The organism is Paenibacillus sp. WC2504 (assembly GCF_052682475.1).
In genome coordinates, this window is record NZ_JBQZFH010000001.1 from 5,630,260 (window position 1) to 5,860,945 (window position 230,686).

General features: G+C 44.3%; 211 protein-coding genes and 5 pseudogenes (2 of these 216 running past the window's edge). 43 read left to right on the forward strand and 173 right to left on the reverse strand.

Going from position 1 to position 230,686, the window contains the following annotated elements; genetic code table 11:
• From ACUN27_RS25255 to ACUN27_RS25310, 12 genes are all read right to left on the reverse strand, one after another.
• Nucleotides 1–1,463 carry the 5' portion of a helix-turn-helix transcriptional regulator gene (locus ACUN27_RS25255; RefSeq protein WP_445559745.1) on the reverse strand. 748 nt of this gene lie to the left of the window's left edge, so only the first 1,463 of its 2,211 coding nucleotides appear in the window; the start codon lies at nucleotides 1,461–1,463; the stop codon falls past the left edge of the window.
• A 197-nt stretch (nucleotides 1,464–1,660) separates the two neighbouring features.
• Nucleotides 1,661–3,343, reverse strand: coding sequence for an extracellular solute-binding protein (locus ACUN27_RS25260; RefSeq protein ID WP_315948671.1), 1,683 nt, complete (start codon nucleotides 3,341–3,343; stop codon nucleotides 1,661–1,663).
• A 103-nt stretch (nucleotides 3,344–3,446) separates the two neighbouring features.
• Nucleotides 3,447–4,322, reverse strand: coding sequence for a carbohydrate ABC transporter permease (locus ACUN27_RS25265; RefSeq protein ID WP_445559746.1), 876 nt, complete (start codon nucleotides 4,320–4,322; stop codon nucleotides 3,447–3,449).
• A gap of 12 nt (nucleotides 4,323–4,334) precedes the next feature.
• Nucleotides 4,335–5,321, reverse strand: coding sequence for an ABC transporter permease (locus tag ACUN27_RS25270; RefSeq protein WP_445559747.1), 987 nt, complete (start codon nucleotides 5,319–5,321; stop codon nucleotides 4,335–4,337).
• 151 nt (nucleotides 5,322–5,472) lie between these two features.
• On the reverse strand, nucleotides 5,473–6,600 hold the full coding sequence (locus tag ACUN27_RS25275; protein ID WP_445559748.1) for a glycoside hydrolase family 88 protein: 1,128 nt from the start codon (nucleotides 6,598–6,600) through the stop codon (nucleotides 5,473–5,475).
• A 1,142-nt stretch (nucleotides 6,601–7,742) separates the two neighbouring features.
• The gene (locus ACUN27_RS25280; protein ID WP_315948663.1) at nucleotides 7,743–8,006 is read right to left on the reverse strand and encodes an HPr family phosphocarrier protein; all 264 of its coding nucleotides are present in this window, start codon (nucleotides 8,004–8,006) and stop codon (nucleotides 7,743–7,745) included.
• A complete protein-coding gene (gene ptsP / locus ACUN27_RS25285) occupies nucleotides 8,003–9,730 on the reverse strand; it encodes a phosphoenolpyruvate--protein phosphotransferase (RefSeq protein WP_445560663.1) in 1,728 nt (575 codons plus the stop codon). Before ptsP ends, ACUN27_RS25280 begins: the two co-directional genes overlap by 4 nt.
• A 30-nt stretch (nucleotides 9,731–9,760) precedes the next feature.
• The gene (locus ACUN27_RS25290; protein ID WP_445560664.1) at nucleotides 9,761–10,918 is read right to left on the reverse strand and encodes a mannitol-1-phosphate 5-dehydrogenase; all 1,158 of its coding nucleotides are present in this window, start codon (nucleotides 10,916–10,918) and stop codon (nucleotides 9,761–9,763) included.
• Nucleotides 10,918–11,352 carry a PTS sugar transporter subunit IIA gene (locus tag ACUN27_RS25295; protein ID WP_157324886.1) on the reverse strand — a complete coding sequence of 145 codons (435 nt, stop codon included), beginning with the start codon at nucleotides 11,350–11,352 and terminating at the stop codon, nucleotides 10,918–10,920. The genes ACUN27_RS25290 and ACUN27_RS25295 overlap by 1 nt, the downstream gene beginning before the upstream one ends.
• 24 nt (nucleotides 11,353–11,376) lie before the next feature.
• Nucleotides 11,377–13,416: a BglG family transcription antiterminator gene (locus ACUN27_RS25300; RefSeq protein ID WP_326061534.1), complete on the reverse strand. Its 2,040-nt coding sequence runs from the start codon at nucleotides 13,414–13,416 to the stop codon at nucleotides 11,377–11,379.
• Nucleotides 13,417–13,481: 65 nt separating this feature from the next.
• The gene (locus tag ACUN27_RS25305) at nucleotides 13,482–14,912 is read right to left on the reverse strand and encodes a PTS mannitol transporter subunit IICB (protein ID WP_315948658.1); all 1,431 of its coding nucleotides are present in this window, start codon (nucleotides 14,910–14,912) and stop codon (nucleotides 13,482–13,484) included.
• 189 nt (nucleotides 14,913–15,101) lie between these two features.
• Entirely contained in the window at nucleotides 15,102–16,139 is a 1,038-nt protein-coding gene (locus tag ACUN27_RS25310) for an NADH:flavin oxidoreductase/NADH oxidase (protein WP_326061533.1), read from the reverse strand.
• A 290-nt stretch (nucleotides 16,140–16,429) separates the two neighbouring features.
• Between ACUN27_RS25310 and ACUN27_RS25315 the strand changes: the two genes are divergently transcribed.
• Entirely contained in the window at nucleotides 16,430–17,329 is a 900-nt protein-coding gene (locus ACUN27_RS25315) for a LysR family transcriptional regulator (RefSeq protein ID WP_315948655.1), read from the forward strand.
• Here ACUN27_RS25315 and ACUN27_RS25320 read toward each other — a convergent pair.
• The 6 genes and pseudogenes from ACUN27_RS25320 to ACUN27_RS25345 all read right to left on the reverse strand — a co-directional run bounded on the left by ACUN27_RS25320 (nucleotide 17,283) and on the right by ACUN27_RS25345 (nucleotide 21,930).
• Complete coding sequence (locus ACUN27_RS25320) at nucleotides 17,283–17,960, reverse strand: substrate-binding domain-containing protein (RefSeq protein ID WP_326061560.1); 678 nt, start codon at nucleotides 17,958–17,960, stop codon at nucleotides 17,283–17,285. The genes ACUN27_RS25315 and ACUN27_RS25320 overlap by 47 nt on opposite strands.
• Before the next feature lie 63 nt (nucleotides 17,961–18,023).
• Nucleotides 18,024–18,251: pseudogene (locus ACUN27_RS25325) on the reverse strand (helix-turn-helix domain-containing protein); the annotation flags it as partial.
• A gap of 326 nt (nucleotides 18,252–18,577) precedes the next feature.
• The gene (locus ACUN27_RS25330) at nucleotides 18,578–19,417 is read right to left on the reverse strand and encodes a hypothetical protein (RefSeq protein WP_326061532.1); all 840 of its coding nucleotides are present in this window, start codon (nucleotides 19,415–19,417) and stop codon (nucleotides 18,578–18,580) included.
• 169 nt (nucleotides 19,418–19,586) lie between these two features.
• Entirely contained in the window at nucleotides 19,587–20,753 is a 1,167-nt protein-coding gene (locus ACUN27_RS25335) for an iron-containing alcohol dehydrogenase (RefSeq protein WP_315948651.1), read from the reverse strand.
• A 35-nt stretch (nucleotides 20,754–20,788) separates the two neighbouring features.
• Nucleotides 20,789–21,250, reverse strand: coding sequence for a DinB family protein (locus ACUN27_RS25340; protein ID WP_326061531.1), 462 nt, complete (start codon nucleotides 21,248–21,250; stop codon nucleotides 20,789–20,791).
• A gap of 17 nt (nucleotides 21,251–21,267) precedes the next feature.
• A complete protein-coding gene (locus ACUN27_RS25345) occupies nucleotides 21,268–21,930 on the reverse strand; it encodes a type 1 glutamine amidotransferase domain-containing protein (RefSeq protein ID WP_326061530.1) in 663 nt (220 codons plus the stop codon).
• A 469-nt stretch (nucleotides 21,931–22,399) separates the two neighbouring features.
• Here ACUN27_RS25345 and ACUN27_RS25350 point away from each other — a divergent pair, with 469 nt between their 5' ends.
• Nucleotides 22,400–23,113 carry a GNAT family N-acetyltransferase gene (locus tag ACUN27_RS25350; protein WP_315948645.1) on the forward strand — a complete coding sequence of 238 codons (714 nt, stop codon included), beginning with the start codon at nucleotides 22,400–22,402 and terminating at the stop codon, nucleotides 23,111–23,113.
• A 349-nt stretch (nucleotides 23,114–23,462) separates the two neighbouring features.
• Here ACUN27_RS25350 and ACUN27_RS25355 read toward each other — a convergent pair whose 3' ends face one another.
• The 7 genes from ACUN27_RS25355 to ACUN27_RS25385 form a co-directional block, all read right to left on the reverse strand.
• On the reverse strand, nucleotides 23,463–23,906 hold the full coding sequence (locus ACUN27_RS25355; protein ID WP_326061528.1) for a VOC family protein: 444 nt from the start codon (nucleotides 23,904–23,906) through the stop codon (nucleotides 23,463–23,465).
• A 17-nt stretch (nucleotides 23,907–23,923) separates the two neighbouring features.
• Nucleotides 23,924–24,808, reverse strand: a complete 885-nt coding sequence (locus tag ACUN27_RS25360; RefSeq protein WP_326061527.1) for a TolB family protein — start codon at nucleotides 24,806–24,808, stop codon at nucleotides 23,924–23,926.
• Nucleotides 24,809–24,843: 35 nt separating this feature from the next.
• Nucleotides 24,844–25,542 (reverse strand): SDR family oxidoreductase, encoded by a 699-nt coding sequence (locus ACUN27_RS25365; protein ID WP_326061526.1) that lies wholly within the window; start codon nucleotides 25,540–25,542, stop codon nucleotides 24,844–24,846.
• 23 nt (nucleotides 25,543–25,565) lie between these two features.
• On the reverse strand, nucleotides 25,566–26,018 hold the full coding sequence (locus ACUN27_RS25370) for a VOC family protein (protein WP_315948639.1): 453 nt from the start codon (nucleotides 26,016–26,018) through the stop codon (nucleotides 25,566–25,568).
• A gap of 38 nt (nucleotides 26,019–26,056) precedes the next feature.
• On the reverse strand, nucleotides 26,057–26,956 hold the full coding sequence (locus ACUN27_RS25375; RefSeq protein WP_315948638.1) for a carbohydrate ABC transporter permease: 900 nt from the start codon (nucleotides 26,954–26,956) through the stop codon (nucleotides 26,057–26,059).
• Between the two features lie 17 nt (nucleotides 26,957–26,973).
• Nucleotides 26,974–27,861, reverse strand: a complete 888-nt coding sequence (locus tag ACUN27_RS25380; protein ID WP_326061559.1) for an ABC transporter permease — start codon at nucleotides 27,859–27,861, stop codon at nucleotides 26,974–26,976.
• Nucleotides 27,862–27,951: 90 nt separating this feature from the next.
• On the reverse strand, nucleotides 27,952–29,631 hold the full coding sequence (locus ACUN27_RS25385) for an extracellular solute-binding protein (RefSeq protein ID WP_326061525.1): 1,680 nt from the start codon (nucleotides 29,629–29,631) through the stop codon (nucleotides 27,952–27,954).
• Between the two features lie 444 nt (nucleotides 29,632–30,075).
• Here ACUN27_RS25385 and ACUN27_RS25390 point away from each other — a divergent pair, with 444 nt between their 5' ends.
• Complete coding sequence (locus tag ACUN27_RS25390) at nucleotides 30,076–30,936, forward strand: 3-keto-disaccharide hydrolase (protein ID WP_326061524.1); 861 nt, start codon at nucleotides 30,076–30,078, stop codon at nucleotides 30,934–30,936.
• Here the strand turns inward: ACUN27_RS25390 and ACUN27_RS25395 are convergent.
• Complete coding sequence (locus ACUN27_RS25395; protein WP_315948630.1) at nucleotides 30,933–31,976, reverse strand: LacI family DNA-binding transcriptional regulator; 1,044 nt, start codon at nucleotides 31,974–31,976, stop codon at nucleotides 30,933–30,935. The genes ACUN27_RS25390 and ACUN27_RS25395 overlap by 4 nt on opposite strands.
• A gap of 139 nt (nucleotides 31,977–32,115) precedes the next feature.
• Between ACUN27_RS25395 and ACUN27_RS25400 the strand changes: the two genes are divergently transcribed.
• Entirely contained in the window at nucleotides 32,116–32,949 is an 834-nt protein-coding gene (locus ACUN27_RS25400; RefSeq protein WP_326061523.1) for a sugar phosphate isomerase/epimerase family protein, read from the forward strand.
• A gap of 79 nt (nucleotides 32,950–33,028) precedes the next feature.
• On the opposite strand, the gene ACUN27_RS25405 is transcribed toward ACUN27_RS25400, so the two are convergent.
• The 16 genes from ACUN27_RS25405 to ACUN27_RS25480 all read right to left on the reverse strand — a co-directional run bounded on the left by ACUN27_RS25405 (nucleotide 33,029) and on the right by ACUN27_RS25480 (nucleotide 49,523).
• Entirely contained in the window at nucleotides 33,029–34,228 is a 1,200-nt protein-coding gene (locus tag ACUN27_RS25405; protein ID WP_326061522.1) for an MFS transporter, read from the reverse strand.
• Nucleotides 34,229–34,289: 61 nt separating this feature from the next.
• Nucleotides 34,290–34,889, reverse strand: a complete 600-nt coding sequence (locus ACUN27_RS25410) for a TetR/AcrR family transcriptional regulator (protein WP_326061521.1) — start codon at nucleotides 34,887–34,889, stop codon at nucleotides 34,290–34,292.
• Between the two features lie 106 nt (nucleotides 34,890–34,995).
• Complete coding sequence (locus tag ACUN27_RS25415) at nucleotides 34,996–36,186, reverse strand: oxalate decarboxylase family bicupin (RefSeq protein ID WP_315948625.1); 1,191 nt, start codon at nucleotides 36,184–36,186, stop codon at nucleotides 34,996–34,998.
• A 192-nt stretch (nucleotides 36,187–36,378) separates the two neighbouring features.
• Nucleotides 36,379–36,696, reverse strand: a complete 318-nt coding sequence (locus ACUN27_RS25420; protein ID WP_326061520.1) for an NIPSNAP family protein — start codon at nucleotides 36,694–36,696, stop codon at nucleotides 36,379–36,381.
• A 39-nt stretch (nucleotides 36,697–36,735) separates the two neighbouring features.
• On the reverse strand, nucleotides 36,736–37,689 hold the full coding sequence (locus ACUN27_RS25425) for an aldo/keto reductase (RefSeq protein WP_445559749.1): 954 nt from the start codon (nucleotides 37,687–37,689) through the stop codon (nucleotides 36,736–36,738).
• A 61-nt stretch (nucleotides 37,690–37,750) separates the two neighbouring features.
• The gene (locus tag ACUN27_RS25430) at nucleotides 37,751–38,950 is read right to left on the reverse strand and encodes an MFS transporter (RefSeq protein ID WP_315948622.1); all 1,200 of its coding nucleotides are present in this window, start codon (nucleotides 38,948–38,950) and stop codon (nucleotides 37,751–37,753) included.
• 169 nt (nucleotides 38,951–39,119) lie between these two features.
• The gene (locus ACUN27_RS25435) at nucleotides 39,120–39,971 is read right to left on the reverse strand and encodes a sugar phosphate isomerase/epimerase family protein (RefSeq protein WP_326061518.1); all 852 of its coding nucleotides are present in this window, start codon (nucleotides 39,969–39,971) and stop codon (nucleotides 39,120–39,122) included.
• Nucleotides 39,972–39,992: 21 nt separating this feature from the next.
• The gene (locus ACUN27_RS25440; protein ID WP_326061517.1) at nucleotides 39,993–40,847 is read right to left on the reverse strand and encodes a sugar phosphate isomerase/epimerase family protein; all 855 of its coding nucleotides are present in this window, start codon (nucleotides 40,845–40,847) and stop codon (nucleotides 39,993–39,995) included.
• 22 nt (nucleotides 40,848–40,869) lie between these two features.
• Nucleotides 40,870–42,030: a Gfo/Idh/MocA family protein gene (locus tag ACUN27_RS25445; RefSeq protein WP_326061516.1), complete on the reverse strand. Its 1,161-nt coding sequence runs from the start codon at nucleotides 42,028–42,030 to the stop codon at nucleotides 40,870–40,872.
• Nucleotides 42,031–42,075: 45 nt separating this feature from the next.
• Nucleotides 42,076–42,918, reverse strand: coding sequence for a carbohydrate ABC transporter permease (locus ACUN27_RS25450; protein ID WP_326061515.1), 843 nt, complete (start codon nucleotides 42,916–42,918; stop codon nucleotides 42,076–42,078).
• Complete coding sequence (locus tag ACUN27_RS25455) at nucleotides 42,908–43,786, reverse strand: carbohydrate ABC transporter permease (protein ID WP_326061514.1); 879 nt, start codon at nucleotides 43,784–43,786, stop codon at nucleotides 42,908–42,910. The genes ACUN27_RS25450 and ACUN27_RS25455 overlap by 11 nt, the downstream gene beginning before the upstream one ends.
• 18 nt (nucleotides 43,787–43,804) lie before the next feature.
• A complete protein-coding gene (locus ACUN27_RS25460) occupies nucleotides 43,805–45,139 on the reverse strand; it encodes an extracellular solute-binding protein (RefSeq protein ID WP_326061513.1) in 1,335 nt (444 codons plus the stop codon).
• An 81-nt stretch (nucleotides 45,140–45,220) separates the two neighbouring features.
• Nucleotides 45,221–46,228, reverse strand: a complete 1,008-nt coding sequence (locus ACUN27_RS25465; protein ID WP_326061512.1) for a zinc-dependent alcohol dehydrogenase — start codon at nucleotides 46,226–46,228, stop codon at nucleotides 45,221–45,223.
• 99 nt (nucleotides 46,229–46,327) lie between these two features.
• Nucleotides 46,328–47,524, reverse strand: a complete 1,197-nt coding sequence (locus ACUN27_RS25470; RefSeq protein ID WP_326061511.1) for a carbohydrate kinase family protein — start codon at nucleotides 47,522–47,524, stop codon at nucleotides 46,328–46,330.
• The gene (locus ACUN27_RS25475; RefSeq protein WP_326061510.1) at nucleotides 47,521–48,681 is read right to left on the reverse strand and encodes a Gfo/Idh/MocA family protein; all 1,161 of its coding nucleotides are present in this window, start codon (nucleotides 48,679–48,681) and stop codon (nucleotides 47,521–47,523) included. Before ACUN27_RS25475 ends, ACUN27_RS25470 begins: the two co-directional genes overlap by 4 nt.
• The gene (locus tag ACUN27_RS25480; protein WP_326061509.1) at nucleotides 48,678–49,523 is read right to left on the reverse strand and encodes a class I fructose-bisphosphate aldolase; all 846 of its coding nucleotides are present in this window, start codon (nucleotides 49,521–49,523) and stop codon (nucleotides 48,678–48,680) included. Before ACUN27_RS25480 ends, ACUN27_RS25475 begins: the two co-directional genes overlap by 4 nt.
• A gap of 120 nt (nucleotides 49,524–49,643) precedes the next feature.
• On the opposite strand from ACUN27_RS25480, the gene ACUN27_RS25485 reads away from it, so the two are divergent.
• Nucleotides 49,644–50,579, forward strand: a complete 936-nt coding sequence (locus ACUN27_RS25485; RefSeq protein ID WP_326061508.1) for an AraC family transcriptional regulator — start codon at nucleotides 49,644–49,646, stop codon at nucleotides 50,577–50,579.
• A gap of 6 nt (nucleotides 50,580–50,585) precedes the next feature.
• Here ACUN27_RS25485 and ACUN27_RS25490 read toward each other — a convergent pair whose 3' ends face one another.
• The 4 genes from ACUN27_RS25490 to ACUN27_RS25505 form a co-directional block, all read right to left on the reverse strand.
• The gene (locus ACUN27_RS25490; protein WP_326061507.1) at nucleotides 50,586–51,620 is read right to left on the reverse strand and encodes a TIM barrel protein; all 1,035 of its coding nucleotides are present in this window, start codon (nucleotides 51,618–51,620) and stop codon (nucleotides 50,586–50,588) included.
• A gap of 174 nt (nucleotides 51,621–51,794) precedes the next feature.
• Nucleotides 51,795–52,679: an AraC family transcriptional regulator gene (locus ACUN27_RS25495; RefSeq protein ID WP_326061506.1), complete on the reverse strand. Its 885-nt coding sequence runs from the start codon at nucleotides 52,677–52,679 to the stop codon at nucleotides 51,795–51,797.
• Between the two features lie 160 nt (nucleotides 52,680–52,839).
• A complete protein-coding gene (locus tag ACUN27_RS25500) occupies nucleotides 52,840–54,582 on the reverse strand; it encodes an ABC transporter ATP-binding protein (RefSeq protein ID WP_326061505.1) in 1,743 nt (580 codons plus the stop codon).
• Between the two features lie 235 nt (nucleotides 54,583–54,817).
• On the reverse strand, nucleotides 54,818–55,720 hold the full coding sequence (locus ACUN27_RS25505) for a LysR family transcriptional regulator (RefSeq protein WP_326061504.1): 903 nt from the start codon (nucleotides 55,718–55,720) through the stop codon (nucleotides 54,818–54,820).
• A gap of 117 nt (nucleotides 55,721–55,837) precedes the next feature.
• Between ACUN27_RS25505 and ACUN27_RS25510 the strand changes: the two genes are divergently transcribed.
• Nucleotides 55,838–57,028: an MFS transporter gene (locus ACUN27_RS25510; RefSeq protein WP_326061503.1), complete on the forward strand. Its 1,191-nt coding sequence runs from the start codon at nucleotides 55,838–55,840 to the stop codon at nucleotides 57,026–57,028.
• Between the two features lie 353 nt (nucleotides 57,029–57,381).
• On the opposite strand, the gene ACUN27_RS25515 is transcribed toward ACUN27_RS25510, so the two are convergent.
• On the reverse strand, nucleotides 57,382–57,987 hold the full coding sequence (locus ACUN27_RS25515) for a TetR/AcrR family transcriptional regulator (protein WP_445559750.1): 606 nt from the start codon (nucleotides 57,985–57,987) through the stop codon (nucleotides 57,382–57,384).
• Between the two features lie 207 nt (nucleotides 57,988–58,194).
• On the opposite strand from ACUN27_RS25515, the gene ACUN27_RS25520 reads away from it, so the two are divergent.
• From ACUN27_RS25520 to ACUN27_RS25545, 6 genes are all read left to right on the forward strand, one after another.
• A complete protein-coding gene (locus ACUN27_RS25520; protein ID WP_445559751.1) occupies nucleotides 58,195–59,352 on the forward strand; it encodes a Gfo/Idh/MocA family protein in 1,158 nt (385 codons plus the stop codon).
• 79 nt (nucleotides 59,353–59,431) lie between these two features.
• On the forward strand, nucleotides 59,432–60,178 hold the full coding sequence (locus tag ACUN27_RS25525; protein ID WP_326063803.1) for a DsbA family oxidoreductase: 747 nt from the start codon (nucleotides 59,432–59,434) through the stop codon (nucleotides 60,176–60,178).
• Between the two features lie 4 nt (nucleotides 60,179–60,182).
• On the forward strand, nucleotides 60,183–61,592 hold the full coding sequence (locus ACUN27_RS25530) for an MFS transporter (RefSeq protein ID WP_326063804.1): 1,410 nt from the start codon (nucleotides 60,183–60,185) through the stop codon (nucleotides 61,590–61,592).
• A 32-nt stretch (nucleotides 61,593–61,624) separates the two neighbouring features.
• Nucleotides 61,625–62,287, forward strand: a complete 663-nt coding sequence (locus ACUN27_RS25535; protein WP_445559336.1) for an NAD(P)H-dependent oxidoreductase — start codon at nucleotides 61,625–61,627, stop codon at nucleotides 62,285–62,287.
• A 254-nt stretch (nucleotides 62,288–62,541) separates the two neighbouring features.
• Complete coding sequence (locus tag ACUN27_RS25540) at nucleotides 62,542–63,129, forward strand: sigma-70 family RNA polymerase sigma factor (protein WP_445559752.1); 588 nt, start codon at nucleotides 62,542–62,544, stop codon at nucleotides 63,127–63,129.
• The gene (locus tag ACUN27_RS25545) at nucleotides 63,122–63,967 is read left to right on the forward strand and encodes a hypothetical protein (RefSeq protein WP_315954593.1); all 846 of its coding nucleotides are present in this window, start codon (nucleotides 63,122–63,124) and stop codon (nucleotides 63,965–63,967) included. Before ACUN27_RS25540 ends, ACUN27_RS25545 begins: the two co-directional genes overlap by 8 nt.
• A 173-nt stretch (nucleotides 63,968–64,140) precedes the next feature.
• Here ACUN27_RS25545 and ACUN27_RS25550 read toward each other — a convergent pair whose 3' ends face one another.
• The 10 genes from ACUN27_RS25550 to ACUN27_RS25595 all read right to left on the reverse strand — a co-directional run bounded on the left by ACUN27_RS25550 (nucleotide 64,141) and on the right by ACUN27_RS25595 (nucleotide 81,258).
• A complete protein-coding gene (locus ACUN27_RS25550) occupies nucleotides 64,141–64,686 on the reverse strand; it encodes a glutathione peroxidase (RefSeq protein WP_315954594.1) in 546 nt (181 codons plus the stop codon).
• Between the two features lie 177 nt (nucleotides 64,687–64,863).
• On the reverse strand, nucleotides 64,864–65,850 hold the full coding sequence (locus tag ACUN27_RS25555) for a glucosamine inositolphosphorylceramide transferase family protein (protein ID WP_326060981.1): 987 nt from the start codon (nucleotides 65,848–65,850) through the stop codon (nucleotides 64,864–64,866).
• Between the two features lie 141 nt (nucleotides 65,851–65,991).
• Entirely contained in the window at nucleotides 65,992–66,339 is a 348-nt protein-coding gene (locus tag ACUN27_RS25560; RefSeq protein ID WP_315954596.1) for a helix-turn-helix domain-containing protein, read from the reverse strand.
• A complete protein-coding gene (locus ACUN27_RS25565) occupies nucleotides 66,336–67,286 on the reverse strand; it encodes a hypothetical protein (RefSeq protein WP_445559753.1) in 951 nt (316 codons plus the stop codon). Before ACUN27_RS25565 ends, ACUN27_RS25560 begins: the two co-directional genes overlap by 4 nt.
• 33 nt (nucleotides 67,287–67,319) lie before the next feature.
• Nucleotides 67,320–67,985 carry a YoaK family protein gene (locus ACUN27_RS25570; RefSeq protein WP_315954598.1) on the reverse strand — a complete coding sequence of 222 codons (666 nt, stop codon included), beginning with the start codon at nucleotides 67,983–67,985 and terminating at the stop codon, nucleotides 67,320–67,322.
• Nucleotides 67,986–68,031: 46 nt separating this feature from the next.
• On the reverse strand, nucleotides 68,032–69,672 hold the full coding sequence (locus tag ACUN27_RS25575; RefSeq protein ID WP_445559754.1) for an ATP-binding protein: 1,641 nt from the start codon (nucleotides 69,670–69,672) through the stop codon (nucleotides 68,032–68,034).
• Between the two features lie 141 nt (nucleotides 69,673–69,813).
• Nucleotides 69,814–78,459, reverse strand: a complete 8,646-nt coding sequence (locus tag ACUN27_RS25580) for a cadherin-like beta sandwich domain-containing protein (RefSeq protein ID WP_326060980.1) — start codon at nucleotides 78,457–78,459, stop codon at nucleotides 69,814–69,816.
• 436 nt (nucleotides 78,460–78,895) lie between these two features.
• Nucleotides 78,896–79,384, reverse strand: a complete 489-nt coding sequence (locus ACUN27_RS25585; protein ID WP_315954601.1) for a CotH kinase family protein — start codon at nucleotides 79,382–79,384, stop codon at nucleotides 78,896–78,898.
• Between the two features lie 62 nt (nucleotides 79,385–79,446).
• The gene (locus tag ACUN27_RS25590) at nucleotides 79,447–79,959 is read right to left on the reverse strand and encodes a GNAT family N-acetyltransferase (RefSeq protein ID WP_418936902.1); all 513 of its coding nucleotides are present in this window, start codon (nucleotides 79,957–79,959) and stop codon (nucleotides 79,447–79,449) included.
• A 135-nt stretch (nucleotides 79,960–80,094) separates the two neighbouring features.
• Nucleotides 80,095–81,258: a DUF4317 domain-containing protein gene (locus ACUN27_RS25595; protein WP_315954603.1), complete on the reverse strand. Its 1,164-nt coding sequence runs from the start codon at nucleotides 81,256–81,258 to the stop codon at nucleotides 80,095–80,097.
• 290 nt (nucleotides 81,259–81,548) lie between these two features.
• On the opposite strand from ACUN27_RS25595, the gene ACUN27_RS25600 reads away from it, so the two are divergent.
• Entirely contained in the window at nucleotides 81,549–82,307 is a 759-nt protein-coding gene (locus tag ACUN27_RS25600) for a phytanoyl-CoA dioxygenase family protein (protein WP_326060978.1), read from the forward strand.
• Between the two features lie 36 nt (nucleotides 82,308–82,343).
• On the forward strand, nucleotides 82,344–83,183 hold the full coding sequence (locus ACUN27_RS25605) for a helix-turn-helix transcriptional regulator (RefSeq protein ID WP_326060977.1): 840 nt from the start codon (nucleotides 82,344–82,346) through the stop codon (nucleotides 83,181–83,183).
• Between the two features lie 50 nt (nucleotides 83,184–83,233).
• On the opposite strand, the gene ACUN27_RS25610 is transcribed toward ACUN27_RS25605, so the two are convergent.
• The 40 genes and pseudogenes from ACUN27_RS25610 to ACUN27_RS25805 form a co-directional block, all read right to left on the reverse strand.
• Nucleotides 83,234–84,061, reverse strand: coding sequence for a carbohydrate ABC transporter permease (locus tag ACUN27_RS25610; RefSeq protein ID WP_315954606.1), 828 nt, complete (start codon nucleotides 84,059–84,061; stop codon nucleotides 83,234–83,236).
• A 14-nt stretch (nucleotides 84,062–84,075) separates the two neighbouring features.
• Nucleotides 84,076–84,957 carry a carbohydrate ABC transporter permease gene (locus ACUN27_RS25615; RefSeq protein ID WP_315954607.1) on the reverse strand — a complete coding sequence of 294 codons (882 nt, stop codon included), beginning with the start codon at nucleotides 84,955–84,957 and terminating at the stop codon, nucleotides 84,076–84,078.
• 102 nt (nucleotides 84,958–85,059) lie between these two features.
• On the reverse strand, nucleotides 85,060–86,409 hold the full coding sequence (locus tag ACUN27_RS25620) for an ABC transporter substrate-binding protein (RefSeq protein WP_315954608.1): 1,350 nt from the start codon (nucleotides 86,407–86,409) through the stop codon (nucleotides 85,060–85,062).
• 199 nt (nucleotides 86,410–86,608) lie between these two features.
• A pseudogene (locus ACUN27_RS25625) lies at nucleotides 86,609–86,800 on the reverse strand (helix-turn-helix domain-containing protein); the annotation flags it as partial.
• 1 nt (nucleotide 86,801) lies between these two features.
• Nucleotides 86,802–86,924, reverse strand: a pseudogene (locus ACUN27_RS25630) (LysE family translocator); the annotation flags it as partial.
• Nucleotides 86,925–87,037: 113 nt separating this feature from the next.
• Entirely contained in the window at nucleotides 87,038–88,258 is a 1,221-nt protein-coding gene (locus ACUN27_RS25635; RefSeq protein WP_315954609.1) for an MFS transporter, read from the reverse strand.
• A gap of 110 nt (nucleotides 88,259–88,368) precedes the next feature.
• Nucleotides 88,369–89,745 carry a sensor histidine kinase gene (locus tag ACUN27_RS25640; protein ID WP_315954610.1) on the reverse strand — a complete coding sequence of 459 codons (1,377 nt, stop codon included), beginning with the start codon at nucleotides 89,743–89,745 and terminating at the stop codon, nucleotides 88,369–88,371.
• Nucleotides 89,742–90,419 carry a response regulator transcription factor gene (locus tag ACUN27_RS25645; RefSeq protein ID WP_315954611.1) on the reverse strand — a complete coding sequence of 226 codons (678 nt, stop codon included), beginning with the start codon at nucleotides 90,417–90,419 and terminating at the stop codon, nucleotides 89,742–89,744. The genes ACUN27_RS25640 and ACUN27_RS25645 overlap by 4 nt, the downstream gene beginning before the upstream one ends.
• A 262-nt stretch (nucleotides 90,420–90,681) precedes the next feature.
• Nucleotides 90,682–91,386 carry an MFS transporter gene (locus tag ACUN27_RS25650; RefSeq protein ID WP_445559755.1) on the reverse strand — a complete coding sequence of 235 codons (705 nt, stop codon included), beginning with the start codon at nucleotides 91,384–91,386 and terminating at the stop codon, nucleotides 90,682–90,684.
• Nucleotides 91,292–91,849 (reverse strand): MFS transporter, encoded by a 558-nt coding sequence (locus ACUN27_RS25655; RefSeq protein WP_445559756.1) that lies wholly within the window; start codon nucleotides 91,847–91,849, stop codon nucleotides 91,292–91,294. The genes ACUN27_RS25650 and ACUN27_RS25655 overlap by 95 nt, the downstream gene beginning before the upstream one ends.
• 48 nt (nucleotides 91,850–91,897) lie before the next feature.
• Nucleotides 91,898–92,704: a carbohydrate ABC transporter permease gene (locus ACUN27_RS25660; protein WP_315954613.1), complete on the reverse strand. Its 807-nt coding sequence runs from the start codon at nucleotides 92,702–92,704 to the stop codon at nucleotides 91,898–91,900.
• Nucleotides 92,705–92,734: 30 nt separating this feature from the next.
• Nucleotides 92,735–93,604: a carbohydrate ABC transporter permease gene (locus ACUN27_RS25665; protein WP_315954614.1), complete on the reverse strand. Its 870-nt coding sequence runs from the start codon at nucleotides 93,602–93,604 to the stop codon at nucleotides 92,735–92,737.
• Nucleotides 93,601–94,968, reverse strand: coding sequence for an extracellular solute-binding protein (locus ACUN27_RS25670; protein ID WP_445559757.1), 1,368 nt, complete (start codon nucleotides 94,966–94,968; stop codon nucleotides 93,601–93,603). The genes ACUN27_RS25665 and ACUN27_RS25670 overlap by 4 nt, the downstream gene beginning before the upstream one ends.
• The gene (locus ACUN27_RS25675; protein WP_326060973.1) at nucleotides 94,965–95,906 is read right to left on the reverse strand and encodes an amidohydrolase family protein; all 942 of its coding nucleotides are present in this window, start codon (nucleotides 95,904–95,906) and stop codon (nucleotides 94,965–94,967) included. The genes ACUN27_RS25670 and ACUN27_RS25675 overlap by 4 nt, the downstream gene beginning before the upstream one ends.
• A 114-nt stretch (nucleotides 95,907–96,020) precedes the next feature.
• Nucleotides 96,021–97,526, reverse strand: a complete 1,506-nt coding sequence (argH, locus tag ACUN27_RS25680; RefSeq protein WP_418936900.1) for an argininosuccinate lyase — start codon at nucleotides 97,524–97,526, stop codon at nucleotides 96,021–96,023.
• Nucleotides 97,527–97,598: 72 nt separating this feature from the next.
• Nucleotides 97,599–98,294, reverse strand: a complete 696-nt coding sequence (locus ACUN27_RS25685; protein ID WP_326060971.1) for a thioredoxin family protein — start codon at nucleotides 98,292–98,294, stop codon at nucleotides 97,599–97,601.
• A 111-nt stretch (nucleotides 98,295–98,405) separates the two neighbouring features.
• Nucleotides 98,406–99,620, reverse strand: a complete 1,215-nt coding sequence (locus tag ACUN27_RS25690) for a M24 family metallopeptidase (protein WP_315954619.1) — start codon at nucleotides 99,618–99,620, stop codon at nucleotides 98,406–98,408.
• Between the two features lie 30 nt (nucleotides 99,621–99,650).
• The gene (locus ACUN27_RS25695; RefSeq protein WP_315954620.1) at nucleotides 99,651–100,397 is read right to left on the reverse strand and encodes an amino acid ABC transporter ATP-binding protein; all 747 of its coding nucleotides are present in this window, start codon (nucleotides 100,395–100,397) and stop codon (nucleotides 99,651–99,653) included.
• Nucleotides 100,398–100,410: 13 nt separating this feature from the next.
• Entirely contained in the window at nucleotides 100,411–101,055 is a 645-nt protein-coding gene (locus ACUN27_RS25700; protein ID WP_326060970.1) for an amino acid ABC transporter permease, read from the reverse strand.
• A 26-nt stretch (nucleotides 101,056–101,081) separates the two neighbouring features.
• Complete coding sequence (locus ACUN27_RS25705) at nucleotides 101,082–101,945, reverse strand: transporter substrate-binding domain-containing protein (RefSeq protein WP_326060969.1); 864 nt, start codon at nucleotides 101,943–101,945, stop codon at nucleotides 101,082–101,084.
• A 77-nt stretch (nucleotides 101,946–102,022) separates the two neighbouring features.
• Entirely contained in the window at nucleotides 102,023–102,619 is a 597-nt protein-coding gene (locus ACUN27_RS25710; protein ID WP_326060983.1) for a methionine ABC transporter permease, read from the reverse strand.
• Between the two features lie 52 nt (nucleotides 102,620–102,671).
• The gene (locus tag ACUN27_RS25715; protein ID WP_326060968.1) at nucleotides 102,672–103,700 is read right to left on the reverse strand and encodes a methionine ABC transporter ATP-binding protein; all 1,029 of its coding nucleotides are present in this window, start codon (nucleotides 103,698–103,700) and stop codon (nucleotides 102,672–102,674) included.
• A gap of 86 nt (nucleotides 103,701–103,786) precedes the next feature.
• Nucleotides 103,787–104,665 carry a MetQ/NlpA family ABC transporter substrate-binding protein gene (locus ACUN27_RS25720; RefSeq protein ID WP_326060967.1) on the reverse strand — a complete coding sequence of 293 codons (879 nt, stop codon included), beginning with the start codon at nucleotides 104,663–104,665 and terminating at the stop codon, nucleotides 103,787–103,789.
• 69 nt (nucleotides 104,666–104,734) lie between these two features.
• A complete protein-coding gene (locus ACUN27_RS25725) occupies nucleotides 104,735–104,956 on the reverse strand; it encodes a hypothetical protein (RefSeq protein ID WP_326060966.1) in 222 nt (73 codons plus the stop codon).
• Between the two features lie 305 nt (nucleotides 104,957–105,261).
• Entirely contained in the window at nucleotides 105,262–105,804 is a 543-nt protein-coding gene (locus tag ACUN27_RS25730) for an OsmC family protein (RefSeq protein WP_326060965.1), read from the reverse strand.
• Between the two features lie 121 nt (nucleotides 105,805–105,925).
• Nucleotides 105,926–106,888 carry a LysR family transcriptional regulator gene (locus ACUN27_RS25735; RefSeq protein ID WP_326060964.1) on the reverse strand — a complete coding sequence of 321 codons (963 nt, stop codon included), beginning with the start codon at nucleotides 106,886–106,888 and terminating at the stop codon, nucleotides 105,926–105,928.
• Nucleotides 106,889–107,056: 168 nt separating this feature from the next.
• The gene (locus ACUN27_RS25740; protein ID WP_326060963.1) at nucleotides 107,057–108,787 is read right to left on the reverse strand and encodes an ABC transporter substrate-binding protein; all 1,731 of its coding nucleotides are present in this window, start codon (nucleotides 108,785–108,787) and stop codon (nucleotides 107,057–107,059) included.
• A 20-nt stretch (nucleotides 108,788–108,807) separates the two neighbouring features.
• Nucleotides 108,808–109,272 (reverse strand): hypothetical protein, encoded by a 465-nt coding sequence (locus ACUN27_RS25745; protein ID WP_326060962.1) that lies wholly within the window; start codon nucleotides 109,270–109,272, stop codon nucleotides 108,808–108,810.
• A 19-nt stretch (nucleotides 109,273–109,291) separates the two neighbouring features.
• A pseudogene (locus ACUN27_RS25750) lies at nucleotides 109,292–110,256 on the reverse strand (ABC transporter ATP-binding protein).
• The gene (locus ACUN27_RS25755; protein ID WP_326060960.1) at nucleotides 110,222–111,235 is read right to left on the reverse strand and encodes an ABC transporter ATP-binding protein; all 1,014 of its coding nucleotides are present in this window, start codon (nucleotides 111,233–111,235) and stop codon (nucleotides 110,222–110,224) included. Before ACUN27_RS25755 ends, ACUN27_RS25750 begins: the two are co-directional and overlap by 35 nt.
• Before the next feature lie 9 nt (nucleotides 111,236–111,244).
• Nucleotides 111,245–112,183 carry an oligopeptide ABC transporter permease gene (gene opp4C, locus ACUN27_RS25760; RefSeq protein ID WP_326060959.1) on the reverse strand — a complete coding sequence of 313 codons (939 nt, stop codon included), beginning with the start codon at nucleotides 112,181–112,183 and terminating at the stop codon, nucleotides 111,245–111,247.
• A gap of 12 nt (nucleotides 112,184–112,195) precedes the next feature.
• A complete protein-coding gene (locus ACUN27_RS25765; protein WP_315954624.1) occupies nucleotides 112,196–113,152 on the reverse strand; it encodes an ABC transporter permease in 957 nt (318 codons plus the stop codon).
• 221 nt (nucleotides 113,153–113,373) lie between these two features.
• Entirely contained in the window at nucleotides 113,374–114,924 is a 1,551-nt protein-coding gene (locus ACUN27_RS25770) for an ABC transporter substrate-binding protein (RefSeq protein ID WP_326060958.1), read from the reverse strand.
• Nucleotides 114,925–115,047: 123 nt separating this feature from the next.
• On the reverse strand, nucleotides 115,048–116,634 hold the full coding sequence (locus ACUN27_RS25775) for a response regulator transcription factor (protein ID WP_445559758.1): 1,587 nt from the start codon (nucleotides 116,632–116,634) through the stop codon (nucleotides 115,048–115,050).
• On the reverse strand, nucleotides 116,612–118,336 hold the full coding sequence (locus ACUN27_RS25780; RefSeq protein WP_445559759.1) for a sensor histidine kinase: 1,725 nt from the start codon (nucleotides 118,334–118,336) through the stop codon (nucleotides 116,612–116,614). The genes ACUN27_RS25775 and ACUN27_RS25780 overlap by 23 nt, the downstream gene beginning before the upstream one ends.
• A gap of 183 nt (nucleotides 118,337–118,519) precedes the next feature.
• Nucleotides 118,520–119,407, reverse strand: coding sequence for a carbohydrate ABC transporter permease (locus tag ACUN27_RS25785; protein ID WP_315954628.1), 888 nt, complete (start codon nucleotides 119,405–119,407; stop codon nucleotides 118,520–118,522).
• 13 nt (nucleotides 119,408–119,420) lie between these two features.
• The gene (locus tag ACUN27_RS25790) at nucleotides 119,421–120,290 is read right to left on the reverse strand and encodes an ABC transporter permease (RefSeq protein WP_418936901.1); all 870 of its coding nucleotides are present in this window, start codon (nucleotides 120,288–120,290) and stop codon (nucleotides 119,421–119,423) included.
• A 275-nt stretch (nucleotides 120,291–120,565) separates the two neighbouring features.
• A complete protein-coding gene (locus ACUN27_RS25795) occupies nucleotides 120,566–121,051 on the reverse strand; it encodes a DinB family protein (protein WP_315954630.1) in 486 nt (161 codons plus the stop codon).
• Nucleotides 121,052–121,104: 53 nt separating this feature from the next.
• On the reverse strand, nucleotides 121,105–121,824 hold the full coding sequence (locus ACUN27_RS25800; RefSeq protein ID WP_445559760.1) for a WecB/TagA/CpsF family glycosyltransferase: 720 nt from the start codon (nucleotides 121,822–121,824) through the stop codon (nucleotides 121,105–121,107).
• 294 nt (nucleotides 121,825–122,118) lie between these two features.
• Complete coding sequence (locus ACUN27_RS25805; RefSeq protein ID WP_127448935.1) at nucleotides 122,119–122,586, reverse strand: hypothetical protein; 468 nt, start codon at nucleotides 122,584–122,586, stop codon at nucleotides 122,119–122,121.
• A gap of 200 nt (nucleotides 122,587–122,786) precedes the next feature.
• On the opposite strand from ACUN27_RS25805, the gene ACUN27_RS25810 reads away from it, so the two are divergent.
• Together ACUN27_RS25810 and ACUN27_RS25815 are read left to right on the forward strand one after the other, a co-directional pair.
• On the forward strand, nucleotides 122,787–123,197 hold the full coding sequence (locus ACUN27_RS25810; protein ID WP_315954632.1) for a MerR family transcriptional regulator: 411 nt from the start codon (nucleotides 122,787–122,789) through the stop codon (nucleotides 123,195–123,197).
• 1 nt (nucleotide 123,198) lies between these two features.
• Nucleotides 123,199–123,960, forward strand: a complete 762-nt coding sequence (locus ACUN27_RS25815; RefSeq protein WP_445559761.1) for an SDR family oxidoreductase — start codon at nucleotides 123,199–123,201, stop codon at nucleotides 123,958–123,960.
• A 1,104-nt stretch (nucleotides 123,961–125,064) separates the two neighbouring features.
• On the opposite strand, the gene ACUN27_RS25820 is transcribed toward ACUN27_RS25815, so the two are convergent.
• The 11 genes from ACUN27_RS25820 to ACUN27_RS25870 form a co-directional block, all read right to left on the reverse strand.
• Nucleotides 125,065–125,580 (reverse strand): GNAT family N-acetyltransferase, encoded by a 516-nt coding sequence (locus ACUN27_RS25820; RefSeq protein WP_315954634.1) that lies wholly within the window; start codon nucleotides 125,578–125,580, stop codon nucleotides 125,065–125,067.
• A gap of 304 nt (nucleotides 125,581–125,884) precedes the next feature.
• The gene (locus tag ACUN27_RS25825; protein WP_445559762.1) at nucleotides 125,885–126,451 is read right to left on the reverse strand and encodes an HXXEE domain-containing protein; all 567 of its coding nucleotides are present in this window, start codon (nucleotides 126,449–126,451) and stop codon (nucleotides 125,885–125,887) included.
• Between the two features lie 194 nt (nucleotides 126,452–126,645).
• Nucleotides 126,646–127,266, reverse strand: coding sequence for a hypothetical protein (locus ACUN27_RS25830; RefSeq protein WP_326060951.1), 621 nt, complete (start codon nucleotides 127,264–127,266; stop codon nucleotides 126,646–126,648).
• 136 nt (nucleotides 127,267–127,402) lie between these two features.
• The gene (locus tag ACUN27_RS25835; protein WP_326060950.1) at nucleotides 127,403–127,993 is read right to left on the reverse strand and encodes an HAD-IA family hydrolase; all 591 of its coding nucleotides are present in this window, start codon (nucleotides 127,991–127,993) and stop codon (nucleotides 127,403–127,405) included.
• Between the two features lie 132 nt (nucleotides 127,994–128,125).
• The gene (locus ACUN27_RS25840) at nucleotides 128,126–128,446 is read right to left on the reverse strand and encodes a 5' nucleotidase, NT5C type (RefSeq protein WP_394358176.1); all 321 of its coding nucleotides are present in this window, start codon (nucleotides 128,444–128,446) and stop codon (nucleotides 128,126–128,128) included.
• On the reverse strand, nucleotides 128,397–128,735 hold the full coding sequence (locus ACUN27_RS25845; RefSeq protein WP_315954638.1) for a hypothetical protein: 339 nt from the start codon (nucleotides 128,733–128,735) through the stop codon (nucleotides 128,397–128,399). The genes ACUN27_RS25840 and ACUN27_RS25845 overlap by 50 nt, the downstream gene beginning before the upstream one ends.
• 185 nt (nucleotides 128,736–128,920) lie before the next feature.
• The gene (locus ACUN27_RS25850; RefSeq protein ID WP_315954639.1) at nucleotides 128,921–129,325 is read right to left on the reverse strand and encodes a hypothetical protein; all 405 of its coding nucleotides are present in this window, start codon (nucleotides 129,323–129,325) and stop codon (nucleotides 128,921–128,923) included.
• A 382-nt stretch (nucleotides 129,326–129,707) separates the two neighbouring features.
• Nucleotides 129,708–129,938 (reverse strand): hypothetical protein, encoded by a 231-nt coding sequence (locus tag ACUN27_RS25855; RefSeq protein WP_315954640.1) that lies wholly within the window; start codon nucleotides 129,936–129,938, stop codon nucleotides 129,708–129,710.
• 44 nt (nucleotides 129,939–129,982) lie between these two features.
• Nucleotides 129,983–131,563 (reverse strand): FAD-dependent oxidoreductase, encoded by a 1,581-nt coding sequence (locus ACUN27_RS25860; RefSeq protein WP_445559763.1) that lies wholly within the window; start codon nucleotides 131,561–131,563, stop codon nucleotides 129,983–129,985.
• A 438-nt stretch (nucleotides 131,564–132,001) separates the two neighbouring features.
• Nucleotides 132,002–133,957, reverse strand: coding sequence for a hypothetical protein (locus ACUN27_RS25865; RefSeq protein ID WP_315954642.1), 1,956 nt, complete (start codon nucleotides 133,955–133,957; stop codon nucleotides 132,002–132,004).
• A gap of 88 nt (nucleotides 133,958–134,045) precedes the next feature.
• A complete protein-coding gene (locus ACUN27_RS25870) occupies nucleotides 134,046–134,957 on the reverse strand; it encodes an aldo/keto reductase (RefSeq protein ID WP_315954879.1) in 912 nt (303 codons plus the stop codon).
• A 220-nt stretch (nucleotides 134,958–135,177) separates the two neighbouring features.
• Here ACUN27_RS25870 and ACUN27_RS25875 point away from each other — a divergent pair, with 220 nt between their 5' ends.
• The 4 genes from ACUN27_RS25875 to ACUN27_RS25890 all read left to right on the forward strand — a co-directional run bounded on the left by ACUN27_RS25875 (nucleotide 135,178) and on the right by ACUN27_RS25890 (nucleotide 136,615).
• Nucleotides 135,178–135,552: a hypothetical protein gene (locus ACUN27_RS25875; protein ID WP_315954643.1), complete on the forward strand. Its 375-nt coding sequence runs from the start codon at nucleotides 135,178–135,180 to the stop codon at nucleotides 135,550–135,552.
• Nucleotides 135,553–135,848: 296 nt separating this feature from the next.
• On the forward strand, nucleotides 135,849–136,091 hold the full coding sequence (locus ACUN27_RS25880) for a hypothetical protein (RefSeq protein ID WP_445559764.1): 243 nt from the start codon (nucleotides 135,849–135,851) through the stop codon (nucleotides 136,089–136,091).
• Nucleotides 136,092–136,181: 90 nt separating this feature from the next.
• Nucleotides 136,182–136,292 (forward strand): YjcZ family sporulation protein, encoded by a 111-nt coding sequence (locus ACUN27_RS25885; RefSeq protein ID WP_163954161.1) that lies wholly within the window; start codon nucleotides 136,182–136,184, stop codon nucleotides 136,290–136,292.
• 212 nt (nucleotides 136,293–136,504) lie between these two features.
• Complete coding sequence (locus tag ACUN27_RS25890; protein WP_163954161.1) at nucleotides 136,505–136,615, forward strand: YjcZ family sporulation protein; 111 nt, start codon at nucleotides 136,505–136,507, stop codon at nucleotides 136,613–136,615.
• Between the two features lie 46 nt (nucleotides 136,616–136,661).
• Here ACUN27_RS25890 and ACUN27_RS25895 read toward each other — a convergent pair whose 3' ends face one another.
• Nucleotides 136,662–138,218 (reverse strand): bacteriocin maturation protein, encoded by a 1,557-nt coding sequence (locus ACUN27_RS25895; protein WP_445559765.1) that lies wholly within the window; start codon nucleotides 138,216–138,218, stop codon nucleotides 136,662–136,664.
• A gap of 171 nt (nucleotides 138,219–138,389) precedes the next feature.
• Between ACUN27_RS25895 and ACUN27_RS25900 the strand changes: the two genes are divergently transcribed.
• Entirely contained in the window at nucleotides 138,390–140,288 is a 1,899-nt protein-coding gene (locus ACUN27_RS25900) for a TOMM precursor leader peptide-binding protein (RefSeq protein WP_445559766.1), read from the forward strand.
• Between the two features lie 92 nt (nucleotides 140,289–140,380).
• On the opposite strand, the gene ACUN27_RS25905 is transcribed toward ACUN27_RS25900, so the two are convergent.
• From ACUN27_RS25905 to ACUN27_RS25990, 18 genes are all read right to left on the reverse strand, one after another.
• The gene (locus tag ACUN27_RS25905) at nucleotides 140,381–140,623 is read right to left on the reverse strand and encodes a spore germination protein (RefSeq protein ID WP_315954648.1); all 243 of its coding nucleotides are present in this window, start codon (nucleotides 140,621–140,623) and stop codon (nucleotides 140,381–140,383) included.
• A gap of 103 nt (nucleotides 140,624–140,726) precedes the next feature.
• Entirely contained in the window at nucleotides 140,727–141,992 is a 1,266-nt protein-coding gene (locus ACUN27_RS25910) for a Gfo/Idh/MocA family protein (RefSeq protein WP_445559767.1), read from the reverse strand.
• Between the two features lie 32 nt (nucleotides 141,993–142,024).
• Nucleotides 142,025–142,915: a carbohydrate ABC transporter permease gene (locus ACUN27_RS25915; RefSeq protein WP_445559768.1), complete on the reverse strand. Its 891-nt coding sequence runs from the start codon at nucleotides 142,913–142,915 to the stop codon at nucleotides 142,025–142,027.
• 18 nt (nucleotides 142,916–142,933) lie between these two features.
• Nucleotides 142,934–143,824, reverse strand: a complete 891-nt coding sequence (locus ACUN27_RS25920) for an ABC transporter permease (RefSeq protein ID WP_315954651.1) — start codon at nucleotides 143,822–143,824, stop codon at nucleotides 142,934–142,936.
• Between the two features lie 87 nt (nucleotides 143,825–143,911).
• Nucleotides 143,912–145,630, reverse strand: a complete 1,719-nt coding sequence (locus ACUN27_RS25925) for an extracellular solute-binding protein (RefSeq protein ID WP_326063311.1) — start codon at nucleotides 145,628–145,630, stop codon at nucleotides 143,912–143,914.
• 136 nt (nucleotides 145,631–145,766) lie between these two features.
• Nucleotides 145,767–147,077, reverse strand: a complete 1,311-nt coding sequence (locus tag ACUN27_RS25930) for a response regulator transcription factor (RefSeq protein ID WP_445559769.1) — start codon at nucleotides 147,075–147,077, stop codon at nucleotides 145,767–145,769.
• A gap of 2 nt (nucleotides 147,078–147,079) precedes the next feature.
• Nucleotides 147,080–148,816 (reverse strand): sensor histidine kinase, encoded by a 1,737-nt coding sequence (locus ACUN27_RS25935; protein WP_445559770.1) that lies wholly within the window; start codon nucleotides 148,814–148,816, stop codon nucleotides 147,080–147,082.
• Between the two features lie 193 nt (nucleotides 148,817–149,009).
• Nucleotides 149,010–149,645, reverse strand: coding sequence for a golvesin C-terminal-like domain-containing protein (locus ACUN27_RS25940; RefSeq protein ID WP_445559771.1), 636 nt, complete (start codon nucleotides 149,643–149,645; stop codon nucleotides 149,010–149,012).
• A gap of 103 nt (nucleotides 149,646–149,748) precedes the next feature.
• A complete protein-coding gene (locus ACUN27_RS25945) occupies nucleotides 149,749–150,957 on the reverse strand; it encodes a GDSL-type esterase/lipase family protein (RefSeq protein ID WP_445559772.1) in 1,209 nt (402 codons plus the stop codon).
• A gap of 7 nt (nucleotides 150,958–150,964) precedes the next feature.
• Nucleotides 150,965–153,190 carry an FAD-dependent oxidoreductase gene (locus tag ACUN27_RS25950; protein WP_445559773.1) on the reverse strand — a complete coding sequence of 742 codons (2,226 nt, stop codon included), beginning with the start codon at nucleotides 153,188–153,190 and terminating at the stop codon, nucleotides 150,965–150,967.
• Between the two features lie 100 nt (nucleotides 153,191–153,290).
• The gene (locus ACUN27_RS25955) at nucleotides 153,291–154,910 is read right to left on the reverse strand and encodes a response regulator (RefSeq protein ID WP_315954658.1); all 1,620 of its coding nucleotides are present in this window, start codon (nucleotides 154,908–154,910) and stop codon (nucleotides 153,291–153,293) included.
• On the reverse strand, nucleotides 154,907–156,652 hold the full coding sequence (locus tag ACUN27_RS25960) for a sensor histidine kinase (protein WP_315954659.1): 1,746 nt from the start codon (nucleotides 156,650–156,652) through the stop codon (nucleotides 154,907–154,909). Before ACUN27_RS25960 ends, ACUN27_RS25955 begins: the two co-directional genes overlap by 4 nt.
• A gap of 88 nt (nucleotides 156,653–156,740) precedes the next feature.
• Nucleotides 156,741–158,327 (reverse strand): extracellular solute-binding protein, encoded by a 1,587-nt coding sequence (locus tag ACUN27_RS25965; RefSeq protein ID WP_445559774.1) that lies wholly within the window; start codon nucleotides 158,325–158,327, stop codon nucleotides 156,741–156,743.
• Between the two features lie 72 nt (nucleotides 158,328–158,399).
• Nucleotides 158,400–159,269 (reverse strand): carbohydrate ABC transporter permease, encoded by an 870-nt coding sequence (locus ACUN27_RS25970; RefSeq protein WP_315954661.1) that lies wholly within the window; start codon nucleotides 159,267–159,269, stop codon nucleotides 158,400–158,402.
• Between the two features lie 13 nt (nucleotides 159,270–159,282).
• On the reverse strand, nucleotides 159,283–160,230 hold the full coding sequence (locus ACUN27_RS25975) for an ABC transporter permease (protein WP_315954662.1): 948 nt from the start codon (nucleotides 160,228–160,230) through the stop codon (nucleotides 159,283–159,285).
• 192 nt (nucleotides 160,231–160,422) lie between these two features.
• A complete protein-coding gene (locus ACUN27_RS25980) occupies nucleotides 160,423–161,529 on the reverse strand; it encodes a Ger(x)C family spore germination protein (RefSeq protein ID WP_315954663.1) in 1,107 nt (368 codons plus the stop codon).
• The gene (locus tag ACUN27_RS25985; RefSeq protein ID WP_315954664.1) at nucleotides 161,526–162,932 is read right to left on the reverse strand and encodes a spore germination protein; all 1,407 of its coding nucleotides are present in this window, start codon (nucleotides 162,930–162,932) and stop codon (nucleotides 161,526–161,528) included. The genes ACUN27_RS25980 and ACUN27_RS25985 overlap by 4 nt, the downstream gene beginning before the upstream one ends.
• Complete coding sequence (locus tag ACUN27_RS25990; RefSeq protein ID WP_315954665.1) at nucleotides 162,929–164,011, reverse strand: GerAB/ArcD/ProY family transporter; 1,083 nt, start codon at nucleotides 164,009–164,011, stop codon at nucleotides 162,929–162,931. Before ACUN27_RS25990 ends, ACUN27_RS25985 begins: the two co-directional genes overlap by 4 nt.
• A 186-nt stretch (nucleotides 164,012–164,197) precedes the next feature.
• Here ACUN27_RS25990 and ACUN27_RS25995 point away from each other — a divergent pair, with 186 nt between their 5' ends.
• Complete coding sequence (locus tag ACUN27_RS25995) at nucleotides 164,198–164,917, forward strand: hypothetical protein (protein WP_445559775.1); 720 nt, start codon at nucleotides 164,198–164,200, stop codon at nucleotides 164,915–164,917.
• Between the two features lie 42 nt (nucleotides 164,918–164,959).
• Here the strand turns inward: ACUN27_RS25995 and ACUN27_RS26000 are convergent.
• Nucleotides 164,960–165,223, reverse strand: a pseudogene (locus ACUN27_RS26000) (FtsW/RodA/SpoVE family cell cycle protein); the annotation flags it as partial.
• Between the two features lie 144 nt (nucleotides 165,224–165,367).
• On the reverse strand, nucleotides 165,368–166,336 hold the full coding sequence (locus ACUN27_RS26005) for an aldo/keto reductase (protein WP_445559776.1): 969 nt from the start codon (nucleotides 166,334–166,336) through the stop codon (nucleotides 165,368–165,370).
• A gap of 401 nt (nucleotides 166,337–166,737) precedes the next feature.
• Here ACUN27_RS26005 and ACUN27_RS26010 point away from each other — a divergent pair, with 401 nt between their 5' ends.
• The gene (locus ACUN27_RS26010) at nucleotides 166,738–167,457 is read left to right on the forward strand and encodes a DUF421 domain-containing protein (RefSeq protein WP_315954668.1); all 720 of its coding nucleotides are present in this window, start codon (nucleotides 166,738–166,740) and stop codon (nucleotides 167,455–167,457) included.
• A 133-nt stretch (nucleotides 167,458–167,590) separates the two neighbouring features.
• Here ACUN27_RS26010 and ACUN27_RS26015 read toward each other — a convergent pair whose 3' ends face one another.
• From ACUN27_RS26015 to ACUN27_RS26025, 3 genes are all read right to left on the reverse strand, one after another.
• A complete protein-coding gene (locus ACUN27_RS26015) occupies nucleotides 167,591–167,986 on the reverse strand; it encodes a VOC family protein (RefSeq protein ID WP_315954669.1) in 396 nt (131 codons plus the stop codon).
• Between the two features lie 188 nt (nucleotides 167,987–168,174).
• The gene (locus tag ACUN27_RS26020; RefSeq protein ID WP_315954671.1) at nucleotides 168,175–168,978 is read right to left on the reverse strand and encodes an arsenite methyltransferase; all 804 of its coding nucleotides are present in this window, start codon (nucleotides 168,976–168,978) and stop codon (nucleotides 168,175–168,177) included.
• 69 nt (nucleotides 168,979–169,047) lie between these two features.
• Nucleotides 169,048–169,395: an ArsR/SmtB family transcription factor gene (locus tag ACUN27_RS26025; protein ID WP_445560665.1), complete on the reverse strand. Its 348-nt coding sequence runs from the start codon at nucleotides 169,393–169,395 to the stop codon at nucleotides 169,048–169,050.
• Nucleotides 169,396–169,655: 260 nt separating this feature from the next.
• On the opposite strand from ACUN27_RS26025, the gene ACUN27_RS26030 reads away from it, so the two are divergent.
• Genes ACUN27_RS26030 through arsC form a run of 3 tightly spaced genes read left to right on the forward strand, consistent with a single transcriptional unit; the run spans nucleotide 169,656 to nucleotide 171,801 of the window.
• Nucleotides 169,656–169,979 carry an ArsR/SmtB family transcription factor gene (locus tag ACUN27_RS26030; protein ID WP_315954672.1) on the forward strand — a complete coding sequence of 108 codons (324 nt, stop codon included), beginning with the start codon at nucleotides 169,656–169,658 and terminating at the stop codon, nucleotides 169,977–169,979.
• Nucleotides 169,980–169,987: 8 nt separating this feature from the next.
• Nucleotides 169,988–171,394 (forward strand): arsenic transporter, encoded by a 1,407-nt coding sequence (locus ACUN27_RS26035; RefSeq protein ID WP_445559777.1) that lies wholly within the window; start codon nucleotides 169,988–169,990, stop codon nucleotides 171,392–171,394.
• Nucleotides 171,373–171,801 carry an arsenate reductase (thioredoxin) gene (gene arsC / locus ACUN27_RS26040; protein WP_445559778.1) on the forward strand — a complete coding sequence of 143 codons (429 nt, stop codon included), beginning with the start codon at nucleotides 171,373–171,375 and terminating at the stop codon, nucleotides 171,799–171,801. The genes ACUN27_RS26035 and arsC overlap by 22 nt, the downstream gene beginning before the upstream one ends.
• A 6-nt stretch (nucleotides 171,802–171,807) precedes the next feature.
• On the opposite strand, the gene ACUN27_RS26045 is transcribed toward arsC, so the two are convergent.
• A complete protein-coding gene (locus tag ACUN27_RS26045; protein WP_445559779.1) occupies nucleotides 171,808–172,296 on the reverse strand; it encodes a PCYCGC motif-containing (lipo)protein in 489 nt (162 codons plus the stop codon).
• Between the two features lie 149 nt (nucleotides 172,297–172,445).
• On the opposite strand from ACUN27_RS26045, the gene ACUN27_RS26050 reads away from it, so the two are divergent.
• Nucleotides 172,446–172,625, forward strand: coding sequence for an H-type small acid-soluble spore protein (locus ACUN27_RS26050; protein ID WP_315954676.1), 180 nt, complete (start codon nucleotides 172,446–172,448; stop codon nucleotides 172,623–172,625).
• 86 nt (nucleotides 172,626–172,711) lie between these two features.
• On the opposite strand, the gene ACUN27_RS26055 is transcribed toward ACUN27_RS26050, so the two are convergent.
• The 3 genes from ACUN27_RS26055 to ACUN27_RS26065 all read right to left on the reverse strand — a co-directional run bounded on the left by ACUN27_RS26055 (nucleotide 172,712) and on the right by ACUN27_RS26065 (nucleotide 175,027).
• The gene (locus ACUN27_RS26055; RefSeq protein WP_326063289.1) at nucleotides 172,712–173,878 is read right to left on the reverse strand and encodes an iron-containing alcohol dehydrogenase; all 1,167 of its coding nucleotides are present in this window, start codon (nucleotides 173,876–173,878) and stop codon (nucleotides 172,712–172,714) included.
• 230 nt (nucleotides 173,879–174,108) lie between these two features.
• The gene (locus tag ACUN27_RS26060) at nucleotides 174,109–174,408 is read right to left on the reverse strand and encodes an ArsR/SmtB family transcription factor (RefSeq protein WP_326063287.1); all 300 of its coding nucleotides are present in this window, start codon (nucleotides 174,406–174,408) and stop codon (nucleotides 174,109–174,111) included.
• 112 nt (nucleotides 174,409–174,520) lie between these two features.
• A complete protein-coding gene (locus ACUN27_RS26065; protein ID WP_315954677.1) occupies nucleotides 174,521–175,027 on the reverse strand; it encodes a DUF3189 family protein in 507 nt (168 codons plus the stop codon).
• A gap of 168 nt (nucleotides 175,028–175,195) precedes the next feature.
• Here ACUN27_RS26065 and ACUN27_RS26070 point away from each other — a divergent pair, with 168 nt between their 5' ends.
• Nucleotides 175,196–175,801 carry a manganese efflux pump gene (locus ACUN27_RS26070; protein WP_315954678.1) on the forward strand — a complete coding sequence of 202 codons (606 nt, stop codon included), beginning with the start codon at nucleotides 175,196–175,198 and terminating at the stop codon, nucleotides 175,799–175,801.
• Nucleotides 175,802–176,174: 373 nt separating this feature from the next.
• Here the strand turns inward: ACUN27_RS26070 and ACUN27_RS26075 are convergent, their stop codons facing one another.
• Nucleotides 176,175–176,303: a hypothetical protein gene (locus ACUN27_RS26075; RefSeq protein ID WP_326063286.1), complete on the reverse strand. Its 129-nt coding sequence runs from the start codon at nucleotides 176,301–176,303 to the stop codon at nucleotides 176,175–176,177.
• 42 nt (nucleotides 176,304–176,345) lie between these two features.
• Nucleotides 176,346–176,471, reverse strand: coding sequence for a hypothetical protein (locus ACUN27_RS26080; RefSeq protein WP_315954679.1), 126 nt, complete (start codon nucleotides 176,469–176,471; stop codon nucleotides 176,346–176,348).
• 236 nt (nucleotides 176,472–176,707) lie between these two features.
• Between ACUN27_RS26080 and pdxR the strand changes: the two genes are divergently transcribed.
• The gene (gene pdxR, locus ACUN27_RS26085; protein WP_315954680.1) at nucleotides 176,708–178,144 is read left to right on the forward strand and encodes a MocR-like pyridoxine biosynthesis transcription factor PdxR; all 1,437 of its coding nucleotides are present in this window, start codon (nucleotides 176,708–176,710) and stop codon (nucleotides 178,142–178,144) included.
• Between the two features lie 180 nt (nucleotides 178,145–178,324).
• Here pdxR and ACUN27_RS26090 read toward each other — a convergent pair whose 3' ends face one another.
• A complete protein-coding gene (locus tag ACUN27_RS26090; RefSeq protein ID WP_445559780.1) occupies nucleotides 178,325–179,191 on the reverse strand; it encodes a hypothetical protein in 867 nt (288 codons plus the stop codon).
• 187 nt (nucleotides 179,192–179,378) lie between these two features.
• Here ACUN27_RS26090 and ACUN27_RS26095 point away from each other — a divergent pair, with 187 nt between their 5' ends.
• The 4 genes from ACUN27_RS26095 (at nucleotide 179,379) to ACUN27_RS26110 (ending at nucleotide 183,865) form a co-directional block, all read left to right on the forward strand.
• Nucleotides 179,379–180,170, forward strand: a complete 792-nt coding sequence (locus ACUN27_RS26095) for a hypothetical protein (protein WP_315954682.1) — start codon at nucleotides 179,379–179,381, stop codon at nucleotides 180,168–180,170.
• 2 nt (nucleotides 180,171–180,172) lie between these two features.
• Nucleotides 180,173–180,634 (forward strand): hypothetical protein, encoded by a 462-nt coding sequence (locus ACUN27_RS26100; protein ID WP_315954881.1) that lies wholly within the window; start codon nucleotides 180,173–180,175, stop codon nucleotides 180,632–180,634.
• 286 nt (nucleotides 180,635–180,920) lie between these two features.
• Nucleotides 180,921–182,015 carry a collagen-like triple helix repeat-containing protein gene (locus ACUN27_RS26105; protein ID WP_445559781.1) on the forward strand — a complete coding sequence of 365 codons (1,095 nt, stop codon included), beginning with the start codon at nucleotides 180,921–180,923 and terminating at the stop codon, nucleotides 182,013–182,015.
• Between the two features lie 437 nt (nucleotides 182,016–182,452).
• Nucleotides 182,453–183,865, forward strand: a complete 1,413-nt coding sequence (locus ACUN27_RS26110) for a hypothetical protein (protein ID WP_445559782.1) — start codon at nucleotides 182,453–182,455, stop codon at nucleotides 183,863–183,865.
• Between the two features lie 278 nt (nucleotides 183,866–184,143).
• On the opposite strand, the gene ACUN27_RS26115 is transcribed toward ACUN27_RS26110, so the two are convergent.
• Together ACUN27_RS26115 and ACUN27_RS26120 are read right to left on the reverse strand one after the other, a co-directional pair.
• A complete protein-coding gene (locus ACUN27_RS26115) occupies nucleotides 184,144–184,617 on the reverse strand; it encodes a cupin domain-containing protein (protein WP_326063458.1) in 474 nt (157 codons plus the stop codon).
• Between the two features lie 79 nt (nucleotides 184,618–184,696).
• Complete coding sequence (locus ACUN27_RS26120) at nucleotides 184,697–185,704, reverse strand: oxidoreductase (RefSeq protein ID WP_445559783.1); 1,008 nt, start codon at nucleotides 185,702–185,704, stop codon at nucleotides 184,697–184,699.
• A gap of 240 nt (nucleotides 185,705–185,944) precedes the next feature.
• Between ACUN27_RS26120 and ACUN27_RS26125 the strand changes: the two genes are divergently transcribed.
• Nucleotides 185,945–186,499 carry a TetR/AcrR family transcriptional regulator gene (locus ACUN27_RS26125; protein ID WP_326063456.1) on the forward strand — a complete coding sequence of 185 codons (555 nt, stop codon included), beginning with the start codon at nucleotides 185,945–185,947 and terminating at the stop codon, nucleotides 186,497–186,499.
• 352 nt (nucleotides 186,500–186,851) lie between these two features.
• Nucleotides 186,852–187,592 (forward strand): SDR family oxidoreductase, encoded by a 741-nt coding sequence (locus tag ACUN27_RS26130; RefSeq protein ID WP_326063454.1) that lies wholly within the window; start codon nucleotides 186,852–186,854, stop codon nucleotides 187,590–187,592.
• 160 nt (nucleotides 187,593–187,752) lie between these two features.
• On the opposite strand, the gene ACUN27_RS26135 is transcribed toward ACUN27_RS26130, so the two are convergent.
• The 3 genes from ACUN27_RS26135 to ACUN27_RS26145 all read right to left on the reverse strand — a co-directional run bounded on the left by ACUN27_RS26135 (nucleotide 187,753) and on the right by ACUN27_RS26145 (nucleotide 190,214).
• Nucleotides 187,753–188,748, reverse strand: a complete 996-nt coding sequence (locus ACUN27_RS26135; RefSeq protein ID WP_445559784.1) for an MFS transporter — start codon at nucleotides 188,746–188,748, stop codon at nucleotides 187,753–187,755.
• A 97-nt stretch (nucleotides 188,749–188,845) separates the two neighbouring features.
• Complete coding sequence (locus ACUN27_RS26140) at nucleotides 188,846–189,847, reverse strand: aldo/keto reductase (protein WP_445559785.1); 1,002 nt, start codon at nucleotides 189,845–189,847, stop codon at nucleotides 188,846–188,848.
• Between the two features lie 37 nt (nucleotides 189,848–189,884).
• Nucleotides 189,885–190,214 (reverse strand): carboxymuconolactone decarboxylase family protein, encoded by a 330-nt coding sequence (locus ACUN27_RS26145; RefSeq protein ID WP_445559786.1) that lies wholly within the window; start codon nucleotides 190,212–190,214, stop codon nucleotides 189,885–189,887.
• Nucleotides 190,215–190,374: 160 nt separating this feature from the next.
• On the opposite strand from ACUN27_RS26145, the gene ACUN27_RS26150 reads away from it, so the two are divergent.
• Complete coding sequence (locus ACUN27_RS26150; protein ID WP_315954688.1) at nucleotides 190,375–191,292, forward strand: AraC family transcriptional regulator; 918 nt, start codon at nucleotides 190,375–190,377, stop codon at nucleotides 191,290–191,292.
• Nucleotides 191,293–191,500: 208 nt separating this feature from the next.
• Nucleotides 191,501–192,352 (forward strand): aldo/keto reductase, encoded by an 852-nt coding sequence (locus tag ACUN27_RS26155; protein ID WP_445559787.1) that lies wholly within the window; start codon nucleotides 191,501–191,503, stop codon nucleotides 192,350–192,352.
• Nucleotides 192,353–192,554: 202 nt separating this feature from the next.
• Here ACUN27_RS26155 and ACUN27_RS26160 read toward each other — a convergent pair whose 3' ends face one another.
• From ACUN27_RS26160 to ACUN27_RS26180, 5 genes are all read right to left on the reverse strand, one after another.
• The gene (locus tag ACUN27_RS26160) at nucleotides 192,555–194,312 is read right to left on the reverse strand and encodes a Rieske (2Fe-2S) protein (protein ID WP_445559788.1); all 1,758 of its coding nucleotides are present in this window, start codon (nucleotides 194,310–194,312) and stop codon (nucleotides 192,555–192,557) included.
• Between the two features lie 161 nt (nucleotides 194,313–194,473).
• The gene (locus ACUN27_RS26165) at nucleotides 194,474–195,181 is read right to left on the reverse strand and encodes an SDR family oxidoreductase (RefSeq protein WP_315954691.1); all 708 of its coding nucleotides are present in this window, start codon (nucleotides 195,179–195,181) and stop codon (nucleotides 194,474–194,476) included.
• An 85-nt stretch (nucleotides 195,182–195,266) separates the two neighbouring features.
• On the reverse strand, nucleotides 195,267–195,662 hold the full coding sequence (locus ACUN27_RS26170; RefSeq protein WP_315954692.1) for a (R)-mandelonitrile lyase: 396 nt from the start codon (nucleotides 195,660–195,662) through the stop codon (nucleotides 195,267–195,269).
• A gap of 22 nt (nucleotides 195,663–195,684) precedes the next feature.
• Nucleotides 195,685–196,878 carry a multidrug effflux MFS transporter gene (locus ACUN27_RS26175; protein ID WP_445559789.1) on the reverse strand — a complete coding sequence of 398 codons (1,194 nt, stop codon included), beginning with the start codon at nucleotides 196,876–196,878 and terminating at the stop codon, nucleotides 195,685–195,687.
• Between the two features lie 37 nt (nucleotides 196,879–196,915).
• Complete coding sequence (locus ACUN27_RS26180; protein WP_315954694.1) at nucleotides 196,916–197,956, reverse strand: NAD(P)-dependent alcohol dehydrogenase; 1,041 nt, start codon at nucleotides 197,954–197,956, stop codon at nucleotides 196,916–196,918.
• 202 nt (nucleotides 197,957–198,158) lie between these two features.
• Here ACUN27_RS26180 and ACUN27_RS26185 point away from each other — a divergent pair, with 202 nt between their 5' ends.
• Nucleotides 198,159–198,707, forward strand: a complete 549-nt coding sequence (locus ACUN27_RS26185) for a TetR/AcrR family transcriptional regulator (protein WP_326063444.1) — start codon at nucleotides 198,159–198,161, stop codon at nucleotides 198,705–198,707.
• 76 nt (nucleotides 198,708–198,783) lie between these two features.
• On the opposite strand, the gene ACUN27_RS26190 is transcribed toward ACUN27_RS26185, so the two are convergent.
• Nucleotides 198,784–199,356 (reverse strand): beta-class carbonic anhydrase, encoded by a 573-nt coding sequence (locus tag ACUN27_RS26190; RefSeq protein WP_315954882.1) that lies wholly within the window; start codon nucleotides 199,354–199,356, stop codon nucleotides 198,784–198,786.
• An 85-nt stretch (nucleotides 199,357–199,441) separates the two neighbouring features.
• Entirely contained in the window at nucleotides 199,442–201,007 is a 1,566-nt protein-coding gene (locus ACUN27_RS26195; RefSeq protein WP_315954696.1) for a glycoside hydrolase family 43 protein, read from the reverse strand.
• 227 nt (nucleotides 201,008–201,234) lie between these two features.
• Here ACUN27_RS26195 and ACUN27_RS26200 point away from each other — a divergent pair, with 227 nt between their 5' ends.
• Nucleotides 201,235–201,714: a TspO/MBR family protein gene (locus ACUN27_RS26200; RefSeq protein WP_315954697.1), complete on the forward strand. Its 480-nt coding sequence runs from the start codon at nucleotides 201,235–201,237 to the stop codon at nucleotides 201,712–201,714.
• Nucleotides 201,715–201,855: 141 nt separating this feature from the next.
• Here the strand turns inward: ACUN27_RS26200 and ACUN27_RS26205 are convergent, their stop codons facing one another.
• The 10 genes from ACUN27_RS26205 to ACUN27_RS26250 all read right to left on the reverse strand — a co-directional run bounded on the left by ACUN27_RS26205 (nucleotide 201,856) and on the right by ACUN27_RS26250 (nucleotide 212,777).
• A complete protein-coding gene (locus tag ACUN27_RS26205) occupies nucleotides 201,856–202,818 on the reverse strand; it encodes an acetylxylan esterase (protein WP_445559790.1) in 963 nt (320 codons plus the stop codon).
• Nucleotides 202,819–202,824: 6 nt separating this feature from the next.
• Entirely contained in the window at nucleotides 202,825–203,310 is a 486-nt protein-coding gene (locus ACUN27_RS26210) for a YhcH/YjgK/YiaL family protein (protein WP_315954699.1), read from the reverse strand.
• Nucleotides 203,307–204,287: an ROK family protein gene (locus tag ACUN27_RS26215; protein WP_315954700.1), complete on the reverse strand. Its 981-nt coding sequence runs from the start codon at nucleotides 204,285–204,287 to the stop codon at nucleotides 203,307–203,309. Before ACUN27_RS26215 ends, ACUN27_RS26210 begins: the two co-directional genes overlap by 4 nt.
• Entirely contained in the window at nucleotides 204,284–204,979 is a 696-nt protein-coding gene (locus ACUN27_RS26220; protein WP_315954883.1) for an N-acetylmannosamine-6-phosphate 2-epimerase, read from the reverse strand. Before ACUN27_RS26220 ends, ACUN27_RS26215 begins: the two co-directional genes overlap by 4 nt.
• A gap of 37 nt (nucleotides 204,980–205,016) precedes the next feature.
• Nucleotides 205,017–205,934, reverse strand: coding sequence for a dihydrodipicolinate synthase family protein (locus ACUN27_RS26225; protein ID WP_315954701.1), 918 nt, complete (start codon nucleotides 205,932–205,934; stop codon nucleotides 205,017–205,019).
• A gap of 88 nt (nucleotides 205,935–206,022) precedes the next feature.
• Nucleotides 206,023–207,351, reverse strand: a complete 1,329-nt coding sequence (locus ACUN27_RS26230) for an ABC transporter substrate-binding protein (RefSeq protein ID WP_445559791.1) — start codon at nucleotides 207,349–207,351, stop codon at nucleotides 206,023–206,025.
• Nucleotides 207,352–207,464: 113 nt separating this feature from the next.
• On the reverse strand, nucleotides 207,465–208,295 hold the full coding sequence (locus ACUN27_RS26235; protein WP_315954703.1) for a carbohydrate ABC transporter permease: 831 nt from the start codon (nucleotides 208,293–208,295) through the stop codon (nucleotides 207,465–207,467).
• Between the two features lie 13 nt (nucleotides 208,296–208,308).
• Nucleotides 208,309–209,202 (reverse strand): carbohydrate ABC transporter permease, encoded by an 894-nt coding sequence (locus tag ACUN27_RS26240; protein WP_445559792.1) that lies wholly within the window; start codon nucleotides 209,200–209,202, stop codon nucleotides 208,309–208,311.
• 211 nt (nucleotides 209,203–209,413) lie between these two features.
• Nucleotides 209,414–211,015, reverse strand: a complete 1,602-nt coding sequence (locus ACUN27_RS26245; protein ID WP_445559793.1) for a response regulator — start codon at nucleotides 211,013–211,015, stop codon at nucleotides 209,414–209,416.
• A complete protein-coding gene (locus ACUN27_RS26250; RefSeq protein WP_445559794.1) occupies nucleotides 210,987–212,777 on the reverse strand; it encodes a sensor histidine kinase in 1,791 nt (596 codons plus the stop codon). The genes ACUN27_RS26245 and ACUN27_RS26250 overlap by 29 nt, the downstream gene beginning before the upstream one ends.
• 475 nt (nucleotides 212,778–213,252) lie before the next feature.
• On the opposite strand from ACUN27_RS26250, the gene ACUN27_RS26255 reads away from it, so the two are divergent.
• On the forward strand, nucleotides 213,253–214,533 hold the full coding sequence (locus ACUN27_RS26255; RefSeq protein ID WP_315954707.1) for an ArsB/NhaD family transporter: 1,281 nt from the start codon (nucleotides 213,253–213,255) through the stop codon (nucleotides 214,531–214,533).
• A 118-nt stretch (nucleotides 214,534–214,651) separates the two neighbouring features.
• Here ACUN27_RS26255 and ACUN27_RS26260 read toward each other — a convergent pair whose 3' ends face one another.
• From ACUN27_RS26260 to ACUN27_RS26270, 3 genes are read right to left on the reverse strand one after another with little or no spacing between them, the layout of a single operon-like run.
• On the reverse strand, nucleotides 214,652–215,545 hold the full coding sequence (locus tag ACUN27_RS26260; RefSeq protein ID WP_418936962.1) for a glycine betaine ABC transporter substrate-binding protein: 894 nt from the start codon (nucleotides 215,543–215,545) through the stop codon (nucleotides 214,652–214,654).
• A gap of 5 nt (nucleotides 215,546–215,550) precedes the next feature.
• Nucleotides 215,551–216,384 (reverse strand): ABC transporter permease, encoded by an 834-nt coding sequence (locus tag ACUN27_RS26265; RefSeq protein WP_326063430.1) that lies wholly within the window; start codon nucleotides 216,382–216,384, stop codon nucleotides 215,551–215,553.
• Nucleotides 216,359–217,582 (reverse strand): quaternary amine ABC transporter ATP-binding protein, encoded by a 1,224-nt coding sequence (locus tag ACUN27_RS26270; RefSeq protein ID WP_445559795.1) that lies wholly within the window; start codon nucleotides 217,580–217,582, stop codon nucleotides 216,359–216,361. The genes ACUN27_RS26265 and ACUN27_RS26270 overlap by 26 nt, the downstream gene beginning before the upstream one ends.
• A gap of 232 nt (nucleotides 217,583–217,814) precedes the next feature.
• Here ACUN27_RS26270 and ACUN27_RS26275 point away from each other — a divergent pair, with 232 nt between their 5' ends.
• Nucleotides 217,815–218,390, forward strand: a complete 576-nt coding sequence (locus ACUN27_RS26275; protein WP_326063428.1) for a GbsR/MarR family transcriptional regulator — start codon at nucleotides 217,815–217,817, stop codon at nucleotides 218,388–218,390.
• 106 nt (nucleotides 218,391–218,496) lie between these two features.
• Here ACUN27_RS26275 and ACUN27_RS26280 read toward each other — a convergent pair whose 3' ends face one another.
• From ACUN27_RS26280 to ACUN27_RS26310, 7 genes are all read right to left on the reverse strand, one after another.
• A complete protein-coding gene (locus ACUN27_RS26280; RefSeq protein ID WP_326063427.1) occupies nucleotides 218,497–219,678 on the reverse strand; it encodes a cation:proton antiporter in 1,182 nt (393 codons plus the stop codon).
• Nucleotides 219,679–220,015: 337 nt separating this feature from the next.
• Nucleotides 220,016–220,507, reverse strand: a complete 492-nt coding sequence (locus ACUN27_RS26285; protein WP_326063426.1) for a hypothetical protein — start codon at nucleotides 220,505–220,507, stop codon at nucleotides 220,016–220,018.
• Between the two features lie 63 nt (nucleotides 220,508–220,570).
• The gene (locus ACUN27_RS26290) at nucleotides 220,571–220,813 is read right to left on the reverse strand and encodes an HPr family phosphocarrier protein (protein ID WP_326063424.1); all 243 of its coding nucleotides are present in this window, start codon (nucleotides 220,811–220,813) and stop codon (nucleotides 220,571–220,573) included.
• Nucleotides 220,814–220,862: 49 nt separating this feature from the next.
• Nucleotides 220,863–222,281, reverse strand: a complete 1,419-nt coding sequence (locus tag ACUN27_RS26295) for an NAD-dependent malic enzyme (protein WP_315954715.1) — start codon at nucleotides 222,279–222,281, stop codon at nucleotides 220,863–220,865.
• A 6-nt stretch (nucleotides 222,282–222,287) separates the two neighbouring features.
• Complete coding sequence (locus ACUN27_RS26300) at nucleotides 222,288–223,814, reverse strand: tripartite tricarboxylate transporter permease (RefSeq protein WP_315954716.1); 1,527 nt, start codon at nucleotides 223,812–223,814, stop codon at nucleotides 222,288–222,290.
• Between the two features lies 1 nt (nucleotide 223,815).
• The gene (locus ACUN27_RS26305) at nucleotides 223,816–224,277 is read right to left on the reverse strand and encodes a tripartite tricarboxylate transporter TctB family protein (protein WP_326063423.1); all 462 of its coding nucleotides are present in this window, start codon (nucleotides 224,275–224,277) and stop codon (nucleotides 223,816–223,818) included.
• 65 nt (nucleotides 224,278–224,342) lie between these two features.
• Nucleotides 224,343–225,371, reverse strand: coding sequence for a Bug family tripartite tricarboxylate transporter substrate binding protein (locus ACUN27_RS26310; protein WP_379174442.1), 1,029 nt, complete (start codon nucleotides 225,369–225,371; stop codon nucleotides 224,343–224,345).
• Nucleotides 225,372–225,647: 276 nt separating this feature from the next.
• Here ACUN27_RS26310 and ACUN27_RS26315 point away from each other — a divergent pair, with 276 nt between their 5' ends.
• Together ACUN27_RS26315 and ACUN27_RS26320 are read left to right on the forward strand one after the other, a co-directional pair.
• A complete protein-coding gene (locus ACUN27_RS26315; RefSeq protein ID WP_445559796.1) occupies nucleotides 225,648–227,285 on the forward strand; it encodes an ATP-binding protein in 1,638 nt (545 codons plus the stop codon).
• Nucleotides 227,254–227,970 (forward strand): response regulator, encoded by a 717-nt coding sequence (locus tag ACUN27_RS26320; protein ID WP_445559797.1) that lies wholly within the window; start codon nucleotides 227,254–227,256, stop codon nucleotides 227,968–227,970. Before ACUN27_RS26315 ends, ACUN27_RS26320 begins: the two co-directional genes overlap by 32 nt.
• 870 nt (nucleotides 227,971–228,840) lie before the next feature.
• On the opposite strand, the gene ACUN27_RS26325 is transcribed toward ACUN27_RS26320, so the two are convergent.
• Nucleotides 228,841–229,656, reverse strand: coding sequence for an alpha/beta fold hydrolase (locus ACUN27_RS26325; RefSeq protein WP_315954721.1), 816 nt, complete (start codon nucleotides 229,654–229,656; stop codon nucleotides 228,841–228,843).
• A 41-nt stretch (nucleotides 229,657–229,697) separates the two neighbouring features.
• Nucleotides 229,698–230,686, reverse strand: partial view of a YbfB/YjiJ family MFS transporter gene (locus ACUN27_RS26330; RefSeq protein WP_326063420.1) — the 3' portion only. 268 nt of this gene lie beyond the right edge of the window; the window shows 989 of its 1,257 coding nt (coding positions 269–1,257); its start codon lies beyond the right edge, outside the window; its stop codon occupies nucleotides 229,698–229,700.

The following is a 230,686-nucleotide window of genomic DNA, read 5'->3' on the forward strand; positions in this document are numbered from 1 at the left end:
GCCGCCTCATAGGACTGAACGATGGCATTTGCTTCCGGCACGGTGTTCCCTAAGCCGAAGGTTACGGTTAAATTCAAGTTATCCTGCATCCACTTGCGCGCCTGCTCGGATACTTCCAACATAAGCGATTCTGCAGGCTGCTGCTGCTCTTCAAAAAAGATGATGCAAAGCCGGTGGTTCGTCAGCCATTCCTGCCAAATGCGAAGACCTTTCGCTTCCGCTGTCTCTTCCACGACCTTTTTCAAAATATACTTGAAAAGCCCCTGATCTCTCCGGGAATGTTGGCTTAGAAAATCGATATATTTATCGATCTCGCCAATGCTGACCGATGCGCTACCGAAGGAAGCAATGCCCATCTGGCGAAGCTCCGCTTCCCATTCCGCCCGGTCAATCGGGTTGCTTCCTTCGACAAGCTCCTTAAACAACATAAGCTGTCTATATTTTTCATTTACCTTGGACTGCGTCTCGTATTCCTCGCTAACCTCGATCATATTGCTCAGCGTGTAATCGATATAACTAAGTTCATCACCCGACAGTCCTTGAATTGGATTATGCTTATGCACCTGATTATATTTCTGGATACGCGACATAATCGTTTCAATCGGCTTGTAGTTTTGACGCGTTATGTAAATAACCCAGCCAATTCCAATCAGCATGCCAAGGAATCCGATGACGAACCAACCGCTTGTCATATAAAAATAAATGTTGCCAAGCCCTTCCGTCTTGAAGCTGTTGGAATATGTCCAACCCGTGTATCCCGACACGAGCGTCGTATCCCCCGCTTTGGATTCTAGTCCGGCAGCTCCGAACAGTTTATGGCCTTCGTTATCGGTAACTGCGATTTTGTTCACTTCCGAATTCCCGTATTTCTCTAGAAACTCTTGAATCGCCGACATCTTAATATTCACGACAAGCAGTGCAATCCCTTTGCTATGGATGGGGACCCCGCTGCTGATGGAGATAACTCTCTCCTCCGGATTTCCATTCTGAATGGTGCGGAAGATGCGTGGGGTGCTCCACTGTACTTTTTGCACGTTCGTTAAGTTACTTTCTATGTAAGCGCTATCTCCGAACTGATCAATTTTTAATATCGTTTTATCGCTAACAATTGTTCCATCACCTGATCTGTAAATATAAACGGAATCAATCCACGCATTCGAAGTCGTCATACTTTGAAGCAGCTGAGAAAGTTCAATAATGAACGAAGAATCGCTTTCCATGCCGGCAAAGGTCGTAAGCTTCACATTTCTCGTGATCGTCTCCAGCATCATAATTTCGATAGATCTCAGCGACATGTCGATACTGTTTTGAATATTTTGAACATAAACTTGACTTGATTTCATCGCTTCTTTTCTGGAGAGATCATTCAGCTGCACAATTCCGATAAAAACAAATAAACAAACAATCATGATGAGAACCGGTAAATAGGAAAGAAGCAAGCGATGAAACCAATTTCTTCTCATGATGAAATTCTCTCCTTAACAGGATTAGTACAACTATCTTATCATACAGCCCCAATGCGTAGGCAATATACATAATTTCGCTGCATAAGCACACATGGCAAAAAGGCCCCCCCGCGCCTGACTCGCGCTGGAGAAGCCTCTTCTTCGTTCTATTCCAATATAGTTGTTAAACGGAAAGGAAGACAGGCAGGTCCGTTTTATTTACTTAAATACTTGTAATAATCTTTGGTGAAAATAACATCTTTTTTGTTATCGGTATAGGCCTTCTTCAAAAATTCGTCAACGCCTTTGCCACCGCCCTTTTCCCAAGTGTCTTGCGCGTCCTTCATCGCTTGGTCAACGGAGTAGCTTGCACCGCTTACAATGGCTTTCGTATAAGTGTTCGTTAAAGTCGTTTTGAGCGTATTCTTAATGACTGTCATATCATCCGGCAAGCTGACTGGCAGAATAGCCTCCGTTGTATTTGGACGATCCGGCGTTATATAAGCTGCACGTGCTTGTGAAATCAAATTCAAATATTCTTTGTCCAGGGGTTTATTCGGATCAAGCTGATTTGAATACTCCACGCATTTGCCCATAGAGCCGGTTTGGGTCATCATTTGGAAGTCGCCGTTCCAGCTCAGCTCTTTTTTATTTTTCTCCACATCGATCGGCTTCGGACACCCGTCACTGCCAACCTTGTAGTGTACGCCTTCCATCCCGAACATGAGTGTCTTCTGCACGTCAGGCGACATCAGCCAATCTACGTATTTTACGACGGCTTCCACATTCTTGGCTGTTGCATTAATACCCGCCACAAACTGCATGTTAGGGTTGGCCGCCGGTGAGAATTGGCCGAATTCCGACTTCGGAAGCGGCAAGATCGCTACTTCAGCGCTCGGGTTGTTTTTCTTGAACGACTCATAAGTGTTATAGATTGCTGCTCCTTCCAAACCGCCGGATCCCCAAATGCCAAGCTTCCCGTTAACCCAATCCTGCTGTGCTTTCGCACCGGTTTTGTCGGCAAAAATATCCTTATCTACCGCACCTGCGTCATATAAGCTTTTCTTGAACGCCAGATCAGCCTTCGGGCGGTCCCAAGTCCGCGTATATTGGTCGTTCAGCAAATGATAAGAAGTAATGGACGACATCGGCATCAACTCATCGCTCGCTTGACCTAGCTGGAAGAAATAATCGACATCCCAGAAGGTGGTTCCAAGCGTGTCTTTTTTGCCGTTTCCATCCGGATCTTGTTCGGTGAAAGCTTTCGCAACCTTCAGATATTCCTCTGTCGTCGTAGGCATGGGAAGCTTAAGCTTATCCAGCCAGTCTTTGCGGATCATCAGGAAGTGGTTCGACGTAAACGGTGTCGTTCTCCCGAAGAAGTACGTTTTGCCGTTAAATTTGGTGAGTTTTTGAATGTTCTGATTTTCCTGGAACAGCTTCTTATACGTCGTCGAATATTTGGAAATAGCGTCTTCCAGCGGGATGATTTGCCCTTTGGAAGCCAGATCCTTCATAAACGGATTCGAAAACTCCATAATTAAGTCAGGCGCCCCGCCCGAAGCAAACATGACGTTGAATTTCTCGATCGAATTGGAACGAGGAACCGGAATAAATTCAACTTGAACGGGTGCATTCTCGTTAATCCACTTCGTCCAGCGATTATTCGTAATCGTGCCTTCTCCTTCAGGAACCGCGTTCCGGTCGTAGATGGAAACGGTAATTTTCGGTTTTGGCCCCGCCGGTTTCGCACTTGCTGCTGCAGTTGCCCCGCTGCTAGGCGTTGAAGCCGTATTCGCCGCTTCTTTCCCCGTGGAGCAAGCTGTAAGTAGAGCTGAGCTCGATACAACCATAGCTAATGTCACGGATGCTGTTTTCATCAACTTGTTTTTTTTCATGTTCCGTTGTCACCCCTTAGTGAATTAACCGCCGCTATGCTTTTCGTTATTGTCTAAATCTACCACGTTTTGAAGGGCTGGATCACCTCCTTAATTTGGTAAATCACCCTTTTACAGCTCCAATCATGACACCCTTCACGAAATACTTTTGCAGAAAAGGGTACACGATTAGCATCGGAAGTGTCATGACAATGACCCCGGCTGCTTTCATTCCTTCAGGCGTCAGCTTCATAGCCATTTCAGGCTGCGTATTCGCCATCTCCTGCATAAGCGTCTGGTTCTGAATCAACTGCTGCACGAGAACCGTTAAGTTTAACTTGCTTGCATCATTGATATAAATTAACACGTTCATGAAGGCGTTCCAGTGGCTAACTCCGTAAAAGAGCGATAATGCGGCCACTACCGGTATCGATAACGGCAATACAATTTGTATGATCAGCCTCCAATCAGAGCAGCCGTCAATTCGCGAAGCTTCTTCCAGTTCCTCAGGTAACGCTTCAAAAAAGCTTCTTAACACCATCAGGTTCCAGACGCTCACTAACCCTGGCAGCCATAAGGCGCCATAGTTATTTAGAAGGCCCAAGCTTTTGAGGAGCAAATAAGTAGGAATTAATCCCGCTGAAAATAGCATCGTAAAAATGATGGCGAACGAATAAAATTTACGTCCGATAAAATAGCGCTTTGACAAGGGATACGCAGCAAGCACTGTAAAACTTATATTAAGAACGGTGCCTACAACTGTAATAATGACGCTGTTTACAAGCGATCTCAAAATCGGCGTTTCCTTAAACAAGGCTTCATAGCCGCTGAAATCCAAATTCACGGGCCAGAGGCTAACGACTCCGGACATCAAGGCATGTTTATCGCTTAAGGACATCGCCAAAATGTGAACGAGCGGTAGCAGGCAGCTCATACCGATGACAAATAAAACGACATAATTGATACTGTAAAACAATTTCTCTCCTCTAGTGCTGCTCATGAGTTCCTCCTCCTACCATAAGCCTTGACCAAATTGACGTGCGATCCGGTTCGCTAGAACGACCAGCACCAAGCCGACAAGGGATTCGAACAGCCCCATTGCGGTAGCTAAACTGAAGTTCGCCTGCTGAACCCCAATTTTGTACATAAACGTACTAATGACTTCCGATACTTGGGAAACCGCATCGTTTTGCAAGACGTACACTTGATCGAAGCCTACTTCCATCAGGTGACCTATTTTCAAAATCAGCATAATAATGATCGTTGGCAAAATGCCCGGAAGCGTAATTCGGAGCATCTGCTGCCACTTATTGGCCCCGTCGATGCTGGCGGCCTCATACAAACTCTGATCGATGGACGTCAGCGCCGCCAAATAAATAATGGCTCCCCAGCCGGCATCCTTCCATATCCCCGATCCGATATAAATCCCAATCCATGTTGATTCTTTATATAAAAATGGGATGGTCGTTCCAAAAAGCCGATCGATCACATGATTAATTGTGCCTGTATTTTGGGAGAACATGGTAATGACAATGCCCCCGACGATGACCCAATTGAGAAAATGCGGAAGATAGACGAACGTTTGAACCATTCGTTTGAACGCCATTTTCCTCACTTCATTCAGTAATAGCGCCAGAATGATCGGAACCGGAAAGCCGATTACAATCGACAGTCCACTGAGCAGAAGCGTGTTCCAAATGATATCGATCATTTGATCGTTGCTGAATATCAGCTTAAACGAGCTGAGCCCTGCCCATGGGCTGCCCCATATCCCTTTAATAAAGCTGTACTTCTTAAAGGCGATTACAAGGCCTGTCATCGGATAATACTTGAAGACCAGAAAGAAAATCATGATAGGCAGAAACATCATATACAAGGGGATGTTCTGTTTCAAAACCCGCTTTCCATACTTCCTTACCAACCAGTTGGGTTTGGCCTTAGCCGAAGCTTTCGGCTGACCTGTGATGGCCGGCGAGGATGGCGGGAGCATCTTATTCATTGCTGTCACTTCCTCGTCTTGTGATTGAGCCCATCTTACCGGGCTTTGGTTCGTTCGCACAATATACATGATTTCGATGAGTAAACAGGCGCTTGCTGTGCGGGTATCTGCAATATACACTTTTTCTGACCATACACCTGTAAAATATTAGTTAAATATGCTGAGACTCCGGTTCCCAGAAGGAGGAATGACCTCGCAGCTTGGACAAAGCTTCCATGTAAAAGTAATCGCCATAGATTAACGGCTTATTGATGTTCTGATTGCCAGGCAAATTGCCGGTGCCCGCAACGAGAATGGCCTCTTCCGAATCATCTGCCACGTAGTTGCGGGATAAGGATTGCAGGATGGCACATGCCTGATCTCTATAAAAGGAAGCCCGTTCCCCTTGGCACGCAGCTGCCAGATTTAACAGCCCGCTTGCCGCAATGGCGGCTGCGCTTGAATCCCTCGGCGCCCCTTCGAATGAAGGTAAGCGGAAATCCCAATACGGCACCTTGTCCGCCGGAAGATGTGTAAGGAAATAGTCGGCTGCACGTTCGGCCGCTTCCAGTAATGCTAGATCCCCCGTATGCTGGTAGCTCAAAATCGACCCATGGATCGCCCACGCTGTACCACGCGACCAAGCGGAATCCTCGGCATAGCCTTGGCCACCGAGCGCCCCCGTCCGTTCTCCGGATTCCGGATCGAAACATACAACATGATAGGCTGAACCGTCTTCGCGTATAAAATGTTTCACAGCCATCTTCGCATGCGCGATGGCGATATGTTTGAACCTGGGATCGCCGGTTTGCTTCGATGCCCAGTGCAGCAGTGGGAGATTCATCATGCAGTCAATGATCGCCCATCCGACACGATCGGGGTGATTCCAAGCCCTGATAAAGCTGCCCTGCAAATTAAAACGACCTGCCAGATGGCTGGCGACCATCAATGCTCTGCGTTTGGATGGCTCATTTCCAGTCAATTGCCAATTGGCGATCGAGGTCAGCGTCCACATAAAACCCATATCGTGATCCAACCGCTCGTAGCCCTGCAGCACTTCATCCAGCTGCTCTTCACAGCTCTCAGCCAGTTGGCGTAATTCGTCCGCTTGCCGGTCTCTATAAGCGAGCCATAACAGTCCAGGCCAGAAGCCGGCTGTCCAATAGTGCGGTGACATAAGTTGAAACCTTCCATCCTGCGAGCCGTGCGGGAATGCGGCTCCGATTCGCCGGCTTGCATTCATCACTTTGCTGATTCCCGAGTTCCATGCTTCTTGTATCCATTGCTCTGTTGTATTCATGTTTTCACTCCCATCCGTTGTGCTCCTAGCATAAACAGATCAGCGCTTGGTGCTCAATATACATGTTTTTGCTGGATTAACAGGTTCTCGGCATTTGCGGCTTAGCCGTTTGGCCTCCCCCTACCCTTAAATGTTAACGGGAAAAAGTGCTGCTAATTTGTTCGTTTCTGCTGAACACATGGAATTAGATGGAAATTTCTCCGCTAATTCCTCAAGTTTCATCCGGATTGAGGCGAATTGACTGAGTTAGCTGCACAACTTCCAGTTATTTCATCAAGATTCCTACTCCGTACCAATTTTAACAGTAGAAATTCCAGTTACTCCGCTAACGAACACAAAAAAGGACCTATTTCCAATTAAATAGCGTCCTGTAGTTCGATGGGAGAAAGGAACCGTTGGAGGAGTTACCTTCTCCTCCGGCGTTTAGCTTGTTAAGAGCCTGGTAGAAGCGAAATTGGGGGTGGAGATCACCCAGTGTTGCTAAAAATTCAGCGTTACTGAGACATTTTGGCGGAGGGGGAACCTCATACTAGCGTTAAGTTGGTCGACGATACACCTTTGGGGAACTACAGGTCACTATTCTAGCAAATTCAGCCCGTTTCCGCGGAAACGGAACTACAGGGCTTTATATGTCCTCCGCGAGCCTTTTTTCCTGTGAAATTGGCAAAATAGTGTACTGTAGTTCCCCTCGCTTGTGGAAAATGCCCATTTCGCAGAAATAACGCCCCGTAGTTCCCCCAGGCTGGATCGCAACCTCGGCATCAGGACCTTGGATTTTACACACAGTTATGTCATTTTAAGGTAACGCCGATTCCTCCTGCTATTTGCTGCAATTGTTCATTTTTTTACTAAGTAGCTGGATTTTCTGTTGTTAATCTTGCTAAAAATACCCAAATTCAGTCCCCTACCGCTGATATAGATTGAGTTTCTACTGTTATTTCGTTGCCCTGCTACTGAGCACCGCAGATTGACGGTAGTTATTCCATCTCCCCTAGCTTACAATGCCTTAGTGGATCATCCGCTCGGAGTAACGATAGCAGTGGATGCTCACCTTAGTTGGCTGTTTTCGAGAAGCCCAAAAAATGCAAAAAAACGAAAATGTGAGCACACTGCTCACACTTTCGTTTTTCACCAGAACCATTTTACTCCTCAAAGATATGCGTCAACAAAGCACCTAACTCTTGCATCGCTTGCTCCTCTTGCTCTCCATCCACTTCCAATGTCACTTCGTCATTCTGTTGAATGCCGAGCGTCAGCATACTCAGCGAGCTTTTGCCGTTGACCTTCTTCTCCCCTTTGATGACACTTACTTTGCAGGGAAACGTGCCAACCTTTTGAACGAATACTTTGGTCGGGCGGGCATGGAAGCCAGATGGATTCAACACCGTAAAAGTTTGAGATATCATGCTAGATCACTCCTTGTCTTCTGTTCTACAAACTGTTTGATTTGGGCTTGGCTGCTCATCGCCAGAATTTGCTGGGTATAGCCGGCCCATTCTTGTTGTGAGGTCTTTTTGATCAAGGCTCTTGCAGGTAAAATCGAGCTGGCACTCATGCTGAATTCATGAAGTCCCATGCCGAGTAAAATAGGGATTGCGTGCTCATCTCCAGCCATTTCGCCACACATGCCCACCCATTTGCCTTCCTTGCTCGCAGCTTGGATAACCATTTGGATTAAGCGAAGAATGGACGGATGACAGGGTTGATATAAGTAAGAAACGGTCTCATTCATCCGATCCGCAGCCATCGTATATTGAATGAGGTCATTGGTGCCAATACTGAAGAAATCGGCCTCTTTCGCCAACGAATCAGCTGCTATTGCTGCAGCAGGCACTTCAATCATAATCCCAACTTCAATGTTCGCGGACACTGAGATTCCTTCTTGTATAAGCTTCTCTTTCTCCTCCTGCAACAATTGTTTGGCAGCTAGCAGCTCATCCATGACAGCAATCATAGGAAACATGATTTTCAATTGCCCATAACTGCTTGCTCTCAGAAGCGCTCGAAGCTGCGTACGAAACAAGTCTTCTTGGCTCAAGCATAAACGTACTGCACGTAACCCAAGAAATGGATTGCTTTCAACTGGCAGCTTCATATATGGCAGCTCTTTGTCTCCGCCAATATCAAGGGTGCGAATGACAACAGGTTTGTTGTCCATTCGTTCCAAAACATGTTTATAAATCTGAAACTGTTCTTCTTCGCTCGGCAGAGCGCTGCGCCCCATATACAGGAATTCGGTTCGGAATAATCCGATCCCTTCCGCTCCATTCGCAAGAACCTTTTGCAAATCCTCCACACTGCCAATATTGGCAGCCAACTCTACACGATGATCATCCGCAGAAAGCGTCGGCTCATGGATGAGCTTGCGCAGTTCGGCTCTTCTCTCGTCGTATGATTGTTTACGCGTCTGATACGCCTCAACCTCTTGATCGCTTGGCGCGACGAGCACTACACCTTCAACTGCATCCAGGATAAGCATCGTACCTGTCGCGATGTCTTTGACCCCTTCACCTGCACCAACAACAGCAGGCACTTCCAGCGAGCGAGCCATGATAGCGGAATGAGAGGTACGGCTGCCAACCTCAGTCACAAAACCAAGCACATAGTCAAGATTTAATTGTGCCGTATCAGAAGGCGTCAGATCATCAGCGATCAGAATACACGGTTCATTAATAGCCGTAATCGCTGCATAGGAAACGCGGCGAAGCTTGCTCATGATTCGCCCGGTGACGTCACGAACATCAGCCGCGCGCTCACGAAGCAGCTCATTATCCATCGAGCTGAGCACTTCAATAAAGCTGCTTGCAACTTCATGAAGCTTGAATTCCGCATTCATGCTTTCATCTTTAATGCTATCTATAATGGCATCTATATAATCAGGATCTTCAAGAAGCATCAAGTGTGCTTCGAAAATTTCCGCTTTTGCCGCACCCATTCGCTGCTCAGTCAAATCTTTAATCTCTTCTAATTCTTGTTTGGTTTCTTCCACAGCTTTACTAAAACGAAGGACCTCCTGATCCTTGTCGGCCACTTCCACAGCCACGGGCTCGTACTGCTCCTTATTCAATCGAAAAGCTTTGGCCAGCGCAATGCCGGGGGAAGCAGCTATGCCGGTTAGACGTTTGGTCATCATGTTCGCCATGAGGTAACTCCCCTTTCTTTAAGAAACAACGGTTTGTTTAAATTGTTCGTAATGCGTTCGAATCATCTGATGAATGGGGTGCTCTTCCCCAATCGTCGTGTACTTGGTAATCGTCCCAGCAAGACCCAGATCTTGCAGATCCGCTTGAATTTGGACAGCTTCAGGATCCGCTGGATCCTTAAACAGCAGGGCAGCAGCCATGACCATAGTAAGATAAGATGGGGTCATCCCTAGCTCATACCCTTGCATTGCTGGTCTGACCAGCCGATCATTCGCCGATAATTTACGAATCGGTGATCTTCCTACGCGCGCTACATCATCAATCAAGTAGGGGTTCGTGAATCTTTGCAATATCTTATCGATATAGATCTCATGCTGCGCAAGCTCAAAGTCATGCTTTTTGATCAGGATCGAACCCGTCTCGTGCATAACATGCCTCACTAATGAAGCAATTTGTGGATTAGCCATCGCCTCTTGAATCGTTGCGTAACCTTGCAAATAGCCAAGATAGGCAGCGCTGCAATGACCCGTATTAACGGTAAACAGTTTGCGCTCAATGTAAGGCTCTAGCGTCTTAACATAATGAACGCCGTCAATGCGAGTGAAGCCTTCCAGCATTTGCGACTCATCAACAACCCACTCGTAGAAAGGCTCCACAGTCACTTGAAGCGGATCCTCGTTATGCTGAATAGGAACGATTCGATCCACAGCAGCATCCGGAAAGGCAACAGCCGTCTCTGCTTTCGCACGCAGCTCTTCACTTAACAAAGCATACACATGCTCTTTAAGCTGCGAACTGCCGCCAATCGCATTCTCACAAGCAATGATGTGCAGCGGCGCGGCTCCCCTCGCGATCCTTCGCTCGATCCCTTTAGCAATTCCGCCTGCAATGTGCTTCAGAATATTGACGCCAACCGCTGTTGTCACAAGATCAGCTTGTGCAACGGCTTCGGCTACATCTTCCAGATTTTTGCCGTTGATCGCTGTAACGCCTGAAACCGTGAAGGTCTCTTGCGCTTCATTCGCATAACGCACCGTATACGTTTTTCTTTCCTGCAGCAGCTCCACCAAGGTATCGTTGACATCTGAGAAGATAACTTCATATCCGGCTTGTGACAAAAGCAATCCGATGAAGCCTCTTCCGATGTTACCCGCTCCAAAATGTACAGCTTTCATCATTCCATCCCGCTTTCGAAAATCTTCACCATCGCTTCAGGAGTAGAAGCTTGCATAATCTGCTCGATGTTCTCATCTTCCGAGCAAATCATCGCGACATTCGTCAAAATGTCCAGATGATCATTGCCTGCAGCCGCAATCCCGATCACCAGATTGGCCGTCTCTCCGTCACCGAAGTCTACACCGTCCGGGATTTGAACAATGGATAGTCCCGTGGAGAGGATCAATGATTTGGAATCCTGTGTGCCGTGTGGAATGGCCAATCCATTGCCCATGAATGTCGATAAGGTTTGCTCTCTCTCGATCATTTTATCGATATAACCGGCTGAAGCATGACCTGCATCAACCAGCAATTGGCCCGCCATTCGAATGGCCTCGAATTTGTCTTTGGGTTTCGCATTCAGCTTTACTTTATTGGTTGATAAGATACTCATCGTAGATCTCTCCCCATATCCGATTTATTTTTTATTCTCTAGAAAAGCTGCTAACTCTTGCGATAAAAAGTGTTTAATTTCTGACTGGCTGCCCGATTTCAACAGGTCGATCATTTCAGGGATGAGCAGGAAAGAGCTAATTTCACTAAGCACTTCCAAGCTCTCCTTCGAGAGCTCCTGCGGACCGAGCATAAGCAGCAATTGTCTCACGCCGGATTGTTTCCCGCTTTCTAACGGCAAGTCATCCGCTAATCGAAACAAAGTGAAGGAAGGCTTTTTCACCTGTTCACTTCGAATATGGAAGAGCGCAAGCCCCGTGTCAGGGATCACTTGACTGCTTAACTTCTCCCGCGCAAGCAGCAGCTCAACGATAGGTTTTACTTCGTCAATGACACCCCATCTGCTGACATAGCTGCATATATCCTGCAAGGCCTCTTCCAAGTTTTCATAACTTTGCTCGATGTGAAACACCGTAAATTGATCAATAATGCTTACAATTTCATTAATATAGAACTGGATGCGATGCAGCCGATCTTTTGATCCTGCCTCCAGGTGCATGTGAATCGGTTCACCCGATTCTTTTTGCAGTGTCACATTTTGAATAAAAAGCCTTAGCCGCTCCGCCTCATCTTTCGTCAATAAGGGACTGAGTTTCATGTATTGATCGGAAGGGAGTGGTAGGTCCACAGTCGATATGATTAAATCGTAGTCCTTCTTAGGAATACGCGCAGCTTCAAACCAGGAAGCATTGCCAATAATATTGATTTGCGGAAGCTCCTTCGTTAGGCGTACAGCCAACATTTTGGAGGTGCCTATGCCGCTGGTACAGACCAGAATGGCTCTTACATTTCGCTTAAATTGTTTCTGCCTCTCGATGGAAGCACCGAAATGCATGACCAGGAACCCGATTTCTTCGTCTGGTATAGCAATTTCACTGATAGTCGCATCGACAGCTTCCCGAATAGCTTCGAACAGTAATTCATAATCTTTTTTAATTTGCGTCAAAAGCGGATTGCGAATCGTAGCTCCCGCCAATAACCGCTTAATCGCGGACTCCAGATGACTCAGCAGCCCTTCTTTCAAGGAACGATCGTCGCTGAACGGAACGCCTAGACTTCTTTCCATTCTCCGGATCAGCTTCCATACCATCTCCATGTAACTCAGCTCATCGATCGGAAACAGCAAATTGGCATGAGGTTCAGAAGTAGGTTCCAGCAGCTCAGCAATATACGATATTTCAGCAGGCATTAACTGGATTGGAATTTTTTCTGTCAAATGATCAATGGTATGGGTAAGCAGTTTGCTTGGACGCGCCGAGTGATGATCACTATTCACCTCGATCGGTCTGCCCATCTGAATTCTGGCAATCGTTATCGAGAGGGAAATAAGTAAATTCGTATACTCCTCCTCCGATATTTCGCTTAAGCCTTCATCTTCGGCCAGCCAAAGCGCTTCTTCCACTTTTGTAAAATTCTCTTTACCTATCAGCTTCAAAAGCTTTTGCGCTAAAGGTGAATGTTGGCTCTCATTTTTTCCAAAGAGATCAGACTCATCGAGCCCATTCTTCGCCAGATGTAAGATCATCCTCCGTTTATTAGCTTCTGTACCGCTCAATTCAACGCCATAACCCCTTTTGCGAACGAGGGTGAGATTGGATCTCTTAACCCAGCTATCTAACTCATCCAGATCATTCGTAATGGTTGGAATCGTGACAGCTAAATCATGCGACAATGTAAAAAGCTTAACGGGTTCCTCCTCCTGAAGCAGCAGGCATAACAGCAGCATTCTTCGTTCCTCGGCTGAATACGCCACATTCACCCTGCCATCGAGCAGTTGCCTCAATGCCTCTAATTTCTCCGGCTCCGCTAGAAGTTGAATCCCTTTCCCCGATTTCTTACGGAGCGCTATACTGAGATTCGCCAGAACCGTCTCCAGCTCAGACAATTCTCTATGAACAGTTCTAGTGCTTACATTAATCTCAGCAGCTATCTCTCCTGCCGTAATGTCATCCCTTTGCTTCATTAACAGCTCAAGGATTTGACGATGCCTGTTTGAGAGGCTCATGATTATTCTCCTCATGAACAAAATGGAGATAACGCCGGCAAGATGCCAGCGTTAGAACCTTCTATTTAACCCAATCGTTTCACGAGCTCATCATATTCCGGGCTTTTCATGAAATTATCAATGGAAATATGTTCAGCTTGCGGTGCTTTGTTTCGTGCGCGATCCGTCAAGGATTTATGCGTAATCACGATGTCAGCATCGGATGGGATATCATTAATGGCTGTATTGACGACGTTAATATTGATGCTGGCTTCTTTCATTTTCTTTCTTAAAATAGAAGCCCCCATCGCGCTCGATCCCATCCCGGCATCGCAGGAGAAAACGATTTTCTGCACATTGTTGGCAGACTTCATTACAGGAACATCTACACGCTCTGCTGCCGCTGCAGCCGGGGCTTGCTTCATTTCTTTCATTCTAGCTTTAGCCTGATCCAAATCTTCGCTTTCCGTTTGCTTCGTTGTTTTCAACAACAGAGCACCTACTGCGAAAGAAACGATCGCAGAAGTGATTACGCCGCTGAAAATCGGCAGCATACCGCCTTTTGGAGCCATAGCGATGTAAGCAAAAATACTTCCCGGTGAAGGAGGCGCAACCAGACCTGCATTGAAAAGAGAGAACGTGAAAGTACCTGTCACACCACCTGCAATTACCGCTAGAATAAGACGCGGATTCATCAGGATGTATGGGAAATAGATTTCATGGATACCGCCGAAAAAGTGAATGATAGCAGAACCCGGAGCGGAAAGTTTCGCTGCACCGCGTCCAACAATCCAGTAGGCCAGTAGTATACCAAGTCCTGGACCAGGATTGGACTCTAGCATGAATAAGATGGACTTGCCTGTTTTGGAAGCTTGATCAAGCGCGATCGGGCTTAGAACGCCGTGGTTAATCGCGTTGTTCAAGAACAGCACCTTACCTGGTTCGATGAGAATATTGGCCAGCGGAAGCAAACCTGCGTTGACTAACGCTTGAACTCCGGAAGCTAATGCTTTGCTCACGACCTGAACGGCAGGACCGACAACCGTGTAAGCCAGAACGGCTAGTATGGCTCCAATGATGCCTGATGAGAAATTGTTAACAAGCATTTCGAAACCGGACTTAATTTTACCCTCAATCGACTTATCGAACTGCTTCAGCACCCACGCGGCGAAAGGACCTACAATCATTGCCCCCATAAACATCGGAATATCCGTCCCGATGACAACCCCCATCGTGGTTACGGCTCCGATGACACCACCGCGTGTGCCATGGATCATCGTTCCTCCCGTATACCCAATCAAGAGCGGAAGAAGATAAGTTATCATTGGACCTACGAGCTTAGCCAAATATTCATTTGGAATCCACCCAGTCGGAATAAATAAAGCTGTAATCAATCCCCAAGCGATAAACGCCCCGATATTAGGCATCACCATGCCGCTTAAGAAACGACCGAAACTTTGCACTTTCACCCGGAATCCGCCGGATGATCCTTGCTTTTGTGCAGCAATTTCACTCATTAGAATAACCTCCCTTTGTCTGTTTCATGATCTTATCGTAATGCAAAAACGCTTTCATGTTCAATCAAATCAAAATCCCTTTTCGTCATGAATAATGTTGACATCATTTAAACCTGCCAATACAGCGCTTCCCGTTAACGTACAAAAGACAGCCGGTTGATCACCGACTGCCTTCTCATTATGATCTATTTATTTAAGTCCAAAACCCATGCCATATACACCAGGAAACTCTATTTCTTTCCCTAGCTTTTTGGCGGCTTCAAGCGTCCAATACGGATTTCTTAACATCCCGCGGCCCACTGCCACGAGATCTGCATCTTCGTTGCCGATCACGGCGTTCGCTAATGCCGGATCATCTAACCGTCCTACGGCAATAACCGGTACATTCAGCGCATTCCTGATTTCTCTTGCCATAGGTACCTGATACGCCACATGGGTACCCGGTCTTCCGTGCGCCAGAATAGGCCCTTCTCCACCGGAACTGATATGAAACAGGTCTACACCCGCCTCCTTATACACTTTGGAAAAGGCAATACTTTCCTCAAGCCCATAACCACCGTCCACATACTCTCTGGCCGAAATACGCATAAAAAGCGGCATGTCATCAGGCATCACGCTCTTGACGGCTCGAATAACCTGCTGGCCGAACAATGGCAAATCTTTGCCGTATTCATCCGTGCGTTTATTTGTATACGCAGATTGGAACTGGTGAATCAAATAGCCGTGAGCTCCATGAATTTCAATCGTATCTACGCCAGCCTTGATAGCACGTTCAGCTGCCAAACGATACTTGTCCACCATTTGCTTGATTTCGTCTGTAGTCAATGCCCGAGGTGTCTTGTATGTCTCCGTCTCATCGAATGCAAAAGCGGACGGCGCTACAGGAACTTCGGCGTGTTCCGCTTTGCGTCCCGCATGAGCAATCTGAATGCCCACTTTTGCCCCGTATTGGTGAACGGCATCAACGATGCGCTTTAATGGAGCGATCTGCTCGTCAGACCATAACCCAAGATCAAAATCGGTAATTCGGCCGTCCGGCTCAATATCCGTCATCTCAATAATGATCAGTCCTGCTCCGCCAATGGCGCGGCTAAGATAGTGATTATAATGCCAATCGTTGACGACTCCGTCATTATTCCTGACCGCATATTGACACATCGGCGGCATGACGACACGATTTTTCAGTTCCAGACCTTTCAGCTTATAGGGTGTAAATAAATGGTCCATTATTTGTTCCTCCTATTGTTAATCGAGCAAAGAGTCATCATATATTTTAAAACCATAACCAGTAGCATAACCATCAAACAGCCTATTCAATAGAGATAGGCCAGACCCCCATTGTTGGATATATTACCAGGGCTCCATGTATACTTACGTAAATAATTTGTTCCCGAAATGCAAAAGATCATCTTAGCATTTCGTCGTGTTTGCCGTATCCATACTGTAACATCTTAGAGCTGCGATTCGAACTACCGATAAGTTAGGTGAGGAATAACCAAAAGTTATGGGGGATGGACGTGAAGATCGAATGGTTAGAAGCCTTCCGGCAGACGGCTGAAACGAAGAGTTTAACAAAAGCTAGTGAAATCCTGCATATTAGTCAGCCTGCCTTAAGCAAACAAATTCGGACCTTGGAGGATGAATTAGGAGCTCAATTATTAGTGCGTTCATCCACAGGTGTAACGCTGACGCAATCCGGCCAGATTTTACTTGAAAGAAGCAAGAAAATTATGAACGAACTAAATGATCTGAGAAGAGAGATTGCGCTAAGTCAAGAAGAGGGCAAAGTTGATCTTGTCATTGGATCATGGCCAAGCGTTGCCACCATGTTTTTGCCAAACCATATGGCCGCTAATCAACAGGAAGATATCAAAATGGCATTCAAACTCAGGGTGTTTTACAGCTTTTTTGACCTGATAAAAAATATTGAAAATGGCACCATCGATGCTGCCCTATTTGATGACAGAGGCGTACAACATCACTTTCACTCGACCCCCGTTTTTAAAGAAAACTTCTTCTTATTTGTGAATGCCAATCATCCCTTATTCGGAAATAAAGAAAAAGTATCCTTTCATGAGATAAAGGACGACCCCTTTGTTATGCTGCCTGAGGGGTGCGATGTCAGGATGTTGGTGGAAAAGGAATTCTCAACAAGAGGAGAAACGTTACATATCGCGTTAGAAATTGAATTGGGACAGAGCATCCTTGGTTTTGTACAAGCCAATCTGGGCATTACCATTTTGCCTGAAATCTTCATTAACCAAACGAATGATGCGATTAAAGCAATCCCGATTACAGATTTCAGATTAACCCGTCAAATCTCTGTCGTTACCCGTGAAAAATCGATAAGTAAGCAATTATTAACTTTATTTAATGCGAGTTCGAAGCCAAATGAACATCTCTCGGTTCATCCCTGACATCCTCCGAAACACGCTGAATAAATTCATTGATGACGAGCACATGTTTATGTTTGGATTTAAAGCCAATGAATATTTCATTATGAACCTTCAAATCTTCGAAAATGATTTTCCATCTCGGATTTGTTCCATGCTGATGTTTCAGAATATGTGTCGGGAGCAGACTCATCCCCGCTCCTTCCTCAACGGCCTTTAGAATTAAATGCATGCTAGGGATGACATGGGCTGGATTAATGAGTGGTCCTTTCTTGAAAAACTCTTTCCAGTATCTTCTTATGATTGGAAGTTCCAGGCCATAGCTGATCCACTTTTGTTCGGAAAGCCATCTTTCCTTCTCCTTCAAAAGCGTGAAGTCCGGCACGGGCGTCTCCATCGGTGCAACAATGACAAAGCTCTCTTCCATAAGCCGTACATATTCGATTCCGGGCGTTAAGAATCTTTGATTGGTTAAAATAAGATCTACACGTTCTTCTTTTAAAAGTTCGAGCAGCTGCTCTGCGTCCCCAAAGTACGTTGTCGTATCCAATTTCAATCCCGATAAATGCGGCAATATGCTCTCAGTGAACAACTCCGGTGTTGCACCAATTTTGATCGGATTCATGGTTGGTGATAGATGCAATTTTAAACCCATCGTTTTTTCCTCTAATGATTCTATTAGGGGCGCTAGATGAGAATACAGCTGCTTTCCTCGTTCGGTCGGCACCATTTTTCGTGAAGTTCGAATGAACAACGGTTCACCGACTTCCGATTCAAGGCAGGCGAGGTGCTGACTCAATGCGGGCTGGGTCATTATCCGCGTTTTAGCGGCCTCCGATACGGAATTGTGCTTAAAAATAGCAATAAAGCTTCTATACCATTCGAAATCGACCATGGCCACTCCTTCCTCTTTTATAAAAAGAATCACATTAGCGAAAAAGCACATGTTGTCATTGTAAGGTTTTCTCACATACACAACAAATTACAAAATAAAGATTCATAAATAAATTTATTTATATACAGGTCAATTAATTTGACTGCTGTAGCCATACCGTAACACGATGAATGCGAGAATAGTACTATCATTAAGTTTGGCATGCATAACAAAAAGTTATGACATCTGCGCCTGCGCAAACGAATAAATAGGGGATCACAGTTCCCTCTCCACGCGAAAAAGAGCCTATTTCGATGAAATAGCGCCCTGTATTTCCCCTGTTAGAGATGAATCGCTCAAAAGCTTACCCCAAATCGTCAATTTGTTTTAGATGCGTTTTAGATGCCAAATTTATAATTCCGACGCGCATAAACTCGAGTAAACCCTGAACGGTGATAATTGTTAAAAGACTTATTTGAACCTTCTTGTCCCTCAGGCGGTTGTCCGGTTTCTGCCGTAAAGCCAACGACTCCTGCAGAGATTCCTTCCGATACCCGTTGTCTGATTAGTGCATTTTGTGCCCCTCTGCCACGATAATCGGGCAGCGTTGCATCTACACCGAGCCAAGCCCATTTGTTATCCAGAAACATCGCTCCGGAAGCAACGGGAGTATCTCCATCATAAGCGAGATAAGCCTTCCAATTTGGACGTCCAACGATAGCCGATAATAATGGGATTATGGTTTCCGGGAGACCAAACGCGGCCTGCGCAACTCTGCCAAATTCTTCCGCCTGATGCGCCTCAACAAGACGTACATCAAGTGTAGTAGGAACCGCTTGATCTACCACAGGTACAGAATCTCTATATAGCTTCGCCCATCCATTTCCAGCGTTTTTAAAACCTCTTTCTAGAATCCACTCCTCCAATCTGGCTTCTGGAAGCGCGTTTGGAGAAACTTGCAAAGCGAATGAAGCAGCGGCATTGTCATTCATCCACGCAATGGCCTGGTCCAACTCGGCTTCGTTTACAGGTTTTCCAATTCCCAAGCCAAGAATCCGATTAAATTCCGTGATAGGTACGCCTAAATCTGCAATTCCAACCATCGCACCCAATCGCGCAGAGGAAACTTTGGAGCTTTCAACATAGTCCGCTGGAGCAGCAACAACTAAATCCAACCAGGCTTCTCGTTCAACGATTTCAATACTAGTACTTACAGATTTATCAATCATATTTTTCATTTGAATCTCCTATTATATCTTCATATTTACGTAATATTTTAAGATAAATTGAAATCATAGAACAAATTACATATTTATGGATTACCTATAAAAATGCTTATCTATTCATAGAAAATAGGCTATCTCTCTGGTCGTATGAACCTTCGAGACAGCCCCATTTTTCAACAAATTACAAAGAATTTCTCAAAATTTTTCTGACATCCTCATTCGAAAGAGGAACATAGTTACCTATTTGATCGGCGAGCATAGCTCTTTCCGTCATTAACTCAATTTCCTTATCATCAATGCCATAGTCTGAGAGCTTAGTAGGTGCTCCAATGGACGTCCAAAATTTCACGAGTGACTCAATCGCTTCCGCTGCCAATTGCGTGTCCGTTTTTCCTGCCGGATCCAAGTCAAATACACGTACCCCAAGCTGCGCCACTTTCTCCGGACGCACAGCCGCGACATGTTCCATCCAGCGTGGGAAAAGAATCGCGAGTCCGCCGCCGTGCGGGATATCATGGACAGCCGATACGGCGTGTTCAATATAATGCGTTGCCCAATCGGTTTTAACCCCCATTGCGGTTAGTCCATTCAAAGCCAATGTTCCATTCAACAACATGACTTCGCGATATTCGTAATTGTTCAAATCGTTCACGAGCTTAGGTGCCGTCTCGATAACGGTGCGAAGAATCGCTTCACCGATTCTTTCTTGAAGAGGTGCATGGCTCGAGGCGTGGAAATACTGTTCGAAGACATGGGACATAATATCAACGATGCCGTATACCGTTTGATCACGTGGCACAGAGAAGGTAAGCTCCGGATCCAGAATACTGAATCTTGGATAGACGTGGATGGAGTTAAACGACTTTTTCTCATTTTCTTCCCAATTCGTGATGACGGAATTTCCGTTCATCTCGGAACCCGTTGCCGCTAACGTTAGGACAGTGCCAATCGGAACAGAGTTGGATGAAGCTTTCACCTTCTTGAGTACGATATCCCATACGTCACCATCGTACGGCACGCCCGCGGCAATTGCTTTTGCACAATCGAGCACACTGCCGCCACCGACGGCAAGAATGAAATCAAGCTGATTTTCTTTAATCAGGTTAATCCCTTTTTTGACAGTCGTTAGTCGCGGGTTCGGCTCAACGCCTCCTAACTCAACAACCGTAGCGCCAATTTCTTTCAATTCATGGATGACCTTATCGTATAAGCCGCTCTTTTTCATACTGCCGCCACCATACAATAGCAAAACACGTTTGCCATAAGCCGGAATCTCTTTTTTCAAACTGCTTAATTGACCTTTTCCAAATAGAAGCTTAGTCGGATTATAAAACTCAAACTTTTCCATCGTCGTTATTACCCCTCTCCAATGAATTCTGTCAATTATACGCTTAAATCGACATAAAACGGCGGTGTTACGCCCAGCATGCGGGCATACACGAAGAGTTGTCCTTTATGATGCGCCTCATGTCCAATTAAACGATGAAGCACTTCTACGATTGGCTCTACATTTTCAAAAATAGTTGCGTCTTGTTGTAAATCTGCTTCTGAATAAGAGGCCAGCTTTTGTTCGTGCTCGGCGGTTAATTGCTGAAGAAGCTCGCGAGCTTCCGAAATGGTCGACGGAACGGGCGGGACGATCATATCGCGTGATTCAATAGCGGCAAAAAAGAAATCCGGAGTCATAGCCAGATGATGAATAAGTTCAATTGTCGTCATCCCGCCATCCCATGGGCGCCATGTTCCGCTTGATTCGGGCAATAATGCGACAAGTTCTTGCAAGGCATTGCGGTGCATTTTCCAACGTTTCATTACCTGTTGTGTTGATGTAAGTTCAGTTTTCATTTTATATAGCCCCCTGATTATTTATTTAGTTGACGAATAACTTCCTTAGCAGCACTTTCCGCAGATTGTGGATTTTGACTTGTAATGAGATTCCCGTCTACTTGAACGTTATCTGACCAGTTTGGCGCTAAGACGATATTAGCTCCCAATTCGCGAAGTCTTGTTTCTAATAAAAAGGGCATGAATTTATCTAAAGTCGTTTCTCTTTCTTCCTCATCGGTGAAAGCCGCAATCGTTTTTCCTGCTACTAGAGGCGTACCATCTGACAACTTCACCCCTACAAGGGCTGCAGGACCATGACAAACCGCGGCAACGACTTTACCGGATTCATACATCGTACGGATCATGGTTTGCAGCACCTCGTTATCAGGCATGTCGAACATCGTTCCATGTCCACCCGGGATGAAAATAGCGTCGTAAGCATGAATGTCATTCACATTTTCCAGCTTAATGGTATCTTTCAGATACTTAGCCATATCTAACATCTCTTGAGATGCGCCTTCTAGGCTTCTATGATCTAGCGGAACCTTCCCGCCTAATGGGCTTGCTATCGTAACCTCATATCCTTTATTGTTAAACGCGAGGTATGGCTCTACAAATTCTGACAACCATAAGCCTGTTTTCTCATTCTCATTTATTTGATCGGCAGTCGTAACTACCATTAGAACACGATTGTTCATTGTAAATCCCCCTTAACTTGAAGTAGCAAAACACAGCCTGGGCAATTTCGTTCATGCAGCTGACTTACGAAAGATATTATTGCCTCTAGGACGCTTATTACACATCAAAAAAACCGAAATGTGACGATATTTTTTTTATATCAGCAGCTGCATTCGCCTTTTGTTTTGGCGGTAAACATACTTTAACACCTTGGCATTGTGGATTGTACTACAGGTATGTTGGGGGCGTCATAATGAAAAGTTATAGCGCCAGTTAGGAGAGCAACAGCACAGACAGCCATCTATGAATAAAAGTACTTATATCTTCTTCAACATTTCGTTATTTGTTTGATGAATTTCTACGAATTACAATAACGGAATGCAGGTCCTAATCCTATACCCAGTGAGGTCAACCATGATAAGCACGCCAGACATCATCAAACAAAACATGATTCATATTATGAAGCAAATGAGCGACTCCTGTCCTCGCATGTCATTCGTAGAAACACCACAAGCGATTCGTTACGAAAGTGATCTCCCTCATTCGTTATTCAATCGGATAATCACCTATAAAGGACTGAAATCCGATGGGGCATTGAACGATATCGCAACAATTGCCGATCATTATCAGTCATCTAAACGCCCCTTTTCTTGGTTGATCTGGTCGCATGACACCGAAGCGGTTGAGCTGGCAAGCGTACTGGAGGAACAAGGACTTAAAAAGTCCGGCCAATCTCCTGGTATGTCACTTTCCCTTACGGATTGGACGTATGAGGCTCCAAGCATACCTAACTTCGAAATCAAACCTATTCGGACATCATCGGAATTCTCCTGGTTCAAAGAGATTGCTCTTCCTGCATTCGGCCTACAAGGAGAAACTGGTGAGGTATTCATGCAAGTGAACGAGTCGTTAGCGCTCGGTGAACAAGCCATTTTACGGCATTTTGCCGGATTCCTGGATGGCCGTCCTGCCGGAGTGGTTACAGCCTTTCAAGATGGAGAAACCATTGGCATTTACAATGTAGCTACTGCTGGAGAATACCGGAGGAGAGGTATCGGAAGCGCTTTGACCGCGCATGCTATTCGTGAGGGACAAGCGGCAGGCGGCAAGTTAGCCGTGCTGCAGTCAAGCGAGATGGGCGTTCGTGTGTATCGAGCGATGGGATTCAGCGAAGAGGTTCGGATCGATTTTTATATGGGATAAAATAAACGTGCAATGTATTAAAAAACGGAGCCTTTAAACCGCAAACGCGGGGCTCCGTTTTTTTGTTGCTTGATTTCTCAATCTTTCTACACAATTGTGATTTTGGTAAGTCAAGGGCCCTCAGAAATGATTGAAGGCAACTATTTATTCCTAGTTCAGAATCTGAGTGGCAAGCATGACCAGATCCTCAATGTTACGACGTCGTCACCGCTGAAGTCGAACTGCTTCCACGAGTTCCAGTCGGAATCCGCGGACGACTTACCGTAAGCTTTAGCCGCCAGCGCCAGTTCGCCGATGCTGATCTTGTTGTCAACGGTGTTAACGCTTAGCCCTGGCATGAAAAGTTCATTTAATCAATATCAAGAAGTTCAAGAATGACGCCCAAATCGTCGGTGCTTTCTACATACGCATATTTATTGCCATTTTGAATAAGAGGGAACCCGAATTTCTCCAGTTTGGCAGCTGTTTCCAACATTTTATTCTTTGCTTTAAATGCGATATGATGGACTCCCGGACCTTTTGTTTCAAGGAATTCCTTCCAAGTTGAAGGATCATCTGTAGGTTCAATGAATTCTATGACGACATTCTCCATGTGAAAAAATGAAAGTCTTACTCTTCCTTGTGTAGGTTTCCCCATGTAACTGACGGTGTCGCTGCCATCCTCATTAGCCATGATGATCGTTGGAGCCGGGACTCCGAGAAGCTCCGCAAAGCGGTGGGTCGCCTTTTCCACATCACGCACGATCATAGCAATCTGACAAACCAAAGTTGTACCCAGAATCGTATGTTCCATCGTTTTTCTCCTTTACATTAAGAAGGTTGAATACGATAACTAACAAAAGCCAAATGCCTGCTGTCCGGCGACCAGGAATTAACGTTAAGAGTTCCTTGTCCCCCAAAAAGCTCGACAATCGTTCGATAACCTCCACCAGAGCTAGACATAACGCGAATTTCTACATGTTTGTTAGCGGGATGATCACCGGGAGCGACATCGCCTTTCCGATAAGTGATGTAGGCCACTAATTCTCCATCTGGAGAAACATGAGGAAACCAATTATTGCTCTCATCCAACGTCATTTGGGTCTGTTCACTGCCGTCGGCATTCATGCGCCATACTTGCATAAGACCTGTTCGTACCGAGTTGAACCAGATGTGTTGACCGTCAGGTGAATATTCAGGGCCGTCATTTAACCCCGTGGTATGCGTTAATTGTGTTTCAATGCCACCATTCACTGGAATGGTGTAGATATCGTATTCGCCATTCCGCTCCGCACAATAAGCTAATGTGCTTCCGTCCGGTGACCATCCGTGCAAATAGCTTGGTGCTATCGGCGTAATGAGTGTGGGATCGCCCCCCTGCAAAGGGAACGTATAGATACGAGAAAGGCCGTCCTCGTGAGTGTGATGGCTTACCGCAACAACAGTGTTATCCGGTGAGAGTACATGGTCGTTATTGCATTGAATAGCGTAGCCGGATTCTATGGCTGTGCTTTCCCTTGTCACGAGGTTAAACTTATAGAGACGGCCTAAGCTGTTATACACAAGGTAGTTGCCGTCACACGTCCAATTGGGTGCTTCAATCAGAAAATCAAATTCAGCCAAGATGTTACGTTCGCCACTTATCACGTCCACTGTTTCCAACGTACTGATCACGTTTCTTCTTTCTACCTTTCGTGGTTCCTTTAACGTATTCATCGCGAATCTCCTTCATTTTTCAATTCGCCCAACTGTCACATAGGCATCGGTTCTCCTTTGTAATTGACAAAAAAGGATTCCGGATCGATCTCTTTTTTCATTTCGAGAATATCGATAATGCCATTAGCGCTCTCGGCAGGATCTCCGGGAGCTTTCTCGCCGCCCATGTCTGTCTTAATCCAGCCTGGGTGAATGGCGTACACACGGATTCCTCTGTTTTTTACATACTTTTTAAGCTGCTTAGAGAACATGTTGATCGCCGTTTTGGAAATTGCATAAGGAAAATCTCCCCCGTAAGCGTTGGACATACTGCCGGCTTCGGACGAAATGTTAAGAATGGCGCGCGAGCTGCCTTCCTCCATGAGAGGAAGCAGATGTTTGATGAGCATCATCGGACCAAATAAATTAACTTCGAAAGAACGAACGACATCCTGGATAGGCAATTCTTCTAGAGCAACACCTCTTCCGAGCAAAATCCCCGCGTTGTTAATGACGGCATCCACCGTTTGGTTACCTGCACGTAACGTTTCCGCTAAGCGGGCAATCGATTCTTCGTCGCATACATCGAGCTGAACAGTCTTAATTTGGCCGGGAAACCGGCTGGCCAGTTCCAACAAATTCCCCTCTTCCTGCGGTGAACGATTTCCCGCTATAACCTTGTGCCCCCTCTGTACGGCAGCGAGTGTCAATTCATACCCAAGACCACGATTTGCACCGGTAATGACGATATTCATGTCTGCTCCTCCTTTTCCCCCTATTAGGCCCGAGGTTTGATGTTCAAATTAACGCCCAAATTATCCTCAGCGTCGACAATGGTCCAGCTGCTGCCAGGGTAATAACCAATCGTCCGCATGGCATACCCCATCTCCTCCAACTCACCGATGATGGCATCACGTTTCTCGCCTACCTGAAAACCTAGATGATGGACACCGTTGCCATGTTGATCAAGAAACTCCCTGAAAGTACTGTCTTTCTCGTCAGGTTCATGCAATTCAATAACAAAATTGCCAACTCGGATATTCGCGAGCTTCAGGCCGTAGTAGGCCGGTTTGCCACGATACGTCAAATCGGGATTATGTGTGGGAGGCAGATAACGGATTTCCGGCACAGGAAAATTCAATAGATTTGCCCATGCCTCCGCAGCTTTCTGGATATCATTTACGACAATCGCAATCTGAATAAAACCCTCGAAGCTAATGTTATTTTTCATGTTTGCACCATCCAATTTTCATTTTTTACTTCTTCTGCCTATTCCTTTACACTGCCCATCACGAGTCCGGTTGTAAAATACTTTTGCAAGAAAGGATAGATGCATAAAATCGGTATCATAGCCAAGAACATCTGTGCAGCTCCCGTCGTTCTGGCACTGACCATGGACAAATATTTGGATAAGTTGCCGCTAAGATCCGTATTGTTGCGAATAAATTCCTCCGGATTCACGACAACCGTTTGCAAATAGGTTTGTAAGGGATAGTTTTGAATTTTGTTCATATAAATCATGCCGTCAAACCAGCTGTTCCAGTGGTCTACGAATGAAAAAAGCGTTACAGTTGCAAGCGTTGGAATGGAGACCGGCAAAACCACACGAATTAGCGTCTGCACGTGACTCGCGCCATCCATATACGCTGCCTCCAGCAATTCCTTCGGCAGACTGCGCATATAATTCATTACAACGAGCATGCTGAACACGGGAAGTGCCCCTGGTAGAACAAGCGCCCAGATGGTATTCATCAATCCGGTGCTTTTCACGACCATATAGGTAGGAATTAATCCGGCATTGAAAAGGATAGTCACGACAAAGAACCATGAGAAAATACTCCGCGCACCAAAATCTTCTTTTGATTTAGAGAGAGGATAGGCGGTCAAAATGATCAATAATAAATTGAGCGGAACGCCGATGGCCGTTCGTTTAATGGAAACAAGCAGCGACATGAAGAACTTCGATGTGTTCGTAATAAATTGGTAAGAGATCGTTGTAAATCCCACTGGGAAAAAAGTAACCTCACCTGCCGCTACGGCTACTTTATCCGAAAATGATACGGCCAACAGGTTGATAAACGGCGCAATGCATAAAATTGCAACAAGCAGCAGGAATACGGAATTGCTCACTAGGAATATTTTGCGTGATAGGGAATCCTTTATTCCCATGGTCATCTCTCCTTCCTTTAAAAGACTCTGTATCCGGTTAATTTGTCCGCCAAGTAATAAGAGACAACAATAAAAATTAGCGAGACACACGACTTAAACAGGCCAGCCGCAGTGGAGAGCGCGTATTGCGCCTGTTCAATGCCAAGACGAAACACGAAGGTATCCAAAATATCACCGGTCGAATAGACCACGGGACTGTACATATTATAGATTTGATCGAAACCGCCGTTGAGAATATTGGCAAGACCCAACACGGTCATCAGGACGACCATCGATGAGATGCCAGGCAGGGTGATATGCCGGGTCTGCTGCCAACGGTTTGCACCATCAATGACTGCAGCCTCGTAAAGCGCAGGGTCTATGCCTGTGAGAGCAGCTAGATAAATCACCGATCCGAATCCAAAAGTCTTCCAAATATCGCTGATGACCATTGTGGCTGGAAACACATTCGGGTTACCTAGGAAAAAGATAGGTTCAATGCCAAGTTTGGAAAGTACAATATTGACAAAGCCCTCGTTCGGTGACAAAAGATTTAATAAAATGCCGGATAAGATGACCCAGGACAAAAAGTGCGGTAAATACACCAGCGTCTGGAAAATACGCTTGGTTAACTGATTCCTGACTTCGTTGAGCAGCAGGGCAAATCCCACCGGAACAACGACGCCTGCAATCATTTTGCACAAGGCGATAACAACCGTATTGCGAATGACCAACCCTATATTCGGCATGGAAAACAACGTAATGAAATTTTGAATACCTACCCATTGTTGGTTCCCGAACATCCCTTTTGCCGGAATAAATTTTTGAAAAGCGATGATCACCCCGGCCATGGAGCCATAGCTGAAGATTGCAACCAGAACGACAGCGGGGAGCAACATGAGATATAACGGTAGTTCTCTTAACATCTTGTCTTTTCGCTTCAGACTTGCAAACACCACTTCACCACCTGTCAATGATTTACGGTGAGATATCCCCCACCGCTGTCATCTAAACATTTATTTGGCCGGGTACATTTTATCAAGTTCGTCAAGTGATTTTTGACCGCCTGCCTTCAGCCACTGCTGTACAAAGGTATCGAAATATTCGACAGGCTTAGCTCCTGTAATGATATCCGTAAAGGCTGTGATGGTCAGGGTGTCCAATGAAGAAACGTTCGTTAACCATACATCAGGTCTTTGAATGCCCAAGATACTCTGGACGATGGCCTTGTCGGGGATATACTTGTTCAATACGATGGGTAAAGAACCTGACTTGGACATTTGCCCCCAAGTACCGAAAGCGTTGTCATCTTTGGCAAGAGTTCCATTCTCGAATCCGGCAATATAGTCATATAAGGGCTTTGCGGCAGGAGGAAGGCCTTCAGAGGAGCCTTTATCCATTGCTTTCAGCAAATCTGCTGCGTAAACCTCACCCGGTTGATCGATGTAAATTGGCGATAAACGGTATTGCTCATTAGCCCAATATTTATCGTAAACATCCTTTGTTGAGTAATTAACGGTCTCATCGTACAGATTTAGCATCTTAATAACGGCTTCGGGGTTTTTGTAATCTTTCCTTACCATCGTCATCTGGCCTACAGCGTTGCTCTCGATACCAATCTTGTAATCGTAACCGGATTGTGTGGGGATTGGGTAGGGACGTACGATAACACCATCTTTTTTATAAACATTATTATAGGGATACCAGGTGCCCCAGTTGCTGCCGAAAGCCATACCGATCTTGCCGCTAGTGATATCTTCTACGAGTGCTGATTCGCTTTTTGAGGTAAAATCCTTATTGATAAGTCCCTGTTTATACATATCTGCCAATACAGCAAGCGCCGGCTTCATGTTCGGCTGAATCCAGGCAAATGTCATTTTGCCATTCTGGTCACGATAAAACATGCTCTCGTCGCGTCCAGGAACGCCAAACGCGGAAACCAAACCAAGAATGCTGGCATGATTTTGTCTGATGAGATCCTTGTTGAGGGCAAGCCCAATCGTGTCACCATTCTTACCATTCCCATCCGGATCTTCGGTGGCGAACTTCTTCGCAAGAGCAACAAGCTCTTCGATGGTCTTGGGTGGCTGAGAATTCGTTCGTTTAAGCCAGTCTTCACGTATCCATAGAAACGGCGCTTCGTGGAAGTTGTCGTTCATTCGAGGTATGGCATAAAGTTTGCCGTCGATCGTAGCTCCCTTAAAGGAATCGGCAAATCTCTTTTGATATTCCTTGATGGAATCCGTCGCATATTTGTTATACACCTCGGTGAGATCGGCCAGCTGCCCATTCTGTGCCAACTGCAGAAAAACGTTTGTATCCTGCGTTTTGAATACGTCCGGCAGGTCACCTGAAGCAATGATGGCATTCAGTTTATTTTTATATGCATCGGTACTGCTGTCGGCTGTGAAAGCAACCTGAAGATCAATATTGAGCTTATCTTTGAACAAACGGCTCCATCGGTTATCTTCCCAGGTTTCATTGTCAAGGAGTTTGGAAGCAGCTGCTGTTTGAACAGCCCAGGTCATCTTGAGCGGTTTCTGATATTTCCCATTAGCGTCCATGTTTTCTGAAGGATTGTTAGAGCTCTGTGCATCAGACCCTGTGGTAGCAGTTTCACAAGCTGAAATAGTAAAAACCGTCAGTAGGGCCACCAAGGCGTGCGGTAGAACTCTTTTGATTTTCAGCTCTTTCACGTGTAATTCCTCCTGTATTTGGATTGTTATAATGACACAGCTTTGTAAGCTATGATAAAGCTAAGGCTGCTGAACATGTAACCAAAACCTGTATACAGGTTCTTATGCATCCCCACTTTTGTAAACGCGCGTTTATTTGTTAGTGCAACAACCCCTGAATCGGCAAAAACCGACTGAACGCGCGTTTATTTTTATCAAAAAAATATCAGACCTCTATATAACCTCTATATCACCATTTACTAGCTTACATGTGCCACTATCTTTGTAAACACGTGTCTATGGACTCATCATACACAACCGATAAAAGCGCTGTCAACCTTTAATTTCTACACTTTTCCAAATAAAAATGATCATCTCACATAATCTCCATTGTCTAAACACGCGTTTATGATATAATTATCAAGCAGAGAACTTTTCACTCATTGTTGAACACAAGGAGGTATTATGCAGAAGAACGACGCAAATTTCACCCCCATCTTTGATGGCAAAACGCTCACAGGATGGCATTTCGTTCCCCGCTTGCCTGTTCCACGCGCTCCCGGCGAACCTGGCCCGGATCCTACCACCGAGAAATACCAACGCGCTGCGCAGACATGTGGAAAATGGACCGTTGAGGATGGTGCTATCACAGGCCGGCAGGATCCACCCGGATCCGGTTATGGCGGATATCTGCTTAGCGACGGGCTTTACGGGGATTTTGAATTGATCTTCGAGGCGCATCCCGACTGGCCGGCGGATACCGGCATCTTGGTCCGTACCTCAGCGCTTGGTTCTCAAGGATTCCAAATCCTTCTGGATCACCGCCGTTCGGGAAATATCGGTGGTATTTATGGCAATGGGATCGGTGGCTTCCATGGCATTTCTTTCACTCTTGATGCGACATACGATGAGCAAGGAAATCCCGAAGGGCTGCGACTAGAAGATCCCTCGACAACCATTGAACCCCTTACACCCGACAAACCCGCACTGCTTGATTATGCGGCAGACGGGGAGCAGTTCCTGTCCATATGGAAATGGAATGATTGGAATACATTCAAAATTCGTGTTGAAGGGGCGTCCCCGCGAATCACCGTACATATTAACGACATGAAAATTACAGAAATGAATACGGCGGATCTGAAGCATCCTTTCTATGATGCAACGAAAGTCCTGGAACTCCTTGGCCCGAAAGGACATATTGCGTTTGAGATCCATGATAATGATCCCGGAATGGGAGAAGCGCGCTGGGCGCCAAACGCAGCTTGCAGATGGCGCAATATTCGAATTTGGGAGCTTAGTCAACCGGGGAACGAACCAAATATTTAAATTCTTCGGCAAGATTCTCTGACCACAAGGCTGCAATCAACCGTGATTTCTTTTATGTCCAAAGTCTTCTGTTCAATTTTTGTGATTAAACAAGAGGTCATGCGTTTCAACATGTCGCTAAAATCAACACGAATCGTCGTCAAGGCGGGATGATGTTTTTCACTTAGTGCATGATCATCGAATCCAATAATGGATAGATCTTCGGGAACACGCAGCTTATGCTCTTTCAGCGCCCGAATGGCTCCAAACGCTACACTATCGTTCGCTGCAATAATCGCTGTTGGCAGATCCGTTTCTTGACTCATTAGTTTTTGTATAACCTTATAACCGCTTCTCTCATGAAAATCGTCGCCATTTAGAACCCAGTTCGGATTCACCTGTAAGCCGCACATGCGCATCGCTGTTTTGTAGCCCTCATATTTGGTCTGGCCGGATAGACGATTCATATCCCCATTGATGACACCAATTTTGGAATGGCCAAGTCCTGCCAAATAGGCTACAGCCTGTTTCATGCCCGAGTCATTATTAAATTTGGATACGATTCGATTCGGTTCCGGATGATCCGAAAGCGTTTGATCAACAATACCGATCACAAAACCTTCATCGATCAATTCTTCAATAAACGGTTCATGAATGGCTGCTCCGATAAAGATGCCTCCATCGATTCTACGTTGGAAGAAGATCTCTTTTACGTTTTTGATCATTTCCGTATCCTTGGCATCACGAATAATGTGGGTAAGCACATAGTAGCCGTGCTCGGAAGCATGTTCTATAACACTAACGATAAGCATATTCGTCAGCATATCGCCCGATACGTTCCCTTGCTCAATGAGAAACAGGCCAATCGTACGCGCTCGCTTCCCAGCAAGAACCTGGGCAGACACATTGGGGAAATAATTATATTGTTGTATCACTTTCAAAACCTTCTCGCGCGTTTCAGCAGGTACATTCGAGTAATTGTTGATGACCCTGCTTACCGTGCTCCTGGAAACCCCAGCAAGCTTAGCAATCTCTGTGCTGTTGATATCTGTTTTTTTCATGTTGCTCATCCTCTTTCGTGAACGCGTGTTTACGCACATCATACACATGCCTAGAAATCGTTGTCAATGTTTTTTTAGATCACGATAAGCTCCAACATCGCACGAAAGCAATTATCTATCTACGAAAGGTAGGGTTCCGATGCGTCTTGGCGGTCAAGTATTTCTGAATGAGAAAAACCCGGAGAATTGGGCGCTTGCCCTTAAAGAAGCTGGCTTTCGGGCAACAACTTGTCCGATTAGCGGTGAGGAGGATATCCGAGAGCTTGAGGATTATATGACTTTGGCCAAGCGGCATGACATTCTCATCTCCGAAGTCGGCGCCTGGAGCAATCCGATCAGTCGCAATGAGGAAACAAGGCGGAAAGCTATTGCCTATTGCATTAAAAGACTGGAGTTGGCAGAACGGATCGGCGCGCAATGCTGCGTGAATATAGCCGGATCCCGAGGAGAGCAATGGGACGGGCCGGATCCCGACAATTTTAGTGAGGACACTTTCGAGCTGATTGTGGAAACAACCCGTGAAATTCTAGACGCCGTTCAACCTGAACGTACGGTTTTTGCACTTGAGATGATGCCTTGGATTTTCCCGGATTCCGCAGATTCTTACCTTTCTCTCGTTCAGGCTATTGACCGTAAAGGCTTCGGAGTTCATTTCGATCCTGTGAATATCGTCACCAATCCACGTACTTATTATCGCAATGGTGACATGATCCGAGATTTTTTTGCGAAGCTTGGACCCTATATACGAAACTGCCATGCCAAGGATATTCTTCTGAGGGGGAAGTTAACCGTCCATTTGGATGAGGTAATACCGGGTCAGGGGCATCTGGACTATCGGACATTCCTAACAGAGCTTAACAAGCTCCATCCCGACACTACACTCATCATTGAGCATCTTTCAAGCAACGAAGCCTATCGGCAAGCAGCGGGGTATATCTCGGATATTGCCTCGGAGCTCAAGATCCCATTGTAAGAAAAAACAGAGCCCGCAAACTCGCGGAGCTCTGTCCTTTCTGCCCTATCATCCCACTCGTTCCTCATCATGAGGATGTCTAGGCCCCCTGCAGGCTGCGCTTTTTCGCTGCAACCGATAAAACGCAACAAATCAACAAAACCAAGCTCGCCAGCGTATAAGGATAATTGACATTCATGTCTAATAAAAAACCAGCTACAATAGGCCCAACAATATTACCAAGACTGGTAAAGGCAGAGTTCAATCCGGCAACATAACCTTGCTGATCCTCAGCCACCATTGACAATTGGGTACTGATGGCTGGCCGTAAGATATCGATCGCCAGAAATACAACAAAGGTAACAGCAAAAATCATCCAGAATTGGTGAACAAATAGCGTCAGCAGAATAAACAAACCTGCAAAGAAAAGACAAAGTGAAATAACAAGCTGCTCTCCCAAACGATTCAATATCCAGCTAAAGGCTGTAACTTGAATCACGGCGCCTGCTATGGAACCGAACGTTATGATAAAAGCGATATCCTTAGGTTGAAAACCAAATTTTCGATCCACAAATAGTCCATAGATCGTTTCATAATTTGCAAGTCCGAATGACATCACAAAAACGATAACCAAACTTAAAAAATAGGGCTCTTTGTAAGCGTTCTTCAATTGTGAAAAAAGCCCTCTTCGTTCAACTGCTGCTCTAGGTGGAGTATCTGATCTTATCTCTTTTGAAGGAAGCGACTCCCGTAAAATAAACAGGGTGATGCACGCCGCAAAAAGTCCCGCTGCCGCCGCGGAGTAAAAGGGTACGCGAATCCCAAATTCCGCGATATAACCGCCTATACCGGGTCCAATAATAAAACCCGTCGTAATCGATGCTGTAATATACCCCATTCCTGCGGCTCGTTCTTCCGGTGTCGTGATATCCGCTGCGTAAGCCATAACGGCCGGCATGATCATGGCTGCACTGATACCGCCTAACATCCTTGAAACAAATAACAAGGCAGGCGAACTGGCTAATCCAAATATGCCCTCGGAGACGGCGAACACAATCATCCCGATGACGATCATTCTTTTCCTGCCAAATGAATCAGCCAAACGGCCGGCCAATGGCGAACAAAGAAACTGCGTAAGCGAAAACGAAGCAATCAACAACCCGATAACCCCTCCGGTAATCCCTAGACTATCCATAAATTTAGGCATAATAGGGATAACAAGTCCTATCCCCGAAAAGACTAGAAAAAGATTAAACATAAGTACTAATAAAGCTCCCTGATGTCTTGTCAATAATGTCATTTTAATTCCTCCCAACCTCGAAAAACACTGAATATATATTCAGTATTATTGCAAAAAAAAGCTAGCGGATGGGCTTGGCAATGCCCTGCAGAAACACATCCACAGCCAATCGATAGGTCGCTAACGCTTCCACTCGTTTCATTCTTCGGCAATGCCCGCTTAAGCCGAGCAGCAAGCTGTCCAAAATAATCGCGTGACCGGAGACATTCGTAATTTCGAATTCATGGTTATCGATTCCCTCCTGAAGCAACTGCCGATTAAAGTCAATGTACCCCTTAACCATTACGTTTATTCGCTCCTCCACATCCGGAGCTTTCTCCGCATTATTAAAAAACTCATCAGCAGCCCTCGTCAACGGATGACTCAGTTGATCAAGCGCCAAATATTCGACCATGCCGTATAATTTATCGGTTGTCGTAAGGTATAGCTTTTCCTTAACCAACCAATTGCTATCCCATTCCCTGTTCCATTCCTCAAGTAAGTATAAAAAAAGCCCTTCCTTGTTCTTGAAATGATAGTAGATGTTACCTGCACTACACCCGACTGCTTTTACAATGTCTTCAATAGCCGTTGCTTTATAACCCTTTTGAGCAAATAAAGCTCTTGCCGCATCGGCAATCTTCTTCTTCGTTAGCTCGGTTTGCTGTTTCTTTTTATTCACACTTGCTTCACCGCTTTCTGGCTGACAGATCTGTACAATGAAAATCCCCTATAATACTGAACATTCATTCAGTATTATAGGGGATTTTGAATTTCTTTGCAAACACTTATTTATTCGTTCTCGGGTAAGTAAATCCCGGATTTTTCACGATAAATTGTTTTTCCTTATTCAATGCCTGCATGAATTCCGGTCCTACACGCAAGTTTTGGGATACGATTTGAGGAGGCGTGAGTGCCATCCACTGATTCAATGAAACATCTTCAAAGCGGTCACTCCTAAACATCTCCAAAGCCCACACGGTTTCATTTCCCGTGTTTTGAATATAGTGACCGAAAGCCCGCGGTACATATCCCACATCGCCAGCACGATAATTAAATGTACGAGCTGTACCATTGGGTGCCATAACTGTCATGCGCGCCGTACCAGAGATATAATACTGCCATTCATCGGCATTTGGATGCCAGTGCATTTCTCTCATGGAACCCGGTTTGATTTCAAGTAACGCTGCGGATATTTGAGTCGAAATAGGGAAATTTCTTGAATCCACGATACGCACTGCACTCCCGCCCGGCGTTATAATCGGCTCTTGTGCAAGTAGTCGATGTTTAAAGGGTAATGGCACCGTACCTTGCGGGTCTGCCACCTGTTGACTTTCTATTGGACCGGGAACTTCGGATTGATAGATGTATACCTGATGCTTCGGGATATGATCAAAAGCGCTTTTGGGAACACCAAAATTCGCCGAAAGAACTTCCTTAGGTGTATGTGCGAAGAAATCGGAGATAGCTAATGTATTAAGATCAGAGAAGTTACCGTCAGGGAAAACGAGCAAAAACTCAGTACCTTCCTCGAGTCCTTGGAGAGAATGCGGAATTCCTGGAGGGAAGTACCAAAGGTCTCCCACGCCGATGTCGGCAATAAAGTTCCTCCCGTTTTGATCCACGGATGTAATGCGTGTTCGTCCCACAAGCACGATCGCCCATTCCGCTTGCTGATGCCAGTGCATCTCACGAACACCACCCGGAGTAAGAGCCATATTCACCCCAGCAACCTCGGTCGCAATCGGAAGTTGTCTAACCGTTACTTCACGTGACCAACCACCGTGATTTAACTGCATATTCGTATCGGAAAAAGAGAATTTTAGGTTGGGAAGCGAACCGGCATCGGTGGCAGGAGAAACCAGCATGTCAGGATTCTCCATGTCTCGCATAACGTCACGTGGTCCTAAATCCCACCAACCAGCCCCATCACTTCTAATCGGTTGAGGTATATTTTGAGTCGGTGTGTTGATTTTCATATGTTTTGCACCCCATATTCTAAACACTTCAAATTTGTCACTGGTTAAGTGCCTATCTTAAGTTATGAATACAGTCTGGATTTGGAATTTTGTCCTCCGTATTTGTTTAGAGCGTTTGAAATATAAAAAAAGGAACAGAACCAAATCCAGGGATTCGTCTGTTCCTTTATTTAATGATGGCGATTCAACAATCTATCCGTTAAAGTAGTCCGCTCTTTTCATAAAAATCTGCTCGACGGATGCAACAATTTTCCCGTCCTGCTCGGATTTCTGCTTTACTTCGTTCCACTCCTTGTCCTGCGAAAAAGCTTCCCACTGTCTAGTTCGTTCCTCCATGCTTTCATATTTCATCGTGTAATAGAGCTTAGGCTGCTCCTCCAAATCCTCCCAGAAATCACACACCTGCATGCCTAGTCTGGCAAAAATGCCTAGCGTATGATCGGAGAAACGCTTTCGAATCGCATCGACTCTTCCTGGATACATGGTATAGATTCTCAATTCATATATCATTGGACCTTCATCTCCATCCTCTCATGATTTCCATCTACCTCAAAACGGAGGCGAATAGACAAAATCTTTACTTAACTCATCGAGCGATTTCAGAACATCCTCGGTAAGTTCAAGGTTAACCGCCTTCAAATTCTCATCGATTTGGTATTCTCGGGTCGCCCCGGCGATAACCGTGCTTACTGCAGGTTGGTGCAATAACCAAGCAAGCGAGAGGGCCGTGGCTGATGTACCGATCTCCGACGCGATCTTCGCCACCTGTTCCCCCTGCTCCACGCGAGCGGAGTTCACACGCCGCACGAAGTTAGGGTTCACGTCCAACTGTGATCCGCTTGGCACAGAACCTCCCGAATATTTCCCTGTTAGAATTCCTCCTGCCAGTGGGAAATACGGAATGATGCCGATCCCTTGATCCACGCAGAATGGAAGCAGCTCCCTTTCCACGCCACGGTCAACCAGTGAATAGCCGGGCTGCACCGAAACATACTTCACCAGCCGCTCCTTTTCGCTGATGGACAAGGCTTTCATCATTTGCCAGGCTGCATAATTCGAAGCCCCTACATATCTTACTTTTCCTGACGTCACCAGATCGTCCAAAGCACGGAGCGTCTCGTCAAGCGGAGTCTTCGGATCAAAAACATGAATCTGATACAGGTCAATGTAGTCTGTTCGCAAGCGGCGCATGCTTCCTTCGAGTTCTTTGAGAATATGTTGACGCGAGGAACCTCTTGAGTTCGGGCCTTCTCCTAGCTGTATGCCCACTTTTGTCGCAAGGAGTACTTCGTGACGCCGTCCTTCAAACGCTTCTCCAATGATCTCTTCCGATTTCGTGCGTGTATAAATATTGGCTGTGTCAATAAAGGTGATCCCATTGTCAACTGCGTGATGCAGGACTCGAATCGATGTTTGTTTGTCTGCGCGCCCACCGAATGCATTTGTCCCCAATCCCAACACCGAAACTTCCAATCCGCTTGTCCCCAAATTCCGATAACGCATAACCAATCCCTCCAGATCTTAGTTTTACGATTTTTTATTGCTCGGGAAATATTTCAAGTGTTCACAGTTGCTCGATGACGATCGAATTCCTCCTATTCAATCGTCTTTCCCTGTATAACACCATTCCGATAATAAGTAACGATAGCGCTACAAGAGAGCTTGGTATGATGAATATTTTCGGTGTTATCCCCTGAATGAACAGAGGCAAGAAATATCCGATTAAAGAAGCCGTTTGCGATATGAACACGTAGAGACTTGCCCCAAAACCTGTTCGGCTTAAAAACATTCGCTGCACATAACCCATGGCAACTCCGTACAGAATCGAAACAAAAAACGAATACAATGGCTGGACGGCAAAGAAAACAGGAAGCGAGGTACTGCTCGTATACGTCAAATAGGTGGCGAGCGCGAAGCAACCGCCGAGTAAAATAATCTTCTTGCTACCGTACCGTGCCGCCAAGTATCCGCCCAGTGTCATGAAAAACAGCTCGAATACCGCCTGTGCGCTCCATATATAGGACATAATCTCCGGCTTGCCAAACAACTTTAATACGACAAGCTGTAAATATAAACCTCGAATGGCATCAGCACAAGAGAGCATAAGCAGGGCAATCAGCATAACAATGGAGAACGGTTCTCCTTTCACCACTTGCTTTGCTCCCGGTTCTCCCGCCTTTTCTTTATACAACAGCAAGAGAACGACCAAACTCACATAACCTGCCATATTCCCCCACAGTACGCCTTTAAACGTTGCCACAAGAAAGATGTTCGCTCCCAGCAGCAGCCCTGTAAAGAAACCAATACTATAAGTGGCCCGAAGCCATATTTGGGCCATCTCCACAATCTCACCGGCACTACGGGCAAAATGATTTCTAGCCATGCCAAACAGCTGCCCCATAATCAATCCGGACGGTGCAACGGTTATCGTCATGCCAATGAGCGCACTCCGAAAATCAGAAGCATTCATGTAGATGAACAATCCGATGATGCATAGTAATGCAGCGATGACCGGGAGCTTCTTCTTGTTCTTCAAACGATCGCTGATCCAGCCAACGGTAATCGTAATGGCCATATTGCAGAATAAAGATACCGCGAATACAGCTACAATCTGATTTTTCGAAAGCCCTACACTTTCGTTGAGATACACAGCGTTCATAGGCGCCAAAATTCCAGTTCCTATACCGTAGAGAAATAGCATGATGAGCAGCGTTCTCGCTCCGGGGATCGAAACAAACTTGCGAACATCACGAATAATTTGCATGTATACCTCATCATTTATTGTTTATTATCAATTATAAATAGTCATTCCTTTTATGAGAAGGAGTGAATAATTTTATACTAAGTTACCTAAAGTTAAGTAGAGCTGGAATCCCAAACACAAGACGACTCATCCCCGATTTTCATGGAAATGAGCCGTCTTCCTTCTATTATTATTCCCTTATGTCTAAAGCAGCAAATATATGAGCGAATCCGTCTGCGGAGCGCCGCAACAGATTCTCATTCGTTTCTTTTGGCGGCTTCGGAGTCAACACTTCCTGCGCAACGACACCTTGGTACCCAATCTGGTGCAGTGCCTTCACAAATCCGGTCAAGTCGATCACGCCTTCACCAGGATACAGACGATCATTATCTCGCACTTCTGCAATGGGAACATGCCTGGCATCATTGAGATGAACGTGGACAATTTGCTCTGCGCGCAGCGTTAAAATATCTTCAATCGTCGCTTCATTCGTGTACCAATGATAGGAATCGAAGAGCAGCCCCACATTCGGTTCACCAATGGCATCAATGAAATCCAATGTTTCTGCAATCGTCCAAATGAACGGATGTTTCCAATGAGTTCGATAATGGTGTGGGCCAACGAATTCAACGCCAAGAGAAATGCCGAACCTATTTAAAATTTGAGCGCAGGCACGAAGCCGATGTGTGGCCAATGCCATGAAATGTGCCGGGTTATAATCCGTAGAAGGCAAGATGTATGTGCAGCAACGCGTACATCCCAGATCGGCGGCAGTAGCAGCGTAAGAAGCCAACTTGACCACACTGTACCGAAAATCATCTTCCGTGCTTTGCCATTCAACCGGCAGCGAGATCGCTCCAATGACAACCTTTCGTTCTTCTAAGACCGCCTTGATGTGTGTGACTCCTTCTTGTTTAACCCAATTGTACAATTCTTTTGCGTCATAATCGATTGCCTCAAATCCATACTTAGCCGCATGATCGATAAAATCGCTTGGACCAAGGAATGAAGCAAGACCCGCTTGCGTTAATCCTTTCAACATTGCCTCTCTAACCACCTTTCATCAACGTACGGGAATGCCTAATTGCTTCTCAACGAAGTCTCTGCAAATAGCAAGACTGTTATAAGGTGTACTGGTTGATTGGTCAATTTCGACGGTCATCCAACCATCGTAACCTATCTCATTAATGGCTGCCAGGATCGGTTTGAAGTCAACGCTCCCAAGTCCCAGTTCGCAGAAAACAGGCAAAGCTTCATTCCCGAGCAGCATGGGGAAATCTTCGACGCGCGCTTCCTTCGGGGTCAAATCTTTCAAGTGAATGTACGCAACTTTCTCTTTATATTTCCGGATGATTGCCGGTACATCCATATTGGCTCCGCTTAAATGAGCCGTATCAGGTGCAAAATAAACTTCTTTGTCCAACAGTTCCATCAAGTATTCCAGTTCGTCTTGTTCCTGTAATTCCGTCCAGAGATGTGGATGAATGCACGCTTTGACGCCTAACTCCAATGTTCGCTTCGCAGCTTCATTGATGGTGATGGCTGCCTGCTTCAGTTGATCACTGTCCGTTGGCCCTTTGCGTGGTCCTCCAGGTCCAAAAACGATGTGTGAAGCGCCTGTTTTACTCAGGATTCGAGCCAGCTTCACATTATAGGCGATAATACTTTGTCTCATGTCCGGATCTGCGAACCGTCTGCCGGGTCCGCCGGAAGCTCCTCCGTAGACACCTGTCATCGTTAAGTTATATTTCTCAAGAGTCTCGATTAACTCATTTTCCCTATTTTCGAACTGTTCAACGAACGCAGGCCATGGCTCAATTGCCTTGTAGCCGAGCTTGGCCGCCTCCTCAAAACCAAGCAAATAATCTTGCCCCCACGTAATGGCATGGACCGCTATTTTCCCCTTGAATTCACTCATCGTTGTTCCTCTCCTCTTTCCATTATTCGCTTATTGAAACCCATTTTTTTAATGCTGCCGAATCGGAAACTGCCTGCAGAACGAGTTGATTACGATACCCATCATCAAAGTTCGGCGACGGACTCTCTCCACGGGCGACACCTCGCATCAATTCATGAATAAGATTAATGAACGTATGCTCGTAACCGATAATATGCCCAGCCGGCCAATAAGCTTCGGTGTACGGGTGAACGGTTTCCGTACATGAAATTTTGCGAAAACCCTGCATGCCTTGCGGATCCTCTTCCAGGTACAGCTCCAATTCATTCATCTGCTGCATGTCCCAACGGATTGAGCCTTTTGATCCATTGATTTCGAATCGGTTGCTGTTGCGGTTTCCTTTACCAAATCGCGTAGCTTCGAATACGCCTAGAGCTCCGTTCTCGAACTTCGCCATGAAAGCAACCGCATCGTCTACATCTACTTCGCCCATGAGATCACTTTTCGTTTTGGCAAGCAATCCACCGCTCATCTCACCCAGCGGTCGCTGCTTGATGAACGTCTCCATCATCCCCGAAACTTCGGCAATTTCTCCGACAAGATACCGGGCCAAATCAATGGAATGCGCCATTAAATCACCGTGCGTCCCTGATCCGCTAGCTTCTTTGCGCAATCGCCAAACAAGCGGAAACGCCGGGTCCATAATCCAGTCCTGCAAGTAATTTGTTCGGATATGATAGATTTGCCCCAGTTTGCCTTGATCGATTAATTGCTTGGCATAACGAATCGCCGGGACAAAACGGTAATTGTGGCAAATCATATGCACAACGCCCGCTTTCTTCACGGCATCACGCATACGGCGAGCCTCTTCCACATTCATGGCCAATGGCTTCTCGCATAAAATGTGTTTGCCTGCCTCAGCAGCTGCAATAGCAATCTCCACGTGCATGTTGTTAGGTGCTCCGATATCGATGAGATCGATGTCCTTGCGTTCCAGCAACTTCCTCCAATCCGTTTCGAAGGAGGCCCATCCCATTTTGTTCGCAGCCGCTTCCACGCCATCACGTTCGCGTCCGGCAATTGCCTGCATGACCGGCTCCGCTTCTGCGTCAAAATAGAATGGCAAATCGCGATAAGCATGGCTATGTGCTTTTCCCATAAATTTATATCCAATCATCCCGATTCTCACTTTAGGTTTAAGCAAATGAACAGCTCCTCTCTTGAATATGGATTCACTTTTCCAGCCGTCTCAGCCTTTTACAGCCCCGCTTGTCATACCTGTCATAATTTTATTGCTGAAAAATAAATACAGTAAGATGGTGGGCAATGATACCATGACAAGTCCTGTAATCTTCCCTGTATAGTCCGTCGTGAATTGATTATTGAAGAAAGTTAACCAAATCGGCAGCGTGAAATAGACGTTCGTCTTATTCAATACAAGCGCAAACGAAAACTCGTTCCAAGTGGACAAAACACTCAAGATAGTAATGGTAGACGTAATCGGAAGACAAATCGGGAATATCACCTTGAACAACGTTTGATCAAACGAGCTGCCATCAATGTAAGCTGCCTCTTCAATCTCTGAAGTGATATCTTGAATGAAACTATCATACAGAAATATGGCCAGCGGCAAATTAAAACAAATATAAGGAAGGATTAGCGTAAAACGGTTATCCAACATCCCGATCCATTTGAATTGCACAAATAAGGGCACCAAAAGCGAATGAAGCGGAATTGTCATTCCCGACAGGAAGATGACATACAGCAATTTTTTACCTGGAAACCGGAATCGGGCAAAGAAATAACCCATAATAAATGAAACGAGTACGATGATTGGAACCGTGATTACCGTATTGAAGAAACTACTGAATAAAGCGTAATTAATTTTCCCGATCCGAAACGAATTCAAGTAATTTTGCAGGGAAGGATGATCAGGCAAAGCCAAGATGCTTAAGCTGAATTCTTGATTTGTTTTTAAGGACGTGTACAGCATCCACACGATAGGAAATAATGCCGTTATGGAAAATAAAATTACAGCCACATTCATAAGAATTTTCAGTACACTTACCACCGGATTCGTCTTAGTCAGCATGTTTCTTACCACCGTCCATCAGTTTGAACATTACAAGCAGCGTACATCCGCAAAGGATCAGCATACCTATTGAGATGGCGCTTCCGTAGTTGATTTTGGCCATAGTGAAAGCATTGTTATACGCATACTGCGCCATGACCATTGAGCTTGTGCCAGGTCCACCGCCCGTCATCACATAAATGTGATCAAATACCTTCATTGTTCCAGATACGCAAAATATCAGAGCGACTCGAATGGTACTTTTCATTAGTGGAAGAGTAATCTGCAGCGTCCGTTGTAGCCAGTTCGCACCATCAATTTCGGCAGATTCAAATATATCTTTGGAGATATTCTGCATACCAGCCAAAAAAATAATCATGTAAAGACCGATATATTGCCAGATTAACGGAACGGACACGGCATACAGTACAATATTGGGTTTATCCAACCAAGTTACGGGCTCATACCCTACTAATTTCAGCAGCCAATTCAACAACCCGAAACGATAGTTATAAATCAATGACCATATATAACCGGTCACGACTGGCGCCAGGACAACCGGCAAAAAAATGGCGATGCGGTGTAGATTCCGGAACATCAAAAACTTGGAGTTTAACAAGGCGGATAAGAAAAAGGCAATACCAACCTGACCCAGCACACAAAACAAAACGATAACGATATTATTTCGATAGGATAACCAAAAATCGTGGTCTTTCACTAAATGAACATAGTTTTCCAAACCAACAAATTTAGTATTATTAAAGTTCATCACGCTGTAATATAACGAGATGACTAAAGGGACAATGACAATGAATATATATACGATTAAAATAGGAACCATATAGCGCAAAACAGGCCCGGCACTCAGTCGAAATGCTCTATTCAGCATGGAAACCTCCCTGTTTTTTTATTTCATTGAGTCGCGAACCGTTTGAATTTTCTTTGCCAGCACGTCCGGTTTCACGGCACCCGCCAACAAGTCCTGAATCCCCTTGTAGATGGCCTCAACCAAAGCGGGAGCCAATTGAATGTCATAGATTGGCGTGAACGTCTTATCACTAATAAACTCTCTATATTGCTGGCCAAGAGGAGACAACTTGCTTTTATCATAATTGGAAACTTTTACAGCAGGCTGGTCGTTGATCTCGATTTGCTGCTTGCCGTACGATTCGTCCGAAAGCTTTTTGATTAACTTCATGGCCGCTTCCTTTTTGGCTCCATCCAATTTAGCATTGTAGGCGAAAGACCAACCTGACCCACCGGCGACGGCGTTCGGAGAACCTTTGCCCCCAGGTATTTGCGGTAGTACGGCTAAACCTGTTGACTTCTTGACATCTTCCGGGGCTTGTTCCGAAAGCGACCCGACCGCCCATGCGCCATCCACGATCATTGCGGCTTGCTTATTGTAATAAAGGGAATGCGCTTGATCCTGGTCGATGCTGTTAATATCCGGATTAAATGCACCTTTCTTGTTAAGGTCATCCAGGGTGGCAAGCGCCTGAACGAATTCCGGATCTGTGAATTTTGCCTTGCCTTCTTTTTGCGCTTTGAACCAATCTGTTCCTGTAATCCGATCAGCCAACGTGCCGAATAACGTTGAACCTACAGGAACATTCGATTTATTCCCCATGGCGATCGGGATATATTTATTTTGTTTCAAGATATCGATTGCAGCCAAGTATTCGTCCCAAGTCTTAGGAAAAGTCTTAATGCCTACCTTGTCAAAAATGTCTTTGTTGTAATAGATAAGATGGACAGTGAACATAGCCGTCGGTACACCATAGATATTGCCTTTTTCTGTAAATTCGTCAAAGCTGTTTGGCAGGAATCCATTTTTCCAGGTTGAATCCGCTTCCAAAGTGTCATTAAAAGTTCCTACCAAACCTTTGGGGATATAATCAATCAGCATCGAACCGTTCGCAACGAATAAATCCGGGAGCTCGCCGGATGCCCCGAGTGTCGTCATCTTGACGCGATACGGGTCATGAGGAATGGCTTGCTCTTCCACCTCAATGTTGGGATTTTCCTTACGGAAATCCGCTAGTGTTTGCCGGAACAATTTATTGCTTGCCGTTTCATCGACCCAAAAGTGTCCGAACGTTAGTTTGATTTTTCCTGAATTCGTCTTGGCATTAGCCGAATTACCACCATCTTTGGTATCGTTGCTGCAACCAGTAAGCACTAACAAGACCACAAGTATTAGAGACAAGACCGAGTAGGATACTTTTCTTATGTTCTTCATTGAGGATCCTCCTTGAAATGTAATCATAGATTTACTTTTCCACTTATAAAATGAACCTGACCCCCGCTGTATGCGGTTTCATTATGACCAGTCGAATAGGACTCCAAAAAACTCATCCTTGTAATGCCGTAATCCCTCATAAGCCATTTCCGCTTGTTCCGGTGCTAACACATGGCTGATCAACGGCTCAACCTGAAGTTTATTTCGATCCATTAAATCAAATACGATTTGCGAGTTACGCATCAAAGAATGTTTGACGAACTCATTCGGTTCAATAGGATAACGCCACTCGTGCGCACCTTTAAAAGTAATACATCCTCGATTGTAAAGATGGCAATAGTTCAAAACATCCGTAATATCCCCATTAAACTCTCCTCGTGGGCTTCCAAGGAAAACAATTTCCCCCAATTTCGCAATCCACTCAAGGCTGCCTACTCCTACTTGGGGAATGCCGGTCGCTTCGATATGCGTAGATACGCCGACTCCGCCCGTTTTTTCCAATACATGGGCTTTGGCGCTGGACACATCACCTTGATGAAGATCGAATACTCCGCAACGCTCAGCAATTTCAAGTCTTTTACCGGATAAATCAATTCCAAAGACATTTGCTCCTTGTAATTGAGCCAATTGCGCAGCCATATTACCAATTAACCCGAGTCCAGTAACAGAGACATCGTCTCCGAATTCAATATCGGAAACACGAATCGAAGTAGCTGCCACTGTTGCCATCCGGGTAAAAGGAACCCATCTAAGATTCATCGTTGCCGGAACTTTCAGGACATTTCCTCGCACCGAAATCTTCTGGTACTTTGAATGATCGCCATAATGATACACAATATCCCCTTTTCGCAGCGAATGATCCCCTTCCCCGGCATCGACAACTTCACTGACTGCCGCATACCCGGGAGTGCCTGGCATGGAGAACCAAGATTCGTTGCCAGATAAGCAGGCTAGCTCCGTCCCGGGGCTAATCAGGGTATACAACTTCTTCACGACGATTTCATCTTCTCGCAGATTCTGGAGATTGAACTCCTCCTCCAGCAATTCGACCTTCCATGGATTACTGAAAACGACTCGTTTATTTTTCATTGAAAGCACTCCCTTGTTCTTTTTTTTCATTATAGCCAATCGATCAACCAGAGTATTTGACGAGAACACTGATTTTTTATCAAAATCAACGCAATTTCATCATTTTTTTGCCCAAGCCCCTATTTCCACCTTATAATTCCAACCGGGCAGGTCTAGCATAACTTCACCTTGCTCCCATCCTGCAGCGATTCGTTCACGCAGTTGCTCCCAAATCGGAATTCCGCTTGTGGCATCGGACCGCTCAACATTACATGCTCCAACCCCAACTGCGGCATGAAGCACTTCTTCCAGATTCAGCCCTTTAAGAAGGCCCGCCAAGAAACCTGCAATGGTGCAATCCCCAGCGCCCGTTGTTCCTGCAACCTTCACCTTGAAACAAGGAGCTAACAACTCACGATCCGTCCAGCAAGAGATTTGATCCATGCTAGGAGCACACACCCCCATCGCGACAATTCGCTCACAGTCGCTGGTCGTCCTCACATATAAGCCATGCTCCCCCAGTTTAATCGCGACGATTGCAACTCCCATCTGAATAAGTTCCGTTGAAAGCATGGAAAGCAGCTCTCCATCCGCATAAGGCAGCAGATCGCTTGTTTGATGGATGCGGGTTAATTCTGCATATCGCTCCGGATGTAGCATAAATAGGATTTCTTCAAAGCTCGGCAGAAATACATCAACATGGGGGAGCGCTCTTTCCAGAATAACGCGCCAATCCACCCTGCTTGCCGGTGATTCCGGATCCGGTTTCGCCATATCGAGTGATATCGTCAATCCTTGTGACTTGGCGCGTGACAAGAGACGGGCAAGCTCTTCCCCACCGTTCTCGTACATATTTCGCATCAGTGGCGGGTAACCAAAATGGAACAGCCGAGCCCCCTGGAGTTCATTTGTTCGGATATCGTCAGCGACAAATGTATCGTTAGCTCCCGTACTGTGAAGAAAGATTCTGTCTACTCCAGGTGGACTGATGACCAAAGAATATGAGCTATGTTCGCCTTCAGCAACAATCATCCCACCCGCCAATTCGTCTCCGTAACTTCCGAGTACGTCAAGAATCGCCTTGCCGAATAGATCGTCGCCTATCTTACTCATCAGCTTCGTCCGTATGCCCAGCCGGTGCAGCGCCAAGCCTGTATTGGAAACAGCCCCGCCGGTGGAAAGGAGTGCCGGCCCGACATTGACAAGCTTGCCCGGGACGAAAAGGGCCGTCATCCCTTCCCCCTTTTCGTCCATCGCCGGAATGACATCAAGACAAATGTGACCGGCTACCACAACCTCAGCGGACCGCTCCTTCAACCTTGCTCCCCCCAATCGATGGCAACCGTTTGACCGGAACGTTCCGATTCAAGTGCTGCCGAAAATAGGCGATGGCTATGGGCCGCTTCCTCAGGCGTTGCACAGTGGAACGGGCTCAGCATGTCACGGCCATGCGTCAGCTCATCACAAAATGCAGCCCACATCTGTAAAATGGAATCCGAGAAACCAAATTCGAAAATCGCACCTGTGATTGTCGCATAAGAGGATTTGTACGGCGCGTCAACAACGTGCCATGCTTGAGGTTGGCCTGGTGTGTACGGCAACGAGGCGACTTGCTTCGGATTTTTCGTCGAAAACTCAGCGGAAAAATCGGTGCCCTGAATACGGATAAACCATGTATTCGCATGTCCGGGAGCAATCCGCTTCATGGACAGCATCATGGGAAAGTGAGTATCGCCAGCTTTGACATCGCAAGCTAGAATCGCGTTATCCCATGTTTCGCAAGGCAGCGTGCCCCCTTTGCCGTCCGGACGCTCCTGGACGATTTGGGAGAGCAGCGACCGGACATTGTTCGGCTTCCATCCGAAACGAAGCGGAAGGTGCAGAACATGCATCCCCAGATCTCCCATACAGCCGTACTCGCCGTTTGTAGCTATACGACGCTTCCAATTGATCGGTTTTGTCGGATCGAGATCGCTGGAATGCCAGAATCCGGCTTCAACCTCGATGATCTTGCCGAATCGCCCTTCGTTGACCCAAGAAATCAGCTGCTGTGCTCCAGGGTAGAAGGGAAATTCCGAGGAACATCGGACAATCACTTGCGGATTAGCGTCGATTGCCGCCTGAATCGCGTCATTCGCCTCCTGATCGATGCCAAATGGCTTTTCCCCGAGGAGATGCTTCCCCGCACGGATGATATCGATATAAATTTGAGCATGTAAATGGTGTGGAACCGCACAGTAAACAGCATCGACGGATGAATCGGCCAGCAAATCTTTATAATCCGTATAGGATCTTGTTACGCTAGAAACATGCCTTTGGAACCACTCGGTTGCTGCAGGGTTAGCATCACAGACCGCTACAATCCGCGGTTCAAAATCAACGTCTGCAAGATGGCACCAGCGAGCAGCGGCACTCGCAAACTCCTTCCCCATCAACCCGCAACCGATGACACCGAAACGAATAACGTTACTCATTTCGTAAGATCTCCTTTCAGAATCGCCAGCGCTTCGTCCTCGGACGCACCATGATGAACGATTCCCATCAATGCAGCGGTCATTCCCGCCGGGTTCCCATGCTGAATAACATTTCTTCCGTAAACAATCCCTGAAGCCCCTTGCTGCATAAGCTCAACCGTGCGGCTAATGATTTCTTCATCACTTGCTCTTCCTCCGCCACGCACAAGAACCGGAATGCCGGACGCTACTTCGATTACCCGATGATAGTGTCTTACGTCTTCGCAGGGATCGGCCTTGATGACATCGGCGCCTAGCTCGACAGCTTGGCGAACTAAAGGGATGATTTTGCGAATGTCCCCGTCCACCATATATCCGCCTTTTAACTCGTTAGCGAGCATAACCAGGGGTTCAACCATTAACGTCATGCCGTATTTTTCACATTCTGTTTTCAGTTTGGCGACATTTCGGATACACTGCTTGTGAAGATCAGGTTGCCTTGGAAGCAGCAGCAAATTTACGCAAACCGCTACGGCATCCAATCGAACGGCCTGCTCAACAGCCCGCTCCATCAATTCGCTAAACAAGACATGTGGAAGCTCCGCGCCATAGATATTCGCAGCGTCCGTACGAAGGACGAGGCTCGGCTTCTGCTTGCCGGGGATTTCCTGCAGCAAACGCGCCTGTCCTGCACTTAGTTGGATGCAATCCGGGTTTGCGGCTACGATCGTAGCGATCGCCTTTTTTATATCTTCAATGCCGGGTAGGAATGAAAATTCATTAAAAAAACCATGATCAATCGCAACGTCAAAACATTTCCCTTGTGCACTGAACATTCGGTTTAATCGCGGGTTTGCGGACATGATGACTCCTCCTGAAATTTCATACACTTGCTTGACTTTCGGTATATTATCTATGCTAAACTTACTCTAAAATCTTAAGTACTCCGTGCATTCCAACCTAATAAAAGTGGGCGGTTGAATATGGACAACGAATTCGAGATCATTGCACACCCCAAAATAAAATACTTAAACCCGTTTCTTGTGAGTTTGTCTTATCGCAATTCTCACTTACACAATGATTTCGAAGTCTGTTTACTTTTGGAAGGCAATTTGACCGTGTACTCCAAGAAAGAGATGTACCAGGTTCCCAAAGATTCCATCATCTTGTTTAATCCCATTCAACCCCATGAGCTTCACGCTCATCACGGAAATGCTTTGATATTATCCATTCAAATTTCCAACCGATTTTGTCAAAATTACTTTCCATCCTTGACAAATATCGCGTTTGATTCCGTATTCGTTTCGGCTCTTCTATCAGAGGAAGATCGTCAACTTTTGACTTCTGTCTTGCTAGAGATTACAACCTTTTACTTACAACAAGATTTTGGATATGAGTTGATGTGCTTAAGCTCGCTAAACCGTCTATTCTATCACTTGTTGCAATTCGTGCCTTATCATCTGATTAGTGATGAAGAGCGGATCAAGAATACCAACCGTTTGCATCGCATGAACCGAATTCTGAGTTACATCGATGAAAACTTTTCAGGTAAGCTTCTTCTGTCAAGCATAGCCGAAAGGGAAAATCTCTCTCTTCCATACCTCTCCCATTTTTTCAAGGAAAATCTCAACACCACTTTTCAAGACTATTTAAACCAAGTACGCTTTGAAAAAGCCAAAAAACTCATTACGCAAACCGATAAAAAACTGATCGATATTTGCTTGGAAAGCGGATTCTCAGATACGCGATATCTGAACAAGATGTTCTTGAAACAATTTGGTTGTACGCCGAAACAATTCCTGAATCAAAAGGATCGGACGAATTCCCCGTCTACAAATACGAATCTAAAGAGCATTCAAAAATTTTATAACGATCGTGAAAGTTTAGAAATTCTCAACAAGTACAAAAGTGGCGTGTGATAGACGCTATTCAATTCCCATCAGAAGCTTCATGACATAGATTTCTAATCCTTCGAAGTCTCTTTTTTCAACACATTCTTTTTGATAATCGTAATCGAACTTATTCACTTTTTCTTCCAAAGCTTTCACAATGTTCAGGCTGTTTTCCAAGTGTTTATAGCTATCCTTATCGATCGTAGATCGCATTGCTTTTACATCCAGACCGACATACTCCCCGTTAGAGCCGTAATTGTTTTCGACCAGCACTTTAATTTGATTGAATGCCTGACGAAGGTTTTCTACGCCGAAGCTCTTATCTTGGTCAAATTTCAGACCATTTTGATCGTTAAGATGCACGCCCCATAATTTGTTCATCGCTAGCGCAAATCCAATTTCATGCGATGGATCAAGGCCAGCCAAGATAGCGTGAGCCGACTCCAATAAACCACCGACTCTGGACGGATCGATTGTAGCGGCCGACACTGCAAGCACATGGCCCATGGTTCCGCAAATGCTTCTATCAATCGGTTCATTCGGTTTAGGTTCGATCAGGATTTTGATCTTGCTGTCATATTGGAGCATCTTGTTAATGGCATCCACCAGCTGATTTGTTGCCTCTACCGGACTTTTGCTTTCTGCGCAAAGCGTCCCTTCTCTAGCCAGCCACAATACAATTTTGTCGCATCCTAATTCGTTGGCGATATCAATCGAACGATAAGATCTCCACAGTGCAAATTCTCTGTCTTCCTGCGATGTCGACATGTAAGCGCCGTCAATCGTATGCGGATCCATCCATAATCTTGGAGCTACAAATTCGGCAGCAAGCTGATATTTATCCAATAACTGCTTCACTTTTCTGGCTTCAGCCTTAATTTCCTCATCAGTTAATTCATTGATATTCGGCACAGCATCATCATCATGAAATTGAATTGCGCTGAAGCCCATCTCCGCAAATTTCTTGATTTTATCCTCAAAAGAAATGACAGTTCTTACTGCCGGTCCATACGTATCGGCACCATCATGAACATTCCAAGGACCTACTGAAAATTTAAATTTCGACAAGTGACCAAGCCCCTTTACTATGTTTTTCTTACACTCCTAATGTAATACGCGCTTGGATTTGGCACATGTACAGTTTTACGATTTTCCTGCTACAGTTTTAATGTCACTACAATAGAGTGGAGCGAAATCAACACAAAAAAACCGCGAACGGGTCGCGGTTCATCTACTTCTTTGCTATCCCTCTCTGCGCGGTTGGGAATAAGTGGCTTGGAATTGGCTAGGTGTAAGCCCAACCGTTGCTTTGAAGGAACGGCTGAACAGATGGATGCTTGAGAAACCGACTTCCTCTGCGATAACCGTCAACGTTTTTTTACCTTCAACGATCATTTGCTTGGCCTGTTCGATTCTTACATGTGTTACATACTTATGAATGGAAACGTCCAACTGTTCTTTGAACAGAAAAGATAGATGGTTTGTCGAAATCCCAACATGATCGCTAATGGCGACATTATTTAATTGCGGATCAGCGAATTTCTCATTAATGAAATCAATGGATTTCTCAATGAGCACCCAGCCTTTGGTTAGCCTGCCTTCCGGATGTTTGGCATTGGATTGGCTTTTTAAGAACATGTACAAAAGCTCTATACATATCGATTTCGAGTGCAAGAAGTAACCATCCTGTTTATCCTGAGAAACTTTATGCATAAGGAGGAACCTTTTCTTCAAATCTATTTGATCCGCTGGACGCAAGCGGGATATAGGCTGAATGGAAGCGAGTTTCATTTCGTTCTCATACACTTTCTTATGTTTTTCTTTGGTAACGTTAATTTCCTTCCATTCGCTTCTTTCCTCATCATAAAAAAGATCAAAATGAAAAATATATTGAATCATAGGCACGGCCGATGTCGTTCGGATAATATGGGGTGTAAAAGGGGGCATTAATATGGCGTCTCCTTCACTTACATGATATTTAACGCCATTCAGCCAGAAGTCCGCATCCCCTTGTTCAATATAAGTAAAGACATGATCATAATCGATCCACTCTCCAGAAAGAGAGGTCGTTTTCATGATCTTGACAACCCTAATAAATGGGGAAATTACGTTCAACCACGCCTCCATCGACTACCTCCATACATTTGACTTCATTCATGATTTTAACCCACTTCTTTGAAGAAGTCGATTCATCCAGTGAATAACTCCTATTCGTTAGGATCGTAGACAGCAGAAAAAATCGGCTCCCTTCTTTCGTTAAGGGAAGGCCGATTTGGGGGGTGAACGTTTATACTTGTAATTCAAACTGCTTGGCATACAGATGGGCATAGACGCCATTGCGCGCCAGTAACACTGAGTGTGTCCCCTGTTCCATAATTCCATCCTCTGTCAATACGATAATGCGTTCGGCATTGCGGATCGTGGAAAGTCGATGGGCAATAACAATCGTTGTTCGCCCTTTTGCTAATAACTCTAGTGATTCCTGGACCATGCTCTCACTTTCGTTATCAAGTGCGCTTGTTGCCTCATCTAAAATAAGAACGGGCGGGTTCTTTAAAAATACGCGAGCGATGCTTAGCCGTTGTTTTTGACCACCTGACAATTTAACGCCTCGCTGCCCGATCTCGGTGTGGTAACCGTTCGATAAGTTCATGATAAAACTATGGGCATTCGCGCGTTTGGCGGCATCGATAATGGCGGCATCGTCCGCATCCGGGTTTCCGTAGCGGATATTGTCCATAACCGTTCCTCCAAAAAGGAAGATATCTTGCTGTACGAACCCGATATGATTTCTCAACGACCTCAGATCGAGATCCCGGACATTAATCCCATCTAACAATACATCCCCTTTGGTTGCTTCATAAAAACGGGGGATCAGGGAGCATAGTGTCGTTTTCCCCCCACCGGACGGCCCTACTAACGCCACATACTCTCCTGGTTGCACACGAAGCGACACATTTTCCAATACAGGGCTCAAGTGGGCATCATAACGGAAGGAAACTTGCCTAAACTCAATTTCTCCATGTACTTCCGGAAGAATCAAGGCATTCGGTTTGTTGGCAATCGTCGGCTTCACATTCATGATTTCCATATACCGCTGGAAGCCCGTTATTCCTTCTTGCAGCTGAGAGCTCATATGCGTTAGTCGTTGTATGGGTTCAATCATAAAGCTGATATATAGCAAGAAAGTGATCAAATCCGCTAAATGGAGTGTATCACGGACGATACTTGCACTGCCAAAAATAATCAGCGTTATGGTAATCAGTTGGATGATCGACTCCACAGCGTTGTAAAAAAACGCTTCCGCTTTATACGTTCTCTTTCTACTATCGAGAAAATGATTATTAGTCCGGTCAAACTTCTCGATTTCGACTTGCTCGTTTGCGAACGATTGGACAACGCGGATGCCCGACAGACTATCCTCTACTTGAGCGTTTACGTCACTGATTCGTTCCTTATTATTTCTTAGGGCATGGTTTAACTTCTTATTGAAATACAATGAAAAAGCACCTAAGAGCGGAAAGAAACAGAACACGGCTATCGTTAAGTTGGCGTTAATGGAAAATAAAATGAAAAATGCTCCAAAAAAGCGGACTAGGTATTTCACGTAGTCTTCTGGACCGTGATGGTACAGTTCAGAAAGCAACAACAGGTCGTTCGTTATCCGAGACATGAGCCGGCCTGTCTTTTCCTTATCATAAAAACCAAAGGAAAGCGTCTGCATGTGCGCAAACAACTCGCTGCGCAAGTCTCTTTCCATTCGTGCGCCAACTTCATGACCTTTGTAGTCTACAAAGTAATTCCCGATATTTTGGATCGCGACTAAGACAAACATCAACCCGCCAATTTTATACACGCTGCTTAGTGCTGAGGACAAGTCCCCACTCAAAACATCTTTCGTTATATGCTGAACGAGCAATGGAAACAGCAGCGTCACAGCAGAAACGATAAAGGAACAAGCCAGTACACTAAGAAACAAGGGTCGATAGGGTTTGTAATAAGAAAAAAACTTTTTCACTGGAAAACGCATGGTTTTACCCCTTTTTCGTGTTATTTAACTAACACATCCAAAGGTGTACACCGCTAACCTTTTAAGTAAGGGTTCCACCCTTAGATGTTGGTACGGTGATATAAATCGTTAAGTTTTCCATGTAAAATGCCTCCTCTATTCATTGATGCTTTGATTATAAGCGATATCTGTCGGGAATAGACTCGTATAATTTAGTTATATACATTTATTACTAATTGCAAAATCCACAGCGTATTCAGGATGGACTTTCGTTTTGTGCCTCTTTGGATAAACCCTCGAAATATTCTACAACGATCTCACGAAAATCCAGAGCTGCCGGCGATATGTAACGGCTCTTGTGCCATAATAATGCGATTTTTCGCACCACTTCGTGAGTCTCTACTTGCAAATATTTAATTTGTGCTCGATCATTTCTAGCCGTGCTTGGTATGAAAGCTATGCCAATTTCAGCTTCCACCAGATTGACCAGCCTTGCTGGTTCATCCCCTTCGTACACATAATGAGGGACAAATCCAACCGATCTGCATACCGGGTCCATTAAATCGCGGGTACCGTAGCCGACTTTTAGCCCGACGAACCATTCCTCCTTCAGCTCGCTCAAAGATACGCTGCTTCGATCCGCCAACCGATGCCCCAGCGGAACGGCAACAAGGATGGGGTCGATGAAGACGATTTGACATTCGATCTCATCCCGTTCAACAGGAGGCGAGGACAAGCAATAATCTACCTCACCTCTCTCTAGGAGGGTAACCATTTCTTGTGTAGTCAGCATTTGTACATGAAATTGAATATTTGGCCGCTTTATTCGATATTTCCGAAGAATGTCGGGTAATACGCTTGCGCTAGTAACTCCTAATTCAAGCGCACCATGATCGGGGCTGGATAAATCGCCAAGCTCCTGCTTCCCCTGTTCCAATTCGAACAAAGCTCTTTCTGCACGCCGAAGAAATGTTCTTCCGAACTCGTTCAGTTGTAGCTTCCTGCCGATTCGATCGAATAGCAAGACTCCTAGATCTTCCTCCAGGCGTTGAATCGTTTTGCTTAATGACGATTGTGTAACGTGCAGTTTCCGGGCAGCTTCGGTCACATGTTCCGAGCGAGCGACCGCGAGAAAATAATGCAATTGAAGAAGTTCCATTCCGTACACTCCATTCATTCCTTCTAATCAATGAGATTATAGCATGAAATGCGTTGGAATAAATAACAGAATTCAAGTACGATGACAATATGAATTTCATAGAAAGGATTGAGCATCATGAATCGTAAATTTGTTGTTTATCTCGTTGCGTTTGCTGCATTTCTTGGACCGTTCACACAAACCATTTACACCCCGGTGTTACCCGAAGTTGCCAGTCAACTCCACTCCACCTCATTCGTCGTAAACTTGACGATTTCCGTATTTACTTTATTTCTTGCCATGATGCAGGTAGTTTATGGTCCGCTCACGGACTTAAAGGGGCGCCGCAAAGTCATGCTTTTCGGAATAACGCTCTACGTTATCGCTTCGGTTGGCTGTTTCTTCTCTGAAACGATAACACTGCTTCTAATCTTCCGAGCGCTGCAGGCGATCGGCATCGCTGCGGGATCTGTCGTGGCCGTTACGGTCATCAGCGATTTATTCGAAGGAAAAGAACGCGGCCAAGCGATGGGAACCTTTCAAATGCTGGTTTCGTTAGGCCCAATTCTCGGGCCGGTCATCGGCGGCTTCCTTAGCGGGCTGTTCAATTTTCATTCCGTTTTTCTCGCTCTTGCGGCAACGGGTATGCTTGTGTTGGTTTTCAACTACCTTTATTTGAAGGAAACGAAGCCGGACAGCGTCGGAACCGGGCGTTTTCAACTGCGGGATTTTGCAGCGATTCTTCAGAATCGGATCGGATCGTCCATTATATATCTTGGGTTCATTCAATATTACGTGTTTTATTATTTCCTAGTCTTCTTGCCGAATATTTTAACCGATCGTTACGGCTTGTCAGCTGAGCAAAAGGGGCTTGTCTTTCTGCCGATGTCGCTTGGCATCGTGGTTGGCAGTTATCTAGGCGGGAAAATCCAAACACGGATAGAGGGGGAAAAGATGCTCGTTCTGACGACTTTTCTAAATGCAATTTCGGTCCTGTTTTTCCTCATCTTCTACGCAATTTCTTTGCCTTGGCTGCTGGTCGGCATTATCTTATTTGGCTTATCTCTCGGACTCTCGCTTCCGGTGCAGACCACGCTGCTGACTGGCGCTTTCACGAAAAACCGTGCGACCGCTGTCGGAGCCTATAACCTTTTCCGTTATATGGGAATGGCTCTCAGCCCCATCGTTGGAAGCCTATTCTACCGTATCGGCGGCTATTACTTGTTGTATGGTTTTATCGTGGTAGCATTTCTGGCCTTTGCCTTTCTATTGTCGCGACGTCTCCTTGGCACACAAGTAACTAGTAGTCCGTCCCTGGAAAAAGGATGAGTTCGTTTCATTCCATCTTCTTCTTATCCTCCCTCAACCTTCGTTTCTAAAACAAATCCCGCCCGATGAAGTGACTCCGCTCGGGCGGGATTTGTTTTACCTTTTAGCGCAAACCTTTTGCATCGATGAGCTTTGTTGGAGTAACATCATTCCCCTTTGCCGCAGCAGCTGTTCCCTGTTTTCATTAAAGTAAAGATAGTTCAAAATCGTTTTGTTAAGATTCACCCAACCTGGCGGCTATTTCTCGTCCTTAGAACTGCCCTAGCAGGAGTTGGTATTTGGCACACATAGAACAGCCAACTACTTTGCGTAGCTGGCTGTTTTTTTGCGTTTTTAATGCAATACCATGTTCATCACTTATGGAATAGCGGCTCAATAAACACGTGAAAGAGCTTGTTTTTAATCTCTTCTGGTGAATAACCGCGATGCTGTCTTTGGAAAATATAAACATCAGGACGCAATATCGCCATAATGGCATCCGCCGTAAAAACAGCATCGAGGTCGAGGTTCTCAGTATTCTTCGCAACTTCGTTCAATAATTGGACGATAACGGAATGAATGGATTCGTAATGCTCTGAATAGAAAGGGACGTTTTGCTGCTCATCACCGCCACTGTTCGCCTGGATGGCTGCAAGAACGGGAGAATGCGTCTCAAGTGACTCCAAATGATACAGAAGTACGGTTTCCAAACGATCTTTAATTGGGCTGGACGTATGGTCTCCTAAAAACGATTGGATCCGATCGTAGTTCTGGATGCAGCTTTCACCGATGAGATCCCAGCACAATTCCCCTTTGTTGTTATAGCTTCGGTAAAGTGTGCCTTGACCGACTCCAGCTTCTCGGGCGATCTGACGCATGCTGACATGCTCGACCCCATATTCGGCGAATAAAGCAGCTGCCTTTTCTAAAATGACTTGTCTGCGTTTTTCCGCATCTTTGCGAAGGTTTTTCTCCAACATTATATTTCCCCCGTTTTTTAATATTATCCATTTGACAACCGGACCGCGATCCGGTTATATTGTTTAACAAGCGGACCACAGTCCACTAACGAGCTCGAATAACTCTTATTAGAACATATCTTATCCATCTTGTACAGGTGGATCAATATTGTTAGGAAATAGAGTCCGAGGTTCGCGATTGCCAATTAGATTAGAGGAGGAACTAAAATGTCCAATCATCAACAGCAAGCCAATCATAAAAAAATCGGTGTAGGTATTATCGGAGCAAGTCCGTCCAACCCAGGGTGGGCTGTCGCAGCGCACATCCCGGCGGTTCAAGCCTTGCCTGACTTCCAACTGGTTGCGGTGAGCACGAGCAACCGCGAATCCGCGGATGCGGCTGCCGAAGCGTTCGGTGTTCCTGGATTCGATAATTACCAGGATTTGATTCAGCATCCTGAAGTAGACCTTGTCGTGATTGCTATTAATGTGCAATACCATTACGATATCGCTCGAGCTGCTATTGAAGCAGGCAAAATGGTATACAGCGAATGGCCGCTTGGCATGTCCACGGAACAGGCGCAAGACTTGGCGGACCGTGCTAAGGAGGCTGGCGTTCGGACGTTTATCGGCTTGCAGGCGCGTTACTCTCCGGCAATCCAACACGCCCGCGATTTGATCACTCAAGGCTATATCGGCAACGTACTCGCAACTACATTGTCTGGCACAGCCTTGATCTGGGAACCCGTCACGATCCAAAAATTCGCTTATACGTACGACGTGAACGCCGGCGCGACTATGTTGGCGTCCGCAGGACTTCATGCGATCGACGGGCTGAATTACGTGCTCGGCGATTACGATAACGTGTCCGCGAAGCTTGAAGTTCGTCACCCTGAAGTTCAAATCACAGATAATGGGACGACACTCAAAGTGACGGCTCCGGATCACATGGCCATTATCGGCACGCTTGAAAGTGGCGTATTGGCGACAACCTTATACCGCAGCGGAACTTCGCGGGACTTCGACTTGCGTTGGGAGATCATCGGCACGGACGGCGAGCTTGTCATCACCGCCGATTTTAACGGAAATATGCAAAATACCGAGCTGAAATTGAGGGGCGGCAAAGGCGAAGACAAAACGCTCGGCGAGATCGTCATTCCAAGCCAATACACCGAAGATAACAAATCGATTCCCGAAGGGCCGGCAAGATCAAGCAACATCGGGAAATTTTACGCGAGCTTGGCTAAAGATCTTCGCGAAGGCACGAATGAAACGCCGGACTTCGCTCATGCTCTCAAACGCCACCGGTTATATGACACGATCATGACGGCTTCCCGTACCGGAGTCGAGCAAAAAGTGAATGAAACGAACACTACATTTCATTAAAACATAACGAGTAAGATGCAACCGGAGAGGAGAGAATATTTCTCCTTTCCGGCAAACATCCAGAAAGCGGGAGAAATTCATGAAGATAGAGGTCTGGACGGATATCGTGTGTCCATATTGCTATATAGGAAAACGGAAGTTTGAAGAAGGGTTAAAGAAGTTCAAGCATCGCGATTCAGTGGAAATCGTATATCGCAGCTTTGAACTTGATCCGCACATGGCCGTTCACGTAAACGATGATATTTATGGGCTATCGGCCAAGAAATTCGGATCGACGAGAGCACATATGAAAGCTGTACATGATGATATCACAAAGCGTGCAGAACTAGACGGTTTGACGTTCAATTATGATACTGCGATACACACGAATACATTTAATGCGCACCGTCTACTTCATTATTCGGCGCAATTCGGAAAAACGAACGAATTGTTGGAACGGTTGTACAAAGCTTATTTTACCGATTCCTTGCATATCGGGGACGCCAACACACTTGTGATGATTGCCATTGAAGTCGGACTGGACGCTGCTGGGACAGCCGCGATGCTAGACAGTGAGCAATACGCCGCCGAAGTAAGAGCGGACGAGCTTAAAGCTCAGAAGTTAGGTGTTCGAGGCGTTCCTTATTTCTTAATGAATGGAAAATACACCATCTCTGGGGCGCAGTCGAAGGAAGTATTCGCCGAGGCACTAGAGAAGGCTTGGGCGGAAGAGCATCCCGTCGTTCAATTTCGTTCCGCAGCTGGAGATACGGAAGAGCTCGCCTGCTTAGACGGTTCATGCGCAGTGGAGCACCAAGAATTAAATAAACAAAAAGAGGAGAGTTAATTACGTGGGCGATCGGATTTCTAAAGCGAATATGTTGTTATTGATTTTAGTTTGTCTTGCACAATTTTTGGAAGTCATGAATTCCTCTACGGTGACCGTGGCGTTACCGGCGATCCAATCGGCGCTGCATATGAATACAAATAATTTACAGTGGATCGTCACGTCATATGTGCTCACCTTCGCTTGTTTTCTGCTTATCGGCGGACGTGCAAGCGACTTGATCGGAAGGAAACGCGTGTTAACGCTAGGTTTAGCAATTTTCGCGGCTGCTTCGCTCGCTGGCGGATTCGCGATGAATCCGGTTTGGCTCATTGCGAGCAGGGCGATTCAAGGGATCGGCGCGGCGCTGTCCATTCCCGCGGCCATGTCGTTGATTAGTACGTCGATTCCCGAAGGCGCGCAACGGAATAAAGCTTTTGCCATTTTTGGCGCGTTGGGTTCGGGCGGTTTCGCGGCGGGATCAATCGTTGGCGGGCTGCTGACGGACTCGCTCGGTTGGCGATCCTTATTTTTCTTGAACGTCCCGCTCGGGATTGCGATCATAATCGGGTTAGTGTTTGTTAAAGAACGGCCGATGGAGCAAAAGATCAAGCAATCCATTGATTTGCCCGGCGCAATTGCCGTGCTGTTAGGCATATTCATTCTCGTATACGGGTTATCCATGCCTGATGTCGATGGCAGTTGGTCGACCACGAAAATCGTAACCTTAATTGTCGGAGCGCTTATTCTGGTCGGATTCGTTTTCATCGAGAAATACGCCAAAAACCCGCTCATGCCGCTCCGGTTGTTCCGTATCGGTTCGCTAGTATCATCGAATATTATCGGATTCTTAATGTATTCCTTCATGACCGCATTTATTTATTTCTCAACTTTGTATTTCCATGCGCTTGGCTATTCTTCTTTAATAACGGGCTTGGCTTTTCTACCGCTCGGTTTATCGTCCGTTCTAGCTACGCAAATCACGCCTTACTTCATGCGTATATTCGGAGCGAAAATGTTGTTGATTGTTTCGCAGCTCGTTAATGCACTCGGCTTGTTCTGGTTAAGCACCATGTCCATGGACAGCGTCTATGCTGCATTTATTTTACCGGTCTTCATTCTATTAGGTCTCTCGACAGCAGCCGGATTTACGGCTATCATCGTTGGTTCCGTAAGGGATGTGCGACTTGAGGAGCATGGCGTGGCAGGCGGTATCGTAAATACGTTCTTACAACTAGGAGGCAGCCTCGGATTGTCTATTCTGGCTACGGTCGCGAGCTCGGTGACGGCTTCGGCAACCGATGCATCGTCCAACGAAGCGATGCTGTCGGGTTTTCAAACAGCATTAGTCGTTGGCGGCTGCTTTGCATTATTCGCTTTGCTCTTGGCCTTACTCAGCTTGAGAAAAAAAAAGGCAGCGTTGCAGCAAGCTTAAAAAATTGTTAACCACACCAAGGAGGAACCGACATGAATACGAGCGCAACAAAAAAAGAAGTGCTGGAAGCCTATCATTTTAGACACGCAACGAAAGCATTTGACCCAACCCAAAAAATATCCGAAGACGATTTCCGGTTTATCCTTGAAACAGGGAGATTATCGCCTAGCTCCAACGGTCTGGAGGCGTGGAAATTTCTAGTCGTTCAAAATCCGGAACTTAGGGAAGAGCTTCGGCCATTCGCTTACGGCGCGTACAATCAACTGCCAACCGCGAGTCACATGGTCGTTATTCTTGCTCGTAAAGGACTTATCCCGGAATCCCCTTATATTTATGAACAGCTGACAAAAGTTAAAAAATATCCCCCTGAAATGGTGCGAAACAACGTGGGAGCATGGCACGATTTCTTCGATTCGTTCCACCTCGATAATGAACAAGCGAGAACAGCTTGGGCTTCTAAGCAAACCTATATCGCACTAGGGAATATGATGACTTCCGCGGCGATGATCGGAATCGATTCTTGTCCGATCGAAGGCTTCGTTCCTGATAGAGTCAACGAAATTTTAGCAAAACGAGGATTGCTCGGAGACGACGATTATGAAGTAAGCGTTATGGTCGCTTTCGGTTATCGGGCAAAAGAACCGCGTGATAAAACAAGAAGAACGATGGAACAAGTATCCGAATGGATTCTGTAACGTCCGTAAAGCCATAACCATGAACAAACAATTAAATTAAATATATAAACGGGTATGCGGATCAAATCTTGAATCCGTGAAAAGTGGGTGCGGGTTTCCAGTGATTGCTGGTGCCCGCATTTTTTTCATGCTCTATAATAGTGACTTGAAGAAAAAAATCGACCGCGGCTTGTTAATGGATTTCATTAATCGGCGTATTAACATACGTAACCGGCTTGCTTGATGGAATAGAAGCCTAGGAAGGAGGAAAGCAAGTGGAGAACATCCGAGTAAACAAGGACATATTCACGGAACGAACGGACAAGCTCCGCGCTGCCGGAGAGATTCTGTCAAGCGAACAATTTTCCCGGATTTATGAACAGTACTTTAACCGCGTGTACAAGTATATTTGCTACCGGATTCAGAATCAGTATGAGGCGGAGGATGTTTGCAGTCAAGTATTTGAACGGGTTATTGTCAATTATGGCAGCTTCTCGGAGGAAAAAGCCGTATTCGAGGTGTGGTTGTTCGCTATAGTACGAAATGCCGTCACCGATTACTTTCGCGCCCGGAAAAAGAGATTTCATTTCTCCTTGGACTCGATTACCGAGTTAATCTGGCCGAAGCCTTCTCCTGAGGAGCTAGCCATCCAGGTTGACGACCATCAGGCGCTGTTTCAAGCGTTTGCCAAGTTACGCGACAAGGAACGCAATATCATCGCCTTGAAGTTTGCCGCCAGTCTCAAAAACTCGGAGATTGCGGGACTCATGGGAGTAAGTGAATCCCAGATTGGTGTCAATGTCTACAGGAGCTTGAAGAAGCTGCATAAAATTTTGGGGACAGGTGGGTTGATGGATGAATAACAAACAAGACCTCAAACCATTCGAGGATGTGATCGATTTGCTCGAGAATACAAAGCTTGATAATCCAATGGCGAAAGAGCGGATTCACAGGCGTCTGGTACATAAGATCGAGACGCAAACCATTTCAACGAAAAATACGATGAGGGACGGGATGACAACGATGAATAGAACATGGAAAACGGCTACTGTGGCTGTGCTTGGTGTAGTGCTGATTGGCGGAGTACTGTCTACAACCTCCTACGCCCAAGGAATAATGCAATCGATCTTGGCGAAGTTTCATGTAGGCAATATGGACATCGTTCAAGTCGATAAGGAGCTTCCGGCTCCTACCAAAAATGCCTCCGACCAGAAGCAAGGTTCCGATACTGGTAGAGTGGAACTGCCGCCGCGGCCGACGATAAACGTGGACGAAGCCCGTACCGCCGTGGGAATGAATTTCCCCGCTCCATCCTGGATGGCTGACTTCAAGTATGTCAACACCGTCATTCAAGGTAAGACGATGGTAGAGGTACAATACGCGCAAGGCGAAAAATCCGTGAATTTCTTGATTTCGCAAGGTGGCAAGAACGGAATTGAAACAACTGGCGAAGTGAAAACGGAAATGATTGATGGGACCCAGCTGTATTTTGCAAATGGAATTGTTATCTGGGAAGACAAGGGATTTACGGTGGAAATGTATGCGATGGATGATTTCGATGCGGATACGCTGAAGAAAATCGTCAAGAGCTTCGCCGTTGGCAAGCCGTTGACGCAGGAGCAAATCAATAAATCGCAGTCCAATGTAGACAACTTGATTCAAACACAGCGAGCGGCTCCGGCTCCTGCGGCTCGTCAATAAAATTGGATGTTTTGCTAATAGGAGAATTAAACAATCGGAGATATTAAAGTATTTCGCAAGAAATTGTTACAGACCTACATCGAACCTTTCTTCTCCAAGTAAATAACTCTCTCAATCGTGTGGCTAAAATATAAAAAGCCAGCAAACTCAAAGGTTTGCTGGCTTTCCTTATGCTACAACAACGATGCAATTTTAGTATCGATTTCAGAAGGCAACGCCGTTGATTCAAATCTTGCTACCACATGACCATCTCGATCAATTAAAAACTTAGAAAAATTCCATTTGATCCCGTCGCCCATATAGATGTCAGGATGTTTTTCACGTAGAAACTCGTCCATCCATTGGCCGTCCTTGGTCTGCGTATCAAACCCTTTAAACGGTGCTTGTTGTGTCAGATATTGAAATAATGGATGGGTAGATGGACCTCTTACATCGGTTTTCTCAAACAATGGGAATGTGATCCCAAAGTTATTCTCGCAAAATTCCTGTACGTCCGAATTGCTAGTTGGCTCTTTATCGTTAAATTGGTTGCATGGAAACGCAAGTATTTCAAAACCTTGTTCTTGCTGAGATTCATAAAGTCTTTGTAAATCAGCGAATTGACGCGAAAAACTACATTTACTTGCTGTGTTGACAATTAGGAGAACTTTCCCTCTGAAATCTGACAGATTGACTTGTTTTCCGTTAATCAGGTTTGCTTGAAAATGATAAATTGACATGGTTACGAACCTCCTCTTGATCTGGTAATTATTCATATACCTAATCATATTGTCAAAACATCTATTGGTCTAATATATTAAAGTGATTATCTTTATAGTTAATTTCAATAAACCTTCTTTGCTTCGTACTCAAACTAAAATAAAAAAAATCCGCAAATTCCACGGATTAGATGACGGTTACAACCATAACTGGGCAATAAGTTGCAATTTTTTAATAATCGTACGAGACAGCTTATATGAGCTATAGAAAGGTCTGTTCATAAAGCGCGTAGTCTTCCAAACGAGATAATTTTGTTCTTTCAAGAAATGCCCGTCAACCGCGATCATCCACTTGTTATCCTTCGTTTGGAGATGATCGATATGATGCATGCCATCCTTGCGCCAGCTTTGCTCTTGGCCTGACCCCGTCAGCAAACCAGGCTCAATGACCTCCTCTTCATACTCGGTCTCACTCAGCTTCGTGATTCGAGCAGCTCTAACCATCTTCCCGTACGACGGAACTCCATCTTGCGTAAACCGATACATTTCACCATCATGAGCAACAACTTTCCCCGCCGGTCGAGAGATATGTAAGTCATTTTTAATAATAGGATTACAAGGATGTTCAACCCATTCTCCGTCCATTCGGTCAGCATAGAACAAATAAAGGTTCCTTCCATCTTTGCTGCCAACGAACATCCACCACTTCTGATTATGATAGAAAAGGGTCGGGTCTACAAATGGTCCAGATAGCAGCTGTTTTTTCCTCTCCCAGTTATATGGGAATTGCATGGATTTATATAAAAATACGCCACCTGCTTCCGACGACTCCGGTAACATATAATAGTCATTCTCATATGTAAATACATTTGGATAAGATAGGTGAAAACTCTCTTTAAGGACAACTCGGTCATACTGCCACTTTTCCCCGTCTGTACTGACAGCAACCGCAATTTCACCGCGTTCGGAATGTTTATTCAACACCTCAAAAAATACATAATAGTTCGAACCATCCGAAACTACGAAAGGATCCGCTACAAACTCTGCCTCAACATCGGTGACATCCGTGCATTGAAGAGTAGGATAGGTCAAATCAAGTGCTTTAGCTCTTTTTGGAAAAATCGTATCACTTTTTATGATCTTGATCGACCATACAGCCAGCTCAATTTTTTTGTTAAGATTCAACAAAATGCCTCCTCAGAAGAACAGTTATTCTAAATTATAAAGTTCTCCTAAGAATTTTTCAACTATTGATGAATTTAATTTTATTTTTTCTTCTAAAGTTGAATTCCGTGCCACAACTGAAATAAGGAAAGTGTTTTTTCCTTATTTCCGAAAAAATGAACGAAGCCAATCAGCCAGCAAATCTCCCTTCTTATAATAGATTTCATCCTTTACTTTATTGTTGATGGCACTCCATATTTCAAGTTCAGTTTCACTTAAGTTATGAACCTCATTTTGATCATCATCAACAAATTGAGCGAAGTAGTCCAATGGAATGCCGTAGAACCTTGAAATGTTGGCCATGATTTCAAACGAGGCCGATTTTCTTTGCCCTTTTTCAAGGAGACTCATATATTGTAAAGTTATTCCTGCCGCAGAAGCTGCTTCTTCCAAGGTTAATCCTTTCTTTTTACGCAAACGTCTTAGCTCTTCACCCAGTCGCTGACTCATTTGTATCCTCCTGTCGATAGAATTCTTTTTAAATTAAATACATAGTACCAACTTATGACTGCTTCTAAAATCGTGACCCAAATTTCCTCAAGAAAGAGGGGAGATTTTTTATATTTTCTTAACTCGCAATGAATCCATTCATGCACCAGCGTATCCAGTTGCTCCGGATAATCCAGTTTATGATCAATCACAATGATACGTTTGTTAGGATAATAGACTCCCTTTATGGAGCCTAAATCCATCAATAGAACCTGCAACTGAAGCCTTGTACCAATGAGAGATATAAGCTGCCTGACATGTGATTCATTCACTTGCATCCTTCTCGAATGACAGACTTTGACAACAATTAAATACGCCAAAAAAGATGACATGACGACCGGGTAATTAAAATAATTGAATACAGCCAAATATGGAAAAATGACACCGATTTCAAACCAAGTCGGTATGAAAGTTGAAACGACTGGCGAAGTGGTCAGCTTACCGGACTCAAAAAATGAGAAAAAGTAAGCGAGCACCCAGTTTACCACAAAAAGCAGAAATAAAGTTCCAAGGCGGCTGATATAGGAGTGGGAGGTCCAATTGTAAAAAGAATTGCCCAAGACAATAGTAATCAAGCTGATGGACAGGGACGGCAGCAGATCATACCAGAAGCTAACCCTTCTTTTCAACCAAATGATCACCGCATCCGGAACAAGATAGAAGAAACTATACAAAATCGAATGTTTTGCAAAAATAATGAGGCCGATCACGATGATAAAATAAGGCAGCCAAATCTTATTGAAAAGATGCATATACATCCGTTCGATTATGGCTATTGATATGAGGGATAAGACTAGCAGCCAGTTGAATTTTGCCGGGAAGGTGATGCATTCAGAAACTATCACTAGCGCAATCGCAGGAAATATTAATAAGTATGATTTTGGCCCTAGAAATTTTGTCTTATTCATGCATACCCCTTTGTATGAGTTCTTCTCGTCATTTTAACGGAAGCGAATTGCCGCCATGGTTACAAGCCCGATCAACAGACCGACCGGTATCCAGATGGAAGCAAAGAGCGCGTGTGGTTCCAAAAGAGCGGTAATTACCGCTCCCAGGCAATAAATCGCTACCGCCCAAGTACGCAACCATGCGTCTGCAGTAAACTGATTATCTCGGCGAATATGGGCAATCGTATCCTCGATGACATTCGCCAGATTATTCGTCAAAACGGTCGTCGATATCCCAGCCACTTTCAAATGTCTGGCAACGGTCGTTTGCATGCCCATCCCCATGCTCAATACTAGAATCATTATATATAAGTTCCTGTCGCTGCTTCCTGCATAGGAAAGCAAAGCCGCTATCAAAAGGAGAAGACCTTCGATGCCTAACGCGACCGTTGCTCCTCTGGACCAAAGCTGCTCTTCCCGACCTCGCCTCACAATCACAGTTGCGAGGGCAATACCAGCAACAAAACCAAGAAAGGCAAGAATGGAACGAAGCACAGCTAGCAGCTTCGCCTGTCCGATAGCGATTCCTATTAGCACAAGATTCCCCGTCATATTAGCTGTGAAGACATGTCCCAGCCCCAAATAGCCGATCACATCAACGATGCCCGCTATCAGACAAAGCACCAGAACTGATCCGTTCAGGTATGTACGTGTTGGCAAAATACATCAATCCTCCCATCTATTAATATGGCTAGGATCAGTTAAATCATGCTTGAAGTAACGGCAGCCGAATTTCTACTAAAGTTCCTTCATTCATTTTGCTTGAATAGGTAATATCGCCTTCATGCTGTTTAATAATCTTCTTGCAAATCATTAAACCAAGACCAGTACCCTTCTCCTTTAAACTGTAAAAAGGCTCCCCTAACTTCGGCAATAGCTCTTCCGGAATCCCGCATCCGTAATCTTGGACGGCAATCACACCATGACATTCTCCGTCTTTTCGCAAACAAATTTGAATCTCTCCGCCATCAGGCATCGACTCCATGGCGTTCTTGATGATATTAAGCAGCATCTGTTTTAACTGATTCTTTTCCCCGGTGATCGGGAAGGATGTCGCTTCACAGCTCAATTGGATTTCAATATTTTTCAGAAGTGCTTCGGGGGATAAAATCTCAATCGTGTATTCCACCAGCTCACGCAGGTTTGTGACGGTAAGTTGTGACAATTGAGGTTTGGCTAATGAAAGAAACTCGCTGGTAATGGCTTCAATCCGTTCGAGTTCGGATAACAGCAAATCATTGTGTTTTCTCGAATAATTTCCTTCTTTGTATACTTGTAGGAATCCCTTTATTGTCGTCAAAGGATTTCGAATTTCATGCGCAATCCCTGCCGCGAGCTCTCCAACAATCGAAAGCTTCTCTGACTGCAATAGAATTTCTTCCGCTTTTTTGCGGTCGGAGATATCGCGGCTGATGACGATGACATAGCTACTATCTTTGACGGGCTGGCAGCGTGATTCAAATTCTTTCCAATGGCCTTCTTTATGTTTAAGGCGAACCTCCAATGAATAACCTTCCTGCCCCCCAACCATCATCGCAATCGTTTGATGAAAGATTTCCAAATCCTTCGGATGCACCAGCATGCATAATAGATTTCCTTCTAATTCATGGTATTCATACCCTAACACAAGCTCATGGGAGGGAGAAAAATAACTCACCGTATGATTTTGATCTATAACCATGATCAAGTCGGAAGTATGATTTGCGATCAGCTTGTACTTCGATTCGCTTTTTTCCAGCGTCGCTTCCATATATTTATTTTGCTTATTAATTCTTAAAAGTCGATCATTCGATTCGATCAGCAATCCGCCCAAAATGACGCCTAACATGACAAACAGGACATATTGCAGATGAAATAACGGCTCGTTCAATAAGATACGAAACGACAGGATCGTTACCAAATATCCCGCAACATAAGCCATAAAAAGTGAGCCAATCTTTCTGGATTGTGAGCTGCGAGACATGATTTTATGTACCACACACAAAATCATCATATTAATCATCCAACCCAAGATTGCCGGAGCCCAATTTCCACCGGAAACAAGTCTTGTAAGCAGCGAAAATAACCCGGTTATTACCCCTGGGATGGGCCCGAAATAAGCAAAAACAAGAATAACGGGCGCATATCTAATATCATAGGCATACCCTTGCTGCTTGATAGAAAGGATGACGAGAATGACCGAAACAACCCCGGCATAAAGGCTCGCCCACAAACTAAAATACTTAATCGGCGTTTGATGAATAAACGAGCGGATGACCAGAGGCGTACTGACAAGCATTGAAAATATAGCAATATTGACTATGAAGTCAAATAAAATCATAACACCCTCACTTGTGTTAAAATTCATAAACTTGTTTGTTTATACTTCATATATTAAACCAACTTTGGAGCTTCTACCAGTAAAATAACAAGTTATGGCAATCATGCTTTTTAGCACGAAAAAGCCCATGAGCAGTTCATGCTCATGGGCTTTAATGTTTAAAGCTTATTAATGATTAGGTGCTACATATACACTGCCATCAGACAACAGTTGTACGGTGCCGGAGGCTGATTCAATTTCACGAAGTGCCCAATGGTCCTGCGGTACATCCGGCCAACTTGAAGACTTTACGTCGGCTGTTGGCCGCTTAAACAATCGGTTCAAAATCGTCACTGCTTCCGCACGATTCAATTGTTTTTCCGGCAGGAAAGTGCCGTCGGAATAGCCTTGCAAAATACCTGCTTGCGAAGCTTTCTTAATGGCTTCGAAAGCCCAATGCTCTTGCGTATCGTTGTATCCCGGATAGGAGGTGCTACTAGCATCTCCGACAGGAAGCAGCCTTGCAGCAATGCTGGCCATCTCTCCGCGGGTAATCGCGTCATCCGGGCGGAAGCCGGTGTCATCACCAAGCATCACACCTGCGCGCTGCATATTGGCAATGGCTTCTGCCGCCCAATGTTCTTTGGCAACGTCCGGATAACCGCTAGGTTGTGCCGATGCCGAATCAGTGTTGGACTTACCAGCGCCAATACGATTCAAAATCATCGCCAATTCCGCACGCGTAATGGCTTGTGAAGGGCGGAATGTGCCGTCCGGGTAACCGGATAAATAAGGTTTCAGTGCACCCGCTCCATTTTTTTGAATAATGGTAAATGTACTGAACTTACTGATCTCAATAGCAATACCGACTGGTTTGCCTTCCGCATCATAACGAATTTCTCCGTGCGTCAGCACCTTTTCGCCATCGCTATGTTCAATGTACACAGCCAGCTCACCCAAAATTTGTTTGGCCGCTGCTGCGTTATCCGGCAGGCTGAGGTTATTCAGCGGAAATACAACTTCCGTCTTGTATCCTGAATAGTTTGTCTCAATCTTGACCGGTTGGCCGATAATGGAGACAGATCGGTCTCCTGCATCTTTGATCACAAGCTCAGCAGCTTGCACGCGTTTTGTTACTTCACCGCGCTCAGCTTCAGCACGGACAGGAACAATTCGGAAGTAAGCATCCTTACCGTCTTTGCCCATTTGCTTTAGGGACTCCGCCGATACCGTAATCTGCCCGTCAGGCAGCACTAGTTGCAGCGACATGCCGCCACCTGCAAGCAAACTAACCGTTTCTGCATTTAAGCTGACAATCCGCTCATCCGCTGGATTTTCTGGCAAGTCCGTCACATAAATGCGAGCAACTTGGTCGTTATTCTGTGCTGCTTTTTCCAAGATCCTACGTGCATCTACAGTATCCAATTTCACCGTATCTAGCACTTTGCCATCTGATGATTGGGTCCGCACGATGTTGGTTTGGAAAGTCCAACCTCCGGAACTTCCAGCAACCGTCGTTTGGCGTGTGTCAGGGCCAGAACTTGATTCCTCTATACGTTTTACGTCGATGGAATAAGTCTGTGAAGACTTAAGGTCCGCTGACTCCACATTTACGATAATGGTATTGCTGCCAATGGCTAGAGCAGGTTCAAAGGTGCCGCCGCCTTTTTGTTTTACATGCTGCACCGTTACCGTTGCCTCTGGATCATTGGTAATCGCCTTAATTGTCGCGTTGGCACTTTCGGTTGTTGAAATCGTTCCGTATTTAAGCTTGTATGGCGTAAAAGCACCTTCCAAGATCGTACCTGCCTGCAAACTCGCTAGTAATGGCGGCTGCCCAGGCACTGTCTGCTTACGCAATACAGAAACGTTATATGTGAGCGTCGTACCATCTTGAGCTTTGACCTCAACGGCATAGGTTTGTGCATCCTTCGTAAATGGAAGGGTCAAGACCGCTCCGCTCGTTACCTTTTGACCATCGATATGAATTTCTGCTTCCGACTGTTCGGGAACTGGTAGAAGCTTAAACTCGACCGCTGTGTAAGGCACTAGTACCTCATAATTTTTCACTGCTGGGTTAAAATCAGCTAACAAATCAGCTCCGTCTGTAGCAAGCCCCAAGCTTTGCAACAGCGCATTACCGCTTGGTTCCCGCCATACGGCTACTTGGTATTTGCGTGTTTCCGCACCGTCCGGAGAGGTAACCACCACAGGCACTTGATTCTCGCCAACTTCCAGCTGAATCGCTTGGGATGCTTGCCCGCTCTGCACGGATTGCCCTTTGACTTCAATGCTGGAACCTGCTTTCATAGCGCCAGGTGTCAAGGTTACCGTGTCCACGGTGTTGTCCACATAAACGGCATAGCTGTCTTCCGCCCCTGTGAAAGCTTGCGCCGGAAGCACATCGCTTTTTTGCGACGCCGTGGCATTATTAAGCTTCAATATAGCCAATAATGCTTCATTGGAACCTGTTCCATCAAGACTTAGCGTATAGAACTTGTCTCCTGCGCTATCGGAATGTACTTTGATGGATACCGATTTCCCGGTAACAGGCACCGCCACATCAACATAACCGCTCTCAGGAACTGTTTTGCCGTCAATCGTCACGACAGAAGTTGCAGCCATCGGAACTGCATAAACACGAACGTTGTCCGAATAAGCTAATGCTTGATAAGCGGTTGTACCGAATTGATACGGTGCGCGCATCTGTGCGTTGCCTGTTGTCAGAGCCGCAAGATCGCTAGGAGTTGCCGGAATCGCTTCAGTTACACCTCGAATGACTTCAAAGCCATACTCCGTTTTGTTGCCAACCCGGTCCGTAGCCGTCATCGAGAGCTGTATTCGATCCGTCGATGCTCCCCACTCCAATGGTGCGTAATAGTTGAATTTTCCTTTATCATCCAATGGAACCGTCACACCATTAACAACCAACTTTGCACCCGCGTCTGTTTGGCCGGTTATATAAACCCTGCTGGTATCTGTAACGATACCATTCAGCGAAATCGGCTTGCCCTGCGCGTCATTGCCTCCGGAAGCGATCAACATCGGTCCGGTGCGGTCAATGAAGACCTTGCGGTATGCCGTACTGCGGTCACCGCGCTCATTCACGGCTTCAACCAATACGTTATATTCCCGCTCTTTCAATACAGCAGATTGAAGCAAATCTTGCAGAACAAACGTGGAAGTTCCACCTGCTGCTACATGCTCACTGCTGCCAAGCTGCTGTCCATTCACAAACAAAGTAATCGCTGCGGCTTGATTGGCCGTTACTTTCAAAGAGGCTTGTTCGGCTGTTGTAAGCAACAACGTCTCTTCATTTCCGTCATATGACGTATACGATTGTTCAATGACGGGTTGTGCGTCAGCGTCAAGCGCCACGGCTAACGTTGGCGGTTGCGGAACTGGCAGATCCGTCGACACGCTCGCAGACGTTGGGCTTAGCACAACACGTCCTTGCTCATTGCCAATAGCCGAGACGGAAATCTGGTACGTTGCTCCAGCCGTTAATCCGGTAATTACGGCGTTCTGCTCACTTCCCGCTTGAGGCGTTATATCCATCACCGGAACTGCCGCTTTGCCGCTCGTACTGTCACTAACCCAGATTCGATAAGCAGTCACGTTACCTGCAATAGAAGCAAATTGCAAAGATATTTCTCCATTTCCTGTAGAAAGCACCTTAGGTTGCTCAGGTGTGCTCAGTGAAATAGGCGCAGTCACCTCAACAGTTGCATCCGCAATAACATGGATCGGTGCTGTATCTGCACTTTCCCCTACTACAGAAAGATAATAAGTTCCAGGCAGCATGGAAGTCGGAAGATCAATAACTTTACTGCCGGAAGATGGCAGACCGCTTTGAATAACTTCTCCAACCCATTGATCGGCGCTGTCCGTTAACATCATGGTTACTTGCGCATCAGATGATGTATTCTCCATGGACCACGCAACTTGAACGCGATTTTCCACACCAGCTGCAGCCTTAACGGAAGCCTTAATCTCTGGCTGAGGAATTAATTTCTGAATTTGCAGATCAACTTTTTTCGCGTTTTGAATCATCCATTTGCCAGCTGGCGCATTAAGGAGTGACACGTAAAGTGTATCCCTGCCGTCGTTCACTGGATTTGGTGTTGAGACTTTCGTTTGTTCAAGCGGATCTCCGCTTGGGCTTGCACTTAATACTCGGTCTGACGCCGGCTGTAAATAGGCGTTGCCCGCAGGAGCATCAAAATTCAGCGTGTACGGCGAACCGTCAGGTGCTGTAATCACGGTGTTGGCATTCCCGCCGCTGACCGTTAACATATAATCGCCCTTCTCGGCGATATCAAAGTATTTGCTGAATCGGCCTTCCATCGTCAGTGGTTTAATCGACTTAAACTTCCTAGTCGACTTGTAGGCAACAACACTTGTAAAACTGCTGCTTACAACTTTCCACTGTCCACTCAAATCATTACCATCCAGCAAATACGTTTTCTTCTGCTGTGATTCATCATACAGCACATTCAAACCTGGCAAACTCGGGTCAGATTGAAGCTTGTACAAATCACCATTTGGCGCATACAGCTTTGTCTGCTCATTGGCCCCGTAAATCTCTACAATCGCTTGACCATTATCTGTCTTGGTCATATCAAACACGGTTGGATAAGCTTGATCCTGCACCCACTGCGCAACATCCTCGATTTTCACCTTAGATGGTACTGTGCTTAATACGGCGCTTGGACTTGTGCCTGCGCTGATCATCCATGTTCCTGCCTCAACCGCATCCACCAACGTGTACACATGACCATTGGCGTCGCGCAAAGCATTCCAATTGGGTTCGTTCTGTGCCGTGTTCAAACTGTATGGCCGTCCATCTGGTTTGTAAACAATAACATCGCCTTGAGCCTCACCAACGTTAAGTACGTAACTTCCACGCTCTTTCACTGTAAATGAAGTAACCGAGCGATCCGGTGTTTGCGACCACAGCTCCGCCAACTGATTCAAGTTCAGTGATTGGTTGGCAAATAGCAATTCATTCATTTGAATGTGACTGTTCGTATTTGTTGTTAGACTCCATTTGCCTGCAATCAACGATAAGCGCATATAGGTCATTTGGCTGACGGCATCATAGCTGATTTCTGGAGACAAGGTCTGTTCAAAACCTTGACCAGATGCCGTGCCTTTCAGAACAGCAGCTCGTTGATCTCCTGTCAAGGCAATAAGTGCCGTGAAGGAACGCTCCACCGCAAAAGAAGCCGTCGACTTCCCATTTGTAGCATTGGTTGCCGTTGTGATTAGAGGCGTTTGATCCAGCGATGTAAGCTGTCCATTCACAATGCGCGCTTTCGCATCGGTATGCACCGGCTCCTCTGGTTGAAAAGACAGGCTAACCGGTCTTAGATCAAAGACACGCTTAAGTGGATTCGCAGCAGCGATCCTTACCTCATTGCCGTCTTTGCCCTGATTGCCCGAATCTGTATTTCTTAAGAACAATTCTTCCGCAATGTCCAACCATGGTTCAGCTGCGTCCATAAAATCGGAAACATTGTTCACGAAATCCAAACCTTTTTCCCACCAAGATTTCTTAGGCGGCTCTGCTTCCACTTCAAACAGGATCGTATTGTTATTGAACGTATACTTCAGATTAGCGCCTACGCCGTTATGTTTGAAAGTACCGTAGATACCTGTTTCATTTACACTGAGTGCAACGTTACTTACGGTCGCTCCGCCAATACGCGGAATCCCTTTTGGAACATAAACCGTTCCTTTAATCGCGCCGTTGAATCCTTTTTGGTTAAAAGAGTACGTGCCAATTGCTCCTTTGACGACTTCAAAAAGATTGATGTCGCCTTTCGTTGCAAAGCCCGGTGAAGAAAATCCTTTGATTCCAGCCGTTGCCGGATTCACTACCGTTTGCATGTTCATGTTCTTCACTGGCAGCCAATAGTAATATTCCGTTCCGCTGCCGTTAAAACCGTAGGTCGTTAGATCCGTATCAATGGAATCGGTACCGATCAGATTGAACTTGTAATTCGCCTGAGGATGCTTCATTTCAGGGACAATGACATCGTTCACAGATCCGGTAACAGCGAACTTTTGAGGAATCTGAGACATCTCTGCAAGTTTGTCCACGCTGCCGAATAAATAATTGACTTGAAGACCTGTCGACGCCAGCTTCACTTTCTGATACATGCCGAAGCTTACGCTATCCAAACGTCCTTGTTTGGTTCTCATATTCATATCGAAGCTTAACTTCGTATCCGGTATGCTGCCTGTTCCCTGAACACCGACGTATGGAATGCGGCTTTCCACGACGAATTTGGTATCACTTGCTTTGATTGGGCCAACCTGAAAGCTATTTTTCATCATAAAGGTTCCCGACAAATCAAAGCGATTATTGCGGTATTTCAGGCCGTCAAACGGCACCGTTTCCTTAACCTTTTGACTGCCTACCTGCAAGCCGATTTCCAGATCACCGGTTAGACGCAGGCCGTCTTTTGTGAAAATAAGCGAGCTTGCTTTGACGGGCATGTCCATATTCAAGTAATCTGTCGCTTCCGAACCGCTCAAGTCGAAAGAGAACTTGTCTGATGTGATGGTGAACGGCCCCTCATGAATCGTGTAAGACAGATTCGACCCGAGTGCTCCACCGCCATTGACATATAAGCGGCCGTTGCCGGTTATTGTTGCTGGGGTCTGCGTTTTATCCACGGTAAGACTGGTTCCTTTGAACATGACCGAGTCGTTGATGACTACCGGTTCGGATGGATCATTAAGGACATAGACATTAGGTGCTGACGGATCTTCCGTGAACGGTCCTTGCAGACCAAGACTGTTTACTTCGTTGCTGGTGGACGTGCTAGGCACATCTACTCTGGCGAAGTTTCTTGGTTTGTAGAAGTCTAGTGCTGTTATTAGAAGACCATCTGGAAATACGTAATCTTCATAGAAATCATGCTCCAGGTGTATATCATATTTGCCTGGCGGCAATTCATCCTTCCAGGTCAATTCCAACTGACGTTCATTAATAACATTGTAATTAAGGTTATATTTGGTCCCGTCCTTACTTTGTAAATAGTAATGAATATCTGCTAAAGGCTTGCGAAGCAAATTAGGAATGCCTACACCGACTGCAACCAATCGCTTCTTGTCTTTCACGTGCAGAACCGAAGCGCCTACACGGTCATAATCGACATCAGGAGGCTTCATATTCGGATCATCTTTCATAATAAATCGTTTTATTTCCGTATAGCTTTTACCAATTGCATTCGTAGCATAGCCACGGGTTTCATATTCTTGATGCCACGTTAAACCTTTTAAAATAACAGTAAAAGAGCTTGTTCCTTCTTCCGTAGCTGTGTAAGGTACTTGAACCCAATCGCCAACTCCTGTATCTGAGTAAGTGCGGTACTCTACCCCTCGTGCTGTTATGTCTCTAGTTCCATCATCATAGACATTGGTTATTACACTCACAGTATCATCCGTATGTTTTGGATCAAATTGAAGAATTGGATCCACCGTAAGCTTAACACCAGGCGCTGTCGGCGGTGTATAGCCATACAGCCAGGTTTCGTTCATATTGCCTGCAGGTACAGAATCAACTACTGAGCCGAAAACTTTATCCATGATACTAATTTGATCACGACTTCCGCCAAACATGACGAAGTTTTTGCCGTCAAACGCCATGTTGGCATAGCTTAGCGGGAAAGGCACCTGATTGGGAAGCCCTTGGACCTCGTAAACCTTTCCGTCCTTATCCATATTACTTTTATACATAACCCCGGTGGAGAATTTTAAAGGAGCTTTTTCCCAACCACTTTTATACCAGCTATAGGCCATGCTCCCAAACGTCGGAGGATACGTGCTCGTTGGCAGCTTTAATTTTTTAACCAATTCGTTATCATAAGTATGGACATAGTCGCGTTCTCCGCCAAAAAAGACAACGCGGCGCCCATCATAGGCCATCGCCTGCCCCCAACGCCCGTAAGCCTCAGGACCATTCGTCGAACTCCAGGACTTTGCCTCACCGTCCCACTTCCACAATAATGGAGAGCTGTCATCGTGCGTGACCGTTTTCGTTACTTTCGTACCAACACTCGTATACTCTTTCGTAATAGAACCTGCATTTCCACCGTAAAGCACAGCCGTTTGGCCGTCAAAAGCCATCTGCCCGCCATAGGCCGCAGGCGGCTTCTCAGTAGGATTGATCTTCGCCCAGCCTGTTCCATCCCACAGCCAAGTATCGTCTTGAAGAGTCTTTGAACTTCCGCTGCCTGAATATCCGCCGAACAGAACCAGCTGTTTGCCGTCGAAGGCAATCTGAGCACCTCCGCGAGCTGTCGGAGAGCTAGGAAGTCCTGTAACTTGCTCCCACTTGGCATTCATACCATCCCAAAGCCAAGTGTCACCAAGCAGCACACCGGACTGACCCTCGCCGCCGAATAACAGAACTTTCCCAGTGGCTGGATCATAAGCCATGGCTGCGCCTCTGCGTTCTGGTGGAGAACTCGTTAGATTACGCATTTCCTGCCAAGTTTGTTCCTGACCATCCCATATCCATGTCTCATCGAAGAACTTGTTGTTATCCTGGCCTCCGAACATGACCACATTCTCAGCCATTTCGTCAAAGACCATGGATGCACCTTGTCTAGCATTAGGTGTAAGATTGGTTGTTACTCTACTCCATGTATAATCCGTAATTTTTGTTGCTGGACCGTATGTATTCTGCAGCACTGTGTTGGTTCCGTTAGCCACTCCTGCAGCTTGAGCTACACTCAACCCGCCGTGTAATAGCGGTATGTACTGTAGTAGCAATGCAGCAATTAATAGTTTGGCCCATCCGGCTTTCCGACGTCTATTCAACGTTTATTCCCCTTTTCTTAGTTTTCATCAACATCCTACATATTGTAGTTCTCAATTCCCCCTACTTGATACCTACTAAATGTAGAAATTTGTCGATGTGTATAAAGTGTATATCGGTATTTTCTCATAAAATGTTTAGAAAAGTATTAAAATCATAATAGTTTTTGTCGAATAAACGAAAAATGGTCTATTAGGACATTAGATAAATCATCCTATTTATACACTACTAAAGTCATAGGTCCAATAATGAAATTGCATCACTTTAACGTGTTTTAGAATGATCTGCAAAGCTTCTTCATATAATGTTCTCCTAACGAACATCGCCAAAATAAAAAGTATCTCAGATTGCCAATTAATTTTCTCTAAAAAAATAAAAAAAGCCCCAAACCAGCTCAATACGAGCGGTTTGAGGACTTTTTTTCACGGACTTCTCACATTAGTTAGCTGGTGCCGTAGTTGCCTGTAAGGCCGTTTCACTTCCTTTCTCTGTCGCAGGTTGGTTACCGCCATCCATCCCGTTCGGAAATCGGACTTGCCCTCCTCCGAAGCCGTCTTTGACGCTGGGACCTCCTTTGCCCATCTTGGACAGATCTACCGTAGAGGCATCGATCAGTGCGCTGGCGTCAGCTTTTTGTCCCTCGGTCGTTGAAGGAATCTCTCCGTAAAGCTGCCCTTGAATGCTTTCCGTGCTAAGCGTTCCCAGCTTCGTTAACTTAGTAACAGCAGCTTTGTACTCGTCAAAGGTGTTGAAAGCAATTGGATCATTTTGCACATGGCTTGAAATCAATTGATCAAAATTCGCAACCGTTTGTTCAAATTTGCCGTCAGCAAAGTAACCATCTACGATTTCTTGCAAGTAAGCATGATACTTCTCCTTGTACTCAGGTACTTCGAGCAGCTTACCAAGGATCGGACGCTCCTCCATATCACATAGCTGGCTTGTTTCAGTGAAACTTAAATGGAGAGAGAACCTGTCCGTAAGCTTGTTCAATATGTTTTATTAACTTTATACACTTTTGTATATAAGGTATCTTTACAATCAGAAAACGCCGCTTCCGTAAGCGTATGAGGGTAACTCATCATCTTGAGCGGTAAATCAGGCTGCCCAATCTGGAGAGGTGGCTGTATGTAGTCGAAATCAATAAGATGAAAACCGAGCCGCGTATAAAAGTTTACTCTCCGCTCCGCTATATCCGTGGTTGGGGGCTCCACTTCCAATAAAATGGGCTTTGACGATTCTCCCATATATGCCGTCATTAATTTTCCGCCCAATCCGCTTCCCCGTACGTCAGGATCAACAGCAATGTGCTCCACAAACCGAAACATAGGAAATTCCCATACGGCTAAAAAAGCAACGATCTTGTTGCCCTCGACTTCAGTAATAAGACGATAATTAGGATCAGATAGCAGTTCCTTGGCTCCTTCATAAGTTCTGCGTTCAATTATAGGAAATGAAGCTTTCATAATCGCGTAGATTTGGTCAAATTGGCTGTCTTGCATCATCAGATTCTCCCTTATATAGACTGCATTTCACACTTGCTATGATAACATTCACATGTTGAAAATAAAAAATGCCCGTTCATTACAAAAAAAGAGCCCGCAAACGCGCGTGGCCCCACTTTTGTTATTCCAATTTTACAATGATTCCGTACTGAGCGTAAAACCTTCAATAATGACGTCTTCGTCAACTTCGATCAAGATACATCGTTTTCCTTGATAATTCACCTGTCTCACATACTTTAAATCTTGCGGACTGACCGAAATCGTGGCTACTTTTGTATCAATCTTAATGGATTTCGACGTGAACTTCGGAAGGACGCTGCTTGCTTTAATTTCATAGTTTTTGTCGTCAACGACATTTTGAAACGCCCGTTCCACCTTTTCCTTCGTCACGTCCTCCACGCCGCTTACCATCAGCATACGTTCCACATCTTGATAATCCAGCTTCGGAGGCTCCTCTTCCTCGTTGGACTCGATGACCCGATGAATTTCCTCGTACACCTGGGCAATCGTAGCGGCATCCATTTGTTCGCCTGCCACTTCCTTCACGATATCTTCGAAAATAGCTCTCTCTTCCATCGCCGTCACGGTCTTCTCGGCATTCAGGACTTGCTCGATGAAGGGTACATTCGGTTCATGTGCTCTCCCCGAGCAATACAGAATGCGATTTACATCGGAATAGTTGTCCGTCACGCTAGGGTAGAAAAACCCTTGCTCCGGCGTGTTCAATTTAATAATCGGATCCACGAAGACATTATACTTGAATTCCCTCTCGACATAATCAAACATGAGCGTTTTCCGCTGCTGCTCCGTGGAATTTATGCTGCACAGAATGAACAAATTCGCGAACATTTCGTCCTTTTCGCTCTGCTCGGCTTCATCGTTCCTCGCCTTGGTCGGACGGGAATATTGTCCGCGGACAAAAGTAATCACCGTATCCTGTTCGTATACAGTATCCACCAACATTTTATCCACCAGCAAAAGCATTAGATCCTGCCATTCTTGCGGATCACCGGTCACCAAACCTTGATGAAGAAGCACCTTTGTAGGCTGTTCCGCTTCTTCCTGAAATTTCAATTCGAACATCTTCTGATCTAATTCGCCGGTCAGCAGTTTTTTGAAATTGGCCATATAGAGCTCCTGCTTCTCTCTGTCCAATAAGGCGAACGGCTGGCGCTCGTAGTGGTAGATCTCGTTGGTTTCCTTCATAATATACACGTTAAAAATGTCGTAAATATTTAGCATCTCGTGATCCAATTTAAATAACTTGCGAATATGCGCGATTTCTTTTTTCATCATGATCCGTCAGTCAACTCCGCTTCCACCATTACTTCCCTAGACAACTCCGCTCCATATAAAGCGAACTTGTGTTTCCCTATCACTTAGATGAACACTTCCTGTATGTTAATTCATAATGATAATTTTCTCAACCATTTTAAAAATTTACCTCAAAAAGGTTTTGGAGACTATATCAATTAGAGACACAAAATATCTAAATCATGTGCATTTTATTCCCCCTTTAAATCATCTACTATTATAAATATAAAGGAATTGCACATCAGTCTTATACAAACAAAGGAGGCTTTTTTATGACTATTCAAATTCAATCCGAGAGAGTAAATCCACTAACACCGGAACAAATCAAGCAGTATCATGAAGACGGATTTATTATTATTAAAAATGGCTGCAGCGACGATCTAATCGATGCTTTTAATTCGCATATTCATGCTATCCGTTCTTCCGAAGCTATGCCTGAATGGGCAAAACCAAGAAAAGGCGGAGCCGTCGTGGATGACAAGGACCGCTTTTCCCTCCGGCTGTTCAATCCTCACCTGCATGATGGCTTTTCGTTGCAGATGATGAAATTGCCGGTTGTACGCGGCGCATTGGCCCAAGTTCTGGGGGATGAAGCTACTGGCGTCCAAAGCATGTACTTTTACAAAGAACCCGGCTCTCCAGGGCAAGCTGCGCATCAAGACTATTACTACATTAAGAATGATCCGAATACGTTGACCGCCGCATGGGTTGCCATGGAATATACCAATGAAGAAAACGGCTGCCTGTACGTCATCCCCGGCTCTCAGAAACTCGGAGTTCTGCCCCACGGCGATGTGAAAAATTTACAGGAACACGAAGCCTGGACCCATGAGGTGGAAGGCATCGATTTAAGCAAGGAGATTCCCGTTATTTTGGATAAAGGGGATATCTTGATTTTTGACAGCAACCTTATACACTCTTCTACTCGAAACCGTTCCAACCGCTGGCGCCGCTCCTATGTATGCCACTACATCCGCCATGACTCAACGATTGAGAGAGAAGATTTAAAAAAGAAAATCTCTCTTGTATAATGAAAGAAAAGCTGTCCGAAAGGATGGAATAATCGAATGGACATAGCATCCAAGGTGGAAGTCATTCCACCTTCTTTTGTTGTGACGAATACCTACGCAGGTACCGTGGTCTATGGCCCCGGTGGGAAATACGGTCCCCGTACGCAGATGGACCTGCAGCTTGTCCTGGTTCATAGCGGCTCCATGACCGTAGAAATTGACGGCGTCCCCTTCTCTGTCCCTCCTGAGAGCATTGCGCTGCTCAAACCAGGGCATGAGGAGATGTTTCATTTTAATGAGAAACGTGACACGTGGCACCGCTGGATTGCTGTGGCTGTCGAACCGCTTTTGCCGGATGCTGCCGCTTATTTCGAGTTGCTACCGCTTTACATCCCTCTGACGGCGCGACTGAATCAATTAACGAATATGCTGATATCTTTGCAAAACGATGGGTGCTCTACGGAGGAGGAAGTGGTAAAAGCCTTAGGCCGTTCTGCTCTGTGGTTGTATGCGACGGAGTATTTGCATTTGGGACTGAATCACCTGAAACATCCCGCCGTTGTCCTTGCAGTGGAAACCATCCACGAAAGATTTGGGGAAGAACTCAACCTTAAGGATTTATCGCAAATTACCGGAAAAACGCCCGAGCATATGATTCGGCTGTTCCAGCGTGATGAAGGGGTTACACCGATACAATACTTATGGCAGTACCGGGTAAAAAAGGGGTTGGAATTGCTGCGCAGTACAGGCTTGAATATTGGTGAAGTTGCCGAACAGTCAGGTTTTAAAACCTCGTACCATTTTGCACGCACCATCAAACGCCATACTGGTCTAACACCTAGTGAAATTCGTAAGGAACACTACAACAAGCCCTATCGCTCTGGAGCGAACGTGTAATTGAGAGGAGCCCGGCCACGCTTTTCAAGCGTAGTACCGGGCTTTATTCATTATCCTTTTACAGCTCCTGACGCAACTCCGCTGATAAAATACTTCCTCCCCACTATACTTAGAAGAATTAAAACCGGAACCGCCATCAGAAACGCGCCAGTAATCGGCGTAGCATAGTCCTCTTTATAGGGATTATTCATCGTCGAAATGCCTACGGATAACGTCATTTTGTGCTCCGAGGTTAAAAAGATCAACGGGCTTAAATAGTCATTCCACGAGTTCATAAAGTTGAGAAGGCCCACAATTCCGATACTGCTCATGGACAAAGGAACTGCGATGCTCAAAAATGTCCGCCATTCCGTACAACCATCCACCCGTGCACTTTCATAAAGTTCTTTGGGTATGGCCGTCATTATTTGGCGTATCAGGAATATGTTAATGGCCGATATGGCTCCCGGAAATATTAAGGGAAAGAACGTATCCAACCATCCCCACTGTTTGAACATAATGAAACTCGGAACGAGCGTCATCTGCGATGGAATCAGAATGGTTGCAATTACAATAGTAAACAGCACATTTTTCCCTTTAAAATCATACCTTGAGAAGCCATAAGCAACCAAGGCATTACCAATCATAGAGAGCACAGATACCGCTACTGCAATAAAAACTCCATTGAAAAATTGTGTCCAAAACGGTATCTTCTCGAACAGCAAGATAAAGTTGTCCAGCGTTGGATGCAGCGGAATCGGATTCAATGGAGATGCAACGATGTCATCGTAAGTTTTAAATGATACTCCTACCATATAAAGAAAAGGGAGACTGAATAATAAGCTCAACAAAACTAAAGCTGTATATACAGCTATCTGATGAATTCGGTTTGCTGTCATTGTGCATTCCCCCTTTACTTCTTCTCCTGGAACATCCGGATTTGAATAATACCTACGATCAGTAGGATGACAGTAAACACATAACCCACAGCGGATGAATACCCGAAGTTTTGTAACCGGAAAGCTTGCTGGTAGATGTACATCGTCGGGAATAACAGTGATTGCTCAGGTCCTGACTGACCGGGGCCGGCAAGCACAAACGGCTCGGCAAACATGGTAAATGAGCCGATAATTGCCTGAAAGACGATAAAAGTCATGATAGGTCTCAGCAACGGTAAAGTCACAGACCACAACCTTTGGACCGCGTTTGCCCCATCTATTTTGGCCGCTTCGGTAAGCTCCTTAGGGATGTTTTGAAGTCCTGCCAGAAAATAAAGGATGTTAATGCCTAAATATCTCCATGTCAATAATAGGATTAATGAGGGAAGCGTCCACCTTGGATTCTCCAACCAACCGATCGGATCGATACCGACAAAAGCAAGCACTGTATTTAAAATACCGAATGATCTGTTAAAGATGAATCCGAAAATGATGGCTACCGCAACAGCCGATGTAATATTAGGTGTAAAAAAGAAGGTCGCAAACCACCCCTTCTTCTTTTCTATGAAAGGCTGGTTAATTAGCAAAGCCACCATGAGCGCAATGGGCAAGATGATAAAGACACTGCCCCCTGTCGCTTTCAACCCGTTCCACATCGATTTCCAAAAAACATCGTCATTCATAACAAGCGAGTAATTTTTGAAACCTGCGAAGGTCAATTTGCTGACACCTTGGTATAAGCTGAGCCAGAACCCGTACAGAGTCGGATATAGGCTAAACACGGCAAAGTGAATAAAAAAAGGACTAATGAACAAATATGGTGCAAGTTTAAACCACTTTGACTGTTTGATAGGCAACGTTCAAACCTCCTATGAACCCAATGTCCAAACCTTATGTAACAAGAAGAAAGGAGGTGCAGGTTGCCCCTCATCTCCCTTGTCATTAAAACTGCCCGCCATCTAACTGGCAGCTTCATTTTTCTTAATCGACTGCTTTAATTCATCATCAACCTTTTGAAGAAACTGCTCAGGAGTCAATTTGCCACCTTCCAATTCAAATCTATACTTATCCCAAGCATCGGTGAATAAGGTCCGCCACCAAGCCTGGTTTTGGTTTGGAGCTACAGCTACAAGCTTGCCGTACAGATCTCCCAGATCCTGTCCGCCGAAATACTTCGTATATTTGCTTTGCTCATGCAAGCCCTTCTCCTTGACGGAAGTCAGAAGCGCAGGGAACAGGTTCACAATTTGGAAACGTTTGACGGAGTTTTCCGGTGTTAACTGCGCAAGCCTCATAAATTCCCAGGCTAATTCTTTATTCTTGGAAAACTTTGAAATCATCAAGCCTGTTCCGCCCCATACGGTAGTCGGAACTGATTTCGGGCCGCCTAAAGGCATGGGAACAGCCGCCCATTTCCCCTCTAATTCCGGTGCGTTATCCGCAAGCAAATTAACCCACCAATCGGGACCGAAAGCTGCTATGTAATTCCCTTTCTTGAATTGATCCCAATATGCCGGGCCGTCATAATAGTTTTTATCCATGATACCGTCTTTTTTCCATGCGTACATCCGCTTCAAAGCTGTTTGGCCTTCCGGGGTATTAAATCCGGGTTGGCCGTCTTTCGTTACAATATCTCCGCCCTCTTGCTTAATAAATAATTCGAAATAGGTTTGGTCCCCTCCAGTTTTCGTAGTGGAGTTTCCGGGAAAAATAAAATGTTTATCACTGACTAATTTTTTAGCTTGCTCCGTAAATTGGTCCCACGTTTTGAGCTCTGCTACATTGATTCCTGCTTTATCAAACAAATCTTTACGATAATAAAGAGCAGAAGCCGTTGCGGCATGTTCGATCCCGTACTGCTTGTCGTTAATGGTATACAACGCTTGCCGACCTTTAGACATCACTTCGGTTAGATTGTCTTTTTTCAAATAGTCATTCAACGGCATGAAAGGGATATCACCGCGAATAAATTTAGGAAACTGTCCTTGTTCAATGTCGATAAGATCAGGTGCGCCCTCTCCTCCCGATTTGGAAATAACGGAGTATTTGTCGACAAGCGCTGTGCCTTCCATTAAATTAATCTCAACCGTAACATCCGGCTGTTTTTTCTTAAAATCTTCCTTCACAGCCTCAAAAAACCGTTTATGAGGCTCTGCAAACACCCATAATGTTAGCTTTTTTCCATCTGCATTTGTTTGCGCTGCATTTTTATTATCGCCAGATGTAGACTCTCCGACATTAGGTGTACATGCAGTTAACGCGATTGTTAACGAAATTGCTGCAGCAGTCGATGACCACTTTTTTCTCATCATCTACACACCCTTTCCAATTTTTGAAAATTTAGTAGGACTGTCTATAATTCAAATCATAATGTATGCGTTTACAGTTGGAAATGCACGAACATCCATTAAATTGTGTCCGAGATTGATATAAACGCCACCAGCCGGAACGGGCGCAATAACTTGCGTTCGTTCCGGCTGATGTAAACATCCTCATTGGATGTTTCTCTCAATGCAGATGCGAGATATATTCAAACGCTGTTGTCCCGTAGACACTTTTGAAATGTTTGTTTAAATGAGTTAGATCAACAAATCCGCAGGCAGCTACGGCTGAATAAATATCTTTATTTTTCTCGATTATACATTTCGCCCGTTCGATTTTGGCGTTTAAGAAGTATTGGTAGGGGGATATGCCCATATGTATACGTATAATTCATCGCCTTCTTCGCCCCATGTTGATGTACGGTGGATAAAATAACGATATTCGTAGGTCCAGGCGTAAACGTAGCAATTATACAGTAAATAACAAAAGATGTAGTATTCATGAGAACCTCCGCTTTCCGGCTTTTCTCATATATTACATCTTAGCTTATGGTCACTATAGTATATTATTGCAGATATTGAGCGTCATGCGCTATGGAACTCTGTGGTAATGCTCTTATTTCGACATCTCCTTGGCTGTGGATGCACGAGGTTGGAAAGAAAACTTCGGCAGCTTCAGCAGAACAGCAACCAGCAACAACAAGCTGCCGTTGATGGCGAACACGACGGGAATCGAGAGTTGGGTTGCTAGAAAGCCCCCAATTAACGGACCCAGCAGCAGGCCCATTTGATTGGCTGATTGATTAAGGCTGAACGCACGGCTGCGGAAGCCCGGTTCCGTATGAGTAGCGATAAAAGCATTAAGCGCTGGAAATACGGCAGCAAAAAAGAGCCCGTACACAAACCGCAGTGTTCCGAATCCAATCAAATCGTGGAACAAGATTTGCAGAAAATTCCCGATGCCTCCGCCAATAAGCCCGATGAACAATACCTTCTCGTAACCTAGCTTGCTTCCGAGCTTGCCCCAGCGGGGAGCCGCAATCAATGTGGCAACTCCAACCGCAGAGAAAATGATACCCGCATGAAGCGATGCGGAGGACTGACTGGAGCCAAGCTTCAGCACGTAGATCGTTAATAACGGTTCCAAAATCATAATTGACGTCGATGTAATAAAGACAATGAACAGCGCGGATACCAGCGTCCGATTCGCAAGCGCTTCCTTCAGGTCGTTAAGCACCGAGGAACGCTTCGCTTCGGTTTTAACAAAAGAAGGCTCCTTCACCCAAACCCATGCAATCACGAAGGCAATCAGCACCATCACACCTGCCAGCAAAAAGGTTTCACGCGTGCCGATCAAGTAGCTTACGCTCCCTCCCACCAGCGGTCCTATGACGGAAGCGGCTGCTCCGGAGGTAGAGATAATGCCAAGCGCATAACCAACATGTTTCTCCGGCGTATTCGTTGCTACGAGCGCTATGGCTGAGGGAATATAACCCGCAAGCAAGCCTTCGATAATTCTTACGAGGATAAGCTCGTAAGGATTTTGTACGATGAAGTATAAAAAATACGCGATGGACAAACAAATCCCGGCGCGAAGCATCATAGGCTTCCGGCCATACTTATCGGCCATGGAGCCCCAGAATGGAGCGATTAATGCAGCAGCCAAAAATGTAATGGCGAATACGACACCCGTCCATAGTTCCAGATGGTTTTGTACACCGAGATCATCTTGCAGAAATATAGACATAAACGGTATGGATACCGTATAGGCCATACTGACGAGGAAAGTCCCTACCCACAGCACGAAAAGATTTCTTTTCCAGGAATTATCAGCCAAAAAAGCACTCCCTTTTCTTCATTTGCCTCTATCTTACCATTAAAATGAAGTGATTCTTAATAGAAGGTTTTTTTAAGATGATAAAATGTTGTAATGACTCTTCGTGTAGATTACATCTGAGGCAGCGTTACCGTAAAGGTGGTTCCTTCCGACGAACTAGCTACTTCCAAGCTGCCTTCATGAACTTGAACGATTTTCTTTACAATGGAAAGTCCAAGACCTGTCCCACCGGATGCACGCTCACGTGCACGATCTACCCGATAGAAGCGGTCGAACAAAAACGGCAGATGCTCCGTCGCAATCCCATCACCAGTATCCTGAATATGTATTTTGCAAAAAGAGTTCGTCCGTTCGGCTCGTATATCGATGCTTCTTCCCTTCGGGATGTGGTTGACGGCATTGCCAATCAAATTCATCCAAACTTGCATAAGCAGCACTTCATCGCCATAAAGGTTGATCGTTTCAGGTATAGAAAGCTTTAACAGCAGCTCCTTCTCTTCAATCTGCCATTGCAGGACTTGAACAGCTTGGCGAATCTGCCCTCGCAGCGAAAAGGATGTCTTGTTTACGGATTCTTGTCCTTGTTCAAGTGACGATAGCAAAAGAAGTTGCTTGCTTAACAAAGATAAGTGGCGGCTCTCTTTCTCGATAATGGATGCATAATGCTTTCTTTCATCCTGAGGAAGTTCACGATCTGCGAGTACGGAGGCAAACCCTTGAATGGACGTTAGCGGTGATTGAATCTCATGTGAGACGTTGGCGACAAATTGTTGCCGTGCTTGATCGACTCTTTCCAATTCATGGCTCATGGTCATAAAATGCTCAGCCAATTGCCCGATTTCATCGCGGCGATGGATGGGGAGTTTTATCTTATAGCTTCCCTGAGCAATTCGTTTCGTCGCATCGGACAAGCGTGTGATCGGTTTCACTAAATAGGTTGTACTGATTAAAAAAAGCACGATGCTAATGGCAATGGTGAACAAAATGATTTGTGCGAAGAATATGCGCAATTCACCAAATTGCAGGAGCACATCCGGGCGTATGAAGAGGGCATAGGTCCTGTCCCTTCCATGAACAGGGACACCTACTGTATTGCTCAATCGATTATCGAAAAAACCAGAGATAAAAGGCTTGTTCGGGAACTCAGCGACACCGTGATACAAGTTGCCGCTAAGGACCGATTTTTTCGTCTGATCATCCATATCATGTTCTCGGAAATCACGTCCATAGTAGCGATTGGTCCCTTGGCCATCTGTCAAATAGATTTGATACCCAAGTGCCGCGGCGTTTTGCAGATATAAGGGCATGTCATCAGGTTGTTTCTCCGCATACTGCTTCATCTGCTCTGCAATGCCAATTAATTTCTCGTCGTTGTAGGGTTTAAGTTTGACATGATAGTACATATTGGATCCGAGAAAACCAATGACACTGCTTACAATGATTACCATTAATGTAATCAGGAAGACCCGAGAGTATAGCGACTTCATGGCTTGCCCACCTCTATTTTGTAACCGATCCCGCGAACCGTCTTAATAGAGAAATCATCCATGTATTCTGCAAATCGTTCACGAAGCCGCTTAATATGCACATCAACCGTTCGATCATCACCTTCGTAATCCATTCCCCATACAAGTTGAATCAGTTCATCGCGCGAGAATAAGCGGCCAGGATACTCGGCAAGCTGAGAAAGCAATTCAAATTCCTTCATCGGCAGCAAAAATACGGCCTGGCCGTCCGTAACCTCAATATTTCTCCGATCTATCGTAATTCGATTTAAACGAATCATATCACTTGAAGCTCGATGATATCGTCGGAATAAGGCTTTAACCCTGAATACCAGCTCTTCCGGCTCGAATGGTTTGGTCAGATAATCGTCTGTCCCCTGGGTATACCCCTTTTCCTTGTCTTGCAGTTGATCCCGAGCAGTAAGCATAATAATGGGGATATCGTAATTTCGTCGAATATAGTCACATAGTTCGAACCCATCCATTCTCGGCATCATGACATCAACAATCGCTAAATCAATAGGTGTTTGCTTCATCAGCTCGATAGCCTTCATGCCATCCTGAGCCTCGTAAATCCCAAATCCTTCTTTCGTCATCACATATCGAAGCAGTTCTCGAATATTCGCATCATCGTCTGCAATGAGCAGGTTCCTCACGATTATTTCCTCCTACAGCCTGAATTCAGTCTCAACTAATTAAAATCCAACCACTCCATATTGTATCACGGATGAGGCGACTTCATTTAATCTCAAGCCGGCTAAACTTCCAAAACAAAAAAAAGACAAAAATCTCAAGAAATATATTCTCAAGAATTTGTCTCCAGCAGACTTCTTTTATATGGTGGAAATCAAAGAGCCATTACCGAAGCAGACTTCTCTTTGTTGCTGTTAGCATTGGAGCTGTTTAACACGCTTAGCTTCAAGCACTCTCATCGTCAAGGCGGCTACAATCAAGGCAACACCAGTAACGAGGAAAACGAAATGGATCCCTATCCATCCTCCAAGAACACCGCCAAGCAAGGGACCAAGCGACAATGCCGAACTGATTCGACGATTGGTTTAGGCTGATAGCCCTTCCACGAAAATCAGCTTCACTATATTTGACAACAAGTGAATTCAATGCGGGATAAACGGCAGCAAAAAACAGCCCATAACTGAAACGCAGTATACCAAAGCCAACAAGATGATGAACACCTAGCTGGAGTAAATTTCCAATACCTCCGCCGATTAGCCCTATGAATAGGATTTTGTCATAACCGATACGTCCTCCGATTATACCCCATCTGGGACCCATGATGACGATGGCAATGCCCACTGCTGAAAAAACAACACCCGAGCTGAGCGTAGCATTGTTTATACTGCCGCCGATTTGAACCACATAGATCGTTAACAGTGGTTCCAGAATCATAACGGAAGTTGAGACTAATAAGGTTAGCCCAAATATCTGCATCAATCGTGTGTTGCCAGCAGCTTGTTTAAGATCGCCGATGACGCTTGGACGATTCCCCGTACGCCGTTCATGAACCTCTTTAACACCTATCAGAACAATGAAAGCGGAAACTAATGTGATAAGACCAGATACGATGAAGCACGCCCCGCAATCCCAACCAGTGACTAAGAGCACCTCCCGCGAGCGGCCCCAAAATTCCTCCAGCAGCAGTAGACGTCGATATGACGCCTAGTGCGTAACCGACATGTTTCTCTGGTGTATTCGTGCCGACCAACGCAATTGAAGCAGGACTAAAACCCGCCATAAGTCCTTGAAAGATCCTAACTATCATGAAACTATAAGGATCATGAACGAAGTAGTTCGCGAAGTGTGCCAAAGCCAGGCCTATCCCAGAACGAATAAGCATAGGTTTCTTGCCATATGTATCCGCGAGCCCTCCCCAAAATGGCGCACACAAGCCACTAATCAGAAAGCTGATCGAAATGGAAACGCCCGACCAAACTTCTAAACCTCTCTGAATACCTAAATCTTCTTGCAAAAAGATAGGAAAAAACGGAACTGAAAGGGTATAGGCTATGTGATTAAAAAATAGGCCTAACCATAACATATAAAGATTACGTTTCCAATAGCGTTCCATGCTGCCACCGCTTTTCTCTGATTACCGTGCCTTCTCTTTCCTACCTCGTTATTTAAACCCTGTAAGAGCTATCCCTCGAATAATTTGTTTCTGAAAAATGAAAAAAATAACAATAAGCGGAATGACAGATAATGAGGCTCCCGTCATGATTAAAACCCAGCTTGCGCTGTCTTTTAATTCACTTGAGAAAAAAGAGATTCCTACCGGAATCGTCAGGCGTTCCGGAGTTTGCGTAACAATTAACGGCCATATAAACGCGTTCCAACTACCAAGAAAAGATAATATGCATAGCGTGGCAAGTGCAGGTTTTACAAGCGGAATGGCTATACGGAATAGAATGTTCCACTCATTCATTCCATCAATTCTTGCAGCATCCAGTAGGTCCACTGGCAAGGATTCCATGAATTGTTTCATAAGGAAGATACCAAATGCCGAGATAAGACCAGGAAATATAATACCTATATACGTGTCTACCCAACCCAGCTTTACGGTGAGCAAATACCAAGGAATGATGAGCATTTCGGTAGGAACCATTAATGTGCTCAGAATGGCAGCAAAAATAAGTTTCTTTCCTCTAAATGAGAACTTTGCCAAGACATACCCGATCACAGTATCAAAGAAACAGACGCTTATCGTTGTTATAATAGCTATGATAACGCTGTTCAGAATCCATTGAGAGAATGGCGTCCGAATGAATACTTCCGCGTAATTAGACAATGTTGCTTGTTTCGGTAATAGGTTTAGTGTGAAAGCATCAACCGGAGATTTCAGAGATGTTGATATCATCCACACAAATGGAAAAATCATGCCCAAACTTCCGACAGCTAGTAAAATCAACCGGAACGTTCTGCTCATTGTTACACCTCCGTAATCTTGGCCGTTCCGTCAATATTCAATCTTTCTATTGAGTATCTTCATCTGCAAAAGTGACAATGACAGGATCATTGCAAATAAGATAATCGTAGCCGCCGATGCTTCTCCCATTTTAAAATGCTTAAATGCTAAATTATAAATGTAAAGGACTAGTGAAACTGTAGAGTTCAGGGGTCCGCCGTTAGTCATGTTCAGCACTTGCGTGAACGATTGCAGAAAGCTTATCGTCGCAATCACGATCGAAAAGATGATCACGGGATTCAGCAGCGGCAGTGTGATAGACCACAATCTTTGCCATGAATTGGCGCCATCAATCGCAGCCGCTTCTTCATAGGACTTCGGTACTGTCTCCAACCCCGTCAGGAAAATGAGCATTTGAAACCCGATATTTTGCCAAATCATAACGGCAATAATGATGTAGATTCCCTGTGATGGAGATCCAAGAAATAGCTGCGGCTCGAACCCAAGCTTAATCAGCAGCGCGTTCACAATACCGTTCTTCATTAACGTCCAACGGAACACCCAACTTACGGCCACAACGCTTGTCACATAAGGGATAAAATAAAGGGTACGAAAGAAACCCTTTAACCGATTTAACCGCTGCAGCAAGAGTGCAATCACAAGTCCTACCAGAAGCTGTGCAGGCACACCAACAATGACATAAATGAGCGTATTTCGAATCGACGCAAGAAAAACTTCATCCTGGAATAAATGAACAAAATTTTGCAAGCCGACAAAAGGCTTCTCTTCCGAAAGCAGATCCCACTCTCTGAAACTTATGTTAAACGAGTAAAGGATCGGTACGATTCGAATGCTTAAGAAAAAGAGAAGTGGAATTAGTAAGCAGCTGTAAATGAACAAATATTTTTGCTTTAACATCATTTTTTATCCTGCTTGGCCCAATAATCATCAAATAGCTTTTGAGTTTTCTTCACCAGGTCATCAAAGGCTTTTTCATACGGAACTTTGTTCAACACGACTTCATCGACAGCCTGTGTGAAATAATCTCTCTCGAGTTTCTCATCCACGAAGTAATGCGCATGAGCATAGCTGAGTTGACTAATGAACGGACCCAGTTTCTCATCCTTCGTATATTTATCTTGGAGAGCGACCTCTTTTTTGGCAGGCAGCTCTCCTACCTTCTCCGCCCACTGCTCCTGAACTTCTTTACTTGTTAGAAACTGCAAAAATGCCGTAGCAGCCTTTAGCTTCTTTCCTTGCACATTTTTAGTAATCGCGTTTGCCCAGAAGGAAACCTGAGTAGCTTTATCTTTATAGGAAGGCAGTGGCGCAACAGCATAATTAAGGTTCGGCGCGTCTTTACCTAATCCCCCCAGCTGGAAGGAACCGTCAATGTTCATCGCTGCATGGCCACCTTTGAACGCCGTGATGTCATCATTGTAAAAATCTTTTGTACCCAATTGATGAACAAGCGACAAGTCAATTAGATATTTGAACGCCTCTAAACCTGCTGGGGATTCGTTCCACAGAATATGCCGACGGTCATCGCTGATATCTTTACCTCCCGCTTGATAAATCAATGCATCACGGAACCAGTGGTGCAGCTGCGCCCCCGGCTGCCAAGCAATGCCCTCAACAACAAATTGACCATTCTTGTCTTTTTCGGTTAACTTCTTCCCATATGTGACTAGCTCATCCCAAGTAGCGGGCGGTTTACTCGGGTCAAGTCCTGCTTTCGCATATAGATCCTTATTGTAGAACAACGCAAGTGTTCGCACCGCCGTCGGTATGGCAAAATATTTTCCATTCAGCTTCGCTGTCTCAACAAAAGGGAAAAACTCTGATTTAATTTTCTCTTCAGAAAATGCACTTTCCGGTAGAGGCTGTAAAAAGCCCGATGAGACATATTTGGGCAGCCAGCCATAATACAGATTGATGACATCCGGTCCTTTGCCGGCAGGTACGAGCGTCGCCACTTTCTCATTGTATTGATCATATGGGAAAGTACTTTGCTTTACCGTTATGTTCGGATATTTCTTTTGAAAATCGTCAATTAATTTGGTAATGAGCTCCACCTTGGCTGGGTACTGATACTGCCAGTATTCAATGGTCACTTTTTCATCATTACTTGCATTGGCCGTAACCGCTGCTTGTGGTGCGGTCGGACTATTCGGAGCTGTAGTCGATACCGATTTACTATCTCCTGCCGAACAACCGGTTAGTAGAACAATAAATCCTAAAGATGAAACAAAAGCTCCTTTGGCTATGCGGTATGTGGTTGTCATGATCTTTTTTCCCCTCCACTTATCAGTGAATATGTACCCACTTGCAGTAACTTCCTTGCATTATTTCCGAAAATAAGTTCAATATCCGTTTCACTGAACCGAAGATCTCTACAGACCCGGACCTGGTCCTGCAAATATCGGTATACGAAACCTCTAGGGAACGCGCTCGAATCTGTGCCGAATATGATGCGTTCAGGCCCAATGAGTTCATAGGTTTTGCGAAATAACGTCTCCAGCGTCAGCTCATAAGGACTCCATCGAATCCACTGATTGGATCCCGAAGTGTCGATATAGACATTGGGGCAGCTCCAGCATAAATGCAGCAGTTCCTGAAAATATCCGGCTCCAAAATGCGGGATGATAAACGGGATGTCGGGATATTCTCTTGCCACGTTAAAAATGGCCAGCGGGTTAATGTTCAAATGCTGCACAATTCCTCCTGTGTGACCTAACAAGCCAAAATGGATCAAAACCGGAAGCTTTCTCTCAGCCAGAAACCGCCATACCGGAGTCAATCGAGGATCATGAAATGGAATCTCAACCAGCGGTCCAAATATTTTATAACCTTTCAAACCTAAGATATCAACGGCTCTCTGGAGTTCTTCCGCAGCATTCGGCTCTTCAATGTTGTGATGGGCAAATCCTGTCACACGATCGGGATATTTACGAATTTGCGCAGCCAGATCATCGTTATTCCAAGCCGTTAAGAAATTAATACCGCCTATCGAATATCGATCTAATTCATCGATCCATCGATCTATGAGCGGGCGCTTGGACTCCTCTTCATTGTCTGGCTGGGAAGGAAAATCCCAAGTCAATCGCATACGCTCGGATCGCAGCGCTTTGTGACGATTAATGAACTCATGGCGTGAAGCTAATGGCAAAGAATAAGGTAAATGAGCATGAATATCAAAAACACGAAAACCATTTTTAAACATAGCCATCTTCCTCCTTAAGTTATGTCTCCAAGAATGATAAAAAAGAGATGTGTTATCTCCTCATGGCAGAAGAAAACTCATCTCCGGTTAACCGGTAAATTGAACTGAACGGATCTATTTATCTTGTTTAGCCAGTTTATCAAGTACGCGTTCCACTTTCACATGAGCATCGTGTATCGCGCTTCTTTTACTAGCGAGCCATTCTTTTTCAACATCTACTCGCTGATCTTGCCCATTCAGTGCCCGCTCCACCTCCGATGGATTCGGTCCGCCGATAATCTTTCGGACATGAATGAAATTCCTGGGATTCAACGCAAGTTTTAGCCTTTCTTCACTTATTTCCAATTTACGTCCAATGATTTCAGAAGCGGCATCGTTTAGCAGTTCTAAGGAAAGGTAACGTTTGGAATTTCCGAACTCCAACGCTTTTCGCACGACACTGCTAACAATGGAATGTGCGGTTCGAAACGAAAGCTGCTCCTCACGAACCAATGTATCCGCAAGCTCAGTAACCGTGGAAAAGCTCTCCTCTGCTCTAGCCTCCAGCGCTTCCTTATTAATCGTAAGTGTTGCGATAACATTAGCAAGCAACCGATAATTGGATTCAAGTACCGCAAGGCTTTTCCACGCGTAGGGCTGCATATCATCTTCGGTATCAACAATATCGCCAAACGGGGTATTATGAATCATCGTCAACACGGTCTGTGTAAGGCCAACACAACTGGACAATAGGGAGCGCATATGCTCAATAGATACGGGATTCCGTTTCTGCGGCATAATAGAGCTAATCTGAACATAGGGATCCGCCACCTTCAGAACGGCAAACTCTTGTGTGCTCCAAAGCAGCAGTTCTTGTACAAAACGGCCTAGGTTTATTGCCGCAAGTTGAACACTTGTTGCGATTTCACCGACGTAATCCGCTCCGCTAACTGCATCATATGCATTCTCAATAAGATCATCAAATGCAAGTAATTCAGCCATACGCTCCCTGTTCACAGGGAATCCGGAAGTTGTTAGAGCAGCAGCTCCCATACTACTGCGGTTGCAATTCGCGTAGGCTGATTGAAGCCGGCGGATATCCCGGCCAAGCGAGTCAGAAACTGCTGCTATATAATGGCCTATCGTCGTAGGCTGGGCCTGCTGGGTATGCGTATAACCAATCATTATTGTATGGACGTGAGAACGTGCAAACTGCAACAAACTCTCCTCCAGAAACAGAGCGGATGACAATGTATCCAAAAGTTTTTCCCGCAGCGTAATTCTATAGATCGCTATTCCCATATCATTCCGGCTTCGCCCTAGATGCAAATTACCTGCAGCTTCCCCAGCCAATATGTGCAATTGGTGCTCGACTTCAAAAAACAAATCCTCGAATTCTCCCGTGTAAGAAGTTTCCCGCAGCCGCTCAACATCCATATCCTTTAAAGAGACTGCAAGCGAATGGGCATCATGATCACTTATTAAAGATTGCTCCCACAGCATGATTAAATGCGCTTTGTTAATGTCCATCATGGGACTCAACAATTCTTCATTGGCATGGTCATAGGCTGGACTCAAGACAACTTCCGCATATGTTTTCCCAGGGAACTTATGGTCCTGATCTAATGTTGGAATAGGCATTTGATGAGACATCCTCCTATTAAGCATTGAATAGTTTGAACTCGGTCTGTTTATTTCCGGGTGCATCTACATTTAGCCGAGAATGGAACGAATACTTTCAATAATGGCCGTCTTTTCTTGTTCACGAGCCTTTGGACGTTGCTCATTTAAATAACCCAATAGCGACCTTTTTACCTTTTCATCCAATTCAGAAAGTGCCTTACCTCTCCCTTCCCACTCTGGGTGAAGATTCCAAAATTCCTCCTTCCAAGTGCTGATTAGATCAGTTATTTGATCGGGGCGTTCTATGAACAAGCCCAGCTCCTCTCCGGCTCCATTAAAAAACACATAAGTTGGAATATGATTACGCCCGTCTTTGTGCAGGTAAGCGGCAGCAATATCTTGATTATCACTATCTCGCAATAGAATATGCAGTTTCAGTTTACCCGTTTCGCGCTCAATCTTAGCAAATAAAGGTAAATTCGCAACAACATCTCCGCACCAATCGTGGGCTAGCACCAAGACATTTATTTGATCTGGAAGACTCTTGAAATAAGTTAATTCCTGTTTGCTCAATGTATACTGCTCGAAATTCACTTGAAACCTTTCAACATTTACCTTGGCGCTGTCAATAAATTGCTGGTAAGTTAATGCTTCGTGAAAAGCTCGCTCTCTTCTGTCCTGTGAAATTCTATCTGCATTTTGAGTGCTCATACCCGTCATTCCTCCATAAAAGTTTTTCATTCCACAATATTGGTAGATGAAAAAAAGCATGGATTTAGCATCCATGCTTCCGGTTTTCCGGTCAGTGTTAGATTTGTTTATTCCTATAAGTTTACTCGGTATTTACACAATAGCACCATCGACCAAAATTTGTCAATGAAAAGATCAGCTCCCTTCTTACAGAAAAACGAGCTCTCGGGAAAGCCGATTCATGCGTTCACAACCATTCGTCGTGACCAACACCATATCCTCGATCATCATCGCACCAATGCCATAACCGTAATAAGGCGTTTCGAGGCAAATGACCATTCCAGGCTGGAACAATGTCGTTTCTGACGGACCTAGGAAAGGCGGCTCCTCGGCTGCGAGGCTTAAACCTGCGCTATGCCCAAGGTGCCCACGATTGTAATTCGGAAGCCCCGAGCGCCGGATCACTGCCATTGCATCCTCGAAAGCTGCCTGCATCGAAATGCCCGGTGCTATGATTTCCAAAAGGCGGTCGTGACCAGCTTTCAATGCTCCGTAGATCCGAGTTATTGTTTCCGAGGGATTGCCGAGAACGAAGGTCCGCGCAATGTCGGACCCGTAGCCGTTCACATCTACGCCAACATCAAATTTGATGACATCCCCTGTTCTCGCGGGGTAAGTATCAAAGCGATGAGCAGGTGCAAATGATGCACCCACAGAAATCATATGAAAACGTGCAGATAAGCCTTTCACGTCTTTCATCAAAGACCGTCGAAACTCATGCACGATGTCCTCCGCTGTGCTGCCTTGCCGAATGCTTTGAACCGCATCCGTTATGCCGGCTTCCGCATAGGCGCACGCGGCACGAAGCTGCTCGATCTCCCACGTTGTTTTGATCATGCGCAACGCAGTGAACAGACCTTGTGCCTCCACTAGTTCCGCTTCTGGTGCCGCCTGCTGCAGCGTTTCCACCGATGAATGCCGCATATTGTTCAGTTCGACAGCAATTCTGCCCGCCTGGCAGCCATATTCCGCTAGCGTCCTCTGGAGAAGACCGAACATTTCCTGTGCCTGATGACCTGTTGGTCGTTTCCCTTCATACTTGCCACCTCTCAAACCAAGCGGATCATCGACATCTACCCAAGTCGGATACGTTCGCAGCTCACAATTCGGTAAATCGCTGGATACGCCAGCCGCTTCAAAATCATTCATAATAATGATCGTCTTGGTACTGGGATCACGGAATAGGACAGCTAAAGCGACTTCGTTCATCCGCAATGTATACATAAATGTGCTTTCATGCCCGCAAAGATAATAGAAATTTTCATAAGACGATGCCACGAGCGCATCCAAGTTTAATTCGTCCATCAGTACTCGCGCTCTTGCCGCAATTGTGTTTAAATGACGTTCATCGGGATGGGACACTGCTATTTTTCTCCTCTCCTTCGTCTATGCCTACAAATCCCCTAACTGTCTTAGAAATCTACGAGCACGCTCTGTCTGCGGCTGCAGGAAGAATTGACTCGGAGTTCCCTCCTCTTGAATCGCACCATCGCTCATAAAAATGATCCGATTTGCAACTTCGCTCGCAAACTTCATTTCGTGAGTGACAACGATCATCGTCATTCCTTCCAAAGCAAGCTCCTTCATAACCTGAAGCACTTCACTGGTCAGTTCAGGGTCCAGCGCCGAAGTTGGCTCATCGAAGAGCATCACTTTCGGCTGCATCGCTAGCGAACGTGCAATCGCTACTCGTTGCTGCTGACCGCCGGAAAGGCGAGAAGGATATTCGTGCTTTTTCTCCACAAGACCGACTTTAACGAGTAATCTTTCTGCCAGTTCCGCCGCTTGTGCAGCGCTCAAATTTTTAACTAGCATAGGGGCCATCGTAATATTTTGAAGCACCGTCATATGGGAAAATAAATGAAAAGATTGAAAGACCATTCCGCTCATTAGCCGAATTCGTCTAATGGCTTCCCGTTTCGCGGATTTGGCCATGTTAGCGTCCCATGTGACATCATCCATGCGAATTGTCCCGGAATCCGGCTCTTCCAACCCATTGAGACAACGGAGCAGCGTGCTTTTCCCCGAACCACTCGGTCCAAGCAGCACGACGATTTCTTTGGCCTTCATTTTAAACTCAATCTGTTGCAGCACTTGCAAGTCATTAAAACTCTTCGAAAGCTGATTCACTTCAATCATACGGTTCACACCTTCAATAAGCCTTAGATAAATTCTTTTCAATCCTCGCCAGCAGATGGGAAAATACCAAGCTCATAACCCAGTACATAACGGCAATAGCGATGTAAAATGGCATGGCGATATAATACTGTGCAATCAAAAGCTGAGCCGTTCGGAGCAGCTCTGTCACGGTAACAATGGAAACAAGCGATGTTTCCTTGAGCATCCCGATAAAGGTGTTGCCCATTGGAGGTATCGCTACTCTCGCGGCCTGTGGCAGTACAACCTTATAAGTCGTTTGCCAAGGAGTAAGACCTAGTGACATCGCAGCTTCCGTCTGCCCCTTGCTGACAGATAGTATGGCACCGCGGAAGGTCTCAGATAAATAAGCGCCAATATTAAGACTGAGTGAAAGAAAAGCGGCTGTAAGGGGACCCAAACGAATGCCGTAATCCGGTAAGCCGTAGTAGATGATGAAAATTTGGACGAGAATTGGCGTTCCCCGAAAAACAGAAACATAAAACATTGCGATATTTCTCACAACGATGTTTCCTTTTAGACGAGCAAACGCCACGATCAGCGCAAGAATGAAGCCGAAAAACATCGACACCATGGTGATCAACAGCGTATAATACGCACCCTTTAATAGAAAGTCGAGATTTTGCCAAACAAGCTCCATGCCTGCATCCTCCTACGCACTGATGCTCAGATGTTAGGATCGACTTTGAACCATTTTTGGAAGATTTGTTTAAACGCCCCGTCTGATTTCATCTCAGCCAATGCATTATTCAATGCACTTAAGAGTTCAGCGTTATTTTTACGAATCGCGATACCGGCAAAGTCATCTTTTACTGAAGCACCTACGGTTTTAATCTGAAAATGATTCTTTTCAACCAATGGTTGAATGGCAAAAACATTGTTGATTGTGGCATCGATTCGCCCCGCATTCAAATCCGTAAGCGACGTAATCACATCGTTATAGGTCACGATATCAAAGGTACCAACCTTCGGCAGCACTTCGTTGCGTAAATAAGTCTCATCATTTGTTCCTAGACCAACTCCAATTTTCTTCCCTTTAAAATCTTCAATCCCCTTCACAGAGGTATTATCGTTTTTAACGATGACACTGACGCTGTTTTTTATGTAAGGCGTAGAGAAATCCATCGTTTTCTTGCGGTCGTCCGTTATGGTAACTTGGCTGACAAGCGCGTCATACTTATTTGTCTGCAGACCTTCGATTAATCCAGAGAATTCTCCCGTAATGAAATCCGCTTGTACACCGATCCGCTTGGCAACTTCCTTGGCGACATCGGCATCGAATCCGTCCACTTCATGTTTCTCATTGAGAAAATTGTAGGGTGCGTACGTCCCCATCAAGCCAATTCTGATTTTGCCTGACTTCTTAATTGATGCCAACAAATCCTCTGAGGCAGCATTGGTGCTCTTTGGTGTTGCTGAAGCTGTTCCTTGCGTGTTATCCCCTGATTTGCTCGAGCAACCAACAACCGCAGCAGTTATCACACTTATGATTGAGATTCCTCTTAATAAATTCTTGACTGTGACTGACATGTCTTGTCCTCCTTGAGAAAGTAAACACGAATTTGTTACACCTAAGGTTTCCCAATTTGCCCAAATAATACGCAAGTTTACTTCCTCAAACTCTTCGATATCCAATTTCCTAGGGATTGCACGATCTGAACAATCAGAACAAGCAAAAGCACGGAGGTATACATCACATCAGGTTCCCAACGCTGATATCCGAACCTTATCGCTACATCCCCTAATCCACCGGCTCCCATAACGCCAGCCATTGCCGATGCCCCAACCAATCCAATGGTAGCAATGGCAAGTCCGAGAATCACAGCTGGCCGTGCCTCTCTCAATATGACTCGAATAATAATTTGCCGTTTGGAAGCGCCCATAGCCTGATAAGCCTCAATGACACCGAGGTCTACCTCCAACAGCGCCGTTTCCATTAAACGAGAGATATAAGGTGCAGTGTAAAAAACAAGAGGCACAATAGCCCCTTTTACACCAATAGTCGTACCAACGAGCCATTTCGTTAAGGGAATAATAGCGACCATAATAATGATAAAGGGTATAGAGCGAATAATATTAATAATCGTATTCAAGATATGATAGACAACTGGATTTGCATAAAGATGACCTGGTCTAAGCACCACTAAAAGCACCCCTAACAAGAGTCCAATCACGCTTGAATAAACGATTGAATATCCGACCATGACAGCTGTCTCATTCAGAGACTTCACATATAGATCAGCATCCTCAATTAATTTATTTAACAACCTGGATCACCTCAATCCTTAAGTTCTGCTCCTTCAGGAAGCGTATACCATTCTCAATATCAGTGGGATTCCCGGTTACATGCAGGACAAGCGTACCGAAAATAGTCTCTTTGATTTGAGTGATATTCCCATAAATAATGCTAGGTCGTAGTCCGTATTTTACGGTTAAGTCTGCCAGAATAGGCTCTGTGACTGATTCACCAATGAAGGAAGCCCGGACCAAGAGACCTGTTTTCCCCGAATTTCGTAATTGAGACAATAATAATTCCGTGATTTCCATATCAAAAACGCTTTGGATAAACTTACGTGAGGTGTTGGTTTGGGGTGAGTAAAACAGATCGATAACCGAACCTTGTTCAACAATGCTTCCATTTTCCATGACAGCAACCCGATCACAGATTTTCTTGATGACATGCATCTCATGTGTGATAAGGACAATCGTAATCTCGTATTTACGGTTAATATCCAGAAGCAAGTCTAAGATAGATTCTGTAGTTTGAGGATCCAATGCCGAAGTAGCCTCATCGCATAGCAAAATCTCCGGATCGTTGGCTAAAGCTCTGGCTATGGCAACACGCTGCTTTTGCCCTCCCGAAAGCTGGCGTGGATAAGATTTTTCTTTGTCCTCAAGCCCCACCAACTCAAGCAGTTCTCTTACCTTGGCATCGATGATCTTTTTGGGAACCTTTGCCAACTGCAGCGGAGCGGCTACGTTCTGATAAACCGTCCCCGAAGATAGCAGGTTAAAATGCTGAAAGATCATCCCTATCTTTCTTCTCATCATCCTTAGGTCATTTTCGTTTAATTGTGACATCTCCACACCGTTGATCTTAATAGTGCCGGAAGTCGGCTTTTCCAAATAATTAATACAGCGCAAGAGCGAGCTTTTGCCAGCCCCACTGTAGCCGATTACACCGAATATTTCCCCTTTATGGATTTGAATGTTGGCTTCTTTAACCGCTTCTACCCGCACTCCTTTTTGTTCAAATGTTTTACTGACATTCTTTAGCTCAATCAAGCTGCACATCTCCTCTTCGTTCAAGTGCAAAGCAAGAGGCCTCTTTCGATTGGAAAGAGACCTCTATTTTTCCATTCCACGTATATTTACCAAGAAGGTACGATGTAGCTGCCGTACTTGTCTTCAACAAGTTTTTTCACTTCATCAGAATGATAAGCTTTAATTAATCGTTGAAAAACCGGTTTATCTTTATCTGCTGTGCGTACGGCTATCAGATTTACCCAAGGTGAGTCTTTAGGTTCGATAAAAATGGCATCCTTAGTAGGTACGAACCCGTTATCCACTGCATAGTTCGTATTAATGACCGCTGCGGTAAGATCCGGCAGTGCTTTCGGGATAAAAGGAGCTTCCAATTCCTTGAACTTAAGTTTCTTAGGGTTTTCTACGATATCACGAACTGTAGCTTTGACGCCTACACCTTCCTTCAGCTTGATCAAGCCTGCCCGTTCAAATAATATTAATGCTCTTGCCCCATTGGACGGATCATTCGGCAACCCCAGTTCATCACCTTCTTTGATCTCAGAAACGTTTTTAATTTTCTTTGAATAAAGCCCTATCGGAAAATTCAATGTATTCGCTAGTTTTACGATATCCAGCTTGTTATCTGCCTTGAATTGATTGAGATAAGGCTCATGCTGGAAAGCATTGGCATCCAACTGGCCGTCCGCCAGTACTTTATTCGGCTGAATGTAATCGTTGAACGTAACAATTTCGATTTCCAGATTGTCCTTCGCAGCTACTTCTTTAACCTTCTTCCAAATTTCTTCCTCCACGCCTGCGGAAATGCCGACCTTCAACTTCGCCTTTTCGTTTGCTGGACTGGCTGAAGGTGAAGGAGCAGCAGCAGTACTCACGGCAGTTGCAGCTGCGCTTGCAGCAGGCTTCGTATCCGAAGGTTTTGCGCATCCCGTTACCGACAAAATGAAAATCATAGATAATATAGATAATAAATGCAATTTTTTCATACTTTTACCCACTCCCGTATTCTCTAGTATTTGTTCCCGATAATAATAGTCGAATCTCCATCTATGCGTTTAGAAAATAGGGATCCGGAATTTATTTCCTTCGCTTTCGTACAATATAGCCTCCGAATTATATAAATCAATATACAAAGGAGATTCCTTAATGGATGCCAATGTAATTTTATTTAACCTTAATGCAGATAAGAGAGACGGAATCAGCTTTTGTGTGGTACCGATCAAATAAACGGGTACAGGAACTTCATTGTATGAAATTTTGACTTGCTTCGTAGTCATAATCACTCCTCCTTTCTCCGTAACATTGAACGAAAAAAAGCATGGATTTAGCACCCATGCTTCCGGTTTTCCGGTCAGTATTAGATATTCTTAAATTCCTATGAGATTACTTGGTATTTGTATGATAGCATCAGGATACAAATTCTGTCAACCTAGAATTCTTGCAAAATTCTCTTGGTCCCTTCGCTGAAAAAGTGTTCAGACCACCAATTATTCCCCTTCACTTGGAGAAGGGGGTAACCACATATGCGAAGCAAAAGTAAGACGCTCGGGAAACCGCGAGCGTCTTAAGAATGAACTTATGTTTAAGCTTCCTGAGTAACTTGAACCGTTTTGTGAACGACTTCACCTTGAATCTCCTGCGGGTTCTTCAACAGGTTGTAAATCGGGCATACCCGCTCTATCGCTTCATGAAGGGCGGCGATCGTCTCCGGCGACTCGTTAGAAGTGATGTAGAGCTTATATTGAATATTATGCGGATAAATGGGAACATCCTCATAACCTGGTTTGCCGGCAAGCGGATGCTGCTCCCCGGTCACTTCCACCTCGAGGGATTCGAGCGAAACACCACGCTCTGACGCTTGGATCAGCGCAATATGCGTAATGCAGCTGCTCAGAACGCCAAGCTGAAGCTCCGGCGAGCTTGGCCCAAGGTTGTAGCCGGCGAAATTTTCCGGGCTGTCGCTAATGATTTGGAAATCGCGAATGCGGATTTCACGTATACCGCTGCGGCCAGCTGCGCGGGCTTTTGCTTTTAAAACATTCGGCTTCGGATCTTGCGCCGCTTTCTCACGCAGAGCGGCACCTGCCGCTTTTTTCTGGATCAGGTATTCGTTTAATGTTGACATATACACACACTCCCATTTTATAATCAAATACTTTTCTTACCCGTTTAATCGGATTTGATACTATCAATATATCACGTGGATTCCGATCTGGAACAATACTCATTATTCATCCATCAATAACCTAACAGAATGGCAGGCGCAAGCTTGTCAATGGTTCACTTTTCGCAGGATGAGCCTCTCTCCTTGGAAACAGCGGCAGTACATCTTTTTGATCATAGATCTTCCTTTGCAGAAAATCTATGAACGCAGCGCAAGCTTGAGGAAGCTGATAGTTTCGCCTATAGCCTATACCAAGCTGCACGGGAACGGGCGGAGAGAGAGGTACGTTCCGAATCCGTTCATCCGAACTGGATGTCGTTCGCAGCAATATGCTTGCCCCCATCCCTTCGGCGACTAAAGAACAGAGCAAAGCGAACTGATTCGTCGTAAAAGCGATGTTCGGTGCGATCCCTGACTCTTTGCCGGCTTCTAAGAAAATGTTGCGCTGCAGCTCATCCTCCTTGAACAAAATCAATGGCTCCTCCAGCAATTTCTCCATCGTCACAGATCTTCTGCGGGAAAGGGGATGATCTTCAGCAACACAAGCAACCGCTTCGTCGGTCAGCAGCGGGACAACCATGAGCTCAGCATCTTCGTTCAAACCAAGCAGGATGCCGAAATCGACCTCTTTACACGCAATCAGATGGCGAATATGGTCGGTCCCTTCTTCGATAACCGTTACAGCGAGCTTGGGATGCAGTTTTTTGAATTCCTTCAACAAAGGAGCAAATGAGCTGCTCCCGATGATGGAAGGAAGCCCTATCCGAATCTCCCCGCGCTCAAGTCTGCGCAATTCCTCCATCTCCCGCCGAGCTTCGTCCAATTGGCCTAGAATCGACTGAGCGTAAGCGAGCAGCACATTCCCTTCTGAAGTCAGCACAACACTTTTGTCCGACCTATCAAACAACTTCAGCTGCAGCTCCTCCTCCAGCTTTTGAATCGCTTTACTTATGGCAGGCTGAGCCACCAGCAGCTTCTCCGCCGCCTTCGTGAAGCTGCATGATGCAGCAACCTCTACGAAGTATTGCAGTTTCCGACTATCCATTGTTACACTCCTCCCCTAGACGAAAAAAGACATAACACAGCCGTGAACAAACGGCAAATGTTATGTCTTCAGTTTTCCGATCGACATACCAACTATCCCCATATAATTACTATGTTAAAGAGCGTATCACCCTTCAGGTGTATAGTCAATCACGAGTAAGATCGGATGCTATTCGATTTTTAAATTGGGAATCGAGTTGCCCAAAATGTTGATTGGATCGAGGTCCACCCCTTTAACCCGTCCGTTATGCGCCGACAAAATTTTCAGATAAGACAGCAACAGCACAGGCGGATCTTCCTTGAGCTCTTTGTAAAGCGAATGATAAAGCTCCGTTCTTTTGCCCATATCCAGAACGCCCGTCGACTGGTCGATCAATTGATCCACCTTTGGATTGGCATAGCCACTGATGTTGTATTTCGAATGATAGCTTTTTACTCCGTCATACGGATCGGATAAATTCGTCGTTGTGAACGATGCGAGATCGAAGTCCCCTTTCTTCCGCTTGGCCAGCAACGCGTTGAAATCCAAAATCTCCGATTCCACACCGATGCCAATATCCTTCAAGTTTTCTTTAGCCAGCGGAATGAGCACATCATCGATATTGTAGCCTTTGCGGCCCAAATATTGCAGCACGAGCTTTTGTCCGTCTTTCTCCCGAATACCGTTGGCGCCCACTTTCCAGCCAGCCTCGTCAAGCAGTTGCTTAGCCTTTTGCGGATCAAACGGATACGCGGTCACGTCTTTCGTATACGCCCACGAGCTCGGAGAAACTGGAACATTGGCTACAGAACCGAAACCTTGGTACAAAATGTCAGTGAACTTTTGCCGGTCCAGTCCGTAATATAACGCCTGACGAACGCGCTTGTCTTTAAAATACGGCTTATTTGAATTGAAATCGAGATAGACATAAGAAGTTGCCGTAAAAATGTTAATATTAGCAAATCCAAGCGATTTCAGCTGCTCATAGTTATCGCGGTTGGCCGTGAATCGGTCAAAATCGGTTTCGCCAACTTTTAATAATTGAAAATTTGTACTGCCATCCGTGACCTTGAATATGAAATTTTCCACAGCCGGCTTGCCGTTAAAGTAATAAGAATTCGCTGTGAGCCGTACCTCCTGGCCCTTTACATATTTACTGAATTTATAGGGTCCGGCGCCTAGAGGCTGTGAATGCAATGTTTTAATCTCATCCAAATTCCCTTGCTTGTAGCCTTTGCCGTAGTAGGCCTTGGACAGCACCTTACCGCCAATCAGCGGCAGTGATAGCGTACTCACCTTATCCGTCGTCACTTGAATGGTTTGCGGATCAATCACTTTGATCCCTTCTACCGAGGAAGCTTTCCCCTCTTTGTACGCCTTGCCACCCACAATATTCGCTTGCGTAATATCCGTATTACCATCATAAACGGGATCGTGCAGCAGCGTCAGCGTAAAAGCTACATCTTCGGCCGTTAACGGAGTACCGTCGCTGAATTTCAAATCCTGGCGCAGCCGGAATGTATAGGTCAATTGATCCTGAGAGACCTCCCATTTCTCAGCTAACTCGGGAATCGCTTTGCCCGCACCGTCTTTGCCGACCAATTGACCGAAAATGACGTTCGTGACGTTGCCATCCCAGCCGTTTTGCGAAAAATACGGATTGAAAACACCCTCCATCGACAGCGTCCCCGATACGAATGTGTTGATCCGTTTCTTGGAGGTTTCCGGATTTTTTGAAAGATCCGTCGCTTTCAGCAGACCATCTTTAATATCACTTGCATTTGACTGTTCGGCTGCTGGTGGAGTCTGGCCCGCTTGATTGGCCGTAGAGGTAGCCGCTGGATTGCTTCCGCATGCTGACACCAACGTTGTTGTAATGAGACTCAATAATATGAGCGTAACCCACTTTTTTCTCTTCATCTTCTATTCCTTTCTTTAACTCAGAATGTTGTTAGACCCGGATACGTCAAGACGATGTCCACCGTACTCTCACCTTCTACGGCGACATTTTCGCGAACCACGATATGCCAGTGTACATCAGGTATGGTCTCTCGCAATAGGACTAACTCTTCCTGATTCAGCCTCAACTGTTCCACACCGTATTCACTGTTGCTGAAGTCTTTGTCCTCTACCAGTCCAAACCTGTATTTCAAATACGTCTTTAATCCCCGGATCGTAATAAATGTAAAGGAATAGCCGTGCAGGATGGCTTCCTCGCATTCCTCCCTCCGGGAAGAGGCATACTCGAACAAGCTGTCCCACGTCCAGTCGTCGAGAACCGTATTCTTCAGTCTATTGAAGTCGCCTGATCTTAATATTTCCGTCAATTCCGTACCGGAAATCCCGTATGCTCGGGCAGCTTCAATACGAACGCCTATTGGCTGAGGAACTTTTACTTTCGGCATCGTCCTGCCTCCTTCTCCATTAGATCAAATGACAAGCAGCATAATGACCGCCGCCTACATCTCGAAACATTGGCTTCTGCTCTCGGCAAACGGCTTCAACCCATGGACATCTCGTATGAAACTTGCAGCCGGAGGGAGGATGGGCCGGGCTTGGAATATCTCCCTTCAACACAATCCTCTCCCTCACCGCAGTCGGGTCTGGGATCGGCACTGCGGAGAGCAGCGCCTTTGTGTACGGATGCTGGGGATGACTGAACAATTCATCACGGGGAGCAAGCTCAACCAGCGAGCCTAGATACAGAACTCCGATCGTCGTGCATAAGTGCTCGACCACGCTCAAATCGTGCGAGATGAGCAAATAAGTGAAGCCACGGCTCTTTTCAGGTCGCTGAGCAAATTGATGATTTGCGCTTGAATCGACACGTCGAGCGCGGAAACCGGTTCATCGGCTACGATAAATTCGGAATTCAAAATGATAGCGCGAGCAATGCCGATCCTCTGCCGCTGGCCCCCGGAAAACTCATGCGGATACCTGTCGATATGATAGGAAGCCAATCCGCACAGGTTAAGCACCTCCAGCACCTTCTCCCTGATTTCCGCTTTGGAGGCAAGACCATGGTCGAGCAGCGCTTCTCCGATAGCATCTCCGATTCGGATGCGCGGGTTGAGCGAGCCGAACGGATCCTGAAACACCATCTGCATCCGCGGACGCAGGCTGCGAAGTTCGTTCCGAGATAAGGTGTATACGTCGATCCCATCGAACCGGACTTCGCCATCGGTCTTCTCACCGAGACGCAAAATTGTGCGTCCGATTGTGCTTTTGCCGCTGCCGGACTCACCCACAAGCCCGAAAGCTTCGCCTTTGCGAATCGTCAGGTCGATGCCATCAACTGCCTTCACGTCGCCTACCTTACGTCCCCATAACCCTTGAGTGATAGGAAAATATGTCTTAAGCCCTTTGACTTGCACCAACGCTTCGGACAATGTCGCTTCCCTCCTCATACAGCCAGCAGGCTACGGAATGATCTTTTTCGGTACTTCGATTTTCCGGTTCTCTCGAGCGGCAAATCTCCATCACATATTCGCATCTGTCGCTGAACCGGCAGTTGCTTTCGAGGCCGATTGGGCTCGGTACCTGTCCAGGGATGGCGTACAGTCTGCTCACTCGCTGCCCGAGTCTGGGTCTGGATTTCAGCAGCCCTTGCGTGTACGGATGCTGCGGATTCCGGAACAATGGCAGCACCGGCGCCTGTTCGATCACTTGGCCACCGTACATGACGATGACTTGATCGGCCATTTCCGCCACCACACCAAGATCGTGCGTAATGAGTAGAATCGACATCCCGGTTTCCACCTTGAGCATCCTCAACAAATCGAGGATTTGCGCCTGTATCGTTACGTCCAGCGCCGTCGTTGGCTCGTCGGCAATGAGCAGCTTGGGCCGGCAGCATAGGGCAATGGCGATCATGATCCGCTGTAGCATCCCCCCACTAAGTTCATGGGGGTAAGCATCCACGAGCTGCTCCGCTCTCGGGACGCCGACCTTACGAATCCACTCGACCGCTTCGGCGCGAGCTTCTTTTTTGCGAAGATGCAAATGTTCCATCAGCGGCTCCATGAGCTGTTCACCGATCGTGAGCACTGGATTAAGCGAGGACATTGGCTCTTGAAAGATCATCGCGATTTCATGCCCTCGCAGCCGGCGCACTGGCTTTCCGCCGTCCCGCAGCAAATTATCGCCTTCAAATATAATTTCACCGCCAACGATACGGCCGGGCGGCTGCTCGATCAGGCCCATCATGGAAAGCGCCGTTACGCTTTTGCCACAGCCGGATTCCCCGACCAATGCCACCGTTTCCCCTTCGCCGATGCGGAAACTCACACCATTGACGGATTTGACAATCCCCTGCTCCGTGTAAAAATAAGTATGCAGATCTTTAAATTCCGCTAATGTTCCGGGCAACGGATTCACCTACCTTTTTAGTTTCGGGTCCAAAACGTCCCGCAGCCCATCTCCGAGCAAGTTAATGGCAATGACCGTGAAGAAAATCGCCGTCCCCGGCGGAATCCACAGCCATGGCCGCGTTTGGAAATCGATGAGCGAATTGGCCGCAGCCATCATATTTCCCCAAGACGGCGTGGGTGGTACAACACCAAGCCCTAAATAGCTGAGCACCGTCTCGCTTAAAATGGCCCTGGCCACACTTAAGGTGGCAACGACGATAATGACCGGCACCGCATTCAACAGCAGATGCACGATTTTCCTGCGGTCGCGCAGCCCGAGCGATTCCGCAGCCAGCATAAAGGTTCTCTCCCTGAAAGATAAAATCTGACTGCGCACGAGCCTGGCGAGCGACGGCCAAGCCATGAAGCTAATCATGACCATGACCAGATATATCCGATATTCGGAAGGCACCTTGAGATCAGACAGAATGGCACCGATGATGATAAGAATCGGAATTTCCGGGACTGCCAGCAAAATATCTGCCGCACGCATAATGATGTTATCGACCGCTCCGCGATAGTAGCCTGCGAGAGCCCCGAGCAGCGACCCCAATACGACGGAGAGTACCATCGATACGACGCCAACAAGCAGCGATATGCGCCCAGCTTGCATCAGCCTCGTCAGCACATCCCGGCCGAGCTGGTCCGTTCCAAGCCAGTGCTCGACATTAGGCGGCTTGTTAATCAGCGATACAATCACCTTACCTTCCTTATAATCCGAGAACAAAGGGCCAATCACGCACAATAGCGTCATAAAGAGCAAAAAGGACAGTCCCGCCATAGCCAATTTTTTTCTGCCTAACCTTTTTCGGGCAGTTCCCCAAAGTGACGCGGCCCCTTTGCGGGATTCGTGATCTGCGGCGGTCTTATTTCCGGTCTGCACCGAGCTCCAGGTCTCAACTTGCATTCCCCCACCTCCCTATTTCATCCGTATTCGTGGATCCGCTGTGGCGTATAGCCAATCGGCAAGTAAATTGCCGAGCACTGTTATAATGGCCAGAAACATTGTAAAACCCATAAGCAGCGTATAATCCCGGTTAGTGATCGCCTCCATATGGATGTAGCCTACTCCCGGCCAAGTGAACACCTTTTCGGTTATAATAGCCCCGGAAAACAATCCCGGCAGTTCGAGTCCCAGCAGCGTAATTGCCGGAAGCAGAGCATTGCGCAGCGCATGCTTGAACACTACGACCCGCTCCTTCAATCCCTTCGCTCTTGCCGTACGAACAAAATCCTGCTTGATGACGTCGATCATATTGGTCCGAAAATGCCGGGTAAGCGATCCAACGCTAAGCAGCGTCATGACGGTTGCCGGTAATAGCATATGGTTCAGCACCTCCCATGCGTAAGCCCACCCCGTAGCCTCACTTCCGGTATTCAGCATGCCTCCTATAGGCAGCCACCCCAAATCGACGGCGAAAAACTTCACCATCAGCAAACCGAGGAAAAACGACGGAAACGACATCAGCGCAAAAACACCGAAGGTGACGAGCGAATCGTACCAGGTGTACATTTTGACAGCCGATATGACACCCGCCAAAAGTGCGATGACCCAGGTCATGATGAGGGAGGCGCCGGCTATGAGAAACGAGTTCCATATATATTCTCCGAGCACTTTCATCACAGGCTGCTGGTATTGCAGCGAGTAACCGAAATCACCTCTCAGCGCATTCCCCAGCCAGATGAAATAACGCTCCAGCAGAGGCTTATCGAAACCGTAGAGCGCCTTAAGCTCCAAAGCCCGTTCCGGTGTCAGGTTTATGTCTGAGTCGATGAAATCCCCCGGCGCCAGGGCAAAGATAAAGAAAATAACCAACGAGGCGCCGACAAGTGTTGGAATAAGGTGCAGCACCCGCTTCATCATATATGCCCTCATACTCGCTTGTCCTCCCCTCCATTGTCTTTCTTACTTTTCCAACTTGTTTAATCGGATTTTAACATGCCATGGACAATTGATTAAATACGAAAAAATGATCGAACGATAACTTCAAGGAATAGCTCACAAACTACAAAATAAAAAAAGCCCTTACCATAAAGGTTCAGGCCGACATCATCATCTAATTCCTATTAAACTAAAATCGTTATCCGATCCAAAATCTATTTTTTCGCACTTACCCACGCATCCAACTGCTTTTGCTTTTCCTGTATAATTTTATCGATGCCCGCTGATTTAAGTTTAGCATTATAGTCAGGAAGCGCCTTATCCGGGTCGAGTGTTCCTGTTTCAAGACCTTTTTGATATTGATTGACTACGTTCGTGACGGCTGTTATTTCCGTTTTCACAGATTCGGTATTAAAGTTAAAGCCAAGTGCCTTCGATTTCTTAGCGCTTTTATTGAACTCATCCATCTTTTTCCAAATATCCGGATCATCGCCTTTAAACACATAGGAGAGAAATTGATTGCCGAAAATCCAGCTTAACCCTAAGTAATAACCACTGTTTTTGGCATCAATACCGGGTGGGAAGTCGATCATATTGTCAGAAACTTTCACATAATGTTTGCCTTCAATACCCCAGTCAAGCAAATTAATTAAGTCTTTATCCGTATACAATAAATTTAACAGCATCATAGCACGCTCTGGATACGCTGAATTCTGCGGAATTCCCCACATCAGATTCGTAATCGTTCCTGTCGTCGCAACGGGATCGAGCAGCTGTACAGTCACCATTTGATAAGTCGATGCTCTGGATTCCTGAGCATCATAGCCGGGTTTCATCCCGGCCAAATACCCGAATAGTTTTCCGGATTTAACCAAGTCACTCGTTGATGTTTGGCTCGTAGCCGCATCCTTTATCACATAACCGGCTTGGTACCAACTTCTGAATCTCTTGATAAGTGCAGCATATTCCGGTGATTCTTGATAATTAACAACTTTCATATTATTGTCATAGCCAGGCAGAACACCAAAGCCATCAACTAATGGGTCTTCTGGTTTATATACTTTTAGAAACGTACTGCCGGTACCGCCTGAAGCAATCGGAGTTAATTCCGGCTCTTTTTCTTTTACAATCTTCAGAACTGCTTCCACATCGTCTAAAGTCTTGATTTTGCTGATGTCGATATTGTATTTGTCGACAATGTCCTTCCTCATGACAAATCCGTAGTTTTTAGCCAAATCCCGAATGCTCGCAACACCATAGATCTTCCCATCCATTTTTGGCGCGTTCAGATAGGCGGGATCCAAAGCAGCGGAAATTCCTTTTCCATATTGTGCAAGCAAATCGTCCAAAGGCTTTAATTGGCCTTTAGCCACAAGCGAAGAATAAACGCTCCCGCCGCCATTGATTGTCATAAGATCAAGCTTATCGTTACTGCTCATCATCAGATTCGTTTGCTGAACCCAATTCCCGGAGTTAATAGGTAGCAGTTTGACCGTAGCGTTTATTTTCGCTTTGGTAATCTTGTTTACTTCTGCCTCAACAAGATTCATATCTTTCGGCATCGCGCCGTAAATAGGAAACGCCATTGTAAGCTCGGCAGGTGCTTTCGTATCGCCTTTACCTGATGAAGTTGTGTTTGAAGGCGCCGTCGTAGCGGTGGAAGCAACTTCCTGATTGCTCGGGTTCTTTCCACATGCCGTTAGGAAAAGCATTGATACCATGATCATCGCCAAAAACATAATCATCATTTTAGTCCGTTTGTTCATGCTCTAACCCCTTTTTTTGAAGTTTATGGCTGTTACTAGTTGTAATAATAAACTAAGGGATCCCAAGCCTGCTAACAGTTTGATGACATTTTCATTACCGCCTTCATGACTTTTTCCGGCTTATTAACCATGCTGCTGACGATAATCATTAGGATTCAAGTTCGTCACTTTTTTGAACATTTTGGAAAAATGGGAGAAATTCGAATAGCCCACAGAGAACGCGATACTACCGATTGACATGTTGCTTTTGCACAGTAACTGCTTGGCCAAATTTACTCTTTCTTGCAGCAAATAATCCGATATCGACATCCCTGTCTCTTTCTTAAAAAAACGAGATAAGTAATCCGGATGCAAATAGACATGCTCAGCCAAATCTTCACGGGATAACTCCGCTTGATCCAAATGAACGGCAATATACTGTTTAACAGATGCAATAACCGAAGTTCCTTGTTCCACTGCCTCCGCTTGATCCATCGCTTTCACAACGGTATGCCGAATCCAAGCTAAAAGGTCTGTTACCGAACGGGTGGCCTTGCCGGACAGAGACAAAGAGATCTCATCACAAAATAATTGATGAGCCTGAATGCCTTTCAAATTTAGTACGAAGTACGTCATCTGAAGGAAATTCTCATAAAATTGACGCAGTAAATTGGCATTCAACTCTTCGGTTTGTACCAAATTCTCCAGAAATTCCGCCGCTTCTGCGACCACCTGCTCCTTCGTTCCCTTTTTTAGCATCGCCGACCAGACGGTCATGTCCGGTAACTGGATCTGTACAGAGGAGACAGCTTTCCTGTTTAACGGAAATACTTTGTTATTAAATGCCACATTATTTGTATCCAGCGCTATCAATTCCTGTACAATAGGCAAAACTTCGTGCAGATAACCATCAGTACCCAGATAACAGCATAAATCGCAGTAAAAGTAATGATTACAAGACTCAATATAATCTTCACAGCTGCGTATTAACTTCTCCATAAGCTCATCGGTATACGTTTCGAAATATAAAATGACGAGAATTTGCCCTCTATCGATGGGGATTATTTGCCCGCTCGTTACTTGCTGAACAATGAGCTCTTTCGCCGAATTTTTGAGCGCATATTCCAAATTTTTCTCATCGCGCATACTAAATTCTTGATGCCAGCGCTGCACGCTGATTAGAACAGGCAGAAAAGTCATCGTTTCGGAGTAAAGAAAATTCCGTTGCGTAGCAATTTCTCTTATTTCCTTTTCATGGGAGGGGATTGTTTGATCAAGTAAATCCTTCCAAAACCTTTCCTCGATCAAGTGATGATTTTGCGTCCATAGCAGATTTACACGATGAAGCTCGCTATGTCGGGATATCTTCTGCTTGGCATTCGTCAGCACCTCTTCCAGTCCATCCACAAGTGCCGGCTTAATCAAATAAGCCAAGCTTCCTAGTTGAATCGCTTGTTTGGCATATTTGAAATCCGCATGAGCAGTCAAGAAGATTACCTCTGTTTCCAGGTGGTTTTCTCTGACCCAAGCAAGCAGCTCCAAGCCGCTGCCCTGCGGCATTTCAATGTCACAAAATAGAATATCGATGCGATGCTCGGCAAAAATGGCTTTAGCTTGCCTGATGTTGTATGCCGTATAGAGTTCAGAGATTTCGTTTTTTGCTAAATCCAAATCGGATTTCACACCCTCGATCACATGCATTTCATCATCAACAATCAGTAAATGGTACATCGTCCGCACCTCCAGCTTTCATTTTCAAATGGATAGGTAGAGTGATTAAAATGGCCGCTCCACGAGGCAAACGGTTCGAGAAAGAGATTTGGGCCGATTGGGCATACAACAGGCGGAGTCTCCGTTGAATGTTCCATATTCCGAGATGTTCCCCTTGTTCGGTGACCAGGCTTTCCTCTTTTTGCAGTACATGCAGCACATCATCGGGGAATCCTGTGCCCGTATCTTGAATTGAAATAGTAATATAAGGAACATGATCCTGCTCGATTACATCAATATCGATTGAAATATGTATCGGTTCATCTAACGTAATCGCGTGCTTCACCGTGTTTTCAACAAAAGTTTGAATGACAAGAGGCGGCACATACGTATCAATTAAATATTCCGGTGCGTTAATTTGGCAAGTCAGGCTTTCTGGAAAACGAAGTTCCTGGATACGAAAATAATTTTGTGTATGTTCGAGTTCATCTTTTAACTTCACTAGACTGAGATTACTTCTGAGCATATATCTAAAATATTTCATTAAGGATAAGGACATTTCTTTAATCAATTCATAATTTTTCACTTTGGCTAAGTTGTATAATATATTTAACGAATTTAAAAAGAAATGAGGATTGATCTGCAGCTGTAAGCGCTGCAGCTCTTCATTTTGCTTGCTTAGCTGCTCCTCATAAACGTTTATCCGCAGTCCCTCGATTTGTGCGATCATATTGTTAAACGTCTCATTAACCAAGATAAATTCATCGGATGTTGGGAATGTTTCAATGCGAGCTTCCAGATAACCGCTTCGAATTCTTTTCATAGCAGCCATCAATCGGTTAAGCGGAAGCATGATCGTTCTTCGTAACAAACTCAGCCCTAACGGCAGTGAAAAAAGGCTTGCAAAAGTGATAAGGCCAACCATTTTTTGTAAGTAGGGCAATTTTTCTAAGATCTTCTCGTCGGGCACGAGTGCGATCAGATTGAAGTCCCCTTTGGATGACGGTTCTCCAACCACCAAGAAATTATGATAATTACCAGATAAATAATAATTCTCCATGACCGCTTTTAGCTGAACTTGATTTCGGTTTACAAGGTCAACGTTCGTCAAAGGTACTCCGTTTTGAGTTGCGAATAAAGCTCCGCCGTTCGTACCAAAATCAATGGTTTTGAACGGAACCATCAGATTCTCCACTTTGATCCAAGCTCCAAAATAAACATCCCCGGATTGGAAGATATACATTAAATAATAGGTATGGTTGATCTGCTCAACATTCCAATGTTTGGAGTTGATTTGCTTGGAATCCACGGTCATTTTAATGACGTTATTCATGGCCTCATCTTCTTCAATGGTGCCTCTATCTCTGGTGACTCGTAACATATCATCTCTTTTTGGAGCATACAGGAAAAAAGAATTGACAGATTTATACATGCTAATATCATTCGATAATTTATTGAACATCATAATCTTATTGAAATTATAATCATATTCCGATTTCGATAGTTGGTAAGCGATAAAATCGGAATCAGCAACTACCGTGTTATTAATATACTTTTCGCTGTCCTCCAAAGTTTTATCTACTTGATCCATGTATAGAATCATCATATTCTTATAGGAGTCCGCTACCTGATTTCGCACGACTTTGGTTGAATAAACACTGTAATAAATCAGTATCGTGATCAATGGTAACGTTAAAATCAATACCCCTAGCATCAATTTCATCTTTATTGAATTCAGGGAATGCTTCCATTTTGACTTTGATGCCTTCATCTAACACCTGCCCTAACACCTTTTGGTTTCTACATTTTAGTATCCTTATTATAGTACATGAATAAGAAAAGGAAGCCCATTTAATAAGCCCTTTCGAGCTAATTAAATGGACCTGATATGATTTTTGAAAATGGACTACCCTTTCACGGCTCCGATCGTTATCCCTTTGACAAAATATTTCTGGAAGAACGGGTAGGCGATCAGAATCGGGATTATGCCGATGACCGCAATAGCCATTTTTACGGTAGAGCTGGGAAGTGATTGCGCTGCTGTGCTGGAGCCAGAATTGAATTCACTGCTTGCCAAATACTGCGCATCCTGTAAAATGCGGTTCAGAAGATTTTGAATGCTGTAATAACGCGGGTCTGTTATATAAATCATTCCATTCATCCAATCATTCCAGTAGGTAATCGTTTGGAAAAGCCCCACGGTTGCGAGAATTGGCATTGAAAGTGGAAGAACAATCGATCCGAACGTTCTGACCTCTCCCGCTCCATCTATATTGGCTGATTCAATCACGGCCATCGGAATTGAGGTTTGGAAATAGGTCCGCATCAGCATGACGTTAAATCCATTCATTAAAAGGCCGGGGATAATCAGCGCCCAAATCGTGTTCTTGATATCCAGCATCTGCGAATAGATCAGATAGGACGGTACCAATCCCCCATTAAATAACAGAGTGAAGAAAACGACGAAAGCTAACACGTTACGAAGAGGGTAATCTCTCCGTGAAATAGGATATGCCAATAACGAAGTGAACACAAGGCTCGCTGTCGTCCCTACCACAGTAATCAGCACCGTGATGCCATATGCTCGAAAAATGTCTGCGCCTTCTTCTAAAATATATCGGTAGGCAAGCATGCTGAATTGAGACGGGAGAAAGGAATACCCGTTTCGAATAATCTCTTTCTCATCGGTAATGGATGAAAGAAACAAGAGAAGAAATGGAACCACGCACGCCAGGGAGAACAAAATCATGAGGATATGCCCCAACCACTGAAGCGTTTTACTTTCATTTTTCATAGATGTCACCTCGCTAGAACAATGCGTTATCTTTGTTGAATTTACCAACCAAATAGTTGGTTATAAGGACGAGAGCAAAGCCGACCACCGATTGATACAAACCAGCTGCCGCCGACATTCCGATATCCCCTAGTTCCTTTAATCCTCGATATACGTAGGTATCGATGACGTTGGTTGTCGAGTAAATGGCGCCGGAGTTCATCGTCACCTGATAGAACAGACCGAAGTCGGAATGAAATATTTTTCCGATGCTTAGCAGAACCAACATCGTTATCGTAGGACTCAACAACGGGAACGTAATATGACGGATCTGCTGCCATTTGCTAGCCCCATCCAATTTCGCTGCCTCATAATATTCTTCGTCAATTCCGATGATAGCGGCAAAATAAACAATACTGCTGTAACCCAGGCCTTTCCATACATGGATCAAGGTTAGAATGACCGGCCAATACTTCGACTCCTGATACCAGTCAATCTCCCGCATACCCAAGAAAGGAAGTACTGTTTTGTTGAGAAAACCCGTTTCCAAGCTTAGACCTGCATAAGCTAAGTAACTGACGATGACCATAGAAATGAGAAACGGTAACAAAATAATGCTCTGGTACAGCCTTGAGAGGAATCGATTCTTGATTTCATTTAAAAGGATCGCTACTCCTATAGAAAGCAAGGTCCCTATTATAATAAACACTACATTATAGAGAATCGTATTTCTCGTAATTTCGTAAGCATCCGAAGTCTTAAATAAATATTCAAAATTTTTAAGACCAATCCAATCACTACCCCATATCCCTTTGGCATAGTTGATATTTTTAAAAGCAATAATGATACCGAACATGGGTAGGTAGTTATTGAGCGCCAGGTAAAGCAACCCAGGAACCGTCATTACTGTTAGCGGGATATACTTTTTAAAAACTCTCTTTCGTATTTTTGCTGCCTCTGCCAAGTAGTTCCCCTCTTTCTGCGTTTCTTTGGTCCTATCATACAATAGCGTCGAAATCGCCACTAACAGTATGCTGACTTTTTTGTTATCGTTCTGCTGACTTTTTTAAAAGAATACGAGAAGAGTTTTTCTTAAAAAATGAGAAAAAGCCGCGATTTGCGCGGCTTTTAATGAGAACATGTTTTTGTCTAATAAGCATCCGAAGGATTTCATTCTTCTTATTTTTCGTCTATACTCCAGCTCTTTTGCAGTTTCCTAATATAGCAAATTTGACCAATGTGATAGGCATTATGAGTTGATACATTTCCAAGTATCTCCCACCACTTGGCAGCCACCGGAAATCCGATTACATCACTTTCGACTTTTTCTTCAGTAAGTAGAGCTTGCCATTTTAAAAGCACATCTAATAATTGATCTTTTAAATCAGTGAACTTTTTGTCTTTAGGAACTATAAAACTTTTATTATTATCTCCTATGGAAGGCACGGCATTGACATCAGATTTTTGGTATCTGGCTTGCCATGTTTCATTCCAATAAAGTAAATGCTGCACAATTTCAGCGATACTATTGCTATCTTCACTAGGCTTCCAAAAAGCTACTTCCTCCGACAAATTGTCAACTGCAGCTGAAAATGGTAGGTACCAACTAGGGTCATTAGCATTTGCTAATAACTGATCGGATAACATATCTTTTACATGAAACATACTTTTCACTCTCCTTCTTGACTAGTTCTCCCAAACCTTTTTCTGTTCCGTTATCACCGATTATTTTCTTTAAATAACAATGCTTTCATTGCAAAACGAGGCAAAATTAATTGTCTTCGCCATCTGGATGGTTGATTTAATAATCGATAAAGCCATTCTACATTTAACTTCTGCCATATAACTGGTGCTCTTTTTACTGTCCCAGCAATGATATCAAGACTTCCTCCAACGCCAATAGCAACTCTAACATTTAATTCGTTTTTAAATTTATGTATCCAAAATTCAGCTTTTGGGGCTCCAAGTGCAACCACTAGAACATCGGGACTCAAGGTCGCAATCTCATTTACAATTTGTGCCTCATCCTTCTGATCAAAAAAGCCATGCTGTCTACCCAAAACGGATACATTTGGGTATTTCTTACTTATTACTTCCGCTGCCATTTTACTTGTTATCTCATTGGCGCCCAGAAGATAAAATGACCATTTTTTTCGGTTCCCCATCTCTAATAAATTAAATAAAAGATCACATCCTGTAACACGTTCGGGAAGTGGATTCCCCTTTAAACGAGAGACCATGACAATCCCTGCACCGTCCGCAGTTAGGTGACCCGCCTCATCAATTATGGTATGGAGCAGCAAATCATGTTGACAAGACATAGTGATTTCTGGATTTAGCGTTACCACATGAAACAGTTCCGCTTTATTTTCCGTTATTACTTGGTCAATGATATGGACTGTATCTTCCATTGTTATTTTGGGTACTGGAATCCCCATTATTTGTGAACAGTTCTCCATAGAATCCACCTTAGGCTTTTAGCCACATTTTATCATAAAGGATTACTCCAAACTATCCTACTCTTCGTATTCAAGGATAACTCTTAACTGCCTTACCTTTGGAAGAATAAACCACGCTCTACTATTTTGGGAACGGCAACTGATTGTCAAGTAAGCTACCTAAATGTCTTCATTCCGCTGTCTTGACCACTGTTCAGGTAGATTAAACTAATACCACTACTAAAACAGACCCAACGATCTCTCGTCGGGTCTGTTTTTATGACGGCACATGTCTTAAACTGTACCTGAGGAATCCGGTACGTCCGGACCATCGACGACATCGATCACACCGATAGCCAGAATGCTGATAGCAGCTGCTTTTCCCAGCTTTTTCACGCCGTCTTTCAACCGTGCTTTATCGCTGTCCTTAAAGCCTGTCACGACATCTTTTCCGCTCTCAACCACATACTCGATGCCATGGACAACTCCTTTTGCCGTCGTAATGGCTGTTTGTTCAAGTTCATGGAGTCCAGCTTTCGATTGCTGCTTATCTGCGGTAATTAGGCCTGCGCTTAAATTCCATACACCGCTCGCTGCATGGCCCGCGATTTCGCCAGTTTTGGCCGTTACCTGTTCTATATCATTGCCGATTTCCTTTATATAATCACTGCGAACAAGCTCTCCTGCCACTCGAACAGTTCCTCCAAGCACTTTACCTGTCACATCGCCTGCCAACTTACCTAAATCCTTCAGAAAATCCATCTCAAGCACCTCCGTACATCAGTATATGCTGTATTACGATTGTCGAAACACTTGGTTGCAATTTATGAAGGAACGGTAGGCGTTCTTGGATTCAAATTTTTAGCCTTCGACAGACTATTAATTTCTTTGTTGACTTAAACCATAGTTTAAGTCGTATCATATTCCTGTCGACATGAAATATAAAATTTGGAGGCCTCCAGATGAAGTATTATTCAATAAGCGAAGTTTCAGACAGACTCGATATTCCGGAATCAACGATACGTTATTATGAAAAAAAAGGATTATTACCACAAGTTGAGCGTGATGAAGCAGGGAGGCGGTTATTTTCAGAAGATCAAATTACTTTCCTTCGAATCATTATTTATCTAAAAAACACGCATATGCCAATAAGTGTAATTAAACAATATGTTGATTGGGTAGTAGAAGGAGAGAGTACTACTGAATTGCGACTTGAGATGATGAAGAATCACAAAAAAAATGTACTAGCTGAAATTTCGCTAATGCAAGAAGCATTAAAAGGAATTGATGTAAAAATCACACGTTATACAAAGTATACGCAGGAAAGAAAAGAAGCAAGAGAAGATGAAACCATATTGGAAAAGAGGAAATAGAATGAAACTTTCAGGAAATACAATACTTATTACAGGCGGAAGTACTGGAATAGGTTTAGCTTTTGCAGAGCGCTTTATCGAGGCAGGAAATATAGTCATTGTTTGTGGACGACGTAAAGATGTACTCCAACATGCAAAAGAAAAATCCCCTAACCTTATTACTCGTGTAAGTAATTTGGATATTGAATTCGAGCGTGTAGCATTGTTTGATTGGGTAACAGCAAACTATCCAGAAGTGAATGTGTTAGTTAACAATGCAGGGATCCAACAACGCTTTAATGTGTTAAAAGGGGATGCGAAGAACAATTGGAATTATTTCAGTAAAGAAATCACAACCAACCTTGAAGCACCTTTGCATCTCTCTATGATGTTCGCCCCATTTTTTGCAACAAAAAAAGAGGCGACTATCATCAACGTGACATCTGGATTAGCTTTTACACCGTTTGCAATTGCCCCCATTTATTCAGCTTCAAAAGCGGCGCTTCATTCATTTACAATGAGTCTACGACACCAACTTTCTGAAACGTCTGTAGAAGTAATTGAAATTGCTCCTCCGGCAGTGAATACAAATTTAGGTGGAGCGGGGGGGCATACCCAAGGAGAACCATTAGATGCCTTCGTAGATGGAATTTTCAAAACATTAGAAGAAGGTAAAAAGGAAATTGGATATGGTACTTCTGTGAATCGCTTACGCATGACGCGAGATGAAGTAGATGTATACGTGGAAAATCTGTATAAGGCCACGAAAAACCTAATTGAATAATTGCGCTTGCTGGATTTTAACAGTGAGTTTCATCTACTAAATTCAGCAAAGTCCAATGGAAGACGTATATAAAAGATACCGTATCTACCCGTCACTTGAATAAAATAAGGGACAGTTGCCGGCCTCGGCGATCTGTCCCTTCCTAAATTCCGCTCCCCACTCATTCGTCCAAGGAACAAGATAAACTTTGCCTTTCGGTAGACAAAAATTTCATGAAGGCCATCGATCAAATCGGCAGCCTCTCCTGGTGTTGTCTCGAGATAGCTTAACCTGGTGCCTTACTATTGAACGCCTGCAATTCCTAAGGTGCTCTTAATTACTTTTTTATAATTTTCCCATTCAAAATAAAAAGGACCGATATTAATTTTTTTCATATCAGGATCAAGGAAAAAGTGATCAGCTCAAAATCAGTGCGACATGAGGGCTTTGTTTCTAAGGTGTTCATTTTCTCCATAGTTACTCCCTATATTTCAATATGCATAGCTACCACTAGTTCTGCTCAACTATCGTGTCCCCGTTATCGTAATCACTTCTTTTGAAAGGTTATATTATCTTTTATAGCTTGACCGCTCATATGGTTTTTGTGCAGCATTATTACTTCAGTCTCTGTTGATTTTATTGAACAAACAGGTATAAATATTGAATACATCTTTAATGATTTTGGAAAAGAAGCCTTATTGGTATAATCTTGTTGAGAAACTCAATAAGCATCCCTAAGTTGTTTTTATGTTCACCCCAAGCCACTTGATAGTTGAGCTTGTAATTTAAGCATCCAAGAAGTATGAGCGAAATGAACAAGATTGTAAGATTAATCCATTTGTTTGGTAAAGGTCGTATGTATATTCCCCATAGCTTCAAATTTTCTTCCGGAGTATTCTCTAGCATTTTCAGGATTCTGTCTCAAGAATTGTCGGATTAGAATATTGTTGTTCCATTGCTCGCCGTTCCATTCTACGATGACAAGATTGAATGCCTTTTATATTCGCAATTGAAAACGATTGAGAATCAAAATTATCTCTCCAACTTGGAATTTATCATTTTGACTTTCATAATAGCATTTAAATGTATATTACATTATCAATTGTTTTTTACTTTGTATTATGCTCATTTTGTTCGCTCTACAGAATACAGAAAAAATTCCATATCTATATTCCTAAAATTCTTAGTATCTTTATCAATAATATTCATACCGTTTCGAACAGCAACTTTTTGAGAGGCTATATTTGTGTCCCTAATAATAGAATAAACCCTATTTGCATTAAGAACTGAGAACGCGTATTCCTTACAAGCAATTGCCGCTTCTGTTGCGTAACCTTTGTGCCAATACGCTTTTTGAAACAAAAATCCTATTTCCAAAATTTCTTTTTCTCTCCAGCCTTGCATTGTCAAGCCACATTGACCAATCATTTTGTTTGTTTCTTTTAATACAACAGCCCAAAGTCCAAAACCATACTCTTCATATCTTTTAAGATGTCTGTTTAGCCAATTTTGTGCTTCTTCTAAGTTGAATGCACTTTCATAAGCAGCACGCATTACTTCCTCATCACACAATATTCCGCACAATGCATCATAATCGAACTGCACCATTTCTCTAATTATAAGACGTTTTGTTTCTATCAAGAATCTCCCACCTTTCTATTATATCAATAACCGTTCAAAAATTCCTTTCTTCTCGTTGTTCTATGAGTAAAAATGACCCGCCAGGAATAATTATTGTTTCATATTTGCGTGGTAAAGAAAGCACCTGTAAAACCGACTCATATTAGGATGCTTAATCATTACATAATCTGGAATATTTGGACAAGAGAATTATTAATTTTAATTGAACTATCTGCCCAATAGTTGAGCGGAGCGCACCGAAACGAAAATAAGCGATGGATCGGTTCCATCACCGCAGCGCTATCTTTTTTCGTTAGTTCCCGACCTATTTCTTACCCATCACAAACTTAAATAAGATGGCATGAACAAGAATCGAAAATAAAACCGAGCTAATCCACCAGGTCATTGGATGGGAAATACCTTTAGCCGTAATCACGTATGCACCATAAATGGATGCGATAAACTGAAGGCTTGCCATTACCTGCCCCGGATTCCATTCTCTATATTTAATCCCTGTATAAATATGGGTGGCACAGTTCATCAAGCTAAAAATGACAATTAACAAACCAAAGCCGATATTTACGATACATAAAAGTCCGAAAATGAGGAACGCCAGCCATACTAGAATAATATTGATCCAAAACACTTTTTCATCCGTTAAAGCCTCGTCACCCTCTGGCAACCTATTCACGACTCGATTAAAGTAATCCTTAAAGCCACCCGGCCAATAATGCTCCTCGGTTTGATGAAACAAATATAATGGGATGTTGATCAATGCCCAGAACATCGTATCGACAGGACTGAATGTCCAGAATAGCATTACAATGGTAATGAACCCCAACCAAGGTGTTAATTTAGCCCAATTTTGATTCTCTGCCCAATAATTCAGCATCTTACGTAATCCCTCCTTCCTGATTTATCAATTTTATAAATATATTCGGTTAATTCATTTATTTTCCTATACTTAATTCCCGTTACTTCAAAGAAAAAGAGAACAGATGGCGGTCGCGGCGATCTGCTCTCTGGTTATTCAACTATCGTTCTCCATCCCTCACACAATACACATTAACTCATTATTGGTTACTGTTATACGCTACGATCAAGCAGATTTACTACTTCCTCTCGCGTGAGCGACATTTGTTTAATCATTGACTCAATCAGTTCTTCTGTGAAAACCATCTTCACATTCCCCCCGAAACGAGCTATATGCTCTGAATAGGCTTTCAGCGCCTCCTCCCTATCGGTCGGCTCAATAAATGAAATATAATCAGTCTCTATCTCAAGATAATCGCAGCTAACTTCCCTGATACATGCTTCTATGACAGCTTCATTAATACCTTCACTTGGGTACCATACTTCCAATGAACAAGGATACAAACCATGCTCGTTGCGCGGCAACTTTTCAAAAGGCAATTCATAAAGATTCTCATCTTCTGGATGGTCATAATAGTAATGATAGTGGACCTTATCTTCAACAAGGAAAGCTTGTATTTTCTGAACGAAGTCGGCCTCGAAAGGATCATCCTTCAACTCCTCGACAGCGTTTCGAAAGTAATTTTTCGTGCAAACACAGAGTGCAATCAGCTTATTCCTCTGCTTGTTATCTGTATACAGTACGATATCTTCCCATCCTGTTAGAGACTCCATGCCATAGACGCCCCACCAGAAATTATAAGAACTTGTTTTTACGTAAATAGTTGTTGTCACAAGCTTGAACTCCTTCCGATACGAGCAGTGAATTCAAATAAAGATACTCTGATATATTGCAAAACATCAGCCGGTTACTTCCTGGCTGCGATCAATTTGATTTGAACTAACGTTCTCCGTTGAACGGTAATTGATATCAAGCTTCTGCAGTTGATAAAAGTGAAGTGAGATTATAAATCCAGTCCCCGTTTTCGTCGGCTAATATGGTTTTCCAACCGAGCGAATTTGCTTCCTTAAAATTTTTATTCTGATCATCAACAAATAATATATCTCCATGGTTATTTAGTTGCTCATGAACAAGTGCGTATATTTCTGGCTTAGGCTTGCAATAGCCTACTTCGCTGGATACTGTAACACTACATATATAAGGTTCAATAGGCTTAAGTATGGATTTAATCCACTCAATGCGATGATTACTTAATAAATGAATATTTGCGTTTTTACTCCACGACTGTACTTTCTCAATAGCCGGCAATGGACGAATATTCGAAATAAGGATTTCTTTAGCCTTTTCCATATGAATTGAAGGGAATTTCAAATGTAACTGCTTCCAGAAACCCTCCTCTGGTATCTTTCCGGTCCATAACTCTTCACGCATTTCCCTTCTAAAATCAAAAAGCACTTCATAAGGAGTATTTGATTGTTCCGATAGTTCTTGCCAAAAAAGAGGAGAAAAATTAGTAGCAAGCACTCCTCCAATATCGAGGACTAATTCTTTATCAGCCATGTATGGAACCTCCATCGAAAAGTCTAGAACATATTCGACTTATAGAGTACAAACACCTCTTACACAACTAATCTGCCCTTTTCTTAAATGAAAAAGAGAGCCGCTGCCGACCGGCAATCTGCTCACTGATTGTTAAACTATAGTACTAATGTTAGACACTTCTAATTCACTGATACGTCTGCTTACCTCTAACCAATTAGACGCACGATAAACCATATCAATCTTCACAAACGTATTATACGGCTGTTCAAACAAAATAACTGGAATATTCTTTTCGGCAAATTCTTTTGCATAATGGGGGGCATCATCTACTAAAACACTAACCTCGGAATCTATACACTCCTGGAGCTTATTCTCTGTGAAAGCTATACTGGTATATCTAACCCCATGATATTTAAGCCAATCAATAGTAACATCTCGAAAAAGTAAAGGACGAGCAGTAATAGATTTGATGACAAAGAGATAATTCCTGTAATACTTCTACTGCATGAGGAAAAGGCGATGAGTTCCAATGAATATCATGACCATATTGATAATAAACTTTTTCACGTTCTGCATTATCCCACCCATATAACCGGTAAAAATAAAAATCGTTAACATCTTTAGGGCTATACGACAAACCAGAAGCCTTATTATAAAAATGCAAATAAGACGAAGTGGCATCAAGAACTGTATTATCTAAATCTATTCCAATATGCATTTCTTTCACCCCCCACTTTTGAACATCCCATTCATTGTTCAATTACGACCTAAAAAACATTCGTTATCGGGTTTCGATTCCCTCCCGTCTTCATGCAAATCTGCCCGTTAAAGGGGAAAAGGCAGCCGCTTTGTATCGGCTACCTCCACTGGTGTTTATAAGTTATAGTTCCACGTTAAACTGTACCTATCTCTTCCCTACCTTCCGTCGGGAAAGAGATAATGTAATCATTCAATATTGGGTTTGATTTTCTTTCCGCTCTCATTATAAACTGTATTCCCTCCGCGAACCGTGATCCAAATCTCGTTATCTGTGTGGAGATCGGCTTGGAGCCCTCGGGTCGTTTTAGGAAAAAACAGCAAATGATTATCCGGAATCGAGGTTCCTGGCTGAAGATCCAAACCTGCAGTCAGATCCGGAATACCTTCTTTATCCGTAGCCACAGCCACTGTTTTTCCCATTCGTACGATCATTTGGGAGCCCGGTTTTCCGTAAATCGTTTGCTCCCCAACCAACTCTACATTAGTAATGCGATTTATGTTCTGAATCGTTAACAATGCCTTAATTCCTATGATTAGTGCAGCGATTGCAATTATTGCAATAATGCCCCCGCGTAAATAAGTTAGTTTCATATTAACGTTGGCACCCTTTCTTTTCTTATCATTGGTGATACTAAAATGTAGTTCCTCTAATAATTAATAAAATTGCTACTCCTCAAAGTGTAATTGATGGGTATAAGAGGAAGCAAGTTCTATGTACCTACTTCATATTAGTGCTTCTCAATCTATTATTCTTTAAATTCAATAAGAAAAGGATGAGTTTGCTTGCTTAAAGCCATATCCACTCTGTCCATGAAATTCACCCAAGTTATCAACGTGTGTTTGGGGACTCTTGAACAAGATTACCTAACTATCCATATCCATGTCCGATCCCTCGGGAAATGAGGGCATAAATCGAAAAAGCCGCATAACATGCGACTTTTAAATGTAACCCTATTCTTGTCACCAGACAAGTTTATCTTTGCTTTCTGAATTTATGTACTTCTATTATCAATTCTATTGAACAAAAAGCCACCGTCAAAATACCGATAAAAGACAGAATATAGAGCATGCATCTAACAGTAAGATAAGCAATTGGCATGCTATCGAAAAGACTTTTTATTGTACTTAGAGCAATAGAATTATTTAAGAAAAGAAGGAGTACTCCAGCTACTATCCCGTAAAGCAAATTTTTTTTATGATCCATAAAATGCCCCCTATTTAAGAACAAGTTGATCTTTGATAGGTTGTTTATACAGCTCCAATCTTTGGCCAAGCCAGTTCGATGCCATTCGCCGTCAGTAAAGCTTGAAGCTCTTTGAGCTTTGCTGCGTCAGCGCGAACCTCACTTGGGGTCATACCTTGATCCAAACAAAAAGCGGCCGTATAGCCTGCGGACTCCCCGATATTCCATTCAACGGGATGAAGCCTGTAGCAGCCATTGGTAATATGGGTTGTTCCTATATTTTTGCAGGCAGCTAGCAAGTTCGTAACCTGCTTGGGAATCAAACTTCCTAATGGAATCTGAAAAGGCAACGAAGATATATCGAGGAAATTCCGTCCCTTCATACTCGGATGCAAATCGATACGGTAACATCCGATGCCTACGCTGTCCGGGAACTCTACTGCCCCTTGATCGCCTCGTATAGCTGCGCTTATATGCTGTTCCAAAACCGTAAATTCCGCTTTGATTCTACGTGATTCCCGAATATACGGTGCCTGTGCCATGCCATCAGCGGTCCCGACGACATCCGGACGCAGCCTCAACCCCGGATAGCCCACTCCCCCGTCAGGCCGCGGAGCTTCCGTCTGCAGCCAATATAACAATGAAAAGCTCAGTTGTTTCGCTTGATGCAGATGCTTTTCAGCCAACTGTTCAGGTACATCGTAAACATTGCCAAGAAAATAATCGTTCTGCGCCCAGTTGACTAACGAAATGTCCGACGTGTAAGCCCCCGCCGCGAAATTCGCTTTATCCACAATTCGGCGATAGATAAACAAAGGATATTTATCCGTACCGGGAAAAAGCGTTTCTTCTGTTGGTTCCAACGTCTTGGGATCGGGCGATACCCAATTCAACTGCAGATTCGGCCAAAACGGTGCTTGAATTGAACGCCAGAACTCGTAATCTTCGGGTTTATCTATGACATGATTCTCTCCTTCGATGTAATCCATCGCAAAGCAGTAAGTAAAAGCTTGTATATCATGAGGATCTGCGGGACCCTCCAAGGCATGAGGTTCGTTTGTTTCTGACTTCGATTCTGCCCCAGTTACGTAGTCGACTTCCGCAAGTGGCAATACATCCCCACATTCCGTTGCATCAAGAAAATAAGGCGCATGAACAGTCAGCTTTTCCCCGTTTTCGCGTTTGACAGTAACGGCTTGGATCTCATCGCCATGTCTACACGCTTTCACGATTTTACTTCGTGTATGGATGGTAAGTTTCCCGCTGTTAACGAACGGCGCGAGCATCTGCTGCAATACGGCATGCGTGACACGTGGTTCGGCGCACAACCGGCTTACTCCACCATTTCCTGGATTCAAATAGTATGCCGAACGCCCATACTCGGATAACGGATAGTGTTGACGGTAGTACTCTCTGACCTCGTCGCGAAATTTCCGATAGCTTCGCGTACAGCCGAATTGCTCGATCCATTTGTGCTCGTCAGGCGGTACGGCCTGACTTGTCAACTGACCGCCAATCCAGTCGTATTCATCGGTCATATACACATTTTTGCCCATCCTACAGGCAGCTAGAGCTGCAGCGCACCCTCCTACTCCTCCGCCTATTATTGCAATATCTACATGCAAATCTCGTTCCACTTTCACCATTTAACGTTTACCTCCTTCATCCACATTAGTAAAATTAAGCCTATTCAATAGACGGATGGGATCTTCTTAAAGTTGCAAAACGGGAAAAAGTGCAGCTAATTTGTTCATTACGAGCTGCTATCGATCCATTAAATGTAAATTATCCTGCTAATTACTCAAGTTTCATACGAAATGATGCGAATCGATTGAAACAACCGCACAAACTCCCGTTATTTCATCAAAGCCCTACTCCGCGCCATTTTTAGCAGTAGGAATTCCAGATACTCCGTGAGCGAACATCAATAAGACGAAAGCTTCGCCTACCCCATAACCCAAAACATACTAGGATAGACGACTTCGTTGTCCATTAGGACGAGCGCGTTTGTCAAGGTAGAGCGAAGCAACAGTAAAAATCTACAAAAAAAGCCTTCGCCCTTAAAAAGGATGAAGGCTTTTGCTCTATTTCGTCCTCAAAACCGTAAATTCTTGCTGCCATAAAACCCTTCCGCCAATCTCAAGTCTGGCCCGTAGCTGATTCTGCCCGACCTTCAGCGGCTTGGCAGCCTGGTACTGGAAGAAAGCCATGTCCCACTGAATGGGTGCAACCCATTTTGGATAGGCCTGAATGGCCTCTGTCGGTTGAGCTCCTATCTCCTCGACAGTCAACTTGGGTCTTAACTCAGGTGAAGCACCGGCTGGGAGCTGCTGGGTGCTGTCTCTGAAAGCTACATTGAGCACCATCTGATCTAAATCAACGGATGTGGGAATTGCAAGAGCAGTCACCTTGTACGCCTGAAGTGTGAATGTAAGGGAGTTATCAACCTTAGCAATAAGAGAACCGAACAAGTTCCGTACATCCGCTTCGTTCAGATAGATCTCTCCGTTTGACGAGACCTGTGGTGCTGCCGTCAAGTTAACTTGCTGAACCTTTTTTCCATTCCAAAGTGTTGTCGCCTGCAAGGAGCCAGCCTGAATGCGGAAACCATTACCGAAGTTGGTGTTTTGGTATGTGGTCCAGCCTCCTGACTCACTTTTGTCGTAGCGGAAACCTTCGGACAGAAAGGGAATGGATACATACCAAGCGTTATCGCGTATATATCCCACTTGTCGATCTTGAAACTTAAGCTCGTCGCCATCAATCTTCGCACTATTGTAATACAAAGTGTAGAAGGACATGTCTATAGCCGGATCAAACCCTTCACCCACAATATGATCTGTGTATGGATTTAACTTGAACCAGACAAGCCCGACATAAGAATCAATCTGGTACCAACGGTTCCCTAAGGGATCATCCCAATAACGAATCGGGTGAACAATCTGAGGCGACGCTTGCGCAAATTTATACCAGTTACCTGTGGGATAGTTCATTAACTGCGCATTGGATTTCAATTCAATGGCCACGTCTGTCGGTTTGGCAGCAATAGGATCGGCAAACTGTTTATTCACCCAACCATCCCCTGCCGAAGTATGAACATGATACCAGATGGGTTCATCCGGTGTGTTCCCATAGGGATTGTTATTGATTCGCTCGAACACATCTACTTTTTGAGGCTGAAGAATAGCCACCTCTTCCCCATAGGAATACGGTTGTGCAAAAAGCGTTGTTCTTGTATCCAGCGCCAAGCTTTCTTGGGATTCTTCAATCTTCGCGCCTCTGTAAAACATCCACTGAACTCCGCTCATTGTCTCCACACGATAGCCCGTGCTATTGAATGGCGAAATGAACTCTGCTGTTATTTCCCCAACACCTTGCGGAATGCTGCTTACGTTCAAGAAATATTCTTTCTCCGGCACAACACTCCGCAGCGTACCAATACGATTAAGGGGAATTTGAATCCATTGATCACCGAGCCAGGTGGTATGGATCTTCAGCCATGTCATCGTGTTGTAATCGAAGTTCTCGGCAACAAACCACCTTTTCGCAGCAGCCACTACTTCGACATCCTGTGGTGCCAATGAACCCGTTGATGGTGAATCGGTATTCGGGTTGGCGTACATCAGCGTATTATCCAGCAAAGATATTTGCTTCGGAGGAGCGACATCTAACGCTTTTGAAGGCACATTGATCCACTTATCGCCAAGCCAGGTGCTGACTTTCCACCAATTATACGTTTCCGACCATGGCATGCCTGCCTTGACTACATGCACCTCCTGAGGAGCCAGATAGCCCTGAGGTGGCCCCCCGGAATCTTCGTATTTGTCATAATAAGGAACGTTGCTCAATAACTGAATAACGGCAGGCACTCTACCTGATTCGGGGACCTCCGAAGGAAACATTTCGTGCTGAAACTCCGGCTGCACACTTGGTATGGGCTTCCAAACAACAGTTGGTCCTTCCGCTGAAGCGTCGAAAGCACATGTCATCATGACTTGCGCTCCAACTACAGCCGCAATGGCTGCTTTTTTCCAGCTCATTGGATCACACTCCTATCTCAAGTTAAACCTATATCTGGTTATACTCGGTATGAGATCCAAAGTTTTCATTTTCTATGATAGATATAAATTATCGATGTTGTTCATATTTGTTTGAACGAGTCAATCTCTGTAGCAGAATGATCTCTTCTTCTCTAAGGGGAGGGGCCTCTGCAACGTCGATATTTTCCAACAATTGTTCTAGAGAGCTAGCCCCAGGGATGGTCACAGCCACCGCAGGATGCGAAAGCACATAGCGAATGGCAAGCTGACTTAAACTACGGTCATTTACATTGGCTGAATCCAGTAATTTGGGATACAGGCTGCTAAGTGATTCTCCTGTGTAGTCAAGGTAATCTCCCTGAAGCCGCCGTCCGCAATTTGACAGAATTCCTTTCGCCACTGGACCACGAGCGATCATACTGATTGAATGCTCGGTAAGCCAAGGCAGCACCGCTTCCTCTGGTCGTCGATCTAATAAACTATATTGACTCATGACGCTTATAATCGATGATCGCTTCGTATATTCACGAATGACATTTGGACGAATCGAGGATATACCATAATAGCGGATAACTCCCTCTTGTTTCAATTGTTCAAAAGCTTCGATCGTCTCGTCGATCGGGTCTTCAAGCGTACCACCATGCAGTTGATATAAATCAATATAATCCGTACCCAGCCGTTTCAAGCTTTCTTTAACCGCGGAGAGTATGTACGCTTTGGAGGCATCCCACACCCAGCCCTCTTTGCCTGGAATTCGTCTGTTACCGACTTTTGTAGCTATAATGATTTCCCCACGATTGCGACCTTGAATCGCTGAACCCACGATTTCTTCATTAAGACCTTCATCGTACAAATCGGCCGTATCTAGAAAATTTACCCCACGTTCCAATGCTGTATGAATCATGGAAATTGCATGCTGGCGATTAGTGCCTAACGACATGCAACCTAATCCTATTTCGCCGACCATGAGCTCTGAAGTACCTAATCTGTTTCGTTTCATCATTTTGTATCCCTCCTCAATATGGATCAAATCTCTCCTCAATACTAGTTATCATATACAATTTTTAAATCGGTTTACAATCACAGCCAATACAATGACCGTTTCAGCCTTTTCTTTATTGTCTGCGACACTCAAAAGTCAATACCCTTTGTGCACAAACGCCCACTGCATTGCATATGGTGGAAGCAATGCAGGATCTCATTTCAAAGGAGATAACTTTATGTGGAATAACTTCCCGCCATATCAAGATAACAGACCAGGGATTTCGAACCTTTTACAATGTATGAATAAATGGGTGACCATCCAATTAGCAGATGGGACTAATTTACATGTATATGTAACTAATGCTAATTTCAATCTTGCATCAGGATTTTTAACCCACCAATCTTATAATTCCTTAATCTGCAACGGGTCTGCCATTCAAAACTCCCAACAAGCAGAGGCCTGTAAAGATCAATGGGTAGAGCTTGTTCTTCCCAATCATATTTCACTCTCGTTTTATTTAACTCATTTTGATGATCATGTGATCGGGGGCAGCTTCCAATCGAATCAGCTTTTCGGACTATACAACCTTGTCGCTTCCGTTCAATGTTGAATAAGGATTTTATACCTTCTGAGAAAACCTGTTTCTTCGGAAATATCCATAATCTTCATTTTGGTGCTTGCTAACATTTTTTTGGCGTCATTCATCTTCATTTCTATGATATATTCATCAGCATCTTGCTTGCATGCGGCTTGATTTCTGAAATCGACTCGCCCCTCATAATCGCTTGCAAAGAAATCATGTAGGTTGCGTTAACTTCCTCTACTTCATCTTCGGTTTCAAAGATTTCCCGGTGAGCATCAATCACTAATTCCAGAAAGCGGCCTCGTATAGTGATGATGGAAAAAATGAGCGCAGGCCTTTACGAAGAAGCGCGTGATCTTCAATATCGCGCCAATGAAGTCACTGAGACGTATTCAAAGGCCGCAATCGGAAATTTACCCGGAATCAAATTGTTAATCGAAGAAATTTTCCAAATTCCTGTTGGTTACTGCTCACCGACCGGCCCTTTTCACGGAGTGTATCATACAAGCGATACAGCGACTGAACTTATCGAGACTTACAGGAAAAATATCCTGGTTAACGTATAACTGCAATTAGGTACATACGTCCAATCAATTACTAATTAGCGGACATAATCTATACCGTAGTTACAAATTACCAGGAAGGAATGAGACAATATGGGAGCAGTAGGTTATGGAGCAAGTTGTGCAGGTTACGGTTCAAGCGCAGCAGCTATTTTGGTTCTCTTTATTCTTTTGGTAATCATCACATCTGCATTTGTATGGTAATTTCTTAACCAACACAAAAAGAAAACGGCCGCTAATAAAATGCGAGCCGTTTTTTTCTTTTCCTGTTGCTTTCTTAGTATAAAAAGTCACGAGTGGGAGGTCTCGAGAATTTTCCCATGTCATGAAAATAGGTACATACGTCCAATCACACGGCGCTTATCTAACATATCTTATACGGTAGTGATAAATCACCAGAAGGGAATGAGTAAAACATGGGTGCAGTTGGTTATGGTGCAAGTTGTGCAGGCTACGGTTCGAGCGCAGCAGCTATTTTGGTTCTCTTTATTCTTTTGGTAATCATCACATCGGCTTTCGTATGGTAATTTCTTAGTCCAACCCAAAAAACAACGAGAAAAAACGGCCCCGAATTCAAATTCGGGGCCGTTTTTCCCCGTTATTCCTAAGCAACACGCCGAACACACCGGCTATTTCCTCTTTCAAAAACGGTTCTACGGCCAGATCCAAAACCAAGAGCCTCTTACGGTTCCGTTCCAAAACCTGTACAGCGGATTGCAGATCATTCGTTTGTAACGTCACGTCACAAGAAGGGATTTCAACACTGAAAGGCAACTGTTCGGCTAAATGTACAGCCGGTACCTCCAATACTTTTGATGTGGGGGAAGCAAGTATGTTTTGTGCCTCCATCAGAGCCTGTTGTAAAGCATCCCGTAATGCCACGGTTATATTCAAGCCTGCACAGCCATACCAACGATCACTTGTACCGACCCATATCACAGGGAATCCATATAGTTCCTCTCCCAAACCAATCATTGGCGCTCCCTTCATCGTTGTCAAAGCCTGCAAATAAAACCGGCAGTATTTATCTTCTATGGTAGACAACTGTACTCGGAAGACAGCTGGCAATTGATGGGCCTGTCGCTTGTCCAGTAGCTCCGCCAAACTCCTTTGCAGCCCTCGGCCAATGCCTTCCGCGACGGTTTCTCCCGCTCCGACACCAATAAATTCTTCCTGCCCGAGCAGACCGGCCATGCGAGACACATACACTTCAATCCCGGTTAACCCTGCTTCCCGCCTCGCTCCTTCATGCGTCAAATCTGCACAAATCATGTCTGTCATAAGCTTAGCCGGACCTTCCGATAGCGGATCAACGGCCTGAACACGACACTGAGCAAGCGGTAACTGCTTCAAGTCTCCCTCCTCCCAAAGATGGAAAATTCCTGATTCCGCCGATGTCAGCCGGCCAAAGTAAGGAAGCAATCCGCTCTCCACTTTGCTTGATCTTCGTTCGAACTGTAATTCGAAATCGTGAATCCACTCCGCTGCGACACGTCCGTTGACAAGTGGATGAGGCAGGAAGGAATGCCAGTTTCCTTCTAGTGTCTCCAGATTAAGCAGGAAGAATTGATTCCTTTGTACCGCATCGTTCGCTGCCTTCATCTTTTTTAATAATTGAAATACGACTACATTCGCTAACATTGCTCCGGCAGTAGAAGAAAAGGTGTGACGCTGAGGATCTTTATAAATCGCAGATTCGTGAAAGCGGCGAAACGCTGACTCCCAACATCCCTCATCGTCGTGATACACAAGTGGACCCGCAAGTCCCACCTGCTGCAGACACACTGCGGGAAGAAACAGCTTCTTCTCCTCCTTGCAAATAGCATGAAGCATTCGCAGTTCTTCGATATTCCCCTCCTGTGATACATACAAAATGGATTCAAATGGCCTCAGTGCCTCTCGCCAACCACGTTCTCCTTCCTTCTCAAGGGTAACTTCCTCTATGGTTATCTCGGGGTCTATTTTACGGCTATGTGCCACCCGTTCTAACATCCGTTGCCGATCCGTCGGCACTGAGCCAGAGATTAACACATGAATCTTGGTCGCTCCGGAAGCAAGCTGCGCAGAAATGAGCGAAATCAAAAATGGACCAGAGCCGATCGCCAATACGTTGGGCTTGAAATTTATCATTTTCTTCCTCCTTTCTAATTCCCGATCTTTTCCAACCCTTCACAAGTAATTTTATGTATAGCTATTTGTCCCTCATGATCCAAAGCGCACATATATTCATCATCACACAGATATAATGAAATCAACTTAAAGAAAGTGGTAAGCAACTCAACGTGAGATGAGGTGTACGGCATGAATGCTATCCTATCCGTTGTCGGGGAAGGTTTATTGGCTGACTACGTATACGGAGAACTATTGGACCGTTATGAGGTCGTTCGGCAGTCAGATTTCACTTCAGAAATACCGAAATCGGTAAAATTAGTGGTCGTGCTGCACGATGACTGGCCTTCCTCCGGATACTTCGAGGTTGAAGAGATTCTGCAGCAGACCGGCATCCCATGGTTGCGAGGCTTTCTTTCAAGGGATGAGGGCATCGTCGGTCCGCTCGTTCGTCCGAGCATCCCAGGCTGCTCCCAATGCGCGGATAACCGACGGTTCACGGCATCGCCTGGGGACATGCAATGCGTCAGCACTTCGCCTTCAGGAATTAGGCAAACAGCTCACTTGCTGATTGCAGAGATAGAGCGAGTGCTGAAGGGCAGCCGAGCCTACACGGAGGAGCATATGTATATCGTTAACCTGCTCACGCTGAATAGCTCGCTCCATTTCATTCTGCCTGACCCTCTCTGTGAGGTGTGCGGCAGTTTGCCCGACGATTCATCGGCGGCGTCCAACATTTCGCTCAAGCCGAGACCTAAAACAAGCGCCAACAGTTACCGCAGCCGTTCAATAGACGACTTGAAACCACATTTGGTTAAGGATTATATAGATTCGCAGACTGGCGTTTTTAATGCCAAGATGCTTGACCTTGAGTCGCCGTTTGCCGGGGCGGGGGTCAATCTGCCTTCCTTTCTGATGGGAGATGAGGTAACGGGAGGGCGCAGCTTTTCTTATGCGGAAAGCGAATTGACCGCGATCTTGGAAGGATTGGAGCGACATTGCGGGATAACCCCCCGTGGTAAACGTACCGTAATCTACGACAGCTTCAACCGTGTTGCAGATCAAGCGCTAGAGCCCTCCACGGTTGGGTTATATTCGAAGAGACAGTACGCGCAGCCTGATTTCACGTTCGAACCGTTTGATCCCGATCTCCCGATCGATTGGGTATGGGGCTATTCATTCGTTCGGCAGTGTCCGATCCTTGTTCCGGAGAGTCTCGCCTATTACAGCTCGGGATTCGGCAGCGGATTTGTCCAGGAAGGCTCCAACGGGTGTGCGTTAGGCGGAAGCTTGGAGGAAGCCATCTTACATGGGATATTGGAAGTGACGGAGCGCGACGCGTTCCTCATGACCTGGTACGCGCAGTTGCCAATCCCGCGCCTGGACCCCTATTCCGCTAACGATCACGAACTGCTGCTCATGCTGTATAGGTTGCGCGCAGTAGCTGGATACGACGTACATTTGTTTAACATGACGATGGAGAACGGGATTCCGAGCATTTGGGCACTTGCCAAAAGCGTCTGTCCCGGAAAGATAAATCTTATCTGTGCTGCGGGAGCCCATTTGGATCCTGTACGGGCTGCGAAAAGCGCCATTCACGAATTGGCCGGCAGGTTGGTCTTCCTGCAAGAGAGATTCGAAGCTAGCCAGGAGCATGTCAAGCAAATGCTGGACGATCCCTTTCTCGTGTTGCAAATGGAAGATCATGCCCTGCTATACGGTTTGCCACAAGCAGAGGAACGGCTGCATTTTTTGCTGGACGGACAGCGCCCTCTCAGAACGTTTGACGAGGAGTTCAAGCGTAGAGCACATCATGCGGATCTGACTGATGATCTGAAGGACATCATCGAGGTGTTTCGCCGCTTGAATCTCGATTTGATCGTGGTGGATCAGTCGTCGCCCGAAACCTTGCGAAACGGATTGCATTGCGTAAAAGTCCTGATTCCGGGCATGCTGCCGATGACGTTCGGACATCATTTGCAACGCTTGACGGGGCTGAAGCGGGTCCTTCAGGTGCCTGTGGAACTGGGATATGCGAAAAAGCCGTTGAAGATTGGCCAGCTTAATCCGCATCCGCATCCATTTTTATAGGACGATAGGACGTGAAGTTGAACCCTCCCGACAGCCGAACTAAATCACACAAACAAAGGACTGCCACAAGGCAGCCCTTCTTAAGGTTCTTCTCACTTTAATTTCGATACTTTTCTTTTGAGCTTGGTTGGACTATCGTCAATTGGACTTGAACCATAAATCATTGTTATGTTAATAATTGAAACCGTCGTGGCATGGTCACCCGTCACGTCGATGCCAGAACCCCTGAAACTTCTAGTTATTTCAGTGGGCGAAATGTTAATCATATCGCCGTTGATGATGGTTCCTGAATTCGTGTCGATATTTAAGGCACCGATAATAGATTGTTTCCGCATCAACATCTCAGCCCCTTAATCTTCATCTTGTCCTTATTATATGTAAACTTGACCATTTTGCTTGGTTGTGTGAACCTATCCAATACCTATTTTGCTTAATCGGTCATTGGACCTTTATTGACTCAACAAAAGCTTTCAAATCAATAACGCTGTGTTCCACTCGCGCCTGCTCAGCGGCAAATGCCATCATATGGCTTTGTACGGAATGATAGGCTGCCGTAAGGCCCTGGCTGCTGCCGTCCTCTCGAACCAGCTTGAGGAAATCTTTGATCAAACCTGTGTCTCCGCCACCGTGTCCAACATGGCCCCCGGCATTCTCGAAGGTAATTCGCTCCACTTTCCCGCTGCCGAAATGAATCACTTCTATTTCTTGCTTCTCCAGCGAACCGCGAATTTCGCCCTTCGTGCCCATGAGCTTGATGGTTCGGCTAACGTCCTTGGTGAACGCACTCATCGTGAATGCAGCCGTTGCGCCGTTTGCGAATTCTAAATTCACCACTTGATGGTCAACGACATCATTATCACAGTGATACACGCAGCGGCCATAAGGCCCTTCCTGCAGCGCTTTCAAGCGAGCCTCATAGCTGAGATCATCGCTAATCGCAGACGTAGGCCAATGCGTATTATCCGTCAAATACTGTTTAGGCGCATAGTACAGACAGTCGTCCGTAACCGGGCAGCCATCCAGGCAGCGAAGCGGCGCACCCGCCGGCGCCTGATCGGAAGTAAAATGGGATAAAGAACCGAAGGAAGATACACGTACACAATCCGAGCCTGCTAACCATAGCAGGATGTCCAAGTCATGGCACGATTTGGCCAGAATCATCGGGCTGGAGTCCTCTTTTCTGCGCCAATTTCCTCGTACGAAGCTATGGGCCTGATGCCAATAGCCCACATTTTCATTATGGGTAATCGACATAAGATTCCCGATGGAACCGCTTTCTAACAACCCTTTGATCGTGGAAAAAAAGTTCGTATACCTTAAAACATGGCAAATGGAAAAAACGCGATTTGATTGAGTGGCGATCTCTCCCATCAACACGCATTCCTGCGCATCAGGAGACATCGGCTTTTCCAAAAGAACGTGATAACCTGCCTTCAAAGCTTTAATCGTTGGTTCATAGTGCTGCTTATCCTGCGTACAGATCAGTACAGCATCCGCCAGCTTTGGCGCTGCAAATAGATCGTCCCAGCTCGTGAAACACATGTCTTCCTGTAAACCATGCCTTACTTTAAAATTCTCTCTGCGCTCCTTATTAGGTTCAGCTACAGCGGTGACCTCAAGTTCATGCGGATGCTGCAAGGCGTATTCCAAATAATTAACACCTCTTAAACCTGCTCCAATTAACGCAACTTTCACCTTTTTCATCTGCCACATGTCTCCTTTGAACAACTATTCATTTACTCTTTAACACTGCCGACCGTCATGCCTTTAACGAAGTATTTTTGAGCAAAAGGATAGACAACCATAATCGGCAAAGCTCCCATAAAAATTTGTGCTGTCCGCAGTGTCTTCTCGCTAAGATTCTCCATTGCTTTCAATTGCTCGGCAGAAACTGCTGTCATCTGCGAACTCATCGCTGTAATCAGGGTAGAAAGATACGTTTGCAGCGGGTAATTTTCAGGCGAATTCATATAAAGGATGCCGTCGAACCAAGCATTCCAATGGCCAACAATGGTAAACAACCCGATCGTAGCGATGGAAGGGAGCGAAACTGGCAAGTAAATCTGCCATAGCATCTTCCAATGGCCGGCTCCGTCAATCGTTGCCGCTTCTTCCATTTCTTTGGGAATCGTTCTGAAAAAGTTCAGCATGAGAATCATATTCCAAACATTTAATGCGCCTGGTAAAATAAGCGCCCAGATCGAATCCATAATCCCTGTATTTTTCACAATGATATACGTCGGGATAAGTCCTCCGCCAAAAAACATGGTAACGGCAAAAAACCAAACATAAGGTGTTCGACATGCAAACTGATCTTGCGATTTGGAAAGAGGATACGCCGTAATGAACACAAGCAGCATATTCACTACACTGCCGAGCGCAACCCGCTTCACGGATACCCACAAGGACCGGAAAAATTCCACCTTTTCACCCAGATAGACATACGCATCCCAAGAAAAGCCGACAGGCCAAAGTTTCACTTCGCCAGCCATTGCTGCCGTGTTCGAACTAAGTGAAACGGATAGCAAATGCACAAAAGGTATGATACCCAGTACGGTGATTAGAGTTAGCAACAGCACATTGAACACGACAAAAAGCTTCCTGCTTAACGATTGCTTATAGACCACACTACATCCTCCAATTGTCTAAAATATTCTGTAATTGTTGTATTTGTAGGCAGCATAGTAAGAAATAGAAACCAATCCTAAAGAAATGATAGACTTAAATAAGCCGACTGCTGCTGCAGGCCCGAATTGCTGACTGAACATCCCAAGCCGGTATACGAATGTATCGATAATATCTGAGCCCTGATACACAGTCGGGTTATACATGAGTAAGATTTGCTCGAAACCAGCATTTAAAATATTTCCTAAACTCAATACGCCCAGTAAAATAAGCATCGGCGCAATACCCGGCAGCGTAATGTGAAGCATTTGCTTCCATTTTCCTCCCCCATCGACCTCGGCTGCTTCGTAGAGACTCATATTAATGCCCGTGATAGCAGCCAACATGATGATCATGTTATAGCCCATCCCTTTCCAGACATCTGAGCCTATGATAATTCCCCTGAACCAATCGTTGTTCAGCATAAACAAGATTGGCTTTAAACCCATCAGCGATATCAAACCGTTAACGGGTCCATTTAAGGAGAACAATTCAATAATGACGCCCCCCAGTACCGTCCATGACAGAAAGAAGGGCAGAAAAATACTCGATTGAATCAAGCCCGAGAACCATTTTTTCGTGATTTCATTCAACAGCAGCGCAAGGATAAGAGGCACAAGCAAAAATAAAATCATTTTGAATAGGGAGATCAGAAGGGTATTCCATAGAACTTGATTGAAATCCGGCAAATGAAACACATAGGTAAAGTTGTCAAACCCGACCCATTTAGACTTAAAAAATCCAGACAACGGCTCAAAATTTTGGAAAGCCATAATAATGCCAGCCATTGGACCGTAAGCATATATAAGCGTCAAGATCACTCCCGGCACTAGCATGAGATGCAGCGGGAAATCTCTACGTAATGTTCGCATAGTGGAATGCCCCTCCCTTTCCTCGGTGTGTAGAAATAGAGCGGGAGAAGTTATTGACCCGTAACTCCCCCCGCTATTTCAACTTGTTTATTTTTTTACCGTGCTATACCACTCATTAACTTCTTTCGTAATTTGGTCGCCGCCCAGCGTCTTCCAACTGGTTACAAACTTATCGAACTCGTCAAGCGAACCGCCTAACACAATCTTTGTAAATGATTCCGACATTAACTTATCCAACTGGCCGCCTTTTTCAACTTGCGTCGGGGTAGGGACACTGTAGAACTCGTTGTTAACGAACGCTTTATTTTCGCGAATCTGACGCGTCAGCCCCCAGCCGCCTTCTTTGGCTGCACGACTGTAGTACTGGCCCCAATTGACGCCTTTGCTTGCATTCGTCGTATTGTTAGCGAGGAAGTCCTGCGTCGCTTTGAAGACGTCCGCTACGTTTTTGTAATTTTCGTCATCGAGCGTAATCTCATTTTGTTTGGCATCGAGAGCTTTGTTGACTTCCGTGTAGATCGTATCGATCTGAGCCGGATTGTAGATTCTCGGATTGAACCAGTTATAGACATAACCATTTTCCGCTTTATTCTTTTCGATGTATTTCTTTTTACCCATTTCAATGTAGAAATTGATCATTTTAATAGCAGCTTCCGGATTTTTCGCATTCTTATTCACTGCAAATACTTTATTGCTGCGCAATGTCGGAACAAGTGACTTCCCAGGTTTTCCATCCAGTGAAGGGATTTGAAGCGCGATCCAATTTGCATTTGGATCTTTGTCCACGTTCAAGTTAAGCGGCCAGTTCGGGTACCACCATTCGCCGTAGGATATACCTACTTTGCCGGCCGTGATATCTTCTACCGCTTTATTCTCATCCTTCAGGGCAAACTCTTTATCGAAGATGCCTTTTTGATACCAAGACTGCATTCTAGCCAGTGCATTCTTTACTTCAGGTTGAATAAGTCCCGGCACTAACTTGCCATCTGCGCCTTTAATCCAAGCGGACTGATTATCGCCGACAGAAGGGTAAGCTCCGAACCCGTTAAATAAGCCCCTAACATCAAATCCCCAGAAGAAAAAGTTCTTTTGCATCGCGATTCCATAGGTATCGTTTTTCCCATTCTTGTCCGGGTCGCCTTTAACAAAAGCTTCAGCGACTTTCTCAAGCTCATCAATCGATTTGGGTGGCTGAAGCTTCAGATTGTCCAACCAGTCCTTGCGAATCCAAAGCAGCTGCGTTGAAAGGAAAGGATCTTCGAAAGCAGGAATACCAAGCTGCTTGCCTTCTGAGCTGAACGTTTTCATGGCGAATCCGCCGTCCGACTCCATATACTTTTTGAGCGCAGGGGACGCGTACTGTTTGTAAGCTTCCGTCAAATCAGCAAGCATGCCCTGTTTCTTTAACTTCTCATAATTTTTCTGATCGAGTTCCAAAATATCGGGCAGATCTCCTGAAGCCATGGATAGAGCAAATTTTTGCTCAAACTGACTTGAAGGTACAGTCCATTTATATTTAACCTCGATATTCGTCATCTCTTTTAAATCTTTAAAATAGGCGTTCTTATCAGGTGTAATCCCCTGCTGTGTTCTCGGATCTTCCGGCGGGTTGAATCCGAGTACTTGTGTAACCGTTATGGGCTCAGCGTACTTGCCTAACGGATCTTGCGCAGAACCAGTACTTGTGCCAGCTGTCGCTTGCGCAGGAGAACTCGGTTTGTCGCCAACTTGATTGCTGCAGGCGGCCAACAGCGAGAGGGCCATCCCTCCTATCAGAAGCAGCTTCACTCTTGGATTACTTTTCATAAAACGCTTTCCCCCTTTATGATTAGCAATAGGTTTTTCATTTGTTTCCCTACGTTTTTATTGTAAAGGTAAACGGAGAAAGCAAACAATTTCAATTCTTTTACATTGCTTTAACTTTATTTACTTATTGTTTTACTTAATGTAAATTGCGAAACTCTTGAGGTGAGGTGCCCGTCATTTTCTTGAAAAAAGTCGTGAAATAAGAAGGCGAATCGAAACCTAACTTGGATGCGATCTCGTTCAATTTCATCTGCGGATTGGCCATCATGGCTATCGCTAATTCCAGCTTGGTCGATTGAATATATTCCATCAGATTGCGGCCTGTAATTTGTTTATAATAGCGGGATAAATAAGAGGGATTAAAGTGTACCTCTGCTGCTATGGCCGTAAGCGACAAATCGCCCGAAAGATGATTCTGGATATAGTGATGAATTTGTTCAATCAACAGCATTTGAGATGACATCATCTCTGCCTTCATGCCCAGATCAAGAACAACCATCTCTTGTCCCAGCTGAAATCTTTTGAGGATACTCGTACGGGCAGCCTCTACTTGCTCATGAAGATGCTCCCACTCCTTCACTAAATTTCCTGACAGCGCAAACGAGACGGAAATATTCAAATTCTCTTCGCAGTCATTCTGCACCGCTTCCAGAATACTTTTCATATAACCAACAATGCCCTGCCAGTCCACTTCATGTTCCTCTACCGTGAACCGGGCTATTAATTCATGATCCGGTTGAAGCAGCCAAACAAGTGTGTTCGCATCATAAATCGCTTGTTCGCCATGAATGGATACCGGTAGATGAGTATCGAAGATCTGTTGCACCGCATGCAGCAGCTTCGATTTATGGGAGGGAGATTGCTCCTCCAGACGGTTAATCTGCCCTGCTATAAAAAAGGCTGGCTGCTCTATCTTCACCCGAAACTCCATCTCTGCGTATCGAGCATTCGTAAGAAGCGAAGTCACCGGCTCACCTAGCAGCAAAGCTTCCAGCATTTCTTTCTTGAGCAGTGGCTCAGCGAATTGAGCGTGCATCAGTGCTTTTTCCTCCAACATGCTATGGTGATTTTCTTGTTCTAATTTATCGATAGCCCTCTTAACAGCCTGAAAAATCGGTTCGATACCTTCTGTCTTCAGAATATAGTTCTCCACATTCTTACGCATGGCTTCGTAGACGTAGTCAAATTCACTGTAACCAGTCAACAAAATAATCCGGCAAGAAGGCCAATAATACACAATATCGTTCATTAGCTGCAGACCGCTCTTCTGGGGCATTCGAATATCGCTAACTACGACATCAAGCTTCGTTTTTCTAGCGATTTCGAGTGCTTCTCTTGCCGAGTAGGCTTTGCAAACCTCAAGCTCGAAATCCGCTTTTTCCTGAAAAAGTAGTGCCAGACCATTTACAATAGCCGGCTCGTCATCCACAATAAGCAATCGGTACATGATCATGTCTCCTTGGTGAAGTTTATTATCAGATCTACTTGCAAGCCTCCGTGTTGGCTGCGGGAGACGAATACACCACTGCCCGCCCCATACTTCAGTTGAAGTCTGACGTTTACATTCGTCATTCCCGTCTTCTCTTTTTGTTCTGCACTGTTCGCAAGTTTGGTGCGCAATTGCTCAAGCTTCTCGTCCGTTAGCGACTTCCCGTTATCTTCCACCGTAACACGTATGCCTTGCTCCCGGTAGTCAACACAGAGGTAGACGATTCCCTGCATCGTTCCGTCTTCAAAAGCATGCTCGAAGACATTCTCTACAATGGGTTGAATAATCAGTCGAGGTACCAGTACCGACTGTATGGGATCCGTCATTTCTGCATATTCATAACGGATGCGATTGGAAAACCGGATACACTGAATTTCGCAATAATCGAGCGCATGTCGATACTCCTTAAATAAAGGCACCTCATCGGAGCCGCTCCTTGTGATGTACTGATAGTAGCTCCCAAGCTTCTGCGAAAGCTCAGCAGCGGTATCTGAATCCCCCGTTTTACACATCATGTAAATATTAAAGAAACTGTTATATAGAAAATGCGGGTTAATCTGTGATTGCAGCTGCTTCAATTCAGAATGCTGAAGAGCGATTTTCTGTTCATAATTTTCCTCGATCGAGCGCTTCAATCGATACGCCATCCGGTTAAAGCTGTTAAATAAATAATGGAACTCATCTTTTCGCTTTGACTCAATACTCAAATTCAAATTATCTGTTTCAATCATCTGAAACGCCTTGGTCAGCTTAGAAAGCGGTTTATGAATCATGAAGTGGATCGAGAAGGAATAAAGAAGAAGGACCGTAATGGTGATAGCGAAGATCGCGTAAAACCAAGTAGTAAACTGACTCAGCTTGCTTGTCAGTTCATTCTGATTGACATACATAACCAGCGACAAATTTAATGAACTGACTTGACTGTGCGTGATGAAATAGCTTGTGCCATTTATTTTCTGAATGATGGGTTTGTTCGCATTTCGTTCACTCTGTTCCTCAACAAGCGACAGCACCGTAGGGATAACATCCGTGTCTTTTGTAGTAGAGAGTATACTTCCCCGTTTCCCCTCTCCCAGCAGAACTGCTGACTTCTGGTACAGAGCCGCAATTTGGTTCATGGCCGCCAATAGCTTACTTTTAGAAATTTCAATATAAGACATTATGCCTGAATTGTTTTCGCTTTCAATAAATAACATACGATCTCCGAGTCTATAAAAAGAAGGCTTTGGCGTGGTTTCCATTAACGTGGAGATCATCCTAAATGTATCATTCGGCGTATTCTCGACGCCATTCATCATGGATATCATTTTGCCCACTGACTTGATATACACCCCTGCATCGACCACATAATCGCTTGAGCTTTGCAGCGTAAGCAGGCTGTCTTTCACTTGATCGATTAGTTGGACCTCTTCAAAATTCTCAATCGTGCCGCCTACAAAACTGAGCTTCTGCAGATCGCGATTGTTCATGAACAGCAGCTGTTGGTTCCGAATAAAATATAACTCATTATCAAGCTGCTTCGAATAAAAGGACGCGCCGGCAACCGCCGATTCGGATATTTCATCCTTAACAAAAGCTAGCCCTTTGTAATTCACTCCTATATTCATGACGACCAAAGGAATAAGCAACACGATAAACACGATAACAATCTTCTGATAAACGAGCCATCTGGATCTGCCAGCAGCCTGCAGCTTCATACCATACCCCCAGCATTATTGTTAAGAAATGTATGTCTTTCATTATCATACGTTTTCATGTATCTATCAACAGCCAAGCGAAAATGAAGAAGCCAACGGTTTCATATTATGGAGAGCTAATTAAATAACAAAAAAACCGAAAGACTGAGATCAATACTCATTCTTTCGGTTTTTGTTTAATTGGCCTGAAGGATTACCGTTCGAAATTGACTGCATCAACCCTCGTATAAATCATATCAGCAGGAAGGGTTGGCGGATCTACTGTAGTCGGAGTCTCTCTAGTTAAACGAACATACTCGCTGCCGTCCCCTGTAAAGTCAAACGTTCCAAGATTAACCCAACTCGATGTGCCGACTGTTGCATCGATATACATGACCTCTGTAACGGACTGATGTTTCACTTCCACTTTGACATGATTATCGTTTGCTGTTGTATGGACAATCTTGTAAATGGAGACCGTATATTTCCCTGCTGGTAACTGGGCCTTCCAAGTCGCCGATGATCCTTGAACAGTAGAATAACGAGACTTAACACCAATTTTGTAGCCGGCTAAATTACTTTGGCTCCAAGACCCTTCCGTCGTGTATAACCCGGTCGTATCCGTGCTGTCGACGATAACCGTCAGATCCTTAATTGTTATAGCCAATGTTGTTGTTGTTAAGGTCACTCCATCCATCGTAACAGTGGCCCACACCGTGATATGGTCTGTGGCTCCATCTAGGCTTTGTAGGGTTAACAAACCGCTGCTGTCCACTTCAGCAAGATCGGTTCTATCAACAAAATATTGCACATTGGCATGTGCCAGATCACTGATCAGACCGTTATCCAAATAACCGGTTACACGCAGTTAAGCAGCTCGAGTCATCTGCAGTTCGTCCTGGTTCGACAAGATGGCCGCCGACTCATCAACGGTAACCGTCTCGGAGCCCCCGCTATAATAACGGCTGCACCACCAACAATTTCCCAAGCTGGATCACCGTTTGGTTGTACCAATCCAGATGCTGCTGAACATGCTCTTTACTTCGTTCATTGCCGGATGCCTCAAACACGGCTGCTTTATCTGTCTTCTCGTTATCGATTTCAAAGCGAACCGTATGGTTCCCATTCGGAAGCTCCGGTAAGAAAACATACTGATTCCGATTATGGTCGTTATACGGTGTGAATCTGTCGACAAGGAACGATTCCCCGCCATCCACAGTCACCTTCAGCCTGCCGGAATCAGGTCCCCCAATATCGAACAACCCGATGTGAGTGCCTTGGAACTGCACCGTGATAGCCTCTCCAGGATCGACTGCTCGCCAAAGACCGGGAAACAACCAATTATACTCACGGGCCAAAGCGAAATCATCACCGGTAAGATAGGACCATCCTTCCGATAAATGGGCATATCCTTCCAGCGACAACATTGCGGCGTACTCCCATGGATTGGCTGGAACCAGGGGGTTCTGAGGCAGGTTATGTTCAAAACTACCCGAATTAACCCCAAGTTCACGAATCCGCTCAAATGACCGAGTGATCGTATCCGTGTAAATCCGGTGCCCTTCGGGAATTAACGGATGGATCGCATCATGCGTAAAAACAACGACCCCGGGAAAGGACTCTCCTGATCTTGCCGTGAAAACAAGCTTTCCATCCAACACCAAGCGACTGACCGATACACCCAGATGAATCGAAGGAATACCGTAATAATCAGCCACTTCCTCTTGCATAAGAGCTCCCTTCTGGTATTCCCCCGACTGAAATCCTACGACATCCCGTTCCTTCAACGTATAAACGAACAGGATATCTATAAACCGGCTCCGCTTGCGAATTTGACGAACAATTCCTTCAATCCGCGCCTTGGACTCTGGGACTCCGCCATCGTTACCGACAAACTCCACAAACACGAGATCAGGCTCATGACGAAGCACATCCGTCTCCAAACGGGCGCAGCCCAAATCAGATCCAGTTCCGTCAATGCCTGCATTCACAGAGCGGATATCCGCGTTGGGATATTGTCCCCGAAGCCAATCCGTCGTCATGACTCTATATCCTTCAGAACGCGTATTACTGCCGCCAAAATAAACGATTGTAACCTTTTCCCCATTTTTCAACTTCTGAATGATATTAGGTAACCCTCTTCGAGAGAATAATTCCTTCATCGCGACTTCACCTGACCTCACTTATTGTTTTGGGAGCAAACAATTTCACAGCAAATACTTCATGATAAGGCGAACCGTGCGTTGCAGAGAAATGAATCCGGATTCGGGTTACACCTTTCAAATCCACTTTATGTTTATTCAACGTGAGATAATTTCCACGGATATCAATTTTCCTTACGGTTTCGTCTTCTAAGGTTAAGGTCATATCATAGTCCTGGATCAGGGACTCAATCGGATCGTCAAAATGCTCCAAGTCCAGTTGTGAATTAAAAACAAGATGGATTTCATCCAGATTTTTAGGACTGGCAAAACAGAATTCCAACCACTCCTGCCCTTCCGTACATTTAGAAATCCAGACGTTCGGCAGACCATAAGGTCTGGAGTAGCCATTGATGACATTTTCGGGGTTATACATATCCTGGTATGGCAGCAGGTCCTTAAAGCAAATGCTCTTGTTGAATTTCTTCAGCCGAGACGGCTCTTCCGGCTTATAATGGAAGCTGACTGCTCCTGTTATTTTCTCTTCATTACCGTATACGGCAAGCCTCTCTGTACCTTCCAGCACAATGTAGATTTTGTCGTCCGCCGGCTTCGTGCAGCCCAAGTTTAACGTAATCCAATCGTCATAACCGGCTGCAATAGCCAAGCTGTAGTCTTTCAACGCGCTGGTGGGCATATAGTTTTCCTTCCGATCTCCACCAAACAACTTTACAAACAACGTTTCCGAATGTTCGGAACTATTTTTAATTTTGACCCGTACGCTTTCCGCCTCGGATGTCTGAATCGGCAAGACCAAACATAACCCTTGCTCCAAGGGAATCGCTTCGGTTGGATGAACATTGTCATAGCTGCGCTGAGACGAGGAACGAATATGTAATCCATCAGCGAAGTAAGGATCCAGCTCCTCTTTAAGCCCTACGATCGTTTGTCCGTCTCGAAGCAGCAGCGCCTGCAGCTCCCCCATATGAGCTCGGGCGATGTCTACGGGGTCTACCTGATATTTCAAGCATAACGAAGCCGCGGTTCCAACTGCCTGCCCCATGCAGCCGCAAGTTGCCATTACCCTTGTCGATCCGAAAGCAACATGAGTAGCACTTATATTGCGACCAGCGAACATGAGGTTAGGTATATTTTGCGAAAATAAACTACGGAACGGAATATTGTATAAGCCCGGCACGAAGTTCCACGCTGTTGCCGGCCCCTCATCGTAGATGCCCTTAGCAGCATGTAAATCCATATACCAGCCCCCAACGGATACAGCATCTTCGAAATGCGGCTTCATTGTAAGATCGTTCTGCGATAACATGTAATTCCCAATAAATCGCCTGGATTCCCGTTTTCCCGGAATCGGGCACACATAATCCAAGATGAGATTGTCCACATCATCAAATTGACCGCTATTTTTGATATAATCCCAAATCCCGTAAACCAATTTCCGCAGCTCTAGAGCAATGTCTTCATTGTTTGTAATAACATCCATATGCCCGCCGTATTCCAGCCACCACAATCCGCCGAGCCCGTTGATTTTTCTAGGAAAAGCCCGATGGTTCAAGCCTTTTCTGATACTATCGAAAAAGGGCAACTTCGTAATATCATACGCAAAGCCAGGCCTCTTGTACGGAACATGATACTCTACATCGCGGGCTTGGAATAGGATTGTGTCTCCCATGGTGTAGTGATCCGCCACTTCAGGAGCCAGGTCCTCCTTGTACTCATGCTTCGCTTCTCTTCCCCATCGAAAGAGAGCACCTGCCTGATATCCGACAACTCCGTCTCCGGAACAATCGATGTAGGTTCGGCTTTCAAACCGGAATTTCCTTTCAGAAGCCAATTGAAGGCCTTCCACCCACTTGATTCTGCCATTCTCCATTCCCGTTTCATGCACGCATGTATTCAGAAATAGAGAAATGTTAGGCTCATCATAAACCATATCCAACAAGACCGTATCCGAAATCGAAAGCATAAGCTTTTTGTTATATAACGGATTATAGTGGAAAATTTTCAACTTGAGCTCTTCCACCAACCCGCCCTCACGCGCATAATAGGAAGGACTTTTGCCGAGATAAGCCGACCCGTTGATATGAACCCTAACTTCGCTGCTGGCATTTCCCCCAAGAACCGGCCGATCATTGATAAGTGAAACTTGCAGCCCTTGACGAGCGGCAGCAATGGCGGCGCATAGTCCAGCAATTCCTCCGCCAACGACGGTCACATCCGCTTTAATTAGCTCCATTTTGATAACCTCCATGATAAGATACATCTATCATGGTAGTCCTTTTAAACCTCATTTTTTTACATGATTTCGCGAAAAATTCATACATTTTCTTGCAAACTTATTTGGATTCATACCGTGTTATTTTTATCCGATATTGCTTAGGTGTATCACCCGTATACTCTTTAAACAGTTTGCAAAAATACCCTTCATTGACAATGCCTACTTCCTCGCACAATTCCAATAAAGAATAATCCTGAACATTTAATAACTCGAGAGCCAGTTGTATTTTTTTGCGGTTGATATAGCTAATAACGCCTTCGTTCATTGTTTTTTTAAATAGGCTGCTGAAATACGATGGCGCCAAGTTCACATCCTCGGCAATAGCCTCCAATGTCAAACGCTGTTTCAAATTTTTCTCAATAAATCGAATGGCTCCCATAATTTCTGTCCGATGTACTAATTGACCAGCGTGTACATATTCGAACGTAAAGTCGCTAATATAGGCAAGTTGCTCCCGAAATGCCATAAATTCGATGGGAAACTCCGCTACATCCGTGTTCAGCGTGCTCCCCGATCTAAATTTCGCCGTAATGTCTCTGTAGAAGTCTCTAAGCATAGGAGCCATGATGGACTTATGGATTTTATGATCCGTAACAAATTGGTATAAAACAGCAAATTCTTTCTCCAGCTCTTCTTTGGCAGCCTGTCTTTGCACCCACACAAGGAAATCAGCCAGTTTCTGCTGAAAGCCATCTCTACTGTCATTACGGTAATGGAACCGATGCGTCGGTGTTTTGACTACTTTATCTGCATGATAATAGAAATCCTCACTGACATTCTGAGCTTCCGTGTAAGCTTGTTTGATAGACTCCCAACCTCGATGCGGACTGCCAAAAGCTACTGATACCCTTTGATTCAAATACTGATGGATATGGGAGACGATTTGATTCCCTAACGTTTGACAAGCATATTCCGTATCCATGCTGCTACGATTGTGCTCCCAGGAAAGAAAGCCAATAAAACGATTATCGGATAGATCCGTAGCCACACCGTTGCCACAATTCATCACCGTTTCTTCGATGACATTCGTAATTGCATATTTCAAGATGTTTTGGTCAACCGCTGAATATTCATTTCGAAAACTTTCATATTGATTCATTTCAACAATGAAACAGCAATAGTTAGCTTGAAAGAAATGGAACTGCATGCTATCCACGAAATGTGATGCCCGATGAGAAGGTATTTCGCCCCTGATCAGCTCGTTAAAAAATTGCTTGCGAACTCTATATTTATTTTCAAGAATAGATACGTTTAAAGATTGAAATTCCTCTTCTTTCCTCTTAATCTCATCCAAAATGCCAGCTGCCTTATTCAAAGCTCTATCCAAACTTGCTTCATTTAACGGAACCTTAACAATGTAATCCAATACATTGGCATGAATAGCTCGCTGTGCGTATTCAAATGACGAATAGGCGGTCAAAAGAATGAATTGGGTATGAGGCAGCTCCGGCTTTAATTGCTCAATCATGGAGATCCCATCCATTCGCGGCATCACGATGTCGGTTATGACGATATCCGGTTTTAGCTTTAAGATTTCCTCTATCCCCTTCTGCCCATTCATCGCTTTTCCCACTAACTGGAATCGGCGTTCCTTAGGAGAGAGCTCGCTAAAAAATAGTTCCAATCGTTGCATGATTAGATCTTCATCGTCAACGATGAAGCAAGTGTAATCTCTCACCCACATACACCTCCTTTGAATAAATCTACCGGGAATACGGCGCGGACACAGGTTTTTTCCTTCGGTATGCTTATGATTTGGAGCCCGAACTGCTCCCCATAATGAAGTCTTATTCGACCATGAATATTATGTAACCCGATTCTTTTCCTTTTTACTTCCAGATCACTCGGTTCTGCAGTTAAAATATGCTTTATTTTATCTGCTGGAATTCCCTCGCCTTGATCAATGACCTCTATCATGACGATGTCGCCTTTCCTGTATGCATGAATCGTAATCGAACCTTCGATTTCCCCTCCGTTATAGCCATGGAAGATACTATTCTCTACAATGGGCTGCAGCAGCATTCGAAAAACCGGAAAGTCCATTAACCCATCTTCGATATGCTCAATCAAATGAAAGTGCCTGTTATATCGGATGTTCTGAATCGCGATATAGTCCGATACATTTTGCAACTCCTGACGTAGTGAAACCTTCTCCGAAGCGTCGGTGATCCCGTATTCCAATGATGAAATGAGAGACCCTATCACCACATCTACTTTTTCTATTTGTCCAAGGTGTATGACATTACTGATAGCTCCAAGCGTATTATACAGAAAATGAGGGTTTATTTGAGATTGCAGCACTTGGATTTCCAGCTTCCGCTCCAGTTCATTATGAAGCTCTCCTCGCCGAATCAGTTCCACAATTTGCTGCAGCATTCGGTCGAAGGCACGGGAAAGGTCGCCAAATTCATCGTTTCGCTTGATGGTAACTGTCGTTGTCAGATCACCTTGTTCTACCCGCTTCATTTTTGTTTTGAGCGCATAGAGCGGATTCCTGATATATTTGGCAATAAAAAAAGAAATGAACAAACTTAAGAGAAGACCTGCAACTAAAAGCACGATGTAATACTTCTCCAATCTGGACAGTGCAGCTTCCAGACGAGATTCATCATTAATCGAAATGATGGACCAATTGAATTTCTCCGTCGGTTTCTTCAGAATAGAGACAGGCAAGCCCTCTTTTGTATGCAGTTGAAGGCTTGTTCCCGACGTATTAAGAATTTGTTCCGCCGACGTTTCCCCGATTGAAAACGTATGATCTTGAATACTGAGGGGTCCTCTATTTTCCGAAAATCCAGCAATGATTTTGCCCGATGAGGTGATCAGAGCCAGATTCATTTGTTCTTTTTTGTTAATCTTAAACAGGGTTTCTTCAATGGCATTTAGATCCAAATCTACGGCAATGGCCATAGGAAAAGGAGAGCCGTTCAGATATCGAACCATCGTAACGGTCCAGCCGGAATACTTAGATTTGTAAGGATCACTGACAAATGTAGTTCGTCTGTTCTTGTCGGCCGCATCAAACAAAGGTTCTCTGTCCGATAAAGGCTCATCAAAAATCCGCGTAGTCGTACTTCCGCCTAGAATGGATAAATCACTTTTGATCAAGTAAATGTTACTGACATAATTACTGTTAAGTTCATATAACTCTCTTAATTGCTTTTTAATTACTTCCGTATTGTCAATGTTTGCTTTCACCGATGTTTCAACCGAGAACAAGATCGTCTGGAACGAAGAAAAATTAACCGTCAAATACTGGTCAACTTTGTCCAATATTTGGTTCGTGTAATAAATATCGTTGGTTCTTATTTCCTTTTGAACATAGCGATAGGACAATTGACTTATCAAGATGATGCAGCTTAATACAAAGGCAAACACAATCAAAAATAGTTTTAAAGGCAAGCTGATTCTTCTTCGCATGGCCATCTTCCTTTTAAATCCGGATTAAACTAAGCATAGCATAGGACAACAAAGAGAGGGGCTATTTATCGCCACTCTCTTTGTTTATTTACTTGATTAAGCCTGCTTCTTTAAATTGCTTAACTGCTGTATCCTTATAGGTTTGCATATCAAACTTGGTATCCAATGTTTTGAGGAATTGATCCCAGTTCGTCAGAGGGTCTTTGCCCGACATAAATTTGACCAAACTTTCATTAATGAAACGAGTTCGGTCCGTTGCCAATGTATCACTAGGGTCTGCAGTCAATAAATTTCCGGGTAAAGTAGGACCTACATATTGCTGATTGTTCGTGAACGCTTCTGCCGTCTTCGGATTCTGGAAGCTGATGTACTCGGCATCATCGCCTCGACGCGGCATTCTATAATGATCGACCCATAGGTACTTTTCTTTTATTTCTTTGGAAAGTTCAGAGGTTTTATTTTTGATCTTACCGTCTACGACATCCCAATGAATCCCTTTAATTCCGTATGCAAAATTCGGATAAGCTTCTTTGTCCGTAAAGAGGTATTCCAGCATAGACAAGATCCGAATGATTTTGTCCTTGCCCGCTTTTTTGGAAATCGCCCATGAATTGCCTTGGAACGATTTTCTCTCCACGATTTGATCACCGTAAGGCCCTTTCATTGGCGGAATGACGATCCATTCCGGAATCTCTCCGCCAATTTCTTTCATCTTCTGCTGATAATCCGGTTCCAATCTGCGGGCATCTCTAATCATGAAGCCAACTTTACCTTTAAATAACTTTTGGTCTAACAAATCTGGTGTAGTCATCGTCACCCAGTCGGGGTCGACAACTTTCGCTGTCATCATTTTATTGATGTAAGCGAGTGCCTCTTTCATTTTGGGATCGATAAAAAGGAATACGGGTTTATTGTCTTTCACTTCAATGGCTGAAGGCGGATTAACGCCAAACATCCACATTAGGCTATCGAAGCCGTAGGTTTGTAGATTGCCTTCTTTATTCATACCGCCTATGAATCCGTACGTATCGTTTTTGCCGTTTCCGTCCGGGTCTTTCTCTGTAAAGGCTTTCATTACTTCGAACAGCTCATCAGGAGTTGTCGGCACTTTCATATTCAGCTTTTTCAACCAATCGTTGCGGATAAAGAAGCTTCGACTGATCCCGTTTACATTATCATAACCCGGAACGCCAATGGTTTTTCCCAGATATGACGTCGCATCCCAAGAGTCTTTACCGAAACGCTTCTGCAGTTCAGGAAATTGATCCAAGTAAGGCGTCAGATCCGCAAGAACACCTTGATCATAATATTGCGCGAGATCGGCTCGACTTTTCAAGAAAATCAGATCTGGAATATCCCCGCCTGCAATGAGCGTGTTCAGCTTGGTTGTTGCTTGCCCAGCTTGGGGAACCATCATATCCAAGTCGATGTTCACCGCCTTCTCCAACATTTGACGTTGAATATCTTCTTCACGTGGAGGTATCGGTGCGGCAGCATTGAAAGTACCTTGGTTAAACATTGAAATTTTCATTTTGGTCGCGAACTTGTTAGATTCGGATTGAGAGCTGCTCGAAGCTCCTGGCTTAACTTCTTCTTTGTCCGCACAACCTGACAATAGCGCTCCTAGCCCTACGATAGCAGCCAGAACCGTAAATGAAACCTTCTTAAGTTGCATATTGACCTCTCCTTTTGCTTGTATATATAATATCACGCTTTTTCCTTAACAACCTAGGTAGTAATTGTTTTTTTAACCTTTAATCGATCCCAAGAGTACACCCTTTGTAAAATGCTTTTGCATAAATGGATAAACGATCAAGATCGGAACCGTAGTCACAACAACAGCAGCCATTTGCACGGCGAACTTGCTAACCGTTCCAGCATTGGCCATCGATTCAGAACTTTGTGTTGCGATGTTAAGCAAAATGTTACGCAAGACAACTTGCAGCGGCATTAAGTTCGAATCATTCAAGTAAACAATCGCATCGAAATAACTGTTCCAATGCCCTACGGCATAAAATAAGGAAATCGTGGCAAGGACGGGCAAGGACAGGGGTAAAATAATTCTCCATAGCGACTGAAGTTCGCTTGCGCCATCGACCCTTGCCGATTCCTCGATTTCAGCAGGCAATTGCTCGAAAAAACCTTTAATGATTACCAGATTAAAAGCACTAATGAGATGTGGAATAATTAATACCCACGGACTGTTTAGCAATCCCAGAGAACGGATTAACAAATAGGTTGGAATTAACCCTCCACCAAACATCATGGTAAACACAATGAATATTAAAAATGTGCTGCGTCCCGGCAAATATTTTTTGGATAACGGATATGCCGCTATGATCGTAAAAAGCACATTTAGTGCAGTACCTACAATCGTTCGAAACAACGTGATTTTATACGCTTGCCCTATCCCATGAGAAATGAATACTTCTTTGTAGGCTAGTAAAGTAATGGTTTCAGGTATAATCACAATTCCTCTTCTTACTACTTCCGATTCTGGCGTCACTGAAACAGCAACCACATATAAAAAGGGGAGTAAGCAAAGTAGGGATAGTACAATTAGAATTATATAAACGGCTGCTTGCCATACTTTTTCCCCGACTGTCATGTTGATCATTTTAAAAACCACCTCACCAAATTTGCCCATCGAATTTCTTGGCGACCTTATTCGCAGCCAAAACTAATCCAAATCCGATGATAGCTTTAAACAATCCCACAGCAGTAGCCAAGCCAATCTTCAGCCGCTCTAACCCTTCACGGTATACCCATGTGTCAATAATGTCGATCTTCTCTTGGTTAAAGCTGTTCGCAAACATGAATATTTGGTCAAATCCAGCATCCAAAATATGGCTTAATTTAAGGATCAGCATCAGAATAATAACGCCTCGAATGCCGGGTAATGTGACATGCCATAGCTGTCTCCACTTGGAAGCGCCATCCATTCGAGCTGCTTCATATAAGCTTGGATCAATTCCTGCCAATGCGGCGAGATACAATATCGCTCCCCAGCCAATATCCTTCCATATTTCAGATAAGATGATCAGCAGTCTCCCCCAGGCAGGTTCCGTTAGAAAAGAAATCGGCCCAACACCATTTTGCTTTAAAATCATGTTAAAAAGGCCATCTCCTGGGGCTAATAAGGCCACCATCAGTCCATAAACAATGACCCATGATAGAAAATGGGGCAAATACGTAATCGTTTGCACGATTTTTTTAAACCATTGGGTATAAACTTCATTGAGAAGCAGGGCAAGTACGATGGGAGCGGAGAAACCGAACAATAACTTATACAGCGATATGATAATCGTATTTCTCATGATGTCCCAGAAATAAACGCCATTGATAAAATCCTTGAAATTCTTTAATCCCACCCATGGGCTGTCCCATAGTCCCAAGGCTAGGTTATAGTTTTTGAAGGCAATCACGATTCCCGCCATGGGAATATATTTGAATACGGCAAAGTAAATTAATGCCGGGAATAAGAGAGCATACAACACTTTGTACTTCTGTAACGTTCTTATCCATGAATTCCGCTTTCTGGGGAGGGGAATGGCGTCCGCTGTCATTTTCGCTTGCATATCATCACCTCGTCTTTATTTATATTTGTATAATAGCACCCGCCCAACGGATAAATTTCTGTAATTTCAAGAATTTCTTATAAGATATTAAGTACCTCAGAATAAGCCAAGTTGTTAGGTTACTCTGCTCTTCAGTGTAGAAAAAAAAGGGAGCATCAGCCACGCGGCGTGATGCTCCCTGATCTTTGAATGTTATATCTTCTTCAGCTCACCGGTATGTTGGAGCTTAACTCGAACATCAATTCGATTTAGCGATGAGGAAGTAAGCTTGACATCTTGCCAATTTTTGAACCTTTTTTTAAACATCGTATTTCTAAAATTGTATATATCAGCCTCGAGATGTAACCCTTCCTCAAATGTCGATCGGAGTTCTTCTTTAATTTTCTCTTCTACTTCTTTTTCAATTTCTTGTTCGGATTGATGACTGTCAAGTAATTCAACAATGTTGCCTTTTACTGTAACTTCTATATTGAAAATCGTTTTAACACCTTGCATCGTGATTGATATCTTGGACTTAGGTTTTTCAAGAGAAACAGTTGCAGATTGTACACCAACTGATGTTCTTGATGTCGCTTTCTCCATCCATCTTAGTCCCTTAAGTTGAGTATCGGCTATCCATCCTTGAAAGTCGTTTTTCCGAACGACAAACACGCCATTTATTTTCAATTTATTCTCGGATTTCTCCTCGGTCTGCCATGCGTTTTTATCAATAGTTAAGGTAGGGACGATAGCCGTATCTCCTGGCTCATTCAGATGAATTTGATATTCTTGCGCAAGTAGAGGTTTAATGAACGATTTCTGACGATAATTATCTTCCGGCTCGCTAAGAATGTTCGTAATTGGAGACATTTGAAAAAATGAGGGGGTTTTAAAAATTTCCTCAATAGACTCCTTTGTGCCGAATATCCATGGGGTGTACCTGAATTCCCGATATCTCTTTAAATTATCAAAGTATTCGTCACCCCCAGCTTTAATCGCGTTTTCGGTAAACAGATAGGCACGAACATGACTCCAATATAACCTTCTTTGAACCGTATCGTAAAGATTGCCTAATGCCAAAGAGAGGGTTTTCCCTTTTCCTTTTCCAACATACACGTGCGGCCCGCTCCCTCCTCCTGCATTTTCCGCCTTAGCTACATTACTGAAAGATACCGTTTGAATGTACACTTCATAAAGATTATCTTTGTGATCAACCCCTATAGCAGAAACGTAAAGCAAATCTTGAATATTCTTATTGTCCCAACAACCGGAGACACACAACATACAACAAATCGTAACGAGGAGTACCACAGGTTTCATTGTCTTTCCCCTTGTGATGTAGAATCAGTCGTTTGTAATGCGCTCGGTCTTTTGCTTTTGGATTTGAAAGGCCTGTTGAATAGCGCTATTATAGACGCTCTTATATTGAGTTCAGCAATTGGAGACCAGTAAGATATACCAAAAGATGTTAGTGTAGAGGTGTAAGCCACCATTGAAATCATGCCGATAAAAAATCCGTATATCCCCAAAAATGAAGAGATGATCAGCATATAGATTCTAATAAGGGTGACGGTACCTGTTAAGGATTGATTGACCAGCGTAAACGATGCAACAGCTGTCGCTGCAGTCACCATGAGCAGGGCGGATGAAGCAAGTCCAGAACGAATCGCAGCATCCCCAATGATAAGTCCTCCGACGACCGTTACCGTCTGTCCAACCGGTTTCGGCAGACGAATGCCGGCTTCGCGAAACAATTCGAATAATCCCAAAATCAACAGGTTCTCAATCGTCGCTGAATAGGGAATACCAATTCGTGCAACAGAAATGGTTGCCAGCAATGGGAAAGGAATTTGGTCGATATTATAGCAAGTTAATGAAATATAGAATCCAGGGAGAAACATAGCCGTCACTAAACCGACTAGACGTAAGATGCGTTGTAAAATCGTGTAATAGTAAGCGGAATGAACATCTTCAGGAGATTTTAATAGCTCTGTAAGACTAGATGGACCGATGATTGCCATTGGAGATCCGTCGACGAGGATAACAAATCTGCCGCGCAACAGCGCTTCTGCTGCAAAGTCAGGTCTTCCTATTGAATCCACTAACGGAAAGATGGAGTCACTCGAATCACTTAAATATTCCTCCAGCTGCGCACACCCAATAATCGTGTCCACATCGATTTGGGCAATGCGACGCTTCACTTCCGTAACAAACTCAGGGTTGATAATATCCTTGATATATAGAATCGCTAGACCTGCGTTCCCTCTTTTGCCCACAATGAAGTGCTCATATTGAAGCGAAGTGCTTTTCATTCGTTTACGAATAAGGGCGACATTGGTGATCACTTCTTCCGTAAATCCATCACGCGGTCCGCGAATCGATATTTCGCTGATGGATTCTTCCGTTTGGCGCTTTGGCGGGTTGGCAATATTTATTTCATACATGGTGCAACTTTCATTCTCATGGATAAAATAGATCAACACATTCCCTGAGAATACACTCTGCTCAATCTGACTGAGTTCGACACTGTCGTCTAGAAGCTTCAACACATCGTTTTGAATCAATTCTGATATCCGTGGAAGTATATTTTCATTTAGCTGTTTACTATCCACCATACCTTCGCAATAAATGACCTGTGCAGCGCCGCGCTTTTGAAATTTCACGTCATAGCAGGAAGAAAAAATCGCTCTGAAATCCGCTTCTTTTGCATTTCTAATGTTCATGTTACACCTTTCTTTCTTGTTGAAAGGTAAGCAATTATCATCCAGCAAAGAATAGACAATGTAGATAGAGGATAGAAATAGAACTTCGTGAAAGCTAGAAAATCACTATCGTTGATTTGAAACTGTGCAAGGATAAATAAGACAGTTGTAAATAAGATGATCGCTATTTTTTTATGCTGCTGCTTGGAAGTTAGTAAATCACTGAATAAAAACATCCCTAAACTGATGTGAATAGCGCTAGTACTAAGCCACTGGTACATGGATAAAAAATCAAGATGTTCAACGAAACTGCTAATTCTAACCAGCCGCCACTGAGTAAAGAGAGGAAACCGCTGTTTTTCTGCTTCGTAGGGGCCGAATATCGTCAACATACTGACAACAGCATTGATGATAAAAATCGAAATAACAAAGAACAGCACTACAAAGTGCTTCCATTTGAAATTACCTTGTATATGAGGTGATAATAATAACAACAGAAACAATTCCATACCGTACCTGAAGGTCGTTACAGCCCCTTCAAAGATAGGCCGTGCCCCCTCGCTTATTAAAGGCAGCAGAAGTTCCATATGCCTATTCTTAAAAGTAAATAAGGTCATAAACAAGATCAGTGTCGCGAGAATCGGGAATAGCACGGAAAATGAGATCGCGATGGGTTTGATACCTTTCACTGCTAAATAGGCACAAACGAGCAGTAAGGGCAAGGATATCGCCCAAATAGGCGTAAAGGGTAAAATCATGGATTTGACCCATGTCACAATATTTTTGTGGACAATAAAAAGCTCACAGAACAAGTAAAAGGCAATCCAACTTCTCACTCCCCAAGCAATGAAACTCCCCATTTTAAGTTCTAGCAGTTGGAGAAAGGATTGGTTAGGCGCCAGTTTATTTACAATTCGATAAATCCCAATAATAAATAAAAAACATACTAAGCATCCTACAATGCTGCTGACAAACGCATCGCGTTTTGCTTCCTCTATTAAAATGATTGCTCCTGAAATTTGGGCCAAAGAAAAAATTCCGCTCATACATAAAATATAACCATGTAAGGGACTGATCTTGGGATTGGTAAACGTCGACATCTAATTCACCTCCTGACCATATAATTTCCCACAACATATTTTTCCATTCCAAATGGATATCACTTTCAAAAACTCTCCTTGATAATCCCGTACAACATGAATTACATTTCTTAAGAAATGACAGCATAGAATGCTGATAGGTCTTTTCGCGGTGTAAATGAATAATTAAAATTGGAGGGGAAATAAATGGCTAAGCGAAGGAGAAATTCATCTGTAGTGGAGTCCCGAACGCAAGCAGCGAAGAAAGTAAAAATTAGTTCCACACCTAATGCTTCAATTGGAGAAGGAGCCTCTGGATCTTACAGCTACAGCGCAATTGCCATGATGCCGCCTGGACAATCGGTCCCTGCATCGAAACAGGAACAAGCCCTCGCCATTAAGATAGCGAGGGCGATGCTCTCTGGCCCACGGCACATTACCAAAGATGCAACCGTTGCGGAAATGAGTGCGGATGGAAGACTAATCATCCTACGCCAAGGCACCAATCATTGGATATGCTTTCCCGGGGATGAGAATCAGATCGGCAATCCCCCGATGTGCGCCGATCCAATGGGACTGCAATGGATAATGGATCTCAAGGCCAAGAAGCCGCAACCCACGAATATGGCTCCTGGCCTCATCTATATGCTGTGCGGTGCCACGCAGCATAGCAACACCGATCCGTTTGATACCACAAGCACGCCAATCCCGATTGGTCCGCACTGGATGATCATTTGGCCTTTTGACGCCAAGAATGCCGGACTGCCCAACACAGTCAGAGATGCAGGCGCCTGGGTGATGTTCGATGGCACACCTTACGCCTATCTGCACATCTGCGGCACACCTTGGTCCGGCAATGTGTACAATGAGATGAATCCAGGCGATCAAATTCCAATCTGGACCATGGTTTATGGCTTGCAGTCATAGCCTTAATGTTTATTAATATAGTTCCTGGAAACGTTAATATCTTCAATATCTTTCATCATAGATTTTTATACTTAGAACAAAGCCTACTGATACCATGTTAATCAACAGCGAGGTGCCTCCATAGCTGATAAAAGGAAGAGTGATTCCCGTAATCGGCATGATACCCATCAGCATCCCGATGTTTTCGAAAACCTGAAACAAAAACATAGCGGAAATCCCACCAATGATGTAAATACCTGTTTGGCTGCGAATGCTAAGTGCGATAGTGATCATTCGATAAATGAGAACAAAATAAAGGAAGAGCAACCGTTAGGTGCAGCTGAATCGTCGGATATCATATTAGAAGATCATATTTATCTGCACTAGAGGCAATCGGCCCAACGAGAATAGAAATAAGGCGTGATCATCCGATCCGCCTTATTCTTTCAGTAATATTAAAATTCGGGTTACTTATCGGTTGTATCCGAAACGTGTTCCTGCTAATGAACGCCATACGTCTTCGCATTTCAACAGAGTCTCGGCATCCAGCGGTTGCCCCTCAATCGACGCAATATTCTGCTCGATTTGGGCTAATCGGCTTACTCCAGAAATGATACTCGTCACGGATTCTTGCGCGGCGCACCACTTCATCGCCAGTTGCAGGATACTCAATCCACATTCCGCAGCAATTTGAGTAAGCTTGTCTACTGCAGCAAAATTCTCATCTGACCAATACCTGTTAAAGTATGTTTCATTATTGGCAAATCGAGTATTTTCCGCAGGCTGACCCGGCTTATGTTTACCGGCCAGTAACCCCCCGGCAATAGGGTTATAGATGACCATGCCCACGTCATGTGCTTTTAAAAAAGGAACGAGTTCTGTTTCTATGCCGCGGGTAATAGGGTTATAGACATTCTGAGTGATTATGGGTGCGATATAATTGCGTTTGTCACAGATAGATAACATATCAGCGACTTGCCAAGCGGCATAGTTGCTGACACCAATATATCGAATTTTCCCCACTTTTACCAAAGTAGACATCGTTTCAAGTGATTCTTCGATGGTTGTATCGTTGTCTGGCGCATGCATATAGTAGATGTCGATATAATCAGTATCCAATCGCATTAAGCTAGCATCAACAGCAGATAGAATATTTCGGCGACTTAATCCCGCGTTATTAGGGTTTTTACCCATAGAACCGCGTACCTTTGTCGCAAGAATAATCTCATCACGCCTCCCTTTGAGACCTTTGCCGACAATCTTTTCGCTTTCACCCTGATTATACGAGTTTGCAGTATCAAAAAAATTAATGCCATGCTCAAATGAGTAATCCATGATTTTAAGACTATCAGCTTCGCTTGTTTGCCCTCCGAACATCATGGTTCCAAGACTTATCTTGGAAACTTTAAGACTTGTTTTTGACAAGTTATTATACAGCATAGGATAGCCTCCTTCATTTATAATCGATTTTAGAATACACCATATCCAGTGTTCCAAAAAGTAGTGATATTATTGTTACTTAGTTACTTTAACTTAACTAATTTGCCCGTCGTACAGTGAAGGGTTACAGCGCGTCACACCATTCGGTTTTACAACTATTGTTCCCCCGTAGCATTAACCATTTAAAATTTAGTCCTTTCTACCCTCCGTAGTGAATGAGATAAAGTTCTTATTATAAATCGGGTAACGAAAAAGCAGTGGCTATCTAGTCTGCAACCCTACAGTAACAAAGGAAATATTACTCCGCCAAAGATCTAATCTAATTATCCATAAAAAACAATATAAATAAATGAAATAATCCATGGGAGAATTGGGGAATTTATTCTTATAGGGGGAGGTATATGGAGGAATTCATTCAAGTTTTAATAAGAACATTTGCGGCATTTATTATTATTATGATCGTTGCTAGGATATTGGGAAAACAAACAATCTCACAAATGACTTATCATGATTTTGTAGCCGCAATAACATTAGGAGCAATTACTGGAAATTTGGCATTTAACACAAAATTAAATCATTGGAATCTTTTAGCCTCCCTATTGTTATTCAGTGGTATTGCATTTATCGTCACATTCATCTCATTAAAAAGCAGGAAGTCAAGGAAATGGCTGTCTGGCCGGCCCACAATTGTTATTGAAAATGGAAAAATTCTGGAAGATAATCTAAAAAAACTGCATCTTACATTGGATACTTTGAATCAAGAATTACGGGAGAAGGATATTTTTGATATACAGGAAGTTGAATTCGCGGTTCTTGAGTTAAATGGAAGATTATCCGTATTAAAAAAACCTGAATTTCGCCAGGTTCTAATGAAGGATATACCCAGATTTAATGGACAAAAAGAGACGAAAACGACATTTCCAGTTGAACTGATCATGGATGGTATAATGGTTCATGAAAATTTAGAACAAAATCAGATCTCCGAATCTTGGATAAATAATGAATTAAAAAAAAGAAAATTGACTCTAACAGAAGTATGCTACGCCGTAAAGGGGACGAACGGCAAATTATATTTCGATTTATATATTGATAAAATTAAAAATCCAATAAATAGGGAGTAATACGTAATAATTTAAAATGAATATGGTATTCTATTATTCTGCCCTCTAGCTTAATGAGAAATGGAGCAGCTGCCCTGATGGCAACTGCTCCATGAATTGATTTAACTAAATACTCTCGTTAGTTAGCTAGAATTTATAGATAATTAATTTGCCATGAGACTCCAAAACGGTCATTCAGCCAACCAAACTTTTTACTGAACCCATAATTACCTAATGGCATGAGAGCTTGTCCACCTTCATTAAGTTTCCCATAAAGCTCATCAATTTCTTCTTCCGTATTACAAGCAACATAAATCGAAAACGAAGGTGTAAAGGAAAATGCATGTTTAACATTACTGTCAATACACATAAACTCCTGCCCTTTTAATGTAAAAGTAGCCTGCATGATGGTTCCTTCATCTCCAGCTTCATTAGGACCATACCTAACAAGTTTTGTAATTTCAGAATCCTCAATAAGCGAAGTATAGAAACTCATCGCTTCTTCTGCCTTGCCATCTTGAAACATTAAGAAAGGTATTACTTTCTCCATTTCATACTCCTCCTTTACTTCTAATGCATCATATTATATCCAATCTTCAACTAAACTCCCAACAATTGAAAAGACAGCCGATCTCATTTGATTAGCTGTCTTCCCAAGTTGTTCACAATAGAGTATTAGAAGTCACATTTTGACTCTTTAAGAGTTACCGATACCGTAAAATTAAAGTGATCCCTTTATTACCCCTTTTTAATGGCTTTGATTATTGCCGACTGAATATAGTTTTCTATGTCAGCCCCTGGCACCCAATCCTTAATAAATTCCCGAGAATCATCTTTAGGTTCAACAACAATGCTTTGAAATCCGCTTCTTTGCAGGTATACCATTACTTCATCAATTGTAGAGGCACCTGATACGCAGCTAGCGAGTGAATGAAGGTCACTTTTTAACTCTTCTGGAAGTTCGGAAGTCATTACTACATCTGAAATAGCCAAGCGTCCGCCTGGTTTTAATACACGAAAAGCTTCACTGAATACTTGCTCTTTATCCGGTGACAAATTAATAACACAGTTTGAAATAATAACATCAATTGAATCATTCTGTATCGGCAAATGCTCAATTTCACCGAGACGAAACTCTACATTTTCATATCCATGACTCTGAGCATTTTGACGTGCACGACTAACCATTTCTGGCGTCATATCAACTCCGTATACTTTACCCGTTTCTCCAACTTGTCTAGAAGCTAAAAAAACATCAAACCCGGCACCACTGCCCAAATCCAGGACAACTTCTCCCGCTTTTAGTGACGCTATTGCTTGAGGATTTCCACATCCTAAACCGAGATTTGCACCATTTGGAACAACGTTTAGTTCCTCAGTGGAGTAACCTAATTTGGAGGAAACCTCATCAGGAGTGTTACAACAGCTTGTTGTTAGTGAAGTGGAGGAGCAACAACTTGCATTAGGATTGCTCTCAACGGCAATCTGTTTATAGCGATTGCGAACATGTTGACGTACCTCATCATTTTGAACCTGACTCATGAGTCATCTCTCCTTTGTTATATCAAAAAATATTGATTAATACTTGATTTAAAAACCCACCTAAGTGGGCTACGAGCAACATCCGCTTGATAGATTTTCGCTTTTTCGGAAAATACAGCATAATTCTGGTGAAAGCAATCGGTTAACCTCTGCATGGTTTAATTCATAATAACTCCAAGTTCCTTTGGTCTCTTTCGTGATTAGATTAGCATCAAGCAATATTTTCAGATGGTATGATAATTTTGACTGTGGCATGTTAACTATCTCAACCAAATCACAAACGCAGACACTGCCTTTTTGAGTAAGCTCATACATGATTTGCAATCGTTTCTGATCTGCTAAAGCTTTAAACTGGAGTTCGTATTTCGAAAAATCAACTTGGCTCTCCACACTCGAAAAAATAGGAATCTCTTTCATCATTTTTAACTCCTCTTTAGCAACAAGCTGGGCAGCAGGCTGTAAGAGTTCAACATCGCAGCCGCTTTCTTAAATCAATTTTATTTGATGAAATAATCTTAACATATAATAATTGGAAAATTCAAGGATTAAATCAAATTATTTTGATTTAATCATTTATAGTTTACAAAACCTTAACTTTAATATATAACTGAATAATTATATAATCATTTACGAATCTCATAAGGCTTGCATGTGCGAATTTAAAGGAGCGTGTAACTTTGCCCGATATTGAACAATTATCTGAGGTGTGTAAGCTGCTGGGGGACAAAATGAGATTAACGATTCTCTCTTTGCTCAAAGAACGTGAACTATGTGTTTACGAGCTTGTTGAACTCTTACAAACCAGTCAGCCCAATGTGAGTCAGCACATGCGAAAACTGAAGGCCGGCGGTTTAGTAAAAGAAGCCAAAAAAGGCCAATGGGTTTTTTATTCGCTAAACATGGAGGATAAACCCTTTTTGAACGAATTTTTTCAGCACCTGCCATCTCAAAAAGAAAAAGTAGATGCCATATCTTGTGCAGATCTAAACTGTTGTGATTAGGAGAAACCATGACTTACATTGCGATACTTATTTTTCTTATTACGTTAACTTTTGTTATTTGGCAGCCTAAGGGTCTTAACATTGGATGGTCATCTTCTGCTGGCGCTATCCTAGCTCTCTTCTTCCAAGTCGTGTCTTTCCACGATGTACTGACAGTTACATCCATCGTTTGGAATGCTACACTCGCTTTTGTCGCGATTATTCTCATTTCCCTAATCTTGGACAATATCGGATTTTTCGAATGGGCAGCCCTACACATGGCGCGAATTGCGAAAGGCAATGGAAGACTCATGTTTGTTTATGTCATTTTGTTAGGCGCGGCAGTTGCCGCATTTTTCGCCAATGACGGAGCCGCTTTAATTCTTACTCCGATTGTACTGGCAATGGTTCGAGCGTTGAAGCTCCCGGATAAAATGATTCTCCCCTTCATTATGGCAAGTGGTTTCATTGCAGATACAACTTCTTTGCCTTTGATTGTCAGCAATTTAGTGAACATCGTATCCGCGGACTTCTTTGGTATTGACTTTGTCACCTATGCAAGCCGCATGATTGTCCCAAGCCTATTTTCTTTAGCGGCGAGTTTGGTTGTTTTGTTCGTTTTTTTCAGAAAGGACATCCCTACGAGTTACGATATGAAACAATTAAGGCAACCTTCAAATGCCATCAAAGATCATAAGCTTTTCCGAATGTCATGGGTTATCCTTGGCATCCTTCTGGTCGCCTATGTAATTAGCGGTTTTATTAAAATCCCTGTTTCGATTATCGCAGGCGTCGTAGCACTGATTTTCATTTTAATGGCTAGATCCAGTAAGGTGATTGAAACGAAACAAGTGATCAAAGATGCTCCTTGGGCTGTCGTCATATTCTCTATCGGCATGTATGTCGTTGTTTATGGCCTCAAAAACGCCGGCCTAACCGATGCCCTGGGAAAAGTCGTTGAGAACTTAGCAGGACAAGGATTATTTGCTGCAACTGTGGGAATTGGCTTCTTGTCGGCTATTTTAGCCTCCATCATGAATAACATGCCCACAGTTATGATTGATGCTCTGGCCATCAAAGGTACACATACAGACGGTATTATTCGAGAAGCATTGGTTTATGCCAACGTTGTCGGAAGCGATCTTGGACCTAAAATCACACCGATTGGGTCACTCGCAACCCTTTTATGGTTACATGTTCTATCTACAAAAGGTGTAAAAATCACATGGGGCACTTATTTTAAGACAGGTATTGTTCTTACTGTTCCAACGCTCTTGATTACTCTTTCAGGGCTTTATTTATGGCTTCATGTCATTCATACAACAAGTATGAATATCTGGTTGTTCATTGTTGCGATTGCAGTCATTGTGGTGGTCGCCGCGTTGATCATAAAAACAAAAGGAGAAATAAAACCATGGAGAACAAAAAACCGTTAGTATATTTTCTTTGCACAGGAAACTCATGCCGCAGCCAGATCGCTGATGGATATTTGAAAGCTTTAGGCGGGGAGAAATACGAAGTGAAAAGTGCTGGCTTGGAAGCCCATGGATTAAATCCACGCGCAGTAGCAACGATGAATGAAGACGGCATCGACATCTCAAACCATACTTCGGATGTGATTGATACCGAGATTCTAGGCCGCGCCGATTACATTATTACATTGTGTGGTCATGCTGACGAGCACTGCCCTGTTGTCCGTAATGATAATGCTCAAAGATGGCACTGGGGTTTTGAGGATCCTGCCAAAGCAACTGGGACGGAAGAAGAAATCACCGCAAAATTCCGTGAAGTGCGTGAATCCATTAAGAGCCGGATCGAACAATTTGTGAAAGAAGGTAAGTAAGATCCTTTATACAGGCAATGGGGTGTCCGTTGGGTTAGCATAACCCTTCTTGTAGGTGTTATCAATAATGGTTCTAATTTCTTTAAGGGATTTGCCTTCCTGTTTCATCTTGACGGCCTCAACTGCAATTTGTAAACACACACCACATCGGGTTCCGTGATCATCCCAAACAACTGAACCATCTGAATTTACTTCTTTAATAAAACAGTTCATATTACTTTTATGGCCCGAACTTTCTCCACATCCACAGTAGCAGGGTATCCATTTTATAATAGCTGTCGATTTACCAGCTATTTGATAGACCATTTGAATTTCTTCTCTCTGTGAACTAAGAAAAGTCGGCAAAACGTCAGTTGATGCCGTTTTCTCTTGCGTATCATTATGTACATGAGCTTGGCTTTCGGAATGTTCCTCGTTAGAAACTTTTTGTTTAGATCCACAGGCCGAAAGTGTTAGTGAGACCGCAGTTAATAGAATCATAAATTTATATTTCAATATAGACACCTCTATAGTATTAGTCATAACTAATATATCACAGGCAAAATAAAAGTCACAGTTCACTAAGGGAGAGGTTGCCTAATAATTGAATCGATTTGAGGGCATGCTAAAATTGTCTGTACATTTACCTTAAGGAGATCATGAAAGTGAACAAATCCAGAGCATTAGAAATCGCCTCATCCCCAGAAATGGCGCATGTGACCTATAATGAAATTCCAATTTACATCCAAACGGTTGATGAAAAAAACGAGACGGCCATGGTCTACACACTCGATCAGCCAGAACTGGAGCAAGAAGTTCCTCTAATCAATTTAATCGAGCATTAAAAATTCTTTCTGATAAACAACATGGCTTACTTCTAAACTTAGGCAAAAAGGGCTGTCTCTTATGGAGACAGCCCTTTTTCAGTGCATTATAAAGAATTTCTCAAAATCTTTTTTACGTCTTCTTTTGTAAGAGGAACATAGCTCCCAATTTGATCGGCGAGCATAGCCCTTTCCGTCATCAGTTCAATTTCCTTGTCATCGATTCCATAGTCCGACAGCTTGGTAGGGGCACCGATGGATTCCCAAAAATTCTTGAGAGACTGGATCGTTTCCACTGCCAGTTGTGCATCCGTTTTTCCAGTACGCTCCAAATCGAATACTCGAACTCCTAGCTGTGCGACTTTCTCCGGACGCACGGTCGCGACATGTTCCATCCAATGCGGGGCAATTATCGCGATCCCCCCGCCATGTGGGATGTCATGGACTGCTGATACGGCATGTTCGATAAGATGAGTCGACCAGTCCGGGCTGACACCCATTGCAGTAAGTCCATTTAAAGCCAGTGTGCCATTTAATAACATGACTTCGCGATACTCGTAATTGTTCAAATCGTTCACGAGCTTAGGCGCAGTCTCAATGACGGTGCGAAGAATTGCTTCACCGATTCTTTCTTGAAGAGGTGCATAGCTCGAACCATGAAAATATTGTTCAAAGACATGGGACATGATATCAACGCTGCCGTATACCGTTTGATCCCGAGGCACAGAAAATGTAAGCTCTGGATCTAAAACACTGAATCTTGGAAGTACATAACTGGAATTAAAAAATGCCTTCGTATTCGTTTCCCAATTCGTAATGACGGAATTTCCGTTCATCTCCGATCCCGTTCCCGCTATCGTTATAACTGTGCCAAGTGGTACAGAATTAGAAGGCGCGTTCACCTTACTAGTCACAATATCCCATACGTTACCATCGTATGGTACGCCTGCGGCAATCGCTTTAGCACAATCAATAACGCTACCGCCGCCGACTGCAAGAATAAAATCAAGCTGATTTTCTCTGATAAGGTTAATCCCTTTCTGAACGGTTGTAAGTCTTGGATTCGGTTCAACTCCTCCTAGCTCAATGACAACAGCGCCGATTTCCTTCAGTTCATTGATAACCTTATCATAAAGTCCAATTTTTTTTATGCTTCCGCCACCGTACACTAGCAAGATGCGCTTGCCATAAGCAGGGATTTCTTTTCTTAGGCTGCTTACTTGTCCTTTTCCAAAAAATAGCTTAGTCGTGTTTTGAAATTCAAAGTTTTGCATTCTCGTTATCCTTCTCTCATTAAATTTTGTTTATTTTATGATCGCTACAGATGACTAATTAGAAGCTTCATTTACAATTTTATACACATACCTCCTCAAATTAATATCTATATATTGCAAAATATCAATTTGTTAAAACAAAAAAATTTACACTTTGCAAATTGTCAATATGATGACTTAAAAGAAAATTGAATTCCAAACGAATTCAATTTTCTGAGTAAATAATGAAGCTATTTCTGAAGGAACCGACCAATATCGTTAATCGCATCTTCATTCCTCTTGTAGTAGGTCCATTTCCCTATACGTGTAGCGTGAACCAGTCCTGCTCTTTGAAGCATTGAGAGATATTGCGAAGCCGTAGATTGATTCATATTTAACTTTTCAGTAATTTGACTTACACATACCCCAACTGCGATAAGGTCAGCCCCTTCCTGGGGAGAAAAATGTGTTGTTGGATCTTTCAACCATTCTAAAATTTGAATGCGCGCTTCATTGGAAAGTGCCTTAAAAATCTCAATTGAGTTGGTCATGTCGTTTATTATATATTATAAATTTGCAATATGTCAATTCATTAATCAAACTACTTTAACATAACATTACGTCAATATTTGAAGAAACCATTTAATACATTATACAGAATGTTTATTTGAATTCTTTATTTTCCAACATAATTAGTTGTGATTTAGAGGAATGTGCGGTTTGTTTTGTATAATGAACGAGATTAATAATGTCTTGATAAGCTTGTTTAGCCCCGGTAACCAATAACGGTACGCCTAAAAAATCAATCTTTAGCCATCGTGACAGCATCCCACCACATGTCATTGAAAAAGGCACAGTTGGAGACGTATTGGATAAAATAATTTTTTCTTTTAGGACCCCATTCTCAATCAACATATCAATCATATTAAAAATGCCGGGAACTAGGATTTTAGATCTGCCTCTCCCCATTGTATAGACCTTATTGCCGTCCTCATCCTTCCCGTGGAAGTATAGCTTTCCTCTGTCCTGGTACACCAATTTATTGAAATTATGTGTATTCAATATTTCATTTTCCGTGGGCTTGCGAGTTTCGTCCAATTTCTTCAGATGATACGCTGCAGCCAAAGCTGTAGTATGTGTACCCCCGAAATCATTATAAATAAATATCATGAGTAACCCACCTCTTTTTCATTAATATCATTATCTCCATTAATGAAAAAAACAATCGAGCCAAGTCCGCGGTTTTACACAACTCGATCAGTCATATAGGCAGGAACCTAAGAAGAGACCACCGCATATCTTTAATTATCATTCAAGTCAAGTTTGGAGGAGAGATAGATGCATTGGCTCAGCATTTTGGGAATCGGTCTCGCAGCGAATTTAGATAATCTTGGAATTGGGTTTTCATTTGGTGCTCGCTCGACCAAAATTCCCTTTAGTTCCAATCTGCTTATTGCCATTCTGTCCATAATATCTGCTTACGCTTCAATTGCATTTGGGCATCTCGTTGCTAATTATATACCGCCTGCTTTTGCAAACTGGATTGGTGGGTCTATGATTATATTAGTTGGTTTATGGGGCATAAAAACAAATATGAAAGAAATCAGCACGATTGGACCGGTTGAAACATCAAGTGAATTGGCAAACCTACTTAAGAATCCCAATAAGGTGGACCGTAATGGTGATAATATTATTTCGTGGACAGAGTCTTGGACACTTGGGGTAGCTCTCGCTCTTAACTGTATAGCTAGTGGATTTAGTGCTGGTATTACTGGCGTATCCGCTCTAGGAACAACTTTATCGATCGGAATGTTTTCACTACTGACAGTTGCATTAGGTGTCCATGTTGGAAATCAAATCGCTCAAACATGGTTTGGCCGGTATTCAAACGCAATTGGAGGTCTTATTTTAATTTGCATTGGTATTTACGAAATTGTTGTCTGATGGAATTGCAGCGTGGTGAGTTGTTACCTGAACATTCGACTGCAGACACTATCTTCGGATGTTCTAGAAGCATCTCTACGCAACTAAGTCGTATAAATCAAGCTCAGGTTGTCGGCGATCACACCTCCAGAGTAAGCTCCCAAGACAATTCCCGCATTAAGCCGGCGATATTAAGTGCGGAAGCCATATCCTTACTTTCCGGTGGGAAACGCCCGGCGAGCAAGACTACATAGGATTTCAGACCGCGATGGCTTTGGGAATCCCGTTCCCCTAACATATTCGGAAATTTCGGTTGACAGGTATTCGTAATGACAATTAGAGCAGTTGCCGAAGCGATCTGCTCTGATTAAAGTTCCCATTGCACACCATCGTCTTACTTCATTAAAAGTTCGTTAATAAAAAAATAAACAGCCCCAGAAAAAACTAAAAGAAAGAAAATAATAGCCAGCGGGAGAAGTCCATCCATTTTTTGTTCGTATTTGTTTCTTTGTGAACTATTCATTTTAATTCACTCCTTGGTAATTAAACTTTTTTATAGTCATTGTTAAAATTTACTATTTGCATTATCAAGCTCATCTTTACGGATGAGAAAAGCTCCTCCTATGGCGATAAGCAAAGGACTTGCTACAATCGCACTACAGAGCAAAATAAAAGATATCAAAGCTGCCAATTGGTCCATCTCCTTTCAACTTTTTATGACATGAACCGTAATTCTGATTACTATCATAAAATTGAAATGGATGCATGTAACCAACCAATCACTCATTTTTTATGCCATCCACTAATGGTCCTTGTTCACAGAATGCTAACTGATAAAAACGAAAACATCGATTAATTTTCGTAGATAAATGGTATTATATATGTAAAATTTGTGCGGTTTGATTGAATATTCAAGGGGATATTAAGATGTGGAAACCTGATCGGAATAGTAAAAAAGCTCTTTACGAGCAAATTGCCGACCATCTAGAGCAAAGAATTTCATATGGGGAATTTCCTCCCGGCAGTTATCTGCCATCTGAGCGAAAGCTTGCTGAACAATTTGAAGTGAACCGCAGCACCGTCATTTCTGCTTTCGCCGAACTTCGATCCCTTGGGATTATCGAAAGCCGTACTGGCAGCGGAACTCAGGTAAGTACATCCAAATGGGGAGCTACTCCGAAGCATACTCCAAACTGGAGTCGGTTTGCCGAAGGAGGAAACTTTCTTCCGAACCTGCCCTTTTTGCGAAGGATCCGCGAAGCGTTAGCTCAAAATCCATCGCTGATTGATTTTGCGAGTCCTGAACTATCTGCAGATTTAGCACCCACAGATGAAATAGCTACATTAATGAGTAGAAACGCATATACATCCTATATGGGGTACGATAACCCTCAGGGTTCTACTCTATTAAGAGAAGCATTAGTAGAATTTCTGAACAATTATCGAAGCATTCCGACAACGGAATCCTCCATTCTTATCACATCGGGATCCCAGCAATCGTTATATTTAATCACTCAATGCCTGCTGTCACCTGGTGATGCAGTTGCTATTGAAGATCCTTCCTACTGCTATTCGCTGCCTATGTTTCAATCAGCTGGACTTCGATTGTTCCGCCTTCCGGTAGACAATCATGGCATAGAGCCAGAAGATATTCGCGCTTTATACAAAAAACATCGAATAAAGATGGTGTTCTTGAATCCGAGCTACCAGAACCCAACTGGTACGGTACTAAGTGAAGAAAGACGCAAACGTCTTCTTGATATCATTAGTGAATTAGGACTTCCTGTTGTGGAAGATGATCCGTATAGCTTAACATCTTTTGAAGGTGTCCCTCCTTTGCCACTCAAATCAATGGATACTACGGGCTCAATTCTATATATTGGCTCATTCTCCAAGATCGCAGCCCCCGGTTTACGGATAGGATGGATGGTAGCGCCTCGTTCCATTGTGGAACGACTAGCCGATGCTAGACAACAGATGGATTTTGGATTAAGCATCATTCCTCAGCTGGTAGCGGGACAATTTTTACAGTCATCTTATTTAGATCCCCATTTGGAGCGATTGCGTATCCAACTACAATTTAAACGGGATTTGCTTATCGAAGCACTGGAGAAGGAGCTTTCAGGTCTAATCGAATACGCGGCGCCAGAAGGAGGATTACATTTTTGGTGCAAATTGATCCCCAATATTCCGGACGCTAAATTGTTGGAAGAATCAATTAAGAAAGGAATTATATTTGTTCCCGGGAGTGTGTATGGTTCAGATTCGGGTTACGTGCGGTTTACATTCGCCAGAACGAAGCCGGAGGAGATTCACCTGGGGATAGCCAGATTTGCAAGGGCAATACGCGAGTTAAGTGAATGAAACTCATACCAAACAGGACTTTACAAAGGGAAAAAAGACGGTGTTTACTCTCGGAAAGTGGGAGTAAATACCGTCTTTTTCTATAGTGGTAAGGTATTTCCTGTAGTTATTGATACAGCCGTACATTTACCACCTACATTCAACAAATGTTTACTGCCCTCAACTTTCTTCCTGTTTTCTTTAAAATGGATTTTTAACTAATATGGGTTTAGATAATCTTTTATCTATGATTTTAACAAGCATGATAAGAAATAAGGCTAAAAAAACATAGTACATCTGATCCCACCATACGAGACTGTGAAGGATTCCAATCTTTATAAGAACTTGATTTACTATGTAAATAAATAAACCTGTTAGAATATATTTTATCCACTTCATTTTCCAATTGATTTTAACTATTAAGCAATAAATAAGGCTTGCACACAAATAGTAAATTGCTGAGAAGGCGATAGAGTCGCGACCCACATCTTCAAACCATCCAGGACGGTAGAAGCGATTCATGAAAAAGAGCATCGGAAGAATATGGGCACTCGCAGAAATGGAGCCAGTAATTAAATAAAGCATCAAATTGTGTTTGAATCCTATTGAAGGATGCAATATCCATTTATAAAAGATCTTGGCCAAACCAAAATACATGAGAAGACCTAATCCGGTATATTCTAATCTCCACCAGTGATGTGTATAGATATGGAGCTTTAAAAATAACCATTCAATCCCTACAAAGTATCCTGAAAAAAAGACGATCCAAAGCCAGTTTAAATGGAAAGTTGCTATCAAGGTTGCTATGACCGGTAAGGATAATGCGTTTGAGAAAAATGCTCCCAACTCACTATCATAAAAAGCATTATGCTTGATAATATTTGGCTTATAGTCATAGCTTCCTAAGAAATTAAAAATCATGGTCTCGATGATATAACCATACCCAACCATTGTTAAATAAAGAAACAGCGTTTGCGTGTTTCTTTTTTTTAATATTATAAAACAAAAAATCAGTGTGCTTGAAATAAGTAGAGCAAAAAACCAAAAAGAATTATGCACATCGTTCACTCCGATAATAGCCGAATACAAAAAATATGTTTTTCTAACATTTTTTATTATTGAAGATTCCCTGATTTATATACCTCTGTTGTTGAACTAACGTTCTGCGTTAGAAAACAAAGATAATCGTTAAATTCACATGAATTGGAAATACTACCTTGGCATCATCTCAAAACAATACAGTGAGGGCATGTTCATGGATAACTTTAATAATTTAAATAATAACTATCGGCGTTTCAAAGCGCATGTAAGTATTTTCGGGACAACCCAATTTCATTTGCGAAATCCGTATATTATGGCGTGGTGGTCGGCAGCTTTTCCTGGATTTGGGCACCTTTTGTTAAGTAAATACTTACGAGGATTGGTCCTTTTCATTTGGGAAGTGGTTGTTAATTACAATGCCAAAATCAATTTAGCTATGATTCATACATTTTGTGGAGATATTGAACTAGCTAAACAAACCTTGGATTCCAGATGGTTGTTAATGTATATTCCCGTTTATCTTTTTGCCATTTGGGACAGTTATCGGACTGCGGTCGACATGAACAAGGTGTATTTGCTCGCGGCACAAGAAAACGCTCCTTTTAATTCTTTCAGTCTAGGAGCACTAGAAATCAACTATTTGGACAAACGTAGTCCGATCATGTCTGTTTTTTGGTCGATATTTATGCCGGGACTTGGACATTTGCATATTCACCGTATTTTAGTAGCATTTTTTTCAATTACTTGGACAATTGTGTTCTTGTATTTTTCACATTTGCTCGAAGCCGTCCAGCTTCTTTTCTATGGTAAAATCCAAAATGCAACAGAAATATTGGACAAACAATGGCTGTTATATATGCCTTCCATGTGGGGGTTTTCTATTTTTGACTCCTATATCAATACCGTAGAAAATAACAAATTGTTCGAGAAAGAACAACAAGATTTCCTTGCCAAAAATTATCAAAACGTAGGATTCAAGGTTAAAAAAGGAAAGGTGGTGAGCTAATGTTGCAAATTTTCTCCACCTTTGAGCATTCAACATATCTAGAGTTAGCTATCAATGAGTTGGAAAAAAGCGGTGTGACCAAAGAAAACATTTTCGCTGTCCCTTTAACTAATCAAAAAGTGGAACGGAGAATTTTTGACTCCATTCATAATTCAGATGGGGTTTCACTAATAAGCACAGGAGCAGCATTGGGCACGGGATTTTCTGTCGTTGGAGCAAGTCTTGGATTTAAATTACAATGGGGGCCAATTTACTGGGGACTTATTGGAGCAGTAGGAGGATTTTTATTGGGATTTCTTATAGATCTTTTTATATATAAAGTAATAAAAAGGCGTAAGCAACTTCTGCGCGGGAAAAACGGGGAGGTTATCTTAATCGTGGAATGTGAAGATAACCAAGCAGATCGTATTGAAAATATCCTCTGGCATCACTTGGCATTAGGAATTGCAAGAGTTCAATGTTAACTAACGGTACAATGAAATACTTACTACATACACCGACTTGATAAATAATTGCTTCCTTCCAATGAAAACCACAGTATGCTATTGAAAATATTTCTCAAGCTATCGCGGTTAGGCCAAATAAGATCCTCTTGTTCTCTTGGCATCACATACCACCCAAATCTTGATTGAGATTATTAAAAATTAACATAAACGTTGATATGTTCTACTGTTGGTTATAAAAAGCTCACCAAATAAGAATAAAAGAATAAATTATAACAGAATTACATGCAAAGGAGGTTAATGTGATGTGTCACAAGCAAATATTCCTAATATATCACCTAATATTACTGTAACGCGAGATGATGCGATCAATTTATTGCTTTCGTCGATAGCCATGGAAGAGCTTGGTTTAAGCCATATACTCAATGCGGAAGGTGAAAAGCTCCAATATGTACTCGGAACATTACCTGGATTGACAGGACCGCCTGCGACAATCAGTGATATATTATTAATAAATGAAAGTGTAAAAAGTACAATTAATGCGGTATCTAGAAAAGAATTCCTTCTACAATCCAAGTTGGAAAGCATTCTTGAGACCCCTATCTCTGTAGGAGCCACAGGCCCTGCGGGTCCTACAGGCCCTACTGGCGGACCCGCGGTTGGTCCGACAGGTCCAACCGGAGCGCAGGGAGTTGCAGGAGCGACTGGTGCAACTGGTGCCGCAGGGGCAACGGGCGCAACGGGAACCGCTGGAGCGACAGGCGCAACGGGGACTGCTGGAGCCACTGGCGCGACGGGGGCCGCTGGAGCCACTGGCGCAACGGGGACTGCTGGAGCCACTGGCGCGACAGGGGCCGCTGGAGCAACAGGCGCAACGGGGACTGCTGGAGCAACAGGCGCAACAGGCACCGCTGGAGCGACAGGCGCAACGGGCACCGCTGGAGCGACAGGCGCAACGGGCGCAACAGGAACAGCGGCAGTATCAAATTTTGCTGATTTTTTTGCGCTGATGCCTCCTGATAATGCAGCAACCGTTGCTCCCGGTGCCGACATAAGCTTTCCCCAAAATGGTCCTACAAGCGGGACTACAATTACTCGTACGGGTCCCAGTTCATTTAACTTAGCAGCGATTGGGACTTATATGGTCTTATTTCAAATAAGTGTAACGGAGGCTGGTCAATGGATTTTAACCCTCAATGGCACTGAATTAGCTACTACGGTGGCTGGTCGGGCGACAGGTACTTCGCAAATAACAGGCATGAGTATTTTGCAAACAACAGTCATCAATTCCATCATCACTGTAAGGAACCCCGCGGGTAATTCCACGGCTCTAACCATAACTCCTGTTGCAGGAGGAACAATGCCTGTTTCCGCACATCTCGTCATTACACAATTGTCTTAGTGATCATGAAAAGTCGGTTTCCATCCTGGGAACCGGCTTTTGTTCGTTCAATATGTGCTCACTCATGTTTATGCAACATCCTTTCATTTTATTTTATCTCCTTTGTTATCTTTTACAAACATCAATAGAAATTTCTCAAAGAATCCTAGACACATATAACACCACTTGTCGAGTGATTGATCCTAATTCCTTTATGCCTATTTTTTCCATAAATAGATCTTAGTCTAGCTACATATGGCTAGTAGTCCATCCCGAAATTAAACTATCAACGTACAATAAACCATCTCTATAGGGAGGTGTCATTATTGAGCTGCTTTGATGATAAGAAACGGTGTAAAAAGAAAACAGTAATTGTTTGCCCTCCAAAAGGAAAAAGAAAAAAGCGTCGTCTTCGAGTAATTAAAAAAATTGTGCAGGTATCATGTCCCCCACCTAAAGTGAATGTGACAACTCCGACGGTTGTTGGACCTACGGGACCTCAAGGGCCTGTTGGTCCTGCCGGGGGTCCTCAAGGGCCAATAGGACCTGCCGGACCTCAAGGCCCTCCCGGGCCGGCCGGGGGACCTCCGGGACCTCAAGGACCACGCGGGCCGGCCGGGCCTGCTGGCGGCCCCCAAGGACCAATAGGACCACAAGGGCCGCAAGGAATACCTGGACCAGCTGGAGCTATGGGGCCACAAGGGGTTCCTGGTCTGGTTGGCCCAATGGGACCACAAGGTCCAGCGGGCTCAGAAGGACCAGCCGGACCAGTAGGACCTCGAGGACCTGCCGGAGGAGAAACGGGACCTCGTGGACCGGCTGGTCCAGCAGGTCCTCGAGGATTTGAAGGGCCAGCAGGACCACGTGGTCCTGCTGGGGCGCGAGGGCCACAAGGAGAAGCTGGAGCACGTGGACCGGCAGGAACACCAGGAGCTCAAGGTGCAACGGGTGCAACTGGAGCTCCTGGAACGCCAGGAGCTCAAGGTGCAACGGGTTCAACTGGTGCTCCGGGAACGCCAGGAGCTCAAGGTGCAACGGGTTCAACTGGTGCTCCGGGAACGCCAGGAGCTCAAGGTGCAACGGGCACAACGGGTGCTCCCGGAACGCCAGGAGCTCAAGGTGCAACGGGTGCTCCCGGAACGCCAGGAGCTCAAGGTGCAACAGGTGCAACGGGTGCTCCCGGAACGCCAGGAGCTCAAGGTGCAACGGGTACAACGGGTGCCCCCGGAACGCCAGGAGCTCAGGGAGCAACGGGTGCAACTGGAGCCCCGGGAACGCCAGGAGCTCAAGGTGCAACGGGTGCAACGGGTGCTCCTGGGCCAGGAGGAGGGGGATTAATTCCATTTTCAACGGGAATCATCCTCAGTGGCGCTACAGTAGTATCCGCTGCTCCGATTTTAATGGGTTTTGGTAACCATACGGTTGAAGTTATTGGCGGAGGTGGACAATCAACCAGTCCACCCGAAGCAGGTGGCTTTGCTTTCCCAATCCCCTTTAATGGTACCGTTCAAAATTTACAAATAAGTGCAGATTTATTGGTTGCATCTGTGGTTTCTATCAATACACTAGGTCTTCAATATGACTTTACAGTATTCCTCGCACCGTCAGCTCCTAATAATGGGATTGATCATCTATCTTCACCTTACGTGACAACTGCATTAACTAGTTCACTCAGATTTGGATTTCCAAATAATATTATTACAGCTGGTACTTTCCGTAGCGCAACGAATCTAAATGTTGGAGGATTTTTAAATGTCTCTGCCGGTGATCGTATTGGTATTCGTGTAAGGACACTTGCGTCGACGGATGCCTCAGCAGCTGATATCACACAGCTATCATTTAGTGCCAGTTTATCTTACACTCCTTCTTAATAAGTCTCTATCTTGTAGTTAGCCATTGTCACGGATAGGTAATCAGAAGACATTTCTCCCTCTTTCTAAGTAACAAATGGAGTAACACTGGCACTTCCCTAGCCAGTGTTACTCCAAACGCGATCCGTCGGGGTGAAAACTTTCATTTCTTTACCATTCTCAACCAACATCCGAAAGTCTTCACAATAAATAACGAGACAGTTCAGATTTAGTCCTGGACTGTCCCGTTTCTCATTGTTTAATTTATTATATGAAGTCCAATAGTCAGGTTCCAAATGTTAGTATGGTTGCTGAAGAATTGGAGGCCCAATAATGAGTGTGTCATTCTGCTCTGCGAGTCGCCCAATTTCCTCAAGTGAATGTCGGCTGATTTCAGGGAAGAAATCATCAATACCGCCAGGTGCGAAGGTAAAAAGGATACGTCCCATTTCGGATCCGATGTTAGCCCACGCATGAGGTACTCCACGAGGAACCACGACACTAGTTCCGGGAGTAGCTTCAAATTCCTCCTCCCCGCATTGGAAACGGAAAATTCCTTCAAGAATCTCGAATACTTCTTCCCGCTCCTTATGAATATGCTTTGGTGGACCAATCAAAGCCGGTACACGCGCTTCCACGACAGTTATCGCTCCTCCAACTTGATTACTGTGGATGCGAATAGCCATTTGTTCGCCTGGCATCGTGTTGAACCATTCGAGATCCTTCGCAAAAGTAACGGCTGCTCCGGTTACTGCTTTATCCGTATACTCCATCTTACATCCTCCTTTACTCTATCCTCTTTTTTCTTGAAACAAAGTTTTCGTTCCACAGTTGGACAGGTGCAACCTTCTTTTATATTGCAAACCTTAAACCTATCAATTGTTCACTAAGGGTCCAGAGTCGATCAGCTCCCTCGGGATCGACCGCATATGGCATTACACCGGAGTCCGTTAATGTCGAATTATTGTCCAAATGAAATTCGGATTCAGCGTCCTGTCCCAGAGGGGCGATATCGCAGTTCTCGCAATAGACGCCGCCCATATTTTCAAGCTGTGGGTTCGTCGCGCACCATATGCTGGTAGCAGCGCCTTGCCCTACCGTCTTGAGATTTTTCGTTGGATCGAGGACTGGCTGCCCGTTCTCATCAATGACACCCGCGGCATGCAGTTCCTCCTTCGACAGATGTTTTTCGAGACCGGTGCCAACGATACTGCCCGGATGAAGGGAAAAGGCGCGCACGCCATCGGCCTGGCCGCGTTTGTCTAGCGCAACCGCAAAAAGAACGTTGGCCGTCTTCGACTGGCCATAGGCCCCCCAGCGATCATAGTCACGTCGTTCGAAGTTGGGGTCATCAAACACAACGGGTGAAAAATGATGCCCCCAGGACGAAACAGAAACCACCCGCGCGCCATTCGCCTTACGCAACGCTGGCCAAAGCCGGGCAACAAGTTGGAAATGACCCAGATGGTTCGTCGCGAATTGCAATTCATATCCTCTCGAATCTCGTGACAGAGGAGATGCCATAATGCCTGCGCTGTTTACTAGGATGTGCAGTGGCTGTCCGGTGGCAAGAAACTTATCTGCAAAGGTATTAATCGAAGCAGGGTTCAGTAAATCCATCACTTCAATTTCAACACCATCGATGTCCGCAAGGGCGGTCACCGCTTTATTGTAGTCGCGCGTCGGAACGATAACCTTGGCGCCAGCTGAACGTAGCACACGCACAGTCTCTAGACCGAGTCCGGAATAGCCTCCTGTGACGATGGCAATTTTGCCGGAAAGATCAATACCCTTAATAACGTCTTCGGCTGTCACAGAAGCTCCAAAGCCGGAGCCAATTGGTTTTTGCTTTGTTGTCATAATTAAGATCTCCTCTAAAGTTAGTATAATAAATGTCTTGTCATGCGCTTGCTGCCAATGAAACGGAACCGCAATGTCGACCTTATATATTTGCAAATCCTTGCCCATCTTTTTTGATTTATGCTGTGATTGTCATCTTAATAGGGCTCCTTTTTTGATTTTTAGACATTTAACGTAAAATGTCTATGTGTCTATATTATACGACTAGACAAAGTTTGTAAAGTGTATAATAATAACTTCATGGACGACAAAAAGAAGCTTCATATACTATCCGTTGCATTAGATGTGTTTTTCAAGTATGGCTATAAGCGAGTGTCTATGAATGAAATAGCAGAAGCAGCGGGTATTTCGCGCGCGGGTCTTTATTTGTACTTCAAGAACAAGGAGGAAATATTTAACGCATCGATTCTTCATTACGGTGACATTCTCATTGAAGAAATAGTGGGGGGACTTTCTTCCAGGGAAACGCCTGAAGACAAAATTTTATATGCATTCGAGGTATGGTCTGTAAACAATTTCGATCAATCGTTGAACTCGCCGGAAGTAAAGGAAATGACCGACAGCTCATATACATTCGCTCAAGAGTCACTTGATGCGAGCTACAATAAGCTTGAGGCCGTCTTGATCTCTATTCTTCAATCGCAGTCGAAATCCGCAGGCAGCGCAAGTTTCCTATCTCCAGAGAAGTTGGTGCATCTTTTAACAAGTGCATCCCGCGGGTTTAAACTAGTCGCCAGAAATTCTTCGGAGCTTCGCCAAATGATTGAAGACTTGCTCCGAATTACTCTCAATTAGGAGAGGATGATTCTTCTTTCTGCTATCGAAAAGTCGACTTTAAAACAGCTTATTTGTGCTCTATCCTCCCCCTTATGTCAAATAAAAACGGCAGCTGATCCCTGATCAGCTGCCGTTTTTATTTGAAGCTAAAGTTATCCGTAATATCCCTTCTAAATCATAATATTAGGGATGAAATTGGTAACTATTATTCACATAAATTGTAATTTGATGCCTACTAATAATCCGAGCACTCCCTGAGTAACTTATCTTTATCGAGCGCCCATTAGGTTGTCTTTATTTTAGGGTTTATCCAAGCTCCTAAAGCTTCTATGGGGGGCAGACTCCAAAATATCCACAGAGGAGATGTAACATGAGCGAAGGTATTGAAAACAAGGTCGTTCTGATCACGGGGGGCGGCACAGGTCTCGGAGCGGAGACCGCGCGACTCCTAGCATCCAAGGGAGCGATCGTGGCGGTGGCTGCACGACGGAAGGACAAGCTCGACGAGGTGGTCGCGCAGATTACAAAGGCTGGCGGCAAGGCTAGCGCCTATCCTCTCGATGTAGTAGACAAGGTGCAGTTCAAGGCTGTCGTCGATGCGGTCGTTGCCGATTTTGGCAAACTGGACGTGCTCATCAACAACGCCGGTTTTATGCCAATTCGTCCCATGGCCGAGGTAAACACCGATGAGTGGGACGCGATGATCGACATCAACCTCAAGGGGGTACTCTATGGCATCGCCGCAGTTCTGCCGGGCTTCCTTGCTCAGAAAAACGGTCACATCATCAATATCAGTTCGGTTGCCGGAATCAAGGTATTCTCGCCGGGCGGCACTGTCTATTCGGGCACGAAATTCGCGGTGCGTGCAATTTCCGAAGGCCTGCGCCATGAAGTCGGCGATAAGGTACGGGTAACGTCTATCGAACCCGGAGCCGTAGAAAGCGACCTGAAATACAACACCACTGGCACTGCGCAGTCCACTGTGTTGGATTTCTACAAATCCGCTATTCCAGCTAGCGCGGTGGCTCGGGCGATCACCTTTGCCATCGAACAGCCGTTGGAGGTCGATATCAACGAGATCGTTCTACGTCCTACGTCGCAGGAATTCTAATACTGCCCATAAAAACGCGCAGATCGTGATTTGCGCGTTTTTTCTTGTACTTGCTAATCTCGACTAGCTTCAAATATCCGCCATATAGTTCTTGGATAAACAATAGCCCCTTAAATATGGAGAACAATACGGCCGCAGCCGCGTCCGTGTCCTCGCTGACTCATTTCATGAGCAAGTCCGACTTCATGTACCCCATAACAATAGCGACAAATGCCGCCTGTAAGAGCTGTGCTGCAATCAACTGCCAGGAATCGGTAGAAACACTTAAAATAATGTTGTAGAGTATAGCAATTAAACATGCGCTGATCATCAAAGAATGGTTCGATATTTTCCTACTTACGGCGCCTAACAAGAACATAATGGGAATTTCTAAACCAGCACATATACTTACAACCATTCCAACATTGGCATACGTACCATGAAGCTCGTTGACAATAAATAATGGGGTAACAACCCCATTAATGGCATTGACCGCCGCAAATAGAAAGATGAAGGCAATTAACGGATAATAAATCTGACTACGTTTGAGTGTAGTTGCGCTAGAACCCAATCTCTTTTTTTGAGTGGCTCCTTTTTTAGGCAGAAAAATAAAAACAAGAGATGCAATTGTGAGAAAAATAGCAGAAGTCCCTAAAAAGAGTCCCTTATATCCAATAGTTCCTAATATGATTGTTCCGATTAAAGGTCCTACCAAGAAGCCGAGAGAGACAAGTGAACGTAAAGTGGACATCGCAAAAGTCTTGTCATCGGAGTTGCTTTCATTTGCCGATTCCTGAGCGTATGCGTAAATTTGTGGCATAGCGGCAGCCCCTAAACCACTAAAAAAACTAACGATGATAAGCAAAATCAAGAAGTTATCAAACACTAAATAGGAAGTATAGCCCAATGCAGATGAAACAGTTGCTAGTATAATAATAAATCTCCGGTCCATCCTGCGATCCGAATGTTTACCAATGAAAGAGTTTGCTACCACGCCACTTAACGAACCCACTGCTGTGAAAATGCCGAAGGCTGCCGCGCTCATGCCCAATTTCTCCGTACAATAGAGAGCTACGTACGGCAGTGAAATTGAAATACCTGTACCTACCCATAGAACACAAATGACTAACAAACTATATCCCTTGATCGCAAACAATTTAGTTAATCTAGCAAACATCTTTTGCCTCCTTAAACAGATATCCCATTCGTCTCGAATCCTAAGCAACAGAACAAAGGAGCAGTTTGCCACGGCGGCAGACATGCTCCTCGCTTTTCTAACTAAATTCGCTGCGGCGGGGCAGTGAGAACCACAGCCCGTCGAGCCAGGCTATCTGCTGTTCAGTTAAGGCATTCATGTCAGCGGCTTGCAAGCTCGCATCCAATTGCTCCGGACGACTGGCGCCAATAATAGCGGAGGTAATGCCCGACTGCTGCGTGACCCATTTTACGGCCGTTGTCACAGGATTCAATTCTTGCTCTGCACACCAAATCCGGTACCGATCAACTGCATCGAGCGTCGCTTCTTTCCAATACCGTTCTTGGTAGAAGACCCCCGAATTGTTCCCGAGTCCAAACCGGGTCCCTTCTTCGATACGAGCGTTTTTTCCATACCGGCCCGACAACATGCCGCCAGCAAGTGGGTTGTAGGTAATAATGCCGATCCCCTCATCAAGTGCCATAGGAACCAAATCGTCCTCAATCATCCGAAACAACAGATTGTACCGCGGCTGAACGCTTACGATCCTGGCATAATTTTTCCGCTCCGCAATGCCGTTTGCTTTTGCGACCTGCCAGGCCCGCCAGTTCGAGATTCCGATGTAACGGACCTTTCCTTGTTGGACAAGGTCGTCTAACGCGCGCAGTGTTTCTTCCATGGGCGTGTCTTTATCGTATTGGTGTGCTTGGTAAAGGTCTAGATAGTCCGTCTTTAAGCGGCGCAAACTGTCCTCGACCGCTGTGAAGATATGCTTCCTGCTCAAGCCCTTCTCGTTGGGGCCAGGTCCCATCGCGCCAAAACACTTTGTCGCAAGTACCAGCTTGTCTCGTCTACCTTGCAGCCACTCCCCGATGATCGACTCGGTTGCGCCGGCGACGGCATGCGATTGCCTTCCGATCGGATACACATCGGCCGTGTCAATGAAATTCACGCCAGTCTCATAGGCTTTGTCCAAAATTTCGAAGGAAGCCTTTTTATCCGCTTGGTTGCCAAAGGTCATTGTCCCCAGACACAAATTGGTTACCTTTAATCCTGTCCTTCCTAATGAACGAATCTCCATTTGATCACCTCTCTTGATGGGTAGGCCGAATAGCTAATTATTTCTCGGATGTAAATACGTCTTTTGCAAACATAATGGCTGACATTGCTTTCGGCCAACCTGCATAGAAGGCAAGATGGGTCATCGCTTCGATCAGCTCTTCTTCCGACAGACCGTTTTGTTTGGCTAAATGTAAATGGTTTTTCAGCTGCTGCGTATTTCCACCAGTAATTAGGCTCGCTACGGTAATCAAACTGCGGTCACGTGGAGAAAGTCCCTCGCGCTTCCATACATCTCCAAACAATACCTTGTCAGTTAGTTCAACCAACTTAGGCGCGAAATCTCCGATCGCCTTCTGAGCAATAGTAAGTTCTTTGGAATCTGACATTTTAATCGCTCCCTTTCCTACTTATTATGCTACACTTTTAAAAGTCATCGTTATCCCATTCGTCTCAAATGATTGCCTAATCCTCTTGTCACTACTTTCGCAATTGAAGATTGTTATACTATAATGAGAACATCAAAGGTCAACACGTAAGGAGGACAGGATGACAGGACAAATTGATCACCTACAGAATGAACTTGCTGAATTGATTGAACGACATGCGGGTCAAGACGGTGTTTATGAGACGGTGATTCCTTCATTATTTATTGTTCGTGCCTCGCAAGTGTCTCAGCCTGTTTACAGGGTATACAAACCTTGCTTTTGTTTCATCGCTCGAGGTTTTAAAGACGTGCTACTGGCCCAGGAGCGATTTGAGTATGGTCCTGCTGACTATCTGGTTTCTTCTATGAATTTGCCGGTGATCGGTCACGTCATAAAGGCTTCTCCCGATGAACCATATCTTAGCTTAAAGCTGGAATTTACACAGAATCAAATATTAGAGATATTAAATGAAGGAAACATTCAAATCGACCAGCAAGAGGGTACCAAACGTGCGATGTTTGTCGGCGAGATCGAGTTTTCCATATTGGATGCGATTATGAGATTGTCTCGTTTAATGGACAAACCGAAAGACATTCCGTTTCTGGCTCCCTACTACACGAAAGAAATTTTATACAGACTTCTTCAAGGGCAGTATGGTTCTACTCTGGCCCAAATCGCGATGGAAGGTAGCAGCACCTACCGGATCCGGGAGGCTATCGATCAAATTATCCATCATATGGATAAGCCTTTACGAATCGAGGAGCTTGCGGAATTAGCCAATATGGGGACTTCTACTTTCCACAGACACTTCAAGGAAGTAACTGCCATGAGTCCGCTTCAATTTCAAAAACAGCTGAGATTGCAGGAAGCCCGGCGCCTATTACTGTCTGAATCAACGGATGCCGCTGATGTAGCTTTCCGAGTAGGCTATGAAAGTGCATCGCAGTTCAGCCGTGAATATTCTCGTATGTTTGGTTTTCCACCTAGAGAAGATATAAAGCGCTTGAAGGCGGGCTACGACCAACGGGTCCACGCGTAAAGCAAGAAAAAGAGGGAGCAGTAGCTTAGGCGACTGCTCCCTCTTTTACGTTACTCATGTGGTAGCGAGAGGTTTAGGCAAACATTTGAGACGATTGGGATAACGATCGCTTTATCATTTGATGCATAATAAGAATGTAAAAAGAGTGGCTCTTATGGATATCATTAGGTTGACTAGCACATAATCATAAAAAACTGGAGGACTTTATATGCAAAAAGTAACTTTGAACAATGGTGTCGAAATGCCTATACTCGGTTTTGGAGTTTTCCAGATTGCAGATCAAAATGAATGTGAACAAAGCGTTTATGACGCTATTATGGCAGGTTATCGGCTGATTGATACCGCTGCCTCTTATCTAAATGAAGAAGCAGTCGGCAGAGGGATTAAACGCAGTGGCGTAGCACGAGAGGAATTATTTATAACAACGAAGCTTTGGGTTCAGGATACTGGATATGAGCGCACAAAAAAGGCATTTGAAAAGTCGCTGCAAAGATTACAATTGGATTATTTGGATTTGTATTTAATCCATCAGCCATTCGGCGATGTGCATGGTTCTTGGCGGGCTATGGAAGAATTGCATCGTGAAGGAAAGATCCGTGCCATTGGCGTTAGTAACTTCCATGAAGATCGTCTGATCGATCTAATCATTCATAATGAAGTCATTCCTGCAGTAAACCAGGTTGAAACACATCCTTTCAACCAACAAATCGAAAATGCAAAATTCATGAAAGAGAATCACGTTCAGATCGAATCTTGGGCGCCTTTTGCTGAAGGAAAAAATAACTTGTTCCAGAATGAGCTATTGGTAAATATAGCTGAAAAATATCATAAATCGGTTGCTCAGGTCGTTTTACGTTGGTTGACACAACGAGAAGTCGTTGTGATTCCAAAGTCTGTCCGTAAAGAAAGAATTATTGAAAACTTTGACATCTTTGATTTTAATTTAAGCCAAGCGGATATGGAGTCCATTACTACGCTAGATACGAAACAGAGCCTGTTCTTTTCGCATCGCGATCCTGAAATGGTGAAATGGCTTGGTAACCGCAAACTCGATATCTAACTTTTGACCGCTCAAAGTGATCGCTGTGATATTCCATAGTTAATTAGAAAACGGAGCCCGCAAACCTGCGGTGCTCCGTTTTTGTAATCGCTTTGCGATAAACAACCCCCTACGGGGTTACATCAACTTCTTTCGAAACAAGAGATTCTTTGTTTTTCTGAGCAATGATAGCTCCGCCTCTCCATAGAGATTCAACATTCTGTCATTCCTCTTCAAACAACCGTTCACCTTTATGCAATCTCCAGGCAATTTTGGCCGTATGCGGGAGCTCACGCGCGGTTGGTGCATGTGCTGCCAGATATCGAGTACAGGCGAGCAGCATCGTTTCTTTGGCCTTTTCTGCAAAAGAGCCCTTCACCGCTTGCCAGTGATTGTATTCAGCCACTGAGGCTTCATACATTTGGAAAGTGTGGAATTCAGCATCCTCTCGCAGCAGCGCATGGCCGAGCGTATTAAGAAGCGCTCCAGGATCGCCACCACCATGTATGTAGTCCACAACCCATTGCGCGGCTGGCCCAACCTGTTGGCGCAGATCGAGCAAATCGAGCATCTCTCGATGATCGGTTGGCGTGGCGGAGCTGGACGGCTTCGGCCGCGCAGCTGTCGGCACGTTTAGGAAACGGTCCAGATATACACTGACGGCTCCATGAAAAATGGCCCTCTGCAGATGAGGTTCATTCGATTGCAGCAGTCTTTCATGTACGGCATGAGCATAGGTGAACGTGTGAAGTACGGCAATCCAATCGCGAAAGTCATTCTGCGTATGGAAACGAACGATCCGTTCCGCGGCGGCCAAAGCAACGATCTGAGCCAACTGCGCCGGAGCCGTTCCCGAGATAAGCAGGTCGCGCAGCAAAGTGATCGTCTGCTCCGGCGTATCGCTTAACAACTGCTGCAGCAATTGCTGTTCCATTTCCACTGAAAGAGCTGTTTGCTGCCTTGACCCATCCGCGGGCTTCGCATTATGCTCCAGCTCAATGATCGCTTGTTTGATCGGCTCTACGAGGTTAACCGGTGCCTGCCACTGGTGCAGCTCCTCGCTCCGTGTAGGACTAGCCATCATTGGGACGAGTGAAGTTAAAATCCGCTCCTTTCGTACCACATCCGCCCACTCCAGCGCCTCAAAAGCTTTGTTATGGAAATCAAACACATGGCCGCCATCCAAGTAAAAGTGATCTGTTGCGGCAGCAAGCATCATTTCCGAAAGGCGCTTCGTGTCAATGCCTTTCATAATAGCGGTCAATAGCACTTTCTCAGCGCCCTGCGTATCCCGCACCTCAATACAATTGCGATACCACTCGGTCAACCGTTCGAATGGCACGTCAGTCGATGGCAGAGCCGACAGCAAGTGGCGGACTCCTCGCCCCGAGCTGCCACGAGCAACATGAACAAGGCCTTGGTATAAGGCAAGTATTTTTCCATTCTTGTCTAGCTTATCGACGATTTGCGCCATCGCTGTGAGAATCGTAAGTCCAGCGTTCCAACCCGCTCCATATGTCGTCCCGAATTCGATGCCAATGCGGGCGATGTCTTGCTCCGGCACGCCAGCTTCAATCAGTCCGACAACCGCTTTCGCAATAACGATGCCGATATTTTGCTCGAGCCCTTCTTTCAGTCTAATCTTATATTTCTCCGCACCTTCTACCCTTCTAGAAACCGGATTTACCCATACTTCGCCGCCATCGACGCGCACTTCATAAGACGGCACATCATCTGCCCACGGATCAAGCGTACCGCCGCTGCAGACATCGAACCGGGCATGATGCCAATGGCACGTCAAAATCCCGTCGCATAGGCTCCCCATATGGAGAGGAAATCCTAAATGCGGGCATCGGTTGTCTACGGCATATACTTGGTCCTCATGATAGAAGACAGCGATACCTCCTCGAATAACCTTTTTGCCCACTAGCTTAAGCGCTTCCAATTCACCTGCTGATATCCAGTTTAAACTGACATTCATCGATACAGCCTCCTTTATTTTTCAAGCTGCACTCCAAACTACAACAGTCGCTTTTGGTCAGAACTTATTCATTTTAATTATACGCTAGAAGATCCGTCTGATGGAGCAGGAAGTAAAGATTTTGTCATCGCATCACGAATTGCCTGTCACCGTATCCATCATTACCAATCGATTGGTTTTCCATCTCTAAAAAATCCTCCTTGCGGTCCATCAGGCCCAATCGTTGCTAACCAAAGAATAGACTCCGCTGCTTGCTTAGGTGTTCTAGGAGCAGCTGGGCCACCCATATCAGAGCTCACCCATCCCGGACAGACGGCATTGATTTTAATATCGCCCTGGATTTCTGCAGCTATCAATTGCGTCAATGCATTAAGGGCAAGCTTGGACAACTTGTATGCACCGACTCCACGCTCCGACATTTCGTTCATCATTCCATATTCCGATGATATATTAATGATTCTTCCATAGCTCCTTTTTTCCATGAGCGGTATAAAGGAACGGATGACATGGTAAACACCGAAGAAATTCGTTGACATCGTTTTCTCCAGAATAGAAGGATCCATCGTCAACAACAGTTCATTCTCATCCAGATACACGCCGGCATTATTAATCAAAACGTCTAATCTTCCAAATGTTTTTTTTACAATCAGCGAGGCTTGATGGATACTCACTTGATCATCGATATCCATTTGTACAAAAGAAACGTCTAAATCAGAATGTTTAAGGCTTTGAGCTGCTTCATGACCTTTTTCTTGATCGCGACTCGTTAAAATAACCCGAAAACCATTCAAAGCCAATTGTTTGACAAGCTCAAATCCAATACCCCGGTTCGCGCCTGTGACAAGGGCTACTTGTTTATTGTGCGACATTGAAATCCCCCACTTCCAGCCCCCTAGAAATCGTCGTTGACTTAATCCTTTTGCTTAAGTTTGTTACAATCATACTTTCTCCTCCCTAAGACTGGTATTGCTCGTCACTGACTTTTTCCATCCAATCAACAGCTTTTCCATTCAGTCGCTCTTGAATCGCTATATGCGTCATAGCTGTGGTCGGCGAAGCTCCATGCCAGTGTTTCTCACCAGGCGGAAACCAAACAACGTCACCGGGACTAATTTCCTCGATCTGGCCTCCCCAGCGTTGAACCCGTCCCTTTCCAGCCGTTACGATTAACGTCTGACCCAGTGGATGCGTATGCCATGCTGTCCGCGCACCTGGCTCGAACGTAACACTTGCCCCTGCTACACGTGCAGGATCTGCTGCTTCAATCAGTGGATCAATGCGAACCGTGCCAGTGAAATATTCAGATGGTCCTTTACCCGAAGGCACAGACCCGACTTTTCTAATTTCCATTTTCTATATTCCTCCATTAGAATTAAGTATTTTTTTTCGTGTGGTTTAAAACGCCTACAGTCTCCACCTTCCTAATGAGGACGATGTAGGCAACGATTGCCAATAAACTAGTTGTAAATATAACGATTCCAAAAGGGACTGCTGAATACTCTCCTGCGATTCCCACAAGAGGCGAAGTTACTGCTCCTAGAGCGAATTGAAAAGTCCCTATAACGGCAGACGCACTCCCCGCCATTTGTCCATGCGATTCCATCGCTAAGGTAATAGAAACCGGCCCAATGATCCCAATGGATACTGCAAATAAGAAGGTTGAAACAAATACTGCCAGTAAAGATCCATGAGAGAGAACTGTAATCAGGAGTGCGGAAGTAGAAATAAGGGACAGCAATAAACCGATACGAATTATATTGCGCTCTGTCAGCAGGTCAGCCATACGTTTGACTATTTGAGCTCCAATCATAATGGCAAGTCCGTTCATCGCAAACAGGATTGAAAATATTCCCGGCGACACACCATAAATGTTCTGATAAATAAACGGCGTGCCGGCAACAAAGGCAAATACACCAGCGAACAAAATACCATTTACAAGCGCATATCCCATAAATGTTCGATCGTGAAACAGACGACTGTAGTTTCTCATTAATTCCTTGACGGTTCCCTGGACACGATGCTGATCTGGTAAACTTTCCTCTAACCCCCAGTTTGTAATCCCAGTTAATAGTATTCCTAGAAGCCCCAAAAAAACAAACACACCAACCCATGAACTGAACGATGTAACGGTACTTCCGGCATTTGGGGATATTAATGGAGCGATATTGCTGATCATCGTAAGCAGAGAGATAAATTTCGTCAATTGGATCCCATTATATCTGTCCCGAGCAATCGCACGAGAAATCACAAGTCCGGCCGATGCTGCCACCCCTTGGACGAAGCGTAAAATGATAAAAGATTCAATATTGGGTACTAAAGCACAACCAAACGATGAAACAATATAAAGAACCATGGAGATCAGCAACGGCGCACGTCTTCCATACCTATCACTCAAAGGTCCCATGACCATCTGGCCTAAGCCTAAACCTAGTAGGCTGGCTGTTAAACTAGCTTGAATCATGGATGCGTTACTTCCGAAAAAATCCATGATTTGCGGAAGTGACGAGAGATACATATCGACTGTAAATGGTCCCAATGCGGAAAATGCCGCCAATATTAAAGCCAATCGGAGGGAATGATTTTTAAGTTTATCGTACATTCGTCTATAAAGTCGATATGTCGATAACGAATCGGTATCGCACGTCACTACGCAAAATTCGCTCATACGCTTCGTCTATTTGCTCGGCACGGATAATCTCAATTTGAGGCAGAATGCCATGCGCGGCAGCAAAATCAAGCATCTCTTGTGTTTCCGCAAGTCCACCAACCAAGGACCCCGCAATGCTGCGGCGACTCATGATTAGGGAGAACACGTTGTATTGACTCGGTTCCGCGGGTGCTCCGACATTAACAAGCGTTCCGTCCACACGAAGTAGCGATAAATACGAGTCGACGTCAATGTTGGCGGATACGGTGTTGAGAATCAGGTCGAATCGGCCGGCTAGCATTTTAAAGGTTTCAGGATCAAGCGTTGAAAAATAATAATCCGCACCAAAACTTAGCGCTTCGTTTTCCTTATCTTTCGCACGGCTTAACACTGTAACTTCTGCTCCCATCGCATGCGCGAATTGTATCGCGACGTGGCCCAAGCCACCCATCCCCAGAATAGCTACCTTTTTTCCTGGACCGGCATTCCAACGTTTCAAAGGGGAGTAAGTGGTAATACCGGCACACAAAAGCGGACTGGCTGCATCTAACTCCATGCCATCCGGGATATGCACAACGAACCTCTCAGTAACAACAATGTTTTGGCTGTAACCGCCATAGGTTGGATTGCCATCATAGTCCAAGGAGTTATAGGTAGCTACAAAGCCTTTCGAACAATGCTGCTCCTCTCCTCGGAGGCAATATTCGCACTCTCCGCAAGAGTCCACATAGCAGCCAACACCAACGCGGTCACCTACAGCAAATTTCGTCACCTTCTCTCCAACGGCCGTTACAACCCCAGTAATTTCATGACCAGGCACCATCGGGAAAATCCCGCCTGCCCAATCCCCGTGTGCACTATGAATATCGGAATGACAAATGCCGCTAAATTTAATATCAATCGACAGGTCATCCGGTCGTAATTGTCGTCTTTCAATCGTAGTCTTTTCAAATGGCGCTTTGGCCGCTGGAACACTTAGAACGTGAGTTTTGCACATGTGTGTTGTCTCCCTTCAATGAAGCAGATTAAGATGATTAATCAATTCGATTTGATTAGCGAAATAAATTTGATTAACCAACTAGTGTCTATTATTATATTATTAGGCACGTAAGTTCAATGGTTAAAAAAACGCAATCTGTTGATATATCAACAGAACTGCGGAATGTGTTAAGTATCTTAGAAAGTTTGGTGAATATACAATGGCTAAAACAGATCGGCGCATCCTTAAAACGCAGGAAGCTCTGAAAAAAGCTGTTATCGAACTGATGGCTGAAAAAAATTTCGATGATATAACCATTCAGGATATTTCAGATCGGGCTAACCTAAATCGAGGAACCATTTATCTTCATTATCAGGATAAATTTGATTTATTGGATAAACTCATTCAAACACACCTCAATGAATTAGGGGAGATGGATGAATGGGCTTGTAAGCTGGATTGGAACGAGGCTCTTGTACCCTACTTTGAATATTTCGAGAAAAATTATTTGTTTTTCTCAACCATGCTTGCAAGTACTGGGAACCCAGCTGCATTTCGAGCTCGGCTTCTTGCTTCTTTTATAGAAGGATTCAAGGGTGAAATTGACAGAGACAGCGGAAGAAATACAGATTTACTGGATGATGTCATGTTGCAATATGCAGGTACCGCTTATGCAGGCGTGATTGAATGGTGGATCAGAAACGGCATGCCCTATCCGCCTCAAGTTATGGCTAAACAAGTTGGCACCTTGTTAGGGAGAAGTTTGTAGGTTAAGCTGCTTCCAAAGGAAACGGCAGCCGATCAATGAGCGGCTGCCGTTTCGTCTTCATAATTTATAGTTTTTCCTATGATTCCTTATGTTTATAACCGTCAACGATTAGATCTAACTTTCCTGTTTCCGGGTCGATTACAAGGCCATGAACTGGAATGTTTTTTGGCAGGAGGGGATGGTTTTTGACCGTTTGCACGCTTCCTTTGACGGAATCCTCAACACTATCGAAACCGTGCAGCCACTGTTGCAAATTAATTCCGGAACTTTCGAGGGTTTCGATAGTTTCGGAAGATATGCCGTTCTCCATCATCTTATTAATCGTTTCGCCAGGGTCAATACAGCTCATCCCGCAATCATGATGCCCGACCACAAACACTTCGTCTGCATTTAATTCATATACAGCGACAATTACGCTACGCATAACGCTGCCGAATGGGTGCAATACAATCGCTCCAGCATCTTTAATGATTTTGGAATTCCCATCCTTTATATTTAATGCTCGGGGTAGGAGCTCAGTAAGTCTTGAGTCCATACAAGTAATAACAACCATCTTTCTCTCTTTGAACCTAGATGTTTTATATTTTTCAAATTCCCTCTTATCTACGAACTCCGAGTTAAAGTGTAACATATCATAAAGTCGATCCAAGCTTCTCACCTCAATTTCTCTTTTTATACCTAACAATCTTATCATAACCTACAAAGCACTCTCAACATGTAACTAAATCTCCAATTCATTGCCCCTGAGGGCCTCCATATCGATAGTGGAACCACTCAATGTCCAAATATCCATTTTCCGCTTTATTGTTAAAGCTAAATAGGCCGATTCGATCTCCCCGATAATTGCCCCAGTTGAGTTGATAGCGTTCATCGAAATCGATGAAATTTTTACCATCAAGACTATAAGAGAAGGTGTTGATTCCGTCTAGCCCCCAACAAGATCTTAACCATAGGTCACATTGACTGATTCGAGATCCTATAGATTGAATACCTGTATCGTTGTATCGGATTGTTCTAACTGTTCCCTCTTGTTTAATACTAATCGTACAATACCTCGTTCCAAAATGGCATAAGCCTGCCTCTTGCCCATCTTCCATTCCAGATAGATCTATCTTAGTGAAGACTACATTATTTACCGTTCTCAAGCTTCGTTGCGTAAGTATATTGCAGACTGTAAAAAAGTTCCCAACCTCTAGGGGCACGCATGCATGCAATCGGAGATAACCCTGTCTTTCTGTCAAAGACCATTTGCCAGCCCTAGGTTGATGATTCCATTCCCACTGTGGGTCTAACATGTCATTAGTAAAGTTCACGCTCGTACTTGGAGTGATCAAGGGGTAACTTTCTATTGGCTTTTGGCCTCCCCATACCATTTCTCCAATTTCATCCCCATCGATATCCTCTCCGATGATTGGCCAGCCATCCACCCAAGTGACTGGAAGCAAATGCAAGGTTCTCCCTTCATAATACCCGCCAGTCCCTTGATGTGAGATAAAATACCATGTCCCGTCCTCAGTTTGCAGCAAACCTCCCTGATTAGGCTCTCGATCCAGTGCCTCACCATGAGAATGAATGAGTTCTTTCTCCTCGTATGGACCACGGATATGTGAAGATCTGAGCATCATAACGACTCTAAGATCTTTTCCTGCCTGATGCCGAACCTCACTGTGGAAAAAGTAATATAAACCATCTATTTTGTAAATCTTCGTCGCTTCACTGCCCTTATATTGATGGAAAACGAAATCAGTATCCTTCCATAACTGGTTCCCTTCTTCATTCATCTGAAATAAATGCATCTTGTATTCATCGCTGAAATTTGTGGCAGCTAGGTAGCCTTGTCCATCTTCATCCCAAAATGGGCAGCAATCATCCCAACCTTCGATCTGCCACATATGCTGCAGAGGTTCCCAAGGGCCTTCAGGTCGAATCGATGAACTCATGAAAAATCCTTCGTCCGGCGTACAGAAATAGACCCAAAATTTATCTTTGTAGTATCGTATTGCCCCTGCCCAAACGCCTCTGCCGTACCTATTCATTTTGTCAAAATTCAATTCAGGGCTTATTTGCGTGAGATCATTGACGACGTGTCCAATAATCACCCAATTCACCAAGTCTTTAGAGTGCAAAATAACCATCCCAGGAGAAAAATGCAATGTTGAGGAAATACAATAGAAATCACTGCCAACTCGGATAACATCAGGGTCACTAAAATCTCCCGGTAGGATAGGATTAATGTACGTACCATCACCTTGATCACCCCAGAGACCGTTCTTTGAAGATAGCTCCAATGCTGATTTCACAGACTTCACTCCATTTCTCCAATAAATAATACGGCTATGCTAAAAAACCATATATTTCCTTCTAATTTTATCAGAAAGTCGACTTTCAAAGCCATCATTGTAAGGGATAGAGGCCAACTCTGAAAATGAATTAATTTTTCTGGTTTCTTTTGCTCAACAGGTTATCCTTTTCAGGATTTGCAAATACTATAGTATTAAGCTTGGACGACTTTATGGAGGTGCTTCTTATGATGTTTATAACCGTGTTTATCCTTTCATATGCATTATTTTCCCTCTCCGCTGTTTTATTTCCTACCGATGTTAACTATTATACTAGTCTTAATAAACCAGCTTGGAGCCCTCCCCCTAAACTATTCGGCATTGTGTGGAGCCTTATTTATGGTCTGATTTCACTTTCGATAGCCATTGTTTACACGAAAACAAATGGTTTTCAGGAAGCCTCTCTAACCTATTTCGTAACTTTGTTGATCAACTATATCGCTAATCAAGCCTTTACCTTTATCGAGTTTAAACTAAAAAACTTGCGTCTGGCTTTCCTAGATACGATTGTTGTAGCCTTCACTTCGTTTCTGTTGATATATTTCACGCTTCCTTATTCCAAACTTGCTGCGTGGTTGCTGGTACCTTACTTATTGTGGTCCTGTTTTGCTGCTTTATTGGCCTGGTCCATCTATCAGTTAAATAAGGATGTAAACCGTGCATATTAAAATTAGATGCTTCAGTTGAAAAAGCCCTTGAAATTTTCAAGGGCTTTTGATTATATTCTGAATTCTAGGATGACGCGAGCCAGTCCAGTGATAACGTTGTAAATTTGATGTTCATCTCTTTGGTTTCAGAAAAATCGCGTTCTACAAACCAGCCATAAATTGCAGGATCTGATCCTTCATGCCGGGAATCGGTTCATGACCGAAATCTGGATAAATTTCAAGCTTGACCGATGTTTTCATTTTATTGATTGCAGCAAATTGCGAAGACGGTGGACAAACCGTATCCATCAAACCAACACCAATCAATGCGTCCGCTTGAATTCGCGGTGCCAAATTTTGAATATCGATATAACCCAGTTTGGTAAACCACTCTTCCTCTCGAAGATGCTGGGGATCGAAATAACGGAAGAAATTCTGCAGCTCCCAATACGCATCCTTTGCTAGGTCCATTTCCCATACTCTCTTGTAATCGCTCAAAAAGGGATAGATTGATGCCACTTTGCGAACTCTCGGCTCAAGCGCCGCACAGGCAATCGCCAGCGCGCCTCCTTGCGACCAACCGGTAACGCCAACCCGGCCCGCATCCACCTCCGGAAAGTTCATGACAATGGCGGCAAGTTGCGCCGTATCCAAAAAAACATGACGAAAGAACAGCTTGTGCGGATCATGATCTTGCAATCCGCGAATGATATGGCCTCGCAAAGTATTGCCGACGACACCGCCTGTATCCTCGGACAGCCCACCTTGGCCGCGAACGTCAAGCCATGCAGTTGAGCAGCCAAGCACTGTGTAGGCCAGCAGCTCCGACCAATCCCCGCTGCAGCCGGAATAGCCATGAAACTGCAGCACAGTTGGATACTGTCCACCCGCCGTTTTGGGCCGCACATATTTAGCGTGAATTCGCGCTCCGTTTACACCTGTAAAATACAAGTGAAAACATTCAGCAGAAGGCACTTGAAATTCAGCCGGAATGAGTTCCACACAAGGATCAACGGCCTGCATCTCTTGAAGCGCTTGATCCCAATAGGCGTCAAAATCAATTGGCCTCGGATTGCGCCCTTCATAGGTTTTCAACTGTTCTAACGACAAATCAACGACAGGCATCCTGGACTATCCTCCTATGAAAAGGTCTTTGTTGACTTTCACGACCGCTTTCCGTATGCGGGAAGGAGCAGGGTCGTCTTTTCCCCTCAGGCCTGGCCTATGAACATCATGCGGATAAAAGACAGCGTACATGCCTGGGGTAAGCTCCAGGAACTGTTCCCCGGCAGCAGAATCGTACAAGCTATAATCATTCTCTTTGCTGCTTTCAACCACGGTAAGATTAGAAGATTCTCCCGCCCAACCAATCGTTTCTTTGCCGTCTAACAAAAAGTGAATGTCGATATACGTGTTATGCTTCTCCGCCCGGGTTTCTTGCACATCCCTTGCATTCAGTTCCATAACCGTATAGTAAATATCGTCACCTTGTAACACATATCTGCCATTCCCAATCTTGGAGAAATCCACGGTTTGTACCGCATCTATGATTTTCCTAAGCACCGGATGGACAAACTGGCGTTCCTTGCTCCAATTCTCCCTATTTCCTATAATCACAGCTGCACCCCTTCGTCTGCGTATTCCCAGATTTGCAAAGCCGCGCCGATCATGCCGCTCCAATTGCCTTTGTAGGCCGGCTCGATGCGAACGGCATCCAACATTGAAGCCATCGTTCGACTGCGCACTTCTTGACGCAGCCGGTCAAACAGAAGCTCACCTGCTTCTGCAACGCCGCCGCCGATGACAATCAGCCCCGGATTAAACGTGTGAATCAATGAAGCAATACCTGTGCCTAGAGCGGCTATCGTTTCTTCCATGATCGTACTAGCCAGCGGTTCGCCAGCCTGCCACCGGGCAAAAACTTCGCGCGTATCCACATCCTCCACAGGAAGCCCTTCGGATACCAGCTTCTCTCTCATCCTTCTGGCTATACTGGTCCCGGATGCGTATTGCTCCAGACAACCACGCCCTCCGCATATGCAGAAGGGTCCTTGAAAATTAACGGACATATGGCCAATCTCACCTGCCCCGCCCCATGCGCCATGCACTAAGCGGCCTTCAACTACGATAGCTCCCCCCACCCCGGTTCCGAGTGCAAGGCATATAAAGTTATCGATTCCCTTTCCCGCTCCAAACCGCTTTTCCGTGAGTGCAAGTACGTTCACATCGTTATCGACGTGTACAGGCAGATGAAATCTTTCTTCCATCATCTTCTTAAGCTGCGTACCTTGATAACCCGGTATAAGATCGGAGGAAAATCGAATATGACCGCTCGCCCATTCAATCTGCCCGGCGCTTCCGATACCGATCCCCCGTACCCGAAAGTCGGGCTGCTCCAGCACCACTTTCTGGAGCAAATTTTCAACTGCTTCCATTGCCCGATTGCCCGTATGCGTTTGCCCCGCTAAGGTGCTGAGGCTAAGCGAATGAAGGACTTCTCCCGACTCACAGACGATGCCCGTATTTATTTTGGTACCGCCGATGTCCACACCAATCGCGTAAGGGGATTGAGCGTCATACCATCCGGAATTCATCGCTTCACTTCCCCCGAATCCATGCTATTACGCAGGGCATTCACATATCGCGAAGTAATCAGCTGTGGACGGGTAATCGCACTTCCGACAACAACGTAAGGGACCCCGGCTTTCATCGCCTTAGCCGCATCCTCCGGTGTCCAAATGCGGCCTTCCGCAACGACGGGAACCTGCACAGACGCGCACAATTGAGACAACAGCTCGAAGTCAGGCTCGTCTTGCTGCCGGCTGTAAGGCGTATAACCCGAAAGTGTCGTTCCGATGAAATCTACGCCCAGTTTCTCTGCGGCCACCCCTTCCTCCAACGTGGAGATATCCGCCATAACAGCCACTCCATGCTCGTGGGCATAAGCAATCAAGGGCTTCACAGCCTCCAACCGTCCCTCGCGGTCCGTGACATCCAAAGCGACAATATCCGCTCCAGCCGATACGATGGCTTTCACCTCGGTAAGGGTTGGGGTTATAAAAATAGCCGAGTCCGGGATATCTCGTTTGATGAGTCCGATCACAGGCACATCAACTTCTTGTTTAATGCAAAGAATATCAAATACACCGTTCGTGCGAATGCCGATTGCTCCGGATTGCACCGCGGCTCTTGCCATTTTCGTCATCGTGTCGCCGCCGTGCAAAGGTTCGTCTGCAAGTGCCTGACAGGAAACAATTAACCCTTTTTCAGGAAAAAAGCTGCTCATTTTACTCATGTGTCATCCTTCCTCTCCCAAAAATGAATTAGACCTGAGCTTGGTTGATATACGACAAGATTTTCTCGTTGATTGCTTCTAAACGGCTAATTTCCGCCTCTGGCACTGGCAAGAACGGCAATCTCGCTTCGCCGGTGTTCAAACCGCGCAGCTTCAGTATCTGTTTGCAAGCACCATACAAGGATGGGAATGACAGCAATTCCGCAATCAGATCGTTCACAATAAACTGCCATTTGCGGGCTTCTTCCGTTTTCCCCTCAACATAGCACTGTTCAATTTTCATAAATAACTCTGGCATAACACCGTATGTGCCGCCGATACCGCCGTCCGCGCCAATGCTTCGGCCTGCCAAGTACTGTTCATCCGGACCGTTAAAGACAAGGAAATCATCTCCTCCAGCTGCTTTAAACTGCTGCAATTCAAAGGTACTTTCGGCGGATATTTTCACACCGATGACTTTGTCTTGTGCTGCCATTTTCGTAAGTAAAGCTTTCGATAATTGAAACCCTGTTGTTTGGGGAATATGATAAATAATGAACGGCAGCGATGTGCTGTCAATCATCTGTTGCCAGTGATGTTCAACGCTCTGCGGGGACAAGCGGTAATAAATCGACGGTACGGCCGATATCGCATGAGCGCCTACTTGCTCAGCATGTTTGGATAGCTCGACGCTATCTCTGGTGGAAGGTGCGCCAACATGTGCGATGATCGTCATTTCTTGGCCAACTTCCTCCATGACCGCCTCAAGCGTTTGCTTCCGCTCCTCGACGTTTTGAAGCATCCCTTCCCCGGAGCTGCCTCCCACGTATAAACCATTCACGCCAATATTGGCATAGTGACGAGCTAATTTTTTAGCCGCCTCTTTGCTCACTTCGCCTTTCTCGTCATAGCAAGAATACATAGCTACTGTGATACCTTTGAATCGCTCTAAGTCATAAGTTTTCATGTTGTTCATTCTCCTTTGATTTTGTCTTGAATGAAATACGTTTCCGGTGATACGAACCCCGGAAACGTATTTTCACTTATAAAAAGATCTATTTCGACGAAGCTGCAATAATATCGTTTGACTTCTTCACCCAGTCGTCCAATGCTTGTTGAGCTGTTTTGGCCTTCGTCAATGCGGCTTGAACCTCAGGGTAGAAAGCAGCGCGAGTCTGCGGGTATCCTGGAACGGATACACCGATGTCTCCTGCATATTTGAACAATTCAATGGTTTTGCTTTTCATTGTGCCGTGCTCATAGCTTTTCGCAAGCGATTTGCGCGCTACAATGACAGATTCCGCTTGGGTCATCTTGCCCATGTTTTCCGGGTTGTTGGCAAATTTCACAAACTCTTTGGCCCATTTCATTTTCACTTCATTCTTCGTATTCCACATCCAAGTGCCGTAACCGAACAATACCGTGTTTGAAGATTTTCCGTCCACAGAAGGGAAAGGAACGATATCGACATCGAATTTCTTGGCATTTCCTTCAGCAAATGCCTTATTCAGCGTCGGCAAATTCCCGATATTGCCAAACGCCATGCCAAGCTTGCCTTGAACGAACATATCGTTGAATACCGCAGTCGCTTTTAGGCCGGCCGCGCCTGGCGGAACTACGCCCTCATCCGTCAGCTTGGTCAAGAATTCAAGCCCTTTAACGCCTTCCGGAGAGTTCAGAGTTGCCTTGGTATCGTCTTCATTCCACGTTTTTGCGCCAAAACCCCATAGAATTGAATGAGTTCCTTGGTCACCGCCGGAATCCCCAGCATAAAGCCCGTAACCGTAAGTTTGCTTCGACGGATCCGTCACTGCCTTTGCCGCTTTTAGAAACTGTTCGGAAGACCACGGCTGCATGTTTTGAGGGAGCAGATCCAGCGCACCTTTTGCTTTGAATAAATCTTTATTAACTAGTAGACCGATAGCTACTGTACTGTTTGGAAAAATATAGACCTTGTTGTCAACCGAAACGGATTTCAATGTTTTTTCTTCGAAGTCTTGTTTGTCAATAATATCGTCAAGCGGAACCAGCAAGCCTTTTTTGGCATAAGACAATGGCCAGAAGAATGAACCTTGTTGAATGTCAGGAACTTCGTTCGTATTGGCGGCAACGCTGATTCGTTCATTAATTTTGTCATCCGGTGTTACAACCATGTTAATTTTCACATTTGGATTCGCTTTTTCAAATCCTGCTTTGATGTCATCATAGACTTGCTTCACATCACCGCGTGCATCAACCCACCAAGTAAGCTCGACTTTCTCTTTCGAAGCTGTTGTCGCTGCCGGCGCATTGCCCGCGTTCTTTTTCTCGTCTGTTTTGGCGCATCCCGCGGCAGCTGTTACAACTAACGCCGAAGACAACAAAGTAATGGCAAGCTTTTTCATGTAAACCCCTCCAATTTTTAATTCTTCAAATCGGAAACCGTTAAAACAATTTTCTTGCTCGATTGGGACGAGGGCTCACCTCCTAAAGTAGTATCCTAGGGGCAATTTGAAATTTAACCCTTTACACCGCCAAGTGTGATACCTTTCACGAAATACTTCTGAAAACTGATGAAAATGATGAATACCGGTATAAAACCAAGGGATGCGGCAGCCATTTGCAGCCCATAATTGGCCACATATTCCGATACGAGTGTTGAGATACCCACATTTATCGTCATTTTGGTCTTATCGCTGAGCATAATCAGCTGCCAGAGGTAATCGTTCCAGGCATACGTAAATGTAAAGATGGCAAGCGCGCCAATGGCAGGTTTAATGATCGGGAAGAACAGTTTAAAAAACAATCCGATTTCAGAGCAGCCATCGATTCTTCCGGCTTCCAACAGTTCAGTCGGTACGGATTCGCTGAATTGCTTCATCATGAATACCGCAAACGGAATGGTCAACACCGGCAAAATGGCGCTTGCCAAATTGTTTACAAGACCAAGGTCCCGCATCATCGTAAATAAAGGGACAAGGGTAATTTGTCTAGGAATGAACATTGCAATTAAGACGGCGCTAAAGAAAAATTCAGAGCCTTTGAATTTCCGCTTGGTTAAAGCGTAACCAGCCATGGATGCAATGAGGACAACGCCAACAGTGGCAATAACAGAAACGAAACCGCTATTATATAACCAATAAAAGATGGAGCCGTCATTGATCAGATTGGAGAAGTTCGCCAATGTTATTTTTGTAGGAATCCAGTCTGGAGGAATTTTCACGCTGGAAGACTGGTTCTTAAAAGCGCCGGTAAACATCCAATACAACGGAAAGATAAACAATGCGGCAGATACATACAGAAGGATATTCCCCAATGCCTTCATGATCAAGTAAGATGATTTAGCCATGAGTACTCCTCCCTTAGTATTGAATATCTGACTTCATGAGCTTAAACTGAACAACGGCCACAATCGAAATCAGGACAGTAATAATGATGCCCATTGCAGAGGCTGCGCCAAGCTTTCCATACACGAATGCGGTTTCATATAACAAAAACATAATCGTGGAAGTGGCGTAGTTGGGTCCGCCTCCCGTTAGCATTTGTACAACAACAAAGGTTTGGAAGGCCCATATCGTTGACATGACCAGAATATACAACGATGTCGGTTTCAAGAGCGGCAGCGTAATGTGCCAGAACTTTCTTGGCGCTGAAGCCCCATCGATATCCGCGGCCTCATAGTACTCAGGAGATATATTACCCAATGCAGCTAATAGTAAAATAATAGGTTGTCCCACGTTAAAGGTCACAACGACTAGAATCAGCGCTAATAAGGCTACTCGCTCATCGGAAAGCCACATGACCGGCTTTGCACCGAACAAGGATAAGGCATAGTTGGCAATCCCGTTCACAGGGCTATAGATCCAAGCCCAAATTAAGGAAAGAATGACTTGAGAAGTGATGATCGGCAAGTAAAACGCACCTCTGAAGAAAGAGGCAATATGCTTATGTTTGCCATAAATGAGCACAGCCGCAAATATGGCGAAAATAAATGTTAATGGCACTGTGCCGACAACAAAACCGAATGTGTTGGCGATGGAGCGTAAAAAGACGCGATCTGACATCAATTCCGCATAGTTCCCAAGCCCAATCCATTCCTTCTTCCCTAATCCGTAATCGAAAAAACTAAGATAGAAGGCGTTCACAATCGGGTAAATCTCAAAAATAAGAAACAAGATGGCAAATGGAGCAATAAAAAAGAGCCCCCAAAATTCACCTCTAATAGACTGCGACGCCTTAGCAACTCTGGTCGTCATCTTCACCCCTCCAAATCATAAACTGTTATTCTAGTTGTTTTTCTATTTGTATAGCGCTTACAGAAATTATTATAGTTTACCGAAACTTTATAAAACAGGAACGTATCTATCGGTTTTGTTCATAAAAATAAGGAGTTTTTACGGCTGTTCACTTTTCCACGATCATTGTTCACTTTTTTACGAATGAGCAAACAAAAACAACAAATCCTCCTTAGGATAAGGAGGATTTGAACTTTACACGGTATTGTTGGGGGCTTACACCCATCGTTTTCTTAAAGATTCGGCCAAAATAATTAAAATTCTCATAGCCTACCTTTTCTGCGATCGCATAGACAGGCAGCTTGGATTCAAGCAATAATTCCGCTGCTTTTCCTACACGAATTTGATTGAGATATTCCGAAAAGCCCACCTGCGTTTCTTTCTTAAACAAATAGCTTAAATAATTTTCACTCATTCTGACTCTTTCGGCGGCATGCCTCAAAGAGATGTCCTCTGTATAATTAGATTTCATGTAAAGAATCAATTGTTGAATATCTTCCCGGAAGTTTCCTCCCCCAAGTGCTTTCCCTTGACCGCAGCAGTCATCAATCAGTTGTTCGAACCATTGCTTCGCCTTGTTTAATTCATCAAGCTTCAGGACTTGTTTATATAGGGGTTCCTCCTGCTCAAGCTCTTTGAACAAGTCTTCCTGATAAGGTTTTAGGCCGTTCTGAATCGTATGAAGCAGCTGTAAACACAATTGGATGCACTTCTCGACAGGACCTTTCCACATTGCCATCCGTTCAAATATTCTGTCCAGCACTTGCTTAATCCCCGCCGCGTTCATCCGGTCCAATTCGACTTTCAAGACCGTCTCATCCTCTTGCGTCATCACATTCCATACTTGAATGTTCTCCAAATGATCCCCATATAGATAAACCTTTTCTTTTCCTTCATAAAAATAATTTTGGAGCGCGCGTTTCGCCTTCGAGTATACGTCTGGCAGACTCTGTATACCTTGAGACCCATCACTAATCCCTATGCTAAGAGATAGATTAATAAATCTTCTTGCGGCCTCAATGATCTCCTTGCCGAACCTAATCGCTTCGTCAATTGTATGCGTTCCCGCCTTCTTTTTGGGAAAAAGCAGGACGATTTCTTCCTCATTCACATCTTGAAATATACGCTCTGTGTTCTTATCCAGCTGTAAGGATATAAGATTCATTAACTTCATCTTGTCCGAGCTATCCGTTCGATGCTGATCACGATGAATGGTCATCAGTACAAACACATAGCCATTCAGAAAGAATGCTTTATTTTCTTCCGCAACATGCGCATCTTCCGCCATGGCATTCCCCTGAAAAATCCACTGCTTCAGCTGCCGCGAACCTCCGTTTTCACTCAATTCCACCGCGGGCTTGGTTTCGATTTGGCGCTGCCGAACCTCACGGCTTGATGAAATTTTCTTCGAAACCTCAAGCAACATTTGCAGAAGTTCTTCAGGCTTTAATGACGCTTTCAAGATATAGTCTTCTACGCCCAATTTCATCGCTTTCCGCACATATTCATAATCATTATGGGAACTGAGCACAATGATATGCGTATCCGGATACTCGCTCTTCACTTTCTCAATCAGCTCAATACCGTTCATTCTTGGCATGACAATGTCGGTCAGCATGATATCGGGTCTCGTCTTCTCGATAATCTCCAATGCTTCCAAACCATCCTGTGCATCCCCGACATAGGTCAGCTGATGCTGCTCCCAGTCAATCAATGATTTTATACCTAATCGAACCAAAAATTCGTCATCTACGAGCAGTACTTTCAGAGGCATAAGCATTCCCTTCTTCAATCGTTTTGAGCGGCAATTTGAACTCGACCGTCGTCTCGTTCGCCTTGCTTTGGATATGCAAACCGTACCCTTCACCGTATTGAAGCCGGATGCGCTCATGCACATTCCTAATCCCAATACTTTGCGATGCAGCATGTCCATGTCCTTGCAATAAGCTCTGATTGATTTCATCGATTTTGTCCGGATGGATCCCTGTCCCATTGTCTGTAACGGTTAAAATCATTTGATTTTGATCTTGGTCGGCCATAGCCTTAATCGTAATAACACCTCTTCCTTCCATCGACTCAATTCCATGGTGAATGCTATTCTCTATAATGGGCTGGAGCATAAATTTAATGGCTTCCTGCTTCATTAACGGCTCGGGAATATGAAACTCGACACTCAATTTATCGTTGTATCTCAATTTCATGAGGGTAATATAGTGCTGAACATAGTCCATTTCCTCTTTGAGCGAAATCAACGTTTCCCCTCTTCCAATACTCGCTTCCATCATACTTCCCAGGCTGGACAGCATCTCCCCGACCTCCCGGTCATTGCGAATGTAAGCCATCCATTTGATGTTGTTCAACGTATTCAAAATAAAATGCGGGTTAATCTGTGCCTGAAGCGCTCGGAAACGCATTTCTTCTTTCTGAACGTATTCCTCCTTCAACCTTTGAAGCAGATCCCGAATTTGTCTGGCCATGTGGTTATAGGTATCGATCAGCGTAGCAATTTCATTGGGACCCGAAAGCGCCAAAGAGCTGTTAAAGTCGTTTTTCTCAATTTCTTTCATTCGTTTATTTAAAAGCTTGACCGGCTTGGATACTCGGTAAGATATGCTGAACGCGAGCAGCATAAATACGATGACAATGATCCCGACCGTGATCATATTCGTTCTGCGTAAATCAAATATTTCCTTAAACACCGTATCGTAAGGAATAAACTGTATTAATTTCCAGCCGGTTAAACCGATCGTGTCATAGCTGGCAATCCATTTCCGATGATTTTTTTCCACAATCAACTGCCCTTTGGAGGAGTCCCATATTTTGGAGACGTCTTCTGGTAAAACCTCTATGGGATCCATGCCCTCTTTCATGGAGCTGGAAATAATTTTCCCCCGTTGGTCCATGATCATGACATTGCCGTCCAATTTCGACATATACTTGCGAAAATCGCTTTCGCTTACGCTAAAGAGCTCGATCCCGATATTTTGATTGGTTTGCACATCTGTTATGGTTTTAATCAGCGTAACGAGCTGACTCCTGTCGTAATAAATATAATTGTTGCTGTCATTCGCCATCCAGCTAATGCCAAACGGTTCTTTTAACATCTCTTTATACCAATCCGATTGAACATACTCGTCATATAAATCTTGTTGAACAATTTTGTTGCTTAACCAATTACCGTGCATATCGAGCAAAGTTACATAGCTTTCCGAAAAATAAGAAGAATAAAGCTTATTCATTGCGTTATCTGCAAGCCGCAGCTTTTCGTAATAGGTAACGGAATTCGGCTGTTTCAGCAGGGAGGTCATATTGGGGTTCGTTGAGATGTCTACCGCGGATTTCAGCATATCCTGCAGCAATAACTCAATATTGAAATCGATTTGGTACAAAGCTTCTGATGTCGCATTGCCGATTTTATTCTCAATCACGCGCTCTAAAGGCTTATCGATCCAAAAGGCGCTAATAAATAGGGGAATAATGAGAAACAACAGAATGAAAAAAAGAATCTGGTTGTGAATAGAATTCCAGCGTTGCATTGATTTTTTCACCCATTGCATGGCGCGACCCCACTCTGCTTAAAATTTACCTGCCCTCCTCCCCCATTCTCCAATTTGAGAACGAAAACGAAGAGCAACTTTTAGGTGAAGTCTACCACACTATGCGCATAGGTACAATTTAGATCATCTATTGCTCCACTCCGTCAATATACTTAGAAACTCCTCCATTGCCGCTCATGGTAAAAGGATTTAAGCATGAAATTACTTGACATAAACCTTACTTCATTGTAAATTTATAACGCAAATGAATATTCTATGTAAGCTATTCATATCATGAAGTAATTAAATATTTGTTGTATTTTGGAGGAGCCTGTCACCAAGGGCTCCTTTTGGTTTTTTTTAGCCATGCCGAGCCCTTGGTTGGGCTCTTTTTTTATGCAAAGAAAGGAGCGTATATGAATATCCTTATTGGATATTTTTTATCAAAACGCAAATAACATGTAGGAGGAAAATTATGGAACAACAAGCGATTTTAGCAATTGGCATCTTTTTAGTGACATACGGCATGATCATTGCCGAGAAAATTCATCGTACGATCATCGCTATGCTCGGCGGCGTCCTCATGGTCATCCTAGGTGTAGTTAATCAAGAAGACGCTTTACACCATATTGATTTTAATACCTTAGGGCTGCTTATAGGCATGATGATCATTGTTAGCATTACTGCAGAAACTGGGTTATTCCGATATATCGCTCTTGTCTCTGCTAAGAAAGCGAAGGGTGACCCTGTTCGTATTTTAATTTCACTCGTGCTCATTACTGCAGTTGGGTCTGCCTTTCTTGACAACGTTACGACCGTACTTTTGATGGTGCCCGTTACATTCAGTATAACTAGGCAGTTAAAAGTGAATCCTGTTCCTTTTCTGATCACACAAATCCTCGCTTCTAATATTGGCGGTACAGCGACTCTAATCGGGGATCCGCCGAATATCATGATCGGCAGTGCAGTTAAAGAATTAACGTTCATAGCATTTATCAATAACCTTACTCCTATCGCCGTTATTATCATGGTTTGCATGCTGCCTATTTTTGTTCTCCTGTTTCGTAAGCAAATTCAAACGACGCCTGAATTAAAGATGAGCATCATGCACATTGACGAGAAAGAAGTCATTACAAACCGTACTTTATTGATTAAAAGTGTCTCTATCTTAGGGCTTACAATCATTGGTTTTTTCCTGCATCAAATGCTCCATCTGGAGTCAGCAACCGTCGCCTTGACAGGTGCTTTTATTCTACTTCTTTTAACTGGTGAACACGCCATGGAAAATGCCTTCACCAAGGTGGAATGGACCACAATATTCTTTTTCATCGGTTTGTTCGTGTTAGTCTCAGGGCTAGTGGAAACGGGCGTCATCTCCAAACTAGCCGCGCAAGCGATTGAGCTGACAGGAGGTAATCCAATCGCGACATCCATGTTAATCCTATGGCTAAGTGCGATTGCGTCAGCTTTTTTAGACAATATCCCTTTTGTCGCAACAATGATTCCAATGATACAAGAAATGGGCAATATGGGAGTAGATAACCTGGAACCTTTATGGTGGAGTTTAGCGCTTGGTGCATGTTTGGGCGGAAACGGGACATTAATTGGAGCGAGCGCCAATTTGATCGTTGCTGGGTTGTCAAGCAAAGAAGGTTATCCGATTAAATTCGTTACTTTTATGAAATATGGCTTCCCCCTCATGTTGTTCTCCGTCGTATTAGCCAGTATTTATATCTATGTCCGCTTTTTAATTTAGCTAGGAGGATTGCAATCTGGAAAGAGGAACGATCTGTCCGAAACATCCGGAATCAAGAAAAAGAAGCTCACTAAACTTAAAGAAGAGCCAGATCATCACCGGCTCTTCTTGTACTTCATTATTTTGTATTCAAATCAGCGATCGAATCGATATTCATGTACGTTGGAACAACTAATCCCAGCTTCGTACCGTTCAAGTTCGGTCCCAAATCTTCAAATTTACCGGCAAATTTATCAAAGTAATCTTTATGCGTTGTTGGAAGCCATGCTGCAACTAACGCGTCAGCACTACCGTCAGAGATACCGGCCCACATAGGACCAGCCTCAACTTGAAGCATTTCCACTTTATAGCCCAGCTTATCTTCCAAGACAGTTTTCACAACATTCGTACTTGCAATCTCCGAATCCCACGCTACATAAGCCAACTTCAACTTCTTCCCCTTATCTTGGGAGAGATCTTTCACCCAGCCGTCAACCTTGCTGGCGTTATCCTTTACCCAATTGGCTGCGGCTTCTTCCGGTTTCTTGCCTTCAGCAATTGCCGACATTACAACAGCCATCTCCTCAGGCGTCCATTCAAATCTATCTAGCATTGTATATGCAGATGGAGCCTCCTTTTTCAAGTTATTGCGGACGATTGTATGGATTTGCTCATCTTTACCAAAGACGCCTTTCGGATCGTTTAAGTATTTTAGATCATATTTGGCAAACATCCAGTGCGGGGTCCAGCCTGTTACAATGATCGGCTTCTTATCTTTATAAGCCTTATCAAGAGCTGCTGTCATTGCCGCGCTTGAACCCTCTACCAACTTCCAATCCTTTAGATCGTAATCTTTGATTGACTGAGCCGTTTGTTTCATCAATCCCGCTCCTGGGTCGATCCCAATAATTTCATGATGAACCTGGCTTCCGAGCGTTTCTTCTGCCGATGACGATGCGTCTTTGGAGCACCCTGTCATGACCATTACTGCAACTAAACTGACCAACATCCCTATTTTCGCTTTATTTTTCAGCAAATTCATACGCTCCTTTTTCTTTTGAGAATGTACTGTGTCATACGGTCCAAAAGTATGGCTAATACGACAATGGACAAGCCTGCTTCAAACCCTTGGCCTGTTTTAATCTGCGTCACTGCGCGGTAGACATCAGCACCAATACCTTGGGCTCCAATCATGGATGCAATAACGACCATCGATAAGGAAAGCATGATCGTTTGATTCATTCCTGCCATGATGGACGGCAATGCTAAGGGGAACTGGAGTTTGAACAACTTCTGTGAAGGAGTTGAGCCAAATGCATCGGCTGCCTCCACTAAATCTTCAGCGACTTGACGAATTCCCAAATTCGTAAGTCGAATCGTTGGAGGCACTGCAAAGATAACAGAGGCAATAACACCCGGAACCACGCCTAATCCGAAGAAGGTGACAGCAGGAATCAAGTAAACAAACGCAGGCATTGTTTGCATAAAGTCGAGCAACGGTGTGGCCAAGTTACGAAACTTATCGTTTTGGGCACACCAGACACCGATTGGAATGCCAATGACGATTGAAATTAACGCTGAGGTTAACACTAGCGCCAAAGTATCCATCGTATGACTCCAAAACCCTAAATTATATATCAGCAATAAACCTAACCCCGAAAATAAGGTAAAAGACCAACGCCCTAAGTAAAAGGCCAGAACACTTACTAATCCAATGAATAATAGAACTGGAACACCATGAAAAACAAAAGATAGAGCATTTACACTTCCCTCGATACAAGTAGAGATGAATTGAAACAAAATACCCAAGTTCATTTCCAGTTTATCAACGACAAATTCCACCCATTCATCCAGCGGTATCTTGGAGATCATCGCTTTGCACCTCCTCTTTAGCAACGGGCTGCCCGGCTAACGCTCCGAGGACGGCTCCGCGCACAATGACACCAATTATACGATTGTTATCGTCAACCACGCCCACCGGATATTTAGAGCTTCCACATACTTCAAATAACTCATAAAGCATTTGATCAGGCGCCACAGTCGGCACATTTCGAATGACGATTTCCTCGAGCGTCTTTCCAGCTTTTATAGCTTCAGAAGCATCTTCAGCCGTAATGACACCTAGCAGTTTTTTCCCGCGATCAACAACAAACAAGTTCGATATTCCGCTCTCTCGCATGAGCTGAAGAGCTACTCTCGGCCCTCTGTCAAAGCCTACCGTTTCCGGTCTCCGCATCACGGATGATGCAGTTAGAACTTTGGACAGATCTACATCTTCAACAAACCTCTCTACATATTCATTCGCGGGGTTCATCATAATCTCTTCCGGCTTCCCAATCTGAACGACACTGCCATCTTTCATGAGCGCAATTCGGTCCCCAATACGAAGGGCTTCATCCAAATCGTGTGTGATAAAAATAATCGTTTTCTTCATTTTATCTTGAAGCTCTAACAGTTCATCCTGCATATCCTTGCGGATAAGCGGATCTAATGCGCTAAAAGCCTCATCCATTAAAAGAATATCCGGATCGTTTGCAAGCGCTCTGGCCAAGCCTACCCTTTGTTGCATACCTCCGCTTAATTGCGATGGCATGCTGTCGGCCCTATCCTCTAGCCCTACCAGACTTAAAGCTTCCATGGCCTTCAAACGTTTCTCACTCTTGCTCCTTCTCTGAACTTCAAGCCCATATTCCACATTCTGCACAACCGTTCTATGCGGGAATAGAGCAAACTTCTGGAATACCATAGAAATCGTTTCTCTTCGTACACGACGGAGTTCTTCATCGGTCATTTCGACGATATTTTGGCCGTTAATGTGGATACTCCCATTCGTAGGTTCGATTAACCTGTTTAGCAGGCGGACTAATGTTGATTTCCCACTGCCTGACAGCCCCATGATGACAAAAATTTCACCAGGTTCTACTGAAAAGCTGACTTCGTTGACCCCCACTGTATGCTTGGTTTCCCTGTAGATCTGTTCTTTTGAATACTTTTTGGCCATTAGCGGAAGAACAGACTCGGGATCAGGCCCAAATACTTTGGTTACCTGATGAACATCAATAATTGCCATACGCTCACTCCTTTCTGTATACGTTAATACCCTGTTACCTCTTTAAGTGTAAAGAACTAAAACAGGTTATGTCAACAGTAAATTCTGTTTATTCCGTTTGTACAGAAAAAACTGTACAATATAATCATGGTACGCCTACATGCTCCCGAATTCGGTGACATGACTTTCTTTACTTTATTAAAATAGTCTCTTACAATAACGATGTAAACATAAAGGCAGGGTGAAACTTGGAATGGAACAACTACAAAACATAAGCTTAGATCAGGAACTGATTATTCAAAAAGCTCGCAAACGTGTCATTGAATCTATTGGAAAGAACATGGATCTCTATGGCATCACCCAGTCGATTGGTCATCTGTACGGAATGCTATTCTTCCAAAACAAGCCCATGACTCTCGATGATATGCGAGAAGCGATGGAAATGAGTAAAACCAGTATGAGCACAGGTGTGCGTACGCTGGTTGATTTGAAAATGGTCAATAAAGTTTGGGAGAAGGGATCACGAAAAGATCTCTACGAGGTAGAAATGGACTGGTTTCAAACCTTCTCTGATTACTTTTCACTGAAATGGCGTAAAGCTTTAGAAATTAACCTTAGTTCTCTGAATAAGTCAAAAAAAGAACTTAATCAGCTTAATCAGCAATACCCTGATGATGCAGCCCTGCAAGCAATACTTCAAACGGATCTGGACAAAATCGATGAGGCAATTCGATATTATCAATGGCTTGATCGACTTATTGACTCTTTTGAAACAGGTGATATTTTCAACTTGATACCTAAAGATTCACCTCAGGATCAAACTAATTAAGTTTCACTCTGTATGCTCAACAGTTCATCCATAGGAAAATTGATGCACAAATAAAACTACTTCAAGATGATTTCATATCAATGTGGTTTACGTCATTTTATCGGATTCAATTAACTTTGAGTCTCTTTACAAGAGGACTTATTGTTGTTCCTTGAACAATCAGTGAAAAAACTACATTACTAAACGTCATAGCCAATATTAAGTCACGGCCATCAAAATCCGGAGAAATGCTCAAGATTAACGCAATAGACAGGGATCCTTTTAACCCGCCCCATGCTATAATCGGCTTCCAGATATCAGGTATTTCTTTATCAAAGATAAGGCTAACATAGACAGCAATGAACCTTGCCGTCAGAACAATGAGAATGCTTCCACCGATTTGAATCCACTTCTCAGAGAAATCAATATTTGAAATTTCAAGACCAACCATGAGAAAGATCAATGCGTTTGCTATAAAAGCTATTGTTTCCCAAAAGGAGTCCATTTTGTCAAGTGTTAAATCGGACATGCCGATATTTTTTCCGTAAGTTCCTAACAAGAGTCCTGCAAAAACAACCGAAATGACACCGGAGAAATGGAACATTTCAGCTAACTCAAATGCTCCATAGAACAGGACAATTGAAAGCCCGATCTCCACCAGATAATTATCAATGCTTGAGGTTATTTTTGAGGTAATGTAGCCTGTTACAACACCAATGACTATGCCTCCTAGAACAACTTTAACAAACTCCAATGCTCCATGTAATACACCAGACATGCTTAGTACCGTTGTTACCAAAGCTATTTTCAAAAGGACAACAGCTACTCCATCATTCGCCAAACTCTCTCCTTCAACGATAATGGACAACTTCTTGTTCAAACCCATTGACTTAAAGATCGTTAATACGGAGACCGGATCTGTGGCTGCCATTAATGCGCCAAAGACAAGCGCTTTTTGCAAATCGAGGCCGAGTAAGAAATATGAAAGCGCGGCTATCAGTATAAATGTCATAAAGGTTCCTAACAACGCCAGTAATAATATCGGACGTTTGTTTTCCTTGATTTCGCCAAAAGGAAGCTTTAGTGCAGCATCTCCAATTAGCGCTGACAGGAAAATTAATATCACAGCTGTTTGAAAGACATGATCCGAAGCTACGTAGGTTTTAAATTCATGAAGAGCTTCAATAGGGAAAATACCAAGCAAAAGTCCCGCAACGACAAGCAATGTTGGATACGGTTGTTTTATTTTATCCGCCAAATAAGCGATTGCAACTGCGATTCCGAGCAGTACAAGCCAGTAGTGAATCATTGAAACCTCCTATAATATGCCTTGTTGCTATTATGTGTAAATTTATGTTTCATTATCTTCACTACAATTGTTCGCTCAATGCTCGAAAAATTTGATATTCCATAATTAATTAGAAAACGGAGCCCGCTTAGCCGCGGTGCTCCGTTATTGTTGTTGCAGAATTCGTTAGATTCTACGCATGCCTAAACATAGATTCTTTTTCGAACAACTTTAAAATTACTTATTTTACTTCATTTTTCATTGTCCTCGAACATTGAAAAAGCGTATCGAATGATGTCTTCACGGATGGTGTTTGGCATGCTGTAATTCTCATGCATATAGGCATAGGGGCTGACTTTTACTTACTTGTATCTTCAGTTTGAAACTGCAGTCTACCTTTTAAAATTTCAAGTTGTGCTTCAAATCTATCAAAGTGGTCGATTACCTTCCAATCCTGCCATTTCTCTTGAAGTCGTTGAACGATATTTGAAAATACATCTGCATACCATATTTTGATCTGCTTATCTTTTATGTCTATATGGAATCCAGAAGTTGGAAAGTTTGATGTCCATTCTTCCATATGAAATTGTTTATACCCATAAAATTTATTACAGTTTTGCAATAACTCCGGTCCATGAAGCAAATATCCTTCGATCCCCCCATCTAGTGGGAAAATTAGTGTTTCTTCATCTTCAAATTTTATGCTAGCAATAGTATCAATCCAATCCAGTGCACCTGGAGGTCTTAAATTTACATTAGCTAAATCATCGTCTTTAACAGCAAGAACCTTATCTCTCGAGACGCCAACATACTCTGCAAGATCAACAATACCCTGTTTAGCGGTCTGCACTTAATTCATATAATGAAGTAAAAAGCAACGAAAGACATCATCTCTCGTTGCTTTTTCTTGCGCTTATTTTAGAGTTATCTTAAGACCGTGTTTGTCAAAGATCCCCTTCAGGACCTCTACAGCCTCTTCTTCATCAGGACCTTGAATATCAAGCTTGTACGTTTGATTGTTGAATAGAGTGACACTTAGACCCAGAATGCTTTTCACATCAATAAACCTCATGCCAACCTGAATGACAATACTGGATTGGAATTGATTCGCTGCTTGATTGATTTCTATAATGGCTTTTGTTTCCAAACCACCCATACCAACCTCTCCATTCTTGCTTCGTCGTTGCTCGAACAGATTAATCTACCTAGCGAAACTCACGGGGGATTCGCCTTGCCACACCAGTTTGAATAGCTGCATGAATGACGGCTTCCCGAATACGTCTAACGACTTCTTGATTAAACACACTTGGAATGATATAAAGCTTATTCAGTTCCTGCTGCGTTACTACGGAGGCAATCGCTGCTGAGGCAGCTAGCTTCATCTCTTCATTGATTGTGGAGGCTTGGCAGTCCAAGGTTGCACGGAAAATACCTGGAAAACAAAGTACATTGTTAATTTGATTTGGAAAATCCGATCGCCCCGTTGCAATGACCCCAGCAATGTCTTCGATTTCATCCGGATGAATTTCAGGCGTTGGATTGGCCATGACGAACACGACAGGGTTTACCGCCATCCGTTCCACATCTCCCCTTTTCAGTAAGCCCCCAGCGGACAAGCCAATGAACACATCTGCTCCTTCAATGACTTCATGTAGGGAACCAGATCGTAGGTTAGGGTTCGTTCGTTCCGCATACTCCTTCCATATCGGGTTTGCATACTCATTCGTGCGTAGTAACGCGCCATCCCGGTCAACGCCAATCAACTCTTTCACACCTGCTGCAAGCAAAATGTTGGAGCAAGCAATTCCCGCTGCGCCAACTCCGCACACGACAACTTTAGCCTCATTAATCTGTTTGCCAACTACTCTCAAAGCGTTAATGAGCCCTGCATATAATACGACGGCCGTGCCATGTTGGTCGTCATGAAAAACGGGGATATCCAGTTCATTCCGGAGCCGCTCTTCAATCTCAAAGCATCGAGGTGAAGAAATGTCCTCCAAATTAATACCGCCAAAACCTGGGGCCAAGTGCTTGATGCTTGTAACGATTTCATCTGTACTTTGCGTGTTCAAACAAATGGGAAACGCATCAACATCAGCAAACTGCTTGAATAGCATCGCCTTGCCTTCCATAACTGGCATTGCTGCATAAGGCCCGATGTTGCCGAGTCCTAGTACGGCACTGCCATCGGAGACAACAGCGACTGTATTCCGCTTAATCGTCAACTTGTAGGCGTTATCCTCATTCTCATGGATTGCCATACAGACTCTGGCGACATCCGGTGTATACACCCGGGATAAATCATCCCTGTTTTGGATGGGCGATTTGGGCTTCATTTCGATTTTACCGCCAAGATGAAGTAAAAATGTGCGATCTGAGACATGTATGAGTCTCACGCCCGAGAGATCCTTCATCCTGGCAACAATTTTGTCCAATTGGGTTTGCTCCAATGCTGTTACCGTAATGTCTCGAACCGTCCAATTCGCACCTGTTTGGATGACATCAATCGCGATGACATCCCCACCGTTTTCCGTAATCATCGTGATCAATTGACCGAAGTGAATCTGCTCTGTCAGCAGTTCCAGACGTAAAATAATGCTTTTACCACCCATTGTATTTTTCATATGCATTTACCCTTCCTCGTTCACAAGTACATTTTTACCTTTAAGCTTTAGAATCAGCGGAATCGTGATCCAAATCAAACCGATAACGAGAAATACCAGTGAAACCGGTTTTTGCAAAAAGATCATGAAATCGCCGTTTGAAATGGTAAGCGCTCTGCGCATATTGTTTTCCATCATTGGACCCAGAATAAGACCAAGTACGAGTGGTGCTAAAGGGTAATCGTTCTTGGATAAAAAATAACCCACAAGCCCGCAACCCATAATGAGCAGCAAATCAAACGTTGAATATTGTACGGCATACACCCCAAACACGGAAAAAACGATAATTAACGGAATTAAATACTTCGCAGGTGTTTCAATCACTTTGGCAAACACTTTAACAAGAGGCATATTAAGAATTAAGAGCATAAGATTTCCGACAAACATACTTGCAATAACGCCCCATGCCAGTTGTGGATGATCCTGGAATAACAAAGGACCTGGTTGGACATTGTACATGATAAAAGCACCCATCAAAATGGCAGTCGTACCCGAAGACGGGATACCCAGAGTCAAAAGCGGAATCATTGCACCGCCTGATGCAGCGTTATTCGCAGCTTCCGGCGACGCCACTCCCTCGATGGCTCCCTTTCCGAACTTCTCTGGATTTTTGCTAATCTTTTTCTCTACAATATAAGCAAAGAAAGAGGCAAGGATAGCTCCCGCTCCAGGAAGCAGGCCGATGAAAAATCCGAGCACAGAACCACGTGCAATAGGTGCCGCACTGTCTTTCATATCTTGCTTCGTCGGCATGATCCGATTAATTTTTGCAATCTCGCCGTCGTTTCCTTCGCGCTGAAGAATTGTTTTAAATACTTCTCCGACAGCAAATGTACCCACTGCAACGGTCAAGAATTCCAAACCTTGATATAGCTCAGGAATGCCGAACGTGAACCGTTCCACGCCAGACACATTGTCGATACCAATCGTTGCTAGTAAGAGTCCGAAGGCAGTCATCATGAGCGCTTTCACCATCGATTTACCTGCAAGCCCGCTGATTGCGAGTAATCCGAGCACCATGAGTGAGAAATATTCGGCTGGCCCGAACTTAATGGCTACTGCAGATAAAGGACGAGCCAGGAAAATTAGACCGATCAGTGAAATAATCCCGGCCGCAAAGGAACCGATTGCCGAAATTGCAAGCGCAGCCCCTGCTCTACCCTGTTTAGCCATTTGATAACCATCTAGTGTTGTGACGACAGAAGACGATTCTCCTGGCGTGTTCAACAAGATCGACGTCGTCGAACCTCCGTACATCGCCCCGTAATACACCCCTGCTAGTAAAATGATTGAGCTTGTAGCCGCTTCTTCCGGAGCTAAGCCACCTGTCATCGTTGCCGTGATCGGTATTAAGAGGGCTACACCGCTCATCGGACCGATTCCAGGGAGTACACCAACTACCGTACCGATCAAGACACCGAGAAATACAAATACTACATTGTGCCACTGCATCGCAGTACCCAAACCATGAAACACATAATCCAAAGTGCTCATCTTATGCCCCCCCTAACCATGTTGGAAATCCGGGAAGCGAACCATCCAGCAGATGTACATACAAATAATAAACACCATATGAGAAACTACCAGCAATAACTAAGGAAACCCACACTCTTCCCTTATGCATCGTTTGGAAACCGATCATCAGGAACAAGAACGTAGAGATTACGAATCCAATATCTTCAAGGAAATACGCATACAAGACAGCAGCGATGAAAATAATGATAAATCGTTTATAGTCCAAATTTTCTTTGCTCTTCTCCGTACGTTGTTTACGGAAAGCCTCATAAATAAGACGGAAACTCATCAAAGACAAAAACGCCCCCAAAATCATTGGAAAAATATTTGCACCTACATTACTGCCATAAGCACTTGTTGAAATGCCCAAGGAACCAATCATAAATGTAAGGCCAATGGCGAAAAATACGATGCCTGCATAACGATCAAAAGTAGTATTCATTTCTCTGCCTCCTATCCTAAGAGACAAGGGAGAAGAGCTCGTCTTCTCTCTTGTCTCTTTAGGATTTATTTCTGCATACCAAGCGCTGTTAGCATGTCTTTCAGTTGTACTTCTTGCTGCCCTAAGAAAGCTTTGAAATCGTCTGCTTTCTTATAATCCGTTTCCCAGCTATTTGCTTGCATTTCTTTTTTCCAGGCATCGGACTCTACCATTTTCTTAATGCTATCTTCCCAAAATCTTTTTGCGTCAGCGGTCATGTCCTTCGGTCCAAAGAAACCTCGCCAAATGAGGAACTCGGCATCTACACCCTGTTCTTTCATCGTCGGGATATCTTTCAAGCTGCCGCCAAGACGGGAAGGTGCGGCAATAGCAAGAATACGGATTTTCCCGGCTTTCACATATTGATCTAACGAAGAAGCATCTGTACCCAACACGTCAGCATTTCCGCCTAACAATGCCGTTACGGCTTCGCCGCCACCGTCATAGGACACATATTTCACTTTTTTGGGGTCAATGCCGTATTTGAAAGCCGGTAGAATCGAAACCAAATGGTCCATTGAGCCAGGTGCTGAGCCTCCTGCAACTGTAATCTTGGTAGGATCAGCTTTCATATCATCGAGTAAGGATTTCAGATCTTTATATTTCGAATTTGCTGCTACCGCGACAGCACCATAATCTTTCGTCAATTGGGCTAACGGCGTCGTATCATTGTAACCGTAAGGTGTGTTTCCTTCTTTTTTCAGATGATTAATCAGGATTGGTGGCGAGCTGACGAACAGCTTGTAGTTATCCTTAACATCTTTGGTAGCGTATTCTGCCATAAAAACGGTACCGCCGCCGCCTGGTTTATTTTCAACTGAAACAGGTTTATCCACAGCTTTCGTTTCCGTTAATACCTTAGCGATCGTACGGGCTGTCATATCCCAGCCGCCGCCTGCGCCTGATGGAGCAATAATGCTTAACGCTTTTTCAGGATAGTTGGATTTCGCAGCTGCAGGAGCTGTCGTCTCTTTTGATTTATCAGTAGAACCTGAAGTTGTTGCTGCCGGTTTAGCTGTGTTGCTGCCACAAGCAGCCAAACTTACTGCAAGCATGCTAATAGCTGTTACTTTCCAATAAGCTGAAAAAAGTTGTTTTATCAAATGAAACCCCTCCGTTTTTAGTAAAAAGTTATCTTGTATTCGCTTTCTTTAAAGCGCTTTCAGAATAACATCTACAGGTATCCGTAGGGAAGTTTATGGAGATTAGTTGCAATAACAGCGTTTTGACCATTTTGTTCATATTGTTCACGGATCTGGTTACCCTATAACGGTCAAAATGATAACGCTTTATGATACAATTTAAACAAAAATAGGAGGCCTGCGTGGATCATGAGGCTTCAGACCAAGCTTATTTTAATCATTTGTTCGTTCCTCTCCATCGTGATTATCTCTTTAGGCAGTATATTTTATTACATCATGACCACGGCACTTGAGGATCAGATTGGAACACGCGCCTTAAAGGTTGCTGAAACTGTTGCTAATATGCCTGACATTCGCCATGCATTTCAGACTTCCGACCCGTCTAAGGCCATCCAACCTATTGCCGAAACTATCCGAGAAAAAATCGATGCTGAATATATCGTTGTCGGGAATCGCGAAGGGATTCGCTTCTCGCATCCACTTCCTGAACGAATCGGGAAAGAAATGGTTGGCGGCGACAACGGCCCTGTCTTGGAAGGACAATCCATTGTTTCCAAAGCCATCGGCTCCCTTGGACCTTCGCTTCGCGGTAAAGCGCCTATCTTTGATGAGCAAGGCCAAGTTATAGGGATTGTGTCCGTCGGATTTCTTACGGAGGATATCGATTCGATCACTTACGCCTATCAATCGCGTATTGAGGTAATCTCCCTTATCGTTCTGATCATTGGCCTAATCGGTTCAATCCTTATCGCGCGTAACGTCCGGAGCTCCATACATGGACTTGAACCCAAAGAAATCGGCGAGTTATATACGGAAAAGCAGGCGATTCTGCAAACGATTCGCGAAGGAATTATCGCCGTAAATCGAGATGGCATCATCACGATGGTGAACCGCTATGCCTTGCAGCTTTTGCAGCTGCCGCTAAGTGCAAAAATCACGGGCAGGCACATTGAGGATGTGATTCCGAACACCCGATTGACCGAGGTGGTACGTACAGGAGAGGCCGATTTCGACCATGAAATGCTCATTGGTGATCATGATGTCATCGTCAATCGCGTGCCGATTGTAAGCCGAAAACACGGTGTCACTGGTGCCGTTTCAAGCTTTCGAAGTAAATCCGAGCTTTACCGATTGGCTGAGGAACTATCCCAAGTAAAACGTTTCGCAGAAGCCCTGCGGGCTCAGACACATGAATTCTCTAACAAGTTATATGTCATCTCTGGACTCATTCAACTGGAATCGTATCAAGAGGCTGTCGATCTCATCTCCAAAGAATCCGATGTTCACCAGAATTGGGTACAGTTCATTATGACTGAAATTCCTGATCCCATGATCGGTGGACTGTTAATTGGCAAATTCAATCATGCACAGGAATTGAAACTAACTTTTGAAATTGACAGTGAGAGCTCATTTCGAGATATACCTGAAGAAATCGATCGTAATCTACTGATCACGATTATCGGTAACTTAATCGACAATGCGATGGAAGCTGTACTAGCTGTGGAAGTGCAGACTATGCCGTATGTGAAATTATTTTTAACTGATCTCGGTGACGATTTGATAATCGAATGTGAGGACTGCGGTATTGGTATTCCAGAAGAATTGGGTAATGCAGTGTTTGAAAAAGGATTTTCAACTAAAGAAGGTGAGAACAGAGGTATTGGTCTAGCACTAGTTCAGCACGCTGTAAGCAAGCTTAATGGATATATCACTTTCCATAAAAATCTGGAATGCGGTACGGTCTTCACCGTCGCCATACCGAAACACCCGACATCCACAGAAAGGAGTCCTGATCGTGATCCTGGAATCCCAACAACCGACAATTGAAGTATTAATTATCGAAGACGATGTGAAAATAGCCGAAATAAACCGAAGGTTTATAGAGAAAGTAGACGGCTTTCACGTTGTCGCAATCGCTACAGATGATGTTCAAGCAAAAGAGCAGTTAGACATCTTAAAGCCAAATTTAGTTCTACTAGATGTTTATTTTCCTGGCTCCAATGGACTGGACATGCTGTCTTATATTCGTCAACATTATCGGGATACCGACGTCATTATGATCACAGCAGCCAAAGAGGTCGAAGTCATACGGGAAGCCGTTCGAAGCGGAGCTTTCGATTATATTATGAAACCTCTAATATTTAACAGATTGCAAGAAACTCTCCTGCGTTATATGGACTTTCACAACGAGCTGAATCGTCTTAATCAAAGTGGCTCTATTAATCAAAATGATGTTGATCGTCTCATTTCGGGGGCAGGTAAGAAAGACTCTAGTATTGATAATTCCTATCTTCCCAAAGGTATTGATAAATTAACGCTAGTCAAAATTGTGCAAGCGATTTCCGCCGCGGAGCACGGAATGTCCGCGGAGCAAATTGCCAAAGAAATTGGTGTCAGCCGTTCGACAGGACGCCGTTATTTAGAGCATTTGGTCTCCTCGGGCGAAGTATTCGCAGATCTGACTTATGGGGTCGTGGGGCGCCCCGAGAGGGTCTATCGTAAGAAAGAGTGATAACTGACTTAAAAAAGAGCCACTCGTAGTTCAATGTCATTAAGTTAAGCTTCAAGACAAGACTGGAAATCAAAACAGAATCCGAAACGGCATGGGATAGCCCCGTGCCGTTTATTTTTGGTTGCGAGCAAAGAAGTGCGGACAGCAAAACAGGCGGATTGTCTATCCACTTTTAATAAATGCTCATGTGAAATAAATTAAATGTATAGAAGTAAGTACTCATCCATTCTAATTACTTTTGTTCGTATATAAACAAAAAAAATGCTTGCCACTAGGAATCGAGTGGCAAGCATTTTTATATAGACTCACAATTATACGATTAAAAAACAAGGCAGCATTGTAGTAAAAACTTTCGACTATCTTGAAAATAAGAAAATATATAAATCTCTGAAACCTCAAAATTCGTTGAGCCCTATTCCGAAGAGTACTATAACAGACTAACTATAAACGGTTATTGAATGGGAGGTGAGTAGATTTCCAAATCGTTACTGCTAGGATAAAGTAGATTTACCGTTAGCCGCATAAGAATCCGACAAGATAGTTAAATTCCTAACATATCTTTCAGTTAGACTCGTATGTGATGAATTATTTTGAGGAACATAATTTACAAGGTGCTTTGTTTCGGCGAATCCCCTACTCCTTCGTGACTAGTCAACTACATCTCCTTCTGGTGATATTGAGTACCACAGGGGCTGCTAAGAAGCAGCTTAAATTCGAACTTCAGGCCTTCTCTAAGTTTTGGTTGTAGTTCGCCGTTAGCGAAACGGTATTTACTTATTTAAAATCAAACGTCAATTTGATCCCTGTTTTCTTATCTACTGCTAAAATCATTAATTCAAGTAACCTTTTAGTTTCACTGATCGCTACACTTCATTTTGTTTCAGTAAGAAAATCATTTACAACTTGATAAAAACCGTCTAAATCATCAGAGTGAACACCATGGCCACATTCTTCGAAAACTACAAGCTTAGTGTTAGGTCTTCGATTTTCCATCTGCTCTGCTTGTTTGATGTCAAGAAAGAAGCTTTTTTTACCATGAATCAGCAAAATAGGACAATTAGAAGATAACCAATCTTCCCACCAAACCCCATTAGATTGTGGTACGGAAACTTGCAGCCCCTTTATATCTGTACGGAACCCCCATCCCCGTTCATCCTCGAACACGCTTTCTGAAAAATAATCAATCGCTTGAAGCCCCACACTTCCAAGTGAATCTCTTAGTTCTTTTAAAGAGGCCGAACGATATGGAAGCTTGTCGGCAAATGAGAAGTCCGCGTTTATTTCCACTCCGATATCCTCAACGATAACGGCTTCGACCCATTCAGGATAACGAGCCGCGAATTGATAAGCGTTCAACCCACCTAGAGAATGTCCCAGTAGCGTTACGCGTTTTCCCCCGAGTTCATTTTGAATCAAGTTTAATAGGTCATTGATGTAATCATTTCTTGCGTATTCCATGCCAGAAGGATGTTCACTCCAACCATGTCCGCGCTGATCTACAGCTATAACCCGCCAATCTTTAAATTTGACAGCCAGCTCCGAAAATGTTCTTGCATTAGTCATATATCCATGTAACATAATAAGCACATTATTACTTTCTCCACCAAAGTCAAGGTAGGAAAGCTCAAGATCACCCGAGTTAAAATATTTTCTTATAGCCGGAATATTATCGTGTAAAATCTCCATTTTTTTCTCTCCCTTTATTAAATAATCTTCTTTAAAACGAATCAGTTATCAATACTTTTAGAACGTAATGTAGGTGACTCTAGCACTCGTTGTTTCCGTCCGTATAAACAAGCAAACAAGGCGGAAAGCACCATAAATAGAGAGCTGGATGTTACACCAAATTTCAAACCGTATTGATCGACAACCCAACCTCCAACCATAGGACCTATAATTTGCCCTGCTGCAAAAGTAGCAGTGGCTACGCTTAGGCATACCGCATAAATGCTACTTGGTACATAACGGCGAAGCAGAGCTGTAGTCATCAACGGCGGGGTAATAAATGAAACCAACCCAATAATTACCGCTCCTAATGAAGTAAGCAGAATACGATTTGTCGTTACTCCTAATACACCAATCGCACCTATTGCTAACCCCAATGCAAGCGTATACCCGCTCGGCCATCGGTCAATGGCTCTGCCTCCAATCCAACCGTTGAATAAACCTGCAGATCCGATACCAGACCAAATTAGTCCAGCATAGATCGACGGAATTCCTTTATTCACGAGATAAGGAACCAAAAAAGTGAAATAAATGATATATCCCCAACCAAAGAAAAAATAAGATCCAAGCAAGAATAAAAAATTATTTGGACTAAACATGATTCTGAATACACTCACTTGTTCTTGTTCCCGTGAATTCGATTCAAGTTCTGTGAATAGAGTACTCTCAAAAATTTGCTTTCTTGTTACCAACTCAAAGCCCATCGTAGCAAGAATTCCGAAGATGCCCATGGACAGCCATGCATAGCGCCAGCCATCCAAATGAGTAGGCTCTATGATATATGGTGCGAATAAGCCTGTAACCAGAATTCCGGCAGATCCACCTAACCATATTAGACCAGAAGCCATTCCTCGCTCAGGGGGTTGAACGGCGTCCGTAGCAATAGACAAGACCAACACCGTTGCCAATGCTGAAAAAAAACCAATCATAAACCGCCATAGTCCGAGCTGAATGAAGTGATCGCTAAACGCTGAGCCTATCATGGCCAATC

What these genes read in the sequence shown, in the direction of transcription:
- ACUN27_RS25765 (WP_315954624.1), bottom strand. Translation starts at nt 113,152, where the DNA reads ATGAGGGCATATATGATGAAGCGGGTGCTGCACCTTATTCCAACACTT.
- ACUN27_RS26095 (WP_315954682.1), top strand. Translation starts at nt 179,379, where the DNA reads ATGGATAACTTTAATAATTTAAATAATAACTATCGGCGTTTCAAAGCG.
- ACUN27_RS25665 (WP_315954614.1), bottom strand. Translation starts at nt 93,604, where the DNA reads ATGATGTTAAAGCAAAAATATTTGTTCATTTACAGCTGCTTACTAATT.
- ACUN27_RS25775 (WP_445559758.1), bottom strand. Translation starts at nt 116,634, where the DNA reads ATGTACCATTTACTGATTGTTGATGATGAAATGCATGTGATCGAGGGT.
- ACUN27_RS25900 (WP_445559766.1), top strand. Translation starts at nt 138,390, where the DNA reads ATGAATGCTATCCTATCCGTTGTCGGGGAAGGTTTATTGGCTGACTAC.
- ACUN27_RS25420 (WP_326061520.1), bottom strand. Translation starts at nt 36,696, where the DNA reads ATGATATATGAATTGAGAATCTATACCATGTATCCAGGAAGAGTCGAT.
- ACUN27_RS25925 (WP_326063311.1), bottom strand. Translation starts at nt 145,630, where the DNA reads ATGAAAAGTAATCCAAGAGTGAAGCTGCTTCTGATAGGAGGGATGGCC.
- ACUN27_RS25865 (WP_315954642.1), bottom strand. Translation starts at nt 133,957, where the DNA reads ATGAGCTGGAAAAAAGCAGCCATTGCGGCTGTAGTTGGAGCGCAAGTC.
- ACUN27_RS25705 (WP_326060969.1), bottom strand. Translation starts at nt 101,945, where the DNA reads ATGTCAGTCACAGTCAAGAATTTATTAAGAGGAATCTCAATCATAAGT.
- ACUN27_RS25440 (WP_326061517.1), bottom strand. Translation starts at nt 40,847, where the DNA reads ATGAGTGAATTCAAGGGGAAAATAGCGGTCCATGCCATTACGTGGGGG.
- ACUN27_RS26070 (WP_315954678.1), top strand. Translation starts at nt 175,196, where the DNA reads ATGCATTGGCTCAGCATTTTGGGAATCGGTCTCGCAGCGAATTTAGAT.
- ACUN27_RS25565 (WP_445559753.1), bottom strand. Translation starts at nt 67,286, where the DNA reads ATGAATAAGACAAAATTTCTAGGGCCAAAATCATACTTATTAATATTT.
- ACUN27_RS25350 (WP_315948645.1), top strand. Translation starts at nt 22,400, where the DNA reads ATGTCATTCGTAGAAACACCACAAGCGATTCGTTACGAAAGTGATCTC.
- ACUN27_RS25590 (WP_418936902.1), bottom strand. Translation starts at nt 79,959, where the DNA reads ATGCAAGACAGCCAATTTGACCAAATCTACGCGATTATGAAAGCTTCA.
- ACUN27_RS25685 (WP_326060971.1), bottom strand. Translation starts at nt 98,294, where the DNA reads ATGGATGCTAAATCCATGCTTTTTTTCATCTACCAATATTGTGGAATG.
- ACUN27_RS25695 (WP_315954620.1), bottom strand. Translation starts at nt 100,397, where the DNA reads ATGATTGAAGTGAATCAGCTTTCGAAGAGTTTTAATGACTTGCAAGTG.
- ACUN27_RS25510 (WP_326061503.1), top strand. Translation starts at nt 55,838, where the DNA reads ATGAATCGTAAATTTGTTGTTTATCTCGTTGCGTTTGCTGCATTTCTT.
- ACUN27_RS26160 (WP_445559788.1), bottom strand. Translation starts at nt 194,312, where the DNA reads ATGAATGTCAGTTTAAACTGGATATCAGCAGGTGAATTGGAAGCGCTT.
- ACUN27_RS25260 (WP_315948671.1), bottom strand. Translation starts at nt 3,343, where the DNA reads ATGAAAAAAAACAAGTTGATGAAAACAGCATCCGTGACATTAGCTATG.
- ACUN27_RS26205 (WP_445559790.1), bottom strand. Translation starts at nt 202,818, where the DNA reads ATGCCTGTCGTTGATTTGTCGTTAGAACAGTTGAAAACCTATGAAGGG.
- ACUN27_RS25770 (WP_326060958.1), bottom strand. Translation starts at nt 114,924, where the DNA reads ATGAACAAACGGACTAAAATGATGATTATGTTTTTGGCGATGATCATG.
- ACUN27_RS26295 (WP_315954715.1), bottom strand. Translation starts at nt 222,281, where the DNA reads ATGAAAAATACAATGGGTGGTAAAAGCATTATTTTACGTCTGGAACTG.
- ACUN27_RS25930 (WP_445559769.1), bottom strand. Translation starts at nt 147,077, where the DNA reads ATGTACCGATTGCTTATTGTGGATGACGAGCCGGCTATTGTAAATGGT.
- ACUN27_RS25670 (WP_445559757.1), bottom strand. Translation starts at nt 94,968, where the DNA reads ATGACAACCACATACCGCATAGCCAAAGGAGCTTTTGTTTCATCTTTA.
- ACUN27_RS25545 (WP_315954593.1), top strand. Translation starts at nt 63,122, where the DNA reads ATGAATAACAAACAAGACCTCAAACCATTCGAGGATGTGATCGATTTG.
- ACUN27_RS25795 (WP_315954630.1), bottom strand. Translation starts at nt 121,051, where the DNA reads ATGTTTCATGTAAAAGATATGTTATCCGATCAGTTATTAGCAAATGCT.
- ACUN27_RS26290 (WP_326063424.1), bottom strand. Translation starts at nt 220,813, where the DNA reads ATGGGTGGTTTGGAAACAAAAGCCATTATAGAAATCAATCAAGCAGCG.
- ACUN27_RS26270 (WP_445559795.1), bottom strand. Translation starts at nt 217,582, where the DNA reads ATGGCAATTATTGATGTTCATCAGGTAACCAAAGTATTTGGGCCTGAT.
- ACUN27_RS25380 (WP_326061559.1), bottom strand. Translation starts at nt 27,861, where the DNA reads ATGTTAAGAGAACTACCGTTATATCTCATGTTGCTCCCCGCTGTCGTT.
- ACUN27_RS26035 (WP_445559777.1), top strand. Translation starts at nt 169,988, where the DNA reads ATGACTTACATTGCGATACTTATTTTTCTTATTACGTTAACTTTTGTT.
- ACUN27_RS26075 (WP_326063286.1), bottom strand. Translation starts at nt 176,303, where the DNA reads ATGAATAGTTCACAAAGAAACAAATACGAACAAAAAATGGATGGACTT.
- ACUN27_RS26010 (WP_315954668.1), top strand. Translation starts at nt 166,738, where the DNA reads ATGGAGGAATTCATTCAAGTTTTAATAAGAACATTTGCGGCATTTATT.
- ACUN27_RS26200 (WP_315954697.1), top strand. Translation starts at nt 201,235, where the DNA reads ATGATGTTTATAACCGTGTTTATCCTTTCATATGCATTATTTTCCCTC.
- ACUN27_RS25700 (WP_326060970.1), bottom strand. Translation starts at nt 101,055, where the DNA reads ATGGAGCTTGTTTGGCAAAATCTCGACTTTCTATTAAAGGGTGCGTAT.
- ACUN27_RS26020 (WP_315954671.1), bottom strand. Translation starts at nt 168,978, where the DNA reads ATGAGTCAGGTTCAAAATGATGAGGTACGTCAACATGTTCGCAATCGC.
- ACUN27_RS26240 (WP_445559792.1), bottom strand. Translation starts at nt 209,202, where the DNA reads ATGACGACCAGAGTTGCTAAGGCGTCGCAGTCTATTAGAGGTGAATTT.
- ACUN27_RS26155 (WP_445559787.1), top strand. Translation starts at nt 191,501, where the DNA reads ATGCAAAAAGTAACTTTGAACAATGGTGTCGAAATGCCTATACTCGGT.
- ACUN27_RS25310 (WP_326061533.1), bottom strand. Translation starts at nt 16,139, where the DNA reads ATGGACCATTTATTTACACCCTATAAGCTGAAAGGTCTGGAACTGAAA.
- ACUN27_RS25675 (WP_326060973.1), bottom strand. Translation starts at nt 95,906, where the DNA reads ATGTTTAAAAATGGTTTTCGTGTTTTTGATATTCATGCTCATTTACCT.
- ACUN27_RS25990 (WP_315954665.1), bottom strand. Translation starts at nt 164,011, where the DNA reads ATGTCGACGTTTACCAATCCCAAGATCAGTCCCTTACATGGTTATATT.
- ACUN27_RS26120 (WP_445559783.1), bottom strand. Translation starts at nt 185,704, where the DNA reads ATGACAACAAAGCAAAAACCAATTGGCTCCGGCTTTGGAGCTTCTGTG.
- ACUN27_RS25710 (WP_326060983.1), bottom strand. Translation starts at nt 102,619, where the DNA reads ATGGTCGGATATTCAATCGTTTATTCAAGCGTGATTGGACTCTTGTTA.
- ACUN27_RS25890 (WP_163954161.1), top strand. Translation starts at nt 136,505, where the DNA reads ATGGGTGCAGTTGGTTATGGTGCAAGTTGTGCAGGCTACGGTTCGAGC.
- ACUN27_RS26005 (WP_445559776.1), bottom strand. Translation starts at nt 166,336, where the DNA reads ATGCTGTATAATAACTTGTCAAAAACAAGTCTTAAAGTTTCCAAGATA.
- ACUN27_RS26220 (WP_315954883.1), bottom strand. Translation starts at nt 204,979, where the DNA reads ATGAGCAGCTTTTTTCCTGAAAAAGGGTTAATTGTTTCCTGTCAGGCA.
- ACUN27_RS25320 (WP_326061560.1), bottom strand. Translation starts at nt 17,960, where the DNA reads ATGGGTTTAAAATTGCATCTATCACCAACCATGAATCCGATCAAAATT.
- ACUN27_RS25360 (WP_326061527.1), bottom strand. Translation starts at nt 24,808, where the DNA reads ATGAATACGTTAAAGGAACCACGAAAGGTAGAAAGAAGAAACGTGATC.
- ACUN27_RS25485 (WP_326061508.1), top strand. Translation starts at nt 49,644, where the DNA reads ATGGACAACGAATTCGAGATCATTGCACACCCCAAAATAAAATACTTA.
- ACUN27_RS26165 (WP_315954691.1), bottom strand. Translation starts at nt 195,181, where the DNA reads ATGTCGCACAATAAACAAGTAGCCCTTGTCACAGGCGCGAACCGGGGT.
- ACUN27_RS25805 (WP_127448935.1), bottom strand. Translation starts at nt 122,586, where the DNA reads ATGGATTTTCTGAAGGATTTAGGTAAGTTGGCAGGCGATGTGACAGGT.
- ACUN27_RS25610 (WP_315954606.1), bottom strand. Translation starts at nt 84,061, where the DNA reads ATGACAGCAAACCGAATTCATCAGATAGCTGTATATACAGCTTTAGTT.
- ACUN27_RS25345 (WP_326061530.1), bottom strand. Translation starts at nt 21,930, where the DNA reads ATGAACAATCGTGTTCTAATGGTAGTTACGACTGCCGATCAAATAAAT.
- ACUN27_RS25720 (WP_326060967.1), bottom strand. Translation starts at nt 104,665, where the DNA reads ATGAAAAAATTGCATTTATTATCTATATTATCTATGATTTTCATTTTG.
- ACUN27_RS25305 (WP_315948658.1), bottom strand. Translation starts at nt 14,912, where the DNA reads ATGAGTGAAATTGCTGCACAAAAGCAAGGATCATCCGGCGGATTCCGG.
- ACUN27_RS25450 (WP_326061515.1), bottom strand. Translation starts at nt 42,918, where the DNA reads ATGCTGACTAAGACGAATCCGGTGGTAAGTGTACTGAAAATTCTTATG.
- ACUN27_RS25740 (WP_326060963.1), bottom strand. Translation starts at nt 108,787, where the DNA reads ATGAAGAGAAAAAAGTGGGTTACGCTCATATTATTGAGTCTCATTACA.
- ACUN27_RS25790 (WP_418936901.1), bottom strand. Translation starts at nt 120,290, where the DNA reads ATGACGGTTCCTGGGTTGCTTTACCTGGCGCTCAATAACTACCTACCC.
- ACUN27_RS26315 (WP_445559796.1), top strand. Translation starts at nt 225,648, where the DNA reads ATGAGGCTTCAGACCAAGCTTATTTTAATCATTTGTTCGTTCCTCTCC.
- ACUN27_RS25465 (WP_326061512.1), bottom strand. Translation starts at nt 46,228, where the DNA reads ATGAAAAATAAACGAGTCGTTTTCAGTAATCCATGGAAGGTCGAATTG.
- ACUN27_RS26015 (WP_315954669.1), bottom strand. Translation starts at nt 167,986, where the DNA reads ATGGAGAAAGTAATACCTTTCTTAATGTTTCAAGATGGCAAGGCAGAA.
- ACUN27_RS26245 (WP_445559793.1), bottom strand. Translation starts at nt 211,015, where the DNA reads ATGCCTCTGAAAGTACTGCTCGTAGATGACGAATTTTTGGTTCGATTA.
- ACUN27_RS25850 (WP_315954639.1), bottom strand. Translation starts at nt 129,325, where the DNA reads ATGAAACTAACTTATTTACGCGGGGGCATTATTGCAATAATTGCAATC.
- ACUN27_RS25550 (WP_315954594.1), bottom strand. Translation starts at nt 64,686, where the DNA reads ATGTCAATTTATCATTTTCAAGCAAACCTGATTAACGGAAAACAAGTC.
- ACUN27_RS25810 (WP_315954632.1), top strand. Translation starts at nt 122,787, where the DNA reads ATGAAGTATTATTCAATAAGCGAAGTTTCAGACAGACTCGATATTCCG.
- ACUN27_RS25495 (WP_326061506.1), bottom strand. Translation starts at nt 52,679, where the DNA reads ATGGAGGCGTGGTTGAACGTAATTTCCCCATTTATTAGGGTTGTCAAG.
- ACUN27_RS25390 (WP_326061524.1), top strand. Translation starts at nt 30,076, where the DNA reads ATGCAGAAGAACGACGCAAATTTCACCCCCATCTTTGATGGCAAAACG.
- ACUN27_RS26265 (WP_326063430.1), bottom strand. Translation starts at nt 216,384, where the DNA reads ATGATCTCCAAGATACCGCTGGATGAATGGGTGGAATTTGTCGTTGAT.
- ACUN27_RS25265 (WP_445559746.1), bottom strand. Translation starts at nt 4,322, where the DNA reads ATGAGCAGCACTAGAGGAGAGAAATTGTTTTACAGTATCAATTATGTC.
- ACUN27_RS25340 (WP_326061531.1), bottom strand. Translation starts at nt 21,250, where the DNA reads ATGAAAACTGAACTTACATCAACACAACAGGTAATGAAACGTTGGAAA.
- ACUN27_RS25355 (WP_326061528.1), bottom strand. Translation starts at nt 23,906, where the DNA reads ATGGAACATACGATTCTGGGTACAACTTTGGTTTGTCAGATTGCTATG.
- ACUN27_RS25945 (WP_445559772.1), bottom strand. Translation starts at nt 150,957, where the DNA reads ATGAAGGAATTATTCTCTCGAAGAGGGTTACCTAATATCATTCAGAAG.
- ACUN27_RS25330 (WP_326061532.1), bottom strand. Translation starts at nt 19,417, where the DNA reads ATGAAAAATATGATTGATAAATCTGTAAGTACTAGTATTGAAATCGTT.
- ACUN27_RS26255 (WP_315954707.1), top strand. Translation starts at nt 213,253, where the DNA reads ATGGAACAACAAGCGATTTTAGCAATTGGCATCTTTTTAGTGACATAC.
- ACUN27_RS25905 (WP_315954648.1), bottom strand. Translation starts at nt 140,623, where the DNA reads ATGCGGAAACAATCTATTATCGGTGCCTTAAATATCGACACGAATTCA.
- ACUN27_RS25575 (WP_445559754.1), bottom strand. Translation starts at nt 69,672, where the DNA reads ATGAATTTTAACACAAGTGAGGGTGTTATGATTTTATTTGACTTCATA.
- ACUN27_RS25885 (WP_163954161.1), top strand. Translation starts at nt 136,182, where the DNA reads ATGGGAGCAGTAGGTTATGGAGCAAGTTGTGCAGGTTACGGTTCAAGC.
- ACUN27_RS25460 (WP_326061513.1), bottom strand. Translation starts at nt 45,139, where the DNA reads ATGAAGAACATAAGAAAAGTATCCTACTCGGTCTTGTCTCTAATACTT.
- ACUN27_RS25275 (WP_445559748.1), bottom strand. Translation starts at nt 6,600, where the DNA reads ATGAATACAACAGAGCAATGGATACAAGAAGCATGGAACTCGGGAATC.
- ACUN27_RS25520 (WP_445559751.1), top strand. Translation starts at nt 58,195, where the DNA reads ATGTCCAATCATCAACAGCAAGCCAATCATAAAAAAATCGGTGTAGGT.
- ACUN27_RS25815 (WP_445559761.1), top strand. Translation starts at nt 123,199, where the DNA reads ATGAAACTTTCAGGAAATACAATACTTATTACAGGCGGAAGTACTGGA.
- ACUN27_RS26125 (WP_326063456.1), top strand. Translation starts at nt 185,945, where the DNA reads ATGGACGACAAAAAGAAGCTTCATATACTATCCGTTGCATTAGATGTG.
- ACUN27_RS26150 (WP_315954688.1), top strand. Translation starts at nt 190,375, where the DNA reads ATGACAGGACAAATTGATCACCTACAGAATGAACTTGCTGAATTGATT.
- opp4C (WP_326060959.1), bottom strand. Translation starts at nt 112,183, where the DNA reads ATGCAAGTTGAGACCTGGAGCTCGGTGCAGACCGGAAATAAGACCGCC.
- ACUN27_RS25375 (WP_315948638.1), bottom strand. Translation starts at nt 26,956, where the DNA reads ATGGGAATAAAGGATTCCCTATCACGCAAAATATTCCTAGTGAGCAAT.
- ACUN27_RS25920 (WP_315954651.1), bottom strand. Translation starts at nt 143,824, where the DNA reads ATGCGAACATTACGTAGAGATTTCCCGCTGCATCTCATGCTAGTGCCG.
- ACUN27_RS25780 (WP_445559759.1), bottom strand. Translation starts at nt 118,336, where the DNA reads ATGAAATTGATGCTAGGGGTATTGATTTTAACGTTACCATTGATCACG.
- ACUN27_RS25335 (WP_315948651.1), bottom strand. Translation starts at nt 20,753, where the DNA reads ATGGAAAAGTTTGAGTTTTATAATCCGACTAAGCTTCTATTTGGAAAA.
- ACUN27_RS26225 (WP_315954701.1), bottom strand. Translation starts at nt 205,934, where the DNA reads ATGAAAACTTATGACTTAGAGCGATTCAAAGGTATCACAGTAGCTATG.
- ACUN27_RS25975 (WP_315954662.1), bottom strand. Translation starts at nt 160,230, where the DNA reads ATGCAAGCGAAAATGACAGCGGACGCCATTCCCCTCCCCAGAAAGCGG.
- ACUN27_RS25725 (WP_326060966.1), bottom strand. Translation starts at nt 104,956, where the DNA reads ATGACTACGAAGCAAGTCAAAATTTCATACAATGAAGTTCCTGTACCC.
- ACUN27_RS25280 (WP_315948663.1), bottom strand. Translation starts at nt 8,006, where the DNA reads ATGATATCTCAAACTTTTACGGTGTTGAATCCATCTGGCTTCCATGCC.
- ACUN27_RS26230 (WP_445559791.1), bottom strand. Translation starts at nt 207,351, where the DNA reads ATGAAAAAGCTTGCCATTACTTTGTTGTCTTCGGCGTTAGTTGTAACA.
- ACUN27_RS25620 (WP_315954608.1), bottom strand. Translation starts at nt 86,409, where the DNA reads ATGAGAAAAAAGTGGTCATCGACTGCTGCAGCAATTTCGTTAACAATC.
- ACUN27_RS25365 (WP_326061526.1), bottom strand. Translation starts at nt 25,542, where the DNA reads ATGAATATCGTCATTACCGGTGCAAATCGTGGTCTTGGGTATGAATTG.
- ACUN27_RS25270 (WP_445559747.1), bottom strand. Translation starts at nt 5,321, where the DNA reads ATGAATAAGATGCTCCCGCCATCCTCGCCGGCCATCACAGGTCAGCCG.
- ACUN27_RS25395 (WP_315948630.1), bottom strand. Translation starts at nt 31,976, where the DNA reads ATGAAAAAAACAGATATCAACAGCACAGAGATTGCTAAGCTTGCTGGG.
- ACUN27_RS25370 (WP_315948639.1), bottom strand. Translation starts at nt 26,018, where the DNA reads ATGAAAAATAACATTAGCTTCGAGGGTTTTATTCAGATTGCGATTGTC.
- ACUN27_RS25515 (WP_445559750.1), bottom strand. Translation starts at nt 57,987, where the DNA reads ATGTTGGAGAAAAACCTTCGCAAAGATGCGGAAAAACGCAGACAAGTC.
- ACUN27_RS25950 (WP_445559773.1), bottom strand. Translation starts at nt 153,190, where the DNA reads ATGGAGCTAATTAAAGCGGATGTGACCGTCGTTGGCGGAGGAATTGCT.
- ACUN27_RS25475 (WP_326061510.1), bottom strand. Translation starts at nt 48,681, where the DNA reads ATGAGTAACGTTATTCGTTTCGGTGTCATCGGTTGCGGGTTGATGGGG.
- ACUN27_RS25405 (WP_326061522.1), bottom strand. Translation starts at nt 34,228, where the DNA reads ATGACATTATTGACAAGACATCAGGGAGCTTTATTAGTACTTATGTTT.
- ACUN27_RS25910 (WP_445559767.1), bottom strand. Translation starts at nt 141,992, where the DNA reads ATGAAAAAGGTGAAAGTTGCGTTAATTGGAGCAGGTTTAAGAGGTGTT.
- argH (WP_418936900.1), bottom strand. Translation starts at nt 97,526, where the DNA reads ATGCCTATTCCAACATTAGATCAGGACCATAAGTTCCCTGGGAAAACA.
- ACUN27_RS25970 (WP_315954661.1), bottom strand. Translation starts at nt 159,269, where the DNA reads ATGATCAACATGACAGTCGGGGAAAAAGTATGGCAAGCAGCCGTTTAT.
- ACUN27_RS26140 (WP_445559785.1), bottom strand. Translation starts at nt 189,847, where the DNA reads ATGGAGATTCGTTCATTAGGAAGGACAGGATTAAAGGTAACCAATTTG.
- ACUN27_RS26055 (WP_326063289.1), bottom strand. Translation starts at nt 173,878, where the DNA reads ATGCAAAACTTTGAATTTCAAAACACGACTAAGCTATTTTTTGGAAAA.
- ACUN27_RS25735 (WP_326060964.1), bottom strand. Translation starts at nt 106,888, where the DNA reads ATGGATAGTCGGAAACTGCAATACTTCGTAGAGGTTGCTGCATCATGC.
- ACUN27_RS25400 (WP_326061523.1), top strand. Translation starts at nt 32,116, where the DNA reads ATGCGTCTTGGCGGTCAAGTATTTCTGAATGAGAAAAACCCGGAGAAT.
- ACUN27_RS25875 (WP_315954643.1), top strand. Translation starts at nt 135,178, where the DNA reads ATGTGGAATAACTTCCCGCCATATCAAGATAACAGACCAGGGATTTCG.
- ACUN27_RS25660 (WP_315954613.1), bottom strand. Translation starts at nt 92,704, where the DNA reads ATGAGCAGAACGTTCCGGTTGATTTTACTAGCTGTCGGAAGTTTGGGC.
- ACUN27_RS25455 (WP_326061514.1), bottom strand. Translation starts at nt 43,786, where the DNA reads ATGCTGAATAGAGCATTTCGACTGAGTGCCGGGCCTGTTTTGCGCTAT.
- ACUN27_RS26275 (WP_326063428.1), top strand. Translation starts at nt 217,815, where the DNA reads ATGGAACAACTACAAAACATAAGCTTAGATCAGGAACTGATTATTCAA.
- ACUN27_RS25640 (WP_315954610.1), bottom strand. Translation starts at nt 89,745, where the DNA reads ATGAAGTCGCTATACTCTCGGGTCTTCCTGATTACATTAATGGTAATC.
- ACUN27_RS25595 (WP_315954603.1), bottom strand. Translation starts at nt 81,258, where the DNA reads ATGATGAAAAAAGAAATCGCGCATATTCGCAAGTTATTTAAATTGGAT.
- ACUN27_RS26145 (WP_445559786.1), bottom strand. Translation starts at nt 190,214, where the DNA reads ATGTCAGATTCCAAAGAACTTACTATTGCTCAGAAGGCGATCGGAGAT.
- ACUN27_RS26300 (WP_315954716.1), bottom strand. Translation starts at nt 223,814, where the DNA reads ATGAGCACTTTGGATTATGTGTTTCATGGTTTGGGTACTGCGATGCAG.
- ACUN27_RS25960 (WP_315954659.1), bottom strand. Translation starts at nt 156,652, where the DNA reads ATGCGAAGAAGAATCAGCTTGCCTTTAAAACTATTTTTGATTGTGTTT.
- ACUN27_RS25745 (WP_326060962.1), bottom strand. Translation starts at nt 109,272, where the DNA reads ATGCCGAAAGTAAAAGTTCCTCAGCCAATAGGCGTTCGTATTGAAGCT.
- ACUN27_RS25655 (WP_445559756.1), bottom strand. Translation starts at nt 91,849, where the DNA reads ATGGAACGCTATTGGAAACGTAATCTTTATATGTTATGGTTAGGCCTA.
- ACUN27_RS26325 (WP_315954721.1), bottom strand. Translation starts at nt 229,656, where the DNA reads ATGGAGATTTTACACGATAATATTCCGGCTATAAGAAAATATTTTAAC.
- ACUN27_RS26060 (WP_326063287.1), bottom strand. Translation starts at nt 174,408, where the DNA reads ATGACCAACTCAATTGAGATTTTTAAGGCACTTTCCAATGAAGCGCGC.
- ACUN27_RS25965 (WP_445559774.1), bottom strand. Translation starts at nt 158,327, where the DNA reads ATGCAACTTAAGAAGGTTTCATTTACGGTTCTGGCTGCTATCGTAGGG.
- ACUN27_RS25935 (WP_445559770.1), bottom strand. Translation starts at nt 148,816, where the DNA reads ATGAAGCTGCAGGCTGCTGGCAGATCCAGATGGCTCGTTTATCAGAAG.
- ACUN27_RS26130 (WP_326063454.1), top strand. Translation starts at nt 186,852, where the DNA reads ATGAGCGAAGGTATTGAAAACAAGGTCGTTCTGATCACGGGGGGCGGC.
- ptsP (WP_445560663.1), bottom strand. Translation starts at nt 9,730, where the DNA reads ATGACCAAACGTCTAACCGGCATAGCTGCTTCCCCCGGCATTGCGCTG.
- ACUN27_RS25730 (WP_326060965.1), bottom strand. Translation starts at nt 105,804, where the DNA reads ATGTCAACATTAAACGAATACCTGATCCAGAAAAAAGCGGCAGGTGCC.
- ACUN27_RS25980 (WP_315954663.1), bottom strand. Translation starts at nt 161,529, where the DNA reads ATGAAACCTGTGGTACTCCTCGTTACGATTTGTTGTATGTTGTGTGTC.
- ACUN27_RS25290 (WP_445560664.1), bottom strand. Translation starts at nt 10,918, where the DNA reads ATGAAAGCTGTACATTTTGGAGCGGGTAACATCGGAAGAGGCTTCATC.
- ACUN27_RS25860 (WP_445559763.1), bottom strand. Translation starts at nt 131,563, where the DNA reads ATGGTGAAAGTGGAACGAGATTTGCATGTAGATATTGCAATAATAGGC.
- ACUN27_RS25415 (WP_315948625.1), bottom strand. Translation starts at nt 36,186, where the DNA reads ATGAAAATCAACACACCGACTCAAAATATACCTCAACCGATTAGAAGT.
- ACUN27_RS25480 (WP_326061509.1), bottom strand. Translation starts at nt 49,523, where the DNA reads ATGTCCGCAAACCCGCGATTAAACCGAATGTTCAGTGCACAAGGGAAA.
- ACUN27_RS26115 (WP_326063458.1), bottom strand. Translation starts at nt 184,617, where the DNA reads ATGGAGTATACGGATAAAGCAGTAACCGGAGCAGCCGTTACTTTTGCG.
- ACUN27_RS25295 (WP_157324886.1), bottom strand. Translation starts at nt 11,352, where the DNA reads ATGAGTATCTTATCAACCAATAAAGTAAAGCTGAATGCGAAACCCAAA.
- ACUN27_RS25985 (WP_315954664.1), bottom strand. Translation starts at nt 162,932, where the DNA reads ATGAACATTAGAAATGCAAAAGAAGCGGATTTCAGAGCGATTTTTTCT.
- ACUN27_RS26170 (WP_315954692.1), bottom strand. Translation starts at nt 195,662, where the DNA reads ATGGAAATTAGAAAAGTCGGGTCTGTGCCTTCGGGTAAAGGACCATCT.
- ACUN27_RS26180 (WP_315954694.1), bottom strand. Translation starts at nt 197,956, where the DNA reads ATGTGCAAAACTCACGTTCTAAGTGTTCCAGCGGCCAAAGCGCCATTT.
- pdxR (WP_315954680.1), top strand. Translation starts at nt 176,708, where the DNA reads ATGTGGAAACCTGATCGGAATAGTAAAAAAGCTCTTTACGAGCAAATT.
- arsC (WP_445559778.1), top strand. Translation starts at nt 171,373, where the DNA reads ATGGAGAACAAAAAACCGTTAGTATATTTTCTTTGCACAGGAAACTCA.
- ACUN27_RS26215 (WP_315954700.1), bottom strand. Translation starts at nt 204,287, where the DNA reads ATGAATTCCGGATGGTATGACGCTCAATCCCCTTACGCGATTGGTGTG.
- ACUN27_RS25785 (WP_315954628.1), bottom strand. Translation starts at nt 119,407, where the DNA reads ATGAAAAATGAAAGTAAAACGCTTCAGTGGTTGGGGCATATCCTCATG.
- ACUN27_RS25895 (WP_445559765.1), bottom strand. Translation starts at nt 138,218, where the DNA reads ATGATAAATTTCAAGCCCAACGTATTGGCGATCGGCTCTGGTCCATTT.
- ACUN27_RS26235 (WP_315954703.1), bottom strand. Translation starts at nt 208,295, where the DNA reads ATGGCTAAATCATCTTACTTGATCATGAAGGCATTGGGGAATATCCTT.
- ACUN27_RS25605 (WP_326060977.1), top strand. Translation starts at nt 82,344, where the DNA reads ATGGACATAGCATCCAAGGTGGAAGTCATTCCACCTTCTTTTGTTGTG.
- ACUN27_RS26025 (WP_445560665.1), bottom strand. Translation starts at nt 169,395, where the DNA reads ATGAAAGAGATTCCTATTTTTTCGAGTGTGGAGAGCCAAGTTGATTTT.
- ACUN27_RS25880 (WP_445559764.1), top strand. Translation starts at nt 135,849, where the DNA reads ATGAGCGCAGGCCTTTACGAAGAAGCGCGTGATCTTCAATATCGCGCC.
- ACUN27_RS25500 (WP_326061505.1), bottom strand. Translation starts at nt 54,582, where the DNA reads ATGCGTTTTCCAGTGAAAAAGTTTTTTTCTTATTACAAACCCTATCGA.
- ACUN27_RS25425 (WP_445559749.1), bottom strand. Translation starts at nt 37,689, where the DNA reads ATGCGTTATCGGAATTTGGGGACAAGCGGATTGGAAGTTTCGGTGTTG.
- ACUN27_RS25430 (WP_315948622.1), bottom strand. Translation starts at nt 38,950, where the DNA reads ATGCAAATTATTCGTGATGTTCGCAAGTTTGTTTCGATCCCCGGAGCG.
- ACUN27_RS25435 (WP_326061518.1), bottom strand. Translation starts at nt 39,971, where the DNA reads ATGTTGAAAGGATTAACGCAAGCGGGTCTTGCTTCATTCCTTGGTCCA.
- ACUN27_RS25995 (WP_445559775.1), top strand. Translation starts at nt 164,198, where the DNA reads ATGGCTAAGCGAAGGAGAAATTCATCTGTAGTGGAGTCCCGAACGCAA.
- ACUN27_RS26250 (WP_445559794.1), bottom strand. Translation starts at nt 212,777, where the DNA reads ATGCAACGCTGGAATTCTATTCACAACCAGATTCTTTTTTTCATTCTG.
- ACUN27_RS25835 (WP_326060950.1), bottom strand. Translation starts at nt 127,993, where the DNA reads ATGGCTGATAAAGAATTAGTCCTCGATATTGGAGGAGTGCTTGCTACT.
- ACUN27_RS25560 (WP_315954596.1), bottom strand. Translation starts at nt 66,339, where the DNA reads ATGAGTCAGCGACTGGGTGAAGAGCTAAGACGTTTGCGTAAAAAGAAA.
- ACUN27_RS25300 (WP_326061534.1), bottom strand. Translation starts at nt 13,416, where the DNA reads ATGAGCCTCTCAAACAGGCATCGTCAAATCCTTGAGCTGTTAATGAAG.
- ACUN27_RS26280 (WP_326063427.1), bottom strand. Translation starts at nt 219,678, where the DNA reads ATGATTCACTACTGGCTTGTACTGCTCGGAATCGCAGTTGCAATCGCT.
- ACUN27_RS26185 (WP_326063444.1), top strand. Translation starts at nt 198,159, where the DNA reads ATGGCTAAAACAGATCGGCGCATCCTTAAAACGCAGGAAGCTCTGAAA.
- ACUN27_RS25585 (WP_315954601.1), bottom strand. Translation starts at nt 79,384, where the DNA reads ATGGAGGAGCGTCCGATCCTTGGTAAGCTGCTCGAAGTACCTGAGTAC.
- ACUN27_RS25505 (WP_326061504.1), bottom strand. Translation starts at nt 55,720, where the DNA reads ATGGAACTTCTTCAATTGCATTATTTTCTCGCGGTCGCTCGCTCGGAA.
- ACUN27_RS25825 (WP_445559762.1), bottom strand. Translation starts at nt 126,451, where the DNA reads ATGCTGAATTATTGGGCAGAGAATCAAAATTGGGCTAAATTAACACCT.
- ACUN27_RS26305 (WP_326063423.1), bottom strand. Translation starts at nt 224,277, where the DNA reads ATGAATACTACTTTTGATCGTTATGCAGGCATCGTATTTTTCGCCATT.
- ACUN27_RS26310 (WP_379174442.1), bottom strand. Translation starts at nt 225,371, where the DNA reads ATGCTTGCAGTAAGTTTGGCTGCTTGTGGCAGCAACACAGCTAAACCG.
- ACUN27_RS25535 (WP_445559336.1), top strand. Translation starts at nt 61,625, where the DNA reads ATGAATACGAGCGCAACAAAAAAAGAAGTGCTGGAAGCCTATCATTTT.
- ACUN27_RS26065 (WP_315954677.1), bottom strand. Translation starts at nt 175,027, where the DNA reads ATGATATTTATTTATAATGATTTCGGGGGTACACATACTACAGCTTTG.
- ACUN27_RS25600 (WP_326060978.1), top strand. Translation starts at nt 81,549, where the DNA reads ATGACTATTCAAATTCAATCCGAGAGAGTAAATCCACTAACACCGGAA.
- ACUN27_RS25800 (WP_445559760.1), bottom strand. Translation starts at nt 121,824, where the DNA reads ATGGGGATTCCAGTACCCAAAATAACAATGGAAGATACAGTCCATATC.
- ACUN27_RS25870 (WP_315954879.1), bottom strand. Translation starts at nt 134,957, where the DNA reads ATGAAACGAAACAGATTAGGTACTTCAGAGCTCATGGTCGGCGAAATA.
- ACUN27_RS25525 (WP_326063803.1), top strand. Translation starts at nt 59,432, where the DNA reads ATGAAGATAGAGGTCTGGACGGATATCGTGTGTCCATATTGCTATATA.
- ACUN27_RS25855 (WP_315954640.1), bottom strand. Translation starts at nt 129,938, where the DNA reads ATGGATCATAAAAAAAATTTGCTTTACGGGATAGTAGCTGGAGTACTC.
- ACUN27_RS26135 (WP_445559784.1), bottom strand. Translation starts at nt 188,748, where the DNA reads ATGTTTGCTAGATTAACTAAATTGTTTGCGATCAAGGGATATAGTTTG.